This window comes from Streptomyces sp. NPDC019443 (assembly GCF_044389785.1).
Lineage (GTDB): Bacteria > Actinomycetota > Actinomycetes > Streptomycetales > Streptomycetaceae > Streptomyces.
Map to the genome: position 1 here is coordinate 49,322 of NZ_JBIRYJ010000010.1, position 230,686 is coordinate 280,007.

Consider the following 230,686-nt stretch of genomic DNA (forward strand, 5'->3'; position numbering starts at 1 on the left):
GGGGGGGGGGGGGGGGGGGGGGGGGGGGGGGGGGGGGGGGGGGGGGGGGGGGGGGGGGGGGGGGGGGGGGGCGGCCGCGGCGGCCCCCCCCCCCACCACTTGCTCTCACAGGGTCAGCGGCGCCTGCCCCGCCGGACCTTGAGTTCCGCGAAGCGGGGAGCGTCGCCTTCCCGGATTCGCTGCCAGGCCCTGCGGTAGAGGTCGGCGGCGGGTTCGGTCGGGACGAGCACACCCAGTGGCGCACTCTCACCGCTGACCAGGTCGTACAGCGGCAGCTTCCACTGCTCCAGCGGCAGCCGCGGGGCCTTGAGGTCGACCCAGCCTCCCGGCAGGAAGAGCGAGCGCGCGGCGCGGGTGCGGCTGGCTTCGACCACCAGGTCGCTGGCGGCCAGTTCGGCGCGCGCGGCCTTGAGGCGGGCGGGCTTCCAGCCCGTCCACCTCGCGGTGTTGCGGTCGGTGGGGTCGGGCATGGCGAGCAGAGCCAGGTAGAGCGCGGCGGTATCCTCGCTGATGCCGAACTCCTTGGCTGCCTCGGTGACCAGTTCGGGCACCGACCGGGTGGGGTCCTGCGGCCACCAGGTGCCGTCCTTGCCCCGCTCTCCCGCGGCCGGGTCGCCCGGCTCGGCGAGGAACCCTTCGAAGCGCGGGTCGCCGGCGAGACGCAGAGCCACCTCGGCAGGGAACGGCTGCTGGTCGTCGCCGCGCAGGGCAGACAGGTAGGGGTCTTCGCCGGCCGCGTCCAGCAGTGCCGTACGGATTCCCGGCGCGGGCTGGTCGTCGTGGGTGGCCATGATGACGGCGCCGTAGCGCTCGTAGCCCTCGCCGACCTCAGTCGGGGCACCCGCCACCTTCCGGAAGTCGGGAAGACCGACGTACCGGCCCAGGTCGAGCATCAGCTCGGGGTTGGCCAGTCGGTCCCGTACAGCCGTCAGCGCGGTGGGCAGGGCAGCTCGTATCCGGTGGCCTGCGGGCAGCCGGTGGGCGAGCCAGGCGGCCAGGGCGACCGAACCGATCAGCGTGTTCGCGGTGAACCCGTTGGCGTCCTTGTCCTTGTCGGCGGGGCGGACGCGGTCGCCGCTGACCGCCCACGCCAGGTCCCGGCTCAGCTCCGGCGCGGCGGCCGGGTCGAGCAGGGCGGGCAGCGCGCGGGCCGACTCCCACCATGCGGGCCGCACGGCGCGAACCGCCTCCGCGAGCAGCCCTTCGGGGACGGCGACCCGCCTGCCCACCTTGCTGTTCCAGATGTCCGCCGCCGCGGCCACGTCCGGGCCGTCCTTCCACAGCCGGGCGGGTTCCGCGGGCAGCAGAGCCGCGACGACCGCACGCCGGATGTCGGCGCCCAGGTGGCGCAGCTCATCTCTGGCCACGGCCGATTCGGCCACCTTCACCCCGAGCGTCGTCCGCGCCTCGGTCGGCAGGAAGCTGCGCTCGTACGTGTCCACCCGCGGCATCCCGGCCACGACCAGCCGGGCCATCGTCTCCGTGACCCCGGTGAGGCGCGCGAACTCCTCGGCCGCCTCCGGGAACCAGGGCGCCGGGCCGCACCCGGCCGACTCGGTCAGGAAAGCCCCCAACCAGCCCGCTTCCCGGGTCTCACCGACGCGGGACGAGGATTGCACGGTGTAGGGCGCGGGAACGTCGAAACGCCCGGACGGATCGTGGAAGAGCGCCGTGAACTCGCAGCCGTTACTGTCCGAACTCCCTGTGTCCACGAAGGCCAGGAAGGCGCCGTCGTTCAGCTGAAGCAGCCCGCGCCAGGTGCCGTCCCGCCGTGCGCCATCGGCCTTGGTGAGCAGGTTGTCGTCGAGGTGCAGCCGGAAACGGCGCCAGCGGGCGGGCTCGTCGGCCGTGGACAGGCCGAGTGAGTCCAGTTCGCGGAGCAGCTCGTGCAGTGCCTCCCGGTGTTCCTGCTCGGCGACCACCGATGCGGCCCGGAATGCCATGGCGGCGCAGGTGTCGAGCAGGGTTTCCCAGTTCAGGACGGCCTGCGGGAGTTCCGGCCCGTCGAAGTGCAGGCGGACTGCCGGGGCGGGCTCAGGAGCGTCGCGCAGCGCCTGGCCGACGGTGCGGATCTGGCGGAAGGCGCTGTCGGACTCCCAAACGCGGGACCACCGGTAGCCGCTGGAACCACCGAGGCCGCTGATCGCTTCCTCGAGCAGCCCGTCGGCGGGGCCGGCCGGCGAAGCCTCCAGGTGCCCGCCCTCGAGGGCCTGGGTGAGCCGGGCCGCCGCCGAGTCGAGCGAGGCCTGCTGCGCGGCGGCGAACCGCACCACCCCGGCGATGCCCGCAACCAGCGCGTCATGGCTGACCTGCGGCAGCAACGTACGGATCAGGGCGGGCAGTTCCTCCTTCTCCCCGGCGTTGGCGGCCTTGAGCAGCGCTGCCGTGGTGTCGCGGTCGATCCGGCGCAGGGCCACGGAGCCCTGCGGGTCCCGGGGCTGAAGGCAGTGCCAATAGCGCAGTGGCGGGAGGATCAGAGTGCCTTCTGCGAACGTCCCCGGGGGATCGTCCGTCTTGGCCACCGCCGTGACGACGCCGTCCGGGTCGACCAGGCTGACCTTGTAGCTGCCCTGGACGACCGCCCGGGGCCGGTCGTCCCCGGGAAACACCACTGCACGGGACGGCCGTTCGGAGCCGCTCGCCATGGTGACGGTGTGTCCGGCCAGGTCCTCACCGCGCAGCGAACCGTCGGGCAGCTGCACCACCCGCCAGCCCAGCAGTCCGTTCACCGGGAACCCGGCGGGAGTGGCTTCGGCCGACGGGGCGGGCAGCAGCCAGCCGGAGTGGAAGGTGCTGCCCGCCGGGGCGTTGTGCAGCGCGTCGGCGAGGAAGCCGGGCATGCCCTTACGTCCGTGCTCCCCGGTGGCCGGGTCGTACTCGTACCACCCCGCGGTGTCGTAGTCCGACCCGTCCCAGGTCCACACCCAGTACGAGGTCCCGTCGGTGATCACTGACCGCTCGTCGGACAGTGCGGTGTCCCCGCGGTGCAGCACTCCGGTGCCGGTGGTCCGCCCGCCGCTGGGCAGCGGCAGGGTGGTCGCGCCGGTGCTGCGATACCAGTTCATACGCGTGCCTCGGGTACTGCTGCCGCCATCCATCGGCTGCAGGCGGTCGGCGGAGGTGTGCCAGTATCCGCGCAGCCCGTTGCCCAGTGCCCGGGAGTTCCAGTAGACGAGCAGTTCGCCGTCCACGTAGTGGAAACCGGGGTCCCCCCAGCCGTCCCCGGCCGGTATCCGCAGGTCGTGGGTGAGTACGGTGCCTTCGGCACCGATCACCCTGGCCTGCGAGGGGCGTGCGACGATCAGATGGGGCCAGGCGTCCGCGATGATGAGGTCGTCGACGTCCTTCGGGGCTACGAGAGCGGCTGCCGCCTCCTCCCACGCGGGCCAGCCCAGCTCGTCGAAGAGCCCTGCCCTCAGCGCCCGGGTGAGCACTGGGGCGAGGTCGGTTCCGGCAGCCTCGCGCACCTCGTCCTCGGCGAGCACCAGGGCCTCGCCCGGCAGCCAGGCCAGGCGCCGCAAAGCGTCGGGCAGTTGCGGCAGGCCGGCGGCAGACGACTGCTGGGCCACCTCGCGCGTCCACTCGGCAAGCATCGGGCGCCCGCCGGGGGACTGGGCCAGCACTCGAAGCGCCCGCAGCCCGTCCTGGTCGTTGCTCAACCTGTTCGCCCCGCGGTGGAACGCGGGCCGGAACCGGGGGTCGGCCTCCAGCGCGACCAGATCGCGCTGCCCCTCGTCCATCGCCCACTGCTCCAGGCTCAGCCCGGTGTTCTCCCCGGGGTCGGCAACCGGCACGCCCAGCGACAGCAGCAGGTCCAGCAGGTCTACGTCGTGGTTCGTGGCAGGCAGCGCCCGGCCCGATTCGGCGAGTTCGGCGCGCAGCTGGGCGGCCATCCGCTCCACCAGCGGGTAGAGCACCGGCAGACGGGTACATTGCCGCCAGCTGGATCTCCGGAACGGCAAGAACCGCCCGAACCAGCCCGCGGTGCCGTCCACGGGGCGCTCTTCCCCGGGCAGCGTGGCTTCGCAGAGCCCGGCGGTGGCGCCGGACTCCTCCAGCAACTCCAGCCACAGCCTGGGCATTTCATCGTCGCTACTGGCGGGCATCAGGTTCAACAGCATCCCGCGTGTCGCGGGTTCCTGCCGGGCCAGGGCCACCAGTGCTGGACGATGGGCCTTCCACCAGCCCGTCGCCGCCCGCAGCGTGGCGGGCAGGACCAGCAACTCGGCCAGGTACGCCCGCTCTTCGGCGTCCGCGTCCGTACCCGCCGCCCGCGCCAGCCGGCGCAGGTCGCCCGCCATCTGTGCCGACGGCTGCAGACCGCCCGCGGTACGCCGTACGCACAGCCTGCGGAACCGGCGGAATGCCTCCTCCGCGGGCACCCGCGCGGCCAGTTCCTTCGCGTACCCCGACAGCACCTTCACCGGCAGTGCGCCGGCCAGTGCGAACTCCAGGAACACCTCGTCCAGCCGGTCCTCGTCGACCTGCAGGCCGTGCCCGGCCTCGGCCTTGCGCGCCCGGGAGAACATCTGCGCGGCGTATGTGGCGTTCTCCACCGCAAGGAAGACTCGCCCGGCCTGCTCGTAGAAGGTCGGCAGGAAGTGCGGTACGGCGGCGGCCAGTTGACCGGCGAGCTGCTGGTATGCGTCCAGGGCCGCTTTCGGCTTCGACTTCGCCTGCCGGGCCGCCCGCTCCAGCTCCGGGACCACGGCCAGCGCGTGGTGGCCGTCCTCCGGGTGGTGCACCAGCACCCACTCCGGGAAGCCCAGCGACTGCCGCAGCCCCAGCCCGACGTCCGACGGCTCGGCGTCCTGCTCCAGGCCCAGGAAGCCGGCCGCCAGATCCTCCGCCGCGCCCAGTTCACCCGCGACCAACCGCACCACCACCCGGTCGTCCAGCCCCGGATGCCGGTACGTACGCGCCGTCAGCGGCACCGCCCGCTCGCCCGCACCCTCCGTACCCGGCGGCAGCACCGCCCCGGCCGTCAGCAACTCCACGGCCTCCCTCTGCGAAACCTCAACCGTGTTACTCATGCGTCCTTCCCCTCCTCGACCGCGCGGCCGGCGTACAGCGCCGCGGCCATGCGCATTCCCTCGGACCAGGCCACCGGGCTGACCTCCCGCAGGGGGAGCGACCGGCCGTCCGGGTCGTGCCAGGTCAGACCGCCGGTCTCCAACTCGCCGTCCCAGTAGGGCTCCCCGATCCACACGGCGGCTTCCGAGGTCCCCCCGGCGTCCCGCACCCGGTGCGTCGCGTAGCCCCCGGAGACCCGGTAGCCGAGCGAGGTGGCCCGAGCGGCGAGACCGAACCGCGAGGAGAACTTCCCGCCGGCGAACTCCCGTACCTCGGTGGCCTTCTCCGTGAGGTCGGCGTCTGCCGGCTTGGGCCAGGTGGCCCGGTGGATCTGCTCCACCCCCTGCACCACGCCCAGTTCGGCGGCGAACTCCCGCAGGTCGTCCAGGTCTTCGAGCAGCACCGGATGAGGCAGGGTCACCGTCATTGGCGAGAGCCGAACCGTCTCGCCGTCCAGGTTCACCACTCGCAGCTCGCCGGAGTCGGTGGCGTCCCGCAGGAAGCCCACCTCGTCCCGGTCGTCCCCGACCACGACCAGGTCGCGCAGCGCCGACTGCCAGGCCTCGTCCGGCCATACTCTGGCCAGCAGTCCGGTCGGAACGGGCAGCGATGACACCATCCAGGTGTCCACCTGCGCCAGACAGGTGGTGGCATGCCGGTCCAGCCACTCGGCGAACCGGCGCAGTCGGTCCACCTCCGGGTGCTCCCGCAGTGCCTTCGGAAGCGACTTCAACTGCCGCCCCGCAGCCCGGCCCGCTGTAGCCCTCGCGGCCACCCGGCCCTCCACCAAGGCGATTTCATAGCCGTCGCCGGCGGACAACCAACCCATCGGTCCTCACTTCTTGCCGTCAAGGAATCATCGGAATACGCAGGGGGAACCGGACCCCCTCGGTGATGTGCGGAACCATAGCCACAGCCACTGACAAGCGAACTCATGGCACCGGGACAGCGCATTCGGCACCGGCACCCCTACTCGTGTGTGCACACGATGACCAACGGCCGGTGGCGGGCGACGCTGTACGCACGAATGATGTCCGTTGCCGCGCCTACGGCCGCGGCAGCGGACCCTGTGTGCCATCGCGGCGGCGCCGGTCAGCCGCCGAGCGCATCCACGCCGTCGGTATCGTGACGCACCAGGCTGTCGAGAGGCCGACTTTCCCAAACCCTCATGCCGACGGCATCAGCGAAATTGCGTAATTCGTTACGTAGACACGCTGCCTGGCCGCCGTGGGCGCGGGGCTGTGGTGCGTGTTCACAGTGCCCGCGCGGTGGGTGGGGGGTGTGTCAGTGCCCCAACTTATGCTCAGGCTGAAGCTTGTAGAGGGCAGCCCACCGTTCGCTTCTCCGACACGGCTCACCCGGCCGAGGCGGGATGCAGAGACATTCTGCTGCTGGGGTCGGGGCGAGGCGAGGAGGAGCGCAGGTGTTCGTGGTGCCATCACAGGAGACGGATTCCCCCATGGTCGGGAGGGCAACGGAAGCCGCGCGTGTAACCGGCGTCCTGGAGGCTCTCGCGGCAGGACAGGGAATGGTCGTGGAGATCGCCGGGGATCCAGGGATCGGTAAGACCGGCCTTCTGGGCCTGCTGGCCTCTCGAGCCGCGGCGACCGGTGCACGAGTGCTGCGAGCGCACGCCGTACGAGACACGAAGATCCCCTACCAGGTATTCAGGGACGCATGGGACGGTCACGCCGCCTGCGGGCCCGGCGGAAACCGGGCGCCGGGGCTGCCGCCGTTCCCAGCACCGCCCTCTCCCGCACCGGCTCACTCCGACTTCCAGGTGGGCACAGAGGTGCGGAGCGCTTTGGGGCAGTGGGCGTCCGCGCGCGGCGGCGTGTTGGTGCTGGACGACCTGCACCATTGCGGCCGGCAGTCCGCAGCGCTCGCCGCTCAGCTCGTGCGTACTCCCGTGCCCGGCCCCTTCGTTCTTGCCCTGGCACATCGCCCCCGGCAGACCGGCTCGCTGCTGCTGGAGGCGCTGGAGCACGGTGTGCACGCCGGAGCCGTGCTGCGCGTGGAACCGGACTCACTGGATGTCGGCGAGGTGGCGGCGCTGCTGGACCACTGGCGCGCCAACGGCAGTGCCGCCACCGAGCGTTCACCCCACGCCTCGTTGCCAGTCCAGGAGTCCATCTCATGGGACGGTTCCTGGGAGCACCTCGGTCCTGAAACGTACGCGGAGCAGTTGCATGCCGCTTCCGGTGGCAACCCTCGCAACCTGCGGATCCTGGCTGCCGCGGGCTGGCATCCCGACAACTGGCCGGAGCGCCCCGGAGTGAATCCTGACGGCCTGCTCCGTGAGGCCTCGGCGCTGACGGCCGAACTCAACGCTCTCAGCCCGGACGCCACGACGGCAGTCGGCGTGGCGGCCGTGCTCGGCGACCCCTTCCTTGCCGGGGACGTCGCCGAGGTCTCCGGACTCGGCCTGGAGCGCACCCTGGGTGCCCTCGGCGAACTCGCCCGCGGAGACCTGATACGGCCGTCGCACTGGGGCGGCCGGTTCGCCTTCCGCCACCTCGTACTCGGCCATGTCGCCCTGGAACACGCGAACCCCTCGCTGCGGCTGACCGCCCGCAGACGTGCCCTCGACCTGCTGACCGAGCGCCGGGCCCCTGCCGCCGCACGCGCGCGGCACGCCGAGCACCTGCTGGGCGCGGACGGCGACGCAGCCCTCCAGGTCCTGATCGAGGGCGCGACGGAGGCCGCAACCGAAACGCCCGCTACCGCAGCCCGCTGGTTCCGCCTGGCACTTGACACCCTGCCGTGCGGCGAACGGATCAGCGCGTCACGGGCCAACCTGGCACTGGACTGCTGCCGGGCACTGACCGCCGCCGGACGCCTCCGGGAGGCCCGTACCCTCGCTCACGACGTGCTCGGCCATCGCTTTGACCTTCCCGATGAACTGCGCCTGAAAGCCTACGCGGTGTGCGGCGATGTCGAGCGGCTGCTCGGCCGGTACCAGGAGGCCGATGCGGTCGTGCACGCAGCCCTGGAACTGCTGCCGCACCCGCTGCCGGAGCCGATGCCCGACGCACCCGGCCGGCTGATCCTGGCGTACGGGCAGGTGCAGGTGTGGCGCGGCACCTACGGGCGGGCACGCGCCCTGGTCCGGGAGGCGGCGCGGACGGCGGGTGAGGCCGACCAGGCATGGGGGACGGCGGTGCGCGTCCTCGCCGCTTTCGGCGAGACCTACCTAGGAGACTTGGCGAAGGCCGCACCCGAGGTCACACGGTGCGCCCGGCTTGTGGACAGCCTGCCGGACACAGTGGCCGCGGACATGCCTGAGACACTGGCGCTGCTCGGCTGCGCCGAGATGTACCTGGAGCGGTTCGTGGATTCCTACCGGCATCTGAGCCGGGGGCTCGAGGCCACCAGCGGCGGCAGCCAGAAGCACGTCCTGATGAACCAGCTCATGGGCCTGTCCATCCTCGACCAGTGGACCGGACGGCTGGAGGACGCCCGGCGCCGGGCTCGGGAGGCAGAAATGCTCGCCCGTGCTCTCGGCGCGGACGACGGCGAGGGACTGGCCATGACGATGCGCGCCGCAGCCCTGATATGGACACGAGGGCGGCGGGACACCGCCGGGCTGGTCGCGCTCGCCCAGAAGGGGGTACGCAAGACCTCCCGCGGGACCGGCTGGTGGGCCAGTTCCGCGGTCGGGCTGCTCGCCCACACCCAGTTCGTCGGTGGAGACCCGGCCGGGTGCCTCCGTACCCTCCTTGAGAAAGGCGGCGGCGATGAACTGCGGCTGGTGCAGCCTCCGTTCCGCCCGTCGCTGCTGGGCATGCTGTCCACGGCGGCGCTGCGGTGCGGCGACACCCGTGCGGCCCGCCGCTGGGCCCAGGCTGCTGAGGCCGCCGCGCAGCAGCTGGAACTGCCGATCCAGCTCGAGTACGTCCGACGGTCGAGAGCCGCACTCCACGCCACCGACGGCGAGCACGACGCCGTGGCAGAGCTCTTCCACCGGTCGGCGGAGGGTTTCCGCCGTGCAGGCATGCCGGTCCAGCAAGCCTGGACGCTGGTGACCGGAGCGCGCTCGGCCCAGACGGCGCAAGGCCAGGACGCGGCGCTGACCTGGCTCGATTCGGCTCTGGAGGTGTCCCTCGGTTGCGGTGCGCTGCGAATACGCGAGGAGGCGGCACGGGTCCGGGCACAGGTCCAGGCGACGCGGGAGTCGACCGTTCCGGGTGCGAGCGCGACGGATCAGGAGGCTCCCGACCTGCTCACGACGCGTGAGCGCGAGATCGCCGAACTGGCGGCAGCCGGCAAACGTTCACGAGAGATCGCGGATCAGCTCTTCGTCAGCACCAGAACCGTGGAGACCCACCTCAGCCGGATCTACCGCAAGCTCGGTATCTCCTCCCGCACGGCCCTGTACCGGGCCCTTCAGCGGATGCCCGACGCCGACAATCGCTGAGCGGGCCGCGCCGGTCCGGCCGTACTCGCAACCCACCGGGGAGCCGCGCGCCAGGTTTACGTAGTTCTACGGATGTGTCATGCACAGGAGGCTGCGAGCCTGGGCGTTCACAGCCGATCGCGATGGCGCTGCCTCTCCGAAAGAGCACCCCTCATGAGCTTCCCGTTCCCGTTCTTCGGGGCAGGTGACGCCGCTTACGTCGAGTGGGCTGAAATGCACGTCCTGTTCAACCGCGAGCCATCGGCAGCGGAGCGGGCCGCCTACGCGGTACGCGGCATCCGGGACATGGCCGGCGGGCCGCGGTGAGAGGCGGAAGGAACGAGATGTCCCCCACGCCGCGTCCGGCGACGCCCCTGGCGGACCGGGAGCAAGAGGAGGCACGCCTGCGTCTCGCCGTCGACGCCTGTGCCGAGGGCCGGTCGACGGTCGTCGAAGTCACCGGCGACCCCGGACTGGGCAAGACCAGGCTCCTGACGGAACTCGCCACGCGGGCACGGGAGAGCGGGCTGGCCGTGCTGTCCGGCCGGGCCTCGGAGTATGAGCGGGAGCGCCCCTTCGGGGTGGTCGCCGAATCACTGCGTGCCTGTCTGGAGGACACGGAGCGCCTCGCGGAAGCGGCCGTGGACGATGGGACGCGGGAATTGCTCGACATGGCGTTGACCCATCCGTCCAAGCCCGCTCCCTCCGGCACGCCGCCGCTCGTCGTCGAACGGTTCCGACTGTTCGGAGCGGTGGCGCGGCTACTGGAGAGCACAGGCCGGGACAGAGGAGTCCTGCTGTGCCTCGATGATCTCCACTGGGCCGACGACGGCTCGCTGGAGCTGCTGAATTACCTGCTGCGGCACCCCCCTCAGGTGCCCGTGGTCCTCGCTTGCGCCTACCGGCCGCGCCAGGCCCGGCCGAGGCTGCTGACATGCCTGTCGGAGACCGCCGACGCCTACCGCGCAGAGCGGCTGCGGCTCGCGCCGCTGGGCCGTGAGGCCGCGGAACTCCTGTTCGGCGCGGCGCTGCCACAGGAACAGCGTGAGGCGCTGTACGCCGCCGGCGGCGGCAATCCCCTCTATCTGGAAGTGCTTGCGCGGCTGGCGGAGCGGCCGCAGGAGGTGGGCGCGGGGCGCTTCGCCGACCTGCCGCGTTCCCTGCGGGCCGCCCTGGTCAGGGAAGTGGCGCTGCTCGACCCGTCGCAGCTCACCGTACTGAGGGCCGCCGCCGTGCTCGGTGACCCCTTCGACCCGGAACTCCTCGCGTCCGTCGCGGACTTTCCGCGCAGAACAGCCCTGGAGGTGCTGGACATCCTGGCCCGGATGGATCTGGTCCGCCCTGGCGGGCCGTCCGGCGCGTCCGGGCGGGTGCTGGAGTTCCGGCACCCGCTGCTGCGGGAGCTGATCTCCAGTGAGTCGCCGCCCGGCTGGTGGCTGGCGGCGCACGGCAGAGCCGACCGGGCGCTGCGCGACGCCGGAGCCGGCCCGGTCGAGCGGGCTCCCTATGTCGCACGGTCGGCCGAGCCCGGCGACTTGGACGCGGTTCAGCTGCTGTGCGAGGCGTCCGAGCGAACCATGTACTCCGTGCCGGCGACCGCCGCGTCCTGGCTGAGGGCAGCGCTACGGCTGCTGAAACCCGCCGACGGACCGGACGAGCCGAGGTTCGGCGTGCTGCTCTCGCTGTCGCGTGCCCTGGGGCTCACCGGCGACCTCGCGGGTTTCCGGGAATCACTGGGGGAGGCGCTGGAACTGCTCCCGCCCGACCGGCGCGACCGACGGGTCCAGGTGGTGACCCTGCAGGCGCAGGTGGAGCGCATCCTGGGCAGCCTCGGCGAGGCACAGGCCGTGCTGGAGGCGGAGCTGGCCGCCTGGCCCGAGACCAGCGCCGTCGCCAACCCGTTACGCCTGGAGCTGGCGACCGTACGGATGGTCCAGCGGGCATACGGCGAGTCGGCGGCGTACCTGGACACGGCACTGCGTCACGCCACGCGCACCGGAGACCGGGGAACGAGGACCGCCGCCGCCGCGTGCCGGGCCCTGGGCGCCGCCTACAACGGCGAGACCGAGGCACTGCTGGCGCATGCCACGCGGGCCGCGACGGTCGTGGACGCCATGGAGGACGAGGAACTGACTGCCTTCCTCGATCCGTTGAGCCAGCTGGGCTGGGCCGAACTGCTCGCCGAGCGCTATGACGACACCGTGCGCCATGCCAGCCGCGGCATCCGCATCGCCCGGCGCACCGGGCAGAGCCATGTTCTGCCCTACCTCCTCCTCGGCCACGCGTGGGCTGTGCGTGAGGTGGGACAGCTCGCGGACGCGATCGGATCGGCGGAGGACGCCGAGGAGATGGCGTATCTGCTGGACCAGTCCGATCTGCTCGGCTATGCGCTGGCGCTGCACGCGAAGGCGGTTGTGCTGCGCGACGATCCGATGACCGCCGCGCCCCTCGCCGAGCGCGCCATGCGGACCGTCCGGGCCCGCGGCCGACTGTGGGGGCTGACGGCCGGAGTGCTCGCCGCCATACGTTTTGAGCAGGGGCGGCTGGAAGACTGCGTCACGCTCGTACAGGAAGTCATGGCCCGGCCGGAGCACTCCGGGCCGACGCACTCCGTCAAGGCGGCCTGGTACAGCACCGCCGCACAGGCCGAGGCGGCGCGTGGCCGGCCAAGGGCGGCACGCGCCTGGGCGGAGCGCGCGGCGGAAGCGGCCGCAGTCGTGGGGCTGCGAGGCCAGCACGGATACGCGGCCGTCGCGCGGGCGTGCGCCGTGGATGGAGACAGGGATGCCGCCGTCGAGTCACTGGCCTCGGCGGCGGTGGACTTCGCGTCCACCGGGCAGGTATTCGACGAATGCCGGGCCTGGCTGTCGCTCGCCCAAGTGCTGTCCGAGGTGGGACGGCTGGACGACGCAGTGGAGAACGTCCGCCGGGCCAAGCAGACCGCGATGGCGTACGGCGCGCGTCACTTGCATACGCAGGCGGTCAACGCGCAGCGCCGGATCGGGGCGCTGGGACCGCGGGCGCGTGACGCTGCACCGTCCGTACTTTCCCCGCGTGAGCGCGCGATCGCCGAGATGGCGGGCCAGGGCCTGTCCAACCGCGACATCGCGCAGGCGATGTTCCTGTCGGTCAAGACGGTAGAGGCCCACCTGACGCGTGCCTTCCGCAAGCTCGGGGTCGACAACCGGTGGGCCCTGACCCGACTCTTCGGCGACAGCGGCGCTGCTCAGGACGGGGACGTCAGATGACCAACAGCCCGCCCGGGCCCGCGGCCTCGGCCGCCCGTTGGTCGAGTTCGGCCATCAGCCGGCTTTCCTGGTCTCGGTCGACATCGTTGACCACGTCCCAGGGGACCGGCTCGTACGGATCCAGCCGCCGCAGATAGCGGCGGTGGTCGAGGCCGTGCGCGGCGAGGGCCTCCCGGAGCCGTTCGGCGGAAAGCCTGGCCGGATCCGTGCCCGCGTCGTGCAGCGTCTCCAGGACGTACCCGATCCTTCGGTCCCCGCGCAGGCAAACGCTCTCCAGGAGGAGCCGGCCCGATTCCCCCAAGACCCGGATGGTCCGTTCTTGCTCATGTGCTACAGGGGCGCTAGCTTGATCCTCGGGACGGTGAATGCGCTTACACCCTGGTGTGCAAGCGAGAGTGGATGGTTTTTCGGTGAGTGTGCCCACGGTGTATGACGTTGCCGAGCGAGCAGGCGTCTCGATCGCGACAGTCTCCCGTGTCTACCGCAATCCGGATGCTGTACGCGCCCAGACCCGGGACCGCGTCCTCGGGGCGGCTCGCGACCTGGGCTACGTGCCGAGCGGTAGCGCCCGCGGCCTCGCCAGCCGCTCCACCGGAGTGCTGGGCCTGTGCTTCCCCGACTACGCCGACCCAGAGGCAGAGAACGCCCAGGACGACGACGTCGAGGCGATGCTGTACTCCGACGAGATCATCCGAGGCATGGAGCGGGCGGCGCGTCGGCACGGCTATGCACTGCTCATCGCGGCGTCGCTCAGCGGAGGTCCAGAGGGGTTGGTGGCGAAGGTCGCGGGCCTGGTCGACGGCTTCGCCGTGCTGGCCGGGACGGTTCCCGCCGAGGATTTGGAGGTCATCTCGCGGCGGATGCCGGTGGTGATGCTCGCCGGGCCACGCGAGATCGACCACTTCGATCACATCGAGGTGGCCAACTTCGACGGCCAGGCGGAGCTGACGCGGCACTTGGTGAAGGACCACGGCCTGACCCGGCTGGCGTTCGTCGGCGGCATGGCCGACTCTCCGGACGCCGAGGCCCGCTTCCAGGGCTATCGCGCAGCCTGCCGCGAAGCGGGTCTGCCGGTGCCCAGCCTGCCCGATGTGCGAGGCAAGCTGACCCAGACCGAGGGGCGACTTGCGGTCGAACGGCTGCTGGAGCGGGGCGGCCGGCCACCGCAAGCCATGCTGTTCGCCAACGACCAGATGGCCGTGGGAGGCCTGCATGCCCTGGAACGGCTCGGCCTGCGGGTGCCGGACGACGTGGTGGTCACCGGCTTCGACGGGATCCCGCTGGGCCGGACGATCCGACCGGCGCTGACCACTGTGCGACAGCCGATGCGTCGGCTCGGCGAGGAGGCGGTGGAGCTGCTGCTCAAACGGCTTCGCACGCCGGACCGGGCGCCCGAGTCGGTGATCCTGCCGGTGACGCTGGCCCGGCGCGCCAGTTGCGGCTGCAACGTGGCCTGAGCCACGTCCTTTACCTCCCGCCTCCGCCTCCCGCCCATTGTCCCTTGCCTCAGGGGTCCCCTTTCGGGTCCCTTTCGGTGTGCGTCGCACAGCGGAATCTGACATTCCAGGCGGAGTCCCCGTTATCAAAGCTTGATGTTCGCGCCTCTTGCGGGGCTGAGTGGCCTGCCCCCAAGGTCTTGTATGCGCTTACAGGCAGCGCATACATTTTGCCGGACTCAAGGAGGAGTCCCATGCACCGCACCATTAAGGTCGCCGCCGGGGTCAATGCGCTCCTGGCGTTGTTCACCATCACCGCCTGCGGCAGCGATTCCGGGGGTGCCGGCGCCAAGGCCGATGCCAAGCAGACGCTGACGGTGTGGGCGATGGGCACGGAAGGGCAGAAGCTCGCGGATGTCGCCAAGGCCTACGAGAAGCAACATCCCAACATCACCATCAAGGTCACCCCCATCGGCTGGGACACCGTCCACCAGAAACTGGTCGCCGCAGCCGCGGCCGGAACGCTTCCCGACATGGCGCAGATGGGCTCGACCTTCATGGGTGAGTTCGCGGGCATGGGCGTGCTGGAGCCGGTCGACGAGACCTCGTTCAGCAAGGACGACTTCTTCCCGGCCGCGTGGAACGGCAACGTCGTCGACGGCAAGACCTACGGCGTCCCGTGGTACGTCGACACCCGAGTGCTCTACTACCGCACCGACCTTGCCCAACAGGCCGGAGTCACCGAAGCTCCCAGCACCTGGAGTGACCTGCAGAGTCTGGCGTCGGGCTACCGGAGGACCGCGAAGACCAAATGGGGCATCTCACTGCAGCCAAGCGGCCTGGACACTTGGCAGAACTGGCTGCCGTTCCTGTACTCGGCAGGCGGTGACCTGGTGAAGAACGGCAAGCCGACGCTCGACACCCCTGAATCGGTACGGTCGTTGACCGAATACCGCACCTACTTCGACAAGGGCCTCGCCAAGAAGAGCGTTGCGCCCGGCTACGACGTGGTGAAGGACTTCGGGAACGGCTCGGTGCCGATGTTCTTCTCCGGACCCTGGCAGATCACCAACATCAATACCCAGTTCCCCGCGTTGAAGGGCAAGTGGAAGGCCGTCGCCGTCCCCGGCGACAAGACCAGCGCTTCCTTCGCGGGCGGCTCCAGCCTCGTCACCTTCAACAAGAGCCCGCACAAAGCGGCCGCCACCGAGTTCCAGAAGTACCTGACGTCCGCCCGGCAGCAGGCCGATTGGTTCACCAGGACCAGCGATCTGCCCGCGAACAAGGCTGCTTGGCAGCAGGCGCCGCTCGTCTCGGACGCCGGTCTGAAGGTGTTCGGCAACCAGATGGCGACCGCCAAGGCAGTGCCGCCGCTCGCCAAGTGGGCAGAGTTCGGCGCGCAGTTGGACTCAGCGATCGAGAGCGTCACCCAAGGCAAAGCCAGCCCCGCGGAGGCCGCGAAGAAGATGCAGTCCGCGACCGAGGGCCTTGTGGGCTGACAGAGATGGGCGCCACCACTGACACCCCGATCGAGACCGGCGCTGCGCCGGGCCGTCCGGCGAGCTTCGTCGCCGACCGGCCCCGGCGCTCGAGGATGGGCGTACAGCATCTCGCCGGATGGCTGTTCTCCACTCCCTTCCTGGCAGTGTTCGGCACCTTCATGGCGCTGCCGATCCTCGCCACGCTCGTGATGAGCTTCACCGACTTCGGCCTCGGCAATGTGACCGATCCGTTCTCCGCGAAGTTCATCGGCTTCGGCAACTACACGAGGCTGTTCCATGACGCCACGTTCGTCGAGGCTCTGCTGAACACCGCGTACTTCGTCGTGGTCGGCGTACCGCTCACCATCGCGCTGGGGATGGCAGCGGCCATCCTGCTGAACTCGGGGGTCGACCGGGCACGTACGTTGTTCCGGGTCGGCTTCTACGCACCAGTGGTCACCAGCATCGTCGCGGTGGCGGTGGTGTGGCGGTTCGTCCTCGATCCGTCCGACGGCCTCATCGCCGGCGTCGCCTCCGAAGTGGGGCTGACCGCGCCGGACTTCCTCGGCAGTGAGACGCTCGCGATGCCCTCCCTGATCGCGCTGGCGGTGTGGCGGAATCTCGGCACAGTGATGGTGCTGTTCCTCGCCGGCCTGCAGGCCATCCCGGGCGAAGTGCGGGAGGCGGCCCGGCTGGACGGCGCCGGCGCATGGGACGAGTTCCGCCGGATCACCGTGCCGTTGCTGCGCCCCACCACGCTGTACGCCACGGTCATCACCACCATCGGATATCTCAATGTCTTCGAGGAGCCGTTCGTGATGACGCAGGGCGGACCCTCCAACAGCACGATGACGGTGTCTCTGGACATGTACCGGGAGGGCTTCAACTTCTTCCACATGGGCTACGCGAGCGCGATGGCCTATGTGCTCCTGGTCGTGATCATGGCCATCACGATGCTTCAGCTCCGCCTGCTGAAGGACAACACCACATGAGCCGCGCGGGCAAGACACTCACCCTGGCCGTACTGTGCACGGCTCTGGTCGTGATGGCCGCACCCTTCGTGTGGATGACGCTGTCCGCATTCAAGACCAAGCCGGAACTGGCTGCCTCACCGCCGGTGTGGATCCCCACCGAGTGGACCCTCACCAACTTCCGGGACCTGCTCGACCGTCTCGACCTGCCGCGCTACTTCCTGAACTCGACACTGGTGGCGACCTTGGTCACCGTCTGCAATCTGGGCTTCTGTTCGATGCTCGGCTATGCGCTGGCGAAGCTGAACTTCGCCGGCCGCAAGCAGCTGTTCGGGTTGGTCCTGGGTGCGCTGATGGTGCCCGGCAATCTGATGCTGCTCCCGCTGTTCGTACTGATGAGCAAGCTGCAGCTGCTCAATTCGTACGCGGGCCTGGTGCTGCCGTTCGCGGCAGGCGCGTTCGGGGTGTTCCTGATGCGGCAGTTCATGATGTCTGTGCCGGACGAGCTGCTGGAGGCGGCCCGCCTCGACGGGGCGGGGGAGTGGTACATCTTCTGGCGGATCGTGATGCCGCTGGTCAAGCCCGCGCTCGCGACGCTGTCGATCCTGACGTTCCTGGCGTCCTGGAACAACTTCGTGTGGCCATTGATCGCCACCAACGATCCCGGCAAATATACCCTGCCCGTCGCGCTGGCCACGTTCGCCACCGACCCGAACCAGGCGGGCGGTTCCAACGGGATGCTGATGGCCGGGTCTTTCCTGGTCATTCTTCCTGTCTTGTTCGTCTTCATCGTTCTCCAGCGCTACTTCACCCAGGGCATCGCGACCGCCGGCATGAAGTAGGCCGCGTTGCGAGCAAGTCCGCCAGCCATCGAGGAGCACTCATGATGGACCGTCGTACCTTCCTGTCCGCGAGCGTGGGCGCGGCCGCGGTCGTCGGCCTCGGCGCGGGCCCGGCCACCGCCGCCGAACGTTCCCAAGACGCCCTTCTGTACCGCTGGTTCCAGGCCACCTACCGTTCGATGGAGGCGCTCACCACGCCGCTCGGCCTGCCCGCCGACACCCTCGACCTCAGCGGCCGCACCCCCGTCGGTTCCAGCAACACATCCCCGACGAACGTCGGCTGCCTGCTGTGGTCCACCGTGGCTGCGGGCGGTCTCGGGGTGATCGGCCGGACCGAAGCAGCCCGCCGGATCGTCCGTACCGTACGCGCCGTCGAAGGCCTGGAACGGGCACACGGCTTCTGGTTCAACTGGTACGACCCGGCGACCGGAGCCATTCTCACCAGGTGGCCGGGCACCGGTGCACCCGTACGCCCCTTCCTGTCAACGGTCGACAACGCCTGGCTGGTGACGGGTCTGAGGATCGTGGCGGACGCTGTGCCCGTGCTGCGCGGGCGGATCGAGCGCCTGCTCGATGCCTGCGACTGGTCCTTCTTCTACACGCCGTACGACGCCGCCGACCCGGTCAAGGGCCCGGGCCAACTGCTCGGCGGTTACTGGACGGACGACAACACAGTCACCGGATTTCATTACGGAGCGCTCAACACCGAGCCACGGATGGCCAGTTATCTCGGGCTGGCCGACGGCACCCTGCCGCCCGACCACTACTGGCACCTGTTCCGCACCTTGCCGCCACAGTACGGACAGGAGCAGGTCCCACAGGGCTCGAACCGCACGGTCGACGGCGTCGAGTACTTCGCCGGGCACTACACCTACCGTGGGCGCTCACTTGTCCCCTCCTGGGGCGGTTCGATGTTCGAGGCGCTGATGGTGCCGCTGTTCGTGCCCGAGCCCGAGTGGTCGCCGCGTGCGTGGGGAGTGACCCACTCCCGCTATGTCCGCAGCCAGATCGAGTTCGGCCTGGACGAGACAGGTACCGGGTTCTGGGGCCTGTCGCCCAGCAATGTCCCGGAGGGCGGCTACCTGGCGTACGGCGTTCCCTCCATCGGCATGACGACCGATCACTACGCCTCCACGGGGGCGATCACCCCGCACGCCTCGTTCCTCGCTCTCCCGTATGCGGAGTCCGAAGCCGTCGCCAACCTCCGGTCGTTGGACCGCGAGTTCGGCGCGTACGACAAGACCCACGGTTTCCGCGACTCGGTCAAGACCGCCACCGGCCGCGTCTCGGACTTCGTTCTTGCACTGGATCAGGGGATGGTCCTCGCCGCCCTCGCACAGCGGCTGCGCCCGGGTCTGCTCCAACGGCCCTTCCGCAGTGGCGGGTTCGCTTCCCGCGTCCGTCCGCTGCTGGGCCGTGAGGACTTCCTGCTCGGCTGAGCCAACCATCGATCCGCCCGGCCGCTTGTTCCCGGCAATTCCGCACACCCCGCACACGAAAGGCTGGTCCCGTGACCGACACCACGGACAAGTCTGCTCGCTTCGACTGGGAGCAACGGATCGGCGTCCTCAGCGACCAGCGGCTGACCGGCATCGGCGCACTTCCCGCACCGCGGGGCCTGACCGCTGACCACGGCGCTGGGCTCGTACGCCTCGACTGGCAGCCGGTGGAGGGCGCGCTCGGCTATCTGGTGCACCGCGCCGACCACGCCGACGGGCCGTTCCGGCCGCTGGACCACCTGGGCGGCGACGTTCTGGCCGTGCCGCATCCGCCGTACGCGGACACACTGGTCGAGCCAGGCCGCACCTATTGGTACAAGGTCGCGACGTGGAGTGACGAGGGCGCGGGAGCACTGTCCCAGACGGTGAGCGGCACTCCCGCGGCGGGCGACGGGCGCCCGGCCGCCGTCACCGTCTCGGTCGACGCCGCTACTGAGCCCGTCCCCATGCCCGATGTGTGGCGGCGCATGATCGGCGCAGAGCACTTCTCACTGCTGGTCCGGGACGGGCCCGGCCCGGGCGGGTCGGATGTCGCGCAGGAGTACGGGCAGGCGCTGAGCATCGTCCGTGACGAGATCGGAGTTCGTTCGGTCCGGGCGCATGGCACCTTCCTGCCGGAGATGGTCAGGGTCCGCGCTGACGGGTCCTTCGACTTCTCAGGCCTGGACGAGGTCTACGACAGGTTCCTGGCCGGTGGTCTGCGGCCGGTTGTCGAACTCTCCTTCATGCCGACGGAGTTGGCCTCCGACCCGCAGTACACGGTCTTCTACTACAAGGCGGTGGTCTCCACCCCGAAGGACTGGGACCACTGGGGCGACCTGTGCCGCGACCTGACCGTCCACCTGCGTGAGCGCTACGGACCGGACGAGGTCGCGACCTGGGAGTTCGAGGTCTGGAACGAGGCCAATCTTCAGGTCTTCTGGAACGGCACCCAGGACGACTACCACCGCCTCTACGAGGTCGCGGCGCGCGCGGTGAAGTCCGTCGACGAGCGGATCCGGGTCGGCGGCCCCTCGTCGGCGGCCGCCGGCTGGGTCGGCGCACTGCTGGAGTACTGCCGCGAGCGTGACGTGCCGGTCGACTTCGTGTCCACCCACACCTACGGCAACGCACCGCTGGACTTCCGGCCGCTCACCAGGTCCTTCGCCAAAGCCACCGACAAACGGGAACCGGAGATCCTGTGGACCGAGTGGGGCGTCACGCCGACCCATTTCCACCGGGTCAGCGACGCCGCCTTCGCCGCACCCTTCGTACTCCGAGGCATGAAGAGCGCCCTTGCCTCGACCGATTGCCTCTCCTACTGGGTCGCCTCCGACCAGTTCGAGGAACTCGGGTGGCCGCCCAAGCTGTTCCACGGCGGCTTCGGCCTGCTGACAGTCGGCAATTTGCGCAAGCCGCGCTTCTGGGCGCTCTACCTGCTGTCCCAGCTGTCCGGGGGCCGGATCCCGGCCGTGGCGAGCGGGGACGGCGCCGAGGCGACGGTGGAGGCCCTGGCCACGCGTAGTGAGGACGGCACCACAGTGGACGTCCTGGTGTGGAACGGCACCCTGGATCAGTCGAAGATCGACGGGGCCACCGTACTGGACAGGTCGGTGACGATTTCAGTGTCCGGACTGCGCCCCGGCATGACCTACCAGGTGTCCTCACGGCGGGTGGATGAGACGCACGGCAATATCCAGCGCGTCTGGGACGGGTTCGGTGGTGGTGACTGGCCCGACGCCTCGCAGTGGGAGGCGCTGCACGCGGCCGACACCCTGCCGATCGAGCCGCTTGCGCAACTGACCGCCGACGCCGATGGCGCTGCATCGGTCACGATCACCGTTCCGATGCCGGGCATACGGTTCCTGCGCCTGGCGGGGCGCTGAACTCCGGGGGCCGGGTGGACCTGACACCACCTGGCCCCCGGGACCGGCAACAGGCGGTGGGCATGTCGACCTTCACATGCCGGCGCACGAGGGGTGCCGCGCAGCCCCGCGAGCACACGAAGGCGGACCGGATGATGTGTTACGACCAACCTTCCACCAACCTTGCTATGGCGCCTGAAGCTATTCCCCACAGCGAGAACTACGGGTCTCCTGTTGCGAATGCGGAACAACTTGAGCGCCGCCCACTCCCTGACCGAGCGCGCCGGCCAGACCCACCGCCCCCGTGCCTCGCCTCCAGTTCGATGTGGGCAGAAGACGGCACAACGCTGGCCGCCTGTGCCGTGACGGGCGACCCGCTCCCCGCGCACGCCGTCGAACTGCGCCCCGCCCTGTGGCCGTGCTCATCGACGGCCTGAGACTCAACAGCCCTGACAACTGACCAGAGTTCGCCGTTCGACCGCAGATGGGACCCCCACCCATGCCTCCCACCTTTGGATCGACATCAAGGCACTCGCGCCGTGCCTTGCCCGTCCTCCTTGCTCAAGGTTCCTGATGTTCAGAAGACTTGGTCAATCTCCCTCCACAGGCCTTGACACTCATCCGGCACGGGACGACGAGACGTTACGCCGTGTGTGCCAAGACACTGCGATGGGCCGCTGGGAAGCGGCCCGTGACCTGCTCCGAGCCACCGGTCAGGACTGGGACCGCCGGATCTTCCGGCTGCAGGTCCTCGCTCATGGCGCAGCCGGGCTGCGGTGGGCGGAAACCTGGGCCAACGCTGAACGGGCCAACCCGGATGCCCTTGTGATGCTTGCTTACGTCCAGGCCGTGCGCTCCCTCCTCGTCGGGCCGGAGCGTGGGCGGGAGCTGCTGGAGCAGGCATGGGCGACCTGTCAGGAGGCCGCCGACGCGTTGGAGAGCGATCCCTCCCCATGGGTGGTGCGGATAGTGCTGCTGCGCGTGCACTGCCCCGACCGGAAGACACTCATGGAGTTATGGAGGGAGGTACGCGCTCGCGACCCGTACAACCGGGAGGCCTATCACGAGCTGCTGACCTACGTCTTCGAGCGCCACCACGGCTCGAACGGAGAAATGCACAACTGGGCCCACGAGTTGGCCTCCTTGACGCCGCGCGGCACGCCCCTCGCGGTGCTGCTCCTCGTCGCGTACGCCGAGAGCCACCGCATTCGGCTGGAACGGAACAGCCGGACGTACGGGCTGACCATCCACCCCTGGCTGGACTGCCCGGACATCGATCGAGTTCTGGACGGCTGGTGGCGCTACCGGGCTCCGCGGCCGCACGCGCACTTCATGGACGACGCCAACTATCTGGCACACGCCTTGTCGTACGCCAACCGTCACGAGGAAGCATTCGAGGTCTTCGAGGCCATCGGCCCGTATGCCGCACGCCTGCCCTGGGCCTACTGCGGAGACCCGGCACAGCTGTTCCTGCGCCATCGAGCCTGGGCCCAGAAGGCGATCGACCCTCGCTGAGCCCAGGAACCGCCGACCCGGGTCGATTCGCGGAATCCACGTATCCATCCCTGCCTGAAAGGAATCCTTCCCCCGTGCCCTTCGACATTCCCGCCGTCTCGGACGAGGAACGCCTGCGCCAGCTGGGCTATACCCAGGTACTTGCCCGGCGTATGTCCGGTTTCTCGAACTTCGCCGTGTCCTTCACCATCATCTCCATCCTGGCCGGATGCCTGACGCTGTACGGGTTCGGTATGAATACCGGCGGCCCCGCGTTGATCATTTGGGGCTGGGTCGCCGTCGGCCTCATGACCCTCTTCGTCGGTCTGGCCATGGCGGAGGTGTGCTCGAGCTATCCCACCTCGGCCGGCCTCTACTTCTGGGCGCACAAACTGGCCCCGCCCCGTACGGCGGCCGCCTGGGCGTGGTTCACCGGCTGGTTCAACGTCCTCGGCCAGGTCGCAGTGACCGCTGGCATCGACTTCGGCGCCGCCTCTTTCCTCAACGCCTATCTGGACCTGCAGTTCGACTTCGCGGCCACCCCGGGGCACACCATGATGCTTTTCGCCGCGATCCTGGCTCTGCACGGGCTGATCAACACTTTCGGCGTGCGCCTGGTGGCCATCCTCAACAGCGTGAGTGTGTGGTGGCACATCACCGGTGTCCTCGTCATCGTCGGCGCGCTCGCGCTCATCCCCGAAAAACACCAGTCTGCGGACTTCGTGTTCGGGAGCTTCGTGAACAACACGGGCTGGTCTTCCACTTTCTACGTCGGCATGCTCTCCCTGCTGATGGCTCAGTACACCTTCACCGGCTACGACGCGAGCGCCCATATGACGGAGGAGACCAACAACGCCGCCGTGGCCGGTCCGCGGGGCATCATCCGCTCCATCTGGATCTCTTGGGCCGTCGGCTTCGTGCTGCTGGTCGGGCTGACCTTCGCGATCCAGGACTACGATGCGGCGCTGGGCAGCTCCACCGGCGTCCCGCCGGCCCAGATCTTCATGGACGCCGTCGGCGTGGCCGGCGGCAAGATCCTGCTGCTTATAGCCATCGGCGCCCAGCTGTTCTGCGGCATGGCCTCGGTCACCGCGAACAGCCGGATGATCTATGCTTTCTCCCGCGACGGCGCGCTGCCCTTCTCCCGCGTCTGGCAACGCGTCAATCCCAACACGCGTACTCCCACCAACGCGGTCTGGCTCGCCGCACTCGGTGCCCTGGTCCTCGGCCTGCCCTACCTGATCAACGTCACCGCCTACGCCGCCGTTACCTCGATCGCGGTGATCGGCCTGTACATCGCCTACGTCATTCCCACCTTCCTGCGCTTGCGCAAGGGGGAGGACTTTGAACGCGGACCGTGGCACCTGGGCCGGGCCAGCCGCCTCATCGGCACCATCGCGGTGATGTGGGTCGGCTTCATCACGGCCCTGTTCATGCTCCCGCAGGTCAGTCCTGTGACGATGGAGACCTTCAACTACGCCCCGATCGCTGTCCTCGTGGTGCTCGGATTCGCCGCCGCCTGGTGGCTGGTCTCTGCCCGTAAGTGGTTCCTCAACCCCGAGGGGGACCGCGGGCGTCGCACCCGCCACGCCATCGGTGTCCGCCTGGATTCGGCTGACTGATAGGTGCGCAGGTATGAGGCAGGTGCTCGACGCCCTCGATCCGGCCACAAGCTGATCGCGTGGCCGCGCAGAGGCGGGGGTCTGCCGACGACACTCGGCTGTTGTCTGCTCCGCCCCGGCTCTCGCCCGGATTTCCTGCAGAAGCCGCGGCAACCTTGCGTAAACGAGCACCAACAGTCGGGGATGACCGTCACCGAGCGCGGGCTTCCACGGTGGGCTGTCGCCGTGCGGGCCGGTCAGGGTGCGGGCTTGCCGGTCGATGCCCCTGTCACCCGCCGTGTTCCCGTCGAAAGGAGTACAAAGGATCTATGAGTGGGTTTTTCCGGCGAAGGCGATTTTTGCCGGATTCCCTGTCCAGCGACGAGTCCGTGCGCAGTCGGCAAAGGCGGCCGCGTTCGATGCTGAGCGGGCGCAGTGTCGTCGGCCAGATGTTTGTGCTGCAGGTTGTGGTCGTGCTGCTGCTTGCTCTCGGTGCTGTTGTCGTGCTGGTACTGGACGCCCAGCGGGACAGCCGGCGGGAGGCTGCAGATCGCTCACTCGTCGTTGCGGAGAGCTTTGCCAACTCCCCGGGGATTGTGGCGGCCCTGCATTCCCCCGATCCTTCCGCTGTACTGCAGCCGCGGGCCGAAGAGGCCAGGGAGCGCTCCGGCGTCGACTTCATCGTTGTCATGACTCGGGACGGAATCCGCTACACCCATCCCGTGCCGGACCGCATCGGGAAACACTTCATCGGCACCATCGCGCCTGCCCAGGCCGGCGGGACGGTCATGGAGACCTACGAAGGAACGCTCGGGCCCTCCGTTCGCGCTGTGGTTCCCGTCAAGGGGCCCACTGGCTCAGTGGAGGGCCTGGTGGCTGCCGGGATCACGATGGAGAAGATCGGCGGCGTGGTAACACAGCAGCTGCCGGTCGTGCTGGGCGCTGCGGCTGCCGCGGTGGCCGTCACCACAGGCGGGGCGGCGCTGCTCAGCAGACGACTGTGGCGTCAGACCCACGGCCTCGGCCCCAGTGAGATCACGCGGATGTACGAGCACCATGACGCGGTCCTGCACTCGGTGAAGGAAGGCGTCCTGATCGTCGACCAGGATGGTCGGCTGATGCTCGCCAACGATGAGGCGCAGCGCCTGCTCGATCTCGTCCCGGACTCCCAGGGCCGACATGTGGGCGAGCTCGGCCTCGGCTCGCTCACTACCGAGCTCCTGGCGTCGGGCCGTGAGGCCACCGACGAGGTGCACCCGGCGGGGAGCCGACTGCTTGTCGTGAACCAGCGTCCGATCGACCGGTACGGAGGTACCCCGGGCAGCGTTGCGACACTCCGGGACTCAACCGAGCTTCAGGCGCTGTCCGGCACAGTGGAGGCTGCGCGGAGCCGCCTCAAAGTGCTGTACGACGCCAGTGTGAGCATCGGTACCACCCTCGAGGTGACCCGGACCGCCGAGGAGCTGGCCGAGGCGGCGGTACCGCAGTTCGCCGACTTCGTCACTGTGGACCTGGCAGAGTCTGTGCTGCTCGGCGAGGAGCCGGGGGGTACGAAGCCGGAGCTGCGCCGTACTGCCACCACCGGTATCCGGGACGATCATCCGCTCTATCCCAGGAACGAACTGATCAGGTTTGTCTCCTCCACGCCGCAGGTGAGGGGCCTGACCATCGGGCGGGCGGTTGTCGAACCCGAACTGCGCAGTGCCCCCGGGTGGCAAGCTCAGGACCCCAAGCGTGCGCAGCAGATCCTCGATTACGGAATCCACTCCCTCATCACGGCCCCGCTTACCGCCAGAGGCGTGGTCCTCGGAGTGGCGAGCTTCTGGCGCTCGCAGAAGCCCGAGCCCTTCGAGGCGGACGACCTGTCCCTGGCCGAGGAGCTGGTCGCCCGCGCCGCGGTCTGCATCGACAACGCCCGCCGCTACACGCGGGAACACGCCATGGCGGTGACGCTGCAGCGCAGCCTGCTGCCGCGCGGCCTGCCCGAGCAGAACGGCCTCGAGGTCGCCTACCGCTACCTGCCCGCACAGGCCGGGGTCGGCGGCGACTGGTTCGACGTTATTCCCCTGCCGGGCGCGCGAGTCGCGCTGGTTGTGGGGGATGTGGTCGGCCAAGGGCTGCATGCTGCCGCGACCATGGGCCGTCTGCGCACCGCTGTCCTTAATTTCTCCGCTCTGGACCTGCCGCCCGATGAGCTTCTCGCGCGTCTCGACGAACTGGCCGCCCTCATCGATCGCGGTGAACCGACGGGGGAAAGCACTGACGAGATCACCGGGGCCACGTGCCTGTACGCCATCTACGACCCGATCGAGGGACGCTGCACCATGGCCCGGGCCGGCCATCCCCTGCCTGCGCTCGTCCGCCCTGACGGCACCGTCGAGTTTCTCGAACTGCCCGCCGGTCCACCGCTCGGCCTGGGCGGTCTGCCCTTCGAGGCGGCCGAAGTGGAGCTGCCCGAAGGCAGCAAGCTGGTCCTCTACACGGACGGACTCATCTGGAACCGGGAGCGGGACATCGGCAGTTGCCTCGAAGTCCTGAGCAGCACCCTGGGCAGCTTCGACGGAGGGCCGGAGGAGACGTGCGGCGCGGTGATGAAGGCCCTGCTGCCCTCTCGCCCGAGCGACGACATCGCCCTTCTTGTCGCCTGGACCCGCGTACTGCCGCGGGAACACGTCGCGCGCTGGGACGTGCCGCGCGACCCCGCGGCCGTGGGACATATGCGTGCTGTCGTCGCCAGTCAGCTGGCCGACTGGGACCTGGAGGAAACCGGCTTCATCACTGAGCTGATCCTCAGCGAGCTGATCACCAATGCCATCCGCTACGCCACCGGTCCGATCGGCGTGCGGCTGATCCTCGACCGGGAGCTGACCTGCGAGGTGTCCGACGGCAGCAGCACCGCGCCCCATCTGCGCTACGCGGCCGTCACGGACGAAGGCGGGCGGGGCCTGTTCCTCGTCGCCCAGTGCGCCGACCGCTGGGGCACCCGATACACCCCCGAAGGCAAGGTCATCTGGGCCGAACAGCCGCTTCCCGACCGGACAATGGACTGAATGGCCCGGCACCGGGTGCGCATCAACACCATCGTGCCGGGGCTCGTACCCTCTGCGTGAAGTGGCGGTTCCGGTCGTGTCGACCGGCCGGAATCCCCTATGCCTTTGCGCGACTTCGACAGGATCGCTGTCCCAACGAGCCGGGCGGTCTGTGCGTCTCTGCGCCCTGTCGTATGCTCTGCCGATGTCCCTATGCTGCCCGGGTGCTGTCGTATGACATCTGCCCCCGCCGGGGCGCGCTCGCAGCCGGCCGGGTGCTGACGACGGCGGTGCTCGCGGGCGTCACACGTCAGCTCAGGCCGCCTCAACCGCCGCGACGCCCGGTGCCCGTGCCGGTGAGAACACGGATCTCGGTCTCCGCGTAGTCCGCGCCGCCCGGCTGACGCCGGTCGAGGACCGAGCCGACCCAGCCGAGCAGGAATCCCACAGGAATGGAGATGAGACCGGGGTTTCTCAGGGGGAACACCGCGAAGTCCGCTCCGGGCAACAGCGCCGTCGGGTTCCCCGAGACCGCCGGGGACAGCGTCGTCAACAGCACAGCGACAAGCAGACCGCCGAACATGCTCCAGACCGCTCCCTTGGTCGTGAAGCCCTTCCACCACAGGTTGAACAGCAGCGCGGGCAGGATCGCGGAGGCCGCGATGGCGAAGGCGAGACTGACCAGGAAGGCGATGTTGAGATGCTGAGCCATCATCGACAAGGCGATCGCCGCCACACCGATCAGCCCCACGCCCAGCCGCGCCACGACAAGTTCACTCTTCTCCGACGCGGTGCCCCGCATGATCGTCGCACCGTAGATGTCATGGGCCAGGGGACGCCGCCGCGGTGAGCGTGAGAGCGGCGACGACGGCCACGATCGTGACGAAGGCGACACAGGAGACCATGGTGAGCAGGAACGACCCGCCCAGGTGCTCCGCCAGCAGGAGCACGGCCGTGTTGCCGGAGGGAGTGTCTGCGGCGATGGCCTTCGAGCCGACCAGTGCCGCGGCGCCCAGGCCCGTCAGCACCTCGGTCAGGGTGAAGAAGATGACCAGGCAGGCCGCCCACGCGGCCGACTTGCGGGCTCTGCGTCCGCTGGAGACCGTTCCGATACGCATCAGGACATGCGGCAGGCCGGCAGCGCCGAGCACGAACGCCAGTTGCAGGCTGAGCGAGTCGATCTTGCTGGTGCGGTCGTCGAAGCGAATGCCGGGTTCCAGGAAGGCGTCACCGAAGCCGCTGTGACGGGCGGCCGCGTCCAGCAGGTCCGCCGGGCTCCAGCCGAATTCCGACAGCACCGCCAGCACGACGAAGAGACCTGCGCCGAGGAGGACTATGGCTTTGACGCTCTGCACCAAGGTCGCCGCCCGCATACCGCCGATGAAGACGTAGAGGACCATCAGAAAACCGAGGCCGGCCACAACGATCCGCTGGGCGCCCGGTCCGTCCATGCCCAGGACTGTCGCCGCGAGCGCTCCGGCGCCGACGAGCTGGGCTGTCAGATACAACAGACAGACGACCACGCTTGTGAAGCCCGCCGCCAGATGCGCCGGCCGGGCGTGCAGCCGAAGAGCGAGAGAGTCGCCGATGGTGAACCGTGAGGTGCTGTGGAACGGCTCGGCGACCAGCAGCACCAGTACGGACCAGGCGACCATCGGAGCGAGCACGTAGGCGATGCCGTCGTAGCCGGTGAGCGCGATCAGGCCGGGATTGCCCAGCATCCCCGCCGCGGACATATAACTGCCGAAGATCGCCAGCCCGTTGACGAATGACGACAGCCGCCGCTGACCAAGGTAGAACTCGCTCAGTTCGTCTTCTCCGGAGGACGCCGCCCCGATCGAAAGGAGCAGCGTACAGACGACGCAGAGGACAAAGACAGTGAGAACGGGGAAGGCGCCGCCTGAACCGGAGAGCGCGAGGATGGGGTTCAACGGGGGCTCTCCAGGTGCGCGAAGGAGGCGCTGTGACGCTCGACCATGGGCTCCAGCGAGTTCCTCGCGTACCGTGCGTACCACACGACCGCCCAGCCGGTGATCACCAACTGCACCAGGACCAGGGTGAGTCCGATGTTCAGCGGACCTGCCCAGGAGTACGCCATGAAACCGGGTGCCTCGTTGGCCAGGCAGACGTCGGCTATCTGGACGCCGAGGACCGCGGTGGTGACCTGGGCGGGGCGGCGGCGTGCGGTACGCAGTTCGCGCAGCGCCGTGGGCTGCCTGGGTCTGGGAAAGGCCCCGGGCTCCGCCTGATGGGATGGTGACACGTCCGCGGACGACGCGTAGTCGAACGCGGGCGGCTCGGACACGGCCGTGACCGGGTTTCCCCAGGCTGCCGGCGTCGGCGAAGCGGCCAGGGGCCGGTCGTCGTCCCGGGCCAGGCGCGAGGCCATGCTCAGGGCCCATGATCTTCGTTCCGCCCGGACCTCGTGTTCGGCGGCATCGGCGCCGTGCACCGACCGCCGGTACAGGTCCAGGAGTGCGGCCGGTCGGTCGAAGGCCGCATAGGCGCGGGAGATGGCTCGCCGCAACTCCGCGGCGGAGTAGAGGTGTTCGTGGTCGAGAGCACTGAGATAGAGCGCGGCAGCCGTGGGAGGGTCTTGATCGGGGAAGAGATCGCGGGATTCCATGAGTCGTCCTCGGCAGGAGTGGCGCGGATATGAAGAGCGCGTCATACGCAGGCTTGTGGCCGCAGGGTTCTCCGGGCCCGCAGATGGCGGGCAGACGTCAGTGGCGAGGACGCTCGACAAGGACTGAGACTGATACGGGCCGGACTCGCCTCGAAACCATCTGCTCAGTCCGCGGGCCGAGCCGTTCCGGGATCTTCCGGCGTCCTCGTCATAGGCGCCAACCGTGCCGTAGCGATCAATGGCCGGCAAGGGCGTGAACAGCAACGATCCGAGGTACTTGCGTACGTTGCGTACCTAGCGCCGCGGCATGCCCAACGCTGCGCAGGGCGTTGTCCTCAGGCAGCGATCTCGGGCACTCCGAGCAGGGCAGGCGGCATTCACCTCCCCCTCAGGACGGGCCGCCGCCATAGAGTCATGGGCCTGAGCCAGAAGCTTCAACTGCCCGTCTCCCGGGTGCTCCAGTAGAGAAATGTGCCAACTGGATCGTGGTCGGGGTCCTGGACCTGCGCGAGGTCCCATGGGTACAGCGTCATATGGCGGCCGATGCGGCGGAAGGCCCGGGCCGCTTCGGGAAGGCGCTGGGTGCGGATCAGGACGAACGCCAGGAGGTTGAGGTCGGCCATCGCCTGGGCATGCGGCTGGGCGGGAGTGTCGAACCAGCGGGTCAGCGCGGTGTCGATCTCCTCGGCGACGCCGGGGCCGTGCCAGTGCGTGCCGGCGCCGAGGGCGTCCGGGCTGCCGGGGCGTAGGCGGTGGCCGTAGTGCTCTGTGCGGGCGGCGAGGGGGAGCAGGGCGAGGGGCGAGCCGTGCGGTGCGGTTTCCGCGACGCGTCTGGCGAACCCGGACATGCCGACGAGGGACCCGCATTCACGAGGGGAGATGTAGCGCAGGAGTTCGTGGTGCGCGCGGCGGTTCCAGGGATCCCGTACGGCGATCTCGTTCCAGACCGGCTTCGCATGCCGCACCGGTACGCGCATGGCGCGCAGCAGGGACAGCAGTGCGACCCAGGGAGTGGGGTCGGCCGGGCAGGCTTCGGCGGCGCGTATGCAGAGCTGTTCGGCGCGGGCGGCGGCTTCCCGGCCGTGCTCGGGGGCCCGGCCGGCCAGCACTTGGGCCTGGACGACCGCCGCGTCAGGCGAATCGGGGCGGACGGTGGCCCAGCGGTCGGCGACGGCCGGCGGCAGGGTCCGGGCGAGTACGGAGATCCGGTGCGTACGGCGGTCCCAGTCGTGGCCGGTCGCGCGGAGAAGATCGGCGACGGGCTGCCAGGCCGCGCCGGTGCGGTCGGCGCCGAGGCCGTGCAGCTGGTGGGAGGGACGGATCTCGGCGAGGACGCGGCGCAGGTCGCGGTCGTCGAGTTCGGGGCTGATGCGGACCTGGCGGATCCGGCCTCGGCGTCGCAGCATCGGGGGTCCTGGAGGTGAGTGGGGTGCCGTGCAGGTAGGTACGACGGCACGGCACCCCGGATCGGTCAGCAGCAGCGGCTGCTCGGATGGGAGTCTTGATGCCGGGTGCGCATGTGCTCATACTCCCGGCGAGTCGGGACGGGGGCGTACGGATGGTGGCGGCGGTGCCGTTCGCAGTAGCGGTCGTACGCGGTCTCGCCGGTGAACTCCCGTACGTACCAGCGCAGTCCGTCCAGCATGCGACGGAGCGTCATTCGCGGGCTCCGGCGAGCGCCTTACGGGGTTCCGGCACCTGCACGTCGATCTGCGAGGCGACGTACGGTACTTCGGTGGTCGGCAGCGGGGCGGGCGAGCGCAGGGCGCGGGCGCACACCACAGCCGCGTTGACCATCACGGTCACGACCAGCAGGAGGAAGAGGGCGATGAGGACGCCGTCGACGGTGGAGTTGGTGACCACCGTGTGCATGTCGTCCATGGTCTTGGCGGGAGGAAGGACGGTGCCGGCGTCGATTCCGTCGGCGTAGCGGGCCCGCTGGGCGAAGAAACCGACGCGCGGATCGTCGGAGAAGATCTTCTGCCAGCCGGCGGTGAAGGTGACCGCGACCACCCAGGTCAGCGGGACGGCGGTGACCCAGGCCCAGCGCCGTCGGCCGGACTTGACGAGGACGGTGGTGCAGACGGTGAGGGCGACGGCGGCGAGCAGTTGGTTGGCGATGCCGAAGAGCGGGAAGAGCTGGTTGATCCCGCCGAGCGGGTCGGTGGCGCCGGTGTAGAGGAAGTATCCCCAGGCGGCGACGACCAGCGCGCTGGTGATCCAGATGCCCGGCTTCCAGTTGACGCGGCCGATCGGCTTCCAGACGTTGCCGAGCATGTCCTGGAGCATGAAGCGGCCCACCCGGGTGCCCGCGTCGACCGTGGTGAGGATGAACAGCGCCTCGAACATGATCGCGAAGTGGTACCAGAAGGCCTTCATCGAGGCGCCGCCGAAGACGCCGGAGAAGATCTCCGACATACCGACCGCCAGTGTGGGTGCGCCGCCGGTGCGGGCGATCAGCGTCTGTTCCTCGACCGCCTTGGCGGCGGCGGTCAGCTGGTCGGGGGTGATGCTGAAGCCGAGGCCGGCCACGGCCTGGGAGGCGGATTCGGCGGTGGTGCCGAGCAGCCCGGCGGGGGCGTTCATCGCGTAGTACAGGCCCGGGTCGAGGACGGCGGCGGCGATCAGGGCCATGACGGCGACGAAGGACTCCATCAGCATCGCGCCGTAGCCGATCATCCGGACCTGGGACTCCTTCTGGATCAGCTTCGGGGTGGTCCCGGAGGCGACCAGGGAGTGGAAGCCCGACAGTGCGCCGCAGGCGATGGTGATGAACAGGAACGGGAAGAGGGAGCCGGCGAAGACCGGTCCGGTGCCGGAGGTGGCGAAGTCGCTCACCGCCTCGGCCTGCAGCTTGGGAGCCGCCACCAGGACACCGACCGCGAGCAACGCGATCGTGCCGATCTTCATGAAGGTGGAGAGGTAGTCGCGCGGCGCGAGCAGCATCCATACGGGCAGGACGGAGGCGACGAACCCGTAACCGGCGAGGCAGAAGACGAGGGTCGTCGGGCTCCAGGTGAAGGCGCCCGCGAGTGAGGAGTTCTCGACCCAGCCGCCGCCGACGATGGCGAGGAGCAGCAGCGCGACGCCGATCAGACTGGTCTCGGTAACCCGTCCCGGGCGCAGGATGTGCAGGTAGAAGCCCATGAAGAGGGCGATGGGGATGGTCATGGCGACCGAGAAGGTGCCCCACGGGGAGTGGGCGAGGGCATTGACGACGACCAGCGCCAGCACGCCCAGCAGGATGATCATGATGACGAAGACCGCGATCAGCGCGGCAGCCCCGCCTACCTTGCCGATCTCCTCGCGGGCCATCTGCCCCAGGCTCTTGCCGTCCCGGCGCATGGACAGGAACAGCACCACCATGTCCTGCACCGCCCCGGCGAAGATCACGCCGACAACGATCCAGATGGTTCCCGGCAGATACCCCATCTGGGCCGCCAGCACCGGCCCGACCAGCGGACCGGCCCCGGCGATCGCGGCGAAGTGATGGCCCAGCAGCACCCGGCGGTCGGTCGGCTGGAAGTCGACCCCGTCCTCAAGGCGTTCGGCGGGGGTGGCCCGGCTGTCGTCGAGCTTCAGCACACGCCGGGCGATGAAGCGTGAGTAGAAGCGGTACGCGATGGCGTACGAGCCCAGCGCCGCGACCACCAGCCAGACGGCGGAGATCTCCTCGCCACGGGCCAGGGCCACCATGCCCCAGGCGAAGGCGCCGAGCAGGGCGACACAGGTCCACAGCAAGATCGACTTCGGGTTTGCGCTGGTCATCCGGTTCGTACGGACGGATCCGGGCATGGCGGCTCCTCACCTTGGCAGGCGAATAGACGTGATCAACGGGGGAGAGGTGTGCGGGGAAACGGCTCGAGGGGTGTGCGGGACAGGGGCCGATCAGGGCTCGGGCGGGCGCCGGGTCAGCAGATACGCCGCGAGCATGGCGAGGCTGCACCCCGGCACCCAGGCGAGCTGGTACCAGTAGAAGAACGGCACCCCAGCCAGTTCCGGCCGGTCCTGCGCGTACCAGGGCACCCAGAGCAGGGCGACGACGGGAGCGACGAGGCAGGCGCCGGCCGCGACCCGGCGCCAGACGTGGTGGGGGAGCACGATCCGAACCACTGTGACCTCCTCATTCCTGTCGGTCTGTGCAAGAGTTGTCGGCGTCCGCGATTCGGTTGACAGCAAATTTCCAGAAGATTTCCCAGGGTTTCCTGTCATCGCAACCGGCCCCCCGCGCAACTCGTAGGCGACAGGGCTCGCGCACTCCCAGGACACCAAGGACGGTGACCGATGACCGAAGGCCCCATGGCCGCGGCGTTCCTCGCCGTCATCGGTGGTGCGTCCCTGCTCGCCGTCACCGCCCGCCGGCTGCACGCCAAGGACGACCTGCCCTCCCTGGAAGGCTGGGCGCTGGCCGACCGGAGTCTCGGCACCATCTGGACGTGGCTGCTGCTGGGCGGCACGATCTTCACCGCGTACACCTTCGCCGCCGTACCCGGCCTGGTATACGGCAACGGGGCGCCCGCCTTCTTCGCCCTCCCCTACACCGTGATCGTCTGCCCGCTGGCCTTCGTGCTGCTGCCCCGGATGTGGAGCGTGGCGCGGGACCGCGGCTACGTCACCGCCGCCGACTTCGTGCGCGGACGCTACGGTTCGGCGCCGCTGGCACTGGTGGTCGCGCTCACCGGCATCCTCGCCACCATGCCGTACCTCGCCCTGCAGCTGCTGGGCATCCGAGCGGTGCTCACCGCGGGCGGGCTCTACCCGAGTGCCGCCACCGGTGACCTGGTGATGGCGGCAATCTTCGCCGGTCTCGCGGTGGCGACCTACCGGCACGGTCTGCGCGCGCCCACTGTCATCTCGGCGCTCAAGGGCGTGGCGGTCTTCGGCTCGGTACTCGCCGTCTGCTGGCTCGTACTGGCCCGGCTCGGCGGCCCCGGTGCGGTCTTCGACGAGGCCGCCCGCAGGCTCAGCGGTCCGGACGCCGGCAATGCCTCCCTCGTCCTCTCTCCGGACCAGCAGCCGGCCTTCGCCACGCTGGCCCTCGGCTCGGCGCTTGCCCTGCTGATGTACCCGCACGTCCTCACCGCCGCCTTCGCCGCCTCCAGCCCGCGGGTCCTGCGCCGGGTCGCCGTCGCCCTGCCGGCCTGGACCGCGGTGCTCGCCCTCTTCGGACTGCTCGGCATCGCGGCGCTCGCCTCGGGCGTACGCGCCCCCGAGGGCGGCGCCGAGGCCGCGGTCCCTATCCTGGTCGACCGCCTCATGCCGGGGCCGCTGGCCGGTCTGGTCTTCGGCGCGATCACCGTGGGGGCGCTGGTCCCGGCCGCCGTCATGTCGATCGCGGCCGCGACCTCGTTCGTACGCAATGTGTACGTCGAGTACTTCCACCCCACCGCCACCCCAAAGCGCCAGGTGCGGATCGCCAAGGCGGTCTCCCTCACCGCGAAGGCGGGAGCGGTCGCGTTCGTCTTCGGGCTGCGGGATCAGGACGCCATCAACCTCCAGCTCCTCGGCGGCGTCTGGATCCTTCAGGTCTTCCCCGCGGTGGCCATCGGGCTCTTCACACGCCGGCTGCACCACCGGGCGCTGCTCGCGGGCTGGGCCGCCGGGATGGTGTTCGGCACGGTCATGGTCGTACGGGAGGGCTTCTCGCCCGTCGTACCGCTCGGCCTGCCTGGCATGTCCGGTCATCCGCCGGAGATCTACGCGGGGCTGGCCGCCCTGATACTCAACCTGGCGGTCGCGCTGGCCGGCACCGCGGTGCTGGACCGGATCGGCACACCCCGGGGTACGGACTCCACCGCACTGCCCCCTTGTCTGACAGCCAGGCACCGGCCCGGGACGGGAGCGAACAACCCATGAGACGCACCATCAGAAGCACGGCTGTCCCGCTGCCCGCGGGACAGCCGGTGGTGAACGGCGGCGCAGCCGCGGACAAGGCCCTGCCGCGCCAGGTATCGGCCGACCCGGTCGAACAGGAGCGGGAGGCGGCCGTCGCCCGGCTCTTCGACCAGCACTACGCCTCGATGCTCCGCCTCGCCGCGCTGCTGGGCGCCGACGACCCCGAGAACATCGTGGCCGAGGCGTACTACCAGATCTACCGGAAGTGGCGGAAACTGCGCGATGCCGACTCCGCGGAGGCGTATCTGCGCTCCACCGTCTGCAATCTGACCCGGATGCGGATACGCCATCTCCAGGTCGCCCGCAGGCACGCCGAGGCCCCGTCTGCCGACCCGGTCACCTCCGCCGAGAACTCGGCCCTGCTCCGCGACGACCAGCGGGTGCTGGTCGATGCCCTCCAGCAGCTGCCCGCCCGGCAGCGGGAAGCCCTCGTGCTGCGCCACTGGCTCGGCCTCAAGGAAAGCGAGATCGCCGCGGCGATGGGCATTTCGGCAGGATCGGTCAAGACCCACACCGCGCGCGGCCTCGCCGCTCTCACTCAGGCGATGGAGGCACGGCGATGAGCACCACCCCGGGTGCCCCCGGTACCGAGAAGCAGCTCCGCGAGGCCCTCGAAGCCCTCGCACATCAAGTGCAGCCCGCCCCCGACGCTTACCGCGCCGCCCGCGGCGACTGGCTCCGCAGGGAGCGCAGGCGCCGCCTGGTCCTGGCGGTCCTCATCACGGTCGTCTTCGCTCTCGCCGTACTGATCGGCCTCTGGGTCCTCAACCAGACGCCTTCCGGCTCCGGCGCGATCTTCAGCGGTGCCCACAGTCCGGTCGCCTCCGCATCCCACGCGCCGGTCCGGCCGGTCATCAGCCCATGAATGTCCCGTGCTGCACCGCAGGCGGCTGACGCGGTGGGGGTTGGTGCAGCGCTCACGGCGGCGGGGGTGTCGGGCGGGGTGCGACATCCCCGCCGCCGGGCGGGTGTCAGGCGCGTCGCCGCAGTCTCCTTGCGACGACGAACACGATCACGCCCAGCCCTGTCGCCCCGATCGCGGTGAGTGCGACGGGGATTGTCGAGCCCGACCCGGTTGCCGCGAGGTCACCGGAACCGCCGGTGGTCACGCCCTCCGTGCCCCCGGCCGTGCCGGAGCCTCCAGGCGTCCGGCCCGTACTGCCTCCGCCCGTACTGCCTCCGCTCGTGCCGCCGACCGCCGCGGTGGCGGTGACCGTCAGGAAGCCGAGGTTGTTCCGCCCGGGAGCCGCCCTCCCCTGACTGAGGAACACCACTCCTCGCGCTTCGTCGAGCGTCCGGGTAGCTGTGAGCGTGAAGCCGAGTACGGGCTTGATGCCCGGCAACAGCTCTCCAGGGACTCTGCACCGGTACAGTGCGCCCGTCGGTACGGGAGCGTCGTCCTCGGGACCGTCACCGAACGTGGGATCCGTGTAGTTCTCCCAGTGCGTGGTGTTGGGCGTCGCCTTGCACCGCTTGTCGAACCCCAGCACCTTCAATCCGCGCGGGATCTCCACCATCACGGCCTCTCCGGGGCCGCGATACGTCGCCCGGCCCCGGTTGGTCACTCCGACGACGGCGGTGAACCGCTCGCCGACGCGCGTCTTCACGGTCGCGCCCGCGGCCGCCAGATCGGCCACCTGGCCCGTGTCGAACCCGACGATCACGGAGTTGTCGGAGCCGTCGATCTCGCGGGGCGGCGGTGCGGCCTGCGCCGCCTTCTGCTGCGGCTTGGGCGCGAGCTTCAGCACGCCCGAGGTGCCGCGCACGCCGCGGGGCTGCTCCGGGACATTCGGCAGCACCATGTACTCCAGCCTGCTGAACTCCTCGTACTTGCCCATGCCGATCTTCAGCGGCGGGGACAGCACGTGCCGCGCCGAGTCGGCCGGGAGCGGGGTGTTGAGCAGGCACACGGCGCCGACTTTCGGGGACTTGGCGTTCTTGGGGTCGCGGGTCTGGTACCAGCAGTTGGTGTGGCTGCCGAGCAGCTCCGCCCGGTCGTCGCCGTCGAAGCCCCAGATCCGCAGATAGGTGCGCGGCACGGTCTGGCTTCCCGCGTTGGACACCTCCAGCGGCAACGGGACGCTTCCGCCGGCGGGCACCCGGATCCGGTACTGCGCCGGCCGAGTCAGTACCAGGTCGGCGGCCTCGGTGACCGTGACGGCCGTCGTGAGCCGGCTCTCCTTGCCGAGCGGGGTGTTGGCCGAGCGGGCGGTGTACGTGACCTGTCCCGTGGCGCCGTTCGCCGCGCCGGCCTTGGCACGGACTTTGTAGGAGTACGTGAAGTTGGGCTCGGCGTTCCAGCGCACTTCGACATCGCCGACCGGGCAGATGGCGACCGCCCCCGCCACAGCACAGTCCGCTGCGAAGCGGAACTCCGCGACATCCTTGACGCCGGTGGTGTCGATCACCAGCTCGACGTCCTCCACCAGATCCTGCTGGGGACGGACGTTGACGAACTGGATCTGTACATCCTTGAACCGGGCGTCGTTTGGTACCGCGCCTGCGCGGGCCACCTCGTGCTCCGGCGGTGCGTACACCGCGAAGTAGCCTTCCGGTGCGGGGTCGGCGGCAGAGGGCGGCGCGGCGGCCGGGCCGAAGCCCAGCGCCATCGCGGCGCACCAGACCAGAGCGGCACGCGCCGCCCCGGTGGTCAGTCTCGGTCTCATGGTCCGGCCTCTCAGCTGGCGCCGGGCTCGTGACTTCGGCCGATGGCCTCCGGTGGAGGCGGGCGTGTCCGTGGCGGCCCGTCAGGCGCTGTTCCTTGCACATTTGACTCCCCGTCTGCCCTTGAGGTTGTACGCGCGGACGGCCGGACACAGCCCCGAGCCTCGGGAGTCGGTCAACGTCTCGCGCGGCGGCCCACGCTGCGCCCCGATCATCCGCCGACAACCCCGAAGGCGGAAGAAAGCACCCCAAGACGTAAGGACGGGGAATACGGCTGCGGTGTGTCCGGCTGTCATCAGCATGAGCACTCTTGGACTGATCGGCAGTGGACACATCGGCAGCACCCTCGCGAGGCTCGGCGTAGCCGCCGGGCTCGATGTGGTCCTCAGCAACTCACGCGGACCTGAGACTCTCGCCGACCTGGTGGCGGAGCTGGGCCCCCGCGCGCGGGCCGCGACACCCGCCGAGGCGGCGGCCGCCGGCGACTGGATCGTGGTCACCGTCCCGCTGAAGAACTACCGCCAGGTGCCGGTGGCGCCGCTGGAGGGGAAGGTCGTTCTCGACACGAACAACTACTACCCCGAGCGCGACGGACGGATCGCCGAACTGGACTCGGAAGAGACCACCACCAGCGAACTCCTCCAGCGGCATCTGCCGGACGCCAAGGTCGTCAAGGCGTTCAACAACATCTTCTTCGCGCATCTGGCCGCGCTGGCCCGGCCTTCCGGCGCTGCCGACCGCTCGGCGCTGCCGATCGCCGGCGATGACCCGGAGGCGAAGGCCTCCGCCACCCGGCTGCTCGATCTCCTCGGATACGACGCTCTGGACGCGGGGCCCCTTGCCGACAGTTGGCGTTTCCAGCGCGACACTCCGGCCTATGTCGTTCCGTACGCGAAGAACCCGCAGGGTCGCGGCATCTCCATGGACGACCCGGGAGCGAGCGCGGACGCCGGAACGCTGCGCGCGGCCCTGGCCGCGGCCCAGCGCGGCTGAGGAGCGACCGAGCCGGCCTGAGCTCGTCCTACCTTCCAAGCGTAGGCCGGAGCTTGAGTTTTACGGCCCGTCAGATGCCGGGGTCCAGGTGAGCACCTGGCCGGGCCGAGGGCTCCGGGTGCCCTGACTCGTCTCGGCCACGTGGGCGGAGCACTTGACACTCTGGGCGTACACCACGGCCGCCGACGGGGGCCGCCGCGCGTACGGCCGCGCCGCGGCCCCCGTCGGCGGCCGTACGCGCGGCGGTTCTTGTCCCGCAGCAGATCGTGGAACTGTGGTGCCGTCCGCCTCCCGCTTCGCGCAGTAGTCGTAAACGGCCCTCGCTGTCTTGGTGGACCATGCTGTAGTCGTAGCCGGCATCCAGGCTAAGGTGAGGGTGTTCCGGCAGCGGGCCAAGGGCTGCTTCGAGCTCGGTGAAGCGGTCGAGGGCGGCGGGCAGCAGTGTGTGGTCGTGCGTATTGGCCGGTGCTGGGTCCGTGACCAACGGTATTCCTTGGCGGTCGGTCAACTGCGTGCGCTTGATGCCTAGTTTGGCCCGGTCGACGGGACTCTTGCCAGCGCATTCTCCGCCGGATGGTGCTTTGGGGATGAAGCCGTCTGCGGACAGCTGGTCGAGTTCGAGGCCGATCATCTGGTCGTAGGCGGCCAGCATGATCAGCCTCAAGGTCTCCATCACTCCGGCTGCGATCCACTCGTCGCGGCGGAGGCGCAGGGTGGTGGCGGAGCAGGAACTGTCGGCTGCCCGCTCGTATCCGCAGTCGAAGACCAGCGCGTCACTGATACGCGGCCGCCGGCACCGCAGTGCGCGGCGCCGTTGCCCGCGGTTGGCGGTCAGACGACGCCGATGTGCTGGACGTGGCCCCCGGCCGGTTCGTAGACGGGCCAGCCGGGATTGCCGGTCTCAGCGAACCGTATCCACGATTGGCGGATTCGGGCGGCGAGTGGGGCGGACGGTTCGGCGTTGCCGAGGAGCCCTCGTGGGCCGTGCAGCGATGGCAGGGACAGGCGGTCGAAGACGAACGGCAACTCCATGACATGGCTGGCGCCCAGTCGCCCGTCGATCGCGTCGGAGCGCCAGACGAATTCGTAGCAGTACGTTCGCCCGTCCGCAGCGCTCGCGTGTGCGGCGGCCATCTGCCGGGTGCCGGCTGTGAACAGCCCGTCACCGAGGATGGTGGTGCGCAGGTCGGCGGCTGAGGCGGACGGGTGCTGTGCTCGGTAGGCACGGACGGCTTCGTCGGGGTCGGGGTGGAACCTTGCCGCGGTGTCCCGGACGTCGGCATCGGTGGTGCTCGCCAGGAGTCCCAACGGGGCCAGGTAGAGACTGCCCTCGTCGAGATTGGCGCCGATCAGCAAGTCGACGTCGCCTCCCTGACCGGCGGCGACCGCGGTGGCAGGCTGCTGCTCGCTGACCAGGCTGAAGGAGGTGATGCCGCCGAGCGGGTCGTGGTGGGTGGACGTGCGCAGGTCCAAGCCGGTCAGGCCGGCCGTGACGGCGACGAGGCGCTCGTCGGGGATGTCGGCGAGGGTTTTGACGGTGGGTTCAAGGTCCAGCTCGCGTCCGACTGCCGCGGTGACGATGCCGGCCTGGTCGGGAGTGAAGGCGCCGGTGCCGCTGCCGCTCTGGATTATCGCCCGTCGGACCAGGCCGGAGGAGGCCGGGTCGGCGAGGACCCCGCCGACGATGATGGCTCCGGCGGACTGGCCGAAGAGGGTGACGTTGCCGGGGTCACCGCCGAAGCGGGCGACGTTCTCCCGAATCCAGTGCAGGGCGGCCAGGACGTCGAGCATTCCGCGATTGTCCGGAGCGTCGGACAGATGCAGGAAACCGGGGATGCCCAGGCGGTAGTTGACGGTGATCAGCACGACGCCGTCGCGGGCGAAAGCCGTTCCGTCGTAGAGCGGTGCACGGCCGGAGCCCGCGACGAACCCTCCGCCGTGCACGAACACCATGACCGGCCGGTTCGGCCCATCCGGCTGCGGGGCCCAGATGTTCACCGTGAGGTAGTCGTCGCCGCGCTGCCAGCCTGGGCCGAAGTAGGGCGACATGTCGAGGGTGCCGAAGGAGTCGCGGGTGGGCTGGGGCGCGGTCGGTCCCGGCCGCGTCGCGTCACGGACCCCGGTCCACCGTTCGTGCGGGCTCGGCGCGGCGAAACGCCTGCGTCCGACGGGCGGTGCGGAGTAGGGGACATCGAGGAAGACAGTCCCGTGTCCGTGGTGGCGACCGCGGATAGGGCCTGACGTAGTGGTGACGGTGGCGGGATCGGCGGGTGCCATCTCGGATCTCCTCGCTGCTGGTTGCTCACGTCGATGCCGCCGCTCCGGGGTGGCCGGAGCGGCGGCGGGGTGGAGCCGGGGTCAGTACCTCGTGATCGGCGCCCACTTCTTGATCATGAATCCGCTGCCCTTGTGCTCGACTTCGAGGGCGCTGTGGCCGCTGAAGTGGGCGGGCAGGACGAGGGCGTTGGCGTCGGCGGCCCAGCCGAGCAACCTGCGGCGGGTTGTGCGGGCCTGGGCCGGGTCGTGGCAGAAGCAGCTGTTGTGGTCGGGCTGCATGACCTGCAGGGGGGTGTGCATCAGGTCGCCGGCGAACAGGGCACAGTCGCTGCCGGAGGCCAGCTTGACGACGCTGGATCCGGGCGTGTGGCCGGGGGCTGCTTCCAGGCGCAGGTGCGCGTCGATGGTGTGGCCTTCCTCCCACAGCTGCACCTGGCCCGCGGTGTGCACGGGGGCGACGCTGTCCTCGAAGACGTTCTCGTTGACGCTGCCGGCGATGTCGGGGTTGTTCGCCGGGTTCCAGAACTCGAAGTCGGCCTTGGGCATCAGGTAGGTGGCGTTCGGGAACGTGGGCACCCAGGCGCCGTCGATCAGGCGCGTGTTCCAGCCGACGTGGTCGACATGCAGGTGGGTGTTGACCACGAGGTCGACGTCCTCGGGCCGCACACCCGCACGGGCCAGGAGGTTGCCGAGGTAGTCCAGCCGCAGATGGTCCCACGCGGCGACGGCCGGGCGGGTCTTGTCATTGCCGACGCCGGTGTCGACCAGGATGGTCCTGCCGCCGCTGCGCAGCAGCCAGGTCTGCATAGCGACGTGGACCATGGCGTCATCGGCGCCCAGGTGGTCGGGCACGAGCGTCCCGCGGTGGTCCTTCCATGCCTGCTCGGGCATGTCCGGGAAGAACTGGTCCGCGGGCATGATCGGCCCGTGCATCTCTTCGATCCGGGTGATGGTGACATCGCCCAGGATGATCTCGTGCATGTCCTGCATGGTGTTTCTCCGTACGGTGAGGGTTCTGGGAGAACTCGGGGCGGCGTGACAGGTCGGCCCGGAGCCGAGCCGACAGAAAACGGTCGGCCGGGGACGAGTCGGTGTGCCCCCTCGGGCCTGTGCTTGTGCCTGCGGTCCTAGTCGTTGACGCGGGCGAGGATCAGGTTGGGGTCCTTGCCGGTGACATAGGCGGCGCTCAGCACATAGACGGTGTCGCCGCGCAGTGCGATGGACGTGGGGTTCTGCAGGCCGTCCGCCGAGGCCAGTACGGTGGAGTGGCTGCCGTCGGGCTGGACGAGCGCGACCTCGCTCGGGCCATTGAGGGCGGCCAGCAACTGGTCGCCGCAGCCGGTGAAGGCGAAGTCGTCGATCCCCGGCAGACCGGTGGCCTCGGTCCGGACCGAACCGGCGCGCCCGTCCCGGAGGATGGGGATGCGCACGACGGTGCCCTTGTCGAGGTTGGTGGCCCAGACCGCCCCGTTGTGGATCTTCAGGCCGTTGGCGCCGAGAAAGCCAGCGGGGGCAAGTTCGGGGGCGGTGGACCAGGCGGTGGGGGTGCCGCCGGTGGTGGGCACGCTCCAGACGGTGCCGAGCACGGAGTCGGTGACGTAGAGAGTGCGGGTACGCGGGTCCAGCGCCAGGCCGTTGGGTAGACCGTTGGCGGGCAGTGCGGCGATCCGCTGCGGCTCGCCCCCGGGGCGCAATCGCCACACGCCGGTGAGGTCGGCGGTTCCGGTGGCGTACAGGAAGTACAGGGTGCCGTCGTGGGCACGGACGATCCCGACGGTCAGCGGGAAGCCCAGGACCGGGGTGTGGATACCGCCGTCGGATGGCAGAGGCAGGGTGGCCAGGATCCGCGTCGTGCCGTTGGGGAAGACCTTGGCGACCTGGCGGCCCTGGGCGAAGGTGACGTACGCGGCGCCGCCCGGTGCCAGGGCGACGTTCTCCGGCGTCTGCCCCTTGAGCCGGTCGAAGTGCGCGGCGATCCGCGCGCTGCTCAGCGGGGCGGACCCGGCCGACGCCGACGCCGGAGTGGGCGCTGCGGCAGCGGCCGCGACAAGGACGGCCGCTGATACAGCGGACATGGAGAGCTTCTTGAGCATGGTTCCTTCACTGGTTCGGGCATGCGGCAGCAACACGCCGACGCGGGGGTTGGGTAGGTGGGCTCTGCTCGGGGGCCATGTGGCCCCGGGGCTGCTCCCGGCGGCGGCCGGTCGTCGGCCGTGCCCGGGTGGGACGGGTGCTCGCAGATGCCGACCGAACGCCCGGTGACGTTGGGTGAGGTCAGGCGGTGTCGGCCTGGGGCCGCATCGGCGCCGGGCCGGCCGGGATGGTGTCCTGGGTGTTGGGCTGGGTGATGGCCTGGGCGAGGAGGGCCAACGCGGCCCGCGAGGTGGAGCCGGCCTCCGTGGTGGCGACCACGACGTTGGGGCCCTGCCCGTGGCTCAGGGTCTGCTGAACGACGGTCAGTGGGCCGACCAGCGGGTGCCGCATCTCATAGGTGGCGACGGTGCACGCCTTGACCCGGTGGTCGGCCCACATCGAGGCGAACTCAGTGCTCTTTGCGCTCAGTTCACCCAGCAGCGCGTGCAACGCGGTGTCCTGCGGATGCTGGGCCGCCACCAGGCGCAGGTTCCCCACCACCGCCCTGGCCTTGCTCGGCCAGTCCGCGTACAGGTCGCGGGTATGACAGTCGAGGAACACGAGTCTGGCCATGTTGGGATACCGCGCGGACAGGTCCGGGGCACCAGGGGCCAGGTGCCCGGCGAACAGCGCGTGACCCAGGCGATTCCACGCCAGGACGTCACTGCGCAGGCCGAGCACGATCGCGGGAACGTCCGCCAGCACGTCCATCAACTGAGCCGTCGCCTCCGTCACACGCTCCGGTGCGGGTCGCCGGCCCCGAGTGCGTTGCCTGTCCGCCCGGGCCAGGTCGTGCAGGTACCGCCGCTCGGAGTCGTCCAGCCGCAGAGCCCCGGCGATCGCGTCCAGCACCTCGGAGGACGCGCTCAGTGACTGCCCCTGCTCCAGCCGGGTGTAGTAAGAGGCGCTCACACCCGCCAGCAGCGCCAACTCCTCGCGCCGAAGCCCCGGTACACGCCGACGCTCCCCGTAGGTGGGCACCCCGACATCCTCGGGACGCAGCTGGGAGCGCCGCGCCTGCAGGAAGTCCCCGAGCTGTGATTTTCCGGTCATGGATCCGAGTATGGGCCGACTCGAAACGCACAGCCTGCCCCAGCCGTGGATAGGCACCAGCGGCTCTGGCTCCCCGGCAGGACTGGTGATGACGTGGGCGTCGCCGACCCGGCACCACCCCGCACGCACCCAGGAGGACACCTTGAGCGCCACCACCAGCGAACACGACCTCTTCGAGGCTCTGGACGCATCAGGCTTCGCCAGACGCGGATGGGTCGATGCCACACCCGCCCGGGTCTATGACCTGGTCAGTGACGTGTCCGCAATCGGCCGCTGGAGCCCCAACGCGACCGACGTCACGTTCGACCAGGGCGCCGGGCCTTGGGTCGGCGCCTGGTCCAGCGGCCGCAATCGGAAGGACGGCAGGGAATGGACCACCCGCTCCCAGGTCGTACGAGCCGACCCCGGCGGCGCCTTCACCTTCGTGGTCGGCGGTGCCGAAGACGGCATCGTGCAGTGGAGCTGGACCTTCCACCCCCAGGGACGCGGAACCGTTGTAGAGCAGTCCTGGCAACTCCTCCGCCTCGACCCGGTCCTGGGCACCACTCGCAGCGACCTCGACGCACTCCGCGACTACATGACGAACAGCGTCGAAGCCACCCTGATCTCCCTCGCCCAATGGATCGCCGAAGAGTGAGGTTCCCGGGCGTGGCTTCGTCGACTGTGGCAGGCGCTAGCGACGGGCCTGGACCCTCTACCCCTGGGACACCCGCCCACGAAACCCGTATCCGATGACCTACTGGCGGACGCCCTTACGGAACAAATGTGTGACAGTTCATCAACTTGTCGGCGGATCGCGCGCCAGGTCACCGAAGCCCGGAACCGTGTATGGATGGCTGCCCGCGCTCAGTAGGGGAGCAGCTTGCCGGGGGCACGCATTGGGTGCCTCGTAAGTGGGTCCCTTCGTACGCATGGAAGATGAGGGGCTCACCGGCGAGAACCACGTTGGTGAGCCCCTCATCACCTCGCTGCTGGGCGAACTGGTCGAGGCGATCGCCACGGGCCTGCCGACGAGCGGCGGCCTTGGTCGCGCGCGCCCAGCAATGACAGTTGACCGCTGCCGCGGCGAGCCTGACCGCCGCGGCCGAGCACATCGACCAGGCTTGGACACCATCACCGCTTAGCTCCGCACGGAGGAACCGGCCGTCCAGCGCTGGTCGCTGTCACCGTCGGCCGGGTCGAAGTCGAGCGAGCCGCCGGCCGAGCCGCCCAGCGGCTCCAGGGCGAAGCTCGGCGCGATCTGCGGGCGGATCGCTCCGGCCGCGTCGATGGTGAAGCGCAGGTTCGGACCGTTCTTGCCGTAGACGGAGGAGCAGGTCCAGATGCCGACGCCGCGGTCCGTGTCACCGCGCGAGTCCAGACAGTAGTCGGGGTCTGCCCTGCTGCGCAGGACGCCGATGGGGTCCAGTTTCCACCGCTGGGTCGCGGCACCGCTGCACGGGGCGGTGATCACCTCAGTACGGTTCGCCATCACGCCGTTCACGATGTCCAGGCACAGCCCGGAATCCGCGTTGACGACCTGTGCGTAGCCGCCGCCCGCGACGATCGGCATTGGACGGGGCGGCGCGATCGCCTTTGGCGGGGCAGGGGCCTTCGCGGTGGGTGCTGCGGAGGAGGAGCTGGGGCTCGGTGAGGCCGGGGGTGGCTTCGATGGCCGCCTGGTGTCGCTCGACGACGGCGTGGGGGCCGGTACGGCCGCTGGAGGCCATGCCTCCTGACGCCAGGAATCCTGTGGGGCATCAGGAGTGTCGGCGCTGACCGGGACGGAGTCCTCGAAGGCGGTGGCCAGCACCGTGCCGGCCACGACGACGGTCGTGGCCACCGCCACGAGTACGGCGAGCCGGGACGGCCACCCGGCGGCGCCCGTCCCGAGCGTCCCGCCCGTCCGCGACGTCCCGCCGTTTCGCGGTGCGGTCCCGGCACCCGGCAGCGTCCCATCGCTCCGCTGCGACTGCGCGGAGGCGGCCGGCGCCCGCAGGGCGGCCGTGGGCTCCCACCGGTCGGGCGTCTCCGGCAGGGTGCCAAGCGGGCCGCGCACGGGACCGCGGGCCACGTACTCTGCTCCGCGCCACCGCAGCAGACCGTCGGCGATCACGGTCCGAGGGCTGTCCGTCATCCGTCTCAGCTCCATGACCAGCCGCGCACAGCTGGGGCATTCCGCCAGGTGGAGCGCCAGGTCCTCGCTGCGCCGCCCATCCCCCGGCCGAGCAGCCGCCTCGATGATGCGGCGGTAACCCAGACACTTCCGGTCCCCGCCACGCTCCAGATATGCCTGGATATAGACCTTGCGCATGGCGTCCTGCGCCGTGGTCCGCAGCCCCGGAACCATGCTGGGAAGGACGTTGGCGAAGGTGGCGACCGTGGCGTCCGGCTCCTCGTCCACCACCCCGTACCAGAGGATGCCCCGCGTCTGCTCCGGCAGCCGGTGGAAGGCGGTGAGCATGGCGGACGTCAAGTCGAGGTGCGGACGCGGCGGGTCGGCGGGAATCACAGCGGTGTACTCGATGTTGTCGTCAATCCACGCGGCGAAGCCGGGTTCGAGCCGGGACCGGCGGCTGCCTGACGCCCAGGTCATGCCCACTCTTTGAACTGCCATCAGCAGATCGTGTCCCCAGTTCCCCCGGGGCTCGATACCGCGGCACGTCTCCTGGGTGGCGAGGTCGAGCGCCTGCACCGCGAGCTGGTTCCCGGCGAGCGGGGTGCGTCCGCAGAGCAGCGCGTAGGTGAGGACCGAGGGCATGTGGCGGCGCTTGAGCTCCTGTGTGGCGGGATACGCGGTCGGGGCCCCGGCGCGGATACGTTCGGTTAGTTTCGCATCCGGCAGGACGGTGTGGTCAGGGTTGTCGTTCACGGGGTTCGCAACGACCTTCCGGAGCTTGGGCACCCTCTCGACTCCTCGTTCAAATACGGCGCGACCGACCCGCCTGCCATAGGAAGACCAGCCAGCGTGACTGGCTGGAATGAAGAGTCATAGTGGAGCAGTCGGGTCTGGGGGGAAAGGTGTTCCCGCGGGTAAGGGCGCCCGGGCAGCACAATCGTTGCCTGCGGCGTCACCAGGCGTCGGCCGAGGACGTATGGATGCTTGCGTCAGTCCGCCGAACCGGACGCGCTAGAGGGACTTCGGAATTCCGATCTCGTCGGCCATCGCCACCATCTCGCCACCCTGCACACCGCCGTCCGGCGGCTGGAAACCCGTAGACCGGTCGAAGGTCACCGACAGGGCAAGCGAACGCGCCTTTCAACTCCAGGACGACGACGCGGGGTTCGCGAGCGGCTGGATCTACGAACTCCCCGCCCAGGGCTCCGGGCCGGCCGCCTTGGGCTCTGCGCCTTCCGCCTCATGCACCGGTTGCAATCTCGTCGTCGTTGTCCGGGCCGTGGGTGACGCGGATTTTGGACTGGCCGTGCGGCAGTTCCTCCCAGTCGGTCATGAAGCGGGCCGCCAGGCCGTGTTTCTCGGCGAGGGCGATGAGTGTCTCGGTGCGGTAGTAGAAGTCCTCCCGCAGCACCTGGTGCTCCTTGCCCTCGGTGCGGTCGAAGGTGAAGTCGAACCAGCCGCCCCGTGCCAGCACCCGGCCGACGTTGGCTAGGCACTCCTCGATGACCGGGAGCGGGGAGTGCGAGAAGACACTGTGCGCGTGCACCACGTCGAAATGGGCATCGGGCAGGGTGCCCGGCCCACCGCCCGGCATCTGGCCTGGCTGGGTGCAGTGTCGGCCGTCTGGGTCGTCCTGCTCGCCCTCGCGCCGAGCGCCACGTGGTGCGCGATGCCGCTGCTGTTCGCCGGCCTGCACACGCTGCCCGCGCGGATCGCGGTGCCGGTGGTGGCCGGGCTCACCGCGCTGGTCGTCGCCTCCCAGATGCGGGTGTCACAGGGCACGCTCAATCCCAACATGGTGCTCGCCCCGCCGGCCATCGCCGCGGTCGCCACCGCTGTCCTGGTCCATCTGCAGCGCCAGGCGGCCCGGCAGCGCGTCCTGATCGACGACCTGGTCCGCACCCGCCGTGACCTGGCTGCCACCGAGCGGCGGACGGGCATCCTGACGGAGCGGCAGCGGCTGTCCACGGAGATCCACGACACCCTCGCGCAGGGCCTGTCCAGTCAGCAGATGCTGTTGCAGGCCGCCGAGCGCATCTGGCGGGCGGACCCGGACACGGCCCGCGGGCACATTCGGGACGCGGCCGAGATCACGTCGCGCAGCCTTGCCGAGGCGCGCCGGTTCGTCCACGACCTGGCCCCGGCCGACCTCGCCGAGCGCACCCTGGCCGAGGCGTTGAGCACACTCGCAGACCGCGAGAGCGGCGCGGGGCTGACAGTGGTCTTCCGGCTCGACGGCACCCCGGGCCCACTGCCGGAGCGGGTCGAGGCGGCGCTGCTGCGCATCGCGCAGGGCGCGCTGGCCAACGCCCGCGAGCACGCCGCGGCGACGCGGGCCGCGCTGACCTTGACCTGCCTGGACGACCAGATCTCGTTGGACATCGCCGACAACGGCCGCGGCTTCGACCCGGACGTCCCGCCGGTCCCCGAAGCGGGCCGGGCGCGCGGGCACGGGCTGTCGGCCATGCGTATCCGGGCGAGGCAGTCGGGCGGCGCGCTCACCGTCGAGTCCACGCCGGGCGAGGGCACCGTCGTGTCTGCCGCCATCCCCCTCACCATCGACGCCCCCAGGGAGACCGCGCCGTGAGTCCATCGGAGTCCTCCTCGCCGATCCGGCTGCTGCTGTGCGACGACCATGCCGTCGTGCGTGCCGGGCTGCGTGCGCTGCTGTCCAGCACCGACGGCATCGAGGTGGTCGGTGAGGCGGGCAGCGGCGAAGAGGCGCTCGCCGTGGCCGCCCGTGCCCGGCCCGACGTCGTGTTGATGGATCTCCAGCTCGGTGGCGGCATGGACGGCGTGACGGCCACCCGGCACCTGTCGTCAGATGGCGGGGAGGGTTCCGACACGCCGAGCCCCCGCGTGCTGGTGCTCACCATGTTCGACACCGACGCCGACATCACCCGCGCCATCGAAGCGGGCGCCGCCGGCTACCTGCTCAAGGCCGAAGGGCCGGAGGAGTTGTTCGCGGCGATCCGCAACGCCGCGTCCGGCCGCACCGCACTGTCGGCTCCGGTCGCCTACCGGGTGTTGGCCCAGATGCGCAGTCCGCGCCCCGCTCTGTCCGAGCGCGAGCGCGACATCCTCCAGCAGTTGGCGCGCGGCCTGGGCAACCGGGAGATCGCCCGAGCCCTGTTCATCAGCGAGGCCACGGTCAAGACCCACCTGGGACGGATCTACGGCAAGCTCGGGGTGGAGACCCGAGCGGTGGCGGTGGCGGTCGCCAAAGAGCAGCGTTTGCTGCCGTGACGCCATCCCCGCAGCCTCTGCTTCTCCTTGCCCACGACCTCATGTTGACCCACTCGCGAAGGTCGGGCGATACGCCGTGGGAGCGAAGCTCGAGCGACGGAGGCATGCCCCCAGAAGGACTCGTAGGAGTCCGGCCCGCTGTTTGCCCAGGCAAGCGCCGCCAGCGCATGCCGTCGAGCTGGGCGACCGGTTCTCCTCACCGGATCCCCTTGCCGGAAAAAAATGCGGTGCTCCGGCTACCCCCAGTTCCATACACTCGCCACGAATCGCGCGCTACGACATCGCAGCGCGCGCCTTGACGAGTGAGGGGAGCCGGCCGTGCGTCACCGCACCGCTGTCGTTGTTCCCCAGTCACGGTACGAGGTGATCCTGGTGTCTTCGCCTGTCCGGCGTCGGCTGCGCGGCCGGCGCTGGATCTCCGCGACGAACGCCTGACCCCTGTCTGTCCGGCCTCAACCAACGCCTCTGAACATCCCGAGGCGTTGCGCCGCCTGGGGGTTTGGGCGTGGCCTGAGTGCAGGTCTCCGTCCGGGGAATCGCGCTGACTTGCTGTCGGTCATTGCGAAAGGCCAGAGTTGTGCGCACCGAACACCTTCATTGCAACAATCCGCTGACCGGCGTCCGTAATCTGGGCATCCTCGCCCACGTTGACGCCGGCAAGACCACCGTCACTGAACGGATCCTGTATGTCACCGGCGCCACGTACAAGCGTGGCGAGGTCCATGATGGTACGACCGTCACCGACTTCGATTCTCAGGAGCGCGATCGTGGGATCACGATCTTTGCTGCTGCGGTGAGTTGTGACTGGGACGGCCACAGGGTCAATGTGATCGACACTCCTGGCCACGTTGATTTCTCCGATGAGGTGGAGCGCTCGCTGCGTGTGCTCGACGGCGCCATCGCGGTGTTCGACGCCGTTGCGGGTGTCGAGCCCCAGAGCGAGTCGGTGTGGCGGCAGGCCGACCGCTACGGGGTGCCACGGATCGCATTCGTCAACAAGCTGGACCGTGCCGGTGCCGACCTGGACCTGGCGGTCGAGTCGATCCGGGAGAGGTTGCACACGGTTCCGCTGGTGGTCCAGATGCCGATCGGCCAGGAGGACGGGTTCATCGGCGTGGTGGACCTGCTGCGTATGCGCTCGCGGGTCTGGTCCGACGGCTGCGACACCTTCGAGGACGGTCCGGTGCCGGAGACCTTGCGGGAAGAGGCATGCCGGCGGCGCCGGCTGCTCGAGGAGGCGGTGGCGGAACTCCACCCGGTCGCGTTGGAGGAATTCTGTGCAGAGTCGACGGTCTCCGCGCGGACACTGGCCGCCGCACTGCGCGATCTGACACTCGCCGGTGACGCCGTGGTGGTGCTGTGCGGTTCTGCCTACCGCAATCGTGGGATCGAGCCGCTGTTGGAGGCTGTCGTGGCCTATTTGCCCTCGCCACTGGATGTGCCGGCGGTGCGTGGCACCGTCGACGGCTCGGTGCAGGAGCGGGTCGCCGACCCGGCGGCGCCGTTCGCCGCACTGGTGTTCAAAGTGAACTCGACCGCCAGGGGGCGGCTGACCTATCTGCGGTTGTATTCGGGAACGATCGGCAAGGGAGAGGCGGTGTTGGATGTGGAGGCTCGGCGCACCGAGCGGATCGGCCGGATCCTGCGTGTGCAGGCCGACCGGCACGCGGAGGTGGAGCGGGCCGTGGCCGGGGACATCGTCGCAGTGGTCGGAGTGAAGGCGGCACGCACCGGCGCCACGCTCTGCACACCCGCAGCGCCGCTGATCCTCGAACCGCCGAGGGTGGCCGATCCGGTCGTCTCCGTGGCGGTGGAGGCCCGCAGGAGCATCGACACCGACCGGTTGGTGTCGGCGTTGGCACGACTGGTTGAGGAAGACCCTTCACTGACGGTCCGGACTGACCGTGAGACCGGTCAGACGGTGCTGTCGGGCATGGGCGAGCTGCATTTGGAGGTCGCGGCGGAGAAGATGCGTCGCGCCCATGGGCTGGATGTCAGCGTCGGCCGGCCGCAGGTGGCCTACCGGGAGACGGTCGCCCGCGGGGTGTCCGGGCTGGTGTACCGCCATGTCAAGCAGGACGGAGGCGCCGGCCAGTTCGCCCATGTCGTCCTGGATGCGGAGCCGTTGGACGCCGCAGGGCTTGACGGCAGCGGCAGCGCGGTTGACTTCGTTTTCCACTCGACCGTTGTTGGCGGACGTGTGCCGACGGAGTACGTCCGGGCGGTGGAGGCCGGGTGCCGGGATGCTCTGGCTGAGGGCCCCCTGGGCGGTCACCCGGTCACCGGGCTGCGGGTCACTCTGACGGACGGGGCAACCCATCCCAAGGATTCCTCGGAGATGGCGTTCCGTACTGCCGGTCGGCTCGCGTTGCGGGAGGCACTGCGCGCCTGCGCGATGGTGCTGCTGGAACCGGTGGCTGAGGTCACGGTCACTGTGCCCGACGACGCGGTGGGCGGGGTCCTCGGCGACCTGGCGGCACGGCGCGGCCGGATCTCGGGCTCGACCGCCCGGGCAGGCACAGCAGTGATCACCGCGACAGTGCCGCTGGCCGAGTTGTTCGGCTATGCCTCCCGGTTGCGTAGCCGAACCCAGGGCCGGGGCACCTTCACCAGCCGGGCCACCGGCTACGCCCCGGTACCAAGCCGCGCGCCCAACGGGATGCCGTCACGGTAGACCCCAGTGATGGCCCCGCCCGTGTACGGGCGGGGCCATCAATGTGACGGAGGCGGACGAACACTTCACGGCTCTTTCCTCGTCACAGGCGATGTCATGGAATGACTCAGTGCGTGTTTCTAATCTGCTCAGGCTGCGGCATCACAGGATGCCCAGGAAGTCGGAGGCGCCGCTGCCCGCGCGTCTCATACCATCGGCCCGCACCGACCCGTCGAGTATCACCAAGGACTTTGTGAATCACTCCGATCTCCGCGCCAAGGCCCCCTCGCTCGCGGCCAGCATGGCCGCCGCCTATCACAGCCCGGACATCCAGCTGTCCCAAACTCGCCACCGCGCCACGCTCGTGGCGAGCTGGCACATCGCGCCAGGCTCAACTGTCCTCGAACTGGGCTGCGGCCAGGGCGACATGACCGCCGTCCTCGCAGAGGCGGTTGGGCCCAAAGGGCGCGTGGTGGCCGTCGACGTGGCCGAACCCTCCTACGGGGCGCCGGTCACGCTCGGAGAATCGGCAGCCCGGCTCGCGGCGGGCCCTCTCGGGCCGCGCATCGACTTCCGCTTCGGCACCGACGTCCTCGACCCATCAGTCGACTTCCCCGAAAGTACCTTTGACCACGTGGTGCTCGCACATTGCTCCTGGTACTTCACATCGCTCGGACAACTGCGAGACACACTGGCCCGGGTACGGCCGTGGGCGCGGCGACTATGGTTCACCGAGTGGGACTTGACGCCTGCATCTGGCGACCAGCTGGCGCACCTCCTCGCCGTGCTGATCCAGGGGCAGACCGAGGCCGCAGGATCGCATGGCCAGGGCAACGTCCGCACGCCTTTCTCCCGTGAGGGGCTGCTGCGGCTCCTGCCTGAGGCCGGCTGGACGGCCGACGGCAGCAGGTCGGTCGATACCGAAGAGCTCCAGGACGGCGACTGGGAAATCGCTGCTTGCCTCGACCTGTCCGGAACGGAGGAGCGTCTGGCCGCGCTGCCCGAGCCGGTGCGACAGCTCGTCCTGAGCCAGGCCGACGTTCTCCGGGCCATCGCCAAGCCGCGCGGCAACCGCGCGCTCGCCGCGTATTCAGTCACCGCGCGCTGACATACGTCCCAGCGGCTGGCCGGTCAAAGTTCAGTGAGATCGGCCAGCCTTCGCCCACCTTCGCTTCCAGGCCGTGGGTGTGGAAGGTGTCCGGCGAGCCCTCGGCCGGGCCGAGGTGTCCGTGATCGAGGTCCAGCAGAGCATGTACGGCCTCCGCGTCGCCATGGGCGACGTGGAGGAAGAGGAGGAGTAAGGGGCGGTCAGCCGTCGGCCGGCGCCGGTTTCCTCGGCCGGCTGGGGGTGGCCCCCTTCAGTGCGAGGCGCCTGCTCATGAGGGTGATGGCGGCCCAGGTGATCAGGGTCTCGGAGTGCTGGATGAGCCGTTCGTAGTCCCTCGCGTGGCGGCGGGCGTGCATCATCCACGCGAGACTGCGTTCGACGACCCAGCGGCGGGGCAGCACGACGAAGCCGGAGGCGTCCTTGGGGCGGCTGACGGGCTTGATGGTGAGGTTGAGGTGCTGTTTCGCCCAGTCGACGAGCCTTCCGGCGTAGGCCGAGTCGGCCCACACGATTGTGACCTCGGGGTGCATCAGGCGCAGGCGGAAGAGGACTTCCTTGGCCGCCGCGGCGTCGTTCCGCGTGGACCGAGGAAACCGTCCAGCGGATCACCACCGAGAACACCACCCTCAAGCAGCGACTCCGCCAGATCACCGCAGAGAATCGCACCCTCGACGAGCAACTCAAGGCCGCCCGTTCCAACCTCCGCTTCCAGGACCGACGCGTCGCCGTCCTCGAAGCCCGCCTCACCGAACCGGGACCCACCAACCTGATCCTGTCCGGCCGGGCCCGCGGATGTCAGTGCTGCGGGCCATACTCATGCCGCGGCGCCGCTCGGGCACCGCAGCACGAGGGGAGCAACATGGCTGAGGTGCTGGTTTTCCACCATGGGCACGGGCTGACCGCCGGCGTTCGCGAGTTCGCCGAGCAGCTGCGACGGGCCGGACATACCGTCCACGTTCCAGACTTGTACGAGGGGCAGGTATTCGACAGCTTCGAGGAAGGCATCGGCTACGCCGAGAACGCTGGGTTCGACACGGTCACCGCGCGCGGAACTGCCGCCGCCGAGGGGCTGCCTGCAGAGCTCGTCTACATCGGGTTCTCGCTCGGCGTCCTGCCGGCGCAGAAGCTGGCCCAGACCCGCCCCAATGCAAAGGGCGCACTGCTGCTCGAGGCATGCGTCCCGGTCTCGGAGTTCGGCGGAACCTGGCCCCAGGACGTCCCGGTCCAGATCCACGGCATGGACGCAGATCCATTCTTCGCCGGGGAGGGTGATGTCGACGCTGCCCGCGCGATCGTCGGGGCGGCTGCCGATGCCGAGCTGTTCCTCTACTCCGGCGACAGGCACCTGTTCACCGACAGCAGCCTCCCGTCCTACGACGAACAGGCCGCAACGCAGGTCAACCATCGGGTGCTCGACTTCCTCGACCGCATCAAGTAGGGGCATCAACAACCTGATCTTGTCCGGCTGACGACCTCGCGGCCCGTCCACCGTTCCTGCGGACGGGCCGTCCCACGAGGCCACCCGGACGAGCTACAGCGACGATCCCAACTCGCCGTCACGGACATGTAGTCTATGAATCGTCGCAGTTCAGAGCCGGTATCCGAGCCGTCAAGAACGCCCGCGACGGCCACCTCCTTATCGCCCGACTCGACGCGGCCGCCAGGATCCGCTTCCTGCTGGGGTTCTTGTTCGCCCTCAGCAATCGTCCGCGCCCCTATGACAAGTACCTGGAGTGCGAACTGGAGAGGTTTCCTCTGCCGGAATGGGAAACGACAGCTCTGCTCAACACAATCGGGCGGATCACGGAGACCGCCGACACGAACCTGCAACGACAGCTTTTCACCCAGGTCGAAGCCGCAGCACGAGAAGCCGGTCACGGGCCCACCCTGGATGGCTGGACTGAGGATCTGCTGCTGATGCGCCCCGGTTTCGACAGCCAGCCGTGAAAACGCCGGCGCCCTCACCTTCAATGACAACTGCCATCACGCCACCAGGCCGTAGTGCGGATAATCGTCGCCCATCGCCTTGAACGCGACATCGGGTCGCCGCAGCAGATCCGGACCCGGCTACGGACAACGGATGGAGGAACCGTTCACTCCGTAACCGGCAGTAACCCGCGTTCGGCGAAGACCCTCTTGGCGACGAACGTTGCGTTGAGAGCCTTGGGCATGCCGCAGTAGACGGCGGAGTGCAGCAAGGCCTCAACGATTTCGTTGGCTGTCAGGCCGACGTTGAGTGCGGCGTTGACATGGACCTCCAGCTGGGGCTCGCAGCCACCGAGGGCGGTGAGGATGCCGAGCGTGACCAGCTGGCGGTCGCGGGGCGCGAGACCCGGGCGGTCGTATATGTCGCCGAATGCCCAGGCGACGACCTGATGGCCCAGTTCGGGCGAGACATCGGCCAGCGAGTCGATGACACGTTGGCCCGCTTCGCCGTCGACGGCGGCAAGCACCTTCATACCGCGCTCGAAGCGGTCTTGCCTGGTCTCGGCCGGCATGCGCACTCCTTGTTTCGGCTTGTTCAGCGGGCAGGGCGTCCTGGTGATAGATCCGTTGCTGGCTGCGATTGGACGATAGGGCTTGGAGAGCGCTCGAAGTCAAGGCCGATCCAGCTCGGGAGCATGCTGGGGAGAGCATTGGGGCCGTCGGTGGGGCGGGTGGTGCTGCAGCCCGGGCGGCACCTACGGGGGAGTGACGACCCCAGGGGGGTCCCGGCCGATGCCGGGCTCCTGCGGTCAAGCCCAGATCGTTGCCGTGTACCGCCGTTGAGCCGGTCCTGTTCCGTAAGCTCCGCGCGGCTTGAGGCACGTGCGGGGGGCGAGAGTCGATCGAAGGACGACAGCGGATCATCCTCAGTCTGCGAAGCGGGATCAGAGGTCGCTCTCATGGATGTGACGAACGAGTCGAGGACTCCCGGCTTGGAGCCATTGGGCCCTTCCCGGTTCGCCCGCCTGCTCCTGGCTACGCCGGGCAGGCGGGCGTCCAATGGCGGTGGCGTCCGTCAACGGGGAGAACGCCTCGGCCTCGCGGCGACCGCTCTATGGCGAACTCGCCGACACCCAGTTCCTCACCGCCGCCGTTGACCGACTCCAGGCGCCGCACATCGTCGGCGGACCGGGAACTGCTGGAGTGCGGCCGCCAACGTCCCTTACTGGCCTGCTCGTTGATCGCTCGGGCAATCACTCCATCGGGATGTTGACCAGAGGGTAGCCTCGCCATGACGGAGCCAGGTCCTTGTGCCCTTGCGGGAGAAGCGGAGTGCGCGCTGTGGTCAGTGACAATCGGTCCGAGGTGACCTCGATACCCTTCGACGTGCCGACTTCGGCGCGGGCCTATGGCTGGATGCTGGGGGGCAAGGACAACTACGACATCGACCGGGAGTTCCTCCTCTCCACCCTGCCGGACTTCCCCGAGTGTGTGGACATTGCCAGACAGAACCGCCAGTTCCTGTACCGGGCAGTGCGCTACCTGGCGCGGGAGGCGGGGATACGCCAATTCATCGACATGGGGTGCGGGTTGCCCACTGACAACAATGTGCACCAGGTCGCCCAGCTCTTCGCGCCGGAGGCCCGCGTCGTCTATGTCGACATCGACCCGATCGTGCTGGCGCACGGCCAGGCGCTGCTGGCCGACGACGCCACCACCGCGGTGATCACCGGCGATATGCGCGACCAGCAGGCCATCCTCGACCATCCCGATGTGGACCGGCTGATCGACTTCAGTGAGCCGGTGGCTGTGCTGTTCCTGTCGGTGGTGCACCACCTCAGCGATGCCGACACTCCCCGCCGGGTCCTTCGGACGATCATCGACCAGGCAGCACCGGGCAGCTACTTGGGCCTGTCGCAGGTCGTCTCCGACGACCCGGCCACGTGCTCGGAAATGACCGCGCACATTTCTGGGCGCGGCATCCCCTGGCAGACCCGCACCCCCGCCGAACTTGACGGCTTCCTGGACGGGCTGGAGCCGGTGGAGCCGGGGTTGGTGAACCTGGCGGACTGGCGCCCTGACCCCGACCAGCCGTCGCTTGCCCCGGTGGACGCGGCCCTGACCTCCTACCTCGGCGCCACCAAGCTGAACCAGCGCGTTTACGAGTACGGCGGGGTGCTCCGCACGTCTTGAGCTCGGGTGACATGGCGATCGGGGTACGGCCTGTCATGCCTCCGCAGTTCGCCGAGGCGCGCTTCCTCCTTCGGCTGCTCGCCGCCCGCTTCGGCACCTGCAGAGTCGCGGCGCCGGACCAGCGGCCGGCAGCCACCGCTCTCGCAAAGCACTCTAGTCGGCGCCCACCAGCCTCGGAGATGGCCGCAGATTCAGCCTTGCCACCGCCTCCTGTACATCCTGCGGCCACAGCCACAGCCGATAGACCGGCGGCACCTCGAAGTAGTTCTCCGGCCCGTGCAGCACCCGGTCGCGCATGTCCACGCAGTACCGGCTCCGCCACGCGAACAGCTCGGGCGGAGTCAAGGGCCGTCCCTCGACCTTCTTCTTGGTGATGTCGTGGAGCTTTTCGACCGCGCGGTACTCGTACGCCAGCAGCGTCTCGTCCGACGCCCAGATGCCCTGCCCCTCCGCCACCGCCTTGTCGCCCGCGGCCAGCAGCAGCGGAAGGTCCAGCTCGCCCGGGATCGATGGGTAGATGATGAAGGGCGCCGCCCAACCCGCCGCGATCAGGTCGAGGTTGAAGGTCGAGCGCTCCTCCCTCGGCATCGTCTTGCGTTCCTGCGCCGAGAAGTTGGGGGCTATGTACGCCAGCAGGCGGTGGTTGTCATCGAACGGGGCGTCCGCCGTGTGGATGAACAGGCTCCGCGGGCGGCCGTTGGGGCGGGCCAGTCGTCTGGCGATGTTCTCCTTCGAGAAGTCGGACGCCTCCGTGCCCTGCTGGAAGTGCAGGCTGCCCGCGCGGCCCGTTTCCAGCTTCGGGAGGAGAAAGTCCGCGAGCCCAGGAGAGATCGGGGCGTCGCCCTGGCGGATCCACTCGGCGAGTTGCGAGAACTCCGCGTCGATCACCGCCGCCCGTTCCGCCGAGCCCGCCGTCACCTCAGGGGTGTCGACGGAGAGCATACGGATCGGCATCCGAATGTTCGGGGTGTCGCCGTCGTGGACGTCTGCCAGTGCGCGTGAGCCCAGCGACGGCAGCGTGGCACCGGCGGGTGACCACAGGATCTGTACGGGATCGATCACGAGGGACTCCCTCCGACTCGCGACCGCGGGAACAGGTCCAGCTCAACGAGGACCAGGACCCTTTGTGATCGTCAGTCAGTTGAATGGTGGAGTTCTACGGCTGCGACATGGCCGCGCTGCCAGCATCACGCGACAGGGACCGGCCCGCAAGCCGGAGTTCCTGCTTCCGTATAAAAAGTCCCCGGCACCTAATAGACGGCCGGGGTATTCATCTTCATACATCGGGTGGTTGTAACCTCATGCATTTAGCGCGCATGAAGAGGTCAACCGGGGACGGTGTATCGCGTCAGGGGCTGAATCGTCAATCGCGGAATTTTCAGAATGAACAGCAATTCGTCTCCCTTGTCCACGAATGCCTCGATGCACTCCGGGCGCAGGCCGAAGCGTCCGTCCGTACCGCGACCGGCCAGGTCGGCACCGGTCTTCAGGCCCGCGTCGGCAAGGAGATCGCCACCAGCCCCGGCGTGCACGCCGCTATCGACGCAGTCCGGCCCTCCCCGCTGCCCGCTCCCGAACTCCCGCCGGTGCCCCTGAAACCGCGGGGACGAGTACGTTGACCTGGGATTATCGCCCATGCGCTGCTGCGCTGTCCGGCCGATGCCCGCGACGCCACTGAAACCACGCGGCCGGGTGCGCTGAGCCGACGACGTCACGGTGGAGCGCCTGTCCATTGCGGACGAGAAACGACTCACCCGTTCGGAGTAATCCGGTTGTGCCCCAAGTCGCACATCACCCGATTGGAGTGGTCAATGGTGGTGAGTTGACGCGAGATCTCCGTTCCACCTTCAAGGGGCACCTCCGCCCCATGGACAAGGAAAGGACTGGACGGGCCACAACTACCGTCACCGCGAGGGGTTGATGCCATGGGAACCATCGGCTCCACTGACGCCCTTGCAGATGTTCACGCCGGCGACCCGTATCCCGTGTATGAACGACTGCGTGAGACGGAACCGGTGTACCTGTTCCGGACCGGCTCCTACGTGCTGACCCGTTACACGGACTGTCAGCGTGTTCTGGTCGAACGGGAGTGCTTTCGGGCGCCGGGCGGCCACGGGCCCTCCGGCCGGACAGTGCACCATCCGACGCCTGTTCTGTCGCGTGTCATGAGCTCACAGAACCCACCCCGGCACACCAGAATGCGTACCGCGGTGGCCAGGCGATTTGTCGAGCATGTGCGACGTCAGCAGCCGTGGCTCAGCAGGCTCTGCGACCAACTGCTCGAACCTGTGGTCGAGACCCTCCATAACGGGGAGGCCGACATGACCGCACTTGCCGAGGCATTTCCCCGCGACACGATCATGCACTTGCTCGGGTTGTTCCCGGGTGATCGAGACCTTGTGTCGATGCTCGTCGCCGACATCTTTCCCACCTCTGGGCCCTTGCCCGGACAGGACCGTGCTGGTGCTGCGGCGATGCGGCTGCTCACCGACTACCTCCAGGGGGAAGTGGTTCGCCGGCGCCGCGCACCTGGCGATGATCTGATGTCCGAACTCGTCCGTGCGCACACCGACTGCCCTGAGGCTCTGCCTCATGACGAACTGATCAGTGTTCTCACCGGACTCATGGTCGCCGGGTACCCGCAGATAGCTGCGGGGATCGAGACCGGGGTCGTTCTGATGATGCGCCACCCGGACCGGGCGGTCTTCCTCGACGACCCCGTCCGCGCCCGGCTGTTCGTCGATGAGGTGCTCCGCTACGACGCGCCCGTACAGTTCACCCCCGCCCCCCGAGTCCCCACGAAAGCGGTGGTCTTCAGCGGAGTGACGATACCGGCGGGGGCACAGGTCTGGCCGGTGCTGGGTGCCGCCAACCGGGATCCCGGAGTGTTCTCACAGCCGGATGAGTTCAGGCCGGGGCGCGACGGCCCACGTCACCTGAGCTTCGGCGGAGGTGCGCACTACTGCCTGGGCGCCGAACTGGTGTACCTGGAGATGTCGATGCTGCTCCGGCGGCTGCGGCACCGTCTTCCGGATCTCGCGCCGGCACAGCCCCCTTGTCAGCGGTTCGGGCGGCTACGCGGTTTCACGTCTGTTCCTGTCATACGTGGGGAGCGCTGATCGTGATGAACGGTAGTGATCCCAATGAACACGCGGACAGCGTGCATGTCTTCGTGGAGAGTGCCCCTTGCTCCACGTTCCTCGACGCCGCTGTTCGTGTCTATGAAGCGATCAGGCCGGGCTTCCCCTACTCGTGCTTCGGTGTGCTGGTCGGCTCCATGCGTGGCGAAAATGCACGCATCGAGCGCGTCGAGTTCGGCCGTAATGTCCGGGCCACCGACAGTGCGGCCCTGGGGGAGTTCTCCGAATCCATAGTGCCCTGTTTCGGAACGGCTTATAAAAACCCCCATCGCGGATACTGGTGCGATTCCACCGACCTGCTTCGTATCATGCGGGACGCCGAAGTCGACGAGCTTGACATCCTCGGGTCCATACACCTGCATCCCGACTGGCACAACATCGACTCACCGGGCGGCAAAGGGCTACCGCTGAGCGAGCACCCGACGCGGATGGACAAGTATGCCTTCGCCAATACCGGGTGGCCAGTCAATCTCATTTGTTACCTGGAGCGCCGGAACCGCAGCATCTATCACTCGTGGGGCGCCTGGACCCCACGTACCTCTGATCCCTCGAACCCGCATTGTGACGCGTTGCCAGTGCGCCTGGCCCTGCCCGCTCATGCACGAGTCCGCCGGACACAGACTCCGCGGTACATGGAGGGCCCGTGAATTCAGAACAGGCCGACAACACCGTCAACTTCCGCATGCCACCCGAGCGTATGGCCCCCGACGGTGCCACCGATCTCATGGAGCAGAAGAATTACGTCAACGCCCCGTATCCGCTGCTCGCGCAGCTGCGGGCCGAAGGGCCTGTACGGCGCGTGATGTTCGCCGGTGTTCCCGTGTGGCTCGTCACGCGCCATGAGGACATCCGGGCAGCGAGCAAGGATCCACAGTTGAGCAACGATCCGCGGCGCGGTAACAGGGCCGTGCAGTCTGCTCCGTGGGCTTTCGCCACCGAGACCTACACCGTCACGCGCAACATGCTCCGCTGCGACCCTCCGGACCACACCAGGCTTCGTGCACTGGTGGCAGGTGAGTTCACCCCGGGCCGCATCGAAGCCCTGCGTCCACGCATCCAGGAGATCACGAACGATCTCATTTCCCGGTTCCTTCCGCTGGGACGCTTCGATGTCATCACCGACTTCGCGAAGCGTCTGCCGCTCACGGTCATTTCGGAAGTGCTGGGCGTGCCTGCCGAGGGACGGGACACCTTCGCGCGGCTTGCGGGCGTCTACGTCGAGATGAGCGAGGGCGACCACAGCCGCATGCCTCATGCCGCCTCCGAGATGCGGGACTACCTCAGCGGACTCCTGAGAGCGAAGAGGGAGTCACCCACCGGCTCCGACGACCTGCTGGGACGACTCCTCGAGGCCGATATCAAGGAGGACGAGGTGATCAGCATGTCCTTCCTCCTCCTGGTGGCCGGATTCGAGACGACCGCGAATCTCATCGGCAGTGGGGTACTGGCACTGCTGGAGCACCCCGGGCAGCTGGACATGCTCCGGAAGGACCCGCACCTCATGGGGCAGGCGATCGAGGAAATCCTGCGCTACAACGGCCCCATCAAAATGGCGCCCGTACTGCGGATCACGACCTGCGACATGCAGATCGGAGACGTTACCGTTCCCGGGGGCGGAGAGGCTGTACTGCTGTCCTACGGCGCCGGCAACCGGGATCCGGACCGCTTCGCCGAGCCCGACCGGTTCGACATCCTCCGCGACAGCCGAGGACACCTCGCGTTCGGGCACGGGATCCACCACTGTCTGGGCGCGCCGCTCGGCAAAGTAGAAGGCGCGATCGCACTCCTCGCCCTCCTGGAACGCTGCGACGAACTTGCCCTCGCTGTCGATCCCTCCGAACTGACCTGGGGACACAGCCGGTTCATGCGTGGACTGACAAGCCTGCCGGTCACCTTCCGGCCCGTTCCGCGAGGTACTACGCCATGACAACTCCACGACCGCGCGCACTCGTGACAGGAGCCTCCCGCGGCATCGGGGCGGCCATCGCCCGCGCACTTGCGCCCACATACGATGTGCTCCTCGGCGGCCGCGATGCCCGGTCACTCGAGGTGCTCGCGCGCGACCTGCCAGGAAGGGCCCGTCCATGGGTGGCCGATCTGGCACACCCCGGCCAACTCGCCCAGGCCACGGGGGATATCGACCGTCTCGACGTGCTCGTGCACAATGCCGCCGTCGCCGAGCCCGGCACGATCGCCGATGCCTCACTGGACGTGTGGCAGCGAATCTTCGCGGTCAACCTCTTCTCGGCCGCCGAACTCACTCGGTTGCTCCTGCCATCGCTCCGCCACGGTCGAGGACACGTGGTTCTGATCAACGCGGGATCCGGACTCCGGATCAAGTCGAACCGTGGTCCCTATGCCGCCAGCAAATACGCGTTGCGAGCGTTCGCGGACGCCCTTCAGACCGAAGAGAAGTCCAACGGAGTCCGAGTGACTTCGATCCACCCGGGCCCGACCGACACCGAGCTGCAGCGGAAGGCAGCCGAACGGGCGGGCCACGAGTACCGCCCGGAGCAGTTCCTGCGGCCGGAGTCGGTGGCGGCCATCGTGCTGAACGCGGTACGGGCGCCTGCAGACGCGACCGTGACCAACACCGTCATCGATTGAACACTGCCCCTCAGTCGGCAGAAACAATGCGATGACGAACTGCCTCAACCGTTGACGTAGGGCTGGCCGCGCTGCGGCGATGGCGTTGGTGACGTTATGGCGACCGTAGATGTGACCGAGCACCACGTTCCCCTCCCGGTCGGCGTGCCGGAGAACGAACGTGGGGTGCCCGTCCGGGCTGACGCTGATACAGCAGGGCAGCGTCGCGGCCTGGGTGCTCGCTCACCCTGGCTCGCAGCTCCAGATTGCCGCCTTCTTCTGCGGCATGCCGGGCTTGCTTGTTGCCTTCTCCACGGTGCGGCATGTCGGAGTCCCAGCACTCCGCCGTAGTGCGGCTGCCTCGGCGGCAACGTCCTCGGTAGCGCATTGGGCTCGGCACGCCAGGTCGCGCTGTCGCGCCGCATGCGCCAGGACCGGCGGCGGATCTCCGGGTCGGCCATGCAGTAGCCGTACGTGACCAGCTTCTCGGCTTCCGGGTCGCGCCGCCACAGGCCGTTCGGCCCGTGGTAGTCGGGGATGCCGGAGTCGTAAGGCAGTTATGGATGTACACGCACACGTGAACTTCGAAGCGGGAGCGCTTGGCGAGTTGAGCGAAAGGAGCTCGGGCAGGGCGGTGCCGATGGGCTCGGGGACCACCTCGTCGGCTCGGTCGTCGTACGGTGTGGGTTCGGCGTTGACGATGATCAGACGCGCGCCGTGGTCGGCTGTCAGGCCCGCGAGCCCGGCGGCAGGCTGTACCTGGAGGCGGTGGTTGCGGGCGTCAGTAGCCGGTGCCGCGGTGGACCTGGGCCCGCTCGACCTCGGTGGTCGCACCCTTGTGGTCCAAGGTGCTACACGCGTCGGCGATGTCCTGGGTCAGGCGCTCGATCTGCTCGCGGCTCAGGGTCTCCTTGACCAGGGCACGCAGGATTTTCACCCGCTCGGCGTTGGGCGGGAGCGTGTAGGACGGCACCATCCAGCCGCGCTCAGCAGAGAGCTGCCAGGCGATGTCGGACTCGTCGTAGGCGTGCTTGCCGGCGAGGCGGAAAGCGACCAGTGGCAGCTGTTCGAGGTCGCTGCCGATCACTTCGAAGTGGCCGCTGCTCCGCAGGTTGTCCGCCAATGCGCCGGCGTTCTTCTGCATCGTCTCCATGACGTAGGTGTAGCCTTGGCGACCCAGCCGCACGAAGTTGTAGTACTGGGCGAGCACCATCGACGCGCCGGTCGAGAAGTTCAGCGTGAACGTCGCGTCGGTCTTGCCCAAGTAGTTCTCGTAGAACACGAGGTTCTCGGCCAGGTCGGACTCCTCGCGGAAGACCAGCCAGCCGATGCCGGGGTAGACCAGGCCGTACTTGTGTCCCGAGACGTTGATCGAGCGGACCTGCTCGAGCCGGAAGTCCCATTTCGAGTCCGGGTAGAGGAAGGGCCACACGAAGCCGCCGCTGGCGCCGTCAACGTGGATCGGGATGTCGAGGTCGCGCTCCTTGCGGATGTCCCGCAGGAGCTTGTCGATCCCGACGACGTCGTCCTTGTGGCCGGTGAACGTGGTGCCGAGGACGGCGACGACGCCGATCGTGTTCTCGTCGAGGTGGGGCTCCACGTCCTCCGGGCCGATCGTGTACTTGTCCTCGGCGAGCGGCACGATCCGCGGCTCGACGTCGAAGTAGCGGCAGAACTTCTCCCACACGACGTGGACGTCGCCGCCGAAGACCAGGTTGGGCCGGTCGACAGACAAGTTGGCCGCTTGGCGGCGCTCCCGCCACTTCCACTTCAGCGACAGCGCGCCGAGCATGATCGCCTCGGACGAGCCCTGGGTCCGACATCCGATGGTCTTGCCCGGCGCGTGGAAGAGGTCGGCGAGCATGCGCACGCAGCGCCGCTCGATCTCGGCGGAGATGGGGTACTCCGCGTGGTCGATGAAGTTGCGGTGGAGGTTCTCGGCGATGATCCGTTGCGCCTCCGGCTCCATCCAGGTGGTGACAAACGTGGCGAGGTTGCGCTGCGGGTCGCCCTCCATGACGAGGTCCTCATCCAGCAGCCTCATGGCGTCCGTCGCGGTCATGCCCTCCTCGGGGAATTTCTCCGAGGGAGCGGGCGCGGTCAGGAAACGGTTGCCGAACAGAGCCGCGACGTCACTCTTACTCATGCCGACGACTCAACCACGTCCGGAGCGGGAGCCATGCTCAGAACCTGTGGACCGGTCTCAGCATGCACGCGATCGGCGTACCTTCCCGAGTGATCGACTCAAGTCACCAGTCCGGGAGCGGCGAGTTGTGGAGACTCAGCGGCACGGACCTGCGAAGTGGCGATGGGGCGACGATGCCTGATCCGGGGCGGACTCCGGGATCGGGCACGGACCGTCGGCCGGGACATCGGCGCGGAGGCGTGGGCCGACCCGGTGGCCGATCCCGGTATTCCACGAAGGAAGCGCGCGGTGCTCCGACAAAGCCGGTTGACTCCCACCTGTCGCCCGGCGATCGAGGAGGGAAGCGGCTGTGACGGACGACGAGATCCTCCTCGGCATCGCTTTGACGCTGGTGCTCGCCACCGGATCGCAGATCCTCCTGAGCCACGGAGCCACGGAGCCACGTAGCCACGGAGCCACGGAGCCGCGGAAGTCCGGGGCTCCGCGGCAGCGGCGCGCGCCGGTCAACCCTTGCCGCCGGCCGGTCCGGTGACGCACATGCGGTCCGAGCGTGGCGGAGTGCTCCAGGCAATCGACGCGGCGGGGCTGATGGCCGCCGCCACCCGCCATGACTGCGTCTTCGTGATGGTCCACCCGGTCGGCGACTTCGTGGCGCCCGGCGCGACCCTCGTCGAGGCCCATGGCGACACGTCGGCGCTCGATCCGCGCGGGGTGACCGGACACGTCGCCCTCGGCGCGGAGCGGACCATCGAACAGGACCCCCTTTGCCCTGCGTATCCTCGTCGACATCGCCATCCGTGCGCTCTCGCCCGCCGTCAACGACCCCACGACCGCCGTTCAGGTGCTCAACCCCATTGAGGCCTTCCTGCACACGGTCGGCCGTATCGGACTCCGCAGCAGCTACGTGCTCGCCGACGACCACGGCCGGCAGCGCCTCGTGGTGCCGGGGCGCACGTGGGAGGAGTACCTCCAGGTCGGTGTCACCGAGATCCGTGAGTACGGGTCGACATCCCTCCAGATCTGCAGACGGCTGCGCGCGCTGCTGGACGGCCTGCTCGAGACCCTGTCGGCCGAGCATCTGCCGGCGGTCCGCATGGAGCTCGAGTTCCTCGAGGAGGCGGTGGAACGCCAGTTCACCGACCCCCGCCGCCGCGCCATGGCACGCACGGCCGACCCGCAGGGCATCGGCGGCGGGTGACGCCCGGAAGCCGTACCTCCGGGCACTGATGCCATGTGCCGACCGCATGGACGGCATCAGGTCGTGGAGTACCAGTTGGGAAGACGCCGTACGTGGATGCCTGCTGAGCTGCGATGGCCTGTGGTGCCGTGGTGCTGTCACTCCCGTTCCCCGTGGTCCCCCTCGCCTCCGACCGATTGGGCACCCAGGGGGCACGACTGGTCTTCTCCTCGCGGCAATTCCCGCATCCGATCAGTCTCGGGGCCGACAGCCGCCCCGGGCAGATGGCCGGTTTCTCGTCATGAGGGGTGTGTGGCAAGGCCGAGGTAGATCCTGGCGGTCCGGTCGTCCATGTAGTCGTTGGCTTGGCGGCCGGTCGCGGTCCTGGGGGCAAGATCACGTATGTGCCCGGTGTACTTGGTGTCCAGCGCGATGGCGACGCCCAGCAGATACTGGCCCAGCGGCGGGAGCGGTTTGTCCAGCGGGACGAGGGTGCCGGCCAGCCGGGGCGCCGGCCGTGGCGTGACCTCGGGCCAGTCCTTCTGAGCCCGGGGGTGGTTCGGGAAGGGACAGGCGCGACGCTGGGAGCCGTCGCGCCTGTCGGGCGGTCAGCGGCGACCCGAGCGACCAGCGTTCCCGCAAGGTGGCGATCAGGGAAGTATTGCGGTACGTGTCCGTGACGACGGTGCGCGGGCGGACTCAGGCGGACCCAGCCATGGGGATGCGGATCACGGCCTGGTCGAACCGGAAACCCATCTGGCCGGGCAAGGCTGCCGGGTCGGCCTGGGGCGGTACGGCGCGCGAAGTCCTGCTGGCTCTACTACGAGTTCGCCTTCTGTCGGCGAGGACTTCGTTGGGGCAGCTGGCCAGCGTGCCCCGGTTGATCGTATCGGCGGTGCTGATCGAGGCGAGGTCACCGGTGCGCGGGTCGCGGTGGTACGGGGCCAGTCCGCCGACAGAGACCGCGCGGCTACACCTGATATCCGCTCCGACCTGCTGAAGACGGGTCAGGCCGGACCGGCGCCGCGAGTGACGCGCCAGCCACCTTGGGGGTGGGGCCGGCGCGCCGCTGCCCGTTCAGGCCTGCTGCTCGCTGATGTTGACCAGCCAGGTGATGCCGAAGCGGTCCGTACACATGCCGAAGACGTCGCCCCACATCTGCTTCTCCAGCGGGACCGAGACCGTGCCGTCGCCGGAGAGTTTGTCCCAGTAGCCGCGCAGTTCGTCGGCGTCCTCCCCGCTCACGCTCACGGAGATGTTGTTCCCGGGCTTGTGCTCCATCCCCGGCGGGGTGTCTGCGCCCATGAGCGTGAAGCCGCTGTCGGTCTCGAGCATGCTGTGCATGATCTTGTCGGCGGCGTCTCCGGCCTCCTTCTCGCCGAAGTCACCGAATGTGTTCACCGTCAGGGTGCCGCCGAAGATCCCCTTGTAGAACTCCATGGCTTGCCGGGCGTCGCCGTCGAAGCTGATGTACGGGTTGAGTCGAGAAGGCACGGGATGTTCCTTTCATGGTGAGGCGTCGGTTCTGGCAGATTAGGCGGTGGACTGCCGGTGATCAGGGCGACTCCCCGGCCGTCGAACGTTGGCCTGATGCCGCCTGCTATGCCGTCTGGTAGGGCAGAAGTGCGATCCCTGAGTGGAACGGCCAGGTCTCCACGATGCTTAGCGTCGGGACCTCGGTCGCGTACTCGAACAGCCGACAGCCGACAGCCGACAGCCGAGCCCGAGGGCGACCGGCGCGCGGAGACCGATCTGCAGTCCGGCACATTCCGTCGGTTCCCCTGTGGGCAGGAGAGAGCTGCGAATGCCTTGGATGGGCAGTCGACGGACGCGGTCGACACGATAGCCCGGCGACAGACGTCTGGCCTGCGGAAACGGCCATTGGAGCACCTGCTCTTGGTCGCCCCTTCGGCTTCCCGCGCTGGTCCACGTACTGGTGAAATGCCTGCTTGGGATCGGCGAGGGGCAGTATTCCGCCGCTTCCGGGGAACGGGCCAGGTCAGGTCCGCGGGTGGGTCTCGTACATGCGGACCGCGACGAGGAGGCCGGATGCGGCGGTGAGGGCGGCAATGGCCCAGATGGCGGTGGTCAGGCTGTAGGCGTCGGCGAGGGCTCCGGCGAGGAGGGCTCCGACGGCGAAGCCGCCGTCGCGCCACAGGCGGTAGACGCCGACGGCGCGGGCGCGCCAGGCGGGGTGGGCGACGTCGCCGATGACGGCGAGCAGGGTGGGGTAGACCAGGGCGGTGCCGATGCCGAGGAGGATCTGGGCTGCGGCCCAGACGCCGAAGGTGGTGCCTGCGGCGACGAGGGCGATGGCTGCGGCCTGCAGCATCATTCCGGTGGTGATGAGGTGTTTGCGGCCGATGTGGTCGGACCACCAGCCGGTGAGCATCTGGCCCGCGCCCCAGACGGCGGGGTAGAGGGCGGCAAGGACGCCGATCTGCGCGATGGACAGATCGTGGGCGGCGAACAGCAGCGGGAAGATGCCCCACGCCAGGGCGTCGTTGAGGTTGTTGACCAGGCCGGCCTGGCTAGCGGCGGAAAGGGCTTTGTCGCTCAGGCTGGTGAGGCGGGCGATCTGGCCCGTGGTCAGATCTCCGTCGTGGACCCCGTCAGTGGGGGAGTTGTGGCGCGCGGCTTCGAAGCGGGCGTGGTCGCGGGTCTCGCGTACCACGAGGGTGGACAGGCCCAGGGCCAGGACGACGTAGGCGGCGCCGAGGAGGAACGGCTCGGGGCGCAGTCCGGCGTGGTCGGCTATCGCGCCGGTTGCCATGGCGGTTGCGGCCACGGCGACGTATCCGGCGGCCTCGTTGAAGCCCATGGCCAGGCCGCGTCGTTCCGGGCCGACCAGGTCGATCTTCATGATGACCGTGGTGGACCAGGTCATGCCCTGGTTCATGCCGAGCAGAATGTTGGCGGCGATGATCCAGCCCCAGGAAGGGCCCCAGGCCAGCATGGCGGGAATCGGCAGGGCGATCAGCCATCCGGCGATGAGGACCGGTTTGCGGCCGTAGCGGTCCGACCAGGTCCCGGCGAAGAAGTTGGTGACGGCCTTGGTGGCGCCGAAGGCCACGATGTAGGTGAGGGCGGAGGTGTAGGCGGACAGGTGGAAGACGTCGTCGGCGAGCAGCGGCAGGACGGTGCGTTCCTGGCCGAGCACGCCGCCGACCAGGGCGTTGACGGCGACGAGCAGGGTGAACTGGGCGAGGTTGGCGCGTAGTCCGAGCCGTATGCCGGAGCTGGCCTCGCCGGTGGTGTGGGTGGTCACGCGGTCTTCTCCAGGGGGCTGCCGGTGGCCTTGGACCAGTCGTTTGGTCCGCCGTCGAGGACGGCGAGATCCTGGTGGCCGGCACGCTGAAGGAGGCTGGCGGCGGTCATGGCGCGTTCGCCGTGCCCGCAGGCGACCACCGCGTCGTGCGGTGCGTCCGCAGTACGTAGGGGAAGGTCGCCGAGCTCGATGTGGACCGCGCCTGCGATGTGACCCGCGGTGTGCTCCGCCGTCTGCCGGATGTCCAGCACGGGTCGGCCTGCGATGCGGTCGGCGGTGAGCAGTTCGATGGTCTGCTGCGGCCCGCCACCAGAGATCCAGGCAGCCATACCGCCGTTGAGATGGCCGGCCAGCCGCTCGTAACCGATCTTCACAGCCTGCCACGTGACTTCGGCGAGGTCCTGCCCGGGTCCGGCGAGGAACACGATCGGGGAGTCGTCGGGCAGCAGCCAGCCCAGCCAGGTGGCGAACTGGTCGCGGAGCGGGATGGAGACGGCGCCGGGGATATGGCCGCCTGCGAAGTCCACCATCGGTCGTACGTCGACGAGCTGAGCGCCCTGGCCGAGCAGGGTACGCACCTCGGCCACAGTGAGAGGGGCAAGGGCGGGAGCGGTGGCAAGGACCCCGGGTCCGCGTCGGTTGATCTCGCTCAGCCGGTCGAAGTACGCGGGGTAGGAGCCGAGGCTGCCGATCAACTGCCGTACGAAGGTGGCTTCGTCGGGCGCGGCGAGCAACGCATTGGCCCGCTTCTGGGCGCCGATGGTGGTGGTCCGCTCGGCGCCGGGCGGCGCGGAGCAGAAGGATCCCTCGCCATGAGTCGGCCACACCGCTGTCGTGTCCGGGAGTTCGGCCAGCCGCTTGAGCGAGCGGTACTGGGCGCGGGCCAGTTCCTCCGCGCGGTCGGCGCCGAGCAGATCCGTACGGGCGGCGGATCCGACGATCAGCGAGCCGCCGGTGAACACGCCCAACTCGCGGGAGCCGTCCAGGAGGAGGTAGGACAGGTGCTCGTCGGTGTGGCCGGGGGTGGCCAGCGCCCGCAGGGTCAGGCCGCCCAGGTCGGTCTCGTCGCCGTCGGCGAGCGCGCTGTGCGGGAACGCGCGGCGTCCGGCGACGGAGGCCAGCACTGCTGCGCCGTCGGCGGCGAGCTGGAGCGCGCCGGTGAGGAAGTCGGCGTGCAGGTGGGTGTCGGCGGCGAAGGCGACCGTCAGCCCGCGCCGCTCGGCGACGGTGCGCAGGGCGCGCAGGTCCCGGCTCGCGTCCACGGCCAGGGCCCGGCCGTCGCCGAGGTCGACGAGGTAGGCGCTGTTGCCAAGACCCTCGTCGATCAGCGGTATCAGGTGATCGTCGGCGAAGCCCATCAGGTCCTCCAGGTGTCACGGTAGGGGCTGAGTGGTCACAGCACCTGCCCACAGATACAATATTCCATGGATCTATGGAGGATGCCATGGGAGATGCCGCGTGCAAGTCAGCGCTGTACGACGCCTTCGCGCACACCGGTAAGGCTCTGGCCAGCGGAAAGCGTTTGGAACTGCTCGATCTGCTCGCTCAGGGCGAGCGCACGGTCGACGCTCTGGCGAAGGCTGCTGGGCTGAATCTGACCACCGCCTCGGCGCATCTGCAGACCCTCAAGCAGGCCGGGCTCGTGGCCACCCGCCGCGAAGGGGTACGCATCCACTACCGGCTGGCCGGGGAGGACGTCGCCGCCCTCTACGCACTACTGCGGCAGGTGGCCCAGACTCATCAGGCGGGCGTCGAGGCTGCCCGTACCGCCTACCTCGGCGACCCGGGCGAGGCAGCGGAGGTGGGCCGAGAAGAGCTGCTGGCTCGCGCGCGGGCGGGCGAGGTTGTCGTCCTTGATGTCCGCCCAGCCGAGGAGTACGCCGCAGGGCACATCCCCGGCGCACTCTCCATTCCGGTCGAGGAACTCGCCGAGCGGATCGCCGAGTTGCCGGACGACGCCGAGGTGGTCGCGTACTGCCGGGGCGCCTACTGCGTTCTCGCCTACGACGCCGTGCGCCTGTTGCATGAGCGCGGCCGCAGGGCGGTCCGGCTGAGCGACGGGATGCTGGAGTGGCGGCTGGCCGAGCTGCCCGTGGACAGGGGGGCCGCCGCATGATCCCCGCGCACCCCGGGCTGCAGGGTGAACCGGTCTATCTGGACTACAACGCCACCACCCCCCTCGACCCCCGGGTCGCCGAGGCGATGCGGCCGCATCTGTCGGACTGGATGAACAAGACAGCCGACCTGTGCGACCGCGCAGCCGGTACGAGGAGGCACCCCATGACCGACGCCGAGAATGCAAACCCCCATCCGCCGGGAGACATGACCGCAGCCCAGACTTCCGTCACCCAGCTGGAGCTCCTTGCCGAGAAGCTGGGCGGCCGCGCCTTCGTAACCGCCGTCTATGGCGAACTCGTGGTCAGCGAGGGCGTCACCATCATCCCGGTCGCCAAGGCCGGCTTCGGTTTCGGCGGCGGAGCCGGCCGTGAAGTCGGTGCCCGCTGATGGCGAAGGCTCCACCTCTACGTTCAGGGTGGAGCCTTGTGCCGTACCGGCTCAGCAGCAGTCGCAGCCGGGGCGGCAGCCACACGCGTCCGACTCCGCGACGGCCGGAGCGGTGTGGGCGGTGGGTGCGCAGCAGCCTTTGCCCTGCCAGGCGTCGCGGCCTTCCTTGACGGCAATGGCCGCGATCACGAGGGCGGCGATCGGGTCGGCCCAGGACCAGTCGAGTGTGGCGTTGAGGACCAGGCCGACCAGCAGGACCGCGGACAGGTAGGTGCACAGCAGGGTTTGCTTGGAGTCCGCGATCGCGCTGGCGGAGCCGAGTTCCCGTCCGGCCTTGCGCTGGGCGGCGGACATGAACGGCATGACCACCAGGGAGAGTGCGGCGATCACGATGCCGGGGATGGAGCGGTCGGCCTCGCCGGTGCCGGTCAGGGCTCGTGCGGCGTCGACTGTGACGTAGGCGGCGAGGGCGAAGAAGGAGACGGCGGTGATCCGCAGCGCGGTTTTCTCCCGCGCCTCGCGCAGCGCGTGGTCGCGGGCGGAGAACTGCCAGGCGACCGCCGCGGCGGAGGAGACTTCGATGACGGAGTCCAGGCCGAAGCCGATCAGCGCGGTGGAGGAGGCGATCGTCCCGGCGGTGATCGCAACGACTGCTTCGATGACGTTGTAGGTGATCGTCGCCACGACCAGCAGTTGTATCCGCCGGGCCAGTGCGTCGCGGCGGGCCGGTGTCGGGCCGAGGGATATCGAGGCCATCTCAGCAGCAGCCCTTGGTCTCGGCATCGCCGCAAGTGCGGTCGGTCTCGACGGCGACGACCGCGGTGCGCAGGTCGTCGAGTGCGTGACCAAGGCGCGGGTCGGCGAGTTCGTAGCGGGTGCGTCGGCCGTCGGGGACAGCCACGACCAGGCCGCAGTCCCGCAAGCACGCCAGGTGGTTGGACAGACGGGTCCGGGAGACGCCGATCTGGTCGGCCAGATCGGACGGGTAGGCGGGGGCGGCTCGGAGAGCCAGCAGTAGCTGGCAGCGGATGGGGTCGGCGAGAGCGCGGCCGAAGCGCGCGAGCACCTCAGCCTCCGGGGCGATGGTCAGCACCCTGCCAACGGTACACGGAATCGTGAATTCATAAAACCTTGGATCATTCGCGAGGGGGTCCGCGGTGCTGTGTAATCTGCGGTCACGCCAGAATTCGGGCGCTTTGTCCTTGCGTCGGCACCCAGAGTCCCGGTCCTGGACGCGATCTGGTTACGGACAGGCCGTCCTGGCCCTGCGCTTGGGTCTGTCGGTGCGGCCCGGCTCAGCCCACGATCAGGCGCCCGACCTCTGCTCAGTGACGCCGAGGAAGATGCCGCCTGGCGTGTTGAGGTCGTCGTTGTAGAGGTGGAATGCGCGGAGCGACCTGGCGACCTCTCGCTGGGAGATGAAGGCGTCGCCGTCCAGGTCCAGCCGCTGGAAGATGATCGTGGCGTCAGCGCTGGGGATCTCGCAGAAGGCCAGGTACCGGGCGAACTCGTCCCTGTTGATCCGCTTGTCGCCGTCGACGTCCAGGACATTGAAGATGGCCTGGGCAATGTCCTCCAGCAGGTGGGACGCATTCGTGCTGTCACCCGCAGCGCGGTGCGCCGCGACGAACTCGTCCTGGGACAGACGGTCCTGCCCGGGGTTCGCCTGCGTCAGGAGTCCCAGCCATTGCGCCCAGTACGCCTTCTCCAATGACTTGATCCTGTCGTCGCTCCTCGCCAACGCATAGCCGGTCATGTACTTGTCCACGATCCGCTGGTAGTCACCCCACGTGACGAAGCCGTCAACGTCGGTGTCCAGGACCGAGAAAAGTCGCCGGAGTCGACGGGTGATCGGATCGAACGTCGCCATGCGTTCCGTGTCCTTCCGATAGAGCTGATTGACGATGGGGCTTGCACACGGCGATAAGGCTGGTCCATGCCTGCTGCATGCTGTCCGCCCTTCCCGAGAGCGAAGAGCGAACGTCGAAGTGTTAGACGTCCATGGGCCGTCGGAGGTTCACCGCCCGCCGAACAATCATGCAGAAGACCTGGGTAAGCAGATGACCCTGGGTAAATGGGAGCTTCTACCGAGTTCATTCGTCCTGCTGCCCGACCCCTTCCTCACCGACCGCCAGGAAATCAGGGACACGCCCGACTTGCCGCCTGGGACGCGCTGCGGGCTCGTTTCCTCTCCCTGCCTGCCGACCCTCTCGCCCGCACTGGCAAAGGCTTCAAGCACAGCCTCTGACCGGTACCCGGGCGCCCCCCTCACCCGGCAATCCCGCCAGGCCGGGAAGCGCCCTGAAGACCGCCTCCTCAGGAAGGGCTGGGCGGAAGCGAGGGCACTTGCCGGGCGGCTGCGACCAGGTTCTCCAACGATGCGCGGACTTCGGGCCGGCCGCGGGTCTTCAGGTCGCAGTCCGGATTGACCCACAGCCGCCCCGAGGGGAGAGCCTGCAGTCCCTTGCCGAGCAGGGTGGCCATCTCAGTGGCGGCGGGTAAGGCGGCCGACACATCGGGGACGGCACGCCAACGGGCGCGGAGCAACCTCATCCTTTGCTCCGCGCCCGCTCCACAGCAGCCCGGGCCCCTCAGCCCCGGCGGTAACCCGGGCCCCTCAGCCCCGGTCGTAGGTGTGGAATCCCCGGCCCGTCTTACGGCCGAGCAGCCCCGCCTCCACCATTCGCTGCAACAGCGGCGGCGGGGCGTACAGGGGTTCTTTGAACTCCTCGTACAACGACTCCGCGATGGCCGCGACAGTGTCCAGGCCGATCAGGTCGGCGAGCTTGAGCGGGCCCATCGGGTGGGCACAGCCCAATTCCATACCGGCGTCCACGTCGGCAGCGGTGGCGAAGCCGGACTCGGCCATGCGGATCGCGGAGAGGAGGTACGGGATCAGCAGGGCGTTGACGACGAACCCGGCCCGGTCCTGGGAACGGATCGTGGTCTTGCCAAGGGCGTCGCGGGCGAAGTCCTCGACGGCTGTGACGGTCTCCGGTGCGGTGTGGAGGGATGCGACAACCTCCACCAGTGGCAGGACGGGCACGGGGTTGAAGAAGTGCAGCCCCAGAACCCGGTCGGCGCGGTGTGTAGCCATGCCCAGGCGCATGATCGGGATCGACGAGGTGTTGGTGGCCAGAATCGCCTCCGGATCCTCGATTGTCTTGTCCAGAGCGGCGAATATTTCGGTCTTGGCGTCGGTGTTCTCGACGACGGCTTCGACGACGAGTTGCCGGTCTGCCAGGTCGTCGAGGCTGCCGGTGAAGACGAGGCGGGCAAGGGCGTCCTCGGCGGAGATACGGTCCAGTTTGCCGCGCTGGACAGCGCGTTCGAGGGAGGTGGTCACACGCTCCCTGGCTCCGCGGGCCGCGGTGGCATCTGCCTCGCAGATCACCGTGTCGAGCCCTGCGCGGGCGCAGACCTCTGCGATGCCGGCCCCCATCTGGCCGCCGCCGACCACGCCGATCCTTGTGATGGACCCGTTCATGACTGCACTTCCGATCGGCGGACGAGGTGGCGGACGTAGGCGTCGGGGGTGAAGAACGCCGGCAAGTCCCGTGCCAGTGCCGTGCGTTCGAAGACAGCTCGGACTTCGTCCACTCTGGCCCATGGATACTCCGCCCCCAGGGCTGCTGTCTCGTCGTCCAGCAGCTCGACCACGGTGTCGCGCTCGACTGCGCCGTGGCGTATCCACTGCCAGATCTGGCAGCGGGCGATCTCGGCGGTGGCCGCGTCCTCCATGAGCCCGTACAGGGCGACGGCTCCGCTGCCGCGCAGCCACGCGTCGAAGTAGCGCAGGGCGACGGCGATGTTGGCGCGGACGCCCTCGGGGGCGGGCGGGCCGGCGGTGCGGCGGACCGCGACGAGGTCTGCGGCGGTGACGTGGACGTCGTCGCGGGTGCGCTCGATCTGGTGGGGCCGGTCGCCCAGCACGCTGTCGAAGACTTCACGGCAGACGGGGACCAGACCCGGGTGGGCGACCCAGGAGCCGTCGAAGCCGTCCTCGGCCTCGCGTTCCTTGTCGAGCCGTACCTTGGCGAGCGCCGCCTCGTTGGCCTGCGCTTCGCGGCTGGGGACGTGGGCGGCCATGCCTCCGATGGCGTGGGCGCCGCGCTTGTGGCAGGTGTGCACGAGCAGTTCGGTGTAGGCGCGCATGAACGGCGCGGTCATGGTGACCTTCGCCCTGTCCGGGAGGACGAAGTCGGGGCGGTGCGCGAAGTTCTTGATCAGGCTGAAGAGATAGTCCCAGCGGCCCGCGTTGAGACCCGCACTGTGTTCGCGGAGCTCGTGGAGGATCTCCTCCATCTCGAAGGCGGCGGTGATCGTCTCGATGAGGACGGTGGCGCGGATGGTCCCGCGCGGGATGCCGAGGAGTTCCTGGGCGAGCACGAAAACGTCGTTCCACAGGCGGGCTTCGTAGTGGTTCTCCAGCTTGGGGAGGTAGAAGTACGGGCCGCGGCCGGCGTCGATCTGCCGCTCGGCGCAGTGGAAGAAGTACAGCCCGAAGTCGACGAGCGAGGCCGGGACGGGGCGGCCGTCGATGACGAGGTGCTTCTCCGTGAGGTGCCAGCCCCGTGGGCGGACCATGATGGTCGCCAGGTCGTCGCCGAGCCGGTACTCCTTGCCCCCGGGCGTGGTGAAGTCGATACGCCGGTCGATGGCGTCGAGCAGGTTCAGCTGGCCGCCGATGATGTTGTCCCAGGTCGGCGACGTGGCGTCCTCGAAGTCGGCCATCCACACCTGTGCGCCGGAGTTGAGGGCGTTGATGGTCATCCGACGCTCGGGCGGGCCGGTGATCTCCACCCGGCGGTCGGTCAGGCCCGGCGCGGGCGGAGCGACCCGCCAGTCGGTGGCGGTGCGGACGGCCGGGGTGGCGCGCGAGAAGTCGAGCGGGGTGCCGGAGGCGAGTCGCTCGGCGCGGCGGCGCCGCTCGGCGAGGAGTTCGAAGCGTCGGCCTGCGAAGGCCGCGTCGAGGCGGCCGATGAAGTCCAGAGCTGTAGGGGTGAGGATCTCGTCGTGGCGGTCACCCGGTGCGCCGAGGACCTGGACTGGGCTGGTCAGAGCAGTGGTTGACATGCAGGTCTCCTCAGCGGAGCGGTGAGGACCGGACGGAGACGGACGTCCGGCCCTGGCCTGGACACGGGCTGACTGGACGGGGAGGGGCGAGCCGGGGCTGGGTCCCGGCTCGCCCTTCCCGGTGATGCTTAGTGGAACTGCTCTTCCTCGGTGGAGCCGGTCAGCGCAGTCGTCGAGGAAGCGGGGTTGACGGCGGTGGAGATCAGGTCGAAGTAGCCGGTGCCGACCTCGCGCTGGTGCTTGACCGCGGTGAAGCCGTGCTCCTGGGCGGCGAACTCGCGCTCCTGCAGGTCGACATAGGCGGTCATCCCGTGCTCGGCGTAACCGCGGGCCAGGTCGAACATGCCGTGGTTGAGCGAGTGGAAGCCGGCCAGAGTGATGAACTGGAAGCGGTAGCCCATCGCGCCCAGCTCCCGCTGGAACTTCGCGATCTGGTCGTCGTCCAGGGCGGCCTTCCAGTTGAAGGACGGCGAGCAGTTGTACGCCAGCATCTGGTCCGGGTATTGGGCATGGATCGCCTCGGCGAACTCGCGGGCCTGCGCCAGGTCCGGCGTGCCGGTCTCCACCCAGATCAGATCGGCGTACGGGGCGTAGGCGAGGCCGCGGGCGATGACCGGGGCCATGCCGCTCCGCACCCGGTAAAAGCCCTCGGCGGTGCGCTCTCCGGTGACGAACCGAGCGTCGCGCTCGTCGACGTCGCTGGTGAGCAGGTTCGCGGCGAGGGCGTCCGTGCGGGCGACGATGACGGTGGGGACATCGGCGATGTCGGCAGCGAGGCGGGCCGCGTTGAGGGTGCGGATGTGCTGGGCGGTGGGGACGAGGACCTTGCCGCCGAGGTGGCCGCACTTCTTCTCGGAGGCGAGCTGGTCCTCGTAGTGGATGCCGGCCGCACCCGCGGCGATCATCGCCTTGGTCAGTTCGAAGGCGTTGAGCGGGCCGCCGAAGCCGGCCTCGGCGTCGGCGACGATCGGCGCCAGCCAGTCCGTGCCCTCGTCCGAACCGGTCGCGCCGCCCTCGGCGGTCGCGATCTGGTCGGCGCGCAGCAGCGCGTTGTTGATCCGACGGACCACCTGCGGCACCGAGTTGACCGGGTAGAGGCTTTGGTCGGGGTAGGTGTGGCCGGCCTGGTTGGCATCGGCGGCGACCTGCCAGCCGGAGAGGTAGATGGCCTGCAGCCCGGCCTTGACCTGCTGCACTGCCTGGCCGCCGGTGAGGGCGCCCAGCGCGTGGATGTAGTCCTGCTCATGCAGCTGCCGCCACAGCCGCTCGGCGCCACGCCGTGCCAGGGTGTGCTCCTCACGGACACTGCCCGACAGCCTCACGACCTCCTCCGCGGCGTAGGTGCGTTCTATGCCCTTCCACCGCGGGTCCGTCGCCCACCGCTGTGCCAGCTCTTCGGCCGTCGCCGTCGTCGTCCCTGTCTGCGCCATGACCGTCTCCCGGGTCGCGTGAAAACACACGGTTTTTGTGAAGTGTGCGTAAGGCATGTCACTGAGTGACGTGCTACTGATGCGGCCCGCCGCCGTCCGGGTGGGTGGAGCGGTGAGCAATGCGCCCGGATCGCCGGGCCAGCAACCCAGATACACGACGTCAGGGCTTGAAATCGCGCTCGGAGTTCCGGCTCGGCTGTCGTGTCCGGCGGGCCGCATTAAGACTCTTGCAGTGGCACTCGGTGCCATCAACCTTGGCGACTTGCCAACCTCTGCGAGTCTTCCCCTGGCGTTTTGCCAATCTTGCGAAGGTTGGAGTCACTGTCGCGCGCCTAGACTCACAGTCGTACTCGCGAGTAGATCGACCCTGATCAGGGGAAGGCCGGACGGGAGTGAAGGGTGAGCAAGACCTACGCGGGGGCGCGGCTGCGGCGGCTGCGTGAGGAGCGCAGGCTCAGCCAGGCGGAGCTGGCACGGGTGCTGGCCATCTCCCCGAGCTATCTGAACCAGATGGAGCACGACTCACGGCCGTTGACCGTGCCTGTGCTGCTGCGGCTGACCGAGGCGTTCGGCGTGGACCCCGGCTTCTTCTCCGAGCGCGACACCAGCCGGGTCCTGGCCGACCTGCGGGAAGCGCTCGCCGACGAGGTCGCGAGCGCCCGGATCTCCCCCTCCGACCTGTCGGAACTCGCCTCCCGACTGCCCGCTGTCGCCACGGTCCTGCTCGACCTGGGGCGACGCAACCAGGGATTGACCGAGCAGCTCGCAGAGGCCTCCGAAGGCCGTGTCGGCGTAGCCGGTGCGGCTGCGCCGCGCACCCCGCACGAGGAGATCCGCGAGTTCTTCTACCGGCGGCAGAACTATGTGCACGACGCGGACCTCGCCGCCGAGGACCTGGCCTCGGAGCTCGGCATCCGGCCCGGCGAGGTGCTGCGGGCACTCGCAGCCCGGCTCACCGACCGGCACGGCCTGCGCCTGGTCACCGACGGCCCGGACGGCGACCGGCTGCACCGCTACGACCCGGCGACCCGGGTCCTGCATCTGTCGAGCAGGCTGCGCCCGGGCCAGCAGGCGTTCCGGATGGCCACCCAGATTGCCCTGCTCGAGTACAGCGAGGAGCTGTCCCGTCTGGCCTCGGAAGATTACGAGGAGGACTCCGCCACCTGGTCGCTGGCCCGGATCGGCGTCGCCAACTACTTCGCCGCCGCGCTGATCCTGCCGTACCGCGCCTTCCATAGAGCCGCGGAGGAGGTGCGCTACGACGTCGAGCGTCTCACCGACCGTTTCGGACTCGGCTACGAGACCGTATGCCACCGACTGAGCACCCTCCAGCGGCCCCGCATTCGCGGAGTCCCGTTCTCTTTCGTACGGGTGGACCGCGCGGGCAATATGTCCAAGCGTCAGTCCGCCACCGGTTTCCACTTCTCCCGGGCGGGCGGCACCTGCCCGCTGTGGAATGTCTACGAGGCGTTCGCCGCACCCGGCCGCATCCACGTCCAGATCGCGGCCATGCCGGACGGCCGGCGGTATCTGTGGACCGCGCGCACTGTCACCCGCCATCGTGGCGGATGGGGAGAACCTGGCAAGACCTTCGCCATCGGCCTCGGCTGCGAGATCCGGCACGCCTCCCGGCTCGTCTACTCCACCGGACTCAACCTGGACAACGCCTCCGCCGCCACCCCGATCGGCATGGGCTGCCGCATCTGCGAACGCCTGGACTGCCCGCAGCGGGCCGTGCCCCCACTGGGACTGCCCCTCGCGGTCGACGAGAACAGCAGCACCTTCGTGCCGTACGCGGTCGAGGACCCCGAACCGCGGTAACGGGGCCGCTCAGGACTCAGTCTGTGCCGAGTACGACGAAGTCCGGCACCAAGCGGGGGCCTGCCGTCGGCTTCGCTGCCCACTCCTTCGTGAAGCAGCTGGACGTCATCGGCCCGATGCTGGGCCTGTCCGCGACGGTCACCGCGCTGTTGCTGTCCCCGATCGCCACCGAACTGCCGGAGATCACGAACGCGGTGATCTGGGTGCGGCAGGGCAAGACCAAGCCGGCGCTGGCCAACATTTCCGGCGCCATGATGAGCCGGGCCACTGTGCCCAGCGGCATCGGCCTGCGCCTCACCCGCCGGCACTTCGACGGCGCCCTGCTTCGCACGGCAGGCAGGTGGCCGAGCATGTCAGGGCCGGGCGATGAGGGCGCACCGTTGTCGGTCACCGGCCCTCCTCAAAGAACCACATCACGCTGAGGCCCCAATGCTCAGGTCGGTGACCATCCGTCTCGACCCCGAGGCGCTCCCGGCCGTGGAGAACGGCACGGGGCGGGTGGTGCCGTGTGGCGCTCACCCGCCAGGTGCGTTCGGCGCGGCCGTGGATCTTCACAGTGACTGCTGCTTGCGGTGGTAGCGCTCGGCGAGTCTGGCGAGCGCGACTGCGCCGAGGAGCAGTCCGAAGTCGCGCAGAGCAATGTCGTAGTGGCCCGGGATGGTCAGCAGGTTGACGATGATGCCGGCGAGCCATCCGGCTACCAGCCAGCCTCCGAAGCGCGGGGCCAGGGCGACGGCGATGCCTGCCACGATCTCGATCACACCCACTGCGTACATGGCGGCCTGGGCGCTGCCCGGAACGAGGCCGTTGATCCACGGCGCGAGGTAGGTCGGCCAGTCCACGAGCAGGTTGGTGAACTTGTCCAGGCCGAACAGGATCGGGGCAAGGGTGAATCCGGTGCGCAGGATCAGGAACGCCTGGTAGCCCGGGTCGGTGAGCGCAGGCCGCCGGGCGGTCGCGGCGGTGGTGTTGGTTGCGGACGACATGGCGCCCTCCTTCTATCGACAACTCTCATTAACGATAGAAGCACCGTGTTCTCTCTTTAGTCAATGGCTGTGGGTTTTACACTGGTCTTCGTGGACCACCCGAAGGAAGCGCAAGACGCTGATGTCTCCGCCGTCGCCGCTCTGGACGAGCCGACGCGCAGGAGGCTGTACGACCATGTGGTGCGCCAGCCGGGCCCGGTCAGCCGGGACGAGGCGGCGGCGGCTCTCGGCCTGGCGCGGCAGACCGCGGCATTCCACCTGGACCGGCTGGCCGACGAATCGCTGCTCGACGTCGTCTACGAGCGGCGCAGCGGGCGCTCAGGACCGGGTGCGGGCAGGCCGGCCAAGCTCTACCGGCGCTCGGCGAAGCAGGTGTACGTCAGCCTGCCGGACCGGCGCTACGAGCTCGCCGGTCGGCTGCTCGCCCAGGCCGTGGAGGAATCCGAGGCGACCGGTGAGCCGGCGCGGACCGTGCTGCACCGCAGGGCCCAGGACCTGGGCAACGATCTGGGCAAGCAGGACTGTGCTGGTGTCCTCGACCTGCTGGAGCGGTACGGGTTCGAGCCACGGCTCGAAGGCGACGCGATTGTTCTCGCCAACTGTCCCTTCCACACGCTGGCCCGTGAGCACACCGAGACGGTGTGCGGCATGAACCTCCGCCTGCTGCGCGGTGTCCTTCAGGGGCTGGGCGACGGCGGGTATGAGGCGTGCCTGGCGCCTGGCCCCGGCCGGTGCTGCGTCCGTCTGGAGCCGGCCGCCTGATCCGAACCCGCGGGCCGGCTGTGGCTCGGCGGATGCTCTGCGTCGGGACGATGCGAGGCCCGCACCGGATGCCGGCGGTCTGCCTGCCGTGGTCCAGGAGTCGGGCAACGCGGCGGGTGTCAGTGAGGCAGGTGCGCAGGCCAGCACTTGCCAGAGCGGGGCGCTCCACTGTCCTCGCCGCTTGGATTTCCGCTCCGGCGATGAAGAACGTTGGGACCCGGTCGACGAGTTCGCTGTGTCGGACAGGGCGGAGTCGCGATGCACACAACGGGCGCCCAGAGCCCGGGTGGCCGTGCCGAACAGGCAGTGGTATCGGCGATTCTGGCCGGCACCACCTGGACCGTGGTGTGGATACCGATGGGCGCGGTCCTGCTCGGGACGGCGATCCCGTTGGGCGTCTGCCGCCCCTCAACCTGCTGCTGGCCGGGGAGGAGGCCGCAGCGGCCCTCGGTCTCGACGTACACCGCTTCCGTGCCGCATTGTCGCGTCGAGTGGATCGGAAAGGAGTGATTCCACATACGGCGGTGGCGCTGAAACCGCGAGGAAGGGCGTTGAACTGCGGTGATGTGCCCGATGCGAGTCACCAAGTCACCATCTGCGGCTGTCCCGAATGGCTCGGTGCATCCGCATCACTCGGCGATGTAGGTGCGGTAGGTCCAACGGTAAACAGGCATTGTTTCACCGTGCAGGGTGCGGTACTCGTGCGTGAACTCGAAGTGCTCGTAGGCATTGTGACGCAATATCTTGACCGGCTCTCCGCATCCTCCGGGTGGCAACGCCCAGACTTGAGGAAGGTCGTCCGGGCCTCCTTGAAGAAGCACTAGATTCGATTGGTGCATGGCTCATGCCTCCAGCAGCCTGGGATGAGACGGAGTGGATCAGCGTTGAAGGGCGAGCCGGGCGGACGAGCCGTCAGCGCGGCTCGCCTGCGGGCTTATGAACCCGCAGGGTCCTGGAGGGTGAGGCCCATGTGGTCGGCGAGACCTGTGGCGAGTGCCGCCAGCGTCGGGTGCTGATAGACGAAGTTGGCGGCGATTTTGATGCCGAGACCGGTTTCCAGACGGGTTCGCAGTTCCAGGGACAACAGCGAGTCGAACCCCAGTGACTTCAGCGGAGACTGCGGGTCGAGGGCGGTGTTTCCCAGCCGGAGCACCGCGCGGATGTGGTCGGCGACGTAGGCCTCGAGGGCGGTGCGTCGGGCAAGACCCGCCGGTATGGAGCTCAGCTCGGTGCGAATATCGATGCTGTCGTCCTGCTCGGTGTTTCCGGACGGTTCCTCTGCGAGGAGGCTGAACAGGGACGAATGCCGAACCGCCGGGAGGATCCAGGTGTCCGGTTTCCCGGGGATCACGGCGGTGCGTGTGCGCTGGTGTACGAGGAGCGCGTTCAGCGCCTGGAGTCCCTTTTTCGTGGGGATGGTGTGGTACCCGCGTTCGGCGAAGTCGACGGCGGCCCCTGTCTCACCCCATGCGCCCCAGTTCACGGAGAGTGTCGGCATGCCGCGGCCCGTCCGCCAGGTGGCGAATCCATCGAGCCAGGAGTTGGCGGCGGCGTAGGCACCTTGGCCGGGATTGCCCAGCAGGGAGGCCATGGACGAGAACACGACGAACCAGTCGGGGGCGTGAGTGGCGGTGGCTTGGTGCAGCTGCCACGCGCCGGTTGCCTTGGGCTGCCACACTCGTAGGAGCTGGTCGTCGGAAATGTTGGTGACCGCGGCGTCGTCGAGGACCATGGCCGCGTGTATGAGGCCGCGCAGGGGCAGGCCGTTCGCGGTGGCGGCGGTCACGAGGCGTTCGGCGGTGCCCGGCTCGGCGATGTCGCCGAGCGCGACGGTGATCCGGGTCCCATGGGCGCGCAGCTCCTCCAGGGTCCGTTCGGTGGACTCCGAGCCGGGCGAGCGGCCATTGAGGACGATGTGACCGGCGCCCTGTTCGGCGAGCCAGCGGGCTGTCGCGAGGCCGACACCCCGCAGTCCGCCGGTGACGATGTAGGCGCTGTCCGGGTGTACGGCGGAGGGTTCTTGGGGGATCACGGCGGTCGTGTCGCCCCGGTCGGGGACGGTCAGGATCAGTTTGCCGATGTGGCTGGCGCCAGCCATGAAGCGGAATGCCTCGGTGGCCTCGGCCAGTGGGAAGCTTCGGTGGGGCAGCGGCTTCAGACGTCCCGAGGTGATCTCGCTGAGCACCTCGCGGAGCATGGCGCTGAAGAGCTCCGGTCGCTTGTGCTGGACCTCGATGAGGTCGACCGTGCTGAGGGTGATGTTGTGCCGGAACGGCGACAGCCCGACGGATGTGTCGGAGAGGATGTCGCGCACCCCGAGTTCGACGAAACGGCCGAAGGGGCGCAGAGTTTCGAGCCCGGAGCGAATCGCCGCGCCGGACAAGGAGTTGAGGACGACATCGACGCCCTCGCCCCCGGTGGCGGCGCGGGTCTGCTCGGTGAAGTGCAAGGACCGGGAATCCATGACGTGCTCGATTCCCATACCGCGCAGATAGGCGCGCTTCTCCGGGTTGCCGGCTGTGGCCAGTACCTCGGCCCCCAGCATCCGGGCGACGCCGATGGCGGCAAGCCCGGTCCCGCCGGTCGCGGAGTGGATCAGAACACGTTCACCGGCGGTGAGTCGCGCCACGTGGCGCAAGGCGTACCACGCGGTGACGTACGCGGCGGGGAGCCCTGCCGCTGCGGTTGCGTCGATTCCGGCCGGTACGGGCGCGACGGCATGGACCGGCACGGTGACGAACGACCCGAACGCCCCGCCCCGCAGGTCGACGGCCAGCACCGGGTCACCCACGCGGACGGCCGTGACGTCCGGCCCCACCGCCGTGACCGTCCCCGCGCACTCGAAGCCGATGCGGTACCTCGCGTCCTCGTCTGCGGAGAGGAGGCCCATGGCTGTGAGCACGTCCCGGAAGTTCACCGCTGCGGCGCGGACGCGGAGTTCGGCTTCCCCCGGCCCCGGGGCGGGCCTGTCGGTGACGGCGAGTTGGAGGGACCCGAGGTCGCCGAAGCGGCCGACTCGGAGCCGGAAGCGGTCCGTGCCATAGCGCACGGTGCGTGCGGTGGCCGTGTGGCGCTCGGTCTCCGTCAGCGGGGCGTAGTCCAGCCGGGCGATGTGGCGGGTGCCGCCGCGCAGGGCGACTTCGTCCTCGGGACCGGCGTTCAGCAGTTCGGCCGCCACCTCGTGCAGTGCCGCGTCGGCCGGGTCGGCGTCCAGATGGGTGGCACGCACTTCGGGGTGCTCGTAGGCGAGGACGCGTACCACTCCGCGCAGTGCGCTCTGGCCGGGGTCGGCCGGCTCCGCGGGGTCGACGGTCTGGGCGCCACGGGTGACCACGAACAGACGAGGAGGTTCGGGGCAGCCGGATACGGCGGCTTGCGCGGTGTCGAGCAGCCGTCGGGTGCGTCGTAGTGCGTGCGCTGCCGGATCCCCGCCGTCGGTGGGTGGCGCGCAGAGCAGCACCACGGCGTCCGGGGGTCCGGGGTGGTCGGCCCAGCGGTCGACGAGTGCGTCTTTGAGCAGCCCGAGCGGGTGGTCGCCCACGGGGGTGTCGAGCACGTCGGTGGTCGCCCCTGCCATGTGCAGAATGACGGCAAGCGCCTGGGCGGAACCGTCCGCCTCACCGATGACGAGCCAGCTTCCCTGCGGGGTCGTTCCTTTCGTCTCCGGGCGCGCAGCACGTTGCCAGCGAGTCTCGAGGAACCAGCCGTCGACACCGGCTGCACCGGGCGCGCCATGGCGTACCAGCTGCAGGCTGTCAATACTGAGCACGGGCTTGCCCGCCTCGTCCAGCAGACGGACGTGTCCGGTGACGCCGTCGGTCTTCTCCTCCACGATGCGGGCGTGACAGTACACGGCTGTCGTGGGGTCGCCGAGGATGCGTACTGCCTTGACCTCGACCGGAAGGACCAGGCTCTGGCCGTGCTCCCGGATTCGCCCCGCAACCAGCGCTTGCGCGCAGCAATCGACAAGGACCGGGTGGATACGCAGATCGTCCGGCGCCGGTGTGGCCGCCGCCGGTAACTCGACGCGGGCCCATACACTCTCGCCGTCGCGTGAGACCCGCAGGTTCGTGATGCCGGTGAAGGCCGGGCCGTGTTCGATGCCGCGGGCGCGCATGCCCGCGTAGAGCGAGGCCGGGTCGAGGGCGACCGGGTGCTGTGCCGGCAGCGCCGTCAGCTTCGCCGTCAGCTTCGCCGTCGGCGCCATCGGCGGTACGCCGACGTGGTGCAGCTCGGCGGTCGCCTGTCGTACCCAGCCTCCGTCGGCACCTCGGCCGAAGATCTCGCACTCGGCGCGGTCCGGCGCGGTCACGGTCACGCTGGTGACCATCTCGGTGTGTGCGGACAGCTGCAGCAACTCCAGAAACCGGACGTCGGTGACCTCGATTTCCTGCTCAGGGGCACCGAACACCTCACAGGCAGCCGTCAGGGCGACGGCGCAATAGCCGGCACCGGGGAACACCGGATCCGCGTGCACCCGGTGGTCGGCCAGCCATGGCACCGCCACGGTGCCCGCGTCTGCCCGCCAGTAGTGACGGATCTGTTCACCAGGGACCTCGGCGTGTGTGCCGGGCAGGCCGCCGCCAGTTCCCGCGGGAGCGTCCGCGAACGGGGCGACATCCACCCAGTGAGGTTGCCGGTCGAACGTGAGGAACGGTACGTCGGAGAGCGCCGCGTCCAGGTAGAGCTTGGACCAGTCGACATCGACGCCCGCGCAGTGCAGAGCCGCCAACTGGGTGCGGAACGTGGTCAGTTCCTCCTCCTCGCGGCGCAGTGTGGGCAGAACCACCGCGTTCTCGACGAGACGGGGCAGGCTGTCCGTGACGGAGCGGGTGACGACCGGGTGGGGAGAGACTTCGACGTAGACGTGGTGCCGGTCCGCGGCAGCTGCGGCGATCGCGGACGCGAACCGGACGGGGTGGCGCAGGTTCGCGCACCAGTAGGCGGCGTCGAAGTCGGGGATCCGGCGTGGGTCATTCAGAACTGTCGAGTAGAACGGCACTCGGGGCTGCTCAGGTGCCAAGTCCGCCAGGGCCGTGCGGAGATCGGAGAGCAGCGGATCCACTTGGGGAGAGTGTGAGGCGACGTCCACGGCGATCAGATGCGCGGGGACGGCCCGCGACTCCCAGGAGGAAACCAGCCGTTCCACCTCTCGGGTCTCACCGGCGATGACCGTTGAGCCGGGGGCGGCGAGGACTGCGACCGAGACAGCTCCGGTCGCGCAGGCGGTGTCGAGTTCAGCTTCCACCGCCGCCCGGTCCAGGCTCACGGTCGCCATGGCGCCGGCCCCCGCGATCCGGGTCAGCAGCGAGGACCGGCGGCAGATGACCCGGACGCCGTCGGCGAGCGTCAGCGCTCCGGCCACGACCGCGGCCGCGACCTCACCCATGGAGTGGCCCACGACGGCGGCCGGTTCGACGCCATGCGCCCGCCAAAGGGCCGCGAGCGCGATCTGTACGGCGAACAGCAGGGGCTGCACCCGTGAGCATTCGGTCACCGGATCTCCCCTGGACACCATGTCGAGTACGGAGAACCCGGCCTCGGCTCCGATCAGCGCGTCGGCTTCGGTCAGGGCCGCGGCGAAGGCCGGTTCGTACTCCAGCAGAGTGCGTCCCATGCCGGCCCATTGCGAGCCCTGCCCGGAGAACACCCACACCGGGCGCCGGGAGACTCCGGCAGCCACTGCGCCGGACACCAGGCCCGGGTGAGCCTGTCCGGCCGCGAAGGACCTCAGGGCGCGGACGAGGTCATGGCGGGAGGCGGCCACCGCACCGAGGCGGCCGCGGCCCGCCGAGCGCCTCAGAGCGAGCGTGTGGGCGACGTCGCGCAGCGGCACGCTCGATCCGTCTCCCTCGAGCCAGTCGGCGAGCCGTTCGGCCGCCAACGGGAGCACCCTGGCGGACCCCGCGGGTACGAGAAAGACCTCGGGCGTCGTGCCCTGCGGGCATGTGACAGGCCGATGGCTGGAGGCGGCGGCCGGTGCCTGCTCGAGTACGACGTGGGCATTGGTGCCGGAATATCCGAAGGACGAGACCGCCGCGAGCCGGGGGCTCGAGCGGGTGGGCCACTCGGTCAGCCGGGTGGGCACGAAGAAGCGGGTTCCTTCGGCCGCGATGGCCGGGTTCCACTCCGTGAAGTGCAGATTGGGCGGGACGAGTCCGCGCTGCAGGCACAGCACGGCCTTGATCAGGCCGGTGATTCCGGAGGCGGGTTCGAGATGTCCGAGGTTCGTCTTGACCGATCCCAGCGCGCACCGGTCCCGGCCCACGCCGTAGACCTGTGCCAGGCTCGAGAACTCGATCGGATCCCCGATCGGCGTGCCCGTACCGTGCGTCTCGATCATCCCCACGTCCTTGTGGTCGGTCCCAGCACGTTCCAGTGCTTCCCGGAACAGGGCTTGCTGGGCGGCCGCCGAGGGGGCGGCCAGCCCGTCGGACCGACCGTCCTGGTTCACGGCCGAGCCGCGTATCACGGCGAGCACACGGTCACCGTCCCGCAGGGCGTCGGCCAGGCGTTTGAGTACGACGACACCGCACCCCTCACCGCGCACGAAGCCGTCCGCGGCGGCGTCGAACGTATGGCAGCGTCCCGTCGGCGACAGCATTCCCATCCGCGCGAAAGACCTCATCGTCCTGGATCCGAGGATGAGCGTGACGCCGCCGGCCAGGGCGAGGTCGCACTCACCGGACCCCAGCGCCCGGCATGCCAGGTGGAGTGCCACGAGCGATGAGGAGCAAGCCGTGTCCAGCGCGACACAGGGACCGTGCAGCCCCAGGAGATAGGAGATCCGTCCCGCGGCGACGCAGTGACCGTTCGTCAGGAGCGAGCCCTCCAGCTCCAGCGGCTGCCCGGCGAGACCCTCGTAGAAGTCGTTGTAGCTGATGCCCAGGTACATCCCTGTGGAACTCCCGGTCAGCCGGTCGGGCGGCAGGCCCGCGTGTTCCAGTGCCTCCCAGGCCACCTCCAGAAGCAGTCGGTGCTGGGGGTCGAGCACGTCCGCCTCGCGACCGGAGACGCCGAAGAAGTCCGCGTCGAAGCCGGACACGTCCCGCAGGTAGCCGCCCTGTCGCGCCATCGGATTCCCGTTCCCGGACCCGACGCTGCCGTGATGAGCGCCTGATGCCCCGGACCCGGTACGACCGGCAGGAGGGTTCCCCACCGCATCCCGTCCGTCGGCCAGCAGTCGCCACAGTGCGGCCGGCGAATCGACATCGCCGGGGAGCCGGCACCCCAGTCCGACAACGGCGATGCGCTCGTGCTCTGCGCTCGCAGGGTGATCACGCTGGACCATGGGAAACCTCCCCCTCCCGTCCGTCAGACGGGTCCGGATCGAAACACACTGTGGAATGGCCGTGCACAGGTCGGGTTTCTCAGCGCTGCTGAGCGGCGTTCAGGCTTCCCAGCAGGACTGCGCTCTTCACACCGCCGATCTGGTAGGTGAAATTCAGCGCATGATGGAAGTCGAGGGAACGGGTGCGCACACCAGGGACCGGATCGAATACGAGACCGTCGGCCGGCTGCTCACAATTCGCCGTAGGACATACCTCGCCCCGTTCCATCATGAGGAGGGTCAGCGCCACTCCGAGGCATCCCGCCGGGGCTCCGTTGTGGCCGAAACAGCCTTCCTGGGACGTCATGAGCAGCCCGGCCGCGGCCGAGCCGTACAGGTGCCTGACCGCATTGACTTCAAAGGCGGTGACGACGGCGTCACCGTCGCTGCCGCCGTGAATATAGGGCACCTGCTCGATGGACCATCGGTCCCCGAGGCATGCACGGACGGCGGCAACGAGCCCCATTCCACTCTCGTCGCTCGCCAGTGGGTTGGCGAGCCCGTCGCGGGTCGTGGCCTGTGCGAGAATCTGGCCGTACGCGTGAGCGCCACGCCGATGTGCGTGGTCCCGGCTTTCCAGGACCAATGTCACTGAACCCTCGCCGTAGTTCACGCAGTCCGCACGCCGGTCGTACGGCCGCATAAGGCGGTCGAACGACGGAAGGAGCGCGGGTTTGCCGGCGGACTGGATGGACGCGTTCGCTTGCTGAGCCACGCGTAACAGGCGCTGTGCGTTCCGGACCAGACCGACGTTGAAAACGTCGACGCCTGTCACCACCGCAATGTCCACCACGCCATCGGCAATCATGTGGCGGGCATTTCCGAGCTGGACGGCGGACGACGCACAACCGCAGGACACCGTGTAGCAAGGACCGGTGGAGCGGGTCACCGCTCCCTGCACCAGGGCGACATCGGATGGAGAAACGGCCAGTTCGGTGCTGATGAAGAGATCCATCGCCTCCAGGGCGCTGATCGTTTCAGGGTCGGCCCGGAGGACCGCCTGGTAGCTGCCCACTTGGGCATCCACCCCGCCCCGCCCGGCCAGAATTGCCGCGGCTGTCAGGTCTCCCGCGTACGGGTTCAACTCGGCATCCACGCACGCCTCTGCCAGTGAGACCAGGCCGAACCGATGCGCGGCGGTGAAGTGAGCGGAGAAAACCCCCGGGAATTCGGGCAGACGTTCCTCGAACATGGCGTCGGAAAGGTGCACCGGGCCGTGATAGACGCCGTCACGTAAGAGACATGAACGTCCGTGTGAGGCGATGTCCCAGACTTCCTCCGCGGTGAAAACGGGCCGGCCCTCACCCGGCAGGCAAAACCCCATGCCGGTAACCACGACATCCCGCGCACTCGCTCCCGCACTTGCTCGAGTTGCCATAGCTCGACCGCTCATGTCACACCTCCGCACGCTGGACGGCATGGCGAAGCACCACACCACTGCCAGGGACTGGGCCGGGTCAGGACCCGGAATGCCGGACGCACCGGTGAGCGGCCCGGCTCGCAGCCGAGACCCGCTCGAACACAACTGGCGCCTTTTCACGGCGAGATGAAGGCCCGGTGTACCTGCCGACCGCCGACCGCCTGAACAAAACCGACTACGGTTTCGCTCTGTAAGGACTGTCCTTACCTTAGGGCCTGACGGGCAGCTACCGATCGGTCGGTGCCACGGCGCTCGAAGCACTGATAACGGCATAACGTGCGCCCGAACTCCACCGGCGTATTCTGCTTTCCCGAAGGCCCGGTTCGATTGCCGAGAAAGTCGGAGTCTCTCCGCCGTTTGCCCCGAACGCAAGTGCCGGGCACGCTCGCTCGGGCGCGGGGGCAGGGTACCCCGGACGCTCCCGGCCGTGGATTTTCGACTGAGAGGCAGGAGTCGAACGAGTTGGCGCTACGAACACGGGCCTGACACTTTCCTCGGCTTCTCGTTAGCGAGTCGAGAGTGGATCTTGGTCGTGAATGATCGCGAGCCATGGACAGAGGTCGCGCGGGAACCCTCAGGCCCCGATGCTGACTCTTTGCTGACTCCCAAGATGTACTAGGGCGCGTATCGAGTCGTGATCAATTTGCGGGATGTGCCTTCGTGGTACGGTCCGGTCCGATAGACGGTCTTACGTGACGCGAGTGCAACTGACCGATCCGGATTGGGAGTTCATCGAGCCGTACCTGCCGATCGGCGAGTACGGCCCGTACCCCGAGCGACTGCGGCAGCAGTTCGAGGGCGTGATCTGGCGGTTCAAGACGGGCGGGCAGTGGCGGGAGATGCCGACGGAGTTCGGCGCCTGGTCGACCGTCCACAACCGCTTCCGGCAGTGGCGTGACGCCGGCGTCTTCGAGGCCCTGCTGGAGGGCCTGATCACGGAAGCCGCGAAGCGGGGTGAGGTGGCCCTGTCCCTGGTCAGCATCGACTCCACCACCGCCCGAGCCCACCACGACGCGGCCGGGATGCACCTCGACGAGGACGTCGTCACCGCCCTGGAGAAAGCCGCGGCCGAGGAGGAGAAGGCCAGGTCAAAGGGGGCGGCCTCGAAGAGCAAAACGGGCAAGAGACCGAAAGTGATCCCGCGCTGGAAGAACGACGACGCATCCGGCGTCGGCGGAAACTCCGGCTGAAGGCCGCCCTCCTCGGACGTTCCAGAGGCAGGCAGACCAGCAAGGTCCACCTCGCCGCCGACCGCAAGTGCCGCCCGCTGGCGTTCATCCTGACCACAGGCCAGGCAGCGGACAGCCCGCAGTTCATCCCCGTCCTGAAGAAGGTACGGGTACGCGGGCTCGTCGGCCGACCCCGCATCCGGCCGGACGCGGTCGCCGGGGACAAGGCGTACTCGTCCCGCGGAAACCGTGTCCACCTGCGCAAACGCCGTATCAAGGCGGTCATCCCGGAGAAGAAGGACCAGGCCGCCAACCGGAAGAAGAAGGGCTCCAGAGGTGGCCGACCCGTCAGCCACGACGCCGATCTCTACAAGGAGCGGAACACCGTCGAACGCCTGATCAACAAGCTCAAAGCATGGCGAGGCATCGCCACCCGATACGACAAGACTCCCGACAGCTACCTCGCCGGTCTCCACCTGCGCGCCTCGATGATCTGGATCAAGGACCTCACCAGGACCACCCGATGATCACGACTCGATATGCCCCTGGGTGACGCGCTGAGGTGCCGGACGCCAAGGGCGGGCAGGAGTTGAGTCAACGGTCAACCAGCCGTGGACGCGGGGCCTCACCCGTGGATTCCGCGTCGGTGTCGTCGGTGCCGACCGGGCCGCGGGGAAGCATCCGGTCTAGCCACTTCGGCAGCCACCAGTTGGTCCGGCCGAGGAGTGTCATGGTCGCCGGTACCAGCACCATGCGTACGACCGTGGCGTCGATGAAGATCGCGGTGGCCAGGCCGAGCCCGAACATTTTGGTGGAGGGGTCCTCGGCGACGGCGAAGGACAGGAAGACCGCCACCATGATGAGGGCGGCCGAGGTGATGATCCGGGCGGTGCCCGAGACGCCCTCAACGATCGCCGTGCCGTTGTCGCCGGTGCGCAGGTACTCCTCGCGTACGCGGGAGAGGAGGAACACCTCGTAGTCCATCGACAGGCCGAACAGGATGGCGAAGAGGAACATCGGGATGAACGACACGATCGGAACCGTCGCTTCCAGCCCGATGAGTGCGCCTCCCCAGCCCCACTGGAAGACCGCGACCATGATGCCGTAGGCCGCGCCGATGCTCAGCAGGTTCAGCAGTACCGCCTTCAGCGGTACGAGTATCGAGCGGAAGACCAGCATCAGCAGCAGGAACGACATCGCCAGCACGGCGGCGACGAACACCGGCAGGCGTTGGCTGGTGCGTTGGCCCACATCGGACAGGCTCGCGGCGGCGCCGCCGACGTGGGCCCTGGCCGGGCCGTGCCCGATCGCCGTGGGCAGCACGTCGGTGCGCAGCCGGGCGATGGTGTCGGCCGTGGCCTTGTCCTGAGGGCTGGTGGTCGGGAACACCACGAGGGTCGCGACGCCGGTGGCCCGATCGATGCGCGCCGGCGCGACGGACGCGATGCCCGGATCCGCCGCGACCGTCGCGACGAGACGGTCCACCACTCCCGGATCACCGGCGGGGTCCGCGGCGATGACGAGGGGACCGTTGGTGCCCGGGCCGAACCCCTCGGCGACGAGGTCGTAGGCACGGCGCTCGGTACGGCTCTGCGGCAGTGAGCCGTCGTCGGGCAGGCCGACGCGCAGGCCGAGCACGGGCAGCGTCGCCGTCAGCAGCAGCGCCGCCGCGCCGACCGCGTACGGCACCGGGTGCCGGCCGACGTGCCCGAGCCAGCGCCGCCACCCGACGGCGGGGACGGCGCCCGCCGCCGTGTCCCGCCGTCGGCCGAGGCGGCCCGACCGCCCGGCCCGAAGTGCCCGGCCGATCCGGCCGGCCCGGCCCAGCCGCGGGCCCGCCGCGCCGAGGAAGGCCGGCAGCAGCGTCACCGACGCGAGCACCATCGTCAGGACGACGATCGAGACGGCAACCCCGCCCACCGTCATGAACGGCACGTTCGCGACCGCCAGGCCGAGGATCGACACGACGACGGTGCCGCCGGCGAAGACCACCGGCCGCCCCGCCGTTGCCACCGCTCGTCCGGCCGCCGCCTGCGGATCGAGCCCGCACGCGAGGTACTCCCGGTGCCTGGCGAGCACGAACAGCGCGTAGTCGATGCCCACTCCGAGCCCGACCATGCTGCCCAGGACCGGTGCGAAGGTGGGGACCTCTGTCACCCCCGCCAGTACCGTCATCGTGGCGACCCCGACGGTCAGCCCGAAGACCGCCATGCCGATCGGCAGCGCGGCGGCGACGAGCGAACCGAACGCCAGGAACAGGATCGCGGCCGCGGCGAGGAGGCCGATCAGCTCGCTCGCGCCGCCGTCGGGGTCGGAGAAGACGTAGAAGAGGTTCCCGCCCATCTCGATGCGCAGCGGCAGCTCGGGGCGCAGCCGGTCGCCGAGATCGACGAGGGCGTCGAGGTCTTCGGCCGACAGCCGGCTCTGGTCGGGGTACTGCACCCGGACGACCGCGATCCGCCCGTCGGCCGAAACGAGGCCGCCGCGCACGGCGGTGTCCCCGCCCGCGTCGAGCGCCCCCGCCGGGTCGCTCGTGCCGAGCACGTGCGGCAGCCGCTTCACCTCGGCCCGCAGCCGCGTGAGAGCGGTGCGCGCGCCGTCGTCGTCGAAGAACGTCGCACCGTCGTCGAGGGGGGTGACGACCACTTGGGCGGTCATCCCCTCCTGGCCGGTGCCTGCCCGCTCGATCAGTTCCGCGGCCCGTCGGGAGTCCAGTCCCGGAGCGGTCATCGAGTCCGCGGTCCGCCCGCCGAAGGCGACGGCGGCGAGGACGGCGAGCGTGGCGGCGATCAGCCATGCCGCGATCACCCGCCAGGGATGGCGGGCGGCGCTTGCGCCCAGGCGCAACAGGGCTTTCGAGAGCATCGGGTCCTCCAACCACCTCGTCGGCCGTCCTTGTACGGCCGCCGATGCCGAGGCTCGTCGCCACGGCGCTCCGCGGCATCGGCCCGCGGGCCGCGGATCCGTCGGCCCCGGGGCGGAGTGACGACCCGTCCTTTCGGCCGATGCGCGGCACGCCGCGGTCCCTAGGCTGAGAACCGTGCTCCGAGACGACCTGCGAACCCTGTGGACCGAACCCCGGCCGCCCGACGCGCCCGCCCGGGTGCGGCGGGACTGGGCGCTGCTCGCCGCGGGCCTTGCCGGTGTGGCGCTGGAGGCCACCCTGCGCGAGAACGTCGTGTGGCGGCCGGTGGCGGTGGTGTTCGCCGTATGGCTGTGCCTGCTGCCCCTGTGGCGCCGGACCCGCCCGCTGGCGATGGTGACGCTGGCGTTCGGCTCGGTGATCCTGCTTCCGGTGGCCTCGCTCGTCGCCGCACCGCGCGAGCCCGTCGGCCTGTACACCGGCGCGGTCGTGCTCGTGCTGGTGTACGCGCTGCCCCGGTGGGGATCGGGACGGGAGATCGTGCTGGGCGGCGCGGTGATCCTCGCGGCCGGCGCGCTGTGTGTCGTCACGGACGAGACCCCGGTCGTCGAAAAGGTCGTGGGCTTCGTCTTCCTGCTGCTGCCCGGCGTGGTCGGGGCTGCCGTGCGGTTCCGGGTGACCGCTCGCGAGCGGCAGTTGGAGCAGGTGCGCTCCCGCGAGCGCGAGCAGCTCGCCCGGGAACTGCACGACACGGTGGCCCACCACGTGTCGGCCATGGTGATCATCGCTCAGGCGGGCCGGGTGCTCGCGGGCACCGACCCGTCCGCCGCCGTCGAGGCGCTGGAGGGGGTCGAGGAGGAAGGGGCGCGCACGCTGGAGGAAATGCGCGCCATGGTCGCCGCGTTGCGCGACCGCGGGGTCGGCGCCGAGCTGGCGCCGCCTGCCGGTGTCGCGGATCTGGAGCGCCTGGTGCGCACCCCGGGTGGTCGCATCAGGGTCGACCTGGGGCTCGACGGCGAGCTGGACGTGCTGCCCCCGGCCGTGGACGCGGCCGTCTACCGGATCGTGCAGGAGTCGGTGACCAACGCGCTGCGCCATGCGGTCGACGCGACCGAGGTCGTCGTTCGGGTCGCCGCGGAACGGCACATGGTGCGGGTGAGCGTGCGCGACAACGGCCGGCGCACCGGCCGGGGTCGCGACGGATACGGACTTACCGGACTGCGCGAGCGCGCGACCCTGCTCGGCGGCACACTACGAGCCGGCCCGGGTACTGACCGGGGCTGGCATGTCGAAGCCGAACTGCCGAGAGCGAGGAGCGAGAGCGGTGTCCATTCGCGTCCTCGTCGCTGACGACCAGACGATCATCCGCACCGGGTTGCGGATCATGCTGAACGCCCAGCCCGGCATCGAGGTGGTCGGCGAGGCCGCCGACGGGCGGGAGGCGGTGCGTCTGGCCCGCGAACTGCGCCCCGACGTCTGTCTGTTCGACATCCGCATGCCCGTACTCGACGGGCTCGAGGCCACCCGGCTGGTCGCCGGCCCGGGCGTCGCCGACCCGCTGGCCGTGGTCGTCATCACCACGTTCGACCTCGACGAGTACGTCTACGGCTCACTGCGTGCCGGCGCCCGCGGATTCCTCCTCAAGGACACGGGACCGGACCTTCTGGCGCAGGCCGTACGGTCGGCGTCCGGCGGTGAGGCGCTCATTGCGCCCAGCGTCACCGTCCGTCTGCTCCAGGCATTCGCGGACCTGCCCGCCGGCCGGCCCGTGGCCCAGCCGGTCTCCCCCGTCACCGCCCGCGAGGAGCAGGTGCTCCTCGCCGTCGCTCGCGGGCTGACCAACACCGAGATCGCCGATGCACTGCACATCAGCCTCAGCACGGTGAAGACGCATCTGGCCAGCCTGATGGCCAAACTCGGCGCCCGCAACCGGGTCGAGATCGCGATGTGGGCCTACGAAACGCGCCGTATCCTCCCCGGAACCTGAGCCGGGTGCCGGGCCATGTCCCATGAGTCCCCGCCCGGACATCAGTGCACCGGTCGGCTCACGTCGGCTCCACGTGCCTCACCCGCCCCAGAGCGTGACGTACCAGGAGGCCGGAACTGGGACGGTGAGACACCCGATACGACAAGACTCCCGACAGCTACCTCGCCAGTCTCCACCTGCACGCCTCGATGATCTGGATCAAAGACCTCACCAGGACCACCCGATGATCACGACTCGATACGCGCCCTAAGTCGTCTGACCTGTGGAAACACTGAAGTTGCTTGAGATGTGGTGGAGCTTCGGTGGGTTCGGCGTTGCCGGGTGTGCTACCTGGGGATCGTCGCAGTGGTCGGGTTCACCATGGGAGGCCGGTTCGTGGACAACGCCGTATTCGCCGTTCTGTAAGGCGTGTTCATCTCTTCGGTGAACCTGCTGTCGTTATCCGGCGGTTTTCAGGGACTTGTACAACACCGCGCAGGGGCGGCCGAGTTGGCGGTCTTCGCGGTGACCGATCACCAGGTAGCCGAGCGCGGTCCAGAAGGCGAGGGTCCTCGGGTTGTTCTCGAGTACGGCGAGCTTGGCGCCGGGCGTTGCTGTGCGGGTCGCTCAGCGCATCCTCGCCAGGGCTGCCGCCATCAGGCACAACCACACGACTGGCGCGCCCCGGTCATGCGGGCGCTGATCGCCTATGACCATTAACGAATGGTCTGGATTCGTGCGGTCGCGGTCGCCGCAGCCACCGGCCTGTCGTCGGGGCCGATGAGCTCACCGGCGAGAAAGCACACGTCCTTGCCGCGCTGCACGATCCGTCCGCGCCCCAGAAGCCGTCCGGGGCGGGCGGGACGGAGGAACTGAACATGGAGATCGAGCGTCGGCGCGAACTGGTTTTCCGGCAACGTCGCGACCAGCGCCGGACCCAGGGTGTCATCGAGCATCGCGGCCAGGAACCCGCCCTGGATCACGCCGACAGGGTTCGCGAACTGATCGCCAGCCTGGAACGCCACCTCGATTGTTCCCTGCTCCGGATCCACGCCGACCAGTTCCCAGCCGAGGAGTACCGCTGCAGGTGGCGGTGGGACCCGCCCCGCCTGCACATCCCAGAACAACCCACGCCTTTGCGTATCCATCTCCATGAGCCACATTGAACAGGCCGCCACTGACAACCTCGGCAGACGGCTCGCACCTAGCAGGTCAGCCGCATGCCGTCGGCGACGGTCAAGCGCAACTGGGCGCCGGAATGGGGTCGTTCCCTGCGGACGATCAGACGTATGCCCGTCGGCCAGCCCTGCAGCACATCCCCGGCGAACTCGGCCACCCAGGCGCCGTCGCGGATCTCGCCGTCCGGCTCGACGGCGCGCCACATCCAGCAGGAGCTCGCCCGGGTCGTGCACCGCCCGCGGCTTGCGCCACGGCTCCAGCGCCGAAGAGATCGCGCGATACAGACCGGTCTTGCCGGCAGTCTCGACGAGCAACCCCGCGCCGCCCTGGCCTACGACGCCGCGGCCGACGCCCTCAACGCGGACACGGGGGTAGGACCCGACACGCTGCTTCACCTGGAAAGTGCCTCCGAACCACGCGCGAACAAGGACCTCGACAATCATCATTCCCGCTGGTCAGAGGCACTTTCCCGCGTTCGTGATCACGATCCGGACAGCCCGCCGCGCGAAAGCCCGCAGGTAGAGCCCGGTGTCGGGATCGGTCGGTCGATGCAGGGTTTGCCGAACTCTTCGATCAGCACGGGATACTGCTCCCCACCGTGTCCGGCGGCGATCGAGCGGTCGGCCATCGCCTTGATCAACTTCGGCAGTTCGGCGTTGACACCCAGCGCCTCACTCTCCTCGATCAAGTGTGCCATCGCCCGCGCGTCGGTCTCCAGGGCAGACACCTCGGCCGGGAAGGAGTCGCTGTCGATCTGCTCGGCATACCCAGGCAGCCATTCGGCCACACCGGCAGCAATCTGCTGCGCAAACGGCGCATACGTTGCGGCGTCAACACCGGCCGTCCTGAGCAGGGCAGTTCCCTGAAGCCAGGCGTTGAGGACGCTCCACATCATGGCTAGGCCGGCCACGTCGTACAGGGACGCCAGCCCATGATCCGCACCGAGGTAGGTGACGGTGCCGAGCGCATCGAGTGTTGACTTGTGTGCCTCGAAGTCTGACTGCGGCCCGCTGTGCAGAATCACCGCTTCGGCGGTCCCGATCGCCGACGGGATGGCCATGATGGCGCCGTCCAGGTAACGGGCGCCGCGCTGCTCGGCCCAATGGGCGGCTTCCGGGCTTGGGCCGAGTTGCCCGAGGTCAGGTTGATCAACATCGTGCCGTCCAGCTCGATACTGCTCGCGCCGAGCAACTCGTGCATGGCCTGGTAGTTGGTGACGCAGATGATTGTCAAGGAACCTGCCTTGAGCGCGTCGCCAACCGTTGGCGCCAGCCGTGCCCCTCGGCCACCAGCTGGTCGGCCTTGGAGGTCGTACGGTTCCACACGGTTGTGGGGTGCCCGGCTTTCAGGAACGCGCCGGCGAGTGCCTGGCCCATCAGTCCGAGTCCGATGACTGTCACGGGTGTATCGGTTTTGTTGTTCATGGCAGGATCGTCAACGTTGATGCCGGTGTGAAGGTCAAGCGGGGGTTCGATGCGGATCGGGGAACTGAGTCGTCGGACGGGCGTCAACGCCCATCAGTTGCGCTACTACGAGGCCCATGGCCTGCTGGAGGTAGACCGCGGCGCGAACGGTTACCGCGAGTTCGACGAGAACGCCGTGCTGCGGGTGAAGCAGATCCGGCACCTGCTTGGTGCCGGTTTGTCCTCCGAGGACATCGCGTACCTGCTGCCCTGTGCGGTCGGAGAGGCCCCGGAACTGCCCGGGTGTCCCGAGTTGCTGGCCGCGATGCGGTCACGGCTGCAGCGACTGGACGCTCAGATGGACAGGCTCGCTCAATCCCGCGACGCTCTTGCCTACTACATTGATGCGGCCGAGCGAATGGGCAACGAGAGCTATCCACCCTTTGACGATGCTGACCTGGAACCCGTCCCCGCCTGAGCAGCCAGGGTGCCCCGTCTCGCGGACTGTCTCGACCAGCAGCACCCCGTCGGCCTGCGAGACCACCGCCGACGCCCCCGCCTGGACACGAACACGCGGATACAGAGCAGCACGCTTCACCGGGTGAGTGACTTCTTCCTACGGTGGACGGAGCCTTCGACACGCCCCATCTTCCCAGGTCAGGAGTACTCTCCACGCATTCGATCAGCATCCGGGACGCCCAACACCGTGAAAGCCCGAGGCTAGAGAGTTTCAATCGCCGGGGTTACGTGCCCGATTGCGCCAATGACACCTGACGTTGCGTCGGCTACGCCCGTGCGCTCAGCGACGGGCTCATCGACGCCTTCCTCACCAGAACCGGCCTCTACTTCGCCAAACCCCGGCGATCGAAGCTCTCTGGACACCGGCGCGTCGGCGTCGCCACACTCATCCATGTGTGGGAAATCATGATTGGTGCCCTTGCGTGCATAGTTGGAGCTGGCGCAGCGGCGGTCGCCTATGCCCAGTATCGGCATCAGAGGCGCCAAGGAGTCCGCCTCGCCGAGAGGGAGCGCCAACTCCTGGAGAGGGAGCGCGCAGCCGATGAACGCGACAGCCTCACGCAGGCTTCCCGTATCCATGTCGGCTTTATTCGCCAACACTCACCCTTCGTGCAGAGTGCGACGAGTTGGACGCTCCGAGTGATGAATGGCAGCAGCCAGCCGCTCCGGGGAGTTACAGCTCAGTATGACGGTGAGCAACTCACGTTCGAAGAATCCGCTACTGGCCACCTGAGCCCGGGCGTGATCCGACACGCAAGGGTTCCCTCGAGTCTCCTCACAGACAGGCCACTCCATACGGCCACCATCATCGAGTTCACTGACGCCGCCGGACTGAGGTGGCGCAGGCTGGGCGATGGCTCACTCCAGTGTCAGAGACCGGACTCCAACGGCAGCCTTGGATGGGGACCCAAGCGGACGCCCATCATCGAAACTGCCGTCGCGGACGTCTGGATAGGACCCGAACACTTCAGATCCCAATCACTATCCGCCGACGACTTACGCTTCGGCGAGGGCCGTTGGGAGGGCCTGGGTGACGCCCAGTAGGCTGCATTCCGCTAGAGAGCTTCACTCGCCGGGGTTTGGGCGAAGTCGAGGCGGGTTCTGGTGACGAAGGCGTCGATGAGCCCGTCGCTGAGCGCACGGCATAGCCGGCGCAATGTCAGGTCACCGGCGCAAGGCACGTAACCCCGACGCCTGAAACTCTCTGGCGGTGGTTGTTGACGGCCGGTTTGTGCGGGAGTGGACCGCAAGGTGGGTAGGTCAACTACGGCCTGGGGAACCTGAGATGACGATGCGACTGCCGTTTCGGCCCCCTTTGACCCAGCGGGGGCCGGCGGCAGGCCGGTGCGGGGCGCCGGCCGCGTGCTGATGTGCCCGCACAATGGTGGAGTCACCCGCACCCTGACGGCCCTCGCATTACGATCACCGGAATCCCGCTGGGAATCGCCGGCTTCAAGCTGATTCCGGTCTCACTGATGCCGTTCGGCAGAGATCGTCCCGACGGACACGCCCTTCGCAGCGAGGTGAGCCCGCACGTGCAGTTCCGGATAACCGGCGAGACCGAGATCGGGGACGACCCCGAGGAGACGCTGGCCCTGTGCGCGGAGGCTGACGGGTACTACGTGGACTCGCCGCCTCTCGCGCGCCACCACTACGAACTTCGAGACTCCGCTCCTGAGGGACAACTGGCGAGTGCGGCGGCTCAGGCGCAGGAGAACGGGTCTGCGCCGCTCGGACTGCTGACCGTGCACGCCCTGGACCGGAACGGGACGCCCGTCGAACCCGCCTGGGACGTGTGGTGCCTCACGGACGTGCGGGTGCTGAGCGTTCGCCCGAGCTTCGCCGACCCGACCCTGGTCGACATCACTGTCGAAGGACGCCTGGACGGTGTGGCGACTGGGGTGGACGAGCAGCCGGAGATTCCCGAAGTACCCCCGCTGTTCCAGGGCTTCCACCTCTACGGCAGTGACGAACGGTCCTGGGGATCGTGCAGGCAGGTGGCACTGATCGACAAGCGGCCTGAGCCCGACCCGGTACCGCTGCGACTGCTGGGGTGCGAGCCGAGCGGGCGGCTGCTTGTCGCACTGGAATCAGGTGACAACCAGTTCGACCTGGGCGGGGTTTATCTGTGCCCGCTCGACCGCACGGGCCGCGCCATCGAGGAACACTGGATATGCCTGCACGTCGAGTCGTGGTCATACTCCACTCCCGGAACCGGCCAGGTGGACCTCACGCTGAACGTCTCGTGCGACGACTTCCGGACCGCAGCGGCTCGCGAAGCCCATGAGCTCTGGTCGGCAGGACCGCCGACCGAACCCAATCTCTGGGCCCGACTCGGCACGGCCGGCCGCGCCGCGTGGTCAAGGGCGGCGCAGAGCAATCTGTCGGCCCGACGTACGCCCGACGCGCCACCGGGCGCCACGTATCACCTGGACGGCAGGTACATCACCGACGTAGTGGGCTTCAGCCTGGCCCTCGGCGAGGCCATGAACGGACCGGGCGGGTACTTCGGCACATGCTTCGGCACAATCGAGTACTGCCTCGAGAGAGGCCACGGAATCCAGCGGCCGTTCACCCTGGTTTGGCACGACCACCACATCGCCCGCACCTGCCTCGGTCGGAACCCGCTCACATACGACGTAGCCCCTTCCTTCGAGCAGATCCTCGAGTTCTTCGCCGAGCATCAGATCGAAGTCCTCCTGGCCTGACTGTCGGTGCCGTGATCGACGATGAACAGGTGACCGGTTGGGGTTCCCGATCTCGCTGGGGTGTACACGAGCGGGGTCTGCTCGTGCACCACCTTCGACTTCCGCCCACGGTACGACGCTGCTCATGGAGCACCGGCCATTCCTCCACCGGCAGTTGGCGCAGCGCGCGCGGCGACACCAGTTGGTCGCGGCCCATGTCGTCGCGGTGACGAACCTGCACATCCATACGGCCGCTCCCTCCGTCCCGCGCGCAGTGATTGATGTCGGCTGCGGGCAACACGTTCATCAGCATCACGGCCCCATAACGACGAGGCGCTCAACGCAGGCGTTGATCGGTTCTCCGCCAGCCGACGCCGAAGTCGATCGCGGCATCCTGCACAGCATTCGACGGCACGTACGGCACCGGCTGCTTCTACGAGCCGGGCTTCTTCCCCGATTCCTACGCCTCGCGGGTCAACCCGCGGCCGGGCGGACTGCGCTGGCCGGCCATGACCGCAGCCCAGGAGAAATCCTGGAGCCGGTACGACGGCGTGGGCATCGTTCCCTGAGCCCGCCACCGATCTGGGCGCAAGCCCGCTGCCGCCCATAAGCAGCGGGCTCCCCACACAGACCTCACAACCGACGAGCAAGCAGGGGCCGGTGGGGGTTGACACCGGCCGCTCTCTTGCATCACGCTTCCACTACTCAATTAGTGAAAGGGTGGTGCAGCATCGTGGTCGAGTTCCGTATCGATCGGCGCAGCGGCGTCGCCACCTATCTCCAGATCGTCCAGCAGACCAAACAGGCCCTGCGCCTGGGCCTGTTGGAACCGGGCGACCGGCTGCCCACGGCCCGCGAGGTCGTCGAAGCGACCGCGATCAACCCGAACACCGTGCTCAAGGCCTACCGAGAACTGGAACGTGACGGCCTCGTCGAAGCACGGCGCGGCCTCGGCACCTTCGTCACCCGCACGCTCGGCGGCGGCACCCAGGCCGACCACGCGGCCCTGCGCGCCAACCTCACCGACTGGGTGACCCGGGCCCGCGACGCCGGTCTGGAGAAGGACGACATCACAGCGCTCTTCACATCCGTAATGGAAGAGATGGAAGAGCAGGACAAGGGGGACCACGCATGACAGTCGCAGCCATCGAGGCAAGGGGCCTCGGCCGGACATACGGCAGGCGGCGCCGCCCCGCCCTGCGCGAATGCTCGTTCCGGGTGCCCATCGGACGGGTCTGCGCCCTGGTCGGCCCCAACGGTGCCGGTAAGTCCACCCTTCTCGCGCTCGCGGCCGGGCTGCAGCGCCCGAGCGAAGGCGTCCTGCGCGTCCTCGGCACCAACCCCGCATCCGTACGCGAGAAGTTCGCGTACGTCGCCCAGGACAAGCCGCTCTACCCGCAGCTGACCATCGGCGCCACCCTGCGCCTGGGGCACGAGCTCAACCCCGGCCGCTGGGACGCCGCGATCGCCGAACGCGTTGTCGCGGAGGGCGACTTGGACCATGACACCCGCGTCCGGTCCCTCTCCGGCGGCCAGCGCACCCGCGTCGCCCTCGCGCTTGCCCTCGGCAAGCGTGCCGAACTGATGCTGCTGGACGAGCCGATGGCCGACCTCGACCCGCTCGCCCGCCACCGCCTGATGGGCACCCTGATGGCTGAGGCCGCCGAGTACGGCACCACCGTCGTGATCTCCTCGCACGTCCTCACCGAGCTCGAGACCACCTGCGACTACGTCCTCCTCGTCGACGGCGGCCGTATCCGACTCGCCGGCGAGACCGAGGACCTGCTCACCGCACACACCCTGATCACGGGGCCGGTCGCCGACCTGGACCCGCACATCGTCGTCGAATCGCGGACGACGGGACGTCAGCTGACCGCGCTGGTACGGGGGTCCGGCGCGGTCAGTGACGTCTGGCAGAAGGACCGGCCGTCCCTGGAGGAAGTGCTCATGGCCCATCTCCGCAGTCCCGGCGCCCCGGCATTGCTCACCCCGAGCGCGGAGGTGGCAGCGGCATGAGCGCCCCCGCCACCCCCGCAGTCCCGGAGGCCTCCCCGGCCCCGGCGGTCCCTGCCTCTCGTGGTCTCCACGGCCTGCCCTGGGCGGTGCTGCGGCTGCACCGTGGCGCGCTGCTGGTCGCCCTCGCCTTCGTAGCCGCAGGCACCGCCGCCCTCGTGTGGCTGCACGCCGCAGGGCCGGAGGCCGTACGGTCCCTCTCCTGCGGATCGCCCGACAGCGGCCTGCGGCCGTGCCTGGAGTCCACCACCACCTCTGCCGCCGCCGAATACGGCGGCAGCATGAGTACGGCGGCCACGCTGATCGCCTGGCTGCCGTTCGCCGTGTCCGTGTACGCGGGCGCCGTACTGATAGGCCGCGAGCTGGAGCGTGGCACGGTCGCCCTGGCCTGGACCCAGTCAGTTACGCCGACCCGCTGGCTGGCCGCGAAACTCCTGCTCCCCGCAGTGCTGATCACCTCGGGCATGGCGCTGCTCTCACTGCTGTACCGCTGGGCGCGCAGCTCCGGCACGGAAGCGCTGGTCGACGAGTGGTACTACGACGACGTGTTCCGTGCGCTCGGGCCCGTAGGCATCGCGTACACGCTCTGCGGCCTTGCCATCGGTGCGCTCGCGGGCCTGCTGCTCCGCCGCGTCCTGCCCGCCGCCGGGCTCGCCTTCCTCGTCACCGCTTTCCTGGCCGTCCTCGGCGACCGGCACCGCGGAGAACTGTGGCCGGCCACAGACCGGACAACCACCGGTTCCGCCTCCGAGCTGACCAACGGCGTCTGGCAGCTGGAGAACGGCGTGCTGAGCACCTCCGGGCAGCGCATCGCGGAGACCCCGTGCTGGGACCAGTACGGCGAGGCTCTGGCACAGTGCCGGTCGCAGGAAGGCATCACCGGCGCCTACGCCGTCTTCCACCCCTCCTCGCATTTCTGGCCGCTCCAGCTCGTCGAGACCGGTGTCGTCCTCGCCCTAACCGCGGTGCTGACCGCCGCGGCGTTCGTGGTGCTGCGCCGCCGCCACACCTGATGGAGAGCAACCGGGAGAATTCCGGGAGAAAGACGCCGCAGACCAAGGCCCGGGACGTTCCTCAGACTCACTGGATCGGGGAGTCGGGCGGGGGGAGGTGGATGGTGCGGTCCCTGTCGACGGATTCGACGCCGGCGACCGCCTCCAGGGCCGGGATCCGGTCCTCCGCGATGGTGCCGGAGAGCGTGCCGAGGATCTGCTGCTCGCCCGTGACGGTCAGCCCGGCCCGTCGCGCGGCCTCGACCACTTCCGCGAACCGGTCGGGGTCGACCGCGAGGATGACCCCGACCGGCTCGGACCGGGACGACTCGCTCACGGTGCCTGGAGCAGACCCGAGCCGACGTCCCTGACGGGTTGCGTCAGCGGGAATGCACTGGACAGCAGACTGGCCTTGAGATCCGCCGCAGAAGCGTTGGGGCTGGCCTGGGCGAGCAGCGCGAGGACACCCGCGACGTGCGGCGTGGCCATGCTGGTGCCCGACATCGACTGGTACCCGCCGCCAGGGGCGGCCGAGCGCACGTCCCTGCCGGGCGCGGCGATGTTGACTTCGCCGCCCGCGCCGTTGATGCCGCCGCAGGAGAAGAACGACGACGTGAGTGCCTTGTCGAGCGAGCCCACCGCGAGGATGGAGGGGCAGTTGGCGGGTCGGCCGACAGGCTCGATGGACTGGGGGCGTCGGCTCTCGTTGCCCGCGGCGGCGATGATCACTGTCCCGCGCTGGAGCGCACGCTGGGCCAGCTGCTCATATGTCTGGGGGAAGAGCTCACCCGGCCGGACCCGAGCGCCGAGCGACATGGAGATCACCAGTGCGCCGCGGGCGACGGCCCAGGCCATGCCCGCCAGGATCTGGCCGTCGGTACCGCTGCCCGCGTTGCTGAGCACCTTCGCGGCGAGTACCCGGGCCTCGCTTGCCACGCCGTAGCGGGGCTCCTGCTGGGGATTGGCCGGACCGGCAGCCGTGCCGATGCAGTGCGTGCCGTGGCCATGGCCGTCCTCGACGGTCTCGCCGGGCACGAAGGAGGCCGTCTCCTCTATGCGCCCGACCAGGTCCGGGTGGTCGGTGTCCACGCCGGTGTCGAGTACGGCGATCTTCACACCGCGTCCGGTCAGGCTGGACATGTTGGCCCGGATCGCCTGGAGGCCCCAGGTCCAGTTCTGCTCGTCCCAGGCCGGGCCCTGGCCGGCGGCGATTTCGGCCTTGGTGTGGCGTTCAACCACTTCCTCGTCGCTGCGGTAGGCCGGGAAGAACTCAGTCGGTGCCTGCTGGGGGGCGGTGATCACCGAGGCGTAGACCATGCGCTCCGGCTCGGCCGCGATGATCGAGGGCTCAGCCTCGGCCATGGTCACCAGCGCGTGGCGCTGGTCGGGCCGCACTTCGACGACGGCGGCGCCGAGTTCTTCGAAGAGCACCGAGACGTCGGGGCGCTCAAGGAGTTCGGCGACGTTCGCGGCCTCGGTTCCTCGGACACGCTCTACAGGCGCGATGTCGGCGGCTGAACGCAGTGCGTTCAATCCGCTCTCCTGGTTGCTCGGGTCGAGCAGGACCACGTACCGGCCGGTGTACTCCGCGCCCTGGCCCGCGAGGGGGCCACTGGGCCGATCCGGCTGCTCGCCGAAGGCGCGCCTGTCCATGGGTCCGTTCGCCATTGAATTCCCGCTTTCTGTGCGCTTCCCCGGTTCGTGGACGCGCGCCGATTCGCGGAGTTCAGGCGCCAAGGATGGTGGGGCGCGGTTCAGCCGCGTATCGACGCGTGATGCCGTCGCCTGCAAGGCTGTCTCTTGCCAGGCCGTTACCTCGGCAACGCCCCCTCGTACACCGTCGCACTGGGCACGGGGGCCCGCAACACAGCGCCGTCGACGCCGCAGCGCGCCTGTCTGTCACAGCCGCACTCGCCATGCCGATCAGCGCCTGCCTGCCGGCCCAGTCCGGCTGGTGGTTGTTGCCGGCCCTGGCACCCGCCGCGGTAACAGCGGCCGCCTGCCTGGGCGCTGTCCAGGCCGCCCTCGCCTACGGGGAATCAGTGCACAGTGCCTTCGACCTCCATCGCTTCGATCTTCCGAAGGCACTGCACCTGCCGCTTCCCGCCAATCGGGAGGCCGAGATCATCCTGCACACGTCGCTCTGCAACGAATGGCGTCAGGGGCAGCCCTTCATGCCGACGTACCGCAACCCGAACCATGAGCATGACCAGCCAGTGGTTTCCGCTCGGTGTGCTCGAGGTGACTCAGGACCTTGCCGGCGATCAGACTCGGCCGAATATGAGTACGTCAGGACGAACGAGCTGAGTACATCGTTCGATTCGCGCCCGCGTCGCTGCTGATCGAATGAGCACCATGATTCCTGAGGCACCGCGGAAGATCCGCTTGCAGCACGTCACCACCACCGGCTGGGCCTTGGCCTCGGCCCTGCTCCCGCTGGTGGCCGGCGTACTGCTGGCCAAGACGATGGCCGCGGATCCGCTCACGCCGGTCAATGCGATGATCACGCAGCGGGGGCAGCGTGTACGTATCTCACCGTCGCAGTGGCGCAGTTGCGGCCAGGATGCGCTGCGCAGGGGAAAGGCCGCTGCTGCGCAGGTCGGCAATGCGCCCGGCTGCCCGCATGCCGAGTCCCGTACCTGGCGATGCCGGATGTCTCGTATGCGGTCCGTCCCAAGGACGGCACTGGGCTGCTTCTGTGGTTGCACTGCCGGGAGGCCCCCGGGACCGCCGATACGTTGATCAGGCATGCTCGCGCGGCCTTTTCACCTGTTCCACTTTGCCCCGGCTCTGTCCCGGGAGCTGGAAGCGCTGCTGGTCCGTCACTTCCCGGCCATCGCAAGGGCGTTGAAGCGCGCAGGATTCTTCGGAGAGTGGCTGCCGTAGCCTGGAGCAGGCCAAGGCCGCACTGCGGGAGGTCTTCCCCGATACGCACGAACAGAGGTGCTGGGTGCACAACACCGCCAATGTCCTCGATGGCCTGCCGAAGTCGGCTCAGCCGACGGCCAAGAAGGCGATTCAGGACATCTACAACGCCTGGCACCGCGAGCATGCGGGCACGGCTGTCAAGACGTTCGCCATCGAGGCCGCCTGACCGAGCAAGCCCTGGCTGCCGGGCCGCTCGACGACGCCGGGGATGTGCCGCTGGATCGTGTCGGTGAACGGCTGGGAGGCCACGGTGCGGTGGATCCAGCCCATTCCCCGCCACCCCTCAGGCAGAGGCGGGTCGGCTCGTAGGAGACCCGTCGGCGGCCCAGGACGCTCACCTCGAGCGCCCGTCGCCGGGCGTCGGTGGTTGGTGTCGGCGTCGGTGGGCTTCCCGGAGGGAGGCAGTCGCGGTGTGGTGCCTCGGCTGCGGCCCGGGGACGGTGACGGGACGTGAGTGGCTGGTGGCCGGCTGTGGGATCGGGGTTGGTTTTGATCAAGCAGTTGTGTGGGTCAGTGGATAGAATTTGGGTGTGGGTGAGTGGCCTGTTGGTTCGGCTGCGCCGGGGTGTGTCTTCGGGGCCGGTTCGGGTTGCGCGGCGATGGGTTCGAGCGGGCACCGCGGGGTCGGCGTGTGGGATGTCGGGCGGGGGAGGGTCGTCCGCTTCGGTGATCCGGCTGGTGGTCGGTGTGTCTGTCCCGCGGCTGTCGCACGGTTGGGTGGTGGTGGCGTGTGATGGCGGCGTCGGATGGGATGAGTCTGTATTCGGGTCGGGCTTCAGGTCTGATCGGGGCGCAGATTGCTGGTTACCGGGTGGAGCGTGAGATCGGTCGTGGGGGTATGGCCGTTGTGTACTGCGCACGGGATTTGCGTCTTGACCGTACGGTTGCGCTGAAGCTGCTTGCCCCGGAGCTGGCCCGTAATGACACCTTCCGTCGCCGTTTCACGCACGAGTCGCGTGTGGCTGCAGCGATCGACCATCCTCATATCGTGCCGATCTTTGAGGCCGGTGAGATGGATGGTGTCTTGTATATCGCCATGCGTTATGTCTCGGGGCTGGACCTGCGGGCATTGCTCGACCGGGACGGTCCGTTGCCGGTTGCGACTGCGCTGCGTATCGCCGCTCAGGTGGCGTCGGCACTTGATGCGGCCCATGAACACGACTTGGTGCACCGGGATGTCAAGCCCGGCAATATTCTGGTTGCCCGGGGCACTGACAGTGATCACCCTGAGCATGTCTATCTCACGGATTTCGGGCTGACGAAGAAGTCGCTGTCGCTGACCGGGTTCACTGAGGTGGGTGAGTTCGTCGGCACGCTCGACTATGTGGCACCGGAGCAGATTTCGGGCCGCCCGGTGGATGGCAGGTGCGATCTGTACAGCCTTGCCTGCGTCGTCTACGAAACCCTCGCGGGTGGGCCGCCTTTCCAGCGGGATGAGGACATGGCGTTGCTGTGGGCGCATCAGTACGATCAGCCGCCTGCCCTGAGCGAGAGACAGCCGGGGATCTCGTCGGCGGTGGACAGCGTTCTGGCAAAGGCCCTGGCGAAGGTTCCCGACGACCGTTACGGCTCCTGCCTGGAGTTCGTGGCGGCTCTGCGTGCCACCGCGAGCGGTGTCGGCAGGGGTTCGCATCCGCCGACACAGGTGGATCCCAGGGGTGTCGCAGCTGCGCAGCACCCCGGGCCGGCCCCGGATCCGCCTGTCTGGGCACGGCCGGTCTTTGGCCGTCCTCCCGGTTAGGTTCTGTCCGGCGGACCATGCCGGGTCTGGTCGTGTCGCCCTGCCTGTATGCACTTCTGTTGGGGTTCGGTGCAGGTCTTGGGGAGCGGCGGCCGGCCTGTCGGCCACAGCCGGTGGAGCGTTTACGGTCTCTCTTCGTACCTGCGGTGGGGGTGTGAGCGACACGCATTGAGCGCCTAATCCCGCAGGCACTCCTGGTCCGGCGGCTTGGTCGTTACCGGTCCTGGAATGACCTCGACCTCGTTCGCACGCCGCAGGCTCGGACATCGTCGAGACCGCGCGCGTTCGTCTCCAGATCCGACCCGGTCTGCTCGTCGGCCGTCTCGAGTACCACCCGGACGCGGGCGCCATATTCGTCGGCCTCGACGGCGTGGAACCCGTCGAGGCCGACGAGCTGGGCCACCGACGAATGCGCTGATCAGGGCCAGCACCGAGCCATCGGAGATCGTTTCCCGCGCACTTCAAGATCTTTTCCCACCGCCCAGGTGAGGCCGCTCGAGTCGGATCCGCACTCAACGACATCCGGCGTTCCCAGTACGGAGGAGGGGTATTCCGAAGCCGGCCAGCGGGGCGGCGAGCTCCTCGCACAGCGGCTGCCCGGCAACCGCGCTGACGCGGCAACGGAGCTCCTGGACCGCGTTCCTGGAGGCGATCTGCTCGGCGTCTTCCTCGGACATGTCCGAGGTGTCGACGTCGACGGGCACCTCGTGCACGGCATGCCACCGCTCGCCCTCGCGGCCGCCGGTCACGGTCCCGCCGTCGACGTCGAACCGCACCTGCCGGGCGGCCTGCTTTTCGGGAGCGATCGTTCCCCCGATGCGCTGCTGCCAGGCGAGGGCGGAGGACGGTGCTCCGCGCTGGCCTGCTCCTGCCACTTGCGGCCGTGCCGGTCCGCGAGATCCACGACCCACGCGACGAGGGCGGCGGAGTCGGCCCCGTAGTTGCCGGTGGCGAACTCGGTGAGCTCCTCGCCGTAGGGCCGCCGCTCGTTCTGCATCCACTGCCCTCCCATATGCTCACCGCCGTCGCCGCGGCGCGCCCGTACGTACGCGAGATCGCGACCCCCGTCGCCGACGAGAACGGCCCGATGCTGACCGTCAACCAGCAGCTCCGCTAACGGCGCCAGCGGGCCGTCGGCTACTTCCAGGCCGTGCTCCCACCCGAACGCGCCGAACGGCCGGCGCCTCAGGCGGACGGGGACGGCGACGGCGAGGACGGCGCCGACGGCGGCAGGGCGTAGACGTTGTCCGGGGTCACGATGCGGGTGATGGCCTGAGCGAACAGCGTGCTGTTCTCGGAGCCCTTGTAGATGAAGTCCGCGTTGGTGAGGATCACCAACGTCGCCTTGGCCGAGGGCAGATAGACTGTCACCGACTCGTAGCCGGGGAGCGAGCCGTTGTGCCCGATCCACCCGTTGGTGGTGAAGATGCCGAGCCCGTACGCGGTTCCCGGGTAGCCGGTGGGCAGCATCCGCAGGCGCTGCCGTTGCGTGGCGGGCTCGAGCAGGGTGCCCGTCGCGAGGATCGGCGCCCATTTCCGCAGGTCCTGCAGGTCGGAGATGATCGCGCCGGCGGCCCAGGCCCAGGACGGGTCCCAGTTCGTCGCGTTCGCGACCTCGCCGTTCGGTGTCTGCACCGTGTAGCCCTGGGCGTGCGGATCGGGGAACTCGGTCCCCTTGGGGAAGACCGTGTTGCGCAGGCCGGCCGGTTCGATGACCTGCTGCTTCAGGAAGTCGCCGAGGGGTTGGCCGCTCACCTTCTCGATGACCAGGCCGAGCAGGATCAGGTTCGTGTTGGAGTAGTTGAACTTCTGCCCCGGGGCGAACAGCGGAGGGTGCTTGAAGGCGTAGTCGAGCAACTGCTGCGGTGTGAATTTCCGGTCGGGGTCGGAGAGGAAGGCCTTGTCGAAGTCCGGGTCGTCGCTGTACGAGAACAGTCCGCTGCGCATCTCGGCGAGCTGGCGCAGGGTGATGCGGTCGCCGTTGGGGACGTCGTCCACGTACTTCGAGATCGGGTCGTCGAGACCGACCCGTCCCGCGTCCACCAGCCGCAGGAGCCCGGTCACCGTGAACGTCTTGGTCCCGCTGCCGATCCGCACGTGCAGGTTCTCCGACATGGCGGCACCGGTGTCCTTGTCGGCCACACCGAACGAGCGGACGTACGTGCCCTTGCCCGGCAGCCACAGCCCCACGGTCACCCCGGGCACGCCCGCCTGCTTCAGCGTCTGCTGGACGGCCTTGTCCAGCTGCGACGACAGTGCCGGGGTAAGTTCACGGACCGAGGTGCTGGGGGAGGGCGTCGGGGCGGCGGCCGCCGGCGGGGCGTGCGTCGTGGTGCCGGTGCACGCCGTCACTGTCAGGAGCCCGGCGGCGGCGCATGCCGCCACCGCGAGTCTGCCTTGGGTTGTTGCCGCCGACCACCTGCGGTGTTCGGAGCTGCGCGTCATCCCGGATGCCTCTTTCCGCCGTGCGGTCAGTGCGGCGGCACGCGGAGACGGAAGGTCGCGAAGGGGCGCGTGCCGTGCCCAACGTAAGTCCGGCGCACATCCCCGAAGAGGAAACGGGGCCCGGCACTGACCCGTTCGCAGCAGGCCGGAACGGGCCATCCGGGAGCGGGCTCCTCGGGACCGGCCCGGAGCTACTGGTGGCGCGGCTGTGTCGGGGGGCGGTCATCTGGTGGTGCGAGTGCCGGGCGCGGGTAGCGGTTCAACGTAGCTCCGGTGGAACTGGTTGTACTGGCGGCGTGCGGATCTACCGCGCTCAGCCCTACAGCTCCAAGGAGCTTGCCGACCTATGGGGATGGGCCGGAGGTCAGCCCACCGACGAACTTCGCTGGGGCTGCAAGACCCTTCTGGCCCTGGGCGCGGGCGTGGGTCTCGACTCTCCGGAAGTCATCCCCCTCCGGGCCCCCGACGTCCGTCACTCAGCGCGGAGTCTCGTTCCTCTGCTTCAGGAGTTCATGCACCTTGGCAAGGGACGCCCCCGCAAGCTCTCAGTCCGGACCCTGTTGATCGGCCTGCATCTGTGCACCCAGATCAACGCCGGCCGAGTCGTCCTGGAACGCGTCACCGGCATCCTCTTCCTGGACACGCCGTGCGGCGGCGAGGAGCGGTCGGCCGGCGGCGAGCACCCTGGCGCGGTTGTCGCTGAATGCGGGGTTGCTGCTGTCCAAGTGCGCCAGCAGCTCGGAGGCGATGTGGCGCTTGCTGGTCGAGAAGGCGAAGAACCGGTGCAGCCAGGCCATGAGCACCGCTCCCGGCGTCTCGCCGTCGACAGTCTCGGCGGCCTCGCAGATGGCGTTTACCTCGTCGGTGTAGAGGGCTTCCAGGAGCTCTCGGCGGCCAGGGAAATTGCGGTAGAGCGTCGCCATGCCGACCCCGGCGCGCCGCGAGATCTCGGCCATCGACACCTGAGCGCCGGGGTTCGGCGAATGCGGCGCGAGCGGCCGTGAGGATCTAGTGTCGGCCCCCTGGGCCCCTCGACTGTTGCCATGTCCAACCGCAGGTCGGAGGCGCGAACGGTCGGTCAGTGACCTTATGTGCTCGTCTGTGGCCCGGTCCATGCGCGCAGGTATCGCTTAGGATCGGTCGCTTCTGCGGTGGCGTGCCTGAACGACAGCGCCTGCTCCAGCACCGGGGACCGCGCAGTCGATGCATGGGGGGAGGCAAGTCATGGACACGGTACGCAGGTTTGTCACACGGGATGACCTGGAAGGCGTCGCGCGTGCAGCTCTGGGTGCCGAGCATCGCCTCTTGGGCATATCGCGACTCCGGGGTGGAAGCAAGAAGGGCGTGTACCGCCTCACTTTCGACGATGAATCCACTGCGATCGTCTACATCTGGGACGACGCCGAGAGCTACTGGCCCACCATGCGGGCCGACGACGCCGACAACCATGCCGACCCGTTCTCGCCCGCCTCCGGCATCGAACTCTTCGAGGCCGCCCACCGGCATCTGGACACCCTCGGAATCCGCACGCCCCGGATCCGGCTGACAGACCGAAGCAAGAGCCACTACCCGGCGGACGTCGCCGTGGTCCAGGACGTGCCCGGCGACAACTTGGAAGCACTGCTCCGCCAGGACCCGCGCAGCGTGGGACCGACCATGGCGCGACTCGCCGAGGCACTCGGTGCGATGCAGCGGCACCAGGGTCCACGCTTCGGCAAGGTCGCCCTGATCGACAAGGGCGGCGCCTCTGAGGGCAGCTCATGTGAGCAGGTCGTCCTGGACCGCGCGCTCGACGACCTCACCGAAGCAGCGTCTCGCGACACGCGGATAACGCGTTCCCGCGACCAGCTGGAGACTGTAGTTCGCAAACAGGCTGCGGCTGTGCGCCCACGCTCGCAGTACGGGCTCATCCACGGTGAACTCGGGCCGGACCACGTGCTGGTGGACCGGCGTGGGCAGCCGGTCCTCATCGACATCGAAGGACTGATGTTCTTCGATGTCGAGTGGGAGCACGCGTTCCTGCGACTGCGCTTCGGTGAGCACTACCGGTGGCTGGACCACAGTGACCTCGATGAACAGCGTCTGACGTTCTACACGCTGGCGATGCGCCTGTCGCTCGTCGCCGGACCACTGCGGCTCCTTGACGGGGACTTCCCCGACCGCGAGTTCATGAGGGGAATCGTCGAGCACAACATCCAAGAGGCGCTCGCCTTCCTGCACATGGGCGAACGCTGAACCCCTTGCAACAGATCATCTGGTGCGGTTCCTCCTCCTCGGGGCCGACACGCAGTTGGAGCACGCGTAGTACCGGCCGCATCCGGCGCCGGAGCGAGCGGGGGGCCTGGTACCACCGGGAAGGACGGCGGCGCGGCACGGTAGCCCACCTCGCCCCGGCTTCAACCGTGCCGACGGCGCTCATGAACCGGCGCGGGCCTGCATGCGGCTCACGACGCGCGCCAGCCGCTCCAATTCAGGACCGAGACTTCGATCACCGGTCCGCCGGGTGGCCGGTCGGCATATTGTGGGTATTTCGCCGTGAGCAGCCGGATGCAGCGGGCGGCCTCGGGGGACTGGTCCGGTGACGGGAGCACTCGGGCTTTGCCTTCTGCCCGGGCCCACCACAGGCGGTCCCAGTCCTCCTCGTAGTGGTCCGTGAGCAGGCAGACTGACGGGTTGGCGGCGATGTTGGCGAGGCGTTTGAGTCGCGTCGTCCGCTTCGGTTTGTGGTCCACGGCCAGCATTACCGTGTCGCCGTCCAGGGCGAACACCACCGGCACCAGGTGCGGGCGGGCCGTCGTGTCCGCCGTGGCGAGGTGGGCGATGCGCGCCGCTGCGAACCGCTCCTGTGCCTCGGCGCTCGTCAGAGCGGGCATCGAACCCCTTTCGGCAGTCACTGCGGTTATGGCGGTTACGGATCTTCGTATCGGTCCCGCATTCCCGGGGCGCAGCGGTTTCAAGCGTCTCAGCGGTACCGGGCAGCGACTTGGGCCAGCCGGTCCAGGTACTCCAGCGTCTCCCGTTCGGGCATCGTCGGGACGTAGAACAGCAGCCGCTCAACCCCCAGTCGGCTGTAGCCCTCGATCTGCTCGGGATCGTCGGGAACCGCGTACACCGTCACCGGCACCTCTCGATCGGCAAGGGCGCGCAGCCGCTCGATCTTCGGACCGAGCTCCTGCGGCGGCAGGCTGTTGGCCAGCCACGCGTCTCCGAGCCGCGCCACCCGGTGGAACGCGCCCTCGCCGCCGCCGACGTAGATCGGCGGATGGGGGCGCTGCACGGGCTTGGGCCAGGCGTAGACCGGATCGAAGTTCACGAACTCGCCGTGGAACTCGGCCTTTTCCGCGGTCCACAGCTCTCTGATGGCGCGCAGCCGTTCGTCGGTGAGCCGGCCGCGGGTGGAGGGGTCGGTGCCGTGGTTCCTCATCTCCTCACGGTTCCAGCCGACACCGACGCCGAAGATCACGCGGCCGCCGGAGATCAGGTCGAGGGAGGCCACCTCCTTCGCCGTGATGACCGGGTCGCGCTGCGGGATGAGCGCGATGCCGGTGCCCAGCAGCAACCGCTCGGTCACCACACCGATCGCGGTCAGGGCGACGAAGGGGTCAAGGGTGCGGTAGTACATCTCCGGCAGCTCACCACCGCCCGGGTAGGGCGTCTGGCGGTCCACCGGGATGTGGGTGTGCTCGGCGATGAACAACGAGTCGAAAGCACGATCCTCAAGCGCGGTTCCGAGCGAGGTCGGGCTGATGCCCTGGTCGGTGATGAAGGTCGAGACTCCGAGTTTCACGACGGCTCCGTGGAGGGGCGAGTACGGGAAAGGACGCGTGGCACAGAGGTGCTGACTACCCACCCCGGGCGATCCCGCTCCCATGACCACCCGGGAGAACCATCGCGGAGCACGTTTCCGGGCCCGCGGTCGCAAGAACGCGCCGGGGTTGCCGGCGGACGTGCGGTCCGCAACCCCGGCGTGGCGTCTCCCGCAGGGCCGTGCGCCGACGCCCGGGCGGGCCGAGGACGGGCACGTTCTCGGGTCCGGCAGCCCGGCATCCGCCCCTCGGACGGGAAGCTGATGGGCACGCAGCGCGATACGCGGCTGGCGCGGAGCCTGGCGCGGTACTGCGGACAGTGTCTCGTGGCGGGACCTGCCCGTGCGGTTCGCTGTCGGTCTTCCACGACCACGCCAGGGTCGCAGCCGTCGAGCGCATGGTTCCTGAACGCCCTCACCGGTGCCCCTCTGCCGTACGGAGTCCATCGCACGGCCGCCGACGGTGACCCGCTGATGACCCTGTGCACGGTGGTGGCCGATGTGGCCGGCAATCGCATCGTCGTGGCCCCCAAGGGAAAACCGCCGAGCTGCCGGTGTCCGACTTCGCCCGGGGTATCGCGCCCGGGGTGATGTCGCGGTCGGCCGCGGTGACCCAGGAGGGCGGCCACGGCGGCGATGCGGCGGGTCCGATCGTGGCGGCGGTTGTCCGCGCGGGGGCTGAGGGCGGGGGCTGAGGAGCGGCCGCACATCTGCCGCCCCTAGTGTGGGGGACCTCTTGGTGAGGAGCTGGGGGATCGGCGAACGGCGGAGGACTTGTGGGCAAGAGAGGGCGCGCCGCGCGCAGGAGAACGCACCCTGCGCTGATCGGAGGCGTGGTCGCGGTGGTCGTGGGCGGCGCGGGGCTCGCCGCGTACAGCATGTATGGCGCCACGGCGGACGAGGACACGACGGCCGGCGGCACTGCGACGACGTTCAAAGCCGGCCCGGTGACGGCCGCGGAAGTCCGGGCCACGGCCGACGGATTCCTCACCGCGTGGCAGGGAGGCAACGCCACGCAGGCCGCCGCGTACACCGACGACACGGTGGCGGCGCAGACCGCGCTGACCGGGTTCCGCAAGAACGCGCACATCGACGATGTGACGCTGGCCCGCGGCGAGGCGTCCGGCGCCACGGTGACGTTCAAGGTCTCCGGCACCGTCTCGTACAAGGGCAAGAGCAAGCCCCTGGCCTACGACTCCCAGCTCACGGTCGTCCGCCGGGCGAAGGACGGCAAGCCACTCGTCGGGTGGCAGCCGTCCGTCGTGCACCCGGACCTGAAGCAGGGCGACACCCTGGTCACCGATGAGGCCGGGAACCCGCCCGTCAAGGCAGTGGACCGTGACGGCGCGGAGCTCACCGAGGCGAACTACCCCTCGCTCGGCACCGTCCTGGACGGGCTGCGGGAGAAGTACGGCAAGAAGGCCGGGGGTACGGCGGGGATCGAACTGCGGGTGGTCCGCGGGGACAGCGCGGACGCCTCGCAGAAGGACGACGGCTCGGGGAAGAGCGGGGAGAGTGACGACGAGACCCACGACAAGACGCTGCTGACGCTGTCCGATGGCACGCCGGGGACACTGAAGACCACACTCAGCGCGACCACGCAGGCCGCCGCCGAGCGGGAAGTGGGTGAGCGCAAGCGGGCGTCCATAGTCGTCATTAAGCCGTCGACCGGTGAGATCCTCGCCGCCGCCAATTCGAGCCATGGCTTCAACACGGCGCTCCAGGGGTCCCTGGCACCCGGCTCCACGATGAAGATCGTGACGTCGTCGATGCTGCTGGAGAAGGACCTCGCGTCGATCGACAAGTCGCATCCGTGCCCCAAGTACGCGTCGTACGGGGGCTGGAAGTTCCAGAACGTGGAGAAGTTCGAGATCAAGAACGGTACGTTCCGTTCGAGCTTCGCTGCCTCCTGTAACACCGCCTTCATCACGCAGGCCGAGAAACTCGACGACGACGATCTGACCAAGCAGGCCCAGCAGGTCTTCGGGCTCGGCCTCAACAACTGGTCGATCGGGGTGTCCAGCTTCGACGGGGCCGTGCCGGTGCAGAGCAATGCGCAGATGGCGGCGTCGCTCATCGGGCAGGGCGGGGTACGGATGAACCCGCTGAACGTCGCATCCATCATCTCCACGGCCAAGACGGGCGTCTTCCGGCAGCCGTACCTGGTCTCGCCCGACGTCGACGACCGCACGCTCGCGACGGCCGCGCGCAAGCTGGACGCGTCCGCGCAGACGCAGCTGCTCGAACTCCTGAAATACACCGCGACCTCGGGCTCCGCCGCGGAGGCCATGGCGGGCGTCGGCTCGGACATCGGCGGCAAGACGGGCTCCGCGGAGGTCGACGGCCAGACCAAGCCCAACGGCTGGTTCACCGCATGGCGTGGCGACCTCGCCGCGGCGGCGGTGGTCCAACAGGGCGGCCGGGGCGGCAAGTCGACGGGTCCGCTGGTGGCGGCGGTGCTGAAGGCGGGCAGCTGACGGCCGCCCACAGCGGGAACGGAACTCACTCGCCTGCTCGGTACACCGACCGCTCCGCCAGCGCCGCGCACCAGGCGTTCCGTCCATGACGAGGCCGCCGTCGAGCGGTTGTGGGGCGCCGTGGAGGAGGTCGGTCCCTCCGACGGGCACGTTGTCGACGGAGTACCGGGACATGGTCTTGGGCGGCCCGGCGGCACCGCCACCGCTCACCGGGTCCGTATGGTCTTCCAGCTCCCACAGCAGTCTCAGTTGACCGGTGCGGTTGCGCTCCTCAGACAATGATTTCTCGCTGGAGTGCTAGGGCACCAGGTCCGATACCACGGCAAGTGGCAGCGACGGGTTGGCGGCCGCCGCTTCCACCACCTGCCAGTCGGCGTCGGCGAGCAGCTCTACGATGACCGGCGGGGGGAGTGCCGGATGGCCGGCGGCTATTGGCCTCGCCTGTTTGTCCGCCAAGCAGGCGAGCAGCGCCGGGGCCGTCGCATTGCGATGCCGGGCGACCTCGCGGAACGCTTTCTGCACCGATGGTTCATGCCGGGTCAGGTCCTCCAGCAGCGCCGGAGTCGCGTCCGGGTTGGCCGCCACCTTGGAGACGACCCGGACTCCGTGCCGGTCGACCATGGCACGCAACTGTGCTTCGGAAAGGCCCGGGTGCGGAGCGATGGACTTGACCACTTTCGCATCGGGGTCGGTGGCCAGCGCGTCGCGGATCTCGGCCGGCAGATTGCGTCGTTGGGCCAGGAGCATCCGCGTGTCAGGGTTCGGCGACTGAGCCAGCTCCTCAACCTCGGCGGGAGATGCGGCGGCGATCCGCGGCAGCAGGGTGGCGCCGATCTTGGTAGCGCCGGCCAGGTGGGTGAGCACGTCGAGTGGCACGTGTGGGTTGTGTGCAAGCCTGCGCTGCACGTCGTGGCCACGGTCGCTGGCCAGCGCGCGGATCAGGGCGTCGTCGATCGCGGGATTCTCGGCGAGGTCGGCGCGGACACCGGGAGCGGCATCTACGGCGAGCCGTCCGCACACCTCCGAGGGCAGGTCGGGGCGGGCGGCGAGCGCCCAGCGCAACAGCATTGAAGGATGGTCGACGAAGCCGACGACGGCTTTGGTGGGTGTGGCCGGGTTCCGCAGTGCCGCCTGCTGCATGTCGTGCATGGTGGACTCGTGGGCGCCGTCGCAGGAGGCACCCGGCGGCAGATCGCAGTCGAGCCGCGGACATTGCGGATCGTGCACGAACGGCGTTTCTTCGCGGTCGCAGACCAGGCACCGCTGCGCGGGAGGCAGCCCCTCGCCGGTGATCAGGGCCGCCAGTACGGCCGGGGGCGTCGCCTCGTTGGCCGCCACCGCGCGGCGGACCTCGGCATGCGGATGCCCCGCAAGCATGGCGGCCACTTCCGGCGTGGTCCACAACGCGAGCTCCGCGACGACCCGTACGTCCGAGTCCGCGGCGAGCGTCTCCACCACATCGAACGGGAGGCCGGAGCAGGCAGCCAGCTTCTCCCGGCGCTCAAAGACCGGATCTGCCGCGAGGAGGCGCGCCCACTCCGGGCTGCCGGCACGGTCGTAGAGCAAGGCGAGGGCGGCGTGCGGCTGTGCCGCGGGATCGATGTCGGCGGCGGTCAGCCGGCCCTCGTACGCAAGCCGTACAGCGCTCTCCTCGACGCGCGAGGCCAACGCAACCGCCTGCGCATGGCTGAGGTCCCCGCGACCAGCGAGGTCCGCGGCGATGTCGGCGTCCGCGACCGCGATCAGCCGGTCGACCAACTCGGACGGCAGGGCAGCATTGGCAGCGAGCCCGCACAGAACATGGTTCACAGAGGGCATCCTGCCTGGACCCTGGCCGCATGGCTCGTGGATTTCGACGTCAACGAGTTGCTGGCGGCACCCGGGCACGTCCTTAGCGCGGCACTTGGAGATGGACCACCGGAGCTCGCGGTGCGTGCTCCTCTGCTGCCGGGGCAGGTCGCTTGCCTTCGAGCTTGGCGTTGATGACTTTCTCGAGAGCGTCGGTGTTGTGGTCGGTGCGGCCGCCGAGGTCAACGGTGGTGAGGGTGTCGGTCAGGTCGAGCGCGCTCTGGAGCTCGTCATCGGGCACGCTCCCTTCCGGCGGAGCGACGGCAGCGGGGGAGCGGACCTCGTTGGCGGCGCCAGCAGCTGGTGGAGGATCAGGACGCCGTCTTTCACCCGCAGGAGCCCGAGCCGCTCGCGGTCGCGGAGCGAGTACCGGGCGATCGCCGCCTTTGAGTTGCGCTCCAGCGCCTTGACGATCAACGAATCAGGCTTGGCTGCAACAGAACCGTGGGCCGCCAAGTAGTACGCCTTGCCGATGCTGTTGTGGCCACTGTTTGAAGGTGACCGCTGACCACGTTGTGTGGAGTGTCAGCAGCAGTCGCAGCGGGCGCAGCGCGACGCCCGGGCGTGTTGCGATGCTGAAATGCCACCTCTAAGGCGGCGTGCCACACCACCTTGAGAGGCCGTGTCGGCTCAGAGCGAGCTGCAGCGGTGGTGTCATCGGCGGCGTGCTAGGTGCCGTGCATGCGTGCGGCGAGCTCCGCCCAGCGCTCGTGCGGCGCGACGACGAACTCCATGAGAATGGCCGCGCTCTCGACGACGTTCGAGTCAGCCTTGCTGAAGAGGGTGAAGAACCAGGCCCATGGGAAATCCTCCTGGACCGCCGGCATCGCCGTACGCGGCGCGTCACCACTTCGGGAGGAGCTTGTCCGTCCACAGCGGACGACAAAAGACAAAGGCAAGGAGGTTACCCACTCCTTGCCATGTCTAATTTATGGCGCGCCTGGGGCCTTGCGGCAAGACCCGGGTCGTGCTGCAGAATCTCCGGCCGAAGCCAGAACCTGCGGAAATCAGGGATTCGCGACGTACGTGTGCTCTTGTCGACGTGGGTCTCGCGGGACATCGAACCGCCGGTGGGACTCGCGGTGCGGTTGCGGGCACTCGGCGCGGAGGTGCGGATGTGCGCGCCGCCGGACTGCGCGGAGCAGCTGGCCGAAATGCAACCTTGTTGAGTGGGGGGTTTTCATGATCGACGTGATCGTTGCCGGCGGCGGACCGACCGGCGTGATGCTGGCCAGCGAGTTGCGGCTGCACGGCGTGGACGCGCTCGTGCTGGAGAAGAACGCGGAGCCGACCAGGATTGTCCGCGCGCTCGGCCTGCACGCGCGCAGCCTCGAGGTTATGGACCAGCGCGGTCTGCTGGAGCGCTTCCTCGCGCTCGGCAAGCAGTACCCGGTCGGTGGATTCTTCGCCGGCATCACCAAGCCGTCACCGGACCGGCTGGACACCGCACATCCGTATGTCCTCGGCATCCCGCAGACCACCACCGAGCGCCTGCTGACCGAGCACGCCACCGGGCTCGGCGTCGAGATCCGGCGCGGCTGCGAAGTGGTCGGGCTGAGCCAGGACGACCACGGGGTGACCGTCGAGCTGGCCGACGGCACGCAGTTGCGCTCGCGGTACGTCGTCGGCTGCGACGGCGGCCGCAGCACGGTGCGCAAGCTGCTCGGCGTCGGCTTCCCCGGCGAGCCCACCCGGGTCGAGACGCTGCTGGGCGAGGTGGAGGTGACCGCGCCGCCGGAGACGCTGAACGCCGTAATAGCCGAAGTCCGCAAGACCCAAAAGCGGTTCGGCGCCGTGCCCCTCGGGGACGGGGTCTACCGCCTCGTCGCGCCCGCCGACGGGGTGGCCGAGGACCGCACGGTCCCGCCGACCCTGGACGAGCTGAAGCAGCAGGTGCGCAAGCTCGCCGGTACCGACTTCGGCGCGCACTCACCGCGCTGGCTCTCCCGCTTCGGCGACGCCACCCGGCTGGCCGAGCGCTACCGGACCGGCCGGGTGCTGCTGGCCGGCGACGCGGCTCACATCCACCCGCCGACCGGCGGGCAGGGCCTCAACCTCGGCATCCAGGACGCGTTCAACCTCGGCTGGAAACTGGCCGCCGAGGTCGGCGGCTGGGCACCGGAGGGGCTGCTGGACAGCTACCACACCGAACGACACCCGGTGGCCGCCGACGTGCTGGACAACACCCGCGCGCAGATGCTGCTGCTGTCCACGGAGCCGGGTCCCCGGTCAGTGCGCCGGCTGGTGTCAGAACTGATGGACTTCGAGGACGTGAACCGGTACCTGATCGAGAAGATCACTGCGATCGGGATCCGCTACGACTTCGGCGAGGGGCATGAACTGCTCGGCCGGCGGATGCGGGACGTGGGGCTGAAGCGGGGGCGCCTCTACGCGCTGATGCACGGCGGCCGCGGACTGCTGCTCGACCAGACCGGCCGACTCTCGGTCGCCGGGTGGGCCGACCGGATCGATCACGTCGTCGACGTCAGCGAGGAACTGGATGTGCCCGCCGTGCTGCTGCGGCCGGACGGCCACGTGGCGTGGGTCGGTGAGGATCAGCAGGATCTGCTCAGCAAGCTACCCAACTGGTTCGGCGCTGCCGTCAGCTGAGCGGTGTGTTTTGGCCCGAAAGGGTGGGGCTTCCCTGGTGCCGATCCTGCCCCGCTGCTGGACCCCGACCGCTTCCTCGACGCCCCAGCCCTGCGAGCTCACCTGTTCGACCACCTCGTCGGCAGCCTGATCAACACCCGTCCGCCCGGCGAAGACCCCACCGAGGTTTTCCGCCCGAGCACTCGCCATGACCCCGACCAGGTCCGCCGATGGCTGGGCTTCCTGGCCCACTACCTCCACACCAGTAGCACCCGCGACCTCGCCTGGTGGCAACTGGCCCGCAACACCAACGCTCTCGCCCCCAACACCCGTATCGCCTTCGGCGCTTTCACCGCGCTCGCCTTCGCGGTCCTGATCGTGCTCCTCACCGCGCTGACGGGGGTGGGCGCGTCCATGGAAGGACAGATATTCGAGAACGGGCCGACGGCCGTCGTGTTCGCGGGGATACCGATCGGATTCGCCGTCGGGCTCCTGGTCGGCCCCGCAGCCGCGGTCGCGGCCGGTGCCTGGGCGCGGGAGGAACCGGGCTTCCTCAATCTCCGCCTCCGCGGCCGTCTGAACCTGCTGCTCCGGAGATTCGCCGTCGAGATCGCGTCGGGCTTCGCTTTCGCCTCCGTGCTCGGGACCACGGTCGTGTTCGTGACCGAACTGCCGGACTACCTCTTCGAGTCCGGAAGCGCGCCCGGCGAAAGACTCGGCGACGCGCTGGTTCTCGGAGGCGCGGTCGGACTCTGGGCCGGTCCTGTGGTCGGAATCGCGAGAGGGGTGGTCTCCTGGGCAGAAACCCCGACTCCGGAAGCAAGGGCAAGTACTCCACCGGTCAACTGGCGGGCCGACCGCGCCCTGAACCTCCTGTGCGCCGGTATGTCCGGCATTGCGGTCGGGATCTCGACCGGGGTGCTGTTCGGAACCGACTACATCGGGATCGCGTATCAGGGCGGGTTCGAAGAAAGACTCTGGATCGGCCTCATGTTCGCCTTCGTGTTCGGATCCGTCTCCGGGTTCGTGAACGGGCTGGTGTTCGGAAGGCACCGGGCGTGGTTTGCCTACCTGGCGGCCACCCGCCGTCTGGCGGCGACGGGCCGGCTGCCCCGTCGGCTGATGGCGTTCCTGGACGACGCCCATCGCCTCGGCCTGCTGCGGGCCGTTGGACCGATCTACCAGTTCCGGCACGCCGAGATACAGGACCACCTGGCTGCCTGGTACACGGGGCAGGCGTCCCCGGCGGCCGCAGGTGACAACGCCGGTGTCCCGTCGGTTGCCGTCCCGTGATCGATCCCCGGTCCTGCCGGGTGATCAACGGGTCACCGCCGCAACCCGCTGGCTGAGATCCGCGCGATCAGCGTCGTGCGCCGCTCCCACGAACTCGTGCAACTCGCGGGTGCCGTACGTGCCTCCGCGGCCCAACAACTGATCAGTGAAGTACGGCCGCCGGTTCTGTTCGAGCACTGGGCACACGCCGCCTCGCTCATCCCGATCAGTCTGTGGCCGGTCTTCGGCTTCCGAAGGCGCAACTAACAGGCCAAGAGATGGAACGGCCCGACAGTCGGCCCCACCGGGGTTGATCACGCTACCCGTGCAGCAGCCGCGACAGTGCGGCGAGGAACACCCGGTCGGTCGGTTCCGGCTTCGGTTGAGCGGCCAGGCCCGCGTCCGTCCCGCAGCGAGCGCCGCGGATCAGGGGTCCAAACCCGGGTTTCCGCGCGGGACGGGCTTCAGGGGAGGAGTCGGTCGGCCAGCTCCTTTCGTGTGGTGAGGCCGAGCTTGGCGTAGATGCGTTGCAGGTGGTTGTCGACGGTACGGACGGAGATGGTCAGTTTGGCAGCGATGTCCTTGCTTAGCATGCCCCGGGCGGCGAGCAGCGCGATCTCGTGTTCCCTCCCGGTGAGCCGCACGACGTCCTCGCGCGCCATGAGAGCGGGGGTCCTGGCTCCTTCGCAGCGGGCCGCGAGGGCCTCGGCGCGGACGGCGGCGGCGTTGGCCAGGCGGGTCTGCCCGGTCTCCCTCAGAAGTGCGGCAGCGGTGCTTGCCGCGTCGGCCGCCAGCAGGTCCGCTCCTATCGCCTCCAGCGCGTCCGTGGCGGCGAGCAGTCCGTCGGGGTCCTGTGCGGCCCATGCGGTGGCCAGGTCGGCGCGGGCCTGGTGGAAGTTCCCGGTGCACTCGGCCGCGATCTCCGCCAGCCGCCCGGCGGCCTCGCGGGCTCCTCCCAGCCGAACGAGATCGGTCAGCAGGATGGCTTCGAACGCGGTCTGCCCATGCTCGAACGCCTCCTGGGCGGCCGCCTTCAGGACGGTTCGGGCGTGGGTCAGCTCACCTCGCGCGACGTGCAGCCACGCCTGGCCCAGCTCCTCCTCGGGGCAGTACACCGGGCACGGGAGCCGGCCGCGTTCGGTCAGGGCCGCTTCCGCCGCTTCGAGATCGCCTTGCACGGCGGCGGCGGCCGCCAGGCCCGCCAGCGCCATCGGCAGGACGACCGCGGTGTGGGGGCGTGAGGCCCGGGCGACCTCCGCGTACCAGCGGCGGGCTTGCGCAGGGTGTCCGGCGAGCCATGCGCCACGGCCCAGATGGAATGCCAGCAGCCGGCGTTCGGTGTTCACCTCCGCGTCGACGAGGCCCGCGAAGGCGCGCTCGCCCACCGCACGGGCCTCGGCCAGACGGCCGCTCTCCGTCAAGGCCAAGGCGAGGATGGACTGGTGCGCTGCCTCGTGCGTAACGGCGACGTACGCCTGGTCGGCGGCGGCCGCACTGGCCGCGATGGCCCGTCGGGCCCAGTCCTCTGCCTCCTCTCCCTGGCCCAGGAAGGCAAGCGCCGCCGATCTGGTCGTGGCGGCCATCGTCCACATCTGCGCGTCCGGTGCCTGCGCGGCGTCCGGTTCAAGGCCCGTGCACAGGGCGAGGCTGTGCCCGAACTGCCCGACGGCGAAGGCGCCGGCGGCTTCGTTGACCGCCAGGGCGCGGAGGCCGAGGGGGCTGCTGACCCGGCAACGAGCGGCCTCGATGACGTCGAGAACCTTCTCGTGGGGTGCCCCCAACCCCCAGATGAGGTTCTGCGTCCGCACCAACACTGCGGGCAGGACTTCCTCCTCGTCTGTGGCCATGGCGTCGGCCTCGGACAGCACATCCTCGGCCGCCTCGAAGTCGCCTGCTTCATACAGCGTCTTCCCCAGCAGCAGCTGGATCTGGAAGCTGCGGTGCTCCTGCGGGATCGCCCGGAGGAGACCGAGCGCGCGCGGGTACTCACGGGCGTGCGCGGCGAGGACTGCCGCGCGGACGAGTAGAGCGGGGTTGGCCGTGCCGGTAGCCGCGAGCTTGTAGGTGGCGAGGTGGATCGCGTCCTCCCGGCGGCGAGCACCGCTCTTCTGCAACACATGGACCTGCCGCAGCAAGGTGTCCCTGCGGCGCTGTGCCGTCATGTCGGCGCGCAGGACCTCGCCGTAGAGGGGGTGGGCCAACCGGACGGCGGTGCGTCGTTCCTCCTGGACGACGACGATCAGTCCCGACTGTTCCAACTGGTCGAGCACCCAGGGTTCGGCGTCCATTTCCAGACGGCCCAGGGACAGCGGCTCGCACAGCGACAGGACGTGCAGCACCTGTAGGCCGGCAGTTGGGGCGACGGAGAGCCGGGACCGGATCAGATCGGTGAGGCGCCGCGTGCCCGGCAGCCGGTCCGTGGTCATATCCCAGATCTCGCCGTCGCAGGTCAGCACTCCGGCGCCCACCGCCCCCACCACCAGCTCGCGCAGGTAGAGGGGGTTGCCACCACTGGTCGTGAACAGCTGATTGACCGCGTTCGTTCCGACAGGCCCCTCCAGGACCTGTTCCAACAGCGTCTCGACCTGCTCGCGGCCGAACCCGGCGAGGTCCGCCTGCCGCACAGCGTCCCCGTGCCCGAGCGCGGCCACCGCCACCGCCTCGCTGTTCCCCGACCGCACCGTTCCCAGTAGGAAGACCACCCCGGCATCCATCAGCTGCCGCAGCAGCATGGCCGAGGTCGCATCCAGCAGGTGGACGTCATCGACCAGGATCACCATGCGGGATCGTGCCGCTCCCGGCCGCGACAGCAGCCTGGCCACGCTGGCGAACCCCGATACCGGGTCGGACAGGTCGGCACCGTCGGGCAGCAGATGGGCCACGGCTCCCAGGGGAACCGAAGCCGCTGCCGCGGTGGCAACCGCCCGGCCGACGCGGTGCCCAACTCCGACCGCACGGTCCAGGCACTCTTCTGCCAGCCGGGACTTGCCCACCCCGGCCGGCCCGAAGACCAGGAATCCGGCGCTGCGGGGGTCCTGCAGGACCTCGTCGAAGTCTTTCAGCTGGGTCTCGCGCCCCACCAGCGGCCAACGCCGCAGCGGGCTGTTTCGGCTCATCCCGGTCGCCCTCCGTTGATACTGGGACGTCGGCGGATGACAGCCCCCGAGTTACGCGGATTATGGCAGAGGGGAAGGACCGCTGCCCTCCGCTGCATGCAGCGCATTTGTCATCGTGTGACGGCATCTCAGCGCGGCACATCAACACGGCAGGACACCAGCACGGCGTCGCGGGTGTTCTTGCGTTGGTGTTCCGCGAAGGACGGCGCCGCAGACAGATACAGGGTGCGGCCGTCCTCACCCCCGAGGGCACAGGCGAAGACGCCGAGATCGCCTGTGGAGATATCGGCCACGATGGCTCCACCGTCACGAACACGGATGACGCGCTGGTCGCGCACCTCCCAGCGGCAACCCATGCCGGGGCGATCGGCAGCCTGTGCATCCATCTTCTGTTGCCGGCTGAGCACTCCCCAGCGGCGCTCGCACTGCTGGCGCACAGCAGGGCGACTCCGGTGTAAGGCAACCACTGGCTGGGTGATCTGGCGTCGTCAGCACGCGTCGACGTGCTGGGCCGGCTGCACGCGGGGGACCTTCAGCCCTAGATGAATGAGTCCGATGTTTGTGCCGGCCGCGACCATGGCGAAGGGCGCCCGTTGGCCTGTGTGTGACTACCGGCCTGGACGCCCTTCTGGCGGCACTGTACGCGTCGGGCAAGCACACTGTCCTTCATGCCTGACCGGCGTCCGCTTCGGTCGCCTTGACGGCTACGGCGGAGCCCTGCGACAGGACGCCGGCGCGGGCGGCGGCGAGTGTGATCCGCACGGCCTGGTCGGCGGTGCCCTCCTCGACCGGATCGGCACTGACCAGCAACCGGAAGTAGATCGGAGCGGCCAGCGTCTTGAACAGCTCGACCGGATCGGTCCCTGCGGGGAGTTCGCCCCGCTCGATGGCGCGGGCGACCACGGGCTCGGCTCGCCGGAACCGGTCGGCGAAGACCCGCCGCCGCGCCTCGGCGACCTCTGGCAGCCGGCCGGCGTCGGAGTACATCGCGGTCTGCACCGCCCTGCCCACCGGGCCCGTCATGCTCTGCACGAGCGCCCGCGCGAGCGCTTGCAGGTCGGTCTCAACGGCGCCGGTGTCCGGAGTGGGGATGTCGGTGGCGAAGTGCTCGGCAAGCGCGTCAACGACCAGGCTCTCGCGGTCCTTCCAGCGCCGGTAGAGCGTCGTCTTGTGCACCCCGGCCCGCTGAGCCACGCCCTCGACGGTCAGTTCGGCATATCCCCGGTCCAGCAACTCGGCGAGGGTAGCGGCGCGCACCGCCGCCTGCGCCTTGCGGCCGCGACCGACCGGGCGGGCGGGTCCGGAGGAACCCAACTCCATTGCAACTCCTAGTTGCGTTAGCAGCATTCACGTGTCATGCTCCAGCGTATCGCAACCTGAAGTTGCATTGGGTAGTTCCTGCCCAGCTGCGCGCCGGACGCCCTCAACCTAAGAGAAGGAAGGCCATGCCCAGCGCTTCCCGTACTTGGACCCTCGACTCCATCCCCGACCAATCCGGCCGCCTGGCGGTGGTGACCGGAGCCAACAGCGGCATCGGCCAGGTCACAGCAGAGGCGCTCGCTCGCCGGGGCGCCCATGTCGTGCTGGCCTGCCGCAGTCCCCAACGGGGGCAGGCCGCCCTGGATCGGCTGCTCGCCCAGGCACCCGGCGCCCATGCCGAGGTGCGCCTCCTCGACCTGGCCGATCTTGCCTCCATACGCGCCTTCGCCGACGGCTGGGACCATGACCGGCTCGATCTGCTGGTCAACAACGCCGGCGTGGCGATGGTGCCGTTTGCCCGGACCGCCGATGGCTTCGAGTCGCAGTTCGGGATCAACCACCTGGGCACCTTCGCCCTGACCGGGCTGATGCTGCCCCATCTGCTCGCCTCGCCCGATCCGCGGGTGGTCGCCGTCAGCAGCGAAGGCCAGCGGTTCGCCCGCTTCGACCTGGACAACCTCAACGCCGAACGCCGCTATCGCGCCGTGTTCGCCTACCTGCAGTCCAAACGCGCCAACCTCTACTTCGCCACCGAACTGCAACGCCGCGCCGACGCCGCCGGCCTGAGGCTGCGGAGCGTAGCCGTCGCCCCCGGACTCACCCGCACCAACGTTCTCACCGGCGGCGCCAACGGCAACCGCGGTCGACTCTATGGAGCGTTGACCCGGCTGCTGCTCCGCGTCGCCTTCCGCCCCACCCCCCAAGGCGCCAAGACCTCGCTGTACGCCGCGACCGTCCCGGACCTGCCGGGCGGAGCGTATGTCGTGCCCGACGGGCCGCTGCAGCTACACGGCGAGCCCATCCTGCGCAACCGGGAGCGCGCCATCCGCGACACCACCACCGCACGCCGGCTGTGGGAACTGTCCGAGAAGCTCACCGGCGTTCCCTTCCGGCTCTCCGAGGATGCCGCATGCCCCGCCTACCCAAGAAGTCCTGAATGAGTGAGTCCGATGCTCAAGGGTCATACGCGATCAGAGATCGTTTGACCTTGGCGCCGATGTTCCAGTTGTGCCAGATGCCGGCTGCCAGGGCGAGGAGGCGTTGGCCGGTGCGGGTGAATACGCCAGCGGGGGTCTGCCGCCGTGCTGGGCTGACCTTTGAGAGTGTCGAACAGCGCCTCGATCCACTGACGGACACGGGCAAGTCGGTCGTGCCGGACGGGCTCGTTCTTCCGGTCCGGACGCACCAGATGGACGCCCAGGCGTTCGGTGAGAAACGCCTCGAACTCCCCCCCGGCGAAGCCCTTGTCCGCGAGGATCACCTGGCCGGTGCGGACGAGGTGTGGTCGCGTTCCAGCAGTGCGGTCATCCACCCGCTCGCCGAGTTTCGGGTTGGCCAGGCACGAGGAGACCGGCGTCAACTCACGGACTTTCCCGGCGTCGCGGGGACGAATTCGTAGTTCACCATGAAAAAGATCAAGAGCGCCCCGGGATTCCCCGCAGCCCCGTAGGGTTACACGGCGCACGCACCGTCAAGGTGCTCTGCGGCACCCGTAGACTCGGCCTTCGCGTGCCCGGGCCCTCAGCGGCCGATGGCTGCCCCTACGCTCCGAGCCGAGGGCAAGCAGTAGACGCGACCCGCAGCAACTCTGATCCCAACGCGACGGGGCGCGCGTAGAACCGCATGACGCCGCTCGAGATGCAGCTACGGGCTCGCCAGCCGACATCGCAAGACCCCCTCACCAGGAGAGACATGAGCGCACCTTGCGACGTCGACTTGGGCCACACCGTCGCGGGATGGACGGGACGTCGATAGCCGTAGTTGGCTTCACCATGGCCGGGCATTCCGTCTGCCTGTCGCCCGGCCAGTGGTCCCCACTCTCGCTGCCCGGCCGGTCCCTGTAGACCAAGAACAGAATGGCCGTGTGTGATGGCGGTGAGCTGTCTGCAGCTGAGTGGCGGGGTGGGTTTCAGGAAGCGGCGTCGATGAGGGCCTGGAGCAGGCGCTGGGGGTCTTCGGCGATTCTGTTGCAGACGTAGAGCCACCATTCGGTCCCGAAGACGACGTACTCGCGGGTGGGGTGGTCTTGCTTGGCCATGGCGTTGAGGCGGTCGGGTCCGAGTCCGAGGAGGGTTTCGAATTCCCAGGGAGCGGTCTCGTGGCCTTTCCCGCCGAGGTGGTGGTCGATGCGGTGGATCAGGTCCCAGTCGTGGGTGGCGAAGGAGCACAGGTGGCCTGAGTCGGCCAGTTTTTCTGCGTAGTTGAGGTAGGCGTGGGTCAGGGCGGGGGCTTCGCGCGAATAAGCTATGGTCTGGGGTTCGAGGAAGGCGCCCTTGACCAGGCGGATGCGGCCGGGAAGGGCGAGGAGTTCCTGCAGGTCTTCGGCCGTGCGGTGCAGTCGCGCCTGGACGGTGATGCCGACGTGGTCGAACCGTTCACACAGGGTGCGGTGCAGGGCCAGCACGGCGTCCGTGCGGTCGGAACCCTCGGCCGAGATGACCATTTCCCGGCCGGTCTCGGCAGTGGCCTGTGCGATGCGGGAGGCGTTGGCCAGGGCGAGTTCTTCGTCGACGGCGAGACCGATGTGGGAGAGGTCGAGGGAGATCGAGCAGCCGGGCGGCAGGAGTCGGGCAGCGTCGAGGAACACGTCTGTTTCCGCCGTGGCCTGCTGCGGGTCACGGCAGCTTTCCCCCATGTACTCGATATTCACGCGGTGGCCGTCGGCGAGGATGCGCTGCGCGCGGTCCAGCGCATCGGTCAGCCTTTCGCCGGCTACGAAGCGCCGGGCGACCTTGCGGGCCAGGGGGCCCAGGACCGGGTCTTGCGGGATGCGCCACTTCAGCTCCTCGTCGAGCGCGAGCCTGCGCAGGACCTGCGCAGCCTGTGACGAAAGTGCGGTGGTACCGGTGGAGGGGACGTGCGTGGTCATCGGGCGCCTAGCTGTCGGTGTCGCGCGTGGAACGGGAACGGGAACGGCTGCGACTCTTCCAGGACCCGGCATTCAGCGGGAGTGGCAGAAATGTCAGGTAGGCTGAAATTCCCGCCATCCTCGTCGGTCGTGAAGGAGAGTGGGAGTTGATGCTTCGCGATGTCGCCGTCCTGGCCCTCGAAGGCAGCCACGCCTTCGAGCTGGGGGTGTTCTGTGAAGTCTTCGGCATCGACCGGAGCGACGACGCGCTGCCCGTCTACGACTTCGCCCTCGTCTCGGCCACGGGCAACAGCGTGCCCACTCGGCACGGCTTTGACGTGCGGTCCCCACATGGCCTGGAGCGGCTCTCCTCCGCAGACCTCGTCTGCGTCCCGGCCTACGACCTGGGGGTGCGGCAGCCGGACCGCCTGGCCGATGAGCTGCGTGCCGCCGCCGAGCACGGTGCCCGTGTCCTGAGCATCTGCACCGGCGCCTTCCTCCTGGGCGAGGTGGGCCTGCTGGACGGGCGGCGCTGCACCACTCACTGGCGCTACACCGAGGAACTCGCCCGCCGCCACCCGCGCGCCCGGGTCGAGTCGGACGTGCTGTATGTCGACGAGGACCCGGTCATCACGGGCGCCGGCACCGCCGCCGGCGTCGATACCTGCCTCCACCTGGTCCGCAAGGAACACGGCAGTGCCGTTGCCAACTCGATCGCCCGCCGCATGGTCGCACCCCCGCACCGGGAAGGCGGCCAGCGCCAGTACCGCGAACGCCCCCAGCCCCGGGAAGGAACCGGCTCCCTCACCCCCGTCCTGGCCTGGATCGAAGCCAATCTCGACCAGAACCCGCCCTAGCGGCAGGTGTAGGTGAAGGTGGCCGCAGCGTCCGCGCGGTTCGGCGACAGCACCTCGAGTACGGCGGTGGCTTTCACGGTTCCGGGCCCGTGGAAGGTCCAGCGGAGCGTGACATCGGTCAGCCGGATTCCCCGGCTGATGCGCTGCCGCAACGGGCCGGTGACCGCGCCGTCACTGCGACGCCAGCGGTAGCTCACCGTTCCGCCTTCCCCATTGGTTCGGAGCGTCCCGAGCACGGTCACGGTGCTGTCGCAGCCGATACCCGCGGAGTTGGGGCGTGCGGTGGCTCCGGTCACCGTCAGCGGTTCGTCGGCCCACTGCCAGGCGAGGAGAGCCACCGCCGCGAGCGCGGCAGCTACCGCCGTCGGCAGCCATCCCCGGAGAGGGCCGCGTCGGCGTCGGTGCCGGCGCCGGGCACCGTCGGTGTACGGCGCGCCTGGATGTGCGGGGACAGTGCTACGCCACACCGCCGTGAGGTCCCCCAGGTCGGTGGACGGAGGGCCGGCGGAAGGGGATGCGGTGGCGGTGGCGGTGGAGTGCACGCCGTCCGTCGCGGCGGGCATGCCCCAAACCGCATCGTCCAGGAGGGTGGCACTGGTCGCCTCGTCGGCTGGGTGCGAGTGGGGGAGGAAGACGGTCAGTTCGTCGTCGTGCGGTTTGCGTTCCACGGCCGGCTCAGAGAATCGGGTTGCAGTCGTCGGCGTACAGCACCTTGTACGTGCCGGTGCCCGCCGCTGCCGCCGGGTCGCTCGACACCTGGACACCCCAGTACGGGTACGGGTCGCTGGGCCCGAACGTGTGGGCGTACCGGCCGCTGAACGCGGTCTGCCCGGTGGGGATGGTGATTCTGTCCGTCGCCACGGTTGGGCCCACGCCGCGGGTGTTGCTGTGGAACCAGGTGAGGATCAGCGTTCCGGCGGCGGCTCCGTCGGATTTCACGGACGCGACGCTCTGGGTGCCGAACTTGCCGGAGCAGCCGTACTGGGAGAGGGACACCGCGAGCACGCGGAGGGTGGGGGGCGTGGTGGGCGGTGGAGCCGGAGCTGTCCCAGGGGTCGCGGGTATCGCGGGGGCCGTCGGCGAAGGTGCGGGGTCCGTGGACGTGGCCCTTGTGTCCGGAGTCGACGACGAGACCCCAGTCGTTGCGGAGCCTGGCAGTCCGGTGTTGGTGCCGGACTGCCCAGGACCGGGTGCGGCGGTGGAGTGGGGCCCCTTGGTGCCGGTGCTGGTGCTGGTGCCGGCCGGAGAACCGGGCTTGGCGGGCGAAATGGCCGAGCCGGCGGCGTCGTCAAGCGTGTCGGCCGAGGGCGGGGTGGAGCCCGTGGCGCGGGTCTTCATGCCGTCGTCAGCAGCGATGGCCGACAGGGTGAGGGCCCCGGTGAGCAGAAGGGCGGCAGACGCGGCAAGGATGGTCAGCTTGCGTCGGCCGACAAAACCGCCTCTGGCCCGCGGCCGACCGGATGCCGTTGCCGCGGCATTTGCGGTTGTCGTTCTCGTCGTGGCGAGGGTGGTGTCCGCAAAGGCCGTCGAGCCGCTCACGACGTCGTTCTGGGGGCGCGCCAGCATCGGCAGGAGGGCGAGAAGCGCGGCCATCGTGCGCTGCCCACGCGTCTCCCAGTCCTCGCCGTACGCGGTGACCGCCACCGCCTCCAGTTCTCGGGCGAACGCGTCCGCGCTCGGCGGCCGTTCCTCGGCCCGTTTGGCCAGACCGCGGCGGATCAGCGGCCGCAGTGCCTCAGGAACTCTGTCGTCGGGTATGGGCGCCTCGATGTGCTGCACCGCCAGTTCGAGCGCCGTCGTGCCCGGGTACGGCTTGGAGCCGGTCAGGCACTCGAAGAAGACGGCCGTCGCGGCATAGACGTCGGTGACGGGGGCGACGGGCTGCCCGGTCCACTGCTCGGGAGCCATGTAGGGCGGGGTGCCCGCGACGTGGGAGGCAGCCCCGCTGGGCACGGCGATCCCGAAGTCCACCAGCTTGGAGCAGCCGTCGACGCTGACCAGAACGTTCTCCGGCTTGTAGTCCCGGTGCACCACTCCTGCCCCGTGCGCTGCGGCGAGGCCGAGCAACGACCCCTTGAGCACGGTGAGGGCCGCCTCCGGGCCTGTGGGGCCCTCCTGGCGGAGCAGGACCCTGAGGGAGACGCCGTCCACCAACTCCATGACGATGGCGGCGCCTTCGGCATGCTCGACGTAGTCGTGGATCCGCGCCACGTACGGCGACCGCAAGCTCATCAGCAGACGGGCCTCGGCGCGGAATGCGCTGCGCGCGCCATGGGACAGGTACTTGATGGCCACAGGGGTGCCAGAGGCCTCGTGCTGGGCTTCGACCACTCGCCCGCAGGCTCCCGCGCCCAGTTCCCCACCGTGGGTGTAACCGGGTACCTCCCAGCGTCCGTTCTCGCTCATGGCCCCGTCGTTCATTACTGCCCTCGCATGCATCGTTGCCGGTGCGCGCCGTGGGATCAGGCCCCCTCGCCGCACCGGCAGCCGGGTGGCCGGCTGCCGCGGCACAGTCAACCGGTCCGCCGTATCGCGGCGCATGAGCAGCTGCTACTCACCCGGGGTCCCGGGCCCTCGGACGCATCCTGGAAATGTTCGGGCCGGGGAGGGTCCGCTTAACCCCGCGCGCCGGCCGGCCCCGAATACACGGCGGTGTCCTCACCTTCGCCAAGCCCGACACCTGGCACACCCCCGGCGTGACCACCAACACCGATACCACCCGCTGAGGAAAGGCCGAGGCGCAGGCGTGGGACCGGATGCACCCGCGCCTGCAGGCCCGCGGACCCTGGCCGGACCACCACGGCGAACTCCCGCTGGTCCACGGCGCCTTGATCCGTCTGAAGATCGAGCACCTTCTCGGCGACCGCGACCCCAAGCCCGTGTGGCTGTGGTCCGCACGCACCGGAGCCGACGCCACCCACGTCGATCGCTCTGGCAGGCGTTCCTGCGCCGGTTCGATCTGGAGCTCCCGTGCGGCCCCACGGATCGAAGCACCGCACGATCGCACCCCGCCACGACGTCGGCCCACCACGCCGGAGCCGTCCGCGCGGGTGTCATGCTGCTGCCCGGCGCCGGCTTCGGCGTGGTGCCCACCGACTGCCTGGCCGCACACCTGCACCGCCGACTCCCCGACGCCACCCACCTGGAACTCGCCTTCCAGACCATCGGCGGGCTCTCCCGCGGCACCGCAGCCACCCTGCTGCGCGACCTCGCCCACCCCGGCGTACATCGCCGAGACGGCCGGCTCACCCAACAGCGCGCGGCAGCACACCGCTTGAAGGTCGACTTCGGCCAGGGCCGGACCACCACGGTGACCACCAACCCCTGGCGGGCCGACCTGCTCACCGCCGCCCACTCCACCGGCATCCCTGCCATCGACACCTACACGGCGCTGCCCGCCCCGGTAGCGAGCCTGATGCGCCTCGCACACCGCTTGCCCGCACTGTTCGACTCCGCTCCCTGGCACGCGGCCATGAACGCCCTCGTCCGCCGGCTCCCCCCGGCCCCGCCGACCGGCAGCTCGCCCAAGGCGTCAGCCACATCTGGGGCCGCGTCAGCACACCGGACGGCCGCACCGCCACGGCCACCCTGCACGGACCGGAAGCCTACGAATTCACGGCCCAGACCTCCCGCCTACTCCTGCAAGGCATCCTGGCAGGACAGACAACCCCGGGCTTCCAGACACCGCCACGGCGTACGGCCCCGACCTCGTCCTCGAAATCGACGACGTCCGCCGAATCGACACCGCCCCGTGACCGCAGAGCCGACTGACCACTCCAGGAAGCAACCGGAGACAGGCCCTGAACCCCTGGCGAGGGATACCCCCACACCCCACACGGCGCGTGCAGAGTCCAAGATGTCGGCCCGCCCTTCTCGCCACCACGTACAAAGCACGCATCGCCGCGATCGCGCGCGAGTCAAGCCGATCGACGAGTCGCCGCCCGACATGACCGCGGCGGTAGGGGAGAGCCATCACCCTCTGCCGCTCTCGGTCCGCATTGCCCTCGCTGCCGACCTGCTGAGAGATCGTTAAGCGAGAAGAGGTAGGTGCCCGGACAACTCGCTCGGCAATGATCAATAACCGTGCGAGCCACGCACGGAAGTGGTCTTTTCCGGTTCTTCGTCGCCATTTTCAGCCAATTTCGGTCCGCTCTACTGATCCATTTCGCATGCTGGACGCCGGTACGTCCTCAGTTTCCGTGAAACTATTCGAAGCCACGCGGACTTGGAATCGAAGATCCACCTGGTAAAATTTCCGTTTCGGCCATAGAAAAGTCGAAGTGTGGATTCCGGCTGGGGGGCTCGATGGGTGACATGCGCGATCTTTTAGGCCGGTTGACGGGGTCACCCACGCGGGGCACCAATCGCAGGAAGGTGTTACTCGCCGTTGCGATCAAGGCGGATACGCAGGTCGGCATCGCACGCCGCACCCTGCTGTCCCAGGCCACGGTATCGGCCGCAGTGCGGGACCTCGAAGCGGCCGAACTCGTGCACGGCGTCAGGGCGGAGGGGAAGGGCCGCGGCGGCAAGGTCTGCCTTGTCCCCGTCGAGAACGTCGGTGTGGGCGTACACCTTGGGTACAACCACGTCACGGTGGTCGCCCGCAGACTCGACAAGGAATTCGATCAGGTGGCCGTGCGGGTCAACGCGGAAGGCGTCAGCAGGGGGTGGCACAGGGCGCTGCCGGTCGTCAAGGACATGATCATCGACGCGGTCGACGCGACGGGACAGCGGCGGAATGATGTGTTCTCGCTCGGTATCGCCGTGCCCCGGATGATAGACCCGCGCACCGCCGCGTTCACTCCGCCGATCCTGCATCCGTGGCGGGCGGAGGACGACCCGGCGGGGGACCTGGGAGCCCTGCTGGGCGTGCGTGCGGTCATCGACAACGACGCCAACCTCGGCGCACTGGCGGAACAGACGTACGGCACGCGTGAGAACGCCGAGACGGTGGTCTACGTGAAGGCGTCGACGGGCGTCGGGGCCGGGATCATTGTGCACAACAGCGTGCTGCGCGGTCATCGCGGGATGGCCGGGGAGATCGGCCACCTGACCGTGGACCCGGACGGCGCGGTGTGCCAGTGCGGCGGGCGCGGCTGTCTGGAGACGGTGATCGGCGCCGAGGCACTGATCGCGCAGGTCCGCGCCGCGCGCGCCAGGAACAGCGCGGCCGGTCCTGAGCAGCTGGAGGACATCATCCGGGCGGCCAACGCGCAGGACGCGGTCTGCATGCGGGTGATCCAGGATGCCGGCCGCACCCTGGGCCGCTCCCTCGCCCAGTTGTGCAACATGTTCAACCCCGACCTCATCGTGGTCGGCGGTCAGCTCGCCGAGTGCCAACACCTGCTGCTGGAGGGCTGCATGGAGTCGCTGCGCCGCTTCGCGCTGCCCGGCGCGGTCGCCAGCAGCTCCCAGTTCGACCTCACGCTCAGCGAACTGGGCACCAAGGCGGAGGCGCAGGGCGCCCTCGTCCTCGGACTGAGAGGCCAGGAGAGCGCGGAGAGCACGGAGAACACGGAGCCGTAACGCTCCCGGGTCCTGGGGCGCTCCGGGCCTGTCGTGTGGGGGCCGGAGAAGGCGCCTAACGTCCGGGCCCCCTTTTCGACCAGCCACTTCTTCGACGTGATGAAGAAGTTCCCGGATTCACCGCGTTACCTCTTCGAATGAGCAGGCGCCGTTCGTCAATTAGGGAAACCGGTGTGTGGCCTGGTGTGGCGCTGAGTAGGGACTCTGCCGGCCGTTATGGCGACGGGGGATGAACTCCCAGGCCAACACGCTGCGCCTGCGGTCCAGTTCGATACCTGCCGGAGCGCGGAGGTGGTTAGAATCCGTTGTCGCTCGAGTGGAATGGCGTACGCCACTCATGCACCTATTTTCCGGGGCAGTTGCCTGCCCCCGACCCGAGGCGGCCCGATGGCTCATGACTCTTTCGCCGAATTCCTGTGCGGCGATTCCGAAGGCGAGCGGCAAGCGGCGAAGCCCGGTGTGGTGCCGTCCCCCTGTGAGCAGGCGGCCTACGAGTCACCGTTGCTGGTAGATCTCGGCCATGTCCGCGAGGTGACGCTTGGCAGCTCGCCCAGTGGTAACGCCGACGCCAACGCGCAGTACTACTGGTAGCACTGCGGATCGCCGTCATGCCTGCCCTTACGCCTGTCACCCTCTCGGACCGCCGCGGCCCCCGCCTTGCTGTCCGCCTCCCTCACGGCCCCGCGATCGCCGGGTTCCTTTCGCCGACGTGGCCCCCGCTGCCGGAACCGGCCGTCAGGGTGTGGCCCGCTGAACGCCGGCTGTGGTCTTGGGGACCCTGGCACCCCGGTGAGGTGAGCACTGCCGAGTGCGCGCGCGCACGGCTGCTCGCGGTCGGCCAGTGCCTCGCCGACGCACGAACGATGCGGGAGGACCTGGAGCGTGCGACGAGCGACGGCCGCTGGGAACGGCTGACGCAGTGGCCGGGCGCGTATCTGCTCGTGGTCATACATGACGGTGACCGCCTCACCGCGTACGTCGACCCGGCGGGTCAGTTTCCCCTCTACTACGCGCAGCGCGGCGACCGTACGGCCCTCTCCACGCGGGCGACGGCCGCAGCGGTCCTGGCGGGGACAGGCGGCGCCGCCGACACGACGGCGCTCGCCGCGCACATCGTCTGCCCCGGAGTTCCCGAACTCACCGAAGGGCGCTCGGCGTTCGCCGGTGTGCGGCGGCTCGGCGGCGGGGAGGCGCTACGGATCGAACCCTCCGGCGCCCTCACCCACTGGACGTACGAACGGCTCAGTCCAGACAGCGACGCCGACTTCAAGGAGAGCGCAGCACGACTGCGGTCGTCGCTGACGCGCGCGGTCACTCTGCGCGCCGGCGGCCCCAAGCGGGTCACCTCCGACTTCAGCGGGGGAATGGACTCCACCTCGCTGGCCTTCCTTGCCGCCCGTGGGGCCCCCGAACCGCTGGACGCGTTCGTCTACCACCACCCCGACGCGTCGGCGGGCGACCTCGAGCACGCACTGCACTACGCTGCGCAGACACCCGCGATCCGACTGGATGTCACCCGGGGTAGCCTCGCGTCGCTGCCCTATCGCGGCCTGGAGTCCCAGGGCCCTGTGGACCAGCCTGACCCGGCAGCCGTGACCGGCTCGCGGCTGCGGTTGCGCCTCGCGCACATCGCGCGCGACGGCGGCAGCGTCCACCTGACTGGGGAGGGCGGTGACGCTCTGCTGGCCGTGCCGCCCGCCTACCTCGGTGACCTGGCGGCAGCCGTGGGACTACGCCGACTCGCTCACGACGCACGCGCCCTCGCCCGGCTGCGCCAGCTCTCCCCTGCGAGAGTGGCCTTCCGGGCGCTTCGCCTGGCGCATACGCCTGTGGACCGGGCGTTGCGCGAACTGGCCGTGCTGCTGGAAAATCCGGTGCAGCATCCGACACAGTGGCTGGACGCGGTCGCCTGGTGGTCGCCCCCAGGGCCGGAGGCCGCCTGGCTGACCACTCGCACGCGCCGGCACCTCGCCGAACTGGCCCGGGAGCGTTCCGAGTCGGCCTCTTGTGATCCGGTGCTGTTGACACCGGGCACCCGAGCGGTCCTTTGCGATTTGCGCAACTCCGCTGCGGTGCAGGGCCAATTCACATCCACAGCACGTGCGTTCGGTGTGTGGCCCCAGGCACCCTTCCTCGACAGTGAGGTCGTACGGGCTTGTACGAGCCTGCCGTTGCCTCTAAAAGCCGATCCGTTCACCGTCAAGCCGCTGCTGGCTGCCGGACTGGCCGGACTGGTCCCCGACCCCGTGCTGCGGCGGCGGACCAAGGGGGACTACGCGGCCGAGGACTACTGGGGCGCCCGCCTGTCCGCTGCGGAACTGCGAGCACGTCTTGTCCGGTCGCCACTGGCCGACCTCGGCATCATCGAGCCGTCGCGGGTGATCGCTTCACTCGACCGTGCCGTCGCGGGGCTATCGGCGCCGTTCCCGGCGCTCAACCGCCTACTGGGCGCGGATATGTGGCTGGCGCGCTGTGAAAGCGGCGAGGAGCTGCCATGACCTGGTTGAGTGTGCCCGAACACGTCCGTGAGAGTTTCGCACCGCATGGCGGGAGCGTGCTCCTCGACGTGCGCTCCGGTCACTGCTTCGCGATGAACCCCGTTGCGCGTGCCCTGTGGCAGGAGTGGCGCCGCAGCCGGGATTTCGACTCCGCGGTGCACGTGATGGCGAGCCGCTACCCCGAGCCGCACCATGACCGGATCCGCCAGGACGCTCGGCGGCTCGCGGACGATCTGATCAGCCGCGGTCTTCTCACTGTCGGCGGCCCGGAGGAGGAGACCGAAGAAACGGGGATCCCGGAGCGAGTGATCTCGAGACCAGTGAACCCGGCACCGGCAACCCTCCAACTCGTTCCCGTCGCAACGAAGTTACAGACGCGCGCGCACGGCAGGTCCGGCGGCCGAGATGCACCACGACCTGTGATCCCCTCGGCCGCTGCGGAGATGCTGATGGCCGCGACTCCGGTGCGCTCGGCAGGTACCCGCAAAGGCCGCGGCGCGCCCGCGGTGGTCGTCGGCCTGCTCGGTCTCCTGCTGGCGCTCTTCCTGATCCGGCTGCCGTTCCGGATCGTCTTTCGCGTGGTGAGGTGGACCGCACGCGGGTGGTGCCGACGGGAGGCGACCCCGCGTCAGGCGGCGGCCTCGCTCGCAGCGGTGCGGCGCGCCGCTGGGCTGTACCCGGGGCGGGCCGCCTGCCTGGAGGTGTCCCTCGCCACGCTTGCGGTCCTGGCGTTCACCGGGCGGCGGGCGGTGTGGTGTATCGGCACGGCCGATGATCCTTACCGCTTCCACGCCTGGGTCGAGGCGCAAGGAGTCCCGGTCACGCCGCCGGACGAGTACGGCAACGCCGCTTTCCGCCGGGTCCTTTCCCTATGATCACGTACTCCGTGGTCGGGAACCGGGCGCGCGTCTGCGTCTCCGCACCCCTCCCGCCCCGGTGTATTCAATTCGTATGGGTGTGACACCCAGAGCGTCTGCTACCGGATAGTTCCAAGAACGCTCTGGGGGTATGGCGCAGAAACCTCTTCAGCGACGGGTAGTTGTGCGCTAACCTGAAATGTGAAGGGGCAGCCACTGGTCTCCCGGCAACCGCCCCCACTTGAGGGATCAGCGCTTCCCTCAGACGCGCGGCAAAAGCGCGTCGAACAGTGTCGTGTCACCGTTTCCATGAGTCAGCACACTCAGGATCACGAGGACGACGACAATGATGACCACCCGCACGTGCTTCCAACGCACGGAGATCGAGCAGCGGGTAGTCATCGCAATGTTCATGCCCATGTGTCTCGTCACCTCCATCCCCACGCGAGCCCGGCCCCCGTTTCGGAGGAATACGGGAATGCGGCATCGGTTCCGTGTAGATACAAGTGTTGTCCGCAACTCGGGGGAAATCAACGGCTATTGAATGGGCCGTCGACAGGACTCATACGCCCCGGCCAGGGGCATTCACCGAACCGAATGGTTCAATTCGCAGAGGCTCGCTGATGCTGTGGGTTCCCGGCCGGTGAACCGAACGCAACCGATCGCCAGAAGCGGCGCCCGCATGTGCTGACGTTGTCGAAGTGGACCCTCGCCCACGGCGGGCGGTGGTGACTGCCCGATATCGTCAGGGCGGCGCGCCGAGCGTGCCGTTTCGTCCGAATCGAAGGTGATCCGCGGGTCGGTGTCCGCCTGATGCCTCGAATGGAGCGGCCGGCGGCCTGCGCAGACGGCCTGTCGCGTACGGACGGGCGTCCCGCACTCCCTCGATTGTGACGCACATCACAAGAAGTTCAGATCCTGGTGCAGCACCAGACGGCGGAAGCCATGAGCACGGTGGCGTCTGCGTGCCTGTTTGCGGAACCGCCAGACGGCTCCCTCGAACTGCTGCCGCAACCGCTCGGGGTACGGGCCGAACCCGCCTATTGGCAGGAACGGCTCGATCAACTCCCATTCTTCATCAGTAAGTTCCGCTCGCGCCAGGCTGGCCTTCTACCAGACCGTCCAGCGGCCCGAAGCCGGATCTCACACTGAGGGGTTCCCCAGCTCGAGGGGCACGCTCCCATCCATGCCGCCGGTACGCGCCCCCAACCCAGGCGTCAGCCTCGCTCAGGAGAACGCCCCGCCAGGAACTGCTCGAACGTGACCTTGCCCACGGCCCGCTCCGGCGTCAGATGCCCGCCCGCCCGGAACCCGTGGTAGGCCTGGCCGGCCAGGCGCACGTTCAGCAGGGAACGGCGCCGTCCGCTCGCGTGCAGATAGGCCCGGGCCAGCTCCGGAAACGTACGGACCTCGGGGCCTCCCATGTCCGGCACCCGCCCCGCGGGCGCCCCGGTTGCGAGCTCGGCCAGCCGGGCGGCGACCTCCGCCACCTCGATCGGCTGGTCGGCGACCCCCGCCGGGAGCAGCATGACCGGCAGCTTCGCCGAGCCCTGCAGGAGCCGCAGCACCAGGTCGTGGAACTGTGTCGTGCGCAGCACGGTCCAGCCGAGCCCCGATTCCTCGATCAGCCCCTCGACGGCGAGCTTGGTCCGGTAGTAGCCGAGCGGCACCTGGTCGACGCCTACGATCGAGATGTACGCCAGATGACGCACCCCGGCCTGGCGGGCCGCCTCGATCAGATGGCGTGCCGCCTGCTCGTCCCCGCCGCGCGGCGAGCTCGCGCAGTGCACGACCGTGTCCACGCCCGCGACGGCTGCGGCCAGCCCCGTGCCCTCGCGCAGATCCACGGCGTACGGCCGCGAGTGCCGACTCAACACGCGCACTTCGGCCCCGTCCGCGCGCAGTCGCTCGGTGACGAGCCGGCCGAGCGTTCCGGTGCCGCCGGTCACCAGGATCGTGGTCATCGCAGTTGTCGTCCTTTCGGTGGGCGTGCGCTCCCCGTGGAGCGCACGTCATCCGCTGAGAACCGACGAGCACCCGGAGATGTGACAGCCTCCTCGTGACCGCACTCACTCGTGGGTCAGGCCCCCGGGGGACATTGCGGCGAACTGTCGGCCCGCGAACACGAGTTTGCCCGGGTTCACGACGACCCGCGCCTGGGCTATGACGCCGTCGCGCAGTTCGAAGGAGGCGACGGCGATGAGCTGCTCCGCCGCGTGCGCCACCAGGGCCGGTGCCCCATTGACCTCGGCGACCGTGAGGTCCCAGCCGCCCGCGAACCGCTGCGCGCCGCCCACCAGGAAGCGCACAACCGTCTCCCGGCCGAGGAGTGGGCGCCGGGCCGCGGTGACCTTGCCGCCGCCGTCGCTCCACCAGGTGACGTCCTTGGCGAGCAGCTTCTCCAGTCCTGCCAGATCCCCCTCGCGTGCTGCCATGACGAAGGACTCGACGAGCTCGCGTTGCCGCTCGGCTGCCGGCGTGAAGCGAGCCTCGGGCGTCGCCACCCGCTGGACCGCCCTGCGGTACAGCTGGCGGCAGTTGGCCTCGCTCAGGTTGAGCACCCCGGCGATGTCCCGATGGCCGTAGTCGAACGCCTCGCGCAGAACGTAGACCGCACGCTCCGTCGGCGTGAGCCGCTCAAGCAGCACCAGCAGCGCCGTCGACACGGCGTCGCGCTGCTCGGCGGACTCCATGGGGCCGAGCGAACCGTCCTGCGTGAACACCGGTTCCGGCAGCCACGGCCCCACGTACTCCTCGCGCTGCACACGGGCCGAGGTGAGCCGGTTGAGGCAGAGGTTGGTGACGACCCTGGCGAGCCAGGCCCCCGGGTGCTCGATCGCCGCACGGTCGGCGCCACTCCAGCGCAGATACGCGTCCTGCACCGCGTCCTCCGCCTCCTCGGCGGAGCCGAGCAACCGGTAGGCCAGGCCGAACATCCTGCGGCGGTGGGCAGTGAACTCCTCGGCGGTCCTTGACGTCACGCGCCCAGCCTGCCAGAGGCGCGGAAGCATCCAGCACCCGGCATGTGCCCGTGGTGGAACATCGGCTCACGTGTGGACCATGCGGATAGCGGATATCTGGCAGCCGCAGCGGTGGGCTACGGCGCCGACCGGAGCCCCGGCGGTCAGGTCGATGAGGGCAGCCGACGGACGCCCGAGCTCAGCCAGTTGGACCTGTCTGCCAGGCCGAGTTCGTGCGCGTAAGGGTGCCCGATTCCCCGGGTCCGGGCTTGCTGCGTCCGTTCATAGCAGCGGATCTTGCACGACGTCGGCGATGACCGTGGTCACGACCTTGTGGACAGCTCCAGGCTTCGGCGGGGTGCCTTTCCGGTCGGCGAACAGCATGTGCACGGCCCCGATCAGCGTGGGAGCGAGCGGTCGACGTCGGCATCCGCCACGACGCGGCCCAGTTTCCGCTCGGCGGTGAGGTAGGAGGCGATCATGGCCGCAGCTTCCGTCAGGACCGGGACGCCAGTCGGCCTGGCCTGGCACAGCCGGGCGCGCAGGTCGTCCCGGGAGGTGACGAGGTCGACGATCGCCACAGCGACCGACCCGAACAGGGCCGTCAGCGCGCCGGTGAGGTTGCCGGCGACGGTGCCGGTCCCGGCGGCGTTGCGCAGGGCGGCGGCCTGGTTGTCGATCCGGGCGATGCGGTCCAGCACGAGCTCGGCGAGGAAGGCGTCGAGGTCGGCGAAGTGCCGGTGCAGGACGCCCTTGGCGCAGCCTGCCTCCGTGGTGACCGCCCGGCTGGTCAGCGCGCTCGGCCCGTCCCGGAGCAGGACGCGCTCGGCGGCGTCGAACAGCTGGTCGCGCATCCGAGAGGTGGGCGCGTTCAGCGAGCCGGAGCGGTGGCGATTCGACTGGAAGCGCATGTCAGTGAGTCTCGACACCGCTTCGCCATCAGTGGGGTGGGAAATGCTGGCGAGTTTGGGCAGCACCCCGGCATGCCGGCGTCGTTGCCTTACCCGCCAATTCCGAAGGGCAGCCCCTTATGATCATTGCCCAGTGAACGTCGTATGACGTTGACCAGCGTCACCTGCGCTTGGGCGGGTGCTTGCCTGGCCTGTTCGAACTCCTCCGGACTTAGCGGGTCGCGTAGCGGGGTGCGTTCGCCTCGCTCCACCTGGTCCAGGAAGGAGTTGATGGCGCGGCCGAAGTTGTCGATTTCCGTCGCAACTTCCCTGGGGGCGACCAGGCTTACGCGTATCAAGGCCGCGCTCCACTCGCCCCAGTCGTAGTCCCAGCCGCGCCGGTCACCATGCGCTCGCCTGAGTTCCATCGTGAACTTGGCGTAGTGGCTGAACAGCTCCTGGTAGGCGGCAAGCTGCTGATCACGTGTCCACTGACGATCTTGAGCACGGCGTGTGACGATACCGCCGACCAGCACACCCGCTGTGGCGGAAAGTGCACCAGCGGCCGTTGTCACCAGCGTGTCCAGCATCAAACCCCCTGAGGCCCCGACGTACCAACCTTCGGTGGGACGAACATACTGATCATCAGTCCTCGGCGACAATGATCAGTCTTACAACGGCTACCACAATGAGTTGATCTGCCGGTGGGTGATCAGAGAGCAGGCGAGCTGTAGGAAGGCTTCGTGGATGTCGGCTCGCCGTTCCCAGCGGATGCGAGGCGTTTGAAACCGTGAAGCCAGGCGGTCCGCTCAACCACCCATCGGTAGATGCCCAGTCCCGTGCCGTGCCGGGTTCCGCGGCGGGCGATGGCTGGCACAATCCCGCGTTGACGGACGCGGTAGACGTCGTGGTCATAGCCAAGGTCGGCGAAGAGCGAGTCGGGCCTGCGGCGGGGATGGCCGACCCGGCCCATCGGACACGATCCACGGTGATGTCCCCACTACGCGAAGAATGCTCAACTCGCCCTACGGTCACGCCCATCAGCACTGATTCATTTCATTGGGTCAACCGCCGGCTGATCACTAGTGTGCGCTCGTGCTGACATACGACGAGCTGACGCCGACGGAACGTGAGTTGTGGGACGCCTTCCCCGAGGGACGCTGGGTGGACCTGCGTACCGGCATCTCCGCTGAGGACGATCCGACCGGGGGCGACGGTTGGGGAACGGATCGTTCAGTGCGGGCCACCGTGGTGACCGGGCTATTGCTAAGGGGCAATGACCGTTCCACGCATGCGGTTGCCGCGCTGCGGCTCGCAGGGGCGCGGATCACTGGACGCATCGACCTTGAGGGGGCAGAGGTCCTGAGCCCTCTATGCCTCGACGGTTGCTGGCTCGAAGAGCAGGTCCGGCTCTCCGGGGCATCGACCCGGATGATCCGGATGACTGGTACTCGGGTGCCGGGTATCGACGCCCGGTCGGCCCGGATCGACGGACAGTTCGATCTCCGTCGCGCGCTGGTCGAGAACGGCAGGGTCACTGTCGTCAACGCTCGGATAACCGGCGAGTTCGACCTCTGCGGCGCGAGTCTGCGGCCACCGGAGAACTCGGAGGCCTTGAACGTCAGCGACGCCATCGTCGAAGGCGCCCTCCTGTGCAGGGACGGGTTCGTCGCGCGCGGGCAAACCGTGCTCCTGGGCGCTGAACTGCGCACCGGCATTCTCATGGAAGGCGCGCGGCTGGAGAGTCCTGACGGCAGCGCCTCCGTGCTCGCGGACCGTGCGACCTTCGGGTGTCTGCTCGCCACCGGAATCGTCGCGGACGGCACGGTACGCCTGCGAGGCGTTCAGGTCGGGGACCTGATGACGTTCGAGGGCGCCACCCTTGCCGATCCCGACGTGGCCCTGGATTGCACACGCCTCCAAGCCGGTGACCTCGACATCCGGTTCGGCGTGCTGCCTTCTGGAGCACTGGATCTGCGGGACGCTCGTGTCGGGGTTCTGCATGACACCGAGTTCAGCTGGCCGCAGGAGATACGGCTGGACGGCTTCACGTACAACGCCATCGACACCACGGACGGCGCCGTCTGGGACACCGTGGCCGGCCGGATCACCTGGATCCGCCGCTCCCGGGGCTACGCCCCGCAACCGTACGAGCAACTCGCGGGCTGGTATCGCCAGGTCGGCCATGACGCCGACGCGCGCCGGGTCCTGCTGGCCAAGCAACGCCACCGACGGCGCACCCTGCACCCGGCCGCACGGGCGTGGGGGTACCTGCTGGATGCCACGGTGGGTTACGGCTATCGCCCGTGGCTGGCGGGGCTGTGGCTGACGGCACTGATCGCGCTCGGTTCGGCGGTGTTCAGTACGCACTCACCGGCCGCGACGAAGCCGGGAGAGGGGCAACCGTTCAATCCGGTCGCCTACACCCTTGACTTGTTGATTCCCATCGGCGGCCTGGGCCAGCGGGAGGCGTGGCACTGGACAACCCCCGGCACACAGTGGCTGGCGTATGTACTGATCGCCGCAGGCTGGATGCTCACCACGGCCGTCGTCGCAGGCGTGACCCGAACACTGAACAAGAACTAGCAGGCGGACCAGGGGCCCCGTCCACCGATAACCCTTCTGTGCCTCGAAGGCTTCTTAACCTACTTGGGGCGGCACGCGTCATTGCGTTAGGAGTTCTAGTCATGGGCAAGTTGTACGTCCTGCGCCGCAGCGACGACATGAAGGGGTGTCCCCAGGGCACCCGGGGAGCGACGAACGCTGCCGGCCAGGCGCAGCCTCGGCCCGTCCCGTGACAACGTCCTTCGGCTGGCTTGCCACGCCGGTCACGCCACCCACCTGACCCGTAACACCTCCCGGCAGGCCGCGCACGTCACCTAATGGGCGTCAGCCCTGGCATGCGCGCTGGTCGAAGCCGACCGAAGCAGGCCCGGGACAACCGAGCACATTGCGGCTCCGCCCGGCGTCACGATGAGCTGGACCGGCCCCGCCGCCGACCGCAGTTCATGCCCACCCGCTGTGGGGGCCTGCACTCAACTGCCCTGTCGGTTAGGGCAGTCTGGGAGGAATTCGCTCAGGCCGGAGCGGGGCATGTTTCGCGGAGTGGGGTCGCCTGTGTAGTCGTCGACGGTGTACCTGTCGCGCACCCGGTTCGTTGCGTCGGCGATCCCGTCGCTCTGGCTACCGAGGCGCGCCTCCGTCTCGTAGACGCCGTCGCCGGCGTAGGTGAAGACAGCCAGGTCGGGATAGCGGTCGTGGTTGTAGTCGGCGACGGCGATGCCGCGCGTCTCACCAAGGTCGAGGTCGCGGGTGCGCTGGCCGCCGCCCGCAGCTGAGAACGGCCCCCACCGAACCTGGGCGACGCGCGGGTCGATCGGATCATCGCCGCGCCACTTTCCAGTGGCCACCACCACAAGGTCGGTCCACCCGTCTTGGTCGAAATCTGAGACAGCGGCCAGGACATCGTGCTGATCTTTCCCGGCGCTGCCGACCAGTTGCCTGGCCCCCACTGGTGTGCCGTAACCGGAGTCTTTGCCGAAGGCGATGGTCAGCCGCTTTCCGACACGTGACGGATCGGAGACGCGATCGGCGTGGCCATCGCCGTCCACGTCCACGACGAGATCGTTCGATGGCGTCAGACAGGGCTCGATCGAGGGCTTTCCGGTGGGGCGCGGGGGTGCGGGCGGGTCGCTGGCGCACGCGGAGATCGGCAGCAATGCCACTCCCATGGCCGCCGCCATGGTCCCCCGCGTGATCCGGATCCGGACACGCGGGTGCGTGTGGGTCTTCATACGGGTTCAGACGCCGGTGGGACACGAACAGTTGCGTGCACGCTGGCTACTCAACTTGATTGGGTGATGTCGGGTGGCGTGGGCCCTCGGTCACCTGCGCCGGTGGCCGCCGACCCACATGGGCCGACCCTCGGTGTGCATACTGTGACCGGCAGAGGGGCCGTCGTCCGACCAAACGGCGATGGGCGGGGCCGACAGGCCACGGGTCGGGCCGGACGATCAAGGAGACCAGCGATGGATGTCAAGGAAAGCTTGCGCCGCTACGGGCTTCGCCCCGTCGGCGCGGATCTCGACGAGGTCCGCGCACTCCTCAGAGAGCACACGGCGCGTGAGCGACGCGCCCAGGGCGAGGGCGACACCGAGCTGATGAGGCTCTGCTGCTTCCAGCTGTTCAACAGCGGCGACGTCGACGACGTGCTCCTGGTCTGGAGTGCGAAGCAAGCCAGCTTCGACGCAGCGTGCTCGATCGACATCGAATTCCTGCTTGGGCACGGGCTCGACGCGACGAAGGCCCACCTCTCAGCCAACCGTGCACCTGCTGCGGCGGCGGCGCTGGATCGACTGCGCGAGCTCGAGGCGGACGGTGAATTCGAGAGCTTCTCAGTGGAGGAGCGCTCCGCCTCCTACGACCGGTACTACGGCGACTGACGATTCTGCAGCGCAGCGCCGCTCAGTCGTGATGAGGCCGGTGCCCGCAAGGCAGCTGTCGACGAAGTCCGGGCGGTACTGGATCTGCTTGAGCCTGCGCTTCACGGCCCTGGTGATCTGGCCCAGGTCGGCTGCGGCGAGGTTGCCGATGTCGCGCTTGACCAGCGACCAGATGCCCTCCTGCGGGTTCAGGTCCGGCGCGTAGGTGGGCAGCTGGAACACGGTGAGCCAGGCGGCATTCGCGGCGATGAACTCCCGCATCCCGGCGGTCAGGTGGAGGCGGACGTTGTCCCAGACCAGCACGATCGGTCCGCCGAGTTGGATGCGGGCACGCACCAAGAGGTCGCGGAGGTCCCGCCAGCCGAAGCCCTTCGGCTCGCCCTTGCGCACTCGGTACTCGCGGATGGCATAGATCAGCCGGGACCGCTCGCCCGGCTTGTAGCAGGTCATACCCGCCATCGACACCCGTCCGGAGCCCCGGCCGCGAACCCGGACGACTGGGGTCCGGCCGATCCGCCCCCAGGTTCGAGAGCGCGGCGGCGTCATCGACTGGCCGGCCTCATCCTCGAAGACGATCCAGCCGTTACACGCCGCCGCACAGCTCTTACCCGCGGCCAGACCTCCTTCTTCCACAGCTCAACCGCCGCATCGTCGCGCTCGATCGCCCGGCGGGTGGGCTGCTGCCACGACCAGCCGTGCCGCTTCAGCAGCCGCCACGTGCCTTCCACCGTGTACGAAACGTGGAACAGCCGACCGATCAGCGTCTTGACTCGCGCCAGCGTCCACCGCTGATCGGCCCAGCCGTGGACGAGCGGTCCACGCTCCAACTCCCGCGCCAGTCTCGCAATCTGAACGGGGCTGAGCCTGGGGCGTCCCGGCGATCCCTTCGACAGGATCCCGGCCTCGCCTCGCTCGCGCCAAGCCCGGCGCCACCGCTCCACCGACCGCTCGCTCACCCGCAGCGCGGCAGCGATCTCCCGGTTCTTCTCCCCGCCCTCGAAGCGTTCCACGGCCTGCAGCCGGATCCGCTCCCGCGCGGCCCTCTCGGCGTCGGTCAGCCCGCCGCCCTGCGCGTACCTCACAGCCCCACAGCTACCGCAGCCGACAGGCCGGCGTCAGGCAAACATCCCCGACATCACCCAATCAGGTTCAGTAGCACACCGGGGTTCACCGCGATCACTGGTACCCGGTGTCACCGCACCGCCCGTGAGGGAACCTCCGCTTCAGTGACAACTACTCACAGAACACGATCGTTGCGGAGGCGCCATCACGGAGTCCTATTTCCAGGCAGGCGGCACCACCTGGGCCGGCCAGCGAGCGGATTACACGGACGTCCGATACATAGATTTCGAGTTTTGGCCGCGTCTGTCCCATCTCAAATGATCTGGTCCATGGTTATGGCTGTGACCTGCGGCGACCGGATGATTTGAGACGCTGGACTGGCGGATTTCTCAATTGATCTGGTCCGGCGAGTGCGGATACGGGCCGCCGTCTCAGACGATGTGGTCCGGATCCGTCGCTTTGGACTGATACCCGAGACGGTCGGACTCGGGGTTTCTGGCGGTGGTACTGACAGCTGCAGGCCGGGCCGGGCTTCGCGGCGGCTTCGGTTGGCGCACAAGGTGCCTTAATGATCGAGGTACCAGAGGCGTTCGCGCGGAGCACCATTGAGGGCGAAGGAGAGCCGGACTCACCGACACGGCCCCGATGTCGTCAGAGCCTGAAGTCGGGCAGGTAGCTCGTAGATCGAGTGGAGGGCTTCAGCGTCCCTGGGGAGAGCGAGGCGCGCTCTTCCCAGAGGTCTCGGCGTTTGGGGTATTACCTGGGGGGGGGTCGCGTTGCCGGGAACGTTGCGTCGCAGTGCTGCTCCACCGTGTCCGCGAAGGTACGCGCTAGCGGGGAGAGCGCGTTCCAGCGGCGGACGGCCCAGCCGGTCCACAGGGCGGGTAGTTCGGGGACGGGGATGAGGCGCAGGTCGGGGTGGGCGGGGCCGTGCCAGGCGGGCAGGTCGGGGACGATCGCGTGGCCCAGGCCGAGTTCCGCCAGGAGGATCGCGGTGTCCCAGTCTGCGACGCTCGTGTCCGAGCGCGGCGCGATCCCCGCCTCGGTGAGCCAGGCGTCCAGACGGGACCGGGAGATTGCGTTCTCGGGTAGGGCGATCATTCGGATGTCGGCCAACTCGGCCAGGTTGAGGCGGGACTTGGAGGCCAGGGGGTCGTCCGCGGCGACGGCGAGGACCCAGGGCAGTTCGACCACGGGGCGCTGCTCGATGCCGCGCACTGGTTCGTCGAGAGTGATCCACGCGAGGTCGAGTCCGCCGGCGAGGAGTGCGTCGAAGCAGCTGCGGCTGGAGTGAGTGGTCTCGAACTCCAGGCTCACCTTGGGATGTTGGCGACGGAAGGCGACCACGGCCTCGGACATGAAGTGGCGCACGGTGGTGGCGCCGGTGGTGACGCGGACCGAACCGCCTTCGCCGTGCACCAGGTCGCGCAGGCGGCGCAGGGCGTGGTCGATGTCACCGAGTCCTCCGGCAGCGGCGGTGTGCAGGAGCTGTCCGGCCGGGGTGGGTATGACGCCGCGCGGGTGGCGCTCCAGGAGGGCGACGCCCGTTTCCCGCTCCAGGCGCTTGATGTGCTGGCTGACGGCGGACTGGGTGCAGGACAGGTCGCGGGCGACGGCGCTGAGGCTGCCGGTGCGGCAGACGGCGACGAAGACGCGCAGGTCGTCGAGAGTCATGAGGGGTGAAGTTACAGCTTTGGGGAGGGTAAGGAAACCCGAGGATTGACTTGGCACTTGGTTGGACGGGACGATCTTGCCGGGCCCAGGGCGGCAACCCGGCCGAGCTCAGCGCGTCGCTCCGGACGGTGTGCTGGGCGTGCGCCGGGTGCCGACCCTCCCCGTACGCCAAGCCCACCTCCTACATGCGGATCCCTCGCGCCCCGGCGCTGGACCGTGCCCGGAAGGCGACCCGTGCAAGCTCTCGAAACAGCCGCCATCGCGGCAGGCGGCATCAATACCGTCGTGGGCTCCGGCACCCTGATCACCTTCCCCACGCTGCTCGCCTTCGGCTGGCCGCGCGTCCTGGCCAGCGTCTCGAACACCATCGGCCTCGTGCCGGGCGTCCTCGGCGCCGCCTGCGGCTACCACCGAGAACTCAAGGGGCAGCGGCCGCGGCTGCTCAGACTCGGTGGCGCGGCACTCATCGGCGGACTCGCTGGCGCGCTGCTCCTCCTGACACTGCCAGGCGGCACGTCAAGGCCGCGGTGCCCGTGCTCATCCTGTTCGCCTGCGCTCTGGTTCTGCTGCAGCCCCGCCTCACCGGGTGGCTGCAGCAGCGCAGCGGATACGGGAGCAAGGACGGGGGCGTGCCGGTGTGGGGCGGAGTGCTGGGGACAGCGGTCTACGGCGGCTACTTCGGCGCGGCCCAAGGCGTCCTGCTTATGGCCTTGTTCGGCACGCTCCTGCCCGATGACCTGCGGCGCCTGAACGCCGCCACGACCGTCCTCGCCGCACTAGCCAACGGCGTCGCGGCGGCCGTCGCCTTGGCCATATGACGATCGAGCGGCTGAAGGAGCCCTTCCATGACCCCGACCAGCGATCCGAGCCACGCGGCACGCCGCCTTCTGCACGAGCTGGGAGCAGAAGAGCTCGACCACCCCGGAGGAACCCTGTTGGCCCACCTCGACCGGGTACGGCACAGACTCGCCCGTTGGAGCGCCCGCCCCGCGCTGCAGCTCGCCGGCCTGTGCCACGCGTTCTACGGCACCGGCGGGTTCGCCCCCGTCCTGTTGCTGCCTCGTCAGCGCGCAGTCCTGCAGGACGTCACCGGTGCGGAGGCCGAGTCCATCGTGTACCTCTACGCGAGTTGTGACCGGCAAGCGACGTACGCAACGATCACCGACCACTCGATGCGCTTCCACGATCGATTCACCAGCCGCACCCGCACACCCACCTTGCAGGAGAAGAAGGACTTCGCTGAACTCACCGCGGCCAACGAACTGGACATCGCACACGTCGACAGCGCTTTCCGCGAGCGGCGGGGCGGCGACCTGTTGGATCTGTTCACCAGACTCCGCCCCTTGCTGAGCACTGCCGCCTGGCAGGACTGCGAGTCCGTGCTGGGTGGTGCTCCGCGGTCGACCGCTGGGGAGCAGGTATGAGCAAGAGCTACCGCCTCGGGGCGACAGCTGTGGCGGCTGTGCATGCCGCCTAGTCATTTTCCGACGTCGTGACCAGGCGTCGCGGCCCGAGGGTCGACCAGCAGCGGGAGATCCGCGATCGGAGGAAATCCGTGACCGAGGGACCACCTGTGAAGCACCACGCGGCGATCACGGGGTCGCAGATCGCGCAACCGAAGGAGGAGTGCTCCACGAACGGGACAATCGGGTTTCCCTGCAGGTGGTGCAGCAGGTCCCAACCGGTGTGCAGCAGCCACGCAATGCCGATGAACGTCCACGACTCCAGGCCACGGTACGCGCAGTAGGCGATGACGGTCGTGATAACAAGTTCCCAGGGGCCGAAGCCCCCACCACTGATGTACGCGGCCCCGGCCCCGGCCACCATGACCGCATTAAAGCGGCGCCGGTGCGGCGCGCGGATGAGGGACATGAGGCATACGTACAGAACGCCGATCAATATCGGCGCGACGACGGTCATGGTCGGGATTTGCCCTTCTCTGGGAAGCCACTTGGCCCGGCGGCGAAGTAATTTCCGCGATGACGCTAATAGGCAGTCTTCCCCCGCAGAAGTGGCTGGAGTGACATTCACCAACGGGATTTCGCCAGACGCCGAGGGTTGCGCAAGAAAAGGTGGGATCGCACACAGTGCGGTCGCTGCTCTGGTAGGGCCCGGCGGGGCCCGTGAACCCAGGTGCCCGGGCGGAGAGCGTGGCGGCCCACGCCCGGGCACCTGGCGTCTACCGGACCCGCTCGTAGCCGTCGTCGTCCGCGTCCCAGCCGTCCTCGCGGGGCACCGCCTGCGGGGCGCCCGCCCGGGCACCCTCGGCATAGGGCCGTGACAGGTCCCGGCAGATGACCTCCACGTCGACGATCTCAAGGCGGAGATGTTTCTCGGCCGCCCGCGCCGACCTCGCAGACCGTGGGCGACAACAGGGCCTCGATCAGGGCCAATTCGCCGTCGGCGTCCCTGCCTGATGCCCCCACCCCTGGAGTTCCACCGCGTCCCGCACGATGGGCACTCCGCAGAGTCCCGGACGTCCCGCAGGGCCGCCACCATCGCCCACACCCGGCGGGCCTGATGCCACTGCCCTGGAACGACGCACCGCCGATCAGAACCGGACCCTCGGGCCGGCGTCTGGCCGAAGCCGTTCAGCACAGGCCGGGCAGTACCGGGCAAACACCTGGCCATCACCATCGTCCATATCGCCGGGCTAGGCCTCGCGAGAGGTCACTTCAGCGATTTCGGAAGCAGGCACTTGTGGATGTGCCGCTGTGTCAGGCAATCGCATCGGCCACCTCCCGGTGATCGTGCCAACAACCGCCGCCCCGCTTCGGAGTCGGTCCGGCAGCAACGGCCCTGTCCGTTCGCCCAGTGCATCGGTCACTGGCACACCCGTAGTGCTCGGCGCAGGACTGCTCGTGGGCGGCGGGGTGCTGATACTGCCGGTGGGACTTGGGGAGGGGGTCGTCGGCGGCGAGGCCGAGTGGCTGGGGCGGACACTGGAGGGGCGGGGCGTCGGCTTGACCGTCACGGGTGGACTGGTGGAGGCCGCGGGAGTTTGCGAAGCCGGTGATTGCCTGTCAGTGGCCCTCGCGCGAGGGCGCCGAGTCGCACTACTGCCCCGGTCGCTCCCTCTGCCCGGGTGCGTGGCCGCACGTTCCGGCGAACGTGAGGCCCCAGGTGAGTCGGTGACGGTGACATGTGGCTCATCGGGAGATGCCTGTTCCGGGCTCGGCGCCGCCTGTGGGGGGCCGGCCGCGGAGTGCTGGGACAGCAGCGATGCAGCGGCGATGCCGCCGAGCACGGCGAAGGTGGCCGCGGCGAGGGCCCGACCGCCCTTCTTCGGTCGCGACGGACGGCGGCGCCGGGCTGCGGGCGCATCGGCTGGGGGAGTGGGGGACCAGGAAGCGTCGGGGAACTCGAAGAACCCCGGTCCCTCGATGACGAGGGCATCCGGCACCGCCGGGTGGGCTGCCGCAGCACTGCCGCTCCGGTCGCTGGCTGTTGCCATGTCGGAGTCGTATGAACCGCACTCTGGGCACGTCACGGCGCCGTTGAGGGCGCGGCGGCAGGGGAAGCAATAGTCCATGGCTTGCCCCGCTCAGTGCGTGATGCGCTGGAAGGAACCGTGGTCGGGGGACCAGGCTGGGCAGCAGCCAACGGCCGGAAGGCGCTGCTCGGTGTCTTGCGGAAGGATCTTTGGCATGTGCGAACCTCACTCATTCACCGGTCTTCAGGCGTGGCACCGGTTACCGAGGTCAACGGGCCGGAGAGAGCCAGTGCTCAATCCATGGCTCAAACGTGGCGTACGCAACTCCCGTTGGGGTTGTCGCTGGTCACACGAGCGCCCCGCTTCGCTGAGCCTATTGGCCGTGAACCGGCTGATCGCCGCCGGCTCGCTGATTGCGCTGGAGCCCTCCCAGCTCAGCGCTTTGCGTTGGCGGGTGGCTCAGGAGTCGATTGGTTCATCGTCCCAGCTCACTTTCGCGTTTCCTCCCTCCCGCCTCATCCCAACCGAAACGGCGGGGGGCTGGGCGTGCCGGGGTCCGGTGAATGCCGCGAGCTCACCCTTGTAGAGGACCACCAGCGCGTCACAGGTGCACCGGCAGTACTCGACTTCGCCTGCGGACGTCGGGTGGCTGGACAGCAGCTGCCACGAAGGCTGTCGCTGAGCGGCCAGGCAGCCCCAGTCCTTCAGGGGGCAAGTGTCCTGCGACGACGTGCTCGACGAGCCGTTCAAGTCCTGGGCCCGCTGGGGCCGTCCGGCCGCCGGACGTGGAGGTTGGTCAGCGGTGATCGCGCCCGGGAGAGAGTTCGGCATTCGTGTCGTCTCCGGTCTGCTGCGCCGCCGCCGTGGGCTTCGGCGCGGTGGGTTCGGGCAGTGTGCGGAACAACAGCCAGCTCAGGGCGGGCATCAGGATCAGTGGTGTCAGGGCGGTACGCAGGGAGGTTGCGTCGGCGACGCTGCCGATGAGAGGGCTGACCAGGCCGACGATGCTGACGGTCAGCCCGAGGGTGATCCCGCTGGCGGTGCCGACGCGCGTGGGCAGGTAGTCCTGGCCGAGGGTGACCTGCAGTGAGAAGGGGACGTACAGGCCGGCGGAGGTCAGCGCCACGAACACGTAGATCGCAGGGCCGGGTATGAACACGATTCCCGCGACTGCGGCGACCGTGACGAGGTACGACCAGCGGGCGACAGTGACCCGGTCCCAGCGGTTGGCCAGGCTGCCGCCCAGCACAGAGCCCACCGCGCCGCCGAGATAGAGCACGAACAGCGCCGCAGTGCCCGCTGCCGTACTGCCTCCCGGACGCTGCTGGGTGTAGAGCGAGATGAACGTGCTCAGGCCGATGAAGACGATGGACCTGCAGACCACGGCCAGCGACAGCCTCACGAACGAGGCCTTGTCGTCGGCGCCCGTCGCAACTGCGGTGCCGGAGCCGCCGCGTACTGTCTTCTCCAGTGCGCGCAGGACGGGCAGGCACAGCACGCTGCCGGCGAGGGCGGGCACCACAAGCAGCGGTGACAGGTGCAGACCGCCGGAGGTGACGACGGCGGTGACCATGAGCGGCGCGGCGGCGAAGCCGAGGTTGCCACCGAGGGAGAACCAGCCCATCGCGGTGTGGCTGCCATCGCTGACGAGCCGCGCGACGCGGGCGGACTCGGGATGGTAGGCGGCGACCCCAACACCGGACACCGCCACGAACGCCAGCGTCGAAGCGTAGGAACCACTCAGGCCGCTCAGGGCGATACCCAGTCCGCCGAGGATCGTACTCACTGGCAGGAGCCAGTGCATCGCCCAGCGGTCGGTGAGCGCGCCGAACACCGGTTGTGCCACCGAGGACAGCAGAGACGCGGCGAGCACGATGCCCGAGACCGCGGCGTAGCTGTAGGCGCGCTCGGCGACGAAGAACGGGACGAGCGACGCGACCGCGCCTTGGTAGATGTCCACGCAGGCATGGCCGACCGACAGCATGGTGATCGATTTATTCCTTGGCACATCGCCATGGTCATCGCTGAGCAACATGTCGCGCTTCCGATAAACTGCCAATCAATGACGGAAATCCGCCACGAGCCCGTAGCGCCGACTCGCACCCAGTGGCTGGCGACCGGAGCCGCCATAGACGCCCACCGCCACGACGACCACCAGATCGTCTACGCAGGCCGGGGAGTGCTGGCCGTGACGACCAGCACGGGCTCGTGGATCGCGCCGGGTACTCGCGCCATCTGGGTACCGGCCGGCACCGTGCATGCCCACCAGGCCCACGGCGAACTCGAACTGCACCTGGTCGGCCTGCCCGCGAGTGACAACCCGCTCGGCCTGGACGAGCCGACCGTGCTGACAGTCGGCCCCCTCCTCCGTGAACTGATCCTCGTCTACACGCACACCCCGCACGACGACGGCCCCGAACGCGGGCGGTTGCGGGCCGTGTTGCTTGACCAGCTGCGGGCATCAGCCCAGCAGCCCCTGCACCTGCCCACCCCAACCACCCCTCAGCTGAGGGCAGTGTGCGAGATCCTGCGCACGAATCCGGCCGACAATCACACCCTGGCCGCACTGGGCAGGGAGGTCGGCGCCAGCGACCGCACCCTCTCCCGCCTCTTCAAGGCGGATCTCGGCATGACCTTCCCGCAATGGCGCACCCAACTGCGCCTGCACCACGCCTTGGTCCTGCTTGCCGAGAACATGCCGGTGACCACCGTGGCACACATGTGCGGTTGGTCGTCCGCCAGCGCGTTCATCGACGTCTTCCGCCGTACCTTCGGACACACTCCAGGAACACATCAGCCCCGCTAGCGGACCCGGTGACTGTCACATCGATCCCGCCAGGCGCACCCACGCCGGCAGTCGGTGGCCGAACAGATTCTGTTTCGCCAGATGCAGAAGTTTCCTAACCTCGCCGTTTCGGTTGGTGTGGTGAGCATCGCTGAGGGGCAACTACTGGGGGGCCGACACACAGCATCGTTGGCAGGTGTCCATGCCGTACGCCAGACGTCATCGAGGTCGGCACCCCTTTGAGTTCGATCACCAGTCGGTGAGGTCCACCACGACGGAGCAGTGTGGATCAGCGCGGTCCTCGTTCATCCGCCCCCTCTCTGTGATCAAGGAGGGCAGGGCTGCGAGCAGGGCGGTGATGGCGCCGGACGGTCGCACGTCGGCGGCGATTACGCCGGGGGCCTCCTCGGTATCGAGGTAGAGGCGCAGCCGGTCCTGTTCCAGGAAGAGGAATCCGCGCAGGCGTGGGTCTGGCTCCTCTTCGGTGAAGGGATGCACGATGCTGCGCAGGATGGTCAGGGCGTTGTCGTCCCGCGTGGGGGCATCCACATCCACGGTCGCGGGGTCCACGTGGACGAGAGTCATGCCCATCACGCTGCTGACGCTGTCGCTGGGGTAGATCCGTGTGCCGGTGTGCAGCGTGCGGAGGATGCTGGTGACGTCCTCTGCGGTGACCAGGTCGTCGTTTGTGCGCAGGGGGATCTCGTAGGCAGTCAACACCTCCGGCGTATGGGCGGTATTGGCACCGGTGGCGACGCGGATGGCTGCGGCGGGCGGCGGCACGGGAAGGATGCCCCGGATGTAATGAGTGTCGATGAGGGGTGCGTGCACGTGGTGGAGCAGCAGGCGGGTGATGTCCGCCTGCTGCTCCGCGATCTCTTCATGCATGAGTATCACTGGTTGACCCAATTGGGGCACTTATTCCTGGGCACGTTCGCGCAGTAGGCGGTGATGACACCGATCTTGTTGCCCCTGCCTGCGTCGTACCGCCCGTCGGAAGTCTTGCGCGCGTACTGAACTATGACGACGATCTTCACCTGGCGGCCGCCGTTGATGGCGTAGCCCCAGTATTCCAGGCGAGCGCCCTGCTGCTTGTCGGGCTTGCCGTTGAGAGGGCCGTTGACGACCTTGCATTTCTTGATGTTGTGCTTTCCGGAGAAGTGGTTCCAGCCAAGTTCAGGATTTCCGACGCGTGTGGGTATGACCCTGTCATCCCAGTCTTTCTGTTTGCACTTCACGCTTTTGTTCCAGTAGGGCGCGGCTGCGTGCGCGGGAGTGGCGGGACCGACGAGAAGGGATGCTGCCCCGATGGTTGCGGCGGCTAGCAATGCGGTCTTCGTCATGACCAGACCATGACATGCATGGTGACTGCTTGTCCCATTGGTTTTACTTCGGCTGATAACTTCCGGCCATCGACGCCGGCCCAAGGTGGGCATAGAGACTGCGAGTTCGTGGGATACAGATGAACGATGTGTGCGCTCGAAGGGGCCATGAGGATAACTACGAGGCCCGCCAAGTACAGTTGCGCGAGAACCGGCTGCAGCCCGGTCCTCGCTCAACCCTGTCTGGTGTCGGCGACCAACTGTCCGCAATCCACTCCTCAGGGACGCGGCGGGTGGACCCGCATCGGTTCGTCGCTTCGTAAACCGAAATAGAGGCATCGCCATTGCGGGCCTGCCTCGGGCGGGCGAAAACGACGCAACTGCTCGTTCAGACTGCGTGGTTGCCTCGTTTGTTCAATTCTGCGACGACGGAGTCACCAGGGCGACAGACCCCGTGGCGGCGCCACGGCTCTGTCTGGCCGGGAGTCTCGTAAGGCGCGCTCGTTCAGCCGGGCAGCGCCGATGCCGGGCCCGGCTGAGGGCCGTCACCATCGTAGGCGGCCAGCGCGGCCTGACGGGTTTCCAGCAGCTCGCGCAGGTCTTCGGGGGTCAGGTGCTCGTGCGCCAGCTTCACGCTTGCCCTGCCCTCCAGGTCCGCCCACGCCTGCCGGGCGCGTTTGTTGGCCACGCGCCTGGCATCGCTCTGCAGGAAGCCTGCCCCGGCCGTGAACCCGGCAGCGGCCAGGGCGAGCAGCGCCGCGGGGACGCGTGCGTGCGCCGTGGCCAGTCCGGCGGCGCCGGCCACGCCGGCGAGCAGAGCCGCGGGGAAACCCAGCACGATGTGGACCCTGTTCCAGAATTCGGCCCTTCGATGGGCCAGTGCCTTCTGCTGCGCCGCTTCGTCGTGCAACCGCGCGACCTCGGCGCGCAGGCGACGCGAGGGCTCGTCCGGGGCGAGTCGCGTGGATCCGTCGGCAGGAGTGACCATGCCTGAAATTCCAACACGGTTGAGTCTGGGGGGACTTGGTTCGGAAGTGACAGGCTTGCCAGGCGCGAATGGTGGGCTCTCGCCAGAACCGTCCGCCCCCGAACGCGGTCACCTCAGCCTCGCCACAGCGTGAACCACAGCTCCATCCGTACGTCCGCGTCGTCCAGGTCCTCGTCGAGGGGCGTCTGGCATCGGGCGATGCGCTCCCCACTCTGTCCCCTGCCGCCCCTCGTCTCGCCCGGCAGCGGTCCCGGTCATCGGTCCATTCCCGGGGCAGATACAGCTGCCAGTTGGGGGGCAGGAAGCGGTGGCGGTGGCCGCGTGGACGCTGACGGCGACCTGGCAGTTGGCCCGTTTGCCCACCGCGTAGGCTTCGCTCCGAGTTCGTGTGCGGTCTGCGGCGTCCGTCGCGCCCTCGTCACCCTCCGGTGCAGGCCCTGGCCGCAAACGCCGGGGTTCTCCACGGCCGGCCCGGTGTCTCACCTGCGTACACGTGCTGTGCGGTGGAGTTCGGCGGTGAGGACCGCCAGCTCATCGAGCCTTACGCCGTGGCCTCTGGTCGCGGCCACCGTACTCTGATCCGCCCAGACACAGGTCGCATCCATCCATGACACGATCTCCGTCTCGAAAACCTCGCTGTAGCTGCTGTCCCGGCAGATCATCACAGCACCAGGGGCACCCTCGATTCGGAAGTCCCGGGCGGGGCCTGACCATTCCGTGTGCGAGCCCTGCCGGAAAGGGACCTGTTCGTTCCGCTCGATCGACCGCATCATGCGCCGGGCCACCCCCTCGGGGTCCGGGATCTCACCCTGCAGACCCCTGAAGACGAGTACGTTCTGTGATTCCGGGACCTCACTCCGCCGTACGTAGTCGGCACCCGTCCCGGTGGCATTCCTGACGATCCTGTCGGCGTCCTCGGGCGTGATACCGGGACCCGTCACATTCGACCCAGTCTTCCGGAGGCAGTCCGAGTCCGCGGGCTCGCCGACGCATTCCACCACCCCGACGTACGAGTCCTCGTACCGGTCAGTCATGCGGAAGTCGGCGAAGGTCACAGGAGGATCCAGCCGGAATCCCCTGGTGTCCATCACCCCAGACGGACCCGAGGACCGGCTCCCCGCCGGCACAGCGAGCACACCCGCGCCCACGGCGAGCAGCGCCAATGTCCATCGTCTTCTCCGCACGGCCGGATCCTTTCGTCATCCTTTGGTAAGCCGCCTGTTCGACCGGCCAGGACCGCGAAAGGTTGCCGCCCCGCCCGCCACGGTCCGCGTCCTTCACGCGCTGCTTCCCGGGCGCCGGATGCGGCTGTCCACCCGCATCGTCAAGTGCGGAACCTCCCGCTACAACAGCTGGAACCGCGACGGACGCCCTCGCGACAGTACGCCGACCACCAGATCACCGTGCATCCACCAGCCCTCCCCAGCGCGCACCATCCAGGCCGGGCCCCCGCGGGCCGCTGGGGCCAGGTCTGCCAGATCCTGGCCGCGAACTCCAACCAGGCCATGCACATCCGCGACATCGCACGGCACCTTGGCCTCGCCGCCGCGGGGCGCCCTCTCAGAAGCCACACCGCGCAACTCTGCTACTGGGCTCGCAATGGCACTCGCTGTCAGGCGTCCTTCTCCATCGTCGCTCGCAAGCGTTCCAGCAGGGCGTAGAGCGTCGTGCTCTCGGCTTCGTCCAGGGCGTCGAGGGCGCCGTGCGTCTCCTGCATTTCCTCGCGCACGCAGCGGATGATCTCGCGGCCCGCGTCGGTCGCGACGACGTTCTTCACCCGGCGGTCCACGGGGTCGGCTTCACGGCGGACCAGTTCGCGGGCTTCTAGGCGGTCCACGATCCCCGTGACGTTCGACGCGTCGCACACCAGCAGGGCGGCGAGGCCGCGCATCGGCAGCGGGCCATCGAGCTGGGCGAGGACCTTGGCCTGCACGGAGGTGAGGCCGTGATGGGCGGCGGTGGCCGCGAAGTCGCGCCACTGGGCGGTGCCGATGGCGGCGAGCAGTTCCAGCAGCTGGAGCTTGGTGGGTGCCTGCGGGGCGGTGGCGCTCATGGCTGGAGCGTACTTAATTTGGTTCATATTATCAATTGTTTACTTGACTACCTTAACTATTGAGGTCTACCGTCTGCAGGTGCTTGATGTCATTAAACATCTACGATCTGAAGCATTGAGAAGGTCCCGCCAGCCATGAGCCACGCCGCATCCGCCCCCGCCGCCGGGCAACGGAACGAGACGGTCATCGTCTTCGCCCTGAGCCTTGCCGCCATGGTCGTGTCGATGATGCAGACCCTGCCCGTCCCGATCCTGGGCCTGATCCAAGGCGACCTCGGCACCTCGACCGCCAACGTCAGCTGGGTGACCACCGCCACCCTGCTGTCCGCCGCCGTCTTCACCCCGCTGCTCGGCCGCTTCGGCGACCAGCACGGCAAGAAGCCCACCCTGGTGGCCGTGCTCGTCGTCATGGTCGCGGGCTCCGTCATCGCCGCGGTCGCGAGCTCGCTGCCGCTGCTGATCCTGGGCCGGGTGCTCCAGGGTGCCGCCACCGCGATCTTCCCGCTGGCCCTCTCCGTCCTGCGTGAAGAGGTCCGGCCGCAGAAGCTGCCCGGCGCCATGGCCCTGGTCAGCGGCACCCTCGCGTTCGGCAGCGGTCTCGCACTCGCCGCCACGGGCCTGCTCACCTCCGGCGCCGGCGCCGACTACCGCAACGCCTTCTGGATGGCGACCGGCTTCGCGGCCCTTGCCCTGCTGGCCGTCGTCTTCCTGGTCCCGGCGACCCGGCACAAGACTGGCGGACGCACCGACTTCCTCGGCGCCCTCACCCTCGGCATCGCCCTGCTGCTGCTCCTGCTGCCGATCTCCCAAGGCCACGAGTGGGGCTGGACCTCCGGCCGCACACTGGGCACCTTCGCCGGCGCGGCCGTCATAACCGTGGTCTGGGTCTTTACCGAGATCAAGGTCCGCGAGCCCCTCGTCGACATGCGGATGTTCATCCATCGCCCGGTCCTCATGGCCAACCTCGCCGGCATCCTCGTTGGCTTCGGCATGTTTGCGAACTTCCTGGGCGTCTCCTACCTCGTGCAGATGCCCGAGGCGCTCACCGGCTTCGGCTTTGACGCGTCCATCCTGCGCGCATCCGTCCAGTTCCTGCTGCCCGGCGCGATCGTCTCCCTGCTCGTCTCGCCCATCGGCGGCCAGCTGGTGCGCCACCGCGGCCCCCGGTTCGTGCTCGGCATGGCCGCAGCATTCGGAGCCGTCGGCTTCGGCTGGCTGGCCCTCGACCACGCCCACACCGCCTCGGTGATCGGAGCCGGCCTCATGACCGGCGCGGCCGTCAGCTTCGGCTACGCCGCCATGCCCGCCGTCATCATGGCGAGCGTCCCGCACCACCAAAGCGGCATCGCCAACGGCATCAACTCGATCTCCCGCTCCACCGGCAGCGCGATCGGCAGCGCCATCGTCACCACGATCCTGGCGTCCAAGACCATCGAGCACCTGCCGGCGGGCGTTCCGCCGCTGCCCGCCGAATCCGGGTTCACCCTCACCTTCGGCATCGGGGCCGTCGCCTTCGTGCTGGTCGCGGTGATCAGCTGGCTCGGCCTGCGCGGACAGCACGGCCCCCGGGTCGTCAAGGCGGGCAAGGCAAGCGCGGGCACCTCGTCAACTCCGGCCGTGGAGACGGCCGTTGCTGATCCGGTTACGGAGCCTGCGGTCCAGGCCGATGCTGTTCAGGCCGGGGCCGGGTTCCACGGCCTGGTGCGGGACGCCGACGGCGAGGTGCTGGGCGGAGCCACCCTCGCCCTTGTCTCGCCGGATGAACGGCAGGTGGGCCGCACGGTCTCCCAACCCGACGGCCGGTACGCGCTGGACGCCCCCACCAGTGGCCCGTACGTCCTGATCACGGCCGCCGACGGCCATCGGCCGCAGGCCGCCACGGTCATGGCGGCGGCCACCCCGGTCGCGTACGGCATCAAGCTCCCCCGCGCCACAGGACCGGCCGGTCTGCAGGTGCGGGGCACCGTATGCGCCGGGGAGGGCGGCCGTCGGCTGCGCGATGCCCCGCTGACGCTGGTGGACGGCACCGGGAACGTGGTGCGCACCACGATCACGGACGTCGACGGCGGGTACGCCTTCACCGATCTGACCGCGGGCGAGTACTCGCTCATCGCCAGCGGCTACCCGCCCGTGGCGTCGACGCCGGCCGTCGAGGGTCGCGGTACGGACGGACATGGCGCCGGCGCACCCCGCGGCGCAGTAGGCGGCGGTGTCCGGGATCACGGGGCAGCTCGCCGGACAGGCGGAATGCCGTGACCGCCCGGACGGTCACCCCCTACACGTATTCAATGCGCGTTGCACATATCTACTGATGCTTACAAGGAGCACCCCATGACCGTCACTAAGTCCTCCGCCTCCCGTGCGGCCGAGATCCTGTCCCGGCCCGTCGTGCTGAACGGCCTGACTGTCCCGAACCGCATCGTGATGGCGCCGATGACGCGCATGTTCTCCCCGGGCGGCGTCCCTGGTGAGGACGTGCGGTCGTACTACGCCCGTCGCGCCGCCGCGGGTGTGGGCCTGATCGTCACCGAGGGGACCTACGTCGGCCACGAGTCGGCCGGGCAGAGTGACCGTGTGCCCCGGTTCCACGGTGAGGAGCAGCTGGCGGGGTGGGCGAAGGTCGCCGAGGCCGTTCACGCGGCGGGCGGCGCGATCGTGCCGCAGCTGTGGCACATCGGCATGGTGCGCAAGCAGGGTGATGCGCCCTACGCCGACGCCCCCGCCGTCGGCCCCTCCGGCATCCGCGTCGACGGCACTGAGAACGCCGGCAAGGCGATGACCCGGCGCGACCTGGACGACGTCATCGGCGCCTTCGCCGAGGCCGCCGCGGCCGCCGAGCGCATTGGCTTCGACGGCGTCGAACTGCACGGCGCCCACGGCTACCTCCTCGACCAGTTCCTGTGGGCGGGGACGAACCGCCGTACCGACGCCTACGGCGGCGACCTTGTGGCCCGTACGAAGTTCGCGGCCGATATCGTGGCCGCGGTCCGCGAGACCGTCTCGCCCGACTTCCCGGTGATCTTCCGCTACTCGCAGTGGAAGCAGGAAGCCTACGATGCAAGGCTTGCCCAGACCCCGGAGGAGCTGGAGGCGATCCTGACCCCGCTCGCCGCGGCCGGCGTCGACGCCTTCCACGCCTCCACTCGCCGCTACTGGCTCCCGGAGTTCGAGGGCTCGGACCTGAACCTGGCGGGCTGGACCAAAAAGCTCACCGGCAGGCCCACCATCACCGTCGGCTCGGTCGGCCTCGACGGCGACTTCATCCGCGGCTTCATGGGCGAGGGCGCCCCGGTCCAGGACATCGACAACCTCCTCGACCGCCTGGAGCGCGATGAGTTCGACCTGGTCGCCGTCGGCCGCGCCCTGCTCCAGGACCCGCAGTGGGCGGCGAAGGTCCTGGGGAACCGGTTCGAGGAGCTGAAGCCGTACGACGCGGCGACGCTGAAGACACTGTTCTAGTTGTACTGCCCAGGCAGGTTGGTCGAGTTCGTGCGGCGACACGGTCTGAATCTGTGAGATGACGCAGGCCTCCGGTTGTGGAGTGGAGCTGTCTGGGAACCGCTCCGTCAACCAGGAGGCCTTCGTGTCTCACGCTAACGCTGCCTTGACTCCTCGTGCCCGTCTGCGCCTGGCGCGTCTGATTGTCGATGACGGATGGCCGGTCGCCCGTGCGGCCGAGCGCTATGACGTGTCGTGGTCCACCGCGAAGCGGTGGGCCGACCGTTACGCCGAGTTCGGTGCCCAAGCCGTGGCCGACCGGTCCTCACGGCCGCACCGCAGTCCTGCACGAACGCCGCAGCCGCAGGTCCGCAAGATCGTGCACCTGCGCCGGAAGCAGCGTCTGGGCCCGGTCCAGCTCGCCGGACGGCTGGGCATGTCTGCCTCGACCGTCCACGCGGTCCTGACCCGGATCAACCGGCTCTCGCGCATCGACCGCGCCACCGGCGAGCCGGTCCGCCGCTACGAACACGATCACCCGGCGCGATGCTCCACATCGACGTCAAGAAGCCCGGAACGTTCCCGACGGCGGCGGCTGGCGCTACGTAGAGCGCGTCCAGGGCCGCAGGAACCGCGGCCGCGACACCCGACAGGCCCCGCAAAGCACCCGTTGGACTCATTCACAGACCTGCAGGTCGTAGCGCACGCCTCATCACTTTCATACCTGTGCCGTGAGTCAGGCCAGTTGTACCGGTTACCTCGAGTTCGACTTCTGACCCGGCCGTGACGACGCGCGCCCCGACCGCCGGTCCGGGGCGCGCTCACCGATGTTGCCCGTCGGAGGGGCCGCCGCGCCGGTCCGTCGCCAGGGCCCCGGACTGTGTGTGAGACAAGGGCGTGGCTGCGCTGTCGTACCCGGCCTCTACGGACCCGTATGTCGGGTGCCGCCCATGGATCGGGGCACGGCTGCGGCGGTGTCGGCCAAGGTGCGCAGAACGGTCGTGCTGGCGAGCACCAGCGCTGAGACCGGCAGACTGGCCCATCGCGTCAGGTCTCGCTGCAGGTCCGGGTCCACTTCGATGATCATCCGGACGTATCTGCTGTTCAGCGTGATGATTTTGGAGGACCGGGCAGCGATGTCCCCTCCGCGCTGCAATGCCGCGCGGTACCTGTCCTTGCGCTCCTTCATGCCTCTTCCTGACGCTTGATGAGTTCATCGGCGAGGTCCATGTACGCCGACCCCTTGGCCCGCACCGGACTTCCGAACGACTGGGCGTACAACTCGAGGCGCGCAATCTGGGTGTCCAGCACCACGAACCCCCACTCGGTGACCGCCTCACGAGCGTCGGCATCGGGGCCGGTGCGTGTGGCGTCGGGACGATTGGTCCGGTTCAGGAGGACTGCAGTGCGGGCCGGCTCGGCGCGCAGGGACTGGACATCGTCCATCTCGGAGCGGATGGGTGCCATCCGGTCCAGTTCGATGGGAGCGGGCGTCACCGGGACGATCCACGCACTCGCGTACCTCATGATGCTGCGGGCGATGCGAGGATGGTCCTCCAACTGCGGCGCATCGAGCACCACAGCCTGCCGACTGCCCAGGAAGTCGTTCACGCGGCGGTGCACGTCACCCACTGGCAAGGCGATGACGGGAAACGGAAAGCCGTCGGCCAATTCGCTCCAGCGCAGCGCGGAGGAGGCTGGGTCGCCGTCGACCAGAAGCGGCGAGTAGCCCGACTCGTGAAGCGCGTGGGCCAGCCATACGGCACTGGTCGTCTTGCCGACTCCAGGCTTGAGATTCACAAAGGCAAAGCTCAGCGGCATGGGAGCCGACGATAGCGGGCATGATCGAGCGGATGGGTTCGACGCGAGTGCGGAGCTCCATCGTTCACTCGCAAGCAGTCAGGAACCGCTCTTCGGCTGGTGGCCGAGCAGCACGTGGAGTGCCGCCCAGCAGGCGAGGCGAGCGTCGCAGGGGTCCGATTCGCGGTCGTGGTGCCCGATCGTTGGAGGAGCCGGTACCAGGTGCTGACGCGCAATCCCTTCGGTTTCACGTACACGCCCCTGTTCATCAGCGCGCTGGAGGGCCCCCGGCGCCTTCACCCTCCAGCGCTACCAGGCCGAGGGCCCCCTTCGAGCCGCCACGCCGACGGAGAGAAGAGGACCGGGACTGGATCGCCGGGCAGGCGGTGCTGAAGCAGGTCCAACAGCAGGCGGATGAGGAGCGTCCGGCTCGCCAGCTGGGACCCCTTTCTGCGGGCCCCAGCCGCATGCTGGTGGGCCCGCACGATCGTGGAGTCCACCGAGACCGCCCAGTTCAAGTCCTCGTCCGCGTCGACCTGGGCCATCAGGGCGGTGAACACCCGCTCCCACGTGCCGTCGATGGCCCACATCCGCAGCCGGTTGTAGACGCCTCGCCAGTTCCCGTACTTCCCCGGCAGGTGGACCCACGGCGTTCCGGTCTGGAACTTGAAGGCGATCGCGTCGATCACCTCGCGGTGATCTCGCCATCGGCGGCCCCGCTTTGGCGTCCGGTCCGGGAGTAACGGCTCGATCCGCGCCCACTGCGCGTCAGTCAACGGCACGTCCGGGCCAACGACCGGCTGATCCAAACGAAACTGCCTAGCCCCCAACGGCCCCGTGGGGCGGCATCCGTGCCGTCCCACGGGCCGCCGTTCTCACCTACGAAGCCACGCCCCAAGAACCCACCGACAAGCCCTCCAAACCCCTGGTCCGCTAAACCCCGGCCCTGTCCACGTTCCATTCCTGCGGCAGTGCCCCATCGCAGAAGACGCAGACGAAGTCCTCCTCCCGAACGATGTTCAGCCGGCCGCAGGCGGGACAGCGCCGGAACACCACCTCGTGGGTGAAGCCGGAAGGGTGCTCGATCCCGGCTGCGTCCAGAGCCTTCGCGACGGCCGGCCACGAGGTGATGTCCGGGCAGTATCCGGTCGACTGGTTACTCACCTCACCGACCACCCACCGCCCGGGCTCCTTGCGGAAGCTCATCTCCCCGGCACCCAGAACGGGGCCACCGCCAGCACACACCACGTGCTCGCTCCGGCGCGGCGCGAGCCGCAGCACACCCGCCGAGTCGACAACGAACGTGAACGGCTCGGCCAGCTCCACCGCTGCCAGAGTCGAAGCCCAGTCGTCGAAGTCCGCCACCGAGTGGATGCTGCGGCCCTCAGCCCCCGGCCGGACAAGAGCCCCCAGATCAGCCGGCCCCACATACCGATAGCTCCACCCCAGCAAGTTCACGCTGGCCAACCTAACGCCCGCCCGAGGTCAGGGCCTGGGGAGTTACGTGAACTTGCCCCTGGAGAAATAACGCGAACGTTCACACTTCACTGATGCCCTTCGCGTACCGGCGATGGCGGGAATCGTGGCCAGGGCAGTGGCGGGCGCGGCGCTCCGGGCTCGTGAGGCCGCCGTGGGGCGGCGAGATGGTGCTGCAGGTCGATGTGACGGAATTGGTGGACTGTTCCTACCTGGCGCAATACTCCGCGTCGTTCATGGGCGTCGGTGAGGAAGGCGGTCAGGTCCCGGGGGAGGCGTCGGCACGCCGCCAGGTGGTAGCGGGTAAGGGTGTAGTACCACCAGGCGTTGTGGCCGAGCGCCGCCGCGAGGCCGACGGTGAGTCCGTAGGCGAGACCGCGGTCGAGGATGTGGGGCGGGCTCATCGAGATCGCCTGTCCGCCCGTGGTCCCCCGGCCCAGTCCGTAGAGAAGCCCGCCCTGTACGGCGTATTCGACGCCGTAGCACAGAAGGAACGCGGCGCCGACCGCGAGGCCGACGACAGTCCACAGCCTGCAGAAGATCCTTCGGTCCTGCTTCAGGAGGGCGGCCGGTCCGACCGAGGTGGCGAGATCGGCCGGTTTGCCGGCGAGTCCGTGGGCGATTCCGACGGCAAGCCCGAACGCGCATGAGAAAGAGAGCATGGTTGTGAAGGTGTAGGGGGGAGTGCCGGTGAGGAGCGACTGGATCCTGAGTACCCCCCAGTGGGTGACGCCGATGGTGGAGCCGCTGGCGAGGCCCACCGAAAAGCCCCGCCAGTTCCAGGCCCACAGCGTGCGCACGGTCGGGATGGCGTGCGGGCGGCGTGCGGACAGGCTGCTTGCCCGAGCACCGATGGCTCCGCCGGCCAGTGCGTAGACCGCCCCGTTGACGAGCGCACCGACGGCCGCGGCCGTCGGGCCGTAGTTTAGGCGGAAGGAAAACCAGAGGACGGCCCCGGCGGCGAAGCCGAGAGCGCACATGCGCCAGTCCCAGAGCCGGCGGTGTGGGTGCCCCGAGGGCGTCCCGGGCCGCCGAACCGCGAGTCTGCTGGACAGCGCACCGACGATTCCGCCGGCGAAGCCGTAGGCGAGTCCGTAGGCCAACGTGGTCGGTAGCCATCCCGGCTGCCCGGTTGTGAGCACGTGGGTCACGCCCTCGGCGATGCCCCCGGTCACCCCTGCGACGATGCCGCAGCCGATGCCGCCTGCGATCCCTCCGGCCAGGCCCGCGACGATGGCTGCGGGCGGGCCCGTCTGCCACCCGGAGTCGAGGCCGGCAAGTAGCGCCGTGAACCTGCCCACCACGCCGGCGGCGGTCCAGGCCACGACACCCAGGACAACTCCTGTCACCACCTGGGCGATACGGGGCGGCAGCGCTCGGCGCACCTGCCACCAGGCCAGGTCGGTAGTACCGCCCAGGGTGTGTTGCAGATGTCGCGCCAGATACTGCAGGGCGTGCTCGGCCTGCTGGGGAGACCAGCGGCACGGATACCGCGGATGCGGCCGGTAGGCGGCGGGCACGTACGCGTCGAAGAGATGGGCCCGGACAGCTGCGGTGTCGGGGAAGCGGGTCGGATCGCACATGTCCGCAGGAGTGGGGAGGACAGTGGCTTGTTCCCCCGGCCGGGGGTTGTACACCGTCCTGGCCAGAAAGAGCATCAGTGGTGTGGTCAGCGCGCGTGCCACGGGGGCATCGGTGCCGAGCAGGCGAATCACCGGATCCCAGCGGGCAGCCGCCGCTGTGTGCTGGCCCCCGGCGTCCCGTTTCAGATAGTCGGCGATGTCCGGCGCATCCACGGGGCGCAGCTCCACGGCGGCGGCACCGCAAAGCCTGACCGGTACCCCGCGGGCCGGGGCCTGCGTGTCCCCGTACTCCGTCACGCGGCTGGACAGCACCAGCGGCTGGCCGAGAGGCAAGGCGGCGTTGATCGCATCCAGCGCCATGGCGCGGAACGGTTCGGGAATCTCATCGAACCCGTCCAGGACCGGCAGGATCAGCTGGCGCTCCAGTAGTGCTCGGGCGTGGCTGACCTGCCCAGGGTGTTCCGCATGCCCCACCTCTGGGGCGCCAAGACCGCTGTAGTCACGCGCGAGCCGTTCCGCCATCCAGGATTCCAGCGTCTGCTCCGCAGGATTCCACGAGGCCAGCGGGAACAGCACCGGAACCGGGCTTCCTTCTGTGCGCTCGGCGGCCAAGGCCAGCAACAAGCGGATCAGCAGCATCGTCTTCCCGCTTCCCGGGGCGCCGAGGACCACAAGGCGGCGTGTCGGCACCCGTTCCAGGAACACCTCGGTGATCTCCCCGCCTGTCCCGGCCAGCCCAGCAGGCCCAGTGGCCCAGCCGGAGGGAGGAGCCGACCGGCCGGACGGCCAGTCCCCGGCCATCTCCCGCAGGAGGGACCACGACTCGCCGAATCGCGGATCGGCTGCCTGCCAGGAGACCGGGAGCGGATAGGGGTCGTTCAGCCGCCGCACCCGGGCCTCGGATTCCCACTGGCGCCGCACGGCCACCGCCAGCCGATCGGCGATCTGGGCCACGCCGTACCCGTCGGCTGCCTCCCGCCGATCGGCCCGGAAGGTTGCCCAGGACAGGTACAGGCTGCCTACGGACGGAAGCAGAGCCGCTACCGTCTCTGCCACCCGCAGGTCGAAACGGACGGCAATGCACACGGCACCGGCTATGCCGCCAACTGCCAACACGAGATAGAGCACACCAACCCGCCGTGTCCGCCTGCCAGTCCCCATGGCCGGATTTTCCAGCGGCGGGAACGGGAGGCTTGCCGGAACAGCGGCCCCGCCCCACGTACGAGTGACAGGTTGCCGGCCTCGCCCGGGGATTACGTCATCCGACCTGCTGAGATCCGCTGTTTCCGGGGACATGTGACGCCGCCGTCCTCCGCGCTTCGGGATGTCGAGTAACGAAGTGTGTAGGGACGGCCGCTGAGTAGAAGTCAGCACGCCCCCGTTGGGGCCAACGGCCCCAACGGGAAGCGCGGTCAGCGCCGCAGGCGCCAGTTGCCGTGCCGCATGGCGGGCTCGATCATCGCGGCCACTGCGGAGGCGGTGCAGTTGATCAGCTGGGGGTGGATGGCCAGGGACTTGCTCTGGACGAGCACACCGCGGCTGCCGTAGCGCGAGTGCCGCTCGGTGAACAGGTTCTGGTCGTACGCGCGGACGTGGGTGGAGTCGGAGGCGACCGCGGTCGAGCCCTGGCCCCACAGCTCGGTGCTGCGGGCGGCGAACGTGGCGTTCGCGATCTGGATAGCGACGGCGCGGGCGGCCTCGGCGGACAGGTACCGGCGCCGTACGTAGCGGAGTTCGTCCTCGGTATGGCTATGGCCACCGGACGCCACCCTTGATCCCTGCGTTCGTACCGTACGCGTAGATGACCAGCAGCAGACGCTCCGCCAGGACCTCCGCCGAGAGGCTGCTGCCGCCGGAGACGGAGGTGAAGGCGTATCAGGCAGCCGGTCCGCAGCCCCGCTTCCTTGAGCATGTCGATCGTCTCGGACGGTGATCGTCGTGGGCGCGATCTGCTCCCCACACCCGCGGGGATAGGCACCCGGGGGCCCTGTCCATCACCCAACCCGCCACACGCGCCGCTCCACCACCGTCACACACCCACCACCCAACGACCCCGAACGACGCAAATTAGTCATCTTCATCACATGATCCGCCCAGCACCCAACCCCGTCACGTGAAACGCCCTCCTCACTCATGCGCAGCACAGGAAAGGGCGTTGAGGTGATAGACGAAAAAGCGGGGATGTCGCGGCGGTCGGTGCTTCGCACGGCTGCTGCTGTGGGGCTGGGCGCGAATGCTGCGCCCGCGGCCGCCCTGGTGGCCGCCGCGACCAGCCGCAAGCGGGCTCACGAGGGATCCGACAACGGGGTGCACGCTGCAGCGAACTTCCCCCCGGTCGATGCCGTAACCGCGACCGGGCGCCCGTTCATCTGGTTCGAGCCGCACCAGGACGACGGCCTGCTGTGGGCATGGAAGATCCTCACGCATCATGCGCTCGCCGGGCGCCAGGTACATGTCGTCCTCGCCACCGACGGATCCGCCTCACGCGTGCGGCGCGCGCTGAACGGCGAAGTATCCAACAAATACTGGGGCCGCCACTACCCCGAACGCGAAGGCTACGGCAACCTCACCCCCATGAGCCCCAACGCCTTCGCCAAAGCTAGGGACAGGGAACTGAAAGCGGCCTGCGGCCCGCTCGGCATCCTCCCGGACAACCTGCACCTGGAACTGGACTGGCGGCAGCCGAAAATCGACGTCCCCAGAGCACGGGAACTGATCACCCGCTACGCCGACCAGTACCCAGGCGCCGGACTGTGCACCATGTGGTGGGGCGACACCGACCCCTGCCACTCCGCCCTCGGCCAAGCCCTGCGCCAGCTCCACCTCACCAACCCGGCACGCTACGGCGACTGCCGATGGGCGGTGCGCCGCCAACAAGGCCCCACCACAACCGGGGCCGTGCAGTACCAACTCCCTGCGCAGTACGCCGCCACCGCACATCAGATGGCGAAAAACGCCTGCCACGCCTACAGCTCCTGGGCACCCGGCCAAACAGAAGACGACGGCATGTACGCCATCGGACTCCACTCCGTCGGCACCGACCTCACCGCAGTCAAAAACGGCCAACCCAACTGGATCATCCACACCCCATAACCAAACACCGGGCGGCCCAGGAGTACGGGGGCGCGTGGGATGACGTGTTCGGCTCCCGCCCCGCCCAAGCACCAGCGAGGCCTGGAGGTAGGGCATCGATAGGTGCCGGTCATCGAGTTCGGGCGGGGCCAGGCTGGGCACCGTCCAGGAGCAACACGTCAGGCAGTTGGAGCGCTGGCCGGCGACCGGGCTCCAACAACACGGCCACCACCTGGAGCTCGCGCACGGGGGTGCACCGCTTCGAGCTGGAGTGCGGCCGGCACATCCTCAATGAGCAGTGGACGAAGGACGTCACGGCGGCCGAGGCCGCAGCGCTCGTACGGGCCTTCGTAGACGCGGCCGTGCCGCGCGAGCGAGCCGGCCTTCCCCCGGCGCTGGGACCAGGGAGGGGGTAACCCGTGCGCACGGAAGTCGTTGGACACGGCAACGCGTGTATGAACATCCGTCCCCCGCGGATACGCGAGTGAGGCCCGAACCAGGACGGTTCGGGCCTCACTGCTGTCCGGGGGAGCTACAGTTCGAATCGATCGCCTGGGCGAGCTAGTCAAGCAACATATGACCAACGCGAGACGCGGCGGGTTTCCCAACCGAGTGCTCAAAACCTGCCCTGACCGCCCACACCTTCCTGAATGCCCTCAAGTGACGGACGCAGCTCCTCCTGTAGGGTCTCGAATGCAAGAGCGGCTCTTCGCCGCTTAGCTTGTTCTTATGGTCTGACCTCGAACGATGCCCCGAACTGATCGCCCGTACGGGGATTCCGGGGACGTGAACACGGCCTTCGTCTGATCCTGTGCTCCGACCAAAGAGGCACCTGATCAGGAAGAGGGTCGCCCCGACGACTGCGTGCCGGAGCTCGGTGCAGGTTACGGATCTCCCGCACCGTGCTGGTCTGGCCCCTGTGGCTGTCATGCGGGGTGCTTTGGGTTGAAGTCTTCGATCTGCGGGGTCTTCGCCCAGACTCTCCATCAATGCGGCCGGGGTGGTGCGAAACCGCTGCCGCGGTCCAGCCGGCACAGAGCTCCGGAGAGAAGGTGCGATCACTCCCGCCACTTGATGGAGCAGCCCAGGCTCGGCCGGTGCGGCTCGGGTACCGCCTCGCCGGCCAGAACGTGAGTGATCGCATCCTCCAGCAGTTCAGCGGTGACCGGCTTGCCGCTCCCCGGCGTGGAGTCGTCCATCGCGCCGCGGTAGGCCAACCGCAGCTGGGCGTCGTAGAGGAAGAAATCCGGCGTGCAAGCGGCCTCGTAGGCCCGGGCGACCGTCTGCTCAAAGTCCACCAGGTACGGGAAACTCCAGCCTGCCCGCCGGGCCTGCTCAGCCAGATGCTCGGGCCGGTCATCCGGATACGCGTCGGTGTCGTTGGCGCACACGCCCACCACCGCCAGGTCCGGGTGGTGAGCGAGCATCCTTCCGAGCCCGGCCTCGACATGACGCACGTAAGGACAGTGGTTGCACAAGAACGCGACCAACAGCCCAGGCGCAGCAACGAAGTCGTCGCGGCGGACAGTGCGACCCGCCAGATCGGGCAGCGCGAAGTCCGGTGCGGGCGTACCCAGGGGCACCATCTGTGACGAGACAGCCATACGGGCGATCCTAGAGACCTTTCATCGCCACAGCATTCCGGCTCGCCCACCCCTGGGCGAGCTGCTCGCCTTGCGGAGCCCGGGTCCTCGGCGAAGGCCTTGTCCCGAGCTTGTATGTTGCCGAGGTTCACAGCTGCGCTGCACCCTGTGCCGCGTCGTTGTGCGGGACTAGGATCCGGGCGCATCTGAAGTGGGGGTCTTCCGATACGGGTGTGGGAGCGGCCCTCGTAGTACCGCTCTTCGACGGCGTCGCCGGCCTCGTGCCTGCCGCAGCGTGTCGGCGGATACCACGCCCGAGGCAAGCTCAGACCGTCGGCAGAGGCTGTTCGCCCGAAGGCACCGGGCCAGACGGCGCGAACCCGGCCGCATGGTCGGTCGCATCACGTACCTCGCCACGCTCCAATTCGCGGCGGTTGGCGCGCCGTCTCGGGCGAGTGAACCGACGACACGACCGCGGTGCGTAATCACCGGGATGGGTCGGGCTCTACGGCAGCGACCCTCACGTGGTGATCCGACTCATCGAGGAGAGGGCGTTCAGTCATTCGGCCTCGCACCGGGTGATGGAGTGGGGCGACCATAGTACGAATGGGAATGAAGTACTCATTCAGGTGCCCCAGGGGCGGCAGACACGGCACACCAGCCGCCGCCGTTCTCCGACACATCGCACGTAGCCCCCTGCAGACGTCGCTCTCGAGTGAGATAACGACGGAACGAGAGGCCATGCCGCATGACCACGCAGCCACCATCCGGTTACACCTATGGCTCCACTCCGCCCAGCCCCGTCTCGACGGATGAACTGGCCAAGCTGGAAGCCAGTGTTCTGTTCACCGCCGATGACCAGGACGCCCTGCGCATGGCGGGCGAAGTACTGAAGGACCAGGTCGACGACGTCCTGGACGTCTGGTACGGATTCGTCGCCTCGCAACGGCACCTCGTCGCCTACTTCGCGACCCCCGACGGCACGGTCCTGGAGGACTACCTGGCACGGGTTCGCGGCCGATTCGGCCAGTGGATCATGGACACCTGTCGCCGGCCCCACGACGAAGAGTGGCTGTCCTACGCACACGAGATCGGACTCCGTCACACCGAGGCCAAGAAGAACCAGACCGACGGAGCCGACTCCGTACCTCTCATTCCTCTGCGCTACATGGTGGCGTTCATCTACCCGATCACTGCCACGATCCGCCCCTTTCTGGAGGGGAAGGGCCACGACGAAGCGGACATCGAACGCATGTACCAAGCCTGGTTCAAGGCCGTGACGCTGCAGATCGCCCTATGGCTCCAGCCGTACGCCGCCGACAAGTGGTGACCGGACCGCCACGCCGGACGTTCTTGTACGCGGCTCGCACCGCACTTGACCAGAGCGGCGGGCTCTTGCCCCACATGCTGACGCCCCTTCCGCAATAGGCGAGCATGCGACCACGGTGCCGGCCCGGCAGGTCTCCGAGGCCGGAGAGCCGACTGCACGCGGGACCGGGTGGCGCTGCCGGGGAACCTGGATGGCCACGCTGAAGACCCCGGAGGGAAAGCGGTGCTCGGAGCTGGAGCGGCTACGCCCGCCGCCGACCAAGATCCCTCCTCGACGAGCGCGGCGTCGAGGACGTCATGGTCGACGGGTTGCCCACGCATGTGGAGTACTTCGACAAGCCGCGCCGGACCATCGAATGTGGGGCCGACACCGTGATCCGAAAGGCACCACGGTCACCTGCTCCGTGGACACGCGAGGGGCGTGGCCGGCACCTCAGCACCGGCAGCGAACGGCCAGAATGCCGACTCCAGGAGGAGCAGTCCGGCACCGGCAGCCGCTACCAGGTCCCCGCGCGAAGATGTTGCTTCATGGCCACGTTGATCGACGTCACTCCGCCCCGCCATCCCGAGTGGCCAACGTTTCGCATACACCAGGCGGAAGGCCGAAATGCGCTGGTAGGCACACCGAACCTGTGGTCGCAGGTTCACCAGGGCGTCGGTGACGGCGCGCGAAACCGTCACTTGTCGGGGCGCACGACTCCGAGGATATGCATCGAGCCGGCATCAGCGACGGTGACGTTCCGCCCGGGCCGGGGTGCGTGCACGATCGAGCCGTCGCCGATGTACATGCCCACGTGGCTGGCGTCCCGGTGGTAGATGATCAGGTCGCCGGGGCGCATGTCCTTGATGTCGATGCGGGCAAGCTGGCGCCACTGCTCCTGCGACGTACGTGGGATGGGGCGCTTCGCGGCGGCCCAGGCTTCTGACGTGAGTCCGGAACAGTCGAACGAACTCGGTCCCTCGGCGCCCCACTCGTAGGGTTTGCCGATCTGCACACTCGCGTAGGCGACGGCCTTCTCGCCCTGCGGGCTGGCCTCTCCCTTGATGTCCTTGATGATGCCGGAGCTCAACCACGTCGATTGTGCTTCGGCTCCGGTTTTCCGTTCCATCGCGAGGAGCCGTTCCAACTCCTCCTTCTTCAGCTTCGATTCGAGTTTTTCCGCAGCGGAGATACGTTCTTCGATCTTCGTCTGAGCATTCGCCTTGGCCTTGCGACTTGCCTCCAGCTTCCGCAGCTGGTTCGAGGCGTCCTTCGCCTTTTCCCGTAAGTCCTTCTGTGTTGTCGTCAGCGCGACCAGCACCCCTTTGGTGCCCTGCTGGACCTGGCGCGCCAGACTGACGTCGTTCAGAACCTGGTGGGGATCGTCGCTCAGGAACAGGTGGGCCTCGGGTGGCAGGCCCCCGCTGCGGTACTGGGCGCGAGCCGCCGCGCCTGCGCGCGACTTCAGTTCCTCCAGCCTCTTCTCGCCGTCGGCGACATCCTCGGCCAGCGCGGTCACGCGCGTGGACTGTTCCTCCGCTTTCTCCTCCGCGGCGTTGTACGCATCCGTGGCGACCTCCGCGTCGTGATAGAGGCCGTCCAACTCCTTGCGTATTTCGCCGAGAGATGTGGGCCGGTCCGGCTGCGGCTCCGGGGTGGGAACCGCGAACGCCGCGCCCTGCGCGGTTGCGGTAATCGCACAGACCAGGGCCACGGCTGCTGTCGTCCGGCATCGGTGGCCGGTCACGCTCCGCCTCATATTGGCTGATGCTCCGTCATGCATTGAGGGCCATGGATGTTGTGCCGCCACACGGCACAACAGACAGAGGCAGGAACCCATTCGTCCCGCCCGCCCCTACAACGGGCGTATTCCTACGGGCGGTTCAAAGAGAGCCCGGGCACAATCGCGCACGCCGACGAGTGAGGATCAGGCTGAGCGAGCCGGCTCCGTGGAAGTTTGTCCCGGAGCTCGCCGGCGTCCTCGGTCATGCCTCGTTGCACACAGATGTCGTGCGCCGCGAGACGCTCGGCTCCGCTGCCACCTGCGGCTGGAAGGGCGGCGAGCCTGGACCGGCGCGTCACGGCGGCGGGCGCACCTACCCGAGCCGGGAAGGAGTGCGCCCTGCAGGAGGGTCTCAGAGGCGCTCCTATTCGCTCGGCCACTGATGCATACGACGCGTGGGAACAGGGGCGTCCGCCTCCTGTGCCGGTGCGGCGCCCAACGCCACGAGGCGTCGCCGTACTTGCCGCATCGCTTCGGTGCGTGCGGGCGTCATCAGGCCTTTGCCCTCGAGGTGGGTCCACAGGTCCAGGAGTTCGCGGCCGTGCGCCGCGGCAGCCCGGTCGTCGTGCAGCCGCTGCCACGCGGCCGTGGCCCGCATCACATCGTCCGCGGCGCGGGTGTCGTCCAGTCCGCAGCGGATCCGTGCGACTCCCAGCGACAGCACCGTGGCCAACCGGTGGTCGCCGCCGACGTGCGCGACGTACGACTCCATCGCCCGGGCCTCCAGGGAGTGGGGATGATCGGCTCCGAGATCGCTGGTAAGGCGCTTGTGCAGCGCGGCGGCGAGGACAGAGGCGTGTTCCGTGTCTCCGTGTGAGACCGCTTCTTTGATCCGATGCACTCGGTCGGCGAGCGAGGTGGGGACCGGGGTTTCCTCGGTGGTCTCCCGTGCGGCACCTGAGGCGACGACGTCATGGTGCCGGCCCGTTGGGTTGTCGGCGCCGACAGCCGCGGTCTCGTCCGCGGCCGGTTCGGGGATGCGGCTGGAACCGTCGGGCGCCACCTCGATACGGAAGGTGCGGGCATCCGAGCGGTCGAAGACCGTCGCCTTCACCGGCTCCTGGCGGGCGCGCGCATGACGCTGGAGCAGATCGAGGATCACTTCGTGGATGGATTGCCCCGCGGCAGCGGCGACTGGTTCGCCGTTGAGGACGGCCGAGCACTCATCGGAGACGTACACGTCGAAGAGGGCAGGTGTCAGGGCGGGTTCGGAAAGTGTCATGTCTGCTGTTCTCCGTCGTCGGGCGGATCAGGGTTCGCGCGTTGTGAGCTCGGGCATGCGCAGATCCCTTCGCCAGGCGTGAACGGGGCTGCGTTCATGCCTCTCGACGGATTCGGGCCGGTGCCGGTTCAACGCGCCTCGTCGAAAGAGCGGGCGCGAGGAACGCGTGAGGTAGACATACGGTGTGGCTTCCTGCTTGCGCCGGGCGCCGGGTGCTGCTTCGTGGGGGCGAAGTGGTCACACCGTTCGTTGTCGCCGCCGGGAGGCGATGCGCGGGGTGGGATCGGTCACCCTTCCCGGGTGTGTCACCCGGTGCATTCCGGCCGTTGTCGTTCGCCTTGCTGCCGTCCCCGTGCTAGCGGTTCCGGGCAATTCGCCAAGCTCGACCCCGGTTGCTGTGCTGATCACCATCGCCAGAATCGCGCAACTGCCCGGCCGGGGGGCCATGTTTCGGCCGTGTGAAAGGTCGTGCCGGACGCCGAGTCGGCAGACCCTGGTTTCGGACGACCCACTAGGGTCCGGCAAGTGGATGCAAGTAGTGCAGATGATGTGAAGTTTTCTGTCCTGGGTCCCGTGCGGGCGTGGCACGGCAAGACGGAGGTGGGCCTCGGCTCGCCCCAGCAGAAGGCGGTGCTTGTCGCGCTGTTGCTGCGACGGGGGCACCCGGCTGCGGCCGGAGAACTGATCGACGCGCTGTGGGGCGAGCACTCGCCGCCGGGCGCAGTGTCGGTCCTGCGTACGTACGTCTCACGCTTGCGCAAGATCCTGGAACCGGACCGGGCGGCGGGCCTGAGCCCGGGGCTGGTGGTCTCGGTCGCCGACGGCTACGGGCTGCGCATTGCGCAAACCGCCCTGGACCTGGGCGTCTTCGAGCAGCGAATGGCGCGGGCCAGGCAGCTGAGGGCCGCGGGCGATCTGCCGGAGGCCGGGGAACTCCTGCACATCGCTCTCGACGCCTGGTCGGGCACACCGCTGGCCGGGATACCCGGGCCGCTCGCCGAGGCCGAAAGGTCCCGGCTGTCCGAGCAGCGGCTGAACGCGCTGGAGATCAGGATCGAGGTGGATCTCCAGATGGGGCACCACGCCGAGCTGGTACCGGAACTGAAGGTGCTCTGCGGCGATCATCCGCTGCGGGAGCGGCTGTGCGAGCTGCTGATGCTGGCGCTGTACCGCTGCGGACGGCAGGCGGAGGCGTTGGAGGCGTACCGGGCCACCCGGCGGAAACTGGTGGCGGAGCTCGGCATCGAACCCGGTCCCGCGCTGCGCGAGACCCATACGAGGCTGTTGGCCACGGACCCGGCGCTGGTCGCGTCCGGCCCAGCCACCGATCTGGTCACGGCGGTTGGGCCGGGTCACGTCGGAGGCGGGGTCGCCGCTCTTCCCGCGGGGCCCCGGGCGGCCGATGAGGCGACCGCCGGTGCGGATCCTGATTCCGGTGCCGATCCTGATTCCGGTGTTGATTCGGGTGCCGGTTCGCGCGCGGCGGCCGGGGCGGTCGGAGAGCGGACCGGAAGTTCCGGAGTGGCCCGAGCCGGGTCCCCCGTCGCGGGGGCCGTTGTGGACGGCCTCGATGGAGCCGACGGGGACGTTGCGAGAGCCGGGCCGGGCGGGATGGCGGCGGCTGCCGATGAGTCCGCCGCGGCGGTGGCGGCCGATCCGGCAGGGAACATGGCACCGGCTGGTGACAACTGGGGGGGCGGTGAGGAGGAGGACCGGGACGGAGCGGGACACGTGGAACGGGCCGCGTCCGGTGCGGCCCCGGCCGCCGGGCTGCCCGCCGCCTTCTCGCCGCTGCCTTCCCAACTGCCCGCCGATCTGCCGGCATTCACCGGACGCCTCGCCGAACTGACCAGGACGCGTGCCCTGCTCCCGGAGGGCGAATCCCCTTCCACCGTGGTAATCAGCGCCATCGGCGGGATGGCGGGCATCGGCAAGACGACACTGGCTGTGCACTGGGCGCACGAAATCGCGCCCCGCTTCCCCGACGGCCAGCTCTACATCGACCTCCGCGGCTTCGATCCCGGCGGCGCCGCCATGGACCCCGCCGAGGCCATCCGTGCCTTTCTCGGCGCACTCGGCGTCGCTCCGCAGCGGTTTCCTGCCGGGCTGGACGCGCAGGCGGCGCTCTACCGCAGTCTGCTGGCCCGCCGACGGGTGCTCATCGTCCTGGACAACGCCCGCGACACCGAGCAGGTCCGGCCGCTGCTGCCCGGCACGGCAGGTTGTCTGGTCATCGTCACCAGCCGCAATCAGCTTCTCGGCCTGGTCGCCACCGAAGGCGCACACCCCCTGACGCTCGACCTGCTCTCGCCCACCGAGGCCAGGGAACTCCTGACCCGCCGGATCGGGCAGGCCAGACTGGAGGCCGAGCCGGAAGCGGTGGACGAGATCGTCGAGCTCTGCGCGCGGCTGCCGCTGACGCTAGCCATCGTGGCTGCCAGGGTCGTCACTTACCCCGAATTTCCGCTGTACGCCACCGCCGAGGAACTGCGTGAGAGCCACGGCAGTCTGGACGCGTTCACCGGTACCGACGCGGCCGCCGACGCCCGCGCCGTCTTCTCCTGGTCGTACCACGCCCTGCCGCCTGCGGTGGCCCGGCTGTTCCGGCTGCTCGCGCTGCACGCGGGACCGGACATCACTGCTCCCGCGGCGGCCGCTATCGCCGGACTGTCCCTGCGCGAGACCCGCTCGCTCCTCGCCGACCTGGCCCGCGCCCACCTCCTCACCCAGCACACCCCCGGTCGCTACTCCTTCCATGACCTGCTGCGCGCCTACGCCGCCGAAGTCGCCGACACCCTCGACACCGAGGCCGAACGGCGCGCGGCGCTGCACCGGGTGCTCGACCACTACCTCCACACCGCGCACCGCGTCTCCGCGCTGCTCACTCCCTGCCGCGAGACGATCTCCCTGCCCGAGGCCGAACCCGGTTCCGGTGCCGAGACGTTCCGCGATCCGAGGCGGGCGAAGGCCTGGCTGGTCACCGAGCGGCTGGTGCTGCTCGCCGCCGTCGAGCGGGCCGCCGAGGCCGGTTTCGCCGCGCACGCCTGGCGGCTCGCCTTCACCCTGGACCTGTTCTTCGACCGGCTGGGTCAATGGCACGACCAGTTCGTGATCCAGCGTGCCGCGCTGGCCGCCGCCCGGAGCGTCGACGACAAGCTCGGACAGGCGCATGCCGAGCGTGCGCTCGGCTTTGCCTGCTTCCGGCTGGACCGCGCCCAGGATGCCGCCCGTCATTTGCGCAACGCGCTGGACCTGTTCGCTGCGCTCGGCGACACCTTGGGGGAGGCCCGGACGCACCGCTCGTTGGCCTTCCTGGCCAACCACGATGGCGAGCGCTTCCACGACGCGCTCGACCACTACCGGCAGGCCAGCATGCTGTACCACGGAGCCGGCTACCGCAGCGGGGAGGCCAGCGTCTTCAACGAGGTCGGCTGGACGTACATTCTGCTCGGGGACCACAAGGAGGCACTCGCCCGGTGCGCGCGGGCCATCGCGCTGCACCAGGAACTCGGCGACCTCAACGGGGAGGCCGCGGCGCAGGACAGCCTCGGCTACGCCCTGCACCATCTCGGGGAGTACGACGAGGCCATCGACTGCTTCGTGCGTGCGTTGGAACTCTACCGGGAGCTCGGCGACCGTTATCTGGAGGCCGACACGCTGGTACACATCGCCGGTACCCGGCATGCGGCGGGGGAGCGGGATGCGGCCCGCACCGCATGGCAGCAGGCCGTAACCATCCTGGAGGAGTTCGACCACCCCGACGCCGAGCAGGTCCGCGACCGCCTTCGCCGACTCGACGAGGAGGAGGAGACGGCCGGCCGGGCCCCTGAGCCGGAGCCCTCGGTGACAGCGCCGGATTCCGGACGGTCCGGCGCCGCAACGGAGCCGCCGCGGCCCGCCGGTGGGCCGTAGCGGTAAGGACTCGGTGGTGGCCCCGGCCCGCGGCGGGCCGGCCCACCGCGGGCCGGGGTGGAAGCCGCCGCCGGCCGGTCGTGTCACACCCGCTCCGGCCGTACCGGCCGCGACGTGTCCATCGCGACGCCGCGTTCCTCCAGGGCCAGACGCAGGGCCCGAAGGGCGTAGTAGACCCGGGACTTCACGGTGCCCAGCGGGACACCGAGAGCGACCGCGGCCTCCTTGGTCGTCCTGCCGACGAAGTACGTCTCGTACAGCACCTCGCGGTGTGCGAAGGACAGTGCCTGCAAGGCGTCGCCGAGCACCACGGAGGAGAGCAGTTCCTCGATCTCGTCCGCCTCGTTGGACAGTTCGCCCAGCCAACTGCTGCCGTCTATCTCGCGCGGACGTGCCAGTCGACGCCGGTGCCCGTCGATCACCAGATTGCGGGCCACCCGGAACAACCAGGGTCTGAGCTGCTGCCCACCCACGTTCAGGTCCTGGCTCCTCCAGCACCGCAGCAGGGCCTCCTGGACGATGTCCTCGGCCCGGTGACGGTCCCCGCCGAGCAGGCGCACCACATAGGCATAGAGCGGGTCCGCCTGCTCCTCGTACAGTGCGCGCAGCGCTCGTTCCCGTGCGTCCCGCGCGCCGGCCGATCCCATGACGGACCATTTCACGACGTACTCCCTCGGTCGTCCGACCCCCGTGGGCCGAGAGCGGTGAGGGCCGCCGACTCGGCTGCCCTCGCTTGCTCGGAGTCTTTCGGGACCGGGTCCACGTCGCGTTGACGGTCGATTGACGTCTCATACATCGCCCAGTGCGTCCAGGTGCCTTTCGACCAGGCGGAACAGCTCGACGTCCGCGACTGTCGTGCAGCCCCGCTCGACGAGGCGCTTCCACAGGGCGAGCAGCCGGAAGCCCTGCTCGACCGCCTCCCGATCGTTGTCGAGCCGGCGCCAGGCGGCCGTGGCCCGGGTGAGGTCCTCCCGCGCACGCGGATCGCCAAGTCGGCATCGTGCCCCGGCGAGTTCCAGGGAGAGGTCCGCGCAGAGGGAGTGGTCGCCGCAGAGGTGAGCGATGTACGCCTGCATCGCGAGCGCTTCGAGGGCGTACGGGTGCTCGGCGCCACGGGCCCGGGCGATGCGCCTGCGCAGCGCGGCGGCGAGCCCCGCCGCACGCTCCAACTCGCCTGAGGAGACAGCCTCGTTGATACGCGCCACCGGCTCGGCGAACTCCCCGGGCACCGGTGCCGGGACCGCACGGCCGGACGTCGTATCAGCGGCGGGCGGTCGCGCTCCAGCATGCGGACGCGGCCTGTGGCGCGGTCCGCCTCGTACTCCCATGGTGTCCGCCAGGGGGGCTCCGGCTTCGTCCGCCACGAGGGCCGCCTCGTCGTCCGCCGCCGGTGTCACCTCGTCGAGGAGTCGGCTCGAGCCGTCGGGCGCCACCTCGACACGGGTCGCGCGGCCGTTGAGCCGGTCCAGGATCGTCGCGCCCACGGGGGCGCCCAGGGTCAGGGCACGTCGTTGCAGCGCGTCGAGCACCGCGCTGTAGACCGTCTGTCCGGCCGCGTCCGCCGGGACCGGTTCGCCGTCGAGCATCACGGTGCCGTGGCGGGAGATGAACACGTCGAAATGGGACGCCGTGGTCCGGGACATCGCTACTGCTCTCCGTCGTCGGGTGTCTCGGGGGACTCCTGTGGTGTTCCGCTGGGGGAGGGGGTGGGGCTGAAGGACGGCGGCGGAGCGCCGAGCCCCTGGTACTTCGCGAACAGCGCCCTGATGCCCACGACATAGCCCTGGGACTGATTGGTGGTCGGGATGCCTCCCGCTTCGCGTACCGCCTCCACGCCCGCGTCGTAGGCCACGAGGGTCAGGTCCAGCACGCTCCCTATGGCCTGGCCGCTGTCGAGGAGCCCTTGGACCTCGTTGGCCAGGGAGCACAGGTAGCGGCCCTGGGCCATGATCGAGTCGGGTGCGTCGAAGGCCGACACCTTGTCGTTGTCGTCCTCGTCCTTACCGAACTCGTCGAATACGGCCGGGGGCAGCTGCGAGATCCCCTCGGAGCCGTCCGGGCCGACCAGCGTCGCGTTGAAGTTGGACTCGCGCTCGATCTGGGCGGCGATCACGATCGGACCGATGACGTCGCAGATCGCGCCCGCGTTCTGAATGGGTTCCACCAGATCCGACGGCACCTGGTCGGGGTCCAGTTCACCCTTTCCCTCCCCTTCGAACACCTCGAGGACCTCGTTGGCGTCTTCGGCCGGGTCCGAGCCTCCGCCGCCGCCCCCGAACAACAGGATGAGAGCGATGAGCGGGGCCAGGAGCACCCCGAAACCGCCAATGATGATGATCACGATGACCCCGCCGAGCAGCACGGCGGGCGACATCAGACAGCCGAGACCGCCCGCCGCGCCCAGGGCGATTTTGGTCGCGTTGGCGTTCCCCGACGAGCCGTCGGACTGACCGCCCACCCCTGTACCTCCGCTCATGAGCGCATCACGCTCTCCCCCTTCTTCTCGCTTGTCGTGGCTTGTTCGAAATAGGTCGCCGAAGTCTTGAACCGGTGCGGGTGGGCAACCCGTTGTGGCTGTCTGACGGATCACGACGGACTCGAAGAACGCAACGGGACTCGGAGTGAACCGGTTCAAAAGATGGATTTATCGATAGTCAAGAGAGGGGGTGGGACGCGCATGAGCGTCCCCTCAGCGGCGCCCACCGGGCCGCAGATGTGGGTGCGGGGACCGACCGCCCAGCAGCCCGCCGGGGAGCAGACCGCTCCCGCGCCGACAGGCCCACCGCAGGAAGTCGCGGAACGGGTTCTCTACGCGCAGCAGCCGGAAGTCCTGGACCGGCCCACGGTGATGATGCAGCCCGTATCCACCGAGGAGCCGGGGGAGCCCGGCCGGGGCGGGAACCCCAACCTCCAGCAGCAGCCGAGTCAGCCGCAGCGCCCGGTCCGGCCCCGGCAACGGGCGCTGTCCGGCGAAGGGGTCTGCTGGGTCGGGGCGCACGGCGGTGCCGGCACCAGCGTTCTCGCGAACGTGCTTGGCGGCACCGACATCGGGTGCCGGTGGCCCGACGCCGCCCGGGGCGAGCCGGCCCGGGTGATGCTGGTGGCGCGGACGCACGCCTGCGGAATGCGGGCCGCGTCCAGGGCACTGGACGCTCTTCGTGAGGGGCGGCACCCCGACGGCATGGAGCTGGTGGCCCTGGTGCTCGTCGCCGACGCGCCCGGCCGCCTTCCTCTCTCGCTCGCGCGTCGTGTCCGGGTACTGCGCTCGGTCGCACCGGTGCGACGCGTCCCGTGGATCCCCGCCTGGCGGATGGGCAAGCAGACGAAGAACCTGCCCAAGGAGGTATTCCGGCTGGGCGCCCTGGCCGGGACGCGGCCCGCCGAGGCCAGTGAGCCACGGTGACGGACCTGGTTCCCACAGCCGGAACGCTCGCCGCGACCTTCACGCCGGGCCCGGAAGCGGATGAGCTGCTCGGCATCCTCGCCTGGTGCTCCTCGGCGGCCGGGGTCGCCGGCGTGATCACGGTAGGCATGATGATGGCGCTCCAGCTCCGCCGCGGAGACCCGGGCGAAGGCGGAGAACACTTCCGAGGGCTCTTTTTCGTCATGCTCGCATGCGTCCTGGCCAGCACCGCGGGACCGATCGTGAACTTTCTGGGCCCGCTCTCGCTCTGAGGGGACTGCAGGGCCCGCCGGAACGTCCGGGACCCCGGACGTTCCGGTCCCGTACCGCACGCACCGTTCGTCCGGCCTCTCGAACATTCCGGACCGTGCGGGGCTCCCGGACGTCCGGGGCCACTTTCCCTTCTCTCTTTCCTCAGCCACGCGTCAGTGGCGAACGACCTCGCAGGAGATTCCCATGAAGATGCTCACCCCTTTCGTGATCAAGGCCGCGGTGCCCAATCCGGCGCGCAAGGCACCACCCGAGCTCACGGGCAAGGTGGACACGGTGCTCGGCATAGCCGCCTGGGCCGGCACCGCCGCCGGTGTCGCGGGCGTTCTGATCACCGGCGCGATGATGGCCATCTCCCTGAAGCGCGGCGAGAGTTCCGAGCATATGGGCCGCCTCGGCATGGTGCTGGGCGGCTGTGTGCTGGTTGCCACCGCGGGCCCGCTGGTCGGATTCGTCTTCAAGTGACCGGAGAGGTCGGACATCGTGTTCAGACGCAATCGGAGGAATGCCGGGGCGGAGTCACCGTTCTGGAAGCAGCAGGGATGGATCCTGTCTGCGGCCTTTCTCGCCGTCGCTCTCGTCATGGCGGGGGTCACCTGGCTGACGGGCGACGACGAGCAGGCCGACCGGGACAGGGCGGACGGAAAGAAGGGGCCGCTGTCCTCCGCCGCCGCGAAGGGCGGTGAGGGGCAGCACGGCGACGGCCGGCCGGACGGCTGCCGCACCGACGACAGCGACAAAGCGAAGCCGACGGCGTCACCCGACGACATCGAGTGGCGGCTGCTCAACATCGCGAGGGTTCCCGTGTCGTCCTCGGCGGGCCCGCTCCGCTCCAGTGGTCCGGTCATGTGGTGCTTCGCCCGCACACCCATGGGTGCGGTGATGGCCGCGCACATCATTCCCACACAGATGAGCGGCAGCGACTGGCGCACCGTCACCGAGCAGCAGGTGGTGGCGAGTCCCGGGCGGGACATTTTCGTGGCACAGCGGTCCACAGTCTCTGAGTCGGCTCAGAACGGGAGCGCCGTCGGCTCGTACGCGGGCTTCGCGGTGACCTCGTACTCCCCGGACGCCGCAACTGTGCAACTCCTCATCAAGAACGGTTCAGGCGGCTACGGATCGACCTTCGTCGCCGTGAAGTGGGACGGCGGTGACTGGAAGGTCAAGGCCAAGTCGAACGGAGCCCTCTACACGTCGATGACGACCGTGTCGGGGAACGCCGGATTCACCATGTGGAAGGCGTGACATGGCTTGTCCTACGGGAAACCCGCTCGTCGATGCCTTCAAAGGCTTCTTCGCCTTCCTCGGCAACCCGATCGGCACCATCGTCGAGGGCATCGCCAACGCGGTGCTCGCGGGCGCGATCGCGGTCTTCGGTGAGCTGACGACCGAGATCCCCACGCTCTCCTCGACCACGACGTCGCAAGAGGTCGACAGCCAGACACAGTGGGTCGTTGTCTATACGGCGGTCGGCTCACTGATCTTCGCCGCGATCCGGATGGCTCTCGAACGGCGGGGGGAGGCAGGGACGACCGCGCTCAAGGGCCTGCTCCGGGTGATCCTGGTGGCGGGCGTCGCGACCACGGTGGTGACTCTTCTGGCGCGCCTCTCCGACCGGTACGCCGACTACCTCTTCAAGAAGGGTGCCTATGAGCAGCTGACCAGCAACGTCGAATGCCAGGACGGCAGCGGAATTGAGGCGTTCCTGCTGCTCGTTCTCGCCTTCCTGCTGCTCATCGCCGCCATCCTGCACACCATCCTGCTCTACATCCGCCTCGGTGTGATGATCGTGCTGCTGGGCACGCTGCCGCTGGCCGCAGCGGCGTCCATGACGGACTGGGGCAACGGCTGGTGGCGCAAGCACATCGGCTGGATGATCGCCTGGCTGCTCTACAAGCCTGCGGCCGGCCTGGTCATGTACGCAGGCTCGGCGATGATCTCGGACGGCCCCGACAACAACATCCACGAACGGATCGCCGGTATCGGCGTGATGCTTCTGTCAGCCGTCGCCCTGCCCGCGCTGCTCAAGCTAGTCGTGCCCGCGACCGCGGCGCTCGGCGGCGGAGGCGCCGTGGGCAAGGGAATGGCGACCATCGGCGGGGCCGTCGCCTCTGGGGCCAAATCGCTCGGCACCAGCTCCTCCTCCGCCGGCCAGGGCGGATCCGCGGGAAGCCCCGGGCCTTCGGGTGCTTCGGGCGCTTCGGGCGCTTCGGGCGGTTCGGGTTCCTCCGGCGGTTCGGGTTCCGCGGGCGGTGCCGGCGCGGCCGGTCAGCAAAGCGGTGCGTCAGGAGGCGCTGCCGGCGCTGGTGCGGCAGGCGGAGCCGCCGGAGGTGGTGCGGGAGCGGCGGCGGCCGCCGCGGGTCCCGCCGGTGCGGCCCTGGGTGCGGCGATCGGCGTCGCCCAGGGAGTGGGGCAGGTCGCGGCCGGCGCCCTGGACGGAGCCGACGGGAACGCGGGCCACAACCGGTAACGCGGGCCACGACAGGGCGGCGGTGGCTGCGCCGGCCCGTACTGCCACCGGGCGGGAGGGCGGGGCCCACCAGGGTCCCGCCACCGGGCCCGGTCCCGTCCGTCGGCTCAGCTCGGCCCATTGCCGCATTGCCATTACCGCATTCCCGCGCCCGGCCATCGGGCAGTAGGTCCGCACACGCAACAGATGACCCGGCAGTCAACGAAGCAGATAAGGAAGGAAGCAGAACCATGGCTACGGAAGCCGTTACGCATCCCACCTACGGGAACTGGCGCCGGCCCAGGAGGCCAGGGCTCGGCCCGCTCGGTCTGATCGGCACTTTCGGAGTGTTCGGCGGGCTGGTCCTGGTGCTGCTGGCGTCGCTGGTCTCACTGATCGCAGCCCTTGTGGTGCTCGTCCCGCTCGTCGTCGTGCTCACCCCGCTGACGCTGCGGACCCAGGACGGGCGCAACCTCTACCAGTTGATCGCCCTGCGCATCGGCTGGATGCGCCGTAAGTCCAAGGGGGCACACGTCTACGTCTCCGGTCCGCTGTCACAGCGTCCCGGCGGCCGGTTCCGGCCCCCCGGCCTGCTGAACCGGGTGACCGTCAGCGAGGGCCGGGACGCGTACGACCGTCCCTTCGGCGTGCTGCACCACCGCAACCGCAACCTCTACACCGTCGTCCTCGGCTGCGAACCGGACGGTGGCTCCCTGGTCGATCCCGACCAGGTGGACGTATGGGTGGCGATGTGGGGCGAGTGGCTGGCCCGGCTGTCCCATGAGCCGGGACTGCGCGGCGCCGCCGTCATTGTCGAGACCGCCCCCGATCCGGGTACCCGGCTGGCCACCGAAGTGCTGCCCCGGATCTCGCCGGACGCCCCGCCCGCCGCACGCGCGGTGATGGAGGAAGTCGTCCAGCGCTACCCGTCCGCCTCCTCCGAGATGCACACCTACATCACCCTCACCTACGGCGTCCCGCCCGGCCAGAAGCGCAAGCAGGAGGACATGATCACAGACCTGGCGATCCGTATCCCGGGGCTTCTCAGCGGACTTGTCGGGGCCGGCGGCGGCGCGGCGTACCCGCTGTCCGCCGAACGGATCGCCGAGGTCGTACGGGTGGCCTACGACCCGGCCGTCGCGGCGGACGTCCTCAGCGCGCGGGCCCAGCACGGCGGCACCGGGCTGGAGTGGGAGGACGCGGGACCGGCTGCCTGCGTCGAGACGGTCGACGCGTACCAGCACGACTCCGGGGTCTCCCGCAGCTGGATGCTCACCCTCGCCCCCCGGGGCACGGTGCGCTCCGGTGTGATGCGCGGCATGCTGGAGGCCGCCCCGGGGACCCGCCGCAAGCGAGTCGCTCTGCTCTACCGGCCCATCGACCCGGCGACTTCGGCGCGCATTGTCGAGGCGGATCGTCGCAGTGCCCAGTTCATGGCCACCTCGGGGCGCGGCATGGTGCAGGCCCGTGCGGCTTCCGAGGTGCGGGCGGCCGAGCAGACAGCCGCGGAGGAGGCGTCGGGTGCGGGCCTCGTGGAGTTCTCGCTGATGCTCACTGTCACCGTCGACTCCCCGGACCAGCTCAGCGATGCGAGCGTGACCGTACGCAACCTCCTGGCCACCTCGCGCATTTCGATGCGCCCGGCAGACCGGATGCAGGCCGCTGCGTTTACCTGCACCCTGCCCACCGGGATCCTTCCGTGGGAGCAGACGCTGGTCCCGCACGAGTTCCAGGAGGCGCTGTGAGCGGGAACCGTTCCAAGGAGCGTGTTCTGGACCTCGGCGCGGGCTGGGCGCCGGGGGCGTCCGGTGGCACCACCGCGCTTAGCGGCATCACCGTCACGGACGTGCAGGACGACACCAAGAAGAAGAGCCGGAAGAAGTCCAAGAAGGAAACCAGGAAGGAGGCCAGAAGGAAGAGCGCGAAGGAGGGCAGGGGTGGGGCCAAGGACCGCTCTGCCCGACCGGTCCGTGAACAGTACGTGCCCCCCCGCGGCTGGGTCGGTCCCGGCGGCGGCCGGGTCGGCTATATGGATCCGCCGACCATGTGGCGCGCCACCACCGTGCAGGCGTGTGGGCTGTGGCCGTTCGCGGCCGGTTCCGGTGCGCCGATGACCGGTGTGCCGCTCGGGCAGCACCTGTTCACCGGGGCGACTGTGTGCGGCGACCCGCTGTCGTGGTTCACCCGGGCCCGGTACATCTCCAACCCGTCCCTCTTCATGCTGGGCATGCCTGGTCTGGGAAAGTCGACCCTCGTCAACCGGATGCTCATCGGGCTGTCCGCCACGGGCGTGGTGCCACTGGTGCTGGGCGACCTCAAGCCGGACTACGCGGACACCGTACGTGCCCTGGGCGGCCAGGTGATCTCCATCGGGCGCGGCCTGGGCGGCATCAACGTCCTCGACCCGGGCGCGATGGGAGCCGCCGCCGCACGGATCGGCGGCGAAGCCGGTCAGATGCTGATCGCCGAGACCCACGGACGCGTCCTCAACATGGTGGCCGCGCTGATCACGATCGTGCGCGGGCGGCCGATGGACGACCACGAGCAGTCGGTGCTCTCCGCGTGTCTGCATCATCTGCGCGAACGCACCCCGCAGGGCCGCACCTTGCTCCTGCCCGACCTGCTCAGGGTCCTCAACGAGGGGCCCGACCGGGTACGCGCGGTCACGCTGGACCGTGGTGACGACACCCGGTACCGCGACGCGGTCGATCCGCTGCACCGCTCGCTGCTGGGCATCCTGGACGGGCCGCTGGGCGGCACGTTCGCCTCGGAGACTTCGACCCGCATCAATCCCGATGCCCCTGCCGTGTGCATCGACATCTCCCGTATCGGCGAGGCAGACACTCAGCTGACGGCGGCCGCCATGCTCGCGGCCTGGTCGGACGGGCTGGGTACGGTCGCGGCCTCGCACGCCCTGGCGGATGCCGGACTCGCGCCCCGGCGCTGGTTCTTCACCGTCCTGGACGAGCTGTGGCGTCCGCTGCGGGCCGCCTCCGGCATCGTCGACCGTATCGACGCCCTGACCCGGCTCAACCGCTCCCTCGGCCTGGGCGATGCGAAGATCACCCATACCTTGAAGGACGCCGAGGCACTGGGCACCGATTCGGACCGGGCCAAGGCCCGGGGCTTCGTCGAGCGGGCGGGCATGGTGGTGTGCGCGGGCCTGCCGCGGGCGGAAATGGAGGACTTGGGCAAAATCGTGGGCCTGTCCCGTCGGGAGATCGAGCTGGTCTCGTCCTGGTCCTCGCCGCCCGGCTGGGCGAGCACGGGCGCGAACGAGGAGCCGCCGGGGCGCGGCCGGTTCCTGATCAAGGTCGGCGGGCGGCCCGGTATACCGATCAAGGTCGCCATCACCGACACGGAACGGGGGCTGCACGACACCAACACCCGCTGGACCTCCAACGGGTACGCCGAGGAACGGGCGGCCGAGCGTGCCGCGGCCGAGGCAGCCGCGGTTGCCGCCGGTCCCGGTCCCGGCCCCGCTCTCGAAGACCTCGGCCCTGCCGTGGACCTGTCCCGTCCCGCCGTGGACCTGTCCGATCCGTCGAGCAGGTGGACCGCGTGAGCCGGAACCCCGGTGGCCTGCACGGCAGCGATCTCGCACCCTGGGCGATCGTGGCCGTCGCCGCCGTGAGTCTGGTGCTTTTCGGTGTGACCTGGCTGGGCGGGACCCTGGGCGCGGCGGCGACGGGTGCGGGCTGGAATCCGCCGCCCTTCGTCCTGTCGACCGTCGCTGCCCTGGTCACGGACGGCCCGGGCCGACTCTGGCCGGGCGCCTCCCCGTACGGGGTGTACGGGGGAGTGGTGGCCCTGTTCGCCGTGATCGCCGTCCTGTTCGCCCTGGTCGTGATGAGGGTACGCGGGGTGCGCTCCCGTCCCAAAGGCCTGGCCGGCAAGCGGGAACTGGCGGCCATGGCACCCAAGGGCATCGCCGCCCGCGCCCGTGAACTGCGCCCCTCGCTCAAGGGCGTGGAGGAGCTGCACCCGGACGAGACGGGCAATCTCCTCGGCGATCTGGAGCCGTCCGGGCCCGAACTGCGGTCCTCCTACGAGGATGTGGAGCTGGACGTGATGGCGCCACGCGCCGGAAAGTCCACCGGTATCGCCATCCCGCGGGTGCTGCGGGCACGCGGGGCGGTGCTCCTGACCTCCAACAAGTCCGATGTGTACGCCGTCACCCGCGCCGAACGGGCCAAGGTCGGCACGGTGTGGACGTTCGACCCCCAGGGCATCGCCCACACCCCGCGCGGCATGTGGTGGGACATGCTCGCCGAGTGCGTCACCATCGAGGGCGCCCGCAGGCTGGCGGGACACTTCGTGGCCTCCGTCAACGACGACGCGTCGCAGAAGGACTTCTGGATCTCGGCCGCGCAGAACACGCTGACCGCTCTCTTCCTCGCCGCGGCACGCGGCAGGGCCCCGGTGACCGACCTGCTGGGATGGCTCGCCGACCCGGCCGACCGGTCGCCGATCGACCTGTTGCGCGAGGCCGGGATGACGGCGATGGCCGAGCAGTTGCAGGGTACCGTGCGCGGTGCGGTGGAGACTCGTGACGGTATCTACGAGACGGCCCGGCAGTGCGTGGCCTGCCTGCTGGACCCGGAGATCCTCGCCTGGGTGACCCGCGACCCCGGCCTTCCGCAGTTCCGGCCGGAGCAGCATGTGCTCGGCCGTGACACGTTGTACCTGCTGTCCAAGGACGGTGGTGGCTCGGCGGCCGGGGTGATCGCCGGCATCGCCGACGCGGCGATGCGGGCGGGAGTGGTCGCCGCCGAGCGGATGGGCGGCCGGCTGGACCCGCCGATGACGGCGGTCCTCGACGAGGCCGCGAACGTCTGCCGTATCTCCGATCTGCCCGACCTCTACAGCCACTTCGGCTCCCGGGGCATCAACGTCGTCACACTGCTTCAGAGTTACCGGCAGGGGGCGCGCGTCTGGGGCGATGCCGGCATGGACGCGCTGTGGAGCGCCGCCACGGTCAAACTGCTGGGCGCGGGGCTGGACGACGCCGACTTCGTGGAGAAGATCTCCAAACTGGTCGGCCAGCACGATGTGAGCACCGTCAGCGTCTCCAAGAGCAAGGACGGATCCTCCCGCTCCGTCTCCTACCGCCAGGAACAAGTGCTGCCGCCCGACCGCATACGGGCGCTTCCGAAGGGCACCGCCCTCCTGCTCGCCACCGGTGTTCGCCCCGCGCTGATCCGGCTCCGCCCGTGGTACAAGGAGCCGAACGCGGGCCCTATTTCGGCGGCGGCGAAGGCGGAGGTGGAAGCGATCACCGAGCGGGCGGCGCAGGCGTGGTCGAAGGTGACCCTGGCCAAGGAGGCGGGCGATCCGTTGGAGTCGGCCTGAGAGGGGCCGGGGGCGGGCCGGGAGAGGCCCGCCCCGGGCGCGTACGTACGGATACGTGGGAGGCGCCCGGAAGGACGCCTCCCACGTATCCGTACGTACGGTGTGATTCGGGCTAGTGCCCCCGGGGGCTTGACGAGCCCGGGGAGCCGGGTGCGTTCGGGGGACTGGGCACGCGAGGCGTGTACGTCACCGGCAGCCGGGGAACGTCCGGAACACCAGAGAGGTTGGCCGGCGCGCCAGGGCTCCTCGAAGCAGCTGCCGCGGCCATCGGGTCAAGTGCCGTAGAGGCGGCGCCGTCAACGGTTGTTTCCGGGGCTCCTCCGCTGGAGCTGCGCGTCCGTGCGACCGAAGACATGTCCTGCGAGAAGTTCCCGTTGCCCAGGCCGCGCACGCTGTCATCGCTCAGGAAACTGTCGCGACGGTCGTCGAGGCTGGGGTCGAAGTAGCTGAGGACGCTGTCGCGCCACGTGCCGATCGTCGTCGGGCTGCGGAGCCCGGCGATCTCGTGTTCGGCTTCGGGGCTCGCCTCGTCCCGCCTCGCGCCCCGGACGTTCTCCTTGGCTTCTCCAGTGGCGTGCCCGGCGCCCTCCGCGCTCGCGGCCTGGGTGAGCGTATCGGCGTACTCGATCAGCCCCCGGGTCCTGCCGAGTTGTCCCTGCTCGTACATCTCCCGGAGCAGACTGTTCCCGGACAAGGCAATCTCCATCGCCTGGGCCATGGTTGCGACCTGGCCCTCGTGCTCGTTCTCGTACCGGCCCAGAAACCTGTCCTGCGGGCGCTCCGGTGCGTACCGCTCCTCGGGCGCATGCTGCGCGGGCTCCCGAAGGAACTCCCGTATCATGCGGGCGACAAGCTCTTGGACGGCGGACAGCGACCACGGGTCGCCCTGCGCCTGCCCCATGCCCACGCCGTTACCAGGACCGTCGCCCGGCCTGCCGGGTATCCCGGTGGTTTCCTCGTAGGCCGAGCGGGACAGGGCATCCCCGGCGGGCCCCATCCCGGGCCGTGGGGCAGGCACGCTCGGTTCGGCGGACGGTGAGTCGAGTCGGGCGACGTAGTCCCGCACTGCTTCGACGTCCTTCGGGGACGGGCCCGAGCCGTTTGTCGCCCTCAGGGCGTCGAGGTCTTGGAGGATCAGTTCTCTGGCGAGTGCGACAAGTTGCGGATTGAGCGAGGCGATGTCCTCGCTCCTGCCGGGCAGTTCTCCCGGCCGGCTGATCGGGGGCATGACGGCGTTCCCCTTCTGTCGTGTACGTGGATGTCCGTGTGGAAGTAATTTCGGACGCGGAGTCCGTGCGGCTCGACAGGGAATTCCCCCGCACGCGCCCGGTCTCCGGGATGAACCGCCGTGCGTACCCAGCCTCAGAACGACCACCGGGACCGGAACCCCATGGAGTGCCACGGCCAAACTGGCCTATGCCGAACTCACCGAACTCCTCCACGAGGTGGCTGAGGAACTGTCGGCGTCCCGCTGACCGGCGGGGCCGTGCGATCACGGAACCCCGGCGGCGCGCACGGGGTGGTGGGGCCCGGAGCATATTTTCCCGGCCCCACACCGCTGTGCGCGACCGTCACCAGGCCGGCCCGTGCGCGCTCACTTGCGCAGTGCGGCCTGCTGACCGGGAGCACCGGGGCCCGGGGGAGGTGTCGCCGCCGCGGCACTGCTCGCACTGACGGTGGCACCTGAGGCCCTGATGTTCGCCGCAGCGGCCGCCATCGTCTGCTGTTTTTCCGCACGTACCGTCTTCGCGTCGTTGATGAGGGAGTTCATACCATCGATGAACAGGTCCCTGTACTTGTTCTTCATCTGGGGCCAGTTGACGGAACTCTGCGAGGTTCCCTGGGCCGTGGCCGTCCGGCCCGCATCGTTCCCGGCCGCGGGCGACGGGTTCATGCGCGGACTGTGCTCGGGACTGTTCTGCGGGCTGTTGACCGGACTCACGTCCGGGGTGCGCGTGAAGGGCTTGTCGGCATCGATGACATGAGCGAAGTCGATGAGCTTGGCCTCCACCACCTGGCCGTCGTTGTGGGTCCCTTGAACCGAGAAGACGCTTGACGCGACGAATCCGATGTCGGTCTGCTGAGCGGCGTCCCTGATCCCCTCCATCTTGCCGATCAGCTGGTCCCACACTTGGGGTTCGTCGGAGAATTTCCGCAGGATGCTCTGGGACTCGATGCCTGAGCGCAGACGGCTGTCGCGCGCATCGTCCCCGCCGACGACGCGCCATCCACGCTTGACACTTCCGGTACTCAGATCGGCGATCGAGAGCTTGATCGACTTGAGCGCGGCAGCCGCGCTGCTCATACCGTGCTGCGCCTTCAGTTCCCGGAAACTCGACGATTGGGCGCCGATCTTCGTATCGAGCTTCTTCACGTCCCCTTGCGCGATGTTCTCGAAGAACACGTGTGTCCGGTCGTCCACGATCGCCACCTCGTCAGGGGTGAGCTGCTGATGCTCCCTCACCTGGTCCGCCGTGTACGACGCGGGCACGACGGCGGTCAGTTGCGGATAGTCGTTGGCGCGAATCCGTGAGTAGAACTCGTTCTCGATGGAGCCCTGTGGGGCTGCCTTCGCAAGAATGCTTCCGTCGCCGATCGGCCGGATGGCGCCGTGCCCTCCTTGGTTCACTGCTGCGTCCTGGTTTTCACCCGATGGTGTCGTCATGGCTGCTGCCGCCTTCCGTGTGATGCGTGACTGAGCGGTGAGGGGATCGCCGCTGGTGACCACAACGCGTTCGGGCAACGGGGGGTTCAACGGACGGGACGGGCGCGTCCGTGGCTCTCGCCGATGCCGCGCCGGCGGACGCGAGCGCCGGTGTCCCGCCCCGGAACGGAGAGCTGAACCGCTTCGGGAGTCCCCCGCGTAGTGCCGGTACCGACCACCAGTGAGCCGAACTACGTGCGGGAGCGGACCCGAGATGACCAGTGCCGTCGAGAGCGCCGAACCGACCGGGAGCACACAGCAGCAGGAGCCGCAGTTCATCCTCTATCTGGACGGCCCGCTGCACGACGAGGCGCTGCGTCGTCTGAGCCTCTGGGTGCGCCATCTGCTCATCCCGGTCTACGGCAGGGAGACGACGTCCACCGCCCCGTGGTGCCCCCGGTGGTGGGAGCACAAGGAGGCCGTGGCCCAGTTGTACGGGCTGTGGATGGCCTGGCAGGAACTCACCGACCCGGGGGCCGGGATGACCGGCCCCGCCGTCTGGCACCGGGACTACCTCACGCACGTCATGGCCGCGCTGCGGGATCCCTCCGGGCCTTTCGCCGGCTGCAAGCCTGGGGCGCACCGGGCCAAGGAAGCACCCCACACGGACGCGTACGACGGCTGAATCCCTGCCTACGACCCGCGGGGGACTCCGCCCGGTCGTGGGGCGGCCGGCGCGTCTTCGGCGCGTCGGCTGTCGTCCGCCGTCGCCCCATGTGTCCGTGGGAGGCGGCCCCGAGTGGCACCGCGCAGCAGGAACTCCACGGGTCCGTATCGGGTGTGGCGCAGCAGCAGGACGCTGAGGGCCAGTTGGGCGGCGTACAGGACGAGACAGCCTGCCAATACGACCGCGGTGCCGACGCGGTCGTACAGACCGAGGCCGTAGCCCGTGAAGACCAGCGCCAGCACGAGGGACTGCGTGAGGTAGTTGGTGAGCGACATCCGTCCGGCGGGCGCGAGCGCGTCGCCGATCCGGCGGCCCGCGCGGGTTCGTACGAGCAGCAGCAGACCGCAGGCGTATGCGGCGGTGAGGGCGGGCGCGGTGAGGACGCCGGCCGCCCTGCCGATGTAGAACCAGCGGTTGTCCAGCGGACCGTAGGAGCACACCGCCATGAACACCCCGCCGACCAGCCCGATGGGCAGCCCGCGGCGGATGATCCGCTTCATCCGCGCGCGGTGGCGGTCCGGGTCGGCCAGCGCCCGCCACCTGCCTGCGGCGAGGCCGGTGAGGAAGGCCGCCAGCAGTTCGGCGGCGGCGAGCAGATTCCCGGCGAGCGCGTGGGGCAGCAGCCGCACATTCGCCGTGATCACCGAACGGGGACCGCCTCGGTACGTTGCCACGGTGTCGGATGCGACGGCGGCGAGGTCCTCGGGCCGGACCGGCTCGGTCGTGGAGATGAAAAGCAGGCCGTAGGCGAGGAGTAGGACGGCGACTGCGCCGAGGAGGCCGGCCGCTACCCGCAGCACGGTCCTGGGGTGCGCCGTGCGGAACGCGTACAGCACGAGTCCGAGGACCGCGTACGGCATCAGGATGTCGCCCGGGTACAGCAGTACGGCGTGGGCGAGACCGAGGAAGAACAGTACGGCCGAGCGCCGCAGGTGGCGCGGTGCGAAGGCGGCTGCCGCGCGTTCCGCCGAACGCTGCTGGAGGGTGAAGCTGTACCCGAAGAGGAACGAGAAGAGGAGGTAGAACTTGGTGGCGACCAGCGCGGTCACCACCCAGGCGGCACCTTGGTCGACGGCCGAGGCGCCCGAGCCGCCGCCGAGACCGGCATAAGGGCCCGCCATGAGCTGCGCGTTGACCAGCAGGATGCCGAGCAGGGCGAAGCCGCGCAGTACGTCGATGGCACCGATCCGTGTCGGCGTCGCGGCGGTGTCGGGGCGCGGGGGAGTGGACACGTGCGTCGCTCAGGAGGCGAGAGGGGCTGTGGTCCGGGCGTCGGAGCCACGGGAGGGCATCGGGGCCTGGGTGTTCTCCTCCACGTGAGCGGAACCGGTGTCCGCGGACCTGCGAGTGGCCATGGCCGCCAGCGCCCCGTCCACGGCGAAGAAGCACAGGGCGGCAGCCGCGAACAGGACACCGGCCAGAGCTGATGTGCCCGCCACGACCGCACCCGTCGGGGCCCCCGGCCACAGTGCTTCTGTCCTGCCGCCGACCAGGGCGGTCAGGGAGTCCAGGGAGAATGGCGGAGGGTTCCACCCGTAGCCGGCCAGCGCGACACCCAGGCTGCCGCCCAGCCAGACGGCGGTGAGGGCCAACGGGGTCAGGGCAACCAGGGTCATCAGCCAGGGGACGAAGCAGGCCGTTCCCGGCCGGTCCACCCGGTCCGCTCTATCCTTCAGGACACTCACGACGCCTCCATGTCTCGGACTGCCAGGGCCGTACGGCCTCCGTCGGCACCCACCACGGGATCGTCCGGGAAACGGTTCAAGGTCTCGGCACTCGCCCGTCGTGCAGCCATCGAGGCGGCGCTGGACACTCTGATGAGACCCCGTCAGGACCGCTCGGGAGCATGTGATGTGCCCGCGCGCCCATACTGGCTGCGGTCGAACTCCGACGAAGGGCGCCGCGAATACATTTCCGGCAACAAGGAACTCATCAAGGCCGCGGCAGCGGACTCGGGCCTCCTGCCCGAGATGGTCGCAGGTATCGCCTGGCAGGAAGTCCCGGGCGACCCCGGGGTCCTGGATGATCTGGCCTACGAAGGACGCAAGATCCTTCCGGGCAGCGAGGACCTCGATGGGTCCCATGGCGATCCAGGTCCGCCGGGCCGCCGAGGTACTCGGCTACGATCCGCACAACCTCACCGACATGCAGCGTAGTGTCATCGTGGATGCGGTGAGGGACCCCGCGAAGAACATCTTCATTGCCTCCGAGTACCTGGCCCAGCTCAAGGCCGAGAGCGGGTTCGCCGACGTGCCGCCCGAGCAGGTGACCCGCGCGCAGATGCAGGAACTCGCCGCCCGCTACAACGGCGGCCCCTACTACGCCAGTGACGACGCCCAGGCGTACGGTCGAGGCTTCGACACCCGAGCGGACCAGGCCAAGGAGGCCCTGAGGTGAGCGGCACGAGCTCTTCGACTCAGCCGCGTCAGGCCCCGCGCCCGAACGCACCCAGTCGTGCCGGCACCGTGGTGTGTGCCGTGTTCCTCGCCCTGGGACACCTGATCACCGTCTACGTCGCGTTCCTTGCCTACGCGGCCGAGCCCGCAGGACCCTGGGACAGAGAGACCGTCTCCCACTCAGGGTTCGCCGCGGGCCTCGCCTTGGCCCTGTGCGTTGCGACATCGCTCCTTACCGCCCTGTTCGTGAAGGCCAGGTGGCTGCGCGCATGGTGGTTCATCCTCCCGGCCGTGCTGGCCGCTGCTGCGTTCCTGCGACTCACGCTTCTTGCCCCCGAGCTCTGACGGCGCCTGGTCACGGACGGGTGCAGCGCCGTGCGACGATCAGTCACTCGCCCACCCTGGCAGGGAGGTTGCTGGTGGGCGGCGTTGTCCGGGGCGCGGGAATGCCCATTGGAGCTCTTCGGTGTGCGGGTCGCAGGCCCAGGCTCTGATCGTCCCGGCCGTGACGAGCTGATTGAGCAGTGGGCCCAGGTCTGCGGGTGTGGTGCCGCATGCGCGGCTGAGCCGGTCGGCTTCGATGCCGGTGCGTGCGTGGTCGGGGGTCCGGTGCGCTGCGAGGGCCAGTGCGGTCAGCCGTGCGCTGGCCGACGGAGCTTTGAGCGGTGCTGCGGCGGTGGCGCGTAGTGCCCGGAGCTGAGTGCGGTTTACGCAAGCGTCTCTGAGGTGTCGCCGCGAACGGCCCGCAGCTTGCACTTGGCTCCGTCCCGTAGTGGAGCGGCTTCGCCGGCCACTACCCCCGGCTCGTTTGCGGCCGCATTGTCAGAACTTGTCATACGCCGGTTCTGGTGTACCGCCGTGCCCTCGCGGGCCGTCCCTAGGCCGGCGAGGTAGTCGCCGGACGTCTGGCACTGCCGGCTTCTTGCGCCCGATCCTCCCGCAGGAGCATCTGGGCCGACAGGTCCACGAGCTGCCGCAGCACCGTCGAAGAGGCACCGTCACCGCCAAGCCCGCCCAGAATGCGGTACGCCTCGTCGCGGAATGCCGTGATGTCCTCGTGGTAGCGGTGAAGTACGACAGGTGCCAGAAGGAGCTTCGTGAGGTCCTTTCTCGCCCGGGCGGAGGTCCTCGATGCTGCGTGCAGTCCAAGGAGGCGCTCCCTCGACCGGGGCAACTCCTCAAGGGCGCACGCGAGCAGATAGGTCACCGTGCCGTTCCGCAGGTCTTCATGACGCCCGGTCAGTATGTCGTCCTGGTCGTTGAAGATCTGCCACAGGACTCCGTAGACGTGGCCGAATTCGCGCCACAGCTCGCTTTGCCGGCGTTCGACCCCCGCCAACTTCGCCGCCATGGCCGTGATCATGCCGAAGGGCGCACCCGACTTGCCGCGGTACGTCGCAACGACCGACTCCCGCGAGGCGGCGTCCACGTCCGCGCGCATGTCCCGGAGCTGCCCTTCCACAGCGCCCGTCCAGCAGGCCGCGACCTCGGCCACCAGAGCATCTCGCACCGGTGCGGGAATCCGCAGCGACCGAAGGACGTGCAGGGGAAGCGCATTGCCACCGACGACGGCCGCGAGTAGCGCCTCGTGCTCACTGAGGTTACCGGCCACAGCGGCCGCACCGTCCCCATCGGCGAGGTCGTCCAGGTAGCACGCCGACGTCCACCACAGCACGTGCACGGCGGACAGCGGAACGGCCGGGGCCATCGTGCCCGTCTCGACGGCGTGCACGAGCAGCGGTAGCACGGACAGGGGGTGCTTGAATTTACGGTTCCGTACGAGTTCCGCAACCGCTTTCCTGAGAGTGCTCGACGGCGGGCCGAGGTGTTCGAGAGCGGCTTCGATCTCGGCGTCGACATCCGATGAGACGTCACGGTGCAGGTCCAGGTACGAAAGGGAAGGCATGGGCTCGATTTGATCATTTGGCCGAGGGGCGAACCAGAGCGACTTTCGGCCGCGGGACCGGCGGCCGGCGCCGCGCGAAGGCTGCCCCCACATCCCGCAGACGCCGAGATCACGACCAGTTTCGACGGACGATTCGAGCGCGGCAACATTCCGCGGCCGACGACTACACCCCCGAGCAGCAGGCGGCGAACAAGCGGCACGCTGACGACCTCATCGACTCCGGCGCCATGATCACAGCGTACGCGCTGCAGTCCACCGACACCGCCACCTCGCAGCGCGGCGACGTGGTCACCGACGGCCCCTTCATTGACTCCAAGGAAGTCATCGCCGGCTTCTGCATCATCGAAGCTCCCGACCTGGACGCCGCCTGGAGCTGGCCCGTCGTAACCCTGCCGTCCAGTGGGGCCGCGGTGGTGTCGAGGTGCGGCCCGTCCGCGGGCGGCATCCAGCCCTCGCCCGATGACGGCTGCGACGGACGCAGGACAGGCGGTCGTCGACGCGCACCGGCGCGAGTGGGCCTTCGTGCTCGCCGCGACGGTACGCGTCGCACAGGGTGCCCCTCGGACTGAATGCGGCTCAGGGCATGCTGCATCTCTTGCTCCTGCTCGCTGCTGAAGCGCCTGGCCATCTCCGCGTAGCCCTGAATTGACGACAGCGGAGTGCGCAACTCATGGCTGGCGTCTGCGACGAACTGCCGTAAGCGCTGATGAGAGGAGTGCATTGATGCCGGAACCAGGCACCGCCCCGGCGTCGCACAGCCACCCCGCGGCGAGTTCACGGACGCTATTCCGCACAGTCGAACATCCGAACCTGCCGATACTCGCCAAGGTCGCCGGCAAGGCAGAGTTCTATGGCCTCGGAACCGACACCGTGCACACCACCACCAGCACCTACGGGATCACTGGCAAGCACGGTACCGGCGCCTACGCGCTCGACCTTCTCTGCACCACGAGGGGATGTCCCGCCAAGTTCGGTGTGCTCAGTCGGTGCCGGTGGCCGTGGTCTTCAGGTGCTTGACGGGGTAAGGGTAGTGCGTGACAGATTCCTCAGCCATCGTCTCCCTTGCCAGTGGCCTGGGCGGCGCTGTGATCGGAGCAGCAGCCGCCATCTACGTACCGGCGCGTCAGCGACGCCACCAGTCACGGGAAGAGGAGCGGGCCCATAGTGAGAGCCTCGGTCATGCGGAGATCAGCAAGCTCACCCATCTGCGTAGCACGGGTCGGGCATGGTTCGAGGTACTACTCCGTGCTCACCAAAATCTGCGAGCCGGGGTTGACGTCGACCTCAACCGTTTTGACGATGACAACACGAAGACTGGTAACAGAACGGCATTTGTGGGTTATCAGCTGGCTTCGTTGGTGCAGGTGAATCGAGAAGTCGAGAGTCTGTCCGCGCAGATCTTCGATGAGTTGCAGGATCTTTCGTGGAAACTCCGGGAGCGGATAGTTGAGGGCTCTGGCAGTCGGCCCGACATGCCTGACTTCTCAGGGCAGATAGATCGAATCAGGGAGCTTCGTGCGGCCCTCAACGTGAAACTCCTTGAACGCATCGAGCGGATCTCCAGGGAACTACGGTGAACCGAACACCCTGTGAGTGATCGCGCGGTTCTTCTCTGCGCTAAGTAAAAGAGGGCTGTGCCGGCTATGGCTGTCGGAATCGAGGCGCCCAGGACGGCAAGCAGCTCAGGCCAGTCGCGCTCGGCCTCGCACCGGCCGCCACCCGCGGCCAGCTCCCAGGCTCGCAGCCAGCGGCCCCTCATCAACCCGGTGAGGGAGGGCAGATGCTCGGTGTAGAGGGCACGCCGTTCCCAGTCCTGTCCCGCCTGGGCGAGGAGCTCCGCGGCCGGTTTCCAGGCGCCGAGGGAGGCGGCGACGAGCGCGCGCCGCAGGGCGGGATCGGGACCGGCGAGCTTCCCGTTCTGGAGCCGCAGAGGGAAGAGCCCGAACCAGATCAAGGTGTCGGCTATGAGTAGGTAAGCGGCGATGTCGCTTGTCACGTCGAGATTCCTGTTCCGGTGTGAGACATCCCCATCGGCGGCCTCACGCTTGCCTTGCTCAACCTGTTCGCGGTCAGCACGGCAGGGGTGGGTGACACCTCCCGCACGTCACAGCCATTCACCGATCGCGGCGACCAGGACGGTGGCCTCGAAGCGGACCGCGAGTGGTTTCAGGGCCCGATCTCGAACTCAGGCGGCTCGAGGCTGTTCAGGCATCCGGTCTTCGGCGCGGCCGGGGTGTCGAAGAACGAGACGGTGATCTCCTGGGCGCACTCCGACGAGGCGAACACCACATGCGGCTCGTAGGGGACCGTGACGACCTTGGCCCGGCTCAGCGTGCGGGCGACGTACGGCCCGTTTTCCGCCCCGGTCTGGGAGTCGAACCCGCCCGACAGGGCGAGGGTGGGGATGTCGCCGCGCGTGACGTCCCGGATCGTGCGCGGCGCCGCGGGGACCTTCCAGACGTCGCAGTCCGGACGGAGGAAGGTGAGCTGCGGAGCCTGGGCCAGCACCGAGCGGGGGAACGACGGGAACGCTTCCTGTCCGCCCTGGAGCGCCTGTTCCTGGCTCTCGTACGGCGTCCACTCGCTGCAGAAGATGCCGTAGGCGAGACCGTGCGAAACCCTTCCCATGGCCTGGGGGTTGAGCTTGCCGCCCGCCCACTGCTGGGCGATCCGCTGCGGCTTGCCGTGCGCCAGCTCGTCGAGGGCGCGGGGTACCTGGGGCGCCACGTGGGTGGCGGAGGTCATCCAGTTCACCAGGGCTCCGCCGTCCAGCACGACCTTCACCGGCTTCGGGTTGCCGGGGAGCGTGACGGTGGTCGTGACCGGATGGGCTTCGAGGTCACGGACGAGCCGGTCGAAGGTGGCCGACAGGTTCGGATAGCGCCGATTGCACGCCGGCTGCTCCGCGCAGGCCTTGAACAGGCCGTCGAAGCCCTGCCGGGCGCTGCTCCAGGTCAGGGCCGACCCGGCACTGGACGGCGGCAGTATGCCGTCGATGCCCACCGAGCGGAGCCCCTCGGGGTGCAGGCGCGTGTAGACCAGCGCCAGGTGGGTGCCGTAGGAGATGCCGAACATGTTCCACTGCTCGATACCCAGCGCGGTGCGCAGGTCCGCGTAGTCGGCGGCGCTCTCGGTGTCGTTGTAGGCACTGAGGTCGACCCCACGGCCCGCCAGCTGGTCGCGGCAGGCCTTCGTGGCCTCGACGTGCAGGCGCTCGGTGGACGGAGCGCCGTAGACGAGGCCGACCGCGCGTGCGTTGAACTGGTCGATGTTGGGGCAGAGGAGCGCCGGGTCGGCCGAGTACGTACCGCGCTGGGACATGAAGATCACGTCACGGTCGCGGTTCAGGCCGCCGTCGATCGCCATCTTCGCCTCCCCCACCGAGTCGTCTCCGGGTCCGCCCGCGAGCCACACGATGGGGTCGGGTTTCGGTGTGTCGGCCGCGGCGGGCACGATCGCGACACCGAGTTTGATCGTTCGACTGCTTGGTTTGGCGCGGTTTTCGGGCACGGTGAGCGTTCCGCAGCGGGCCCCTTGGAGCGCCTCGATCGGTTCCGGCGTTTTCGGGCAGGGGCCCGGTTCGAAGCTGGCTGCGCCCACTGTCCGGGCGGCCGTGCCGATCGGCGCTCCGGTGCCGGTGTCGGTGCGGGACTGCGCCTGAGCGGGCGCTGCGAGCAGCCCGGTGACGAGGAGACCGGTCGCCATGCCGGCCGACGTGGCCTGGAGTCGTCGTACGGTGCGGCGACGACTGGGCGCTCGGTGACGTGTCATCTGCCCTCCCGGTCATTTCGGGATGATCGTGAACGGTTGGGGCTCGAGGCCGTCCACGCAACCGGTGTCGGGCGCGGTCGGGCGAGCGAGGAACGAGGCCAGCACGCGTTGCGCGCAAGGCGACTGCGGGACCACCCAGTGGCCGATTCCTGGGACCTGCACGGCGGTCGAGCGGGACAGGTTACGGGCCACGTCCTGCGCCCAACTCGCCCCGGTCTTCACGTCGAACGTGCCGGAGACTACGAGCGCCGGCACCGCGCTGGCCGTGGCCACCCGCTGGATGGACGCGCGGTCCGGAACGTTCCAGACCCGGCACGCCGCGTACTGGAAGGGAAGCTGCGGCGGCTGGGCCAGGACCGTGTCCGGCCACCCCGGGAACGCCCGGCGCCCTGCGTTCAGCACGTCGGATTCCGAGTACCCCGGCGCCCACTCGCTGCACGCCACCGACTCCGTCAGGCCGTGCGCGAACGCGCCGACGTTCTGGACCGAGCCGGCCGCGCGGGCCTGCGCGAAGCGCCCCGGGCGTCCGTGGCTGAGTTCCTCGAGCGCCGCCGGGACGTCCTTGGCCGGGACGGCGTTGCCGACCACCAGGTTCAGCAGCGCGCCCCCGTCGAGGACGACCTTGACCGGCTTTCCTCCGCTCGGCGCCGGGACGTTCAGCGTCAGGGGCTGTGCCTCCAGCCTGCGCACCTGCTCCGTCAGCGTACGAGGGAGGTCCGGGTACCGGTCGTTGCAGCGGGGCTCCGCCGCGCACGCCTCGAAGATGTTGCGGATCCCCTCCTGGGCGCTGCTCCATGTCCACGGCAGGGTCGCGGTCTGGGGAGGTGCGAGCGAGTCGAGCGCCACCGCGCGGATTCCCCCGGAGTGCCTGCGCAGGTACGTGAGGGCCAGGTCGGTGCCGTAGGAGTACGCGTAGACGTTCCACCGGGGGATGCCCAGCGCCTTGCGCAGGTCGGCGAAGTCGGCGGCGTTCTCAGTTGTGTTGTAGGCGCTCAGGTCGATGCCGTCGGCCGTCAAGCGGTTCCGGCACTCCTTCACCGCCTTCAGCAGGAGCTGTTCCGTCGGCTCTGCGTCATAGCGCAGGCCCACGGCCTGCGCGTTGAACCGGTCGACCTCCGGGCAGGCGAGGTTCGGCTGTGAGTAGAGGTTTCCGCGCTGGGCCATGATGATCAGCTCGCGGTCCTTGTTCAGGCCGGAGTCGATGAGGAACGGGATGTCGTCGATCGCGTCGGCACCGGGGCCGCCCGCCATGAACACCACAGGGTCCTGTGCGGGCTTCGCCGGGGTGACAGCCGGAATGATCGCCACGGCCAGGTTGATGGTCCGGCCGCCGGAGCGGGAGCGGTTCTCGGGGACCTCGAGGAAGCCGCACCGTGCGCCGCTCAGCGCGGCGATGGGCTTGGGCGGCTTCGGACAGGGGCCGGGCACGAACCGGGACGGGGCTGCCGCGCTGGGCCCCGCGGACTGGGCGGGTGGTGACGCGGCGCTGCTAGGTGTGGGGCCGATTGCTGCCAGGCAGACCAGAGCGGCCGCGGCAGTCATCGCGTGGATGCTGTGCTGTGGCATGTGATCTCGTTCCTCTGCCGACATCGGCGGCGGCCCTGCCGGCCCAGGCCCCAGCGGTTTGGGCGGAACGCGCGTTTTCGACGCTACCGGGCGGCGCGTTCGCGCGCACGCGGAGCGGTCGCAACCCGTGGCCCGGGCCGTTCCCGGCCGTCCGGCCACCTGGGAGGCACGGCGTCCCGACGGCGGACGCGTCGTAGTGGCATGGGGGACGAGGGAGCGCGATGATCGTGGATCTCGTCGTGGACGGTGCGAGGTTCACAGTGACCGAACGCCCGGGCAGCCGGGGCGTTCACGACTTCGTGTGGCAGTCGGGCCCCAACCCCGGCTGCGGATTCACGATGGCGGCGCACGGAGTGGGGCCGGTCGGCAAGGCGGGACCTCGAACAGGCGGCGCGCGACTTCCTTGCCGGCGCCATGGAGCGCGATGTCTACGGCTCCGTTCACTTCAAGGCCGGCGTCCTGCTGCAGACTCTGGCGAAGCTGCCCTGCCTCGAGCATTCGAACGAGGCGTTCGCCTGGCGCTCGGCCGAGGCCTACCTCGCCCTGAAACAGCCATCGGCTCGACTACCCGCCCAAGGCCGCCGTCGCGCTCGTGCGCGACGCGGCCGCAGGGGCCCTCGGCGTGGCCCGGATAGCCCGCCAGCTCCGCGACTGGACCACCAACTGAACCACTCCTCGCACCACCGCATCAGGAGCGTTGCGCGTTCTGCAACCGCTCGACCTGCCGGTTGACCAGATCGGCGGGGAAGGACGCGCTGCCGCCGATATTCAGCTTCCGGAACGTCACGACGGTGTTCCCGGCCCGCACTACGGTGAACTGCTCGTTGCGGTCCCCGGGGTACTCAGGGCCCATGGGGATGGTCTCCCGGAATCGCACGGCTTCGTCCCCCGCCCCCGGGGCCCGTTCCATCGTCAGCGTGGCCTTGAACTTCCCCACCCAGCCTGTGCCCTCATACGAGCGGCAGGCGCCAAGTGCCTGCTGGAGCTCTGCGAAGACCTGCTGGGCCTTCCCATCCTCGTAGGCGGCAAGCGTCGAACCGCCACCCCAGCTACCGGCACGGGCCGGGGCTACAGGAGCGCGGAGCGCCCGATGTGCCCGGCTACCGACCTTCTTCTTTCGCCTTGCGGCTGCGGTAGGTGCGCATGGCGACCTGGGCTCCGCATCGATTCGGGCTGCAGTAGGCCGCGGAGGAGTTGCGCGTGCGGTCGTAGAACCCGAGGTGGCACGGCGGGTTTCGGCATGCCTTGAGTCGCATCCAGGAGCCGCGCAGGGCTGCTTCGGATGCCGCGGCGAGCATCTTTGCGAGCGCGCCCGGTACTCCGTTCTGGGTGGGCGCGAGGTGTACTCCGGAGGCGGTGATGACAGGAGCGAGAGGATACAGCTCCGCACTGCGGCGCAGATACTCCTCGGCTCCGGCTCGGCCCTGGTCGTCCTGCTCGCCGGCATGGGCGAGCAGGACGAGGACCAAAGCGTCCCTCAGCTCACGGGCGGCGGCGGCATCGGCATCGGTGACCAGCGACGCGGAGTCGATCAGGTCCTCCTTCCGCAACCACCGCGAGAAGGCGGCACCGTCGAGGAGTTCCTCACGACTGCCGTCGATCGCACGGGTGTTGACGAAGGCGAGTACGACTTCAGCCGCCGCCGAAGGGCTGAGTGTCGTCCGGTTTGCATCCATGGCCATGAAGCCCACAGTACCCGAGAGCGGAGAGGCGTCACCGCTGAGAGGCATAGACATTTGCGTGCCCCTGACCTTGCTAGTTATGAGCTAAATGCTTATGGTCATAACCATGACGAATGACAGTGACACCTCGAACACTGCCCGCACCTGGTTCATCACCGGCTCCTCTCAAGGCCTCGGCCGCGCACTGGCGATCACCGCCCTCGACCGCGGCGACCGCGTCGCGGCCACTGCCCGCCGGACGGAGTCGGTCGCCGACCTCGTCGACCGTTACCCCGGCCAGGCCATCGCGCTCGAACTCGACGTCCGAGACGAAAGTGCGGCCCGCCGTGCCGTCGAGCAGACCCTCACCACCTTCGGCCGCATCGACCTGGTCGCCAATATCGCGGGATACGGACTGTTCGGCGCCGTCGAGGAGGCGACCGACGCACAGGCCAGGGCCATCTTCGACACCAACGTCTTCGGCCCGCTGAACGTGCTGCGCGCGACGCTGCCCGTCCTGCGAGGGCAGCGATCGGGCCACATCCTCCAGGGATCCTCGCTCTACGGGCAGTCGGCACACCCGGGCGTCGGCCTGCTCGCCGCCGGCAAGTACGCGCTCGAAGGACTCTCCGACGCCCTGGCTGCCGAGCTCGCCCCCCTGGGTATCAAGCTCACCCTGATCGAGCCGGGCTACATGGGAACCGGTTTCCTGTCCCACCTGGTCTTCGCCGAACCCACCCCCGACTACGACCGGACCGTGCGCGCCGTCCACAGCTCGCTCGGTGAACTGTCCCCCGAAGCGTTCCTCGATCCCGCTCGAGTCGCCGCGGCAGTCATCACCGCCGTCGACGCAAAGCAGCCGCCCCTGCGCCTCGCCCTGGGACGCGCGGCGCAGGACGGCATACGCGACGCTCTCGCCGCACGCATGCGCGAACTGGACGACTGGTCCGGCGTGACCCGGGGCGTGGACGGCGCTCCCCACGGGTCCTGACCCATCGGGCCACGATGCGGTCGGGTTGCCGGAGGCCGGCCATGGACTCCGGCAGCCCGACCGCAAACGCCGGGCCGACCTGCAAGCGGGAGACGCTCCAGGGCCGCAGAGCCTGGGGCGACGAGCGCGAGGCCCGCCTCGACCTGTTCCGCTGGCTGCACCGCTACAACACAGGGCGCCGCCACACCGCGCTCGGACACCGCAGCCCGATCCATTACGAGACGGCACTCAACACACCGTCAACTACCCTGGTCCCAGCCGCATAAGCCGTGTCCAAGATTAGGGGTCAAGCCCCGTGCTCGACATGGGAGGCCTGTCCTGGATTGAGACTCAACCTGCCGCGCCCGTGTCATCGTCACCACGGCAAGCTGCACGTGACACGGTTCAGCCAGACTGTCGGCCTTTGAGCTGACGCGTGTATTCCGGGACGCCGTGGGACATGTTCCAGCTTGTGAGGCCGGGTAGGAAGCGCGCTGGGATGCTGGCACTCTCCGCTGTGCTCTTCGTCGGCTATTCCCTGTTGCTGTGGCGGGGACCGTGGTGGCTGGACGGAGGGCACCTGCGCACTAAGAATCTACAGCCTGCGGACGGTGTGGTGATCACAGGGGTTCGGACCGCTCTGGTCGCCCTTGGCGCTGGAGCCCTTGCGGTCGGCGGCCTGTACTACACGGACCGCACGCTACGGCACACGCGTGAACGGGACCGTGAGCAGGCCGAGTTGTTGCGGGAAAGCCAGGTCACCGACCGGTATGTGGAGGCCATCAAGCTGCTGGCCTCCGACCGGACGGTGGAGCGTCTGGGCGGCATCTACTCGCTGGAACGGATCATGCGTGACTCCCCGAAAGACCATCTGACCGTCGTCGAGGTCCTGGCCGCGTTCATCCGAGAGCACACGCTGTTGCCCGACGGTGCCGCGCAGCCGGACAACCCTCTGCCCCGGCCGACGGAGTATGTACAGGCAGCCCTCACGGTCCTGGGCCGACGTCCTGTGCTGGAGGAGCCCTTCCGTATTGATCTGCGGCTGACCTACTTGCGGGGCGCGGATCTGAAGGGAGCCCGGCTCGACCGAGTGCGCCTGGCGGCCGCCAACGTCGAGCGAGCGGACCTGACAGAGGCCCACTTGGAGGAGGCCTGGCTGCAGGAGATCCGACTCAACGGAGCATGGCTGGATCGGGCCTCCCTGGACGATGCGAAACTCAGGGGGGCCGACCTGCGCGGTGCCAGTGTGGACGCAACCCGCTTCAACGGCGTGCAGCTGAGCGAGGCTGACTTGTCAACGGTCCGAAAGTACACCGCGCAGCAGCTGCGCCAGGCCGTGCTGGACGACAGTACGAAGCTGCCGTCCGGCATCGCTCGCGAACCGCACGCAGGCGAATAGTCGACTTCGCAGATCTAGCTCCCCTCAGCGATCCGAAGCGAGTTTCATCTATGCCGCGGACTGTCCCGAGTTGGGTCCGGGATGCGGTGGGTCGGCCCAGCCAGCGCGTGGGGCCGCCACTCCAGACGACGTAGATGACTTCGAGGCCGGTCGTAGACGCGATGAACCCGTTCGTCCGGTGCACGGCCCTCTCGGTTGGGCCCGGATGCTCGCTCTCGCAAACCCGGAGAGCTTTGCTGGTGACCTGGAGTGGTGAGTTGTCCGGTGAGCGCACTCGCCACGGGTCGCTCCGAACTCACCACGGCTGTCGAGGCGGCTCGGTCCGCGCATTGCGCGGCTGTCCAGTACGCACTTGCGTGCGCACTGGCCCGGGTGGTGTGCACTGCACGGAGCCGGTGCGCAATCTCTCCGCTGCCCCCTTGACCGCCTTCGCCGTCCGGTACGGGCCGTGAACGGGCGGCCCCTTGGCCTGGCATGCCTCGGTGCTGCCTTTTCCCTGGACCAAGCTCGTCGGCTCTGGCGAACAGACCGCGGACAAGGGAGCCCTGTTGACGATGGCCGCCGGCTCGCGCCGCCGGGTTCGGTGGCGGGCTGCTGGCCGCCGCGGTGGCCTTCGCGCCGTCGTTCCTGCTGGTCGGAGGGTCCCGGTTCGGTCGGCTGCGCAGCAGTGCGGCGGTGCAGGGTTTCTTTACTGGTGTCGGGCCGGCGGTGATCGGCGCCATCGCCGGATCTTCGATCCCTCTTGCTCTCGCGCTGCAGCACGGCTGGCAGTTCGGTGTACTGGCCGCAGCGGCCGTCTGGCTGCTGGGGCTGAAGCGGGGCGTAGTGAGCGCCCTGCTGGGAGCCTGGGCGCTCGGGATCGTAGCCGCGCTGGCCGGCTGGCCGGTCACCTGACCCGTCTCCGCCGTCGTGAAGTCGGCAGCACCGCTGCCCCGATGTCAGAGGTTGCGCGGGGCGACCAAGCCGGACTCGTAGGCGAGGACCACGAGTTGGGCACGGTCGCGGGCATGGAGTTTGGTCATGGCCCGGTTGATGTGGGTCTTCGCGGTCATCGGGCTGATCACCATGTGGTCGGCGATCTGGTCGTTGGACAGGCCCTGTGCGACCAGGGCGACCGCTTCGCGTTCGCGGCTGGTCAGCTCCGTAAGTGCGGCGCCGGTGGCGGTGGGTAGGGGCTGGGTGACGTACCGGTGGATCAGCTTGCGGGTGATGGACGGGGCGAGCAGGGCGTCGCCGCGGGCGGCGACCCGGACGGCGTGCAGGAGGTCCTCCGGCACGATGTCCTTGACCAGGAACCCGGCGGCGCCGGCGCGCAGCGCTTCGTAGACGTACTCGTCCATGCCGTAGTTGGTCAGCATGACGACGTGCACGCCGGCCAGGGCCCGGTCCGCGGCGATGCGCCGGGTCGCCTCGATGCCGTCCATGACCGGCATCTGGATGTCGATGAGCGCGACGTCGGGCAGATGCTCCTTGATGAGCGCCAAACCCCCTTCGCCATCGGCGGCTTCGGAGACCACCTGGATGTCGTCTTCGAGGTCGAGCAGCGCCCGGAAGCCGCTGCGGATGAGCGGCTGGTCGTCGACCAGCAGGACACGGATCATGATGCTCGTTCCACAGGGAGTTCGGCCTGGACGGTGAAACCGTGCTCGGTGCGTGGCTGCGCGCGCAGCCGGCCCCCAAGGGCGGTGACGCGTTCGCGCATGCCAAGCAGCCCGAGGCCGGGGGCCGGGGCGTCATCGGGGGTGGCCTTGCCGTCGTCGTCCACCTGGATGGACAGCGCGTCGGGCCGGCATTCAATCCGGACCGTCGCGGTGGTGGCACAAGCGTGCCGGGCGGTGTTGGTCAGTGCCTCCTGGACGAGGCGGTAGGCGGTCCGGCCCACCGCGGCCGGCACGTCGTGCCGTTGCCCTTCGATCGTCAGCGTCGCGTCCAGGCCCATCGAACGGGCGCGCTCCACCAGTTCCGGTACGTGCGCGAGGCCCTGCGGCGGGGTCGTGTCGTCGTCGCGCAGGGCCTCCAGAGTCGCGCGCAGCTCGCGCGTCGCCGCACGTCCGGCCGCCTGGATCGCCAGCAGCGTCTCGGGCACCTGCTCGCCGCGCCTGCGGGCTACGTGGACGGCGACCTCGGACTGCACCTTGATGATCGAAATCTGGTGGGTGAGGGAATCGTGCAGCTCCCGCGCGATGTGCAGCCGCTCCTCGTCGGCGCGGCGCCGAGCGGTCTCCTCCCGAGTGCGCTCGGCTTCGTCCGCCCGCCGCTCGGCCTGCCGCAGCGCCTCCCCAGCGGCAAAGGCGGCGATCAGCCAGGCGATTTCCAGTACGTTCCGGGCCTGCGCGAACGCCTCGCGCGCCGGCCCGTCGCGGAAGACCAGCGCCGCGAGAGGGAGGACGACGAGCAGAGACACGGATGCCGCCACCGTCAGGGCACGGTGCTCGGCCCGCACTGCGCCGTACACCGCAACCAGGTACGAGACAGCGAGCACCTCAAAACCGGCTGCCTGGTACCCCACCGCGCACAGGCCGGTGACAGCCAGCACGGCAATCGGAGCCCTACGACGCGCGACCAGTGCCAGACCGCCCGCTGCCAGTAGCACGGAGCCGAGCAGCTCGCGCTCCCCGGCCGGGTGCTGCCCGGACGACCCGGTGCCCAGCAGCAGTGCCGCCACGCTGACGGCAATCGCCCAGTCCATGGCACCGGCCGGGACACGAAAACGCCCTGTGTCCATGCGCGCACCCTAGCCGGACGCCGCCGCGGGCGAGTCCCGCCCGCGGACGAGCGGCCAGCTACCGCAGCCGCAGTACCTGCACGGCGCCTGCCGCATCCGCAGCAGTCAACTGCCATGTCGACGGCAGTCCGAAAAGACCGCACCCGCCGGACGACCAGCAGTGCGGTCGGCAGGCACGCTCAAGGCACAGCGAAACCGCGGAATTCGCCACGCACGAAGGAGGAGAGTGGCATGAGCGCAACAGATGTCCTGACGGTGGCCGCCGAGGGCGGAGTCGTCGGCGACGGGCGGACGGGGGCCAACCTGGCCCTCGGGGTGGGGCTGATCGGCGTGGCCCTCGGCTGGCAGGCCCTGGCCCGCGTCGCCGGCCGTATCAGCACCGGCAAGGCGCGCACCGGCGCCATGTCGGCTATGGCGGTGGGGCTGGTCGGCACGGCCCTCGCGACGCTGCATCTGGCCACCTCCAGTGGTGGCCCCGGCACCGGCAACGGGATCGTGGGAGCCATCGGGGCCATCCCATTGGGGCTGATCGCCATGGCCCTCGGCTGGCGCGCTCTCGCCCGCTCCCGACGCACTGAGCGGACCGCCGACCGCTTCGAACACGAGCGGGAGTTCGGGTCCACCTCATAAGCGCCGCCGGGCCCACCCTGACGGTCCGGCCGGACACGTGAGTTCGGGGCGCTCGTACGCGGCCCGCGGCTCAGTTGGTCCAATAGGCCGCGGTCACCCGACTTTGCACCCCGCTCCTCAAACGCGGCGTTGAGCGCCACGCGAGCGTTCCGGCGCCGCCGAGGCTCGAGACCACCTCGTCTATCAGCCGTCGAAGTGACGAGCCATCGGCGGCGAGGGGGCCGGAGGCCGCGGTCAGGACGACATCGATACAGGAGCGCGAGCCGAAGAGCGAGCGACGCACCTTTCCTCCGGTCTCGGTCCCTGCGTGCCGGACCATGCTGGACATTCGCAACGGCGAGCACGCATTCAGCGTCCTGTATCAGGATTTCAATTGGAAGGGCGACATTTGGGGAGGCGGCTCAACGCTGGCGGCCTACGAGGACAGGCAAGGCCCGGCAGGCCTTCCTCCAGCTCAAGGAGGCACTCGGCTCCTGCCACTCCTTTGAAGGCGAAGGCTGGGTCGGTAGGTTCGCGTCGACGCTCACGCTGGAGCAGGCCCCACAGGTCGGGGACGAAGCCGTGCGTTTCCGCGAGATCACCCCTCTGCCCGAGTATCGCCAGCCCGTGGACCGGAACGAGGAGTTCACCGTGGTGCGGACCGGAAACATCATCGTGACGCTCCAGAAGCTGGACGTCGGTGCCGCCTCATCCTTCCCCATCGACCTGATCAGCAAGCAGGTCGAGCGGCTGCGGAATGCACAGCGCCTTTGAGCGCAGCGGCGCCGCGCCAGTCGGCTTGCCGCGGGTCGGATCTGCCGGGCCACTTCGGCGGATGCTGAGGCTGCCGGACGCAACCGATGGAGATTCCGGAACACGGCGCAGGGAGTCGATCCGTTCCCGCGATGTTGTAGAGGACTTCGGCGGGTGCCGCAGTGGCTTCGATGTCCTCGAGGAGAGCGAGGCGCGAGGCGGCTGAGCGCAGGTCGAGGGACAGCGAGGCCGCGTGATCGGGTTCCGGGGTCGTCATGCCGTCGAGGCTACGAGACAACCGAGGGCGGTAGTCAGGGATGCGCCGTCCCTCACCGCGGCAGCGTCCGATCCCGCAGTGAGCAGGGGACTGTCAGTGGGCAGGACTACGGTCGCGACATGACCATCCCCGACCCCCGCCGCTCCGGTAGCGCCTACCTCCTGGAGATCACCGTCGCATCCGCGCCCGCCGGGCCCGCCCACTGGGAATAACTGCGCCAACTGCTGTACAGGGTTGCCGATTTCGACCCCGCGTCGAAAACCTGGTGAACCCCGCTCGGTGCGCTCGATGCCCGCGCGTTGCACATCCTGCAGCGTCTGTACGACGCTGCCCACACCTTCGGCACCCAGATACGCCTCGAGCCCGTGACCGCCCCAGCCTCCTGGACGGGACCGGTGTTCACCGGCGATGTGGAACTCGCTGCCCTTGCAGCCTCCCGCGCCGACGCCGGACGTCCGATCGGCCACCTGCCGCGCGCGTAGCGGTCGCCCGCTCATGGGGTACTGAGAGCCAGGCGACAGGGAGCGAGAGCTACCCACGAATGTCGTACTCGACATACGGTAGGCGTGATGGTTCACTCGTGACATGGCATCAATTCGTCTGACACGCCCAACACTTGAGGTGATCAAAGTGTTGCTGGCGTCCACTGCCGACGATCCCGCGTGGGGTCTCAAGATCTGCGAGGTAGCCGACCTCGGGTCCGGGACGGTGTATCCCATTCTTGAGCGCCTGGTCGACGCGGGGTGGGTCACCCGGTATGAGGAGACGGGTGAGCACCCGGGGCGGCCGAAGCGGTACTACTACGAACTCACGGCTGTCGGGCAGCATGCAGCCTGCCAGGCCAGGGAGCGGAAGCCTCGATTCTTCGGGCTGCACGCAGCAGTTGAAGGGGGCACCGCGTGAGCACAGATGAGCGGCGCGCTGAGCCCCCTGGCGCCGGTTGGCTGGCCGTTGTCACCGTACTGGCACCTGTGCTGTTCGGCACCGCTGCAGTGATCTTCCTGCTGGTCGGCTACATCCTGAAGATGCTCAGCCCCACTCCTTCGTTCGCCGAGCCCCTGGTCGCCGCTGGCTGGTTCTTCGGTGCGCTCACGGCGGCCGCGATCCTGGTCGCCGCCATCGGACTGCTGATCACCGCGCTGCGCAAGGGCGTGACGCAGGCGGTGGAGGAGGAGCGTGAGGCCCCCAGGGCAACGTTTAACCGGGGCAACAGGGCCGCCCTTCGGACTCTGGACTTCGCTTCCTTTGTTGCCGGAGACCGTAGGGCACATCTCCGGGAGGAGTGGGCCGCAGTCCTGGCTGGCGATCCCGGGAACGGCATCGTCCTTTCTTCACGCCGCAGGATGCGGTACGCCATCGGCTTTCTCTGGGCGGCCCTCCGAATGCGGCTCCGCGACCTCGCTGCTCCACTGTGGATGCCTGTGGACTGGCTGCTGTCGGCGGAGTCGCGCACGAACGGGTTCATGGCGCTGGCCGTCGGTGCGCAGGTCGTGTACATCCAGTACAAGGACGGTTTGCACGCCCTTGTCACCGAGGGCTGGGGCTGGTGTGCCGGATGCGGAATCGCCCTCCGGCTGTTCGTCAGCTGGCTCCGCAGAATTCGCAGCATCGAGCTCGCGTCGACGCACAGCAACTCTAGAGACCGGTAGCGACCCATGAACGGTACGCAGCAACTTCCACCTGGGTAACTACGAGACCTTCGCGACCGGCCCGCGCCCATGGGCGCACCGGGCAGTCGCCGGGCTGTAGGGCACCTGGCGCATGCGGCGCTGATGTACGCGGGTCAGAGACGCCGGGCTTCGCCACACACCCCGGCTCTCTCGGAGGGAGCACGGGCTTCGGGGGACCCCTGCGGTGGCCAGCAGCAGCGCCCCGTCGAGCGGCACGGCACGGTGCCACCAGTCCGGGCCGAGCGATCGTCGCCACAATTCCGAAGCGCTGGGAGGGCAGCCGGTCCGCGTTCTGGACCTGAACCGTGAAGGGCGCCTGCGCAGGTCAGGCTTGCGGCTGGTTTGCAGGGCGCCCTATCCGGTCCGCTGCGGCGAGGGATCGTGGTGCTGATGTCCGCCCAGGGCCAGACGGTCAAAGACATCACCTCGCTGATGCAGGTCGGCGAGGACTATGTGCGCGATGTCATCCACGCGTCGACGAGCGGGGGTTCGACGCGCTGGACCCAAAATGGAGCGGGGGACGCCCGAAGGCGATCGGTGAGCGGGTGCGCGCGCACATCCGCCTGATCGCCCGGACCTCCCCCGCCGACTGGAACATCGCAGCTTTCTCCACCTGGAGCCTCGCCAAGCTCGCCAAGCATCTGGTCGAACGGCACGTGGTGCCCAGGATCAGCCGGGAGACCCTGCGGCGCATCCTGCGCGAGGGCAACGTCTACTGGCAGTCGACCACGACGTGGAAGACCTCCACCGACCCGGACTTCATCGCCAAGATGCACCGGGTCCTGGCCCTGTACGACACCCGACCGGCGGACGGGCGGGTGATCTGCGTCGACGAGTTCGGCCCGCTGAACCTGATGCCACGCAGGGCAAAGCGTGGCGCGCGGCAGGCAGGCCCCGCACCTACAACCAGTACGGCGGGATGATGCACATGCTCGCCGCCCTCGACCTGGCCACCGGGAAGATCTACTACCGGATCCGCCAGCGCAAGCGGTGGCGCGAGTTCCTCGGCCTGCTCAAAGCCCGCTCCCGGTGGCCCGGCGAGAAGCTGTACATGGTGCTGGACAACTCTTCGCCGCACAAGCACACCGAGGTCCGTACCTGGGCTGCCGACAACGACGTCGAGCTGGTCTTCCTGCCGACCTACGGCTCGTGGCTGAACTGGATCGAATCGGAGTTCGCCGCCCTGCGCTACTTTGCCCTCAACGGCACCGACCACCGCACCCACACAGAGCAGAACGCCGCCATCGGCGCCTACATACGTTGGCGCAACGCCCGCGCCGAACCGAAAACCAACTTCGCGCCCGAATCACCCGTCCGCAAGTGGACCGAAATACCCAGTCAGGGCCGCCTGACACAGCTCTACGATCTTCGTATGAGCGACCGGAGCCTGGCAGACGAAGAGCTACAGACCGCCCGACTATCACTGCGGCGTCCGATCGAAGCCGACATCGATGCGATCTTTGCGATCCACAGCGACCCCGGAACCTGCCTGCACAATCCCTCCGACGCCCTCGGCCAGCTCGAAGAGGCTGGAGAGCTCTATCAGCGCTGGAACGACCAGTGGCACAGCTGCGGATATGGCTACTGGGTCGTCCGACGCCACAACTCTGCCCTGCAGCTGGGATTCTGCGGGATCAAGCCCATGGAACTGAACGGCATGAAGGTCCTCAACCTCTTCTACCGCTTCGCCACCTCTGCATGGGGCCATGGCTTCGCCAGCGAGGCCGCGACCGCGGTCACCACCTGGGCATCCCGGCGCATTCCCGACCTCCCGCTGATCGCCCGAGTCCGGCCGACCAACGCCGCCTCCCAGCGCGTGGCGGTACGTGCCGGCCTGACCCGGGCGGAACACCTCGACGGAGCCGGATACGACGGCTTCGACTGGATCTACGCAGCGAAGCTGCGGAACTGAGCAGACCCCGAGCACGTGCGTCCCTCACCGAAAGCTACATATGGCCGCCAACGTTCCGAGCCGAACCACTAGCTGGTTCTCTGACGCGTAAATAGGGAGTCGAGTAGGACCCGCGATCACTGCTGAGGGGCTCCGGTGAGGCACTCGGGCGGGCTGCCGGAGGCCGCGTGCAGACAGGCGCGGGCCGAGGCCGGGTCCTCGGCCGCGGCCATCGGCGTAGAGCGGTACGCGGCGGAGTCGCGGGGTCCGGCGACCACGCGCTGAACGGGTCTGCCGGGAACGGTCAGCTCGACCCTGTCCCCCGTCCGCAGTCCCGTCGCCCGCACCCACACCGCGCCGCAGGACTGCGCGTACCGGATCTGCAGCCGCTGTCCGCCCGTCGCGGTGCGGGCGCCGGCCGGGGTTACCATTCCCGCGCCGCCGCAGGCCATGCGCACCGGGTCCTGCCCCTCGCACGCCGGGCCGGAGCAGCCGGGCAGACGCGGCGGGGAGGACTCGGCCGACGGCGCGGAGTCCGCGGACGCCAGGGGTCGCGCCGAGCCCTCGTCTCCCCGCGCGACCAGTGCCGTCGTCACGGCGCCGGCCACCACCGCACCAGCGCACACCAGGAACACGGCGGGCCCAAGGCGCGGCGCCGTTCGCCACGTACGGCGGGGCGGTACGGGAACGTCCTTGGCCACCACGGCCGTTGCCGGTGCCGACCGCCCGCTCCACGCGGCGTCGGCCAGCTCCCAGAGCGCGAGCAGCCGTTCCACCGGCTCTCCGGCCAGCGCGCACAGGGCCTGCACCGCCTGCCGCGGCACCGGCTGCTTGCCGTTGAGGTAACGCTCCCAGGACGACTTGCTGTACGGGGTGCGCGCCGCGAGCGCGGCCAGACTCAGCCCCGTACGCTCACGCAACTCCCTCAGATGGGCCGCGAGTTCGCCGCACTCCACCGCCTCGCGCGCGGTCACCTGCGCAACTCCCCCCAGGTGTCGGGCCCGACGATCCCGTCCTGGACCAGCCCGCGCTCCTTCTGGAACTTCCGTACGGCGGCCTTGGTTCGCTCCCCGTACACACCGTCCTTCGTACCGGGGTCGAATCCATTGCGTTCGAGCAGGCACTGGGCCTCGACCACGGTAGCTCCGCGGCTGTCGATGTCGAGCAGCGCCTCGCGGGTCACGCTGTGCCCCGCGTACGGCATTCCGTCCTTCTCCCCCTTCTCGCAGCTGTACGTCACCGGCGCGGCGGGCTCGTTCTGCCACAGCCGCGCTGTCGCCAGCCCGGCGCCGAACGCGAGGACGAGAGCGAGGGCGAGAACGGTGAGCGTGGCCGCGCCGCGGGCTCCGGAAGTCCGCACGGGTGCGCCCTCCCTGCTCCCTGCGGCCTCGGGGGGCACGTCCGCCCCGTCGTCCACGGGCGCCGTCTCTCCGGACTCCTTCGTCCGTGCCGCCACCTCGTGCAGGACGAGCAGCCGTGTCGGCGCCGTGCCGGTCACCGCCGCCAGCTCCTCGACGGCCTGACGCGGCACGGGCTGCTTGCCGTTGAGATACCGCTCCCAGGACGAGCGGCTGTACGCGGTCCTGGACGCCAGCGCGGCGAGGCTGAGGCCACTGTGGTCCTTGAGCCTGCGTAACTGGACGACGAGTTGGCGCTCACGCTCGTCGAGCGCGGCGGGCAGTTCCTTCCATCGGGTCATGTGAGATTCCCCCTCCTTCATTTCAGGGAGCTCCGCCCGCGCGGGACGGTTCCCTCCGGCGCGCGCCTCCACTCGATCCGGACACGTCCCTTCGTCCCACGGCGGCGTCTTGGGACGCCATGTCTCAGCAGGTCGGCGAGGAGTTCGTCCCACAGCGGCCCGTACCGGCCGGCTCCCCTGGCACGGCCCGGAGTTGGCGCAGGACAGTCGTCGCCGTGCCGGGCGGCAGTGCCCGGCCGACAACGGAGGGAACCGATCCATGAACGCACGCAAGAGCCTCGCCCTCGCGACGGCGACGATGGCCCTCGGCGGCGGGCTCGCCCTCGCCCCCGCGGCCGGTGCCGCCGAGGCGGGCAGCGGTGACTCGGCCGCTGCCGCAGCCCCCACGTGCCGGCAGGACAGCATCACCGTGCCGTCCGACCGCGGCGCGGTGGCCTATTGGGAGTGCCGGCGCAAGGTCAACAACAAGTGGCAGTCCAGCGTCCAGATCTGGGTGTACGACAAGAAGGCCGACGGCAAGTGCGTCTACGGTCACGTCAAGATCGGAGGGTGGTACAAGGCCTACAAGGCCTGCCCCAAGGGGAACAACGTCAGGGGAGCCCGCACCGGCTGGCACAACGGCTACGACGCCCAGGTCTGGATGACGATCCGCTGACAACCACGGCGGCAGGTACGGCAGTGGCCCGCACCCTCACGGGGAGATGCGGGTCACCGCCTTGCTCACGCACGGCGGGGCTGGGCAGTCGGTCGCGGGGGCGCCGCGCGCTTGGCTGCCTCGCTGTGCCGAACGCACCGAAATCACCGGTCCGCCGCGATCAGACCAGCTCAACCACCCGAAGCGAAACAGCGAGGTCAACTGCGGCAGCGGGTCCGCTTCTCGGCCCTCGCCTTGGCCAAGGCGGCGGCGTGGGTGCCGTCGGCGGTACGCGACGCGGGCAGCTCGATGCGGTGGCGCTCCTTCAGCTGCTGCTGGTGGAGGCCTTCGGGCTGGCGGGCCCAACGGTCCAACCCCCACCGCTCGTACCGCTCGGCGCGCTCGGCGGCGGTGGCCGAGCGGCGGGCCGCCCTCGTACGCGGGGGCCGGAGGCAGGGCGATGCCGCCCCAGCGCTCCTGGAAGGCCACGGCCCGGTCGATCTCCGCAGCGGGTATCCCGTGGTTGAGCCATACGTCCCGATAGGGCCTGATGTCCTGGCGGGGAACACGCAGCCCGTGCACCTTCACGAAGTACCGGGCCCGGCGGCTCAGGCCTTCTGGCGCCTGCGGGGTCAGCGGCACTCGTGCGTCCGCCATCACGGCTGCCGCCCGTCGCGGGATGGGTGCAGCACTGCCTCGGCGATCTCCCGTAGGCGATCCCAGGTGATTCCCGTGCGCTGTTCGACGGCGAGGGGGTGGTCGGTGGGTTCGAGTTCGACGAAGGGTCGCTCACCGACTGGGCGGGTATGGACGTGGGTCTTCAGGTTGAGAGTCGAGGACCAATAGACCGAGAGGTCAGTGGTGAGCCAGCCGAAATAGGGCTTCTCCGCCTCTCGGCCAGGGGTGTCCCAGAGGTCCACCGCGCGGGAGAAGTTCTCGCGGCTGAGGGAGACCCAGACAGCCCAGGAAAACACCTCGTCGCTGCCGATGACCGGTATCTCGATCAGGCCCTTGACGAAGTAGTGCTGCGCATGGATCACGCACTGGTCCGACGAGAGCAGGCAGTCGTCGGCGTCGGCGAAGGCCGGATCCCACACGGCCGGGGCCGCGGCCGTGTAGTTCATGGGCAGCTCAAGGTGGTGCGCCCCACAGCATGAGCAGATGAATCCGAGATCACTGGTCATGACGTGGAGCCTAGTGATCGGCTTCGCCACCCTCGGTCGGCACCCACCTGCACCACCGGCGGGCCCATGCGGGGCACCTACAGCGCTCAGGCGGGCCAACTCGAAGGTTGTGACCGCGCTTCCGTGATGGTTACGACCGCTGACGGAGTTGTGTCGGGTATTCGCGGCGATAGAAGCCGTCACGCAGACGGGACCGGAGTCTCCGGCGGGGCGGGAAGCGTTCGTCCCAGGCGGGCGAGTGGGGACAGGGCCATCAGTGCCGGCGACAGCAGCATGCCTGCGGCTGTTACCAGGAGGCTGGTGCGCGTCCCCCACACTTCCGCGAGAAAGCCGCCGAGCAGCGAGCCGAGCGGGGTCAGCCCCATGCCGACAAAGTTGATCGTCGCGGCCGCGCGGCCTTGCATCCCGTCAGGAGTGACGGTCTGCCGGACGGCCATGACCGTGACATTCACCAGCTGGCTGAAGGTCCCGAAGACGAAGTTGACCGTAAGGAGCGGGGGAACCGTCACCACAGGGGAGCCGTGCAGTGCAGGCACAAACAGGAACACGCCGTCGCCGAGTGCTGCCGCGGACACGAGCACAGTGCCATATCCGAAGCGGCTCGGTAGGCGGGCGGCCAGCAGCGAGCCCAGGAGTGCGCCCGGCCCCGTCGCCGCGAGTGCCAGCCCGACGGCGGTGCCCGACAGGTGCAGGTCCCGTGGCAGGAGCAGCAGATAGACGGTCATCACAGCCGCGAAGAAGAACTGGAAGGCGGCTGATGCGAGGCACACCGTCCGCAGCGAGGTGTCGCTGGCGACAAAGCGGAGGCCCTCATGGATGCGCCGCCAGACCCGAGGAGGACGTTGCGAGCGTTCCGGGATGGATTCGCGGCGACCGATCCGTCGGATCGACAGGAACGACAGCGCGAAAAACAGCGCGCTGGAGGCGGCAGCGATCGGCGCCGACAGCACAGACACCAACGCACCGCCGAGGGCGGGACCGCCGATCTGCGCGGCGGACCGACTGCCCTCGAGCGCGCTGTTGCCCCGCACCAACTGATCGCGTTTCACCAGCCGTACCAAAGACGCCTGGTATGCCACGTCGAAGAACACGGACAGAGCCCCGACGGCGAAGGCAACCACGAACAGCGCTGGCAGGCCGAGCCCACCGAGGAGGCCGGCCACGGCGGCGGCGCCCAGTGCCAGGGCCCGACCGGCGTCCGTCAGCACCATCACCGTACGGGTCCGCCACCTGTCCACCCACGCACCAGCGAAGAGTGACAGCAGCAGGATCGGCGCCTGCCCCACCGCGCGCAGGGCGCCCAACTGGCCCGCACCGGCGTTGAGCGTCAGGACAGCGAAGAGCGGCAGAACCACCAGAACTTGCATGTTCGCCCAGTTGGGAGGCCGTCTGGCCCACCCAGAGCCTGCGGAAGTCGCCGTCCCGCCACAGGCTTGACGGAACAGGTCGACCGGAATCGGATACAGCGGAGGAAGAGGACGGCACAGGGACCCCTCGGATGACCGAAGACGAGACCCGCCAACCGGCGCACGACAGGTGCACCGACCATTTCAGGCAGCGGGAAAGGAAGGCTCGCTATGCCGCGCATCAAGGGCAGCACGCGATGACAGGCCCGCTCACGGCCTAAAACGTCAACGCGTGCTCGGACGACCGACCATGTCTTCGCTCCTCGTGAGTCACTCGCTGCGCGAACACTAGCTCCCGCCCGGCAGGGCACGAAAGGCGTTTAGGGGCCGGGCAGACGGCGGGAGGAGCGCGGCTGTTCGCGCCGGGTCACGAGTGTGGGGCGGCTCAACTGGTCGCTCGGGCCCCGAGGCCGCATGTGACCCCAGAGCCCTGGACTGGCACCGCCTGGACTGCAGGACCGTTCCGCCAGGGGAGCCCTCTGGTATGCGGGTGGAGACACTTGAAGACGTTCTGTTGCCGGGTCTGAGCCTCAAGGCGCGGCAGCTCTTCGCCGTCGAGGGCTACTTGGTGGTCGACGCGGCAGGGTGCAGCCCGCCCGGCAGGTGTCCTCGCTGTCCGGACGCGCCGCCTTCGCGGCGTCCGGACCAGGCTCGGGATGAAGCGGCTCTCGCCCTTGGCGGGCCTGCGACCTGGACGAACTCTTCGCCGCTGGCGCCCGCCCAGCCCCCACTGGACCTGTTCAAGTCCCACCTCCAGCAGCGCCGGTCGGCCGTATCAGCGCCCTGCCCACGCCAAAGTCTCGGCATGGACTGGTCCTGGGCAGCCTTCGAAGCCTCGATGCCAGCGCGCGCACCCCACTTGGCACTGTGCCTCCGCGACAGTCCAGATCGCGGCAGCGCACCTCTCATTGCGAACGAGTGTTCTCGGCTATCGGTGTTGGGGGAGGCGCGCTATCGTCGGCGCGTTGGACTCCTGCTCAGTGTCCGGGGGACGCATGCCATTTCGGGCCGGGCGGCTGAGAGTTCAACTTCCATGTCGCGGGTCGGGCTCGCTCATCGATCTGGACCCCTTTGGCTGCCCCGGAGGGGCATCCGGCCCACCCCCTGGCTGCGATGCGGGGACGTCCAGCCCGCCTCCGGGATGCGACGCCGGCACGTCGGGTCCGCCGCCCGGCTGTGACGCGGGGACATCGGGTCCACCGCCGGGTTGTGACGGGGGGACGTCCGGTCCGCCTCCGGGGTGCGACGCCGGGACGTCAAGCCATCCCGCGCCTCATTCGGCATTCTGCCCGAATCCGCCGCCACCGACCTGCGACGCGGGCACTTCTCCGGCGCCCCAGCCAGCCGAGCGCGACGAGGAGAAGATCGCTGCGTGGAAGGACGAGCAGTGGCCCGTCATAAAAGGACGGCGGCGGACCTGGGGGCCTGGCTCTGTTTCGAGGACGAGGCCGGTCAGGGTCTGAGGCCGCCCAAGGGGCGCACCTGGAGCCGGCGCGGCCACACGCCGGTGGTGCGGGTCACCGCCGCGGGCACCAAACGCGTCTCGATGGCGGCGCTGATCTGCACCAAGCCCGGCCACCCGCCCCGGCTGATCTACCGCATCCACCTCGACCGCGGCCCCGCCAAGGGCCGACGCAAAGGCTTCACCGAGACCGAATACGCCCGTCTGCCGGATGCGGCCACCAGCAGCTCGGCTGTCCGCTCGTGCTGGTCTGGGACAACTTGAACACCCACGTCAGCCGCACCATGCGGGAGCTGATCGCCTCCCGATTATGGCTGACAGTCTACCAACTGCCGCCGTACGCACCGGAGTTCAACCCGGTTGAGGGGGTGTGGTCGCTCCTGAAGAGGTCTCTGGCCAATCTCACCAAGCACAGCCTCGAACAGCTCACAGCGTTGGTGAAGACCCGGCTCAAACGGATGCAGTACCGACCTGGTCTCATCGACGGCCTCATCACCAAGACCGGGCTCGACCTTCAACCGCCGTAACCCAGCCATTGAAGATCTCTAGGGGCCCGTCCCGGATGTGATCTCCCTCTGCCCTCACTGTGCCTGACGACATGAGTGGGCCGCCCAGTCCTCAGGGCCCGCGATGAGGGTGGTCGCCGCCAAGCGGGATCACTTCTTGACGCGGGAAGTCCGATAGAGCTCGGCGGTGAGGTCGGCCAGCTCCGGCGCAGTTGCGTGCCTGAGTTCGGTGGCGGCCACGGTGCTGTGGTCGGCCCAGATGCAGACCACGTGCGGTGTCCTCGTCACGGTGCCCTTGTACACGTTCTTGACTGTGTGCAGGCTCTTCCGGCACTTCATCACGGCGCCCTTGAAGTCCTCCAGGTCGAACGTCTTGGGGCCGCCGACCCACTTCGTGTCGCTGAAGCTGAAGCTGAAAGGGAGCTGCTCGCTCTTCTCGATCGAGCGGAACATGCGGGCGACCGCTTTGTCGGGGTCAGGAATCCGGCCTTGGAGTCCTCTGAAGACCAGGTAGCGGGCACCTTCCGCGTTAACGTCGCCCAGCACGTAGTCGGCGCCCGTGCCGGTCGCTTTCCCGACGATCCTGTTGGCGTCCTTCGGTTCGATACCGATACCCCAGACCTCCGTCTGGGCCGCATCGCAGTCCGCGTCGGAGGGCTGGCCCGCGCAGTCCACGATCCCGACATAGGTGTTCCCGTATCTGCGGTGCTCCTTGTATTCGCCGACCAACCGAGGCGGGGCAAGCTTGTACCCGCTGGTGTCGGCTCCCTCGGACGCCGCCGTGCAGCCCGAGCCCGCGAGCACGAGGAGCGCCCCTACGCCCACGGCGATCAGGGCTGTTTGCAGTTGTCCGGTACGCATGGGCTGTGTTCCTCCGTCGTCGGTTCAGGCGGTTCGACCACCGTGAGCCGCAGAAGGTTGCTTTGAGGCACCCGGCGTACGTACAAGCGCAGCGGCCTGTCTGACGCGGCGAATGGTCCGTCAGCCACCGGTGACCACACCACGGTCGATCTTTCGACGGCCTCATCACCAAGACCGGGCTCGACCTTCAACCGCTGTAACCCCAGCCATTGGAGATCTCTAGACACGTCGAGCGTCCCCCTCATCGGCTTCAGGCCGCAGCCACTTCTCAAGGAGGATCTCCTCCAGCTCTCGCTGCTGCTTTTGCTGCCGTTCGATAAGCAGGGCGGCCTCCGGCGGCTTGGTGATCTTTGCCTTGTATTGCGTGTTGGCCGACAAGTGCCAAAGGAGGAGGGTCACGCCGCCAAGCCCCAAGGCGGACCAGTCACCACTCCGGATGCTCAGGAAGATGAGGCACATCGGGGTCAGGTACAGCGCCAGGCGGGCGACCGCCCGCGCGACATGAACGGCAAAAGTGCCGGGGTGCCTTCCGGTCATCTGTGACGTCTCGTGCTGGGTGAAGCCGTACATCTTGGCCGCCACGACCGCAGCGGCCTGCTGCTGCGGCAGCTGGCGAACGCCGTCGCGGACCATGACGCGATCGGTGACGAGCACTCCCACGTCCCGGCCGTGCGCGGCGGAAGTGCGCAACTGCGCCAGGCGCTTGGCCTCCCATTGCCGTTCCTGGTGAGCCTCTCCGCCCAGTGCGCGGCCTCGCGCCGCAGCGTCGTGTAGATGTACGCGCGCGGCTCGCGCAGCTCATCCATGCTGCGCAGCGCCCTCTCGAACGCCGTCTGCACGAGGTCCTCGGCGCCGACCACGGCTTCGGGAACGTCGCGTTCTCGAAGCAGCCGGGCGGCCACCGTCGTCATCTCATCCCGGTATTCGCGGTACACGACGGCCAGAGCGTCGGCGTTTGGCGACCGTACCGCCTCGGTGTCAGCCATGGCGCTTCCCGCGAGAGCCGTGCCGGCTTCAACGACCGCGGCAGCGACGGGTCGCCACCAGGACGGAGGCGGCCTCGGGACTGGTGAGCTCGCATGTTGAGGTGTCGCGTATTCGCGGCTGAGGCCCGCAACTCCATGACGCTGTGTGAGCGGTCAGGGGTGGTCGATCGCAGTCTGGGATGATCGCGCGGTGAGTGATGCGAGGCTGCTGGCCGCGGA

190 protein-coding genes and 27 pseudogenes (1 of these 217 only partly in view) are annotated in these 230,686 nt (G+C 69.0%); 102 read left to right on the top strand and 115 right to left on the bottom strand.

Going from position 1 to position 230,686, the window contains the following annotated elements:
• Nucleotides 1-113 precede the first annotated feature (113 nt).
• A complete protein-coding gene (locus ACH492_RS27325) occupies nt 114-5,033 on the bottom strand; it encodes a DNA-binding protein (RefSeq protein WP_398990326.1) in 4,920 nt (1,639 codons plus the stop codon).
• Complete coding sequence (locus ACH492_RS27330; protein WP_398990327.1) at nt 5,030-5,902, bottom strand: DUF4132 domain-containing protein; 873 nt, start codon at nt 5,900-5,902, stop codon at nt 5,030-5,032. The genes ACH492_RS27325 and ACH492_RS27330 overlap by 4 nt, the downstream gene beginning before the upstream one ends.
• Before the next feature lie 630 nt (nt 5,903-6,532).
• Between ACH492_RS27330 and ACH492_RS27335 the strand changes: the two genes are divergently transcribed.
• From ACH492_RS27335 to ACH492_RS27345, 3 genes are all read left to right on the top strand, one after another.
• Nucleotides 6,533-9,490, top strand: coding sequence for a LuxR C-terminal-related transcriptional regulator (locus ACH492_RS27335; protein WP_398990328.1), 2,958 nt, complete (start codon nt 6,533-6,535; stop codon nt 9,488-9,490).
• Nucleotides 9,491-9,643: 153 nt separating this feature from the next.
• Nucleotides 9,644-9,796 (top strand): hypothetical protein, encoded by a 153-nt coding sequence (locus ACH492_RS27340; RefSeq protein WP_398990329.1) that lies wholly within the window; start codon nt 9,644-9,646, stop codon nt 9,794-9,796.
• Between the two features lie 17 nt (nt 9,797-9,813).
• Complete coding sequence (locus tag ACH492_RS27345; RefSeq protein ID WP_398990330.1) at nt 9,814-12,717, top strand: ATP-binding protein; 2,904 nt, start codon at nt 9,814-9,816, stop codon at nt 12,715-12,717.
• Here the strand turns inward: ACH492_RS27345 and ACH492_RS27350 are convergent.
• Nucleotides 12,710-13,018: a hypothetical protein gene (locus ACH492_RS27350; RefSeq protein ID WP_398990331.1), complete on the bottom strand. Its 309-nt coding sequence runs from the start codon at nt 13,016-13,018 to the stop codon at nt 12,710-12,712. The genes ACH492_RS27345 and ACH492_RS27350 overlap by 8 nt on opposite strands.
• 64 nt (nt 13,019-13,082) lie before the next feature.
• Between ACH492_RS27350 and ACH492_RS27355 the strand changes: the two genes are divergently transcribed.
• The 9 genes from ACH492_RS27355 to ACH492_RS27395 all read left to right on the top strand — a co-directional run bounded on the left by ACH492_RS27355 (nt 13,083) and on the right by ACH492_RS27395 (nt 26,935).
• Nucleotides 13,083-14,174: a LacI family DNA-binding transcriptional regulator gene (locus tag ACH492_RS27355; protein WP_398990332.1), complete on the top strand. Its 1,092-nt coding sequence runs from the start codon at nt 13,083-13,085 to the stop codon at nt 14,172-14,174.
• Between the two features lie 233 nt (nt 14,175-14,407).
• The gene (locus ACH492_RS27360) at nt 14,408-15,652 is read left to right on the top strand and encodes a sugar ABC transporter substrate-binding protein (RefSeq protein ID WP_398990333.1); all 1,245 of its coding nucleotides are present in this window, start codon (nt 14,408-14,410) and stop codon (nt 15,650-15,652) included.
• 5 nt (nt 15,653-15,657) lie between these two features.
• Nucleotides 15,658-16,626, top strand: a complete 969-nt coding sequence (locus ACH492_RS27365) for a carbohydrate ABC transporter permease (RefSeq protein WP_398990334.1) — start codon at nt 15,658-15,660, stop codon at nt 16,624-16,626.
• A complete protein-coding gene (locus ACH492_RS27370) occupies nt 16,623-17,447 on the top strand; it encodes a carbohydrate ABC transporter permease (RefSeq protein ID WP_398990335.1) in 825 nt (274 codons plus the stop codon). The genes ACH492_RS27365 and ACH492_RS27370 overlap by 4 nt, the downstream gene beginning before the upstream one ends.
• A gap of 44 nt (nt 17,448-17,491) precedes the next feature.
• Complete coding sequence (locus ACH492_RS27375) at nt 17,492-18,886, top strand: glucoamylase family protein (protein ID WP_398990503.1); 1,395 nt, start codon at nt 17,492-17,494, stop codon at nt 18,884-18,886.
• A gap of 71 nt (nt 18,887-18,957) precedes the next feature.
• A complete protein-coding gene (locus tag ACH492_RS27380; RefSeq protein WP_398990336.1) occupies nt 18,958-20,811 on the top strand; it encodes a glycoside hydrolase in 1,854 nt (617 codons plus the stop codon).
• Between the two features lie 630 nt (nt 20,812-21,441).
• Nucleotides 21,442-22,305 (top strand): hypothetical protein, encoded by an 864-nt coding sequence (locus tag ACH492_RS27385; protein ID WP_398990337.1) that lies wholly within the window; start codon nt 21,442-21,444, stop codon nt 22,303-22,305.
• A 74-nt stretch (nt 22,306-22,379) separates the two neighbouring features.
• On the top strand, nt 22,380-23,906 hold the full coding sequence (locus tag ACH492_RS27390) for an amino acid permease (protein WP_398990338.1): 1,527 nt from the start codon (nt 22,380-22,382) through the stop codon (nt 23,904-23,906).
• A 308-nt stretch (nt 23,907-24,214) separates the two neighbouring features.
• Nucleotides 24,215-26,935 carry a SpoIIE family protein phosphatase gene (locus tag ACH492_RS27395; protein ID WP_398990339.1) on the top strand — a complete coding sequence of 907 codons (2,721 nt, stop codon included), beginning with the start codon at nt 24,215-24,217 and terminating at the stop codon, nt 26,933-26,935.
• A 304-nt stretch (nt 26,936-27,239) separates the two neighbouring features.
• Here ACH492_RS27395 and ACH492_RS27400 read toward each other — a convergent pair whose 3' ends face one another.
• From ACH492_RS27400 to ACH492_RS27430, 7 genes are all read right to left on the bottom strand, one after another.
• Nucleotides 27,240-27,716 carry a hypothetical protein gene (locus ACH492_RS27400; protein ID WP_398990340.1) on the bottom strand — a complete coding sequence of 159 codons (477 nt, stop codon included), beginning with the start codon at nt 27,714-27,716 and terminating at the stop codon, nt 27,240-27,242.
• A gap of 19 nt (nt 27,717-27,735) precedes the next feature.
• Nucleotides 27,736-28,845, bottom strand: a complete 1,110-nt coding sequence (locus tag ACH492_RS27405; protein ID WP_398990341.1) for a cation acetate symporter — start codon at nt 28,843-28,845, stop codon at nt 27,736-27,738.
• Entirely contained in the window at nt 28,842-29,540 is a 699-nt protein-coding gene (locus ACH492_RS27410) for a DUF485 domain-containing protein (RefSeq protein WP_398990342.1), read from the bottom strand. Before ACH492_RS27410 ends, ACH492_RS27405 begins: the two co-directional genes overlap by 4 nt.
• A 434-nt stretch (nt 29,541-29,974) precedes the next feature.
• Nucleotides 29,975-30,946 (bottom strand): hypothetical protein, encoded by a 972-nt coding sequence (locus ACH492_RS27415; protein WP_398990343.1) that lies wholly within the window; start codon nt 30,944-30,946, stop codon nt 29,975-29,977.
• Nucleotides 30,947-31,011: 65 nt separating this feature from the next.
• Nucleotides 31,012-31,200 carry a CstA-like transporter-associated (seleno)protein gene (locus ACH492_RS27420; RefSeq protein ID WP_398990344.1) on the bottom strand — a complete coding sequence of 63 codons (189 nt, stop codon included), beginning with the start codon at nt 31,198-31,200 and terminating at the stop codon, nt 31,012-31,014.
• Nucleotides 31,197-33,335: a carbon starvation CstA family protein gene (locus ACH492_RS27425; protein WP_398990345.1), complete on the bottom strand. Its 2,139-nt coding sequence runs from the start codon at nt 33,333-33,335 to the stop codon at nt 31,197-31,199. The genes ACH492_RS27420 and ACH492_RS27425 overlap by 4 nt, the downstream gene beginning before the upstream one ends.
• A gap of 93 nt (nt 33,336-33,428) precedes the next feature.
• The gene (locus ACH492_RS27430) at nt 33,429-33,653 is read right to left on the bottom strand and encodes a DUF3311 domain-containing protein (RefSeq protein ID WP_307659381.1); all 225 of its coding nucleotides are present in this window, start codon (nt 33,651-33,653) and stop codon (nt 33,429-33,431) included.
• A gap of 171 nt (nt 33,654-33,824) precedes the next feature.
• On the opposite strand from ACH492_RS27430, the gene ACH492_RS27435 reads away from it, so the two are divergent.
• Genes ACH492_RS27435 through ACH492_RS27445 form a run of 3 tightly spaced genes read left to right on the top strand, consistent with a single transcriptional unit; the run spans nt 33,825 to nt 36,300 of the window.
• Nucleotides 33,825-35,396 carry a sodium:solute symporter gene (locus ACH492_RS27435; RefSeq protein ID WP_398990346.1) on the top strand — a complete coding sequence of 524 codons (1,572 nt, stop codon included), beginning with the start codon at nt 33,825-33,827 and terminating at the stop codon, nt 35,394-35,396.
• A complete protein-coding gene (locus tag ACH492_RS27440; RefSeq protein WP_398990347.1) occupies nt 35,393-35,998 on the top strand; it encodes an RNA polymerase sigma factor in 606 nt (201 codons plus the stop codon). Before ACH492_RS27435 ends, ACH492_RS27440 begins: the two co-directional genes overlap by 4 nt.
• Nucleotides 35,995-36,300 (top strand): hypothetical protein, encoded by a 306-nt coding sequence (locus ACH492_RS27445; RefSeq protein WP_307659378.1) that lies wholly within the window; start codon nt 35,995-35,997, stop codon nt 36,298-36,300. Before ACH492_RS27440 ends, ACH492_RS27445 begins: the two co-directional genes overlap by 4 nt.
• Before the next feature lie 106 nt (nt 36,301-36,406).
• Here the strand turns inward: ACH492_RS27445 and ACH492_RS27450 are convergent, their stop codons facing one another.
• Nucleotides 36,407-38,101, bottom strand: coding sequence for a hypothetical protein (locus tag ACH492_RS27450; RefSeq protein WP_398990348.1), 1,695 nt, complete (start codon nt 38,099-38,101; stop codon nt 36,407-36,409).
• On the opposite strand from ACH492_RS27450, the gene ACH492_RS27455 reads away from it, so the two are divergent.
• On the top strand, nt 38,100-39,092 hold the full coding sequence (locus ACH492_RS27455) for an NADPH-dependent F420 reductase (protein ID WP_398990349.1): 993 nt from the start codon (nt 38,100-38,102) through the stop codon (nt 39,090-39,092). The two genes, ACH492_RS27450 and ACH492_RS27455, sit on opposite strands and share 2 nt — an antisense overlap.
• Before the next feature lie 313 nt (nt 39,093-39,405).
• On the opposite strand, the pseudogene ACH492_RS27460 reads toward ACH492_RS27455, so the two are convergent.
• From ACH492_RS27460 to ACH492_RS27480, 5 genes and pseudogenes are all read right to left on the bottom strand, one after another.
• Nucleotides 39,406-39,888 (bottom strand): annotated as a pseudogene (locus ACH492_RS27460) (IS5/IS1182 family transposase); the annotation flags it as partial.
• A 35-nt stretch (nt 39,889-39,923) separates the two neighbouring features.
• Complete coding sequence (locus ACH492_RS27465; protein WP_398990350.1) at nt 39,924-41,369, bottom strand: carboxylesterase/lipase family protein; 1,446 nt, start codon at nt 41,367-41,369, stop codon at nt 39,924-39,926.
• 81 nt (nt 41,370-41,450) lie between these two features.
• On the bottom strand, nt 41,451-42,350 hold the full coding sequence (locus ACH492_RS27470) for an MBL fold metallo-hydrolase (RefSeq protein WP_398990351.1): 900 nt from the start codon (nt 42,348-42,350) through the stop codon (nt 41,451-41,453).
• A gap of 146 nt (nt 42,351-42,496) precedes the next feature.
• A complete protein-coding gene (locus ACH492_RS27475; RefSeq protein ID WP_398990353.1) occupies nt 42,497-43,462 on the bottom strand; it encodes a hypothetical protein in 966 nt (321 codons plus the stop codon).
• Between the two features lie 181 nt (nt 43,463-43,643).
• Nucleotides 43,644-44,555 (bottom strand): helix-turn-helix domain-containing protein, encoded by a 912-nt coding sequence (locus ACH492_RS27480; protein ID WP_398990354.1) that lies wholly within the window; start codon nt 44,553-44,555, stop codon nt 43,644-43,646.
• Nucleotides 44,556-44,565: 10 nt separating this feature from the next.
• On the opposite strand from ACH492_RS27480, the gene ACH492_RS27485 reads away from it, so the two are divergent.
• Nucleotides 44,566-45,192 carry an SRPBCC family protein gene (locus tag ACH492_RS27485; RefSeq protein ID WP_398990355.1) on the top strand — a complete coding sequence of 209 codons (627 nt, stop codon included), beginning with the start codon at nt 44,566-44,568 and terminating at the stop codon, nt 45,190-45,192.
• Nucleotides 45,193-45,675: 483 nt separating this feature from the next.
• Here ACH492_RS27485 and ACH492_RS27490 read toward each other — a convergent pair whose 3' ends face one another.
• Together ACH492_RS27490 and ACH492_RS27495 are read right to left on the bottom strand one after the other, a co-directional pair.
• Nucleotides 45,676-47,439, bottom strand: coding sequence for a ricin-type beta-trefoil lectin domain protein (locus tag ACH492_RS27490; protein ID WP_398990356.1), 1,764 nt, complete (start codon nt 47,437-47,439; stop codon nt 45,676-45,678).
• Between the two features lie 454 nt (nt 47,440-47,893).
• Nucleotides 47,894-48,223 (bottom strand): annotated as a pseudogene (locus ACH492_RS27495) (methyltransferase domain-containing protein); the annotation flags it as partial.
• On the opposite strand from ACH492_RS27495, the gene ACH492_RS27500 reads away from it, so the two are divergent.
• The 4 genes from ACH492_RS27500 (at nt 48,209) to ACH492_RS27515 (ending at nt 53,660) form a co-directional block, all read left to right on the top strand.
• Nucleotides 48,209-49,240 (top strand): sensor histidine kinase, encoded by a 1,032-nt coding sequence (locus tag ACH492_RS27500; protein WP_398990357.1) that lies wholly within the window; start codon nt 48,209-48,211, stop codon nt 49,238-49,240. The pseudogene ACH492_RS27495 and the gene ACH492_RS27500 sit on opposite strands and share 15 nt — an antisense overlap.
• Entirely contained in the window at nt 49,237-49,899 is a 663-nt protein-coding gene (locus ACH492_RS27505) for a response regulator (RefSeq protein ID WP_398990358.1), read from the top strand. Before ACH492_RS27500 ends, ACH492_RS27505 begins: the two co-directional genes overlap by 4 nt.
• Before the next feature lie 577 nt (nt 49,900-50,476).
• A complete protein-coding gene (gene fusA, locus ACH492_RS27510; RefSeq protein ID WP_398990359.1) occupies nt 50,477-52,573 on the top strand; it encodes an elongation factor G in 2,097 nt (698 codons plus the stop codon).
• 232 nt (nt 52,574-52,805) lie between these two features.
• Entirely contained in the window at nt 52,806-53,660 is an 855-nt protein-coding gene (locus ACH492_RS27515; protein WP_398990504.1) for a class I SAM-dependent methyltransferase, read from the top strand.
• 206 nt (nt 53,661-53,866) lie between these two features.
• Here ACH492_RS27515 and ACH492_RS27520 read toward each other — a convergent pair.
• Nucleotides 53,867-54,235, bottom strand: a pseudogene (locus tag ACH492_RS27520) (transposase); the annotation flags it as partial.
• A gap of 284 nt (nt 54,236-54,519) precedes the next feature.
• On the opposite strand from ACH492_RS27520, the gene ACH492_RS27525 reads away from it, so the two are divergent.
• Nucleotides 54,520-55,098: a dienelactone hydrolase family protein gene (locus tag ACH492_RS27525; RefSeq protein ID WP_398990360.1), complete on the top strand. Its 579-nt coding sequence runs from the start codon at nt 54,520-54,522 to the stop codon at nt 55,096-55,098.
• Nucleotides 55,099-55,262: 164 nt separating this feature from the next.
• Nucleotides 55,263-55,607, top strand: a pseudogene (locus ACH492_RS27530) (hypothetical protein); the annotation flags it as partial.
• A gap of 146 nt (nt 55,608-55,753) precedes the next feature.
• On the opposite strand, the gene ACH492_RS27535 reads toward ACH492_RS27530, so the two are convergent.
• Entirely contained in the window at nt 55,754-56,158 is a 405-nt protein-coding gene (locus ACH492_RS27535; RefSeq protein ID WP_398990361.1) for a carboxymuconolactone decarboxylase family protein, read from the bottom strand.
• Between the two features lie 769 nt (nt 56,159-56,927).
• On the opposite strand from ACH492_RS27535, the gene ACH492_RS27540 reads away from it, so the two are divergent.
• On the top strand, nt 56,928-57,779 hold the full coding sequence (locus ACH492_RS27540) for an SAM-dependent methyltransferase (RefSeq protein ID WP_398990362.1): 852 nt from the start codon (nt 56,928-56,930) through the stop codon (nt 57,777-57,779).
• A 153-nt stretch (nt 57,780-57,932) separates the two neighbouring features.
• On the opposite strand, the gene ACH492_RS27545 is transcribed toward ACH492_RS27540, so the two are convergent.
• Both ACH492_RS27545 and ACH492_RS27550 read right to left on the bottom strand, forming a co-directional pair.
• Nucleotides 57,933-58,841, bottom strand: coding sequence for a nuclease (locus ACH492_RS27545; RefSeq protein WP_398990363.1), 909 nt, complete (start codon nt 58,839-58,841; stop codon nt 57,933-57,935).
• Between the two features lie 263 nt (nt 58,842-59,104).
• The gene (locus ACH492_RS27550; RefSeq protein ID WP_398990364.1) at nt 59,105-59,494 is read right to left on the bottom strand and encodes a hypothetical protein; all 390 of its coding nucleotides are present in this window, start codon (nt 59,492-59,494) and stop codon (nt 59,105-59,107) included.
• A gap of 606 nt (nt 59,495-60,100) precedes the next feature.
• On the opposite strand from ACH492_RS27550, the gene ACH492_RS27555 reads away from it, so the two are divergent.
• From ACH492_RS27555 to ACH492_RS27570, 4 genes are read left to right on the top strand one after another with little or no spacing between them, the layout of a single operon-like run.
• A complete protein-coding gene (locus tag ACH492_RS27555) occupies nt 60,101-60,898 on the top strand; it encodes a cytochrome P450 (RefSeq protein WP_398990365.1) in 798 nt (265 codons plus the stop codon).
• 5 nt (nt 60,899-60,903) lie between these two features.
• Nucleotides 60,904-61,566, top strand: coding sequence for a hypothetical protein (locus ACH492_RS27560; protein ID WP_398990366.1), 663 nt, complete (start codon nt 60,904-60,906; stop codon nt 61,564-61,566).
• Nucleotides 61,563-62,846 carry a cytochrome P450 gene (locus ACH492_RS27565; RefSeq protein ID WP_398990367.1) on the top strand — a complete coding sequence of 428 codons (1,284 nt, stop codon included), beginning with the start codon at nt 61,563-61,565 and terminating at the stop codon, nt 62,844-62,846. The genes ACH492_RS27560 and ACH492_RS27565 overlap by 4 nt, the downstream gene beginning before the upstream one ends.
• A complete protein-coding gene (locus ACH492_RS27570) occupies nt 62,843-63,526 on the top strand; it encodes an SDR family oxidoreductase (protein WP_398990368.1) in 684 nt (227 codons plus the stop codon). The genes ACH492_RS27565 and ACH492_RS27570 overlap by 4 nt, the downstream gene beginning before the upstream one ends.
• A gap of 594 nt (nt 63,527-64,120) precedes the next feature.
• Here the strand turns inward: ACH492_RS27570 and ACH492_RS27575 are convergent.
• Nucleotides 64,121-64,276: pseudogene (locus ACH492_RS27575) on the bottom strand (NAD-dependent deacetylase); the annotation flags it as partial.
• 10 nt (nt 64,277-64,286) lie between these two features.
• Entirely contained in the window at nt 64,287-65,651 is a 1,365-nt protein-coding gene (locus ACH492_RS27580) for a glutamate decarboxylase (protein WP_398990369.1), read from the bottom strand.
• A gap of 537 nt (nt 65,652-66,188) precedes the next feature.
• Between ACH492_RS27580 and ACH492_RS27585 the strand changes: the two genes are divergently transcribed.
• Both ACH492_RS27585 and ACH492_RS27590 read left to right on the top strand, forming a co-directional pair.
• Nucleotides 66,189-66,509, top strand: a complete 321-nt coding sequence (locus tag ACH492_RS27585; protein ID WP_398990370.1) for a DUF2254 family protein — start codon at nt 66,189-66,191, stop codon at nt 66,507-66,509.
• On the top strand, nt 66,445-66,849 hold the full coding sequence (locus ACH492_RS27590; RefSeq protein WP_398990505.1) for a DUF2254 family protein: 405 nt from the start codon (nt 66,445-66,447) through the stop codon (nt 66,847-66,849). Before ACH492_RS27585 ends, ACH492_RS27590 begins: the two co-directional genes overlap by 65 nt.
• A 1,056-nt stretch (nt 66,850-67,905) precedes the next feature.
• Here ACH492_RS27590 and ACH492_RS27595 read toward each other — a convergent pair.
• The 3 genes from ACH492_RS27595 to ACH492_RS27605 form a co-directional block, all read right to left on the bottom strand.
• On the bottom strand, nt 67,906-68,322 hold the full coding sequence (locus ACH492_RS27595; protein ID WP_398990371.1) for a VOC family protein: 417 nt from the start codon (nt 68,320-68,322) through the stop codon (nt 67,906-67,908).
• Between the two features lie 505 nt (nt 68,323-68,827).
• On the bottom strand, nt 68,828-70,096 hold the full coding sequence (locus ACH492_RS27600) for an MFS transporter (protein WP_398990372.1): 1,269 nt from the start codon (nt 70,094-70,096) through the stop codon (nt 68,828-68,830).
• Nucleotides 70,093-71,454 carry a rhodanese-like domain-containing protein gene (locus ACH492_RS27605; protein ID WP_398990373.1) on the bottom strand — a complete coding sequence of 454 codons (1,362 nt, stop codon included), beginning with the start codon at nt 71,452-71,454 and terminating at the stop codon, nt 70,093-70,095. Before ACH492_RS27605 ends, ACH492_RS27600 begins: the two co-directional genes overlap by 4 nt.
• A gap of 86 nt (nt 71,455-71,540) precedes the next feature.
• Between ACH492_RS27605 and ACH492_RS27610 the strand changes: the two genes are divergently transcribed.
• Together ACH492_RS27610 and ACH492_RS27615 are read left to right on the top strand one after the other, a co-directional pair.
• Nucleotides 71,541-72,212: an ArsR/SmtB family transcription factor gene (locus tag ACH492_RS27610; RefSeq protein ID WP_398990374.1), complete on the top strand. Its 672-nt coding sequence runs from the start codon at nt 71,541-71,543 to the stop codon at nt 72,210-72,212.
• Nucleotides 72,209-72,601: a hypothetical protein gene (locus tag ACH492_RS27615; RefSeq protein ID WP_398990375.1), complete on the top strand. Its 393-nt coding sequence runs from the start codon at nt 72,209-72,211 to the stop codon at nt 72,599-72,601. Before ACH492_RS27610 ends, ACH492_RS27615 begins: the two co-directional genes overlap by 4 nt.
• A 51-nt stretch (nt 72,602-72,652) precedes the next feature.
• Here ACH492_RS27615 and ACH492_RS27620 read toward each other — a convergent pair whose 3' ends face one another.
• From ACH492_RS27620 to aceA, 7 genes and pseudogenes are all read right to left on the bottom strand, one after another.
• Nucleotides 72,653-73,357, bottom strand: a complete 705-nt coding sequence (locus tag ACH492_RS27620) for a cation transporter (protein ID WP_398990376.1) — start codon at nt 73,355-73,357, stop codon at nt 72,653-72,655.
• Nucleotide 73,358: 1 nt separating this feature from the next.
• A complete protein-coding gene (locus tag ACH492_RS27625) occupies nt 73,359-73,694 on the bottom strand; it encodes an ArsR/SmtB family transcription factor (RefSeq protein WP_398990377.1) in 336 nt (111 codons plus the stop codon).
• 213 nt (nt 73,695-73,907) lie between these two features.
• Entirely contained in the window at nt 73,908-74,471 is a 564-nt protein-coding gene (locus ACH492_RS27630) for an EF-hand domain-containing protein (protein ID WP_398990378.1), read from the bottom strand.
• A gap of 446 nt (nt 74,472-74,917) precedes the next feature.
• Nucleotides 74,918-75,112: pseudogene (locus ACH492_RS27635) on the bottom strand (hypothetical protein); the annotation flags it as partial.
• Nucleotides 75,113-75,218: 106 nt separating this feature from the next.
• Nucleotides 75,219-76,088, bottom strand: a complete 870-nt coding sequence (locus ACH492_RS27640) for a 3-hydroxybutyryl-CoA dehydrogenase (protein ID WP_398990379.1) — start codon at nt 76,086-76,088, stop codon at nt 75,219-75,221.
• Nucleotides 76,085-77,677 (bottom strand): malate synthase A, encoded by a 1,593-nt coding sequence (gene aceB / locus ACH492_RS27645; protein WP_398990380.1) that lies wholly within the window; start codon nt 77,675-77,677, stop codon nt 76,085-76,087. The genes ACH492_RS27640 and aceB overlap by 4 nt, the downstream gene beginning before the upstream one ends.
• 128 nt (nt 77,678-77,805) lie before the next feature.
• Complete coding sequence (aceA, locus tag ACH492_RS27650; RefSeq protein WP_398990381.1) at nt 77,806-79,107, bottom strand: isocitrate lyase; 1,302 nt, start codon at nt 79,105-79,107, stop codon at nt 77,806-77,808.
• A 399-nt stretch (nt 79,108-79,506) separates the two neighbouring features.
• On the opposite strand from aceA, the gene ACH492_RS27655 reads away from it, so the two are divergent.
• Entirely contained in the window at nt 79,507-80,928 is a 1,422-nt protein-coding gene (locus ACH492_RS27655) for a short-chain fatty acyl-CoA regulator family protein (RefSeq protein ID WP_398990382.1), read from the top strand.
• A 23-nt stretch (nt 80,929-80,951) separates the two neighbouring features.
• The gene (locus ACH492_RS27660) at nt 80,952-81,350 is read left to right on the top strand and encodes a hypothetical protein (RefSeq protein WP_398990383.1); all 399 of its coding nucleotides are present in this window, start codon (nt 80,952-80,954) and stop codon (nt 81,348-81,350) included.
• Between the two features lie 129 nt (nt 81,351-81,479).
• Here the strand turns inward: ACH492_RS27660 and ACH492_RS27665 are convergent, their stop codons facing one another.
• Entirely contained in the window at nt 81,480-81,914 is a 435-nt protein-coding gene (locus tag ACH492_RS27665; RefSeq protein ID WP_398990384.1) for a hypothetical protein, read from the bottom strand.
• Nucleotides 81,915-81,977: 63 nt separating this feature from the next.
• Here ACH492_RS27665 and ACH492_RS27670 point away from each other — a divergent pair, with 63 nt between their 5' ends.
• Nucleotides 81,978-82,676, top strand: coding sequence for a helix-turn-helix transcriptional regulator (locus tag ACH492_RS27670; protein WP_398990385.1), 699 nt, complete (start codon nt 81,978-81,980; stop codon nt 82,674-82,676).
• Nucleotides 82,677-83,305: 629 nt separating this feature from the next.
• Here the strand turns inward: ACH492_RS27670 and ACH492_RS27675 are convergent.
• The 3 genes from ACH492_RS27675 to ACH492_RS27685 form a co-directional block, all read right to left on the bottom strand.
• Complete coding sequence (locus tag ACH492_RS27675) at nt 83,306-83,515, bottom strand: DUF5988 family protein (protein WP_398990386.1); 210 nt, start codon at nt 83,513-83,515, stop codon at nt 83,306-83,308.
• A 95-nt stretch (nt 83,516-83,610) separates the two neighbouring features.
• Nucleotides 83,611-89,967 carry an SDR family NAD(P)-dependent oxidoreductase gene (locus tag ACH492_RS27680; RefSeq protein ID WP_398990387.1) on the bottom strand — a complete coding sequence of 2,119 codons (6,357 nt, stop codon included), beginning with the start codon at nt 89,965-89,967 and terminating at the stop codon, nt 83,611-83,613.
• Between the two features lie 79 nt (nt 89,968-90,046).
• Nucleotides 90,047-91,399, bottom strand: a complete 1,353-nt coding sequence (locus ACH492_RS27685; RefSeq protein WP_398990389.1) for a beta-ketoacyl synthase N-terminal-like domain-containing protein — start codon at nt 91,397-91,399, stop codon at nt 90,047-90,049.
• Between the two features lie 719 nt (nt 91,400-92,118).
• On the opposite strand from ACH492_RS27685, the pseudogene ACH492_RS27690 reads away from it, so the two are divergent.
• A pseudogene (locus tag ACH492_RS27690) lies at nt 92,119-93,122 on the top strand (IS5 family transposase).
• 67 nt (nt 93,123-93,189) lie between these two features.
• Here the strand turns inward: ACH492_RS27690 and ACH492_RS27695 are convergent.
• Nucleotides 93,190-95,460 carry an MMPL family transporter gene (locus ACH492_RS27695; RefSeq protein WP_398990390.1) on the bottom strand — a complete coding sequence of 757 codons (2,271 nt, stop codon included), beginning with the start codon at nt 95,458-95,460 and terminating at the stop codon, nt 93,190-93,192.
• Between the two features lie 175 nt (nt 95,461-95,635).
• Here ACH492_RS27695 and ACH492_RS27700 point away from each other — a divergent pair, with 175 nt between their 5' ends.
• Together ACH492_RS27700 and ACH492_RS27705 are read left to right on the top strand one after the other, a co-directional pair.
• Complete coding sequence (locus ACH492_RS27700; protein WP_398990391.1) at nt 95,636-96,808, top strand: sensor histidine kinase; 1,173 nt, start codon at nt 95,636-95,638, stop codon at nt 96,806-96,808.
• Nucleotides 96,783-97,445: a response regulator gene (locus ACH492_RS27705; protein WP_398990392.1), complete on the top strand. Its 663-nt coding sequence runs from the start codon at nt 96,783-96,785 to the stop codon at nt 97,443-97,445. Before ACH492_RS27700 ends, ACH492_RS27705 begins: the two co-directional genes overlap by 26 nt.
• Nucleotides 97,446-98,140: 695 nt before the next feature.
• On the opposite strand, the gene ACH492_RS27710 is transcribed toward ACH492_RS27705, so the two are convergent.
• The 4 genes and pseudogenes from ACH492_RS27710 to ACH492_RS27725 form a co-directional block, all read right to left on the bottom strand.
• Complete coding sequence (locus ACH492_RS27710) at nt 98,141-98,578, bottom strand: PaaI family thioesterase (RefSeq protein ID WP_398990506.1); 438 nt, start codon at nt 98,576-98,578, stop codon at nt 98,141-98,143.
• A gap of 56 nt (nt 98,579-98,634) precedes the next feature.
• Nucleotides 98,635-98,799 (bottom strand): annotated as a pseudogene (locus tag ACH492_RS27715) (IS1380 family transposase); the annotation flags it as partial.
• Nucleotide 98,800: 1 nt separating this feature from the next.
• Nucleotides 98,801-98,998, bottom strand: a pseudogene (locus ACH492_RS27720) (IS1380 family transposase); the annotation flags it as partial.
• 86 nt (nt 98,999-99,084) lie between these two features.
• A pseudogene (locus tag ACH492_RS27725) lies at nt 99,085-100,027 on the bottom strand (NAD(P)-dependent oxidoreductase).
• Nucleotides 100,028-100,076: 49 nt separating this feature from the next.
• On the opposite strand from ACH492_RS27725, the gene ACH492_RS27730 reads away from it, so the two are divergent.
• Nucleotides 100,077-100,484 carry a MerR family transcriptional regulator gene (locus tag ACH492_RS27730; RefSeq protein WP_398990393.1) on the top strand — a complete coding sequence of 136 codons (408 nt, stop codon included), beginning with the start codon at nt 100,077-100,079 and terminating at the stop codon, nt 100,482-100,484.
• Between the two features lie 242 nt (nt 100,485-100,726).
• Here the strand turns inward: ACH492_RS27730 and ACH492_RS27735 are convergent, their stop codons facing one another.
• Nucleotides 100,727-101,104, bottom strand: a complete 378-nt coding sequence (locus ACH492_RS27735; protein ID WP_398990394.1) for a hypothetical protein — start codon at nt 101,102-101,104, stop codon at nt 100,727-100,729.
• 896 nt (nt 101,105-102,000) lie between these two features.
• On the opposite strand from ACH492_RS27735, the gene ACH492_RS27740 reads away from it, so the two are divergent.
• From ACH492_RS27740 to ACH492_RS27760, 5 genes and pseudogenes are all read left to right on the top strand, one after another.
• The gene (locus ACH492_RS27740; protein WP_398990516.1) at nt 102,001-103,233 is read left to right on the top strand and encodes a hypothetical protein; all 1,233 of its coding nucleotides are present in this window, start codon (nt 102,001-102,003) and stop codon (nt 103,231-103,233) included.
• A 341-nt stretch (nt 103,234-103,574) separates the two neighbouring features.
• Nucleotides 103,575-103,781: pseudogene (locus ACH492_RS27745) on the top strand (hypothetical protein); the annotation flags it as partial.
• Between the two features lie 164 nt (nt 103,782-103,945).
• Complete coding sequence (locus ACH492_RS27750) at nt 103,946-104,347, top strand: GntR family transcriptional regulator (RefSeq protein WP_398990395.1); 402 nt, start codon at nt 103,946-103,948, stop codon at nt 104,345-104,347.
• Nucleotides 104,344-105,228, top strand: a complete 885-nt coding sequence (locus tag ACH492_RS27755; RefSeq protein ID WP_398990396.1) for an ABC transporter ATP-binding protein — start codon at nt 104,344-104,346, stop codon at nt 105,226-105,228. Before ACH492_RS27750 ends, ACH492_RS27755 begins: the two co-directional genes overlap by 4 nt.
• Nucleotides 105,225-106,238 carry a hypothetical protein gene (locus tag ACH492_RS27760; protein ID WP_398990397.1) on the top strand — a complete coding sequence of 338 codons (1,014 nt, stop codon included), beginning with the start codon at nt 105,225-105,227 and terminating at the stop codon, nt 106,236-106,238. Before ACH492_RS27755 ends, ACH492_RS27760 begins: the two co-directional genes overlap by 4 nt.
• A 67-nt stretch (nt 106,239-106,305) precedes the next feature.
• Here the strand turns inward: ACH492_RS27760 and ACH492_RS27765 are convergent, their stop codons facing one another.
• Nucleotides 106,306-106,554: a hypothetical protein gene (locus ACH492_RS27765; protein ID WP_398990398.1), complete on the bottom strand. Its 249-nt coding sequence runs from the start codon at nt 106,552-106,554 to the stop codon at nt 106,306-106,308.
• Nucleotides 106,551-107,870, bottom strand: a complete 1,320-nt coding sequence (locus ACH492_RS27770) for a S8 family peptidase (protein ID WP_398990399.1) — start codon at nt 107,868-107,870, stop codon at nt 106,551-106,553. The genes ACH492_RS27765 and ACH492_RS27770 overlap by 4 nt, the downstream gene beginning before the upstream one ends.
• A 702-nt stretch (nt 107,871-108,572) precedes the next feature.
• Between ACH492_RS27770 and ACH492_RS27775 the strand changes: the two genes are divergently transcribed.
• From ACH492_RS27775 to ACH492_RS27785, 3 genes and pseudogenes are all read left to right on the top strand, one after another.
• On the top strand, nt 108,573-108,959 hold the full coding sequence (locus ACH492_RS27775) for a hypothetical protein (RefSeq protein ID WP_398990400.1): 387 nt from the start codon (nt 108,573-108,575) through the stop codon (nt 108,957-108,959).
• A gap of 160 nt (nt 108,960-109,119) precedes the next feature.
• Nucleotides 109,120-109,293, top strand: a pseudogene (locus ACH492_RS27780) (transposase); the annotation flags it as partial.
• A 585-nt stretch (nt 109,294-109,878) separates the two neighbouring features.
• Complete coding sequence (locus ACH492_RS27785) at nt 109,879-110,886, top strand: serine/threonine-protein kinase (RefSeq protein WP_398990401.1); 1,008 nt, start codon at nt 109,879-109,881, stop codon at nt 110,884-110,886.
• Nucleotides 110,887-111,100: 214 nt separating this feature from the next.
• On the opposite strand, the gene ACH492_RS27790 is transcribed toward ACH492_RS27785, so the two are convergent.
• Both ACH492_RS27790 and ACH492_RS27795 read right to left on the bottom strand, forming a co-directional pair.
• Entirely contained in the window at nt 111,101-111,289 is a 189-nt protein-coding gene (locus ACH492_RS27790; protein ID WP_398990402.1) for a hypothetical protein, read from the bottom strand.
• Nucleotides 111,290-111,398: 109 nt separating this feature from the next.
• Nucleotides 111,399-111,761, bottom strand: a complete 363-nt coding sequence (locus ACH492_RS27795) for a hypothetical protein (RefSeq protein WP_398990403.1) — start codon at nt 111,759-111,761, stop codon at nt 111,399-111,401.
• Between the two features lie 8 nt (nt 111,762-111,769).
• Here ACH492_RS27795 and ACH492_RS27800 point away from each other — a divergent pair, with 8 nt between their 5' ends.
• The gene (locus tag ACH492_RS27800) at nt 111,770-112,003 is read left to right on the top strand and encodes a hypothetical protein (RefSeq protein WP_398990404.1); all 234 of its coding nucleotides are present in this window, start codon (nt 111,770-111,772) and stop codon (nt 112,001-112,003) included.
• A gap of 68 nt (nt 112,004-112,071) precedes the next feature.
• Here ACH492_RS27800 and ACH492_RS27805 read toward each other — a convergent pair whose 3' ends face one another.
• Together ACH492_RS27805 and ACH492_RS27810 are read right to left on the bottom strand one after the other, a co-directional pair.
• Entirely contained in the window at nt 112,072-113,331 is a 1,260-nt protein-coding gene (locus ACH492_RS27805; RefSeq protein ID WP_398990405.1) for a serine hydrolase domain-containing protein, read from the bottom strand.
• A 545-nt stretch (nt 113,332-113,876) separates the two neighbouring features.
• Nucleotides 113,877-114,287, bottom strand: a complete 411-nt coding sequence (locus tag ACH492_RS27810) for a TetR/AcrR family transcriptional regulator (protein WP_398990406.1) — start codon at nt 114,285-114,287, stop codon at nt 113,877-113,879.
• 268 nt (nt 114,288-114,555) lie between these two features.
• Between ACH492_RS27810 and ACH492_RS27815 the strand changes: the two genes are divergently transcribed.
• Nucleotides 114,556-115,566: a phosphotransferase family protein gene (locus ACH492_RS27815; RefSeq protein ID WP_398990407.1), complete on the top strand. Its 1,011-nt coding sequence runs from the start codon at nt 114,556-114,558 to the stop codon at nt 115,564-115,566.
• 209 nt (nt 115,567-115,775) lie between these two features.
• Here ACH492_RS27815 and ACH492_RS27820 read toward each other — a convergent pair whose 3' ends face one another.
• Together ACH492_RS27820 and ACH492_RS27825 are read right to left on the bottom strand one after the other, a co-directional pair.
• Entirely contained in the window at nt 115,776-116,204 is a 429-nt protein-coding gene (locus ACH492_RS27820) for a TIGR03668 family PPOX class F420-dependent oxidoreductase (protein WP_398990408.1), read from the bottom strand.
• Nucleotides 116,205-116,293: 89 nt separating this feature from the next.
• Complete coding sequence (locus ACH492_RS27825; RefSeq protein WP_398990409.1) at nt 116,294-117,118, bottom strand: LLM class F420-dependent oxidoreductase; 825 nt, start codon at nt 117,116-117,118, stop codon at nt 116,294-116,296.
• A 794-nt stretch (nt 117,119-117,912) separates the two neighbouring features.
• Between ACH492_RS27825 and ACH492_RS27830 the strand changes: the two genes are divergently transcribed.
• Nucleotides 117,913-119,613 carry a penicillin-binding transpeptidase domain-containing protein gene (locus ACH492_RS27830; RefSeq protein WP_398990410.1) on the top strand — a complete coding sequence of 567 codons (1,701 nt, stop codon included), beginning with the start codon at nt 117,913-117,915 and terminating at the stop codon, nt 119,611-119,613.
• A 297-nt stretch (nt 119,614-119,910) separates the two neighbouring features.
• On the opposite strand, the gene ACH492_RS27835 is transcribed toward ACH492_RS27830, so the two are convergent.
• The 4 genes from ACH492_RS27835 to ACH492_RS27850 form a co-directional block, all read right to left on the bottom strand.
• Nucleotides 119,911-121,422 carry a hypothetical protein gene (locus tag ACH492_RS27835; RefSeq protein WP_398990411.1) on the bottom strand — a complete coding sequence of 504 codons (1,512 nt, stop codon included), beginning with the start codon at nt 121,420-121,422 and terminating at the stop codon, nt 119,911-119,913.
• A gap of 82 nt (nt 121,423-121,504) precedes the next feature.
• Complete coding sequence (locus ACH492_RS27840; protein WP_398990412.1) at nt 121,505-121,702, bottom strand: hypothetical protein; 198 nt, start codon at nt 121,700-121,702, stop codon at nt 121,505-121,507.
• Nucleotides 121,666-121,935 carry a Ku protein gene (locus ACH492_RS27845; RefSeq protein ID WP_398990507.1) on the bottom strand — a complete coding sequence of 90 codons (270 nt, stop codon included), beginning with the start codon at nt 121,933-121,935 and terminating at the stop codon, nt 121,666-121,668. Before ACH492_RS27845 ends, ACH492_RS27840 begins: the two co-directional genes overlap by 37 nt.
• 194 nt (nt 121,936-122,129) lie before the next feature.
• The gene (locus tag ACH492_RS27850) at nt 122,130-122,288 is read right to left on the bottom strand and encodes a hypothetical protein (protein ID WP_398990413.1); all 159 of its coding nucleotides are present in this window, start codon (nt 122,286-122,288) and stop codon (nt 122,130-122,132) included.
• Between the two features lie 355 nt (nt 122,289-122,643).
• Between ACH492_RS27850 and rox the strand changes: the two genes are divergently transcribed.
• The 3 genes from rox to ACH492_RS27865 all read left to right on the top strand — a co-directional run bounded on the left by rox (nt 122,644) and on the right by ACH492_RS27865 (nt 125,589).
• Nucleotides 122,644-124,071 carry a rifampin monooxygenase gene (rox, locus tag ACH492_RS27855; RefSeq protein ID WP_398990415.1) on the top strand — a complete coding sequence of 476 codons (1,428 nt, stop codon included), beginning with the start codon at nt 122,644-122,646 and terminating at the stop codon, nt 124,069-124,071.
• Nucleotides 124,072-124,074: 3 nt separating this feature from the next.
• On the top strand, nt 124,075-125,343 hold the full coding sequence (locus tag ACH492_RS27860; RefSeq protein WP_398990416.1) for a hypothetical protein: 1,269 nt from the start codon (nt 124,075-124,077) through the stop codon (nt 125,341-125,343).
• 75 nt (nt 125,344-125,418) lie between these two features.
• Nucleotides 125,419-125,589, top strand: a complete 171-nt coding sequence (locus ACH492_RS27865) for a hypothetical protein (RefSeq protein WP_398990417.1) — start codon at nt 125,419-125,421, stop codon at nt 125,587-125,589.
• A gap of 197 nt (nt 125,590-125,786) precedes the next feature.
• Here the strand turns inward: ACH492_RS27865 and ACH492_RS27870 are convergent, their stop codons facing one another.
• The 3 genes from ACH492_RS27870 to ACH492_RS27880 all read right to left on the bottom strand — a co-directional run bounded on the left by ACH492_RS27870 (nt 125,787) and on the right by ACH492_RS27880 (nt 129,758).
• Nucleotides 125,787-128,438, bottom strand: coding sequence for a LuxR C-terminal-related transcriptional regulator (locus ACH492_RS27870; protein WP_398990418.1), 2,652 nt, complete (start codon nt 128,436-128,438; stop codon nt 125,787-125,789).
• 128 nt (nt 128,439-128,566) lie between these two features.
• Nucleotides 128,567-128,875 carry a hypothetical protein gene (locus tag ACH492_RS27875; RefSeq protein ID WP_398990419.1) on the bottom strand — a complete coding sequence of 103 codons (309 nt, stop codon included), beginning with the start codon at nt 128,873-128,875 and terminating at the stop codon, nt 128,567-128,569.
• Nucleotides 128,876-129,104: 229 nt separating this feature from the next.
• Nucleotides 129,105-129,758: a TetR/AcrR family transcriptional regulator gene (locus ACH492_RS27880; RefSeq protein WP_398990420.1), complete on the bottom strand. Its 654-nt coding sequence runs from the start codon at nt 129,756-129,758 to the stop codon at nt 129,105-129,107.
• Between the two features lie 125 nt (nt 129,759-129,883).
• Here ACH492_RS27880 and ACH492_RS27885 point away from each other — a divergent pair, with 125 nt between their 5' ends.
• A complete protein-coding gene (locus ACH492_RS27885; protein ID WP_398990421.1) occupies nt 129,884-130,858 on the top strand; it encodes an oxidoreductase in 975 nt (324 codons plus the stop codon).
• A 13-nt stretch (nt 130,859-130,871) separates the two neighbouring features.
• Here the strand turns inward: ACH492_RS27885 and ACH492_RS27890 are convergent.
• Together ACH492_RS27890 and ACH492_RS27895 are read right to left on the bottom strand one after the other, a co-directional pair.
• A pseudogene (locus ACH492_RS27890) lies at nt 130,872-131,271 on the bottom strand (IS982 family transposase); the annotation flags it as partial.
• Nucleotides 131,272-131,826: 555 nt separating this feature from the next.
• Nucleotides 131,827-132,786, bottom strand: a complete 960-nt coding sequence (locus tag ACH492_RS27895) for a proline dehydrogenase family protein (RefSeq protein WP_398990422.1) — start codon at nt 132,784-132,786, stop codon at nt 131,827-131,829.
• Between the two features lie 149 nt (nt 132,787-132,935).
• Here ACH492_RS27895 and ACH492_RS27900 point away from each other — a divergent pair.
• Nucleotides 132,936-133,610 (top strand): annotated as a pseudogene (locus ACH492_RS27900) (GlxA family transcriptional regulator); the annotation flags it as partial.
• 8 nt (nt 133,611-133,618) lie between these two features.
• On the opposite strand, the gene ACH492_RS27905 reads toward ACH492_RS27900, so the two are convergent.
• A complete protein-coding gene (locus ACH492_RS27905; protein WP_398990423.1) occupies nt 133,619-134,290 on the bottom strand; it encodes a hypothetical protein in 672 nt (223 codons plus the stop codon).
• 7 nt (nt 134,291-134,297) lie between these two features.
• The gene (locus ACH492_RS27910; RefSeq protein WP_398990424.1) at nt 134,298-136,028 is read right to left on the bottom strand and encodes a serine/threonine-protein kinase; all 1,731 of its coding nucleotides are present in this window, start codon (nt 136,026-136,028) and stop codon (nt 134,298-134,300) included.
• Between the two features lie 1,968 nt (nt 136,029-137,996).
• Between ACH492_RS27910 and ACH492_RS27915 the strand changes: the two genes are divergently transcribed.
• The 4 genes from ACH492_RS27915 to ACH492_RS27930 all read left to right on the top strand — a co-directional run bounded on the left by ACH492_RS27915 (nt 137,997) and on the right by ACH492_RS27930 (nt 142,521).
• On the top strand, nt 137,997-139,148 hold the full coding sequence (locus ACH492_RS27915) for an ROK family transcriptional regulator (RefSeq protein ID WP_398990425.1): 1,152 nt from the start codon (nt 137,997-137,999) through the stop codon (nt 139,146-139,148).
• 387 nt (nt 139,149-139,535) lie between these two features.
• On the top strand, nt 139,536-139,739 hold the full coding sequence (locus tag ACH492_RS27920; RefSeq protein ID WP_398990426.1) for a lasso RiPP family leader peptide-containing protein: 204 nt from the start codon (nt 139,536-139,538) through the stop codon (nt 139,737-139,739).
• 17 nt (nt 139,740-139,756) lie between these two features.
• Nucleotides 139,757-141,646 carry an albusnodin/ikarugamycin family macrolactam cyclase gene (locus ACH492_RS27925; RefSeq protein ID WP_398990427.1) on the top strand — a complete coding sequence of 630 codons (1,890 nt, stop codon included), beginning with the start codon at nt 139,757-139,759 and terminating at the stop codon, nt 141,644-141,646.
• Nucleotides 141,643-142,521 carry a lasso peptide biosynthesis B2 protein gene (locus tag ACH492_RS27930; protein WP_398990428.1) on the top strand — a complete coding sequence of 293 codons (879 nt, stop codon included), beginning with the start codon at nt 141,643-141,645 and terminating at the stop codon, nt 142,519-142,521. The genes ACH492_RS27925 and ACH492_RS27930 overlap by 4 nt, the downstream gene beginning before the upstream one ends.
• A 243-nt stretch (nt 142,522-142,764) precedes the next feature.
• Here ACH492_RS27930 and ACH492_RS27935 read toward each other — a convergent pair whose 3' ends face one another.
• The 7 genes and pseudogenes from ACH492_RS27935 to ACH492_RS27965 form a co-directional block, all read right to left on the bottom strand.
• On the bottom strand, nt 142,765-142,923 hold the full coding sequence (locus ACH492_RS27935; protein WP_389192438.1) for a hypothetical protein: 159 nt from the start codon (nt 142,921-142,923) through the stop codon (nt 142,765-142,767).
• Nucleotides 142,924-143,403: 480 nt separating this feature from the next.
• Nucleotides 143,404-143,568 (bottom strand): hypothetical protein, encoded by a 165-nt coding sequence (locus tag ACH492_RS27940; RefSeq protein ID WP_398990429.1) that lies wholly within the window; start codon nt 143,566-143,568, stop codon nt 143,404-143,406.
• A 152-nt stretch (nt 143,569-143,720) separates the two neighbouring features.
• Nucleotides 143,721-144,467 carry an SDR family oxidoreductase gene (locus tag ACH492_RS27945; protein ID WP_398990430.1) on the bottom strand — a complete coding sequence of 249 codons (747 nt, stop codon included), beginning with the start codon at nt 144,465-144,467 and terminating at the stop codon, nt 143,721-143,723.
• 105 nt (nt 144,468-144,572) lie between these two features.
• Nucleotides 144,573-145,484, bottom strand: a complete 912-nt coding sequence (locus ACH492_RS27950) for an RNA polymerase sigma-70 factor (RefSeq protein ID WP_398990432.1) — start codon at nt 145,482-145,484, stop codon at nt 144,573-144,575.
• A gap of 261 nt (nt 145,485-145,745) precedes the next feature.
• Nucleotides 145,746-146,317 (bottom strand): annotated as a pseudogene (locus ACH492_RS27955) (TetR/AcrR family transcriptional regulator).
• Nucleotides 146,318-146,463: 146 nt separating this feature from the next.
• A complete protein-coding gene (locus tag ACH492_RS27960; RefSeq protein ID WP_398990433.1) occupies nt 146,464-146,943 on the bottom strand; it encodes a hypothetical protein in 480 nt (159 codons plus the stop codon).
• Nucleotides 146,944-147,033: 90 nt separating this feature from the next.
• Nucleotides 147,034-147,323, bottom strand: a pseudogene (locus ACH492_RS27965) (IS5/IS1182 family transposase); the annotation flags it as partial.
• A 125-nt stretch (nt 147,324-147,448) separates the two neighbouring features.
• On the opposite strand from ACH492_RS27965, the gene ACH492_RS27970 reads away from it, so the two are divergent.
• Entirely contained in the window at nt 147,449-148,939 is a 1,491-nt protein-coding gene (locus ACH492_RS27970) for an oxidoreductase (RefSeq protein WP_398990434.1), read from the top strand.
• Nucleotides 148,940-149,388: 449 nt separating this feature from the next.
• On the opposite strand, the gene ACH492_RS27975 is transcribed toward ACH492_RS27970, so the two are convergent.
• A complete protein-coding gene (locus ACH492_RS27975) occupies nt 149,389-150,096 on the bottom strand; it encodes an FG-GAP repeat domain-containing protein (protein ID WP_398990435.1) in 708 nt (235 codons plus the stop codon).
• Between the two features lie 285 nt (nt 150,097-150,381).
• Between ACH492_RS27975 and ACH492_RS27980 the strand changes: the two genes are divergently transcribed.
• Entirely contained in the window at nt 150,382-150,795 is a 414-nt protein-coding gene (locus tag ACH492_RS27980; RefSeq protein ID WP_215180532.1) for a hypothetical protein, read from the top strand.
• On the opposite strand, the gene ACH492_RS27985 is transcribed toward ACH492_RS27980, so the two are convergent.
• From ACH492_RS27985 to ACH492_RS27995, 3 genes are all read right to left on the bottom strand, one after another.
• Nucleotides 150,748-151,341, bottom strand: coding sequence for a transposase (locus tag ACH492_RS27985; protein ID WP_398990436.1), 594 nt, complete (start codon nt 151,339-151,341; stop codon nt 150,748-150,750). The two genes, ACH492_RS27980 and ACH492_RS27985, sit on opposite strands and share 48 nt — an antisense overlap.
• Entirely contained in the window at nt 151,338-151,877 is a 540-nt protein-coding gene (locus ACH492_RS27990; RefSeq protein WP_398990437.1) for a winged helix-turn-helix domain-containing protein, read from the bottom strand. Before ACH492_RS27990 ends, ACH492_RS27985 begins: the two co-directional genes overlap by 4 nt.
• 736 nt (nt 151,878-152,613) lie before the next feature.
• Nucleotides 152,614-153,531 (bottom strand): LysR family transcriptional regulator, encoded by a 918-nt coding sequence (locus tag ACH492_RS27995; protein WP_398990438.1) that lies wholly within the window; start codon nt 153,529-153,531, stop codon nt 152,614-152,616.
• Nucleotides 153,532-153,816: 285 nt separating this feature from the next.
• On the opposite strand from ACH492_RS27995, the pseudogene ACH492_RS28000 reads away from it, so the two are divergent.
• Nucleotides 153,817-154,349 (top strand): annotated as a pseudogene (locus ACH492_RS28000) (TSUP family transporter).
• Nucleotides 154,350-154,376: 27 nt separating this feature from the next.
• Nucleotides 154,377-154,955, top strand: coding sequence for a DUF6817 domain-containing protein (locus ACH492_RS28005; RefSeq protein WP_398990439.1), 579 nt, complete (start codon nt 154,377-154,379; stop codon nt 154,953-154,955).
• 49 nt (nt 154,956-155,004) lie between these two features.
• Here ACH492_RS28005 and ACH492_RS28010 read toward each other — a convergent pair whose 3' ends face one another.
• The 3 genes from ACH492_RS28010 to ACH492_RS28020 all read right to left on the bottom strand — a co-directional run bounded on the left by ACH492_RS28010 (nt 155,005) and on the right by ACH492_RS28020 (nt 158,972).
• Nucleotides 155,005-155,451, bottom strand: coding sequence for a DUF6010 family protein (locus ACH492_RS28010; protein WP_398990440.1), 447 nt, complete (start codon nt 155,449-155,451; stop codon nt 155,005-155,007).
• Between the two features lie 259 nt (nt 155,452-155,710).
• Nucleotides 155,711-155,836 (bottom strand): hypothetical protein, encoded by a 126-nt coding sequence (locus ACH492_RS28015; RefSeq protein ID WP_398990441.1) that lies wholly within the window; start codon nt 155,834-155,836, stop codon nt 155,711-155,713.
• Nucleotides 155,837-157,760: 1,924 nt separating this feature from the next.
• Entirely contained in the window at nt 157,761-158,972 is a 1,212-nt protein-coding gene (locus tag ACH492_RS28020) for an MFS transporter (protein ID WP_398990508.1), read from the bottom strand.
• A gap of 54 nt (nt 158,973-159,026) precedes the next feature.
• Between ACH492_RS28020 and ACH492_RS28025 the strand changes: the two genes are divergently transcribed.
• Nucleotides 159,027-159,770, top strand: a complete 744-nt coding sequence (locus tag ACH492_RS28025; RefSeq protein WP_398990442.1) for an AraC family transcriptional regulator — start codon at nt 159,027-159,029, stop codon at nt 159,768-159,770.
• Between the two features lie 228 nt (nt 159,771-159,998).
• On the opposite strand, the gene ACH492_RS28030 is transcribed toward ACH492_RS28025, so the two are convergent.
• From ACH492_RS28030 to ACH492_RS28055, 6 genes and pseudogenes are all read right to left on the bottom strand, one after another.
• Entirely contained in the window at nt 159,999-160,637 is a 639-nt protein-coding gene (locus ACH492_RS28030; RefSeq protein ID WP_398990443.1) for a hypothetical protein, read from the bottom strand.
• Nucleotides 160,638-160,642: 5 nt separating this feature from the next.
• Complete coding sequence (locus ACH492_RS28035; protein ID WP_398990444.1) at nt 160,643-161,092, bottom strand: hypothetical protein; 450 nt, start codon at nt 161,090-161,092, stop codon at nt 160,643-160,645.
• A gap of 484 nt (nt 161,093-161,576) precedes the next feature.
• Nucleotides 161,577-162,059, bottom strand: coding sequence for a hypothetical protein (locus ACH492_RS28040; RefSeq protein WP_398990445.1), 483 nt, complete (start codon nt 162,057-162,059; stop codon nt 161,577-161,579).
• 244 nt (nt 162,060-162,303) lie between these two features.
• Nucleotides 162,304-162,425 (bottom strand): annotated as a pseudogene (locus tag ACH492_RS28045) (transposase); the annotation flags it as partial.
• A gap of 113 nt (nt 162,426-162,538) precedes the next feature.
• On the bottom strand, nt 162,539-163,243 hold the full coding sequence (locus ACH492_RS28050; RefSeq protein ID WP_398990446.1) for a hypothetical protein: 705 nt from the start codon (nt 163,241-163,243) through the stop codon (nt 162,539-162,541).
• Between the two features lie 428 nt (nt 163,244-163,671).
• Entirely contained in the window at nt 163,672-164,112 is a 441-nt protein-coding gene (locus tag ACH492_RS28055; RefSeq protein ID WP_398990447.1) for a MarR family winged helix-turn-helix transcriptional regulator, read from the bottom strand.
• Between the two features lie 135 nt (nt 164,113-164,247).
• Between ACH492_RS28055 and ACH492_RS28060 the strand changes: the two are divergent.
• The 4 genes and pseudogenes from ACH492_RS28060 to ACH492_RS28075 form a co-directional block, all read left to right on the top strand.
• Nucleotides 164,248-165,747 (top strand): annotated as a pseudogene (locus tag ACH492_RS28060) (MFS transporter); the annotation flags it as partial.
• Nucleotides 165,748-165,813: 66 nt separating this feature from the next.
• Complete coding sequence (locus ACH492_RS28065; RefSeq protein WP_398990509.1) at nt 165,814-166,368, top strand: collagen binding domain-containing protein; 555 nt, start codon at nt 165,814-165,816, stop codon at nt 166,366-166,368.
• A 75-nt stretch (nt 166,369-166,443) separates the two neighbouring features.
• Complete coding sequence (locus ACH492_RS28070; RefSeq protein ID WP_398990448.1) at nt 166,444-167,571, top strand: NADH:flavin oxidoreductase; 1,128 nt, start codon at nt 166,444-166,446, stop codon at nt 167,569-167,571.
• A 124-nt stretch (nt 167,572-167,695) separates the two neighbouring features.
• Nucleotides 167,696-168,210 (top strand): annotated as a pseudogene (locus ACH492_RS28075) (helix-turn-helix domain-containing protein); the annotation flags it as partial.
• Nucleotides 168,211-168,472: 262 nt separating this feature from the next.
• Here the strand turns inward: ACH492_RS28075 and ACH492_RS28080 are convergent.
• The 6 genes from ACH492_RS28080 to ACH492_RS28105 form a co-directional block, all read right to left on the bottom strand.
• Complete coding sequence (locus ACH492_RS28080; protein WP_398990449.1) at nt 168,473-168,739, bottom strand: hypothetical protein; 267 nt, start codon at nt 168,737-168,739, stop codon at nt 168,473-168,475.
• Nucleotides 168,736-169,371, bottom strand: a complete 636-nt coding sequence (locus ACH492_RS28085; RefSeq protein WP_398990450.1) for an AAA family ATPase — start codon at nt 169,369-169,371, stop codon at nt 168,736-168,738. The genes ACH492_RS28080 and ACH492_RS28085 overlap by 4 nt, the downstream gene beginning before the upstream one ends.
• A 275-nt stretch (nt 169,372-169,646) precedes the next feature.
• Complete coding sequence (locus tag ACH492_RS28090) at nt 169,647-170,213, bottom strand: IS5 family transposase (protein ID WP_398990451.1); 567 nt, start codon at nt 170,211-170,213, stop codon at nt 169,647-169,649.
• Nucleotides 170,214-170,283: 70 nt separating this feature from the next.
• Entirely contained in the window at nt 170,284-170,808 is a 525-nt protein-coding gene (locus ACH492_RS28095; protein WP_398990452.1) for a hypothetical protein, read from the bottom strand.
• Nucleotides 170,809-170,894: 86 nt separating this feature from the next.
• Nucleotides 170,895-173,570, bottom strand: coding sequence for an NACHT domain-containing protein (locus ACH492_RS28100; RefSeq protein ID WP_398990453.1), 2,676 nt, complete (start codon nt 173,568-173,570; stop codon nt 170,895-170,897).
• Nucleotides 173,571-173,821: 251 nt separating this feature from the next.
• The gene (locus tag ACH492_RS28105; RefSeq protein ID WP_398990454.1) at nt 173,822-174,178 is read right to left on the bottom strand and encodes a Tn3 family transposase; all 357 of its coding nucleotides are present in this window, start codon (nt 174,176-174,178) and stop codon (nt 173,822-173,824) included.
• A 32-nt stretch (nt 174,179-174,210) separates the two neighbouring features.
• On the opposite strand from ACH492_RS28105, the gene ACH492_RS28110 reads away from it, so the two are divergent.
• The 3 genes from ACH492_RS28110 to ACH492_RS28120 all read left to right on the top strand — a co-directional run bounded on the left by ACH492_RS28110 (nt 174,211) and on the right by ACH492_RS28120 (nt 175,897).
• Nucleotides 174,211-174,342: a hypothetical protein gene (locus ACH492_RS28110; RefSeq protein ID WP_398990455.1), complete on the top strand. Its 132-nt coding sequence runs from the start codon at nt 174,211-174,213 to the stop codon at nt 174,340-174,342.
• A 200-nt stretch (nt 174,343-174,542) separates the two neighbouring features.
• Nucleotides 174,543-175,502, top strand: a complete 960-nt coding sequence (locus ACH492_RS28115; protein ID WP_398990456.1) for a PIG-L family deacetylase — start codon at nt 174,543-174,545, stop codon at nt 175,500-175,502.
• A gap of 230 nt (nt 175,503-175,732) precedes the next feature.
• On the top strand, nt 175,733-175,897 hold the full coding sequence (locus ACH492_RS28120; RefSeq protein WP_398990457.1) for a hypothetical protein: 165 nt from the start codon (nt 175,733-175,735) through the stop codon (nt 175,895-175,897).
• Between the two features lie 642 nt (nt 175,898-176,539).
• Here ACH492_RS28120 and ACH492_RS28125 read toward each other — a convergent pair.
• A complete protein-coding gene (locus tag ACH492_RS28125) occupies nt 176,540-177,085 on the bottom strand; it encodes a thioredoxin family protein (RefSeq protein WP_398990458.1) in 546 nt (181 codons plus the stop codon).
• Between the two features lie 727 nt (nt 177,086-177,812).
• Here ACH492_RS28125 and ACH492_RS28130 point away from each other — a divergent pair.
• Complete coding sequence (locus ACH492_RS28130) at nt 177,813-178,394, top strand: protoglobin domain-containing protein (protein ID WP_398990459.1); 582 nt, start codon at nt 177,813-177,815, stop codon at nt 178,392-178,394.
• Between the two features lie 676 nt (nt 178,395-179,070).
• On the opposite strand, the gene ACH492_RS28135 is transcribed toward ACH492_RS28130, so the two are convergent.
• Nucleotides 179,071-180,132: an NlpC/P60 family protein gene (locus tag ACH492_RS28135; RefSeq protein ID WP_398990510.1), complete on the bottom strand. Its 1,062-nt coding sequence runs from the start codon at nt 180,130-180,132 to the stop codon at nt 179,071-179,073.
• Between the two features lie 388 nt (nt 180,133-180,520).
• Nucleotides 180,521-181,378: a hypothetical protein gene (locus ACH492_RS28140; RefSeq protein WP_398990460.1), complete on the bottom strand. Its 858-nt coding sequence runs from the start codon at nt 181,376-181,378 to the stop codon at nt 180,521-180,523.
• 549 nt (nt 181,379-181,927) lie between these two features.
• Here ACH492_RS28140 and ACH492_RS28145 point away from each other — a divergent pair.
• The gene (locus ACH492_RS28145; RefSeq protein ID WP_398990461.1) at nt 181,928-185,290 is read left to right on the top strand and encodes an AfsR/SARP family transcriptional regulator; all 3,363 of its coding nucleotides are present in this window, start codon (nt 181,928-181,930) and stop codon (nt 185,288-185,290) included.
• A gap of 83 nt (nt 185,291-185,373) precedes the next feature.
• On the opposite strand, the gene ACH492_RS28150 is transcribed toward ACH492_RS28145, so the two are convergent.
• From ACH492_RS28150 to ACH492_RS28160, 3 genes are all read right to left on the bottom strand, one after another.
• Nucleotides 185,374-185,952, bottom strand: a complete 579-nt coding sequence (locus ACH492_RS28150; protein WP_398990462.1) for a sigma-70 family RNA polymerase sigma factor — start codon at nt 185,950-185,952, stop codon at nt 185,374-185,376.
• Between the two features lie 126 nt (nt 185,953-186,078).
• The gene (locus ACH492_RS28155) at nt 186,079-186,933 is read right to left on the bottom strand and encodes a hypothetical protein (RefSeq protein WP_398990463.1); all 855 of its coding nucleotides are present in this window, start codon (nt 186,931-186,933) and stop codon (nt 186,079-186,081) included.
• Between the two features lie 2 nt (nt 186,934-186,935).
• Nucleotides 186,936-187,766, bottom strand: a complete 831-nt coding sequence (locus ACH492_RS28160) for a lytic transglycosylase domain-containing protein (protein WP_398990464.1) — start codon at nt 187,764-187,766, stop codon at nt 186,936-186,938.
• A 201-nt stretch (nt 187,767-187,967) separates the two neighbouring features.
• On the opposite strand from ACH492_RS28160, the gene ACH492_RS28165 reads away from it, so the two are divergent.
• The 8 genes from ACH492_RS28165 (at nt 187,968) to ACH492_RS28200 (ending at nt 196,764) form a co-directional block, all read left to right on the top strand.
• Nucleotides 187,968-188,693, top strand: a complete 726-nt coding sequence (locus ACH492_RS28165) for a DUF6668 family protein (RefSeq protein WP_398990465.1) — start codon at nt 187,968-187,970, stop codon at nt 188,691-188,693.
• Complete coding sequence (locus tag ACH492_RS28170; RefSeq protein WP_398990466.1) at nt 188,690-188,965, top strand: hypothetical protein; 276 nt, start codon at nt 188,690-188,692, stop codon at nt 188,963-188,965. The genes ACH492_RS28165 and ACH492_RS28170 overlap by 4 nt, the downstream gene beginning before the upstream one ends.
• A 184-nt stretch (nt 188,966-189,149) precedes the next feature.
• On the top strand, nt 189,150-189,428 hold the full coding sequence (locus tag ACH492_RS28175) for a hypothetical protein (protein WP_398990467.1): 279 nt from the start codon (nt 189,150-189,152) through the stop codon (nt 189,426-189,428).
• An 18-nt stretch (nt 189,429-189,446) separates the two neighbouring features.
• Nucleotides 189,447-190,208 (top strand): hypothetical protein, encoded by a 762-nt coding sequence (locus ACH492_RS28180; RefSeq protein WP_398990468.1) that lies wholly within the window; start codon nt 189,447-189,449, stop codon nt 190,206-190,208.
• A 1-nt stretch (nt 190,209) separates the two neighbouring features.
• Nucleotides 190,210-191,433: a hypothetical protein gene (locus ACH492_RS28185; protein WP_398990469.1), complete on the top strand. Its 1,224-nt coding sequence runs from the start codon at nt 190,210-190,212 to the stop codon at nt 191,431-191,433.
• 230 nt (nt 191,434-191,663) lie between these two features.
• Nucleotides 191,664-193,157 carry an SCO6880 family protein gene (locus tag ACH492_RS28190; protein ID WP_398990470.1) on the top strand — a complete coding sequence of 498 codons (1,494 nt, stop codon included), beginning with the start codon at nt 191,664-191,666 and terminating at the stop codon, nt 193,155-193,157.
• 284 nt (nt 193,158-193,441) lie between these two features.
• Complete coding sequence (locus tag ACH492_RS28195) at nt 193,442-194,977, top strand: ATP/GTP-binding protein (RefSeq protein WP_398990511.1); 1,536 nt, start codon at nt 193,442-193,444, stop codon at nt 194,975-194,977.
• The gene (locus tag ACH492_RS28200; RefSeq protein ID WP_398990471.1) at nt 194,965-196,764 is read left to right on the top strand and encodes a TraM recognition domain-containing protein; all 1,800 of its coding nucleotides are present in this window, start codon (nt 194,965-194,967) and stop codon (nt 196,762-196,764) included. The genes ACH492_RS28195 and ACH492_RS28200 overlap by 13 nt, the downstream gene beginning before the upstream one ends.
• 112 nt (nt 196,765-196,876) lie before the next feature.
• On the opposite strand, the gene ACH492_RS28205 is transcribed toward ACH492_RS28200, so the two are convergent.
• Both ACH492_RS28205 and ACH492_RS28210 read right to left on the bottom strand, forming a co-directional pair.
• Complete coding sequence (locus ACH492_RS28205; RefSeq protein ID WP_398990472.1) at nt 196,877-197,992, bottom strand: hypothetical protein; 1,116 nt, start codon at nt 197,990-197,992, stop codon at nt 196,877-196,879.
• A 366-nt stretch (nt 197,993-198,358) separates the two neighbouring features.
• Nucleotides 198,359-199,393, bottom strand: a complete 1,035-nt coding sequence (locus ACH492_RS28210; RefSeq protein ID WP_398990473.1) for a hypothetical protein — start codon at nt 199,391-199,393, stop codon at nt 198,359-198,361.
• 289 nt (nt 199,394-199,682) lie between these two features.
• Here ACH492_RS28210 and ACH492_RS28215 point away from each other — a divergent pair, with 289 nt between their 5' ends.
• Complete coding sequence (locus tag ACH492_RS28215; protein WP_398990474.1) at nt 199,683-200,093, top strand: DUF4913 domain-containing protein; 411 nt, start codon at nt 199,683-199,685, stop codon at nt 200,091-200,093.
• Between the two features lie 8 nt (nt 200,094-200,101).
• Here the strand turns inward: ACH492_RS28215 and ACH492_RS28220 are convergent, their stop codons facing one another.
• On the bottom strand, nt 200,102-201,367 hold the full coding sequence (locus tag ACH492_RS28220; protein WP_398990475.1) for a DUF418 domain-containing protein: 1,266 nt from the start codon (nt 201,365-201,367) through the stop codon (nt 200,102-200,104).
• Nucleotides 201,368-201,376: 9 nt separating this feature from the next.
• A complete protein-coding gene (locus ACH492_RS28225) occupies nt 201,377-201,820 on the bottom strand; it encodes a hypothetical protein (RefSeq protein WP_398990476.1) in 444 nt (147 codons plus the stop codon).
• 397 nt (nt 201,821-202,217) lie between these two features.
• Here ACH492_RS28225 and ACH492_RS28230 point away from each other — a divergent pair, with 397 nt between their 5' ends.
• Nucleotides 202,218-202,532: a hypothetical protein gene (locus ACH492_RS28230; protein WP_398990477.1), complete on the top strand. Its 315-nt coding sequence runs from the start codon at nt 202,218-202,220 to the stop codon at nt 202,530-202,532.
• A gap of 80 nt (nt 202,533-202,612) precedes the next feature.
• Complete coding sequence (locus ACH492_RS28235) at nt 202,613-202,876, top strand: hypothetical protein (RefSeq protein WP_398990478.1); 264 nt, start codon at nt 202,613-202,615, stop codon at nt 202,874-202,876.
• Nucleotides 202,877-203,408: 532 nt separating this feature from the next.
• Here the strand turns inward: ACH492_RS28235 and ACH492_RS28240 are convergent.
• Nucleotides 203,409-204,437 carry a polyprenyl synthetase family protein gene (locus ACH492_RS28240; RefSeq protein ID WP_398990479.1) on the bottom strand — a complete coding sequence of 343 codons (1,029 nt, stop codon included), beginning with the start codon at nt 204,435-204,437 and terminating at the stop codon, nt 203,409-203,411.
• Between the two features lie 227 nt (nt 204,438-204,664).
• On the opposite strand from ACH492_RS28240, the gene ACH492_RS28245 reads away from it, so the two are divergent.
• Nucleotides 204,665-205,006 (top strand): YciI family protein, encoded by a 342-nt coding sequence (locus ACH492_RS28245; protein ID WP_398990480.1) that lies wholly within the window; start codon nt 204,665-204,667, stop codon nt 205,004-205,006.
• 47 nt (nt 205,007-205,053) lie between these two features.
• Here the strand turns inward: ACH492_RS28245 and ACH492_RS28250 are convergent.
• A pseudogene (locus tag ACH492_RS28250) lies at nt 205,054-205,158 on the bottom strand (histidine kinase dimerization/phospho-acceptor domain-containing protein); the annotation flags it as partial.
• A gap of 313 nt (nt 205,159-205,471) precedes the next feature.
• On the opposite strand from ACH492_RS28250, the gene ACH492_RS28255 reads away from it, so the two are divergent.
• Complete coding sequence (locus tag ACH492_RS28255) at nt 205,472-206,014, top strand: hypothetical protein (RefSeq protein ID WP_398990481.1); 543 nt, start codon at nt 205,472-205,474, stop codon at nt 206,012-206,014.
• 203 nt (nt 206,015-206,217) lie between these two features.
• On the top strand, nt 206,218-206,409 hold the full coding sequence (locus tag ACH492_RS28260; RefSeq protein ID WP_398990482.1) for a hypothetical protein: 192 nt from the start codon (nt 206,218-206,220) through the stop codon (nt 206,407-206,409).
• A gap of 194 nt (nt 206,410-206,603) precedes the next feature.
• On the opposite strand, the gene ACH492_RS28265 is transcribed toward ACH492_RS28260, so the two are convergent.
• A complete protein-coding gene (locus ACH492_RS28265; protein ID WP_398990483.1) occupies nt 206,604-208,208 on the bottom strand; it encodes an alpha/beta fold hydrolase in 1,605 nt (534 codons plus the stop codon).
• 12 nt (nt 208,209-208,220) lie between these two features.
• Nucleotides 208,221-209,774 carry an alpha/beta fold hydrolase gene (locus ACH492_RS28270; RefSeq protein WP_398990484.1) on the bottom strand — a complete coding sequence of 518 codons (1,554 nt, stop codon included), beginning with the start codon at nt 209,772-209,774 and terminating at the stop codon, nt 208,221-208,223.
• Between the two features lie 405 nt (nt 209,775-210,179).
• Between ACH492_RS28270 and ACH492_RS28275 the strand changes: the two are divergent.
• Nucleotides 210,180-210,441, top strand: a pseudogene (locus ACH492_RS28275) (fic family toxin-antitoxin system, toxin component); the annotation flags it as partial.
• A 21-nt stretch (nt 210,442-210,462) separates the two neighbouring features.
• Here ACH492_RS28275 and ACH492_RS28280 read toward each other — a convergent pair.
• Nucleotides 210,463-210,711 carry a hypothetical protein gene (locus tag ACH492_RS28280; RefSeq protein WP_398990485.1) on the bottom strand — a complete coding sequence of 83 codons (249 nt, stop codon included), beginning with the start codon at nt 210,709-210,711 and terminating at the stop codon, nt 210,463-210,465.
• 163 nt (nt 210,712-210,874) lie between these two features.
• Nucleotides 210,875-211,456, bottom strand: coding sequence for a CGNR zinc finger domain-containing protein (locus ACH492_RS28285; protein WP_398990486.1), 582 nt, complete (start codon nt 211,454-211,456; stop codon nt 210,875-210,877).
• Between the two features lie 106 nt (nt 211,457-211,562).
• On the opposite strand from ACH492_RS28285, the gene ACH492_RS28290 reads away from it, so the two are divergent.
• From ACH492_RS28290 to ACH492_RS28305, 4 genes and pseudogenes are all read left to right on the top strand, one after another.
• On the top strand, nt 211,563-212,426 hold the full coding sequence (locus ACH492_RS28290) for an SDR family NAD(P)-dependent oxidoreductase (protein WP_398990487.1): 864 nt from the start codon (nt 211,563-211,565) through the stop codon (nt 212,424-212,426).
• 41 nt (nt 212,427-212,467) lie between these two features.
• Nucleotides 212,468-212,692 carry an integrase core domain-containing protein gene (locus ACH492_RS28295; protein ID WP_398990488.1) on the top strand — a complete coding sequence of 75 codons (225 nt, stop codon included), beginning with the start codon at nt 212,468-212,470 and terminating at the stop codon, nt 212,690-212,692.
• Between the two features lie 212 nt (nt 212,693-212,904).
• Nucleotides 212,905-213,804: a pentapeptide repeat-containing protein gene (locus ACH492_RS28300; RefSeq protein WP_398990489.1), complete on the top strand. Its 900-nt coding sequence runs from the start codon at nt 212,905-212,907 to the stop codon at nt 213,802-213,804.
• Between the two features lie 582 nt (nt 213,805-214,386).
• A pseudogene (locus ACH492_RS28305) lies at nt 214,387-214,698 on the top strand (chromate transporter); the annotation flags it as partial.
• A gap of 44 nt (nt 214,699-214,742) precedes the next feature.
• On the opposite strand, the gene ACH492_RS28310 reads toward ACH492_RS28305, so the two are convergent.
• Together ACH492_RS28310 and ACH492_RS28315 are read right to left on the bottom strand one after the other, a co-directional pair.
• A complete protein-coding gene (locus ACH492_RS28310; RefSeq protein WP_398990490.1) occupies nt 214,743-215,405 on the bottom strand; it encodes a response regulator in 663 nt (220 codons plus the stop codon).
• Nucleotides 215,402-216,529 carry a sensor histidine kinase gene (locus tag ACH492_RS28315; protein ID WP_398990491.1) on the bottom strand — a complete coding sequence of 376 codons (1,128 nt, stop codon included), beginning with the start codon at nt 216,527-216,529 and terminating at the stop codon, nt 215,402-215,404. The genes ACH492_RS28310 and ACH492_RS28315 overlap by 4 nt, the downstream gene beginning before the upstream one ends.
• 231 nt (nt 216,530-216,760) lie before the next feature.
• Here ACH492_RS28315 and ACH492_RS28320 point away from each other — a divergent pair, with 231 nt between their 5' ends.
• The 7 genes and pseudogenes from ACH492_RS28320 to ACH492_RS28350 all read left to right on the top strand — a co-directional run bounded on the left by ACH492_RS28320 (nt 216,761) and on the right by ACH492_RS28350 (nt 221,750).
• Complete coding sequence (locus ACH492_RS28320) at nt 216,761-217,159, top strand: DUF6223 family protein (protein ID WP_398990492.1); 399 nt, start codon at nt 216,761-216,763, stop codon at nt 217,157-217,159.
• A gap of 561 nt (nt 217,160-217,720) precedes the next feature.
• Nucleotides 217,721-217,912: a hypothetical protein gene (locus tag ACH492_RS28325; RefSeq protein WP_398990493.1), complete on the top strand. Its 192-nt coding sequence runs from the start codon at nt 217,721-217,723 to the stop codon at nt 217,910-217,912.
• 555 nt (nt 217,913-218,467) lie between these two features.
• The gene (locus ACH492_RS28330) at nt 218,468-218,650 is read left to right on the top strand and encodes a hypothetical protein (protein WP_398990494.1); all 183 of its coding nucleotides are present in this window, start codon (nt 218,468-218,470) and stop codon (nt 218,648-218,650) included.
• 148 nt (nt 218,651-218,798) lie between these two features.
• Nucleotides 218,799-219,071, top strand: coding sequence for a PadR family transcriptional regulator (locus ACH492_RS28335; RefSeq protein WP_398990495.1), 273 nt, complete (start codon nt 218,799-218,801; stop codon nt 219,069-219,071).
• 17 nt (nt 219,072-219,088) lie between these two features.
• Nucleotides 219,089-219,343 (top strand): annotated as a pseudogene (locus tag ACH492_RS28340) (hypothetical protein); the annotation flags it as partial.
• Between the two features lie 800 nt (nt 219,344-220,143).
• The gene (locus ACH492_RS28345) at nt 220,144-220,761 is read left to right on the top strand and encodes a helix-turn-helix domain-containing protein (RefSeq protein WP_398990496.1); all 618 of its coding nucleotides are present in this window, start codon (nt 220,144-220,146) and stop codon (nt 220,759-220,761) included.
• A complete protein-coding gene (locus ACH492_RS28350) occupies nt 220,662-221,750 on the top strand; it encodes a GNAT family N-acetyltransferase (protein ID WP_398990512.1) in 1,089 nt (362 codons plus the stop codon). Before ACH492_RS28345 ends, ACH492_RS28350 begins: the two co-directional genes overlap by 100 nt.
• Nucleotides 221,751-221,866: 116 nt before the next feature.
• Here ACH492_RS28350 and ACH492_RS28355 read toward each other — a convergent pair whose 3' ends face one another.
• Both ACH492_RS28355 and ACH492_RS28360 read right to left on the bottom strand, forming a co-directional pair.
• Nucleotides 221,867-222,703 (bottom strand): helix-turn-helix domain-containing protein, encoded by an 837-nt coding sequence (locus ACH492_RS28355; protein WP_398990497.1) that lies wholly within the window; start codon nt 222,701-222,703, stop codon nt 221,867-221,869.
• Nucleotides 222,700-223,428 carry a peptidoglycan-binding protein gene (locus ACH492_RS28360; protein ID WP_398990498.1) on the bottom strand — a complete coding sequence of 243 codons (729 nt, stop codon included), beginning with the start codon at nt 223,426-223,428 and terminating at the stop codon, nt 222,700-222,702. Before ACH492_RS28360 ends, ACH492_RS28355 begins: the two co-directional genes overlap by 4 nt.
• A gap of 259 nt (nt 223,429-223,687) precedes the next feature.
• Between ACH492_RS28360 and ACH492_RS28365 the strand changes: the two genes are divergently transcribed.
• The gene (locus ACH492_RS28365; RefSeq protein WP_398990499.1) at nt 223,688-224,083 is read left to right on the top strand and encodes a hypothetical protein; all 396 of its coding nucleotides are present in this window, start codon (nt 223,688-223,690) and stop codon (nt 224,081-224,083) included.
• Between the two features lie 197 nt (nt 224,084-224,280).
• Here ACH492_RS28365 and ACH492_RS28370 read toward each other — a convergent pair whose 3' ends face one another.
• The 3 genes and pseudogenes from ACH492_RS28370 to ACH492_RS28380 form a co-directional block, all read right to left on the bottom strand.
• Nucleotides 224,281-224,436: a hypothetical protein gene (locus tag ACH492_RS28370; protein ID WP_398990500.1), complete on the bottom strand. Its 156-nt coding sequence runs from the start codon at nt 224,434-224,436 to the stop codon at nt 224,281-224,283.
• Nucleotides 224,437-224,718: 282 nt separating this feature from the next.
• Nucleotides 224,719-225,186 (bottom strand): DUF2199 domain-containing protein, encoded by a 468-nt coding sequence (locus ACH492_RS28375; protein WP_398990513.1) that lies wholly within the window; start codon nt 225,184-225,186, stop codon nt 224,719-224,721.
• A 239-nt stretch (nt 225,187-225,425) separates the two neighbouring features.
• Nucleotides 225,426-226,731 (bottom strand): annotated as a pseudogene (locus ACH492_RS28380) (MFS transporter).
• 1,467 nt (nt 226,732-228,198) lie between these two features.
• Here ACH492_RS28380 and ACH492_RS28385 point away from each other — a divergent pair.
• Nucleotides 228,199-228,641 (top strand): annotated as a pseudogene (locus ACH492_RS28385) (transposase).
• A 129-nt stretch (nt 228,642-228,770) separates the two neighbouring features.
• Here the strand turns inward: ACH492_RS28385 and ACH492_RS28390 are convergent.
• The 3 genes and pseudogenes from ACH492_RS28390 to ACH492_RS28400 form a co-directional block, all read right to left on the bottom strand.
• The gene (locus tag ACH492_RS28390) at nt 228,771-229,481 is read right to left on the bottom strand and encodes a hypothetical protein (protein WP_398990501.1); all 711 of its coding nucleotides are present in this window, start codon (nt 229,479-229,481) and stop codon (nt 228,771-228,773) included.
• Nucleotides 229,482-229,700: 219 nt separating this feature from the next.
• Nucleotides 229,701-230,135, bottom strand: a complete 435-nt coding sequence (locus ACH492_RS28395; protein WP_398990515.1) for a sigma factor-like helix-turn-helix DNA-binding protein — start codon at nt 230,133-230,135, stop codon at nt 229,701-229,703.
• Nucleotides 230,136-230,218: 83 nt separating this feature from the next.
• A pseudogene (locus ACH492_RS28400) lies at nt 230,219-230,467 on the bottom strand (RNA polymerase sigma factor); the annotation flags it as partial.
• A gap of 190 nt (nt 230,468-230,657) precedes the next feature.
• Here ACH492_RS28400 and ACH492_RS28405 point away from each other — a divergent pair.
• Nucleotides 230,658-230,686: the 5' portion of a suppressor of fused domain protein gene (locus tag ACH492_RS28405; RefSeq protein ID WP_398990502.1), read on the top strand. The gene runs 493 nt beyond the window's last position; only the first 29 of its 522 coding nucleotides appear in the window; the start codon lies at nt 230,658-230,660; its stop codon lies beyond the right edge, outside the window.

Bases quoted from the DNA above. Each gene is read 5' to 3' on its own strand.
- ACH492_RS27325 (WP_398990326.1), bottom strand. From the start codon at position 5,033: ATGAGTAACACGGTTGAGGTTTCGCAGAGGGAGGCCGTGGAGTTGCTG.
- ACH492_RS27330 (WP_398990327.1), bottom strand. From the start codon at position 5,902: ATGGGTTGGTTGTCCGCCGGCGACGGCTATGAAATCGCCTTGGTGGAG.
- ACH492_RS27335 (WP_398990328.1), top strand. From the start codon at position 6,533: ATGGTCGGGAGGGCAACGGAAGCCGCGCGTGTAACCGGCGTCCTGGAG.
- ACH492_RS27340 (WP_398990329.1), top strand. From the start codon at position 9,644: ATGAGCTTCCCGTTCCCGTTCTTCGGGGCAGGTGACGCCGCTTACGTC.
- ACH492_RS27345 (WP_398990330.1), top strand. From the start codon at position 9,814: ATGTCCCCCACGCCGCGTCCGGCGACGCCCCTGGCGGACCGGGAGCAA.
- ACH492_RS27355 (WP_398990332.1), top strand. From the start codon at position 13,083: ATGCGCTTACACCCTGGTGTGCAAGCGAGAGTGGATGGTTTTTCGGTG.
- ACH492_RS27360 (WP_398990333.1), top strand. From the start codon at position 14,408: ATGCACCGCACCATTAAGGTCGCCGCCGGGGTCAATGCGCTCCTGGCG.
- ACH492_RS27365 (WP_398990334.1), top strand. From the start codon at position 15,658: ATGGGCGCCACCACTGACACCCCGATCGAGACCGGCGCTGCGCCGGGC.
- ACH492_RS27370 (WP_398990335.1), top strand. From the start codon at position 16,623: ATGAGCCGCGCGGGCAAGACACTCACCCTGGCCGTACTGTGCACGGCT.
- ACH492_RS27375 (WP_398990503.1), top strand. From the start codon at position 17,492: ATGGACCGTCGTACCTTCCTGTCCGCGAGCGTGGGCGCGGCCGCGGTC.
- ACH492_RS27395 (WP_398990339.1), top strand. From the start codon at position 24,215: ATGAGTGGGTTTTTCCGGCGAAGGCGATTTTTGCCGGATTCCCTGTCC.
- ACH492_RS27400 (WP_398990340.1), bottom strand. From the start codon at position 27,716: ATGCGGGGCACCGCGTCGGAGAAGAGTGAACTTGTCGTGGCGCGGCTG.
- ACH492_RS27410 (WP_398990342.1), bottom strand. From the start codon at position 29,540: ATGGAATCCCGCGATCTCTTCCCCGATCAAGACCCTCCCACGGCTGCC.
- ACH492_RS27415 (WP_398990343.1), bottom strand. From the start codon at position 30,946: ATGCTGCGACGCCGAGGCCGGATCCGCCAGGTCCGCATCAGCCCCGAA.
- ACH492_RS27420 (WP_398990344.1), bottom strand. From the start codon at position 31,200: ATGACGCTCCGTCGCATGCTGGACGGACTGCGCTGGTACGTACGGGAG.
- ACH492_RS27425 (WP_398990345.1), bottom strand. From the start codon at position 33,335: ATGCCCGGATCCGTCCGTACGAACCGGATGACCAGCGCAAACCCGAAG.
- ACH492_RS27435 (WP_398990346.1), top strand. From the start codon at position 33,825: ATGACCGAAGGCCCCATGGCCGCGGCGTTCCTCGCCGTCATCGGTGGT.
- ACH492_RS27440 (WP_398990347.1), top strand. From the start codon at position 35,393: ATGAGACGCACCATCAGAAGCACGGCTGTCCCGCTGCCCGCGGGACAG.
- ACH492_RS27445 (WP_307659378.1), top strand. From the start codon at position 35,995: ATGAGCACCACCCCGGGTGCCCCCGGTACCGAGAAGCAGCTCCGCGAG.
- ACH492_RS27455 (WP_398990349.1), top strand. From the start codon at position 38,100: ATGGTCCGGCCTCTCAGCTGGCGCCGGGCTCGTGACTTCGGCCGATGG.
- ACH492_RS27450 (WP_398990348.1), bottom strand. From the start codon at position 38,101: ATGAGACCGAGACTGACCACCGGGGCGGCGCGTGCCGCTCTGGTCTGG.
- ACH492_RS27465 (WP_398990350.1), bottom strand. From the start codon at position 41,369: ATGGCACCCGCCGATCCCGCCACCGTCACCACTACGTCAGGCCCTATC.
- ACH492_RS27470 (WP_398990351.1), bottom strand. From the start codon at position 42,350: ATGCACGAGATCATCCTGGGCGATGTCACCATCACCCGGATCGAAGAG.
- ACH492_RS27475 (WP_398990353.1), bottom strand. From the start codon at position 43,462: ATGCTCAAGAAGCTCTCCATGTCCGCTGTATCAGCGGCCGTCCTTGTC.
- ACH492_RS27480 (WP_398990354.1), bottom strand. From the start codon at position 44,555: ATGACCGGAAAATCACAGCTCGGGGACTTCCTGCAGGCGCGGCGCTCC.
- ACH492_RS27485 (WP_398990355.1), top strand. From the start codon at position 44,566: ATGGGCCGACTCGAAACGCACAGCCTGCCCCAGCCGTGGATAGGCACC.
- ACH492_RS27500 (WP_398990357.1), top strand. From the start codon at position 48,209: ATGGGCATCGGGCAGGGTGCCCGGCCCACCGCCCGGCATCTGGCCTGG.
- ACH492_RS27525 (WP_398990360.1), top strand. From the start codon at position 54,520: ATGGCTGAGGTGCTGGTTTTCCACCATGGGCACGGGCTGACCGCCGGC.
- ACH492_RS27535 (WP_398990361.1), bottom strand. From the start codon at position 56,158: ATGCCGGCCGAGACCAGGCAAGACCGCTTCGAGCGCGGTATGAAGGTG.
- ACH492_RS27555 (WP_398990365.1), top strand. From the start codon at position 60,101: ATGACCGCACTTGCCGAGGCATTTCCCCGCGACACGATCATGCACTTG.
- ACH492_RS27560 (WP_398990366.1), top strand. From the start codon at position 60,904: ATGAACGGTAGTGATCCCAATGAACACGCGGACAGCGTGCATGTCTTC.
- ACH492_RS27570 (WP_398990368.1), top strand. From the start codon at position 62,843: ATGACAACTCCACGACCGCGCGCACTCGTGACAGGAGCCTCCCGCGGC.
- ACH492_RS27580 (WP_398990369.1), bottom strand. From the start codon at position 65,651: ATGAGTAAGAGTGACGTCGCGGCTCTGTTCGGCAACCGTTTCCTGACC.
- ACH492_RS27585 (WP_398990370.1), top strand. From the start codon at position 66,189: ATGCGGTCCGAGCGTGGCGGAGTGCTCCAGGCAATCGACGCGGCGGGG.
- ACH492_RS27605 (WP_398990373.1), bottom strand. From the start codon at position 71,454: ATGGGCTTCGCCGACGATCACCTGATACCGCTGATCGACGAGGGTCTT.
- ACH492_RS27610 (WP_398990374.1), top strand. From the start codon at position 71,541: ATGGGAGATGCCGCGTGCAAGTCAGCGCTGTACGACGCCTTCGCGCAC.
- ACH492_RS27615 (WP_398990375.1), top strand. From the start codon at position 72,209: ATGATCCCCGCGCACCCCGGGCTGCAGGGTGAACCGGTCTATCTGGAC.
- ACH492_RS27620 (WP_398990376.1), bottom strand. From the start codon at position 73,357: ATGGCCTCGATATCCCTCGGCCCGACACCGGCCCGCCGCGACGCACTG.
- ACH492_RS27630 (WP_398990378.1), bottom strand. From the start codon at position 74,471: ATGGCGACGTTCGATCCGATCACCCGTCGACTCCGGCGACTTTTCTCG.
- ACH492_RS27640 (WP_398990379.1), bottom strand. From the start codon at position 76,088: ATGAACGGGTCCATCACAAGGATCGGCGTGGTCGGCGGCGGCCAGATG.
- aceB (WP_398990380.1), bottom strand. From the start codon at position 77,677: ATGTCAACCACTGCTCTGACCAGCCCAGTCCAGGTCCTCGGCGCACCG.
- aceA (WP_398990381.1), bottom strand. From the start codon at position 79,107: ATGGCGCAGACAGGGACGACGACGGCGACGGCCGAAGAGCTGGCACAG.
- ACH492_RS27665 (WP_398990384.1), bottom strand. From the start codon at position 81,914: ATGTCGTCCGCAACCAACACCACCGCCGCGACCGCCCGGCGGCCTGCG.
- ACH492_RS27670 (WP_398990385.1), top strand. From the start codon at position 81,978: ATGGCTGTGGGTTTTACACTGGTCTTCGTGGACCACCCGAAGGAAGCG.
- ACH492_RS27675 (WP_398990386.1), bottom strand. From the start codon at position 83,515: ATGCACCAATCGAATCTAGTGCTTCTTCAAGGAGGCCCGGACGACCTT.
- ACH492_RS27680 (WP_398990387.1), bottom strand. From the start codon at position 89,967: ATGGTCCAGCGTGATCACCCTGCGAGCGCAGAGCACGAGCGCATCGCC.
- ACH492_RS27685 (WP_398990389.1), bottom strand. From the start codon at position 91,399: ATGAGCGGTCGAGCTATGGCAACTCGAGCAAGTGCGGGAGCGAGTGCG.
- ACH492_RS27695 (WP_398990390.1), bottom strand. From the start codon at position 95,460: ATGCTCTCGAAAGCCCTGTTGCGCCTGGGCGCAAGCGCCGCCCGCCAT.
- ACH492_RS27710 (WP_398990506.1), bottom strand. From the start codon at position 98,578: ATGGAGATGGATACGCAAAGGCGTGGGTTGTTCTGGGATGTGCAGGCG.
- ACH492_RS27730 (WP_398990393.1), top strand. From the start codon at position 100,077: ATGCGGATCGGGGAACTGAGTCGTCGGACGGGCGTCAACGCCCATCAG.
- ACH492_RS27735 (WP_398990394.1), bottom strand. From the start codon at position 101,104: ATGGATACGGGAAGCCTGCGTGAGGCTGTCGCGTTCATCGGCTGCGCG.
- ACH492_RS27740 (WP_398990516.1), top strand. From the start codon at position 102,001: ATGCCGTTCGGCAGAGATCGTCCCGACGGACACGCCCTTCGCAGCGAG.
- ACH492_RS27755 (WP_398990396.1), top strand. From the start codon at position 104,344: ATGACAGTCGCAGCCATCGAGGCAAGGGGCCTCGGCCGGACATACGGC.
- ACH492_RS27760 (WP_398990397.1), top strand. From the start codon at position 105,225: ATGAGCGCCCCCGCCACCCCCGCAGTCCCGGAGGCCTCCCCGGCCCCG.
- ACH492_RS27770 (WP_398990399.1), bottom strand. From the start codon at position 107,870: ATGGACAGGCGCGCCTTCGGCGAGCAGCCGGATCGGCCCAGTGGCCCC.
- ACH492_RS27775 (WP_398990400.1), top strand. From the start codon at position 108,573: ATGATTCCTGAGGCACCGCGGAAGATCCGCTTGCAGCACGTCACCACC.
- ACH492_RS27785 (WP_398990401.1), top strand. From the start codon at position 109,879: ATGGCGGCGTCGGATGGGATGAGTCTGTATTCGGGTCGGGCTTCAGGT.
- ACH492_RS27805 (WP_398990405.1), bottom strand. From the start codon at position 113,331: ATGACGCGCAGCTCCGAACACCGCAGGTGGTCGGCGGCAACAACCCAA.
- ACH492_RS27810 (WP_398990406.1), bottom strand. From the start codon at position 114,287: ATGGCCGAGATCTCGCGGCGCGCCGGGGTCGGCATGGCGACGCTCTAC.
- ACH492_RS27815 (WP_398990407.1), top strand. From the start codon at position 114,556: ATGGACACGGTACGCAGGTTTGTCACACGGGATGACCTGGAAGGCGTC.
- ACH492_RS27820 (WP_398990408.1), bottom strand. From the start codon at position 116,204: ATGCCCGCTCTGACGAGCGCCGAGGCACAGGAGCGGTTCGCAGCGGCG.
- ACH492_RS27850 (WP_398990413.1), bottom strand. From the start codon at position 122,288: ATGCCGGCGGTCCAGGAGGATTTCCCATGGGCCTGGTTCTTCACCCTC.
- rox (WP_398990415.1), top strand. From the start codon at position 122,644: ATGATCGACGTGATCGTTGCCGGCGGCGGACCGACCGGCGTGATGCTG.
- ACH492_RS27870 (WP_398990418.1), bottom strand. From the start codon at position 128,438: ATGAGCCGAAACAGCCCGCTGCGGCGTTGGCCGCTGGTGGGGCGCGAG.
- ACH492_RS27880 (WP_398990420.1), bottom strand. From the start codon at position 129,758: ATGGAGTTGGGTTCCTCCGGACCCGCCCGCCCGGTCGGTCGCGGCCGC.
- ACH492_RS27885 (WP_398990421.1), top strand. From the start codon at position 129,884: ATGCCCAGCGCTTCCCGTACTTGGACCCTCGACTCCATCCCCGACCAA.
- ACH492_RS27895 (WP_398990422.1), bottom strand. From the start codon at position 132,786: ATGACCACGCACGTCCCCTCCACCGGTACCACCGCACTTTCGTCACAG.
- ACH492_RS27910 (WP_398990424.1), bottom strand. From the start codon at position 136,028: ATGAGCGAGAACGGACGCTGGGAGGTACCCGGTTACACCCACGGTGGG.
- ACH492_RS27920 (WP_398990426.1), top strand. From the start codon at position 139,536: ATGGCTCATGACTCTTTCGCCGAATTCCTGTGCGGCGATTCCGAAGGC.
- ACH492_RS27925 (WP_398990427.1), top strand. From the start codon at position 139,757: ATGCCTGCCCTTACGCCTGTCACCCTCTCGGACCGCCGCGGCCCCCGC.
- ACH492_RS27930 (WP_398990428.1), top strand. From the start codon at position 141,643: ATGACCTGGTTGAGTGTGCCCGAACACGTCCGTGAGAGTTTCGCACCG.
- ACH492_RS27935 (WP_389192438.1), bottom strand. From the start codon at position 142,923: ATGGGCATGAACATTGCGATGACTACCCGCTGCTCGATCTCCGTGCGT.
- ACH492_RS27945 (WP_398990430.1), bottom strand. From the start codon at position 144,467: ATGACCACGATCCTGGTGACCGGCGGCACCGGAACGCTCGGCCGGCTC.
- ACH492_RS27960 (WP_398990433.1), bottom strand. From the start codon at position 146,943: ATGCTGGACACGCTGGTGACAACGGCCGCTGGTGCACTTTCCGCCACA.
- ACH492_RS27975 (WP_398990435.1), bottom strand. From the start codon at position 150,096: ATGGCGGCGGCCATGGGAGTGGCATTGCTGCCGATCTCCGCGTGCGCC.
- ACH492_RS27980 (WP_215180532.1), top strand. From the start codon at position 150,382: ATGGATGTCAAGGAAAGCTTGCGCCGCTACGGGCTTCGCCCCGTCGGC.
- ACH492_RS27985 (WP_398990436.1), bottom strand. From the start codon at position 151,341: ATGACGCCGCCGCGCTCTCGAACCTGGGGGCGGATCGGCCGGACCCCA.
- ACH492_RS27995 (WP_398990438.1), bottom strand. From the start codon at position 153,531: ATGACTCTCGACGACCTGCGCGTCTTCGTCGCCGTCTGCCGCACCGGC.
- ACH492_RS28005 (WP_398990439.1), top strand. From the start codon at position 154,377: ATGACCCCGACCAGCGATCCGAGCCACGCGGCACGCCGCCTTCTGCAC.
- ACH492_RS28010 (WP_398990440.1), bottom strand. From the start codon at position 155,451: ATGACCGTCGTCGCGCCGATATTGATCGGCGTTCTGTACGTATGCCTC.
- ACH492_RS28025 (WP_398990442.1), top strand. From the start codon at position 159,027: ATGACGGAAATCCGCCACGAGCCCGTAGCGCCGACTCGCACCCAGTGG.
- ACH492_RS28030 (WP_398990443.1), bottom strand. From the start codon at position 160,637: ATGCATGAAGAGATCGCGGAGCAGCAGGCGGACATCACCCGCCTGCTG.
- ACH492_RS28035 (WP_398990444.1), bottom strand. From the start codon at position 161,092: ATGACGAAGACCGCATTGCTAGCCGCCGCAACCATCGGGGCAGCATCC.
- ACH492_RS28040 (WP_398990445.1), bottom strand. From the start codon at position 162,059: ATGGTCACTCCTGCCGACGGATCCACGCGACTCGCCCCGGACGAGCCC.
- ACH492_RS28055 (WP_398990447.1), bottom strand. From the start codon at position 164,112: ATGAGCGCCACCGCCCCGCAGGCACCCACCAAGCTCCAGCTGCTGGAA.
- ACH492_RS28070 (WP_398990448.1), top strand. From the start codon at position 166,444: ATGACCGTCACTAAGTCCTCCGCCTCCCGTGCGGCCGAGATCCTGTCC.
- ACH492_RS28080 (WP_398990449.1), bottom strand. From the start codon at position 168,739: ATGAAGGAGCGCAAGGACAGGTACCGCGCGGCATTGCAGCGCGGAGGG.
- ACH492_RS28085 (WP_398990450.1), bottom strand. From the start codon at position 169,371: ATGCCGCTGAGCTTTGCCTTTGTGAATCTCAAGCCTGGAGTCGGCAAG.
- ACH492_RS28100 (WP_398990453.1), bottom strand. From the start codon at position 173,570: ATGGGGACTGGCAGGCGGACACGGCGGGTTGGTGTGCTCTATCTCGTG.
- ACH492_RS28110 (WP_398990455.1), top strand. From the start codon at position 174,211: ATGACCAGCAGCAGACGCTCCGCCAGGACCTCCGCCGAGAGGCTGCTG.
- ACH492_RS28115 (WP_398990456.1), top strand. From the start codon at position 174,543: ATGCGCAGCACAGGAAAGGGCGTTGAGGTGATAGACGAAAAAGCGGGG.
- ACH492_RS28125 (WP_398990458.1), bottom strand. From the start codon at position 177,085: ATGGCTGTCTCGTCACAGATGGTGCCCCTGGGTACGCCCGCACCGGAC.
- ACH492_RS28130 (WP_398990459.1), top strand. From the start codon at position 177,813: ATGACCACGCAGCCACCATCCGGTTACACCTATGGCTCCACTCCGCCC.
- ACH492_RS28135 (WP_398990510.1), bottom strand. From the start codon at position 180,132: ATGAGGCGGAGCGTGACCGGCCACCGATGCCGGACGACAGCAGCCGTG.
- ACH492_RS28140 (WP_398990460.1), bottom strand. From the start codon at position 181,378: ATGACACTTTCCGAACCCGCCCTGACACCTGCCCTCTTCGACGTGTAC.
- ACH492_RS28155 (WP_398990463.1), bottom strand. From the start codon at position 186,933: ATGTCCCGGACCACGGCGTCCCATTTCGACGTGTTCATCTCCCGCCAC.
- ACH492_RS28160 (WP_398990464.1), bottom strand. From the start codon at position 187,766: ATGAGCGGAGGTACAGGGGTGGGCGGTCAGTCCGACGGCTCGTCGGGG.
- ACH492_RS28165 (WP_398990465.1), top strand. From the start codon at position 187,968: ATGAGCGTCCCCTCAGCGGCGCCCACCGGGCCGCAGATGTGGGTGCGG.
- ACH492_RS28175 (WP_398990467.1), top strand. From the start codon at position 189,150: ATGAAGATGCTCACCCCTTTCGTGATCAAGGCCGCGGTGCCCAATCCG.
- ACH492_RS28185 (WP_398990469.1), top strand. From the start codon at position 190,210: ATGGCTTGTCCTACGGGAAACCCGCTCGTCGATGCCTTCAAAGGCTTC.
- ACH492_RS28190 (WP_398990470.1), top strand. From the start codon at position 191,664: ATGGCTACGGAAGCCGTTACGCATCCCACCTACGGGAACTGGCGCCGG.
- ACH492_RS28195 (WP_398990511.1), top strand. From the start codon at position 193,442: ATGGATCCGCCGACCATGTGGCGCGCCACCACCGTGCAGGCGTGTGGG.
- ACH492_RS28205 (WP_398990472.1), bottom strand. From the start codon at position 197,992: ATGCCCCCGATCAGCCGGCCGGGAGAACTGCCCGGCAGGAGCGAGGAC.
- ACH492_RS28215 (WP_398990474.1), top strand. From the start codon at position 199,683: ATGACCAGTGCCGTCGAGAGCGCCGAACCGACCGGGAGCACACAGCAG.
- ACH492_RS28230 (WP_398990477.1), top strand. From the start codon at position 202,218: ATGGCGATCCAGGTCCGCCGGGCCGCCGAGGTACTCGGCTACGATCCG.
- ACH492_RS28240 (WP_398990479.1), bottom strand. From the start codon at position 204,437: ATGCCTTCCCTTTCGTACCTGGACCTGCACCGTGACGTCTCATCGGAT.
- ACH492_RS28245 (WP_398990480.1), top strand. From the start codon at position 204,665: ATGATCACAGCGTACGCGCTGCAGTCCACCGACACCGCCACCTCGCAG.
- ACH492_RS28260 (WP_398990482.1), top strand. From the start codon at position 206,218: ATGCTCGGTGTAGAGGGCACGCCGTTCCCAGTCCTGTCCCGCCTGGGC.
- ACH492_RS28265 (WP_398990483.1), bottom strand. From the start codon at position 208,208: ATGACACGTCACCGAGCGCCCAGTCGTCGCCGCACCGTACGACGACTC.
- ACH492_RS28270 (WP_398990484.1), bottom strand. From the start codon at position 209,774: ATGCCACAGCACAGCATCCACGCGATGACTGCCGCGGCCGCTCTGGTC.
- ACH492_RS28285 (WP_398990486.1), bottom strand. From the start codon at position 211,456: ATGGCCATGGATGCAAACCGGACGACACTCAGCCCTTCGGCGGCGGCT.
- ACH492_RS28290 (WP_398990487.1), top strand. From the start codon at position 211,563: ATGACGAATGACAGTGACACCTCGAACACTGCCCGCACCTGGTTCATC.
- ACH492_RS28295 (WP_398990488.1), top strand. From the start codon at position 212,468: ATGGACTCCGGCAGCCCGACCGCAAACGCCGGGCCGACCTGCAAGCGG.
- ACH492_RS28300 (WP_398990489.1), top strand. From the start codon at position 212,905: ATGCTGGCACTCTCCGCTGTGCTCTTCGTCGGCTATTCCCTGTTGCTG.
- ACH492_RS28310 (WP_398990490.1), bottom strand. From the start codon at position 215,405: ATGATCCGTGTCCTGCTGGTCGACGACCAGCCGCTCATCCGCAGCGGC.
- ACH492_RS28315 (WP_398990491.1), bottom strand. From the start codon at position 216,529: ATGGACACAGGGCGTTTTCGTGTCCCGGCCGGTGCCATGGACTGGGCG.
- ACH492_RS28320 (WP_398990492.1), top strand. From the start codon at position 216,761: ATGAGCGCAACAGATGTCCTGACGGTGGCCGCCGAGGGCGGAGTCGTC.
- ACH492_RS28360 (WP_398990498.1), bottom strand. From the start codon at position 223,428: ATGACCCGATGGAAGGAACTGCCCGCCGCGCTCGACGAGCGTGAGCGC.
- ACH492_RS28365 (WP_398990499.1), top strand. From the start codon at position 223,688: ATGAACGCACGCAAGAGCCTCGCCCTCGCGACGGCGACGATGGCCCTC.
- ACH492_RS28375 (WP_398990513.1), bottom strand. From the start codon at position 225,186: ATGAACTACACGGCCGCGGCCCCGGCCGTGTGGGATCCGGCCTTCGCC.
- ACH492_RS28390 (WP_398990501.1), bottom strand. From the start codon at position 229,481: ATGCGTACCGGACAACTGCAAACAGCCCTGATCGCCGTGGGCGTAGGG.